Origin of the sequence: Nonomuraea sp. SYSU D8015 (genome assembly GCF_008065375.1) — a bacterium.
In the GTDB taxonomy this organism is placed as follows: Bacteria; Actinomycetota; Actinomycetes; order Streptosporangiales; family Streptosporangiaceae; genus Nonomuraea.
Map to the genome: position 1 here is coordinate 566,656 of NZ_VJYI01000002.1, position 223,529 is coordinate 790,184.

At 68.1% G+C, this 223,529-nt stretch carries 236 protein-coding genes, 3 tRNA genes and 4 pseudogenes (2 of these 243 only partly in view); 106 read left to right on the forward strand and 137 right to left on the reverse strand.

Annotation, left to right across the window (positions count from 1 at the left end; genetic code table 11):
* Together ID574_RS11920 and ID574_RS11925 are read right to left on the reverse strand one after the other, a co-directional pair.
* On the reverse strand, positions 1-838 hold the 5' portion of the coding sequence (locus ID574_RS11920; RefSeq protein ID WP_188188862.1) for an Fpg/Nei family DNA glycosylase. Its footprint begins 41 nt before the window's first position; the window shows 838 of its 879 coding nt (coding positions 1-838); the start codon lies at positions 836-838; its stop codon lies beyond the left edge, outside the window.
* A gap of 44 nt (positions 839-882) precedes the next feature.
* Positions 883-1,488 (reverse strand): TenA family protein, encoded by a 606-nt coding sequence (locus ID574_RS11925; RefSeq protein WP_188188863.1) that lies wholly within the window; start codon positions 1,486-1,488, stop codon positions 883-885.
* 23 nt (positions 1,489-1,511) lie between these two features.
* Here ID574_RS11925 and ID574_RS11930 point away from each other — a divergent pair, with 23 nt between their 5' ends.
* Positions 1,512-2,156, forward strand: a complete 645-nt coding sequence (locus ID574_RS11930) for a GOLPH3/VPS74 family protein (RefSeq protein ID WP_188188864.1) — start codon at positions 1,512-1,514, stop codon at positions 2,154-2,156.
* A 526-nt stretch (positions 2,157-2,682) separates the two neighbouring features.
* On the opposite strand, the gene ID574_RS11935 is transcribed toward ID574_RS11930, so the two are convergent.
* The 3 genes from ID574_RS11935 to ID574_RS11945 form a co-directional block, all read right to left on the reverse strand.
* A complete protein-coding gene (locus ID574_RS11935) occupies positions 2,683-3,621 on the reverse strand; it encodes an LCP family protein (protein WP_223166609.1) in 939 nt (312 codons plus the stop codon).
* 652 nt (positions 3,622-4,273) lie between these two features.
* A complete protein-coding gene (locus ID574_RS11940; protein WP_188188865.1) occupies positions 4,274-4,687 on the reverse strand; it encodes a hypothetical protein in 414 nt (137 codons plus the stop codon).
* Positions 4,666-4,893 carry a hypothetical protein gene (locus ID574_RS11945; RefSeq protein WP_188188866.1) on the reverse strand — a complete coding sequence of 76 codons (228 nt, stop codon included), beginning with the start codon at positions 4,891-4,893 and terminating at the stop codon, positions 4,666-4,668. The genes ID574_RS11940 and ID574_RS11945 overlap by 22 nt, the downstream gene beginning before the upstream one ends.
* 189 nt (positions 4,894-5,082) lie before the next feature.
* On the opposite strand from ID574_RS11945, the gene ID574_RS11950 reads away from it, so the two are divergent.
* On the forward strand, positions 5,083-6,441 hold the full coding sequence (locus ID574_RS11950; protein ID WP_188188867.1) for a hemolysin family protein: 1,359 nt from the start codon (positions 5,083-5,085) through the stop codon (positions 6,439-6,441).
* A complete protein-coding gene (locus ID574_RS11955) occupies positions 6,438-7,451 on the forward strand; it encodes a hemolysin family protein (RefSeq protein ID WP_188188868.1) in 1,014 nt (337 codons plus the stop codon). The genes ID574_RS11950 and ID574_RS11955 overlap by 4 nt, the downstream gene beginning before the upstream one ends.
* Before the next feature lie 296 nt (positions 7,452-7,747).
* Here ID574_RS11955 and ID574_RS11960 read toward each other — a convergent pair.
* Positions 7,748-7,830 (reverse strand) — tRNA-Leu (locus tag ID574_RS11960).
* A gap of 200 nt (positions 7,831-8,030) precedes the next feature.
* Between ID574_RS11960 and ID574_RS11965 the strand changes: the two genes are divergently transcribed.
* The 7 genes from ID574_RS11965 (at position 8,031) to pknB (ending at position 16,726) form a co-directional block, all read left to right on the forward strand.
* Positions 8,031-8,771, forward strand: a complete 741-nt coding sequence (locus ID574_RS11965) for an FHA domain-containing protein (protein ID WP_080044004.1) — start codon at positions 8,031-8,033, stop codon at positions 8,769-8,771.
* 17 nt (positions 8,772-8,788) lie between these two features.
* Positions 8,789-9,259, forward strand: a complete 471-nt coding sequence (locus ID574_RS11970; RefSeq protein ID WP_188188869.1) for an FHA domain-containing protein FhaB/FipA — start codon at positions 8,789-8,791, stop codon at positions 9,257-9,259.
* Positions 9,256-10,557, forward strand: a complete 1,302-nt coding sequence (locus ID574_RS11975; RefSeq protein WP_188188870.1) for a Stp1/IreP family PP2C-type Ser/Thr phosphatase — start codon at positions 9,256-9,258, stop codon at positions 10,555-10,557. The genes ID574_RS11970 and ID574_RS11975 overlap by 4 nt, the downstream gene beginning before the upstream one ends.
* Complete coding sequence (locus ID574_RS11980) at positions 10,558-11,949, forward strand: FtsW/RodA/SpoVE family cell cycle protein (RefSeq protein WP_223166610.1); 1,392 nt, start codon at positions 10,558-10,560, stop codon at positions 11,947-11,949.
* Positions 11,946-13,403: a peptidoglycan D,D-transpeptidase FtsI family protein gene (locus ID574_RS11985; protein ID WP_188188871.1), complete on the forward strand. Its 1,458-nt coding sequence runs from the start codon at positions 11,946-11,948 to the stop codon at positions 13,401-13,403. The genes ID574_RS11980 and ID574_RS11985 overlap by 4 nt, the downstream gene beginning before the upstream one ends.
* A gap of 24 nt (positions 13,404-13,427) precedes the next feature.
* Entirely contained in the window at positions 13,428-14,786 is a 1,359-nt protein-coding gene (locus tag ID574_RS11990; RefSeq protein WP_188188872.1) for a protein kinase domain-containing protein, read from the forward strand.
* Between the two features lie 83 nt (positions 14,787-14,869).
* Positions 14,870-16,726 (forward strand): Stk1 family PASTA domain-containing Ser/Thr kinase, encoded by a 1,857-nt coding sequence (pknB, locus tag ID574_RS11995; RefSeq protein WP_188188873.1) that lies wholly within the window; start codon positions 14,870-14,872, stop codon positions 16,724-16,726.
* A gap of 142 nt (positions 16,727-16,868) precedes the next feature.
* Here the strand turns inward: pknB and ID574_RS12000 are convergent, their stop codons facing one another.
* Both ID574_RS12000 and ID574_RS12005 read right to left on the reverse strand, forming a co-directional pair.
* Positions 16,869-17,441, reverse strand: coding sequence for an anthranilate synthase component II (locus ID574_RS12000; protein ID WP_188188874.1), 573 nt, complete (start codon positions 17,439-17,441; stop codon positions 16,869-16,871).
* Positions 17,438-17,644 carry a hypothetical protein gene (locus ID574_RS12005; protein WP_188188875.1) on the reverse strand — a complete coding sequence of 69 codons (207 nt, stop codon included), beginning with the start codon at positions 17,642-17,644 and terminating at the stop codon, positions 17,438-17,440. The genes ID574_RS12000 and ID574_RS12005 overlap by 4 nt, the downstream gene beginning before the upstream one ends.
* Before the next feature lie 100 nt (positions 17,645-17,744).
* Between ID574_RS12005 and ID574_RS12010 the strand changes: the two genes are divergently transcribed.
* Complete coding sequence (locus tag ID574_RS12010) at positions 17,745-17,990, forward strand: cell division protein CrgA (RefSeq protein WP_188188876.1); 246 nt, start codon at positions 17,745-17,747, stop codon at positions 17,988-17,990.
* Between the two features lie 38 nt (positions 17,991-18,028).
* Here ID574_RS12010 and ID574_RS12015 read toward each other — a convergent pair whose 3' ends face one another.
* Together ID574_RS12015 and ID574_RS12020 are read right to left on the reverse strand one after the other, a co-directional pair.
* Positions 18,029-18,895, reverse strand: a complete 867-nt coding sequence (locus ID574_RS12015; RefSeq protein ID WP_223166612.1) for a rhomboid family intramembrane serine protease — start codon at positions 18,893-18,895, stop codon at positions 18,029-18,031.
* Between the two features lie 344 nt (positions 18,896-19,239).
* The gene (locus ID574_RS12020) at positions 19,240-19,776 is read right to left on the reverse strand and encodes a peptidylprolyl isomerase (RefSeq protein ID WP_188188877.1); all 537 of its coding nucleotides are present in this window, start codon (positions 19,774-19,776) and stop codon (positions 19,240-19,242) included.
* A gap of 221 nt (positions 19,777-19,997) precedes the next feature.
* On the opposite strand from ID574_RS12020, the gene ID574_RS12025 reads away from it, so the two are divergent.
* On the forward strand, positions 19,998-20,435 hold the full coding sequence (locus ID574_RS12025; RefSeq protein ID WP_188188878.1) for a hypothetical protein: 438 nt from the start codon (positions 19,998-20,000) through the stop codon (positions 20,433-20,435).
* A gap of 225 nt (positions 20,436-20,660) precedes the next feature.
* Complete coding sequence (locus ID574_RS12030; protein ID WP_188188879.1) at positions 20,661-21,737, forward strand: Rv3169 family protein; 1,077 nt, start codon at positions 20,661-20,663, stop codon at positions 21,735-21,737.
* On the opposite strand, the gene ID574_RS12035 is transcribed toward ID574_RS12030, so the two are convergent.
* A complete protein-coding gene (locus ID574_RS12035; RefSeq protein ID WP_188188880.1) occupies positions 21,738-22,178 on the reverse strand; it encodes a hypothetical protein in 441 nt (146 codons plus the stop codon). It lies immediately after the preceding gene.
* 124 nt (positions 22,179-22,302) lie between these two features.
* On the opposite strand from ID574_RS12035, the gene ID574_RS12040 reads away from it, so the two are divergent.
* Entirely contained in the window at positions 22,303-22,974 is a 672-nt protein-coding gene (locus ID574_RS12040; RefSeq protein ID WP_188188881.1) for a response regulator transcription factor, read from the forward strand.
* Positions 22,971-24,335, forward strand: a complete 1,365-nt coding sequence (locus tag ID574_RS12045; protein ID WP_223166614.1) for a sensor histidine kinase — start codon at positions 22,971-22,973, stop codon at positions 24,333-24,335. Before ID574_RS12040 ends, ID574_RS12045 begins: the two co-directional genes overlap by 4 nt.
* Positions 24,336-24,501: 166 nt before the next feature.
* Here ID574_RS12045 and ID574_RS12050 read toward each other — a convergent pair whose 3' ends face one another.
* The 6 genes from ID574_RS12050 to ID574_RS12075 all read right to left on the reverse strand — a co-directional run bounded on the left by ID574_RS12050 (position 24,502) and on the right by ID574_RS12075 (position 28,596).
* Complete coding sequence (locus ID574_RS12050; protein WP_188188882.1) at positions 24,502-24,849, reverse strand: hypothetical protein; 348 nt, start codon at positions 24,847-24,849, stop codon at positions 24,502-24,504.
* Positions 24,846-25,223, reverse strand: a complete 378-nt coding sequence (locus tag ID574_RS12055) for an SgcJ/EcaC family oxidoreductase (protein WP_188188883.1) — start codon at positions 25,221-25,223, stop codon at positions 24,846-24,848. Before ID574_RS12055 ends, ID574_RS12050 begins: the two co-directional genes overlap by 4 nt.
* Before the next feature lie 108 nt (positions 25,224-25,331).
* Entirely contained in the window at positions 25,332-25,904 is a 573-nt protein-coding gene (locus ID574_RS12060) for a PadR family transcriptional regulator (protein ID WP_188188884.1), read from the reverse strand.
* A 46-nt stretch (positions 25,905-25,950) separates the two neighbouring features.
* Positions 25,951-26,748 (reverse strand): MBL fold metallo-hydrolase, encoded by a 798-nt coding sequence (locus tag ID574_RS12065; protein WP_188188885.1) that lies wholly within the window; start codon positions 26,746-26,748, stop codon positions 25,951-25,953.
* A gap of 58 nt (positions 26,749-26,806) precedes the next feature.
* Positions 26,807-27,451 (reverse strand): response regulator, encoded by a 645-nt coding sequence (locus ID574_RS12070; protein WP_188188886.1) that lies wholly within the window; start codon positions 27,449-27,451, stop codon positions 26,807-26,809.
* A complete protein-coding gene (locus ID574_RS12075; protein ID WP_188188887.1) occupies positions 27,442-28,596 on the reverse strand; it encodes a sensor histidine kinase in 1,155 nt (384 codons plus the stop codon). Before ID574_RS12075 ends, ID574_RS12070 begins: the two co-directional genes overlap by 10 nt.
* Positions 28,597-28,758: 162 nt before the next feature.
* Between ID574_RS12075 and ID574_RS12080 the strand changes: the two genes are divergently transcribed.
* The 3 genes from ID574_RS12080 to ID574_RS12090 are packed head-to-tail and all read left to right on the forward strand — an operon-like array spanning position 28,759 to position 30,789.
* A complete protein-coding gene (locus ID574_RS12080) occupies positions 28,759-30,108 on the forward strand; it encodes a hypothetical protein (RefSeq protein WP_188188888.1) in 1,350 nt (449 codons plus the stop codon).
* 55 nt (positions 30,109-30,163) lie between these two features.
* Positions 30,164-30,514 carry an ArsR/SmtB family transcription factor gene (locus ID574_RS12085; protein WP_188188889.1) on the forward strand — a complete coding sequence of 117 codons (351 nt, stop codon included), beginning with the start codon at positions 30,164-30,166 and terminating at the stop codon, positions 30,512-30,514.
* On the forward strand, positions 30,514-30,789 hold the full coding sequence (locus ID574_RS12090; RefSeq protein WP_223166615.1) for a hypothetical protein: 276 nt from the start codon (positions 30,514-30,516) through the stop codon (positions 30,787-30,789). Before ID574_RS12085 ends, ID574_RS12090 begins: the two co-directional genes overlap by 1 nt.
* 358 nt (positions 30,790-31,147) lie before the next feature.
* Here the strand turns inward: ID574_RS12090 and ID574_RS12095 are convergent, their stop codons facing one another.
* A complete protein-coding gene (locus ID574_RS12095; protein WP_188188890.1) occupies positions 31,148-31,483 on the reverse strand; it encodes a hypothetical protein in 336 nt (111 codons plus the stop codon).
* Between the two features lie 89 nt (positions 31,484-31,572).
* Here ID574_RS12095 and ID574_RS12100 point away from each other — a divergent pair, with 89 nt between their 5' ends.
* Complete coding sequence (locus ID574_RS12100; RefSeq protein WP_188188891.1) at positions 31,573-32,286, forward strand: hypothetical protein; 714 nt, start codon at positions 31,573-31,575, stop codon at positions 32,284-32,286.
* 5 nt (positions 32,287-32,291) lie between these two features.
* Here the strand turns inward: ID574_RS12100 and ID574_RS12105 are convergent, their stop codons facing one another.
* Genes ID574_RS12105 through ID574_RS12115 form a run of 3 tightly spaced genes read right to left on the reverse strand, consistent with a single transcriptional unit; the run spans position 32,292 to position 38,336 of the window.
* Positions 32,292-34,895, reverse strand: coding sequence for a LuxR C-terminal-related transcriptional regulator (locus ID574_RS12105; RefSeq protein ID WP_188188892.1), 2,604 nt, complete (start codon positions 34,893-34,895; stop codon positions 32,292-32,294).
* A 48-nt stretch (positions 34,896-34,943) separates the two neighbouring features.
* Positions 34,944-35,105, reverse strand: coding sequence for a hypothetical protein (locus ID574_RS12110; RefSeq protein ID WP_188188893.1), 162 nt, complete (start codon positions 35,103-35,105; stop codon positions 34,944-34,946).
* Between the two features lie 36 nt (positions 35,106-35,141).
* Positions 35,142-38,336: an AfsR/SARP family transcriptional regulator gene (locus ID574_RS12115; protein WP_188188894.1), complete on the reverse strand. Its 3,195-nt coding sequence runs from the start codon at positions 38,334-38,336 to the stop codon at positions 35,142-35,144.
* 109 nt (positions 38,337-38,445) lie between these two features.
* Between ID574_RS12115 and ID574_RS12120 the strand changes: the two genes are divergently transcribed.
* Positions 38,446-38,964 carry a universal stress protein gene (locus ID574_RS12120; RefSeq protein WP_223166616.1) on the forward strand — a complete coding sequence of 173 codons (519 nt, stop codon included), beginning with the start codon at positions 38,446-38,448 and terminating at the stop codon, positions 38,962-38,964.
* Here the strand turns inward: ID574_RS12120 and pdxR are convergent.
* Positions 38,920-40,323: a MocR-like pyridoxine biosynthesis transcription factor PdxR gene (gene pdxR / locus ID574_RS12125; RefSeq protein WP_188188896.1), complete on the reverse strand. Its 1,404-nt coding sequence runs from the start codon at positions 40,321-40,323 to the stop codon at positions 38,920-38,922. The genes ID574_RS12120 and pdxR overlap by 45 nt on opposite strands.
* Before the next feature lie 67 nt (positions 40,324-40,390).
* On the opposite strand from pdxR, the gene ID574_RS12130 reads away from it, so the two are divergent.
* Positions 40,391-40,840: a carboxymuconolactone decarboxylase family protein gene (locus ID574_RS12130; RefSeq protein WP_188188897.1), complete on the forward strand. Its 450-nt coding sequence runs from the start codon at positions 40,391-40,393 to the stop codon at positions 40,838-40,840.
* A complete protein-coding gene (locus ID574_RS12135) occupies positions 40,837-42,183 on the forward strand; it encodes an MFS transporter (protein ID WP_188188898.1) in 1,347 nt (448 codons plus the stop codon). The genes ID574_RS12130 and ID574_RS12135 overlap by 4 nt, the downstream gene beginning before the upstream one ends.
* 85 nt (positions 42,184-42,268) lie before the next feature.
* Here ID574_RS12135 and ID574_RS12140 read toward each other — a convergent pair whose 3' ends face one another.
* Positions 42,269-43,222, reverse strand: coding sequence for a hypothetical protein (locus ID574_RS12140; RefSeq protein ID WP_188188899.1), 954 nt, complete (start codon positions 43,220-43,222; stop codon positions 42,269-42,271).
* A 466-nt stretch (positions 43,223-43,688) separates the two neighbouring features.
* On the opposite strand from ID574_RS12140, the gene ID574_RS59620 reads away from it, so the two are divergent.
* The 3 genes from ID574_RS59620 to ID574_RS12150 all read left to right on the forward strand — a co-directional run bounded on the left by ID574_RS59620 (position 43,689) and on the right by ID574_RS12150 (position 44,643).
* Positions 43,689-43,808 (forward strand): DLW-39 family protein, encoded by a 120-nt coding sequence (locus ID574_RS59620; protein WP_020542320.1) that lies wholly within the window; start codon positions 43,689-43,691, stop codon positions 43,806-43,808.
* Between the two features lie 15 nt (positions 43,809-43,823).
* A complete protein-coding gene (locus ID574_RS12145; RefSeq protein ID WP_188188900.1) occupies positions 43,824-44,552 on the forward strand; it encodes an HAD family hydrolase in 729 nt (242 codons plus the stop codon).
* Between the two features lie 15 nt (positions 44,553-44,567).
* Positions 44,568-44,643, forward strand: a tRNA-Ala gene (locus ID574_RS12150).
* A 64-nt stretch (positions 44,644-44,707) separates the two neighbouring features.
* On the opposite strand, the gene ID574_RS12155 is transcribed toward ID574_RS12150, so the two are convergent.
* The 13 genes from ID574_RS12155 to ID574_RS12215 all read right to left on the reverse strand — a co-directional run bounded on the left by ID574_RS12155 (position 44,708) and on the right by ID574_RS12215 (position 51,300).
* Entirely contained in the window at positions 44,708-45,850 is a 1,143-nt protein-coding gene (locus tag ID574_RS12155; RefSeq protein ID WP_188188901.1) for a tyrosine-type recombinase/integrase, read from the reverse strand.
* Positions 45,847-46,029: a helix-turn-helix domain-containing protein gene (locus ID574_RS12160; RefSeq protein WP_188188902.1), complete on the reverse strand. Its 183-nt coding sequence runs from the start codon at positions 46,027-46,029 to the stop codon at positions 45,847-45,849. The genes ID574_RS12155 and ID574_RS12160 overlap by 4 nt, the downstream gene beginning before the upstream one ends.
* A gap of 3 nt (positions 46,030-46,032) precedes the next feature.
* A complete protein-coding gene (locus ID574_RS12165; RefSeq protein ID WP_188188903.1) occupies positions 46,033-47,490 on the reverse strand; it encodes a replication initiator in 1,458 nt (485 codons plus the stop codon).
* Positions 47,487-47,777 (reverse strand): GIY-YIG nuclease family protein, encoded by a 291-nt coding sequence (locus ID574_RS12170; RefSeq protein ID WP_188188904.1) that lies wholly within the window; start codon positions 47,775-47,777, stop codon positions 47,487-47,489. The genes ID574_RS12165 and ID574_RS12170 overlap by 4 nt, the downstream gene beginning before the upstream one ends.
* A complete protein-coding gene (locus ID574_RS12175) occupies positions 47,774-48,118 on the reverse strand; it encodes a hypothetical protein (RefSeq protein WP_188188905.1) in 345 nt (114 codons plus the stop codon). Before ID574_RS12175 ends, ID574_RS12170 begins: the two co-directional genes overlap by 4 nt.
* The gene (locus tag ID574_RS12180; protein ID WP_262495977.1) at positions 48,115-48,840 is read right to left on the reverse strand and encodes an FtsK/SpoIIIE domain-containing protein; all 726 of its coding nucleotides are present in this window, start codon (positions 48,838-48,840) and stop codon (positions 48,115-48,117) included. Before ID574_RS12180 ends, ID574_RS12175 begins: the two co-directional genes overlap by 4 nt.
* 103 nt (positions 48,841-48,943) lie before the next feature.
* A complete protein-coding gene (locus ID574_RS12185) occupies positions 48,944-49,096 on the reverse strand; it encodes a hypothetical protein (RefSeq protein ID WP_188188907.1) in 153 nt (50 codons plus the stop codon).
* A 104-nt stretch (positions 49,097-49,200) separates the two neighbouring features.
* The gene (locus ID574_RS12190) at positions 49,201-49,845 is read right to left on the reverse strand and encodes a hypothetical protein (protein WP_188188908.1); all 645 of its coding nucleotides are present in this window, start codon (positions 49,843-49,845) and stop codon (positions 49,201-49,203) included.
* On the reverse strand, positions 49,833-49,997 hold the full coding sequence (locus ID574_RS12195) for a hypothetical protein (RefSeq protein WP_188188909.1): 165 nt from the start codon (positions 49,995-49,997) through the stop codon (positions 49,833-49,835). The genes ID574_RS12190 and ID574_RS12195 overlap by 13 nt, the downstream gene beginning before the upstream one ends.
* Complete coding sequence (locus tag ID574_RS12200) at positions 49,994-50,191, reverse strand: hypothetical protein (protein ID WP_188188910.1); 198 nt, start codon at positions 50,189-50,191, stop codon at positions 49,994-49,996. Before ID574_RS12200 ends, ID574_RS12195 begins: the two co-directional genes overlap by 4 nt.
* A gap of 91 nt (positions 50,192-50,282) precedes the next feature.
* Positions 50,283-50,510 (reverse strand): hypothetical protein, encoded by a 228-nt coding sequence (locus tag ID574_RS12205; RefSeq protein WP_188188911.1) that lies wholly within the window; start codon positions 50,508-50,510, stop codon positions 50,283-50,285.
* A gap of 14 nt (positions 50,511-50,524) precedes the next feature.
* Positions 50,525-50,899: a hypothetical protein gene (locus tag ID574_RS12210; protein WP_188188912.1), complete on the reverse strand. Its 375-nt coding sequence runs from the start codon at positions 50,897-50,899 to the stop codon at positions 50,525-50,527.
* Between the two features lie 68 nt (positions 50,900-50,967).
* Entirely contained in the window at positions 50,968-51,300 is a 333-nt protein-coding gene (locus ID574_RS12215) for a hypothetical protein (RefSeq protein ID WP_188188913.1), read from the reverse strand.
* Between the two features lie 181 nt (positions 51,301-51,481).
* Here ID574_RS12215 and ID574_RS12220 point away from each other — a divergent pair, with 181 nt between their 5' ends.
* From ID574_RS12220 to ID574_RS12230, 3 genes are read left to right on the forward strand one after another with little or no spacing between them, the layout of a single operon-like run.
* The gene (locus ID574_RS12220) at positions 51,482-52,264 is read left to right on the forward strand and encodes a GntR family transcriptional regulator (protein WP_188188914.1); all 783 of its coding nucleotides are present in this window, start codon (positions 51,482-51,484) and stop codon (positions 52,262-52,264) included.
* A gap of 4 nt (positions 52,265-52,268) precedes the next feature.
* Positions 52,269-53,186 (forward strand): DMT family transporter, encoded by a 918-nt coding sequence (locus ID574_RS12225; RefSeq protein ID WP_188188915.1) that lies wholly within the window; start codon positions 52,269-52,271, stop codon positions 53,184-53,186.
* A gap of 59 nt (positions 53,187-53,245) precedes the next feature.
* On the forward strand, positions 53,246-53,668 hold the full coding sequence (locus tag ID574_RS12230) for a hypothetical protein (RefSeq protein ID WP_188188916.1): 423 nt from the start codon (positions 53,246-53,248) through the stop codon (positions 53,666-53,668).
* A 721-nt stretch (positions 53,669-54,389) separates the two neighbouring features.
* On the opposite strand, the gene ID574_RS12235 is transcribed toward ID574_RS12230, so the two are convergent.
* The 19 genes from ID574_RS12235 to ID574_RS12325 all read right to left on the reverse strand — a co-directional run bounded on the left by ID574_RS12235 (position 54,390) and on the right by ID574_RS12325 (position 66,040).
* Positions 54,390-55,508, reverse strand: a complete 1,119-nt coding sequence (locus ID574_RS12235; RefSeq protein WP_223166617.1) for a site-specific integrase — start codon at positions 55,506-55,508, stop codon at positions 54,390-54,392.
* A gap of 77 nt (positions 55,509-55,585) precedes the next feature.
* The gene (locus ID574_RS12240) at positions 55,586-55,786 is read right to left on the reverse strand and encodes a helix-turn-helix domain-containing protein (protein ID WP_188188918.1); all 201 of its coding nucleotides are present in this window, start codon (positions 55,784-55,786) and stop codon (positions 55,586-55,588) included.
* Positions 55,783-57,114 carry a replication initiator gene (locus ID574_RS12245; RefSeq protein WP_188189529.1) on the reverse strand — a complete coding sequence of 444 codons (1,332 nt, stop codon included), beginning with the start codon at positions 57,112-57,114 and terminating at the stop codon, positions 55,783-55,785. The genes ID574_RS12240 and ID574_RS12245 overlap by 4 nt, the downstream gene beginning before the upstream one ends.
* A gap of 38 nt (positions 57,115-57,152) precedes the next feature.
* A complete protein-coding gene (locus ID574_RS12250; RefSeq protein ID WP_188188919.1) occupies positions 57,153-57,293 on the reverse strand; it encodes a DnaJ-like cysteine-rich domain-containing protein in 141 nt (46 codons plus the stop codon).
* Complete coding sequence (locus tag ID574_RS12255; RefSeq protein WP_188188920.1) at positions 57,290-57,532, reverse strand: hypothetical protein; 243 nt, start codon at positions 57,530-57,532, stop codon at positions 57,290-57,292. Before ID574_RS12255 ends, ID574_RS12250 begins: the two co-directional genes overlap by 4 nt.
* Positions 57,529-57,672, reverse strand: coding sequence for a hypothetical protein (locus tag ID574_RS12260; RefSeq protein WP_188188921.1), 144 nt, complete (start codon positions 57,670-57,672; stop codon positions 57,529-57,531). The genes ID574_RS12255 and ID574_RS12260 overlap by 4 nt, the downstream gene beginning before the upstream one ends.
* Before the next feature lie 237 nt (positions 57,673-57,909).
* On the reverse strand, positions 57,910-58,062 hold the full coding sequence (locus ID574_RS12265) for a hypothetical protein (RefSeq protein WP_188188922.1): 153 nt from the start codon (positions 58,060-58,062) through the stop codon (positions 57,910-57,912).
* A gap of 1,578 nt (positions 58,063-59,640) precedes the next feature.
* Entirely contained in the window at positions 59,641-59,805 is a 165-nt protein-coding gene (locus tag ID574_RS12270) for a hypothetical protein (RefSeq protein WP_188188923.1), read from the reverse strand.
* The gene (locus tag ID574_RS12275) at positions 59,805-60,134 is read right to left on the reverse strand and encodes a hypothetical protein (RefSeq protein WP_188188924.1); all 330 of its coding nucleotides are present in this window, start codon (positions 60,132-60,134) and stop codon (positions 59,805-59,807) included. Before ID574_RS12275 ends, ID574_RS12270 begins: the two co-directional genes overlap by 1 nt.
* Positions 60,135-60,238: 104 nt before the next feature.
* The gene (locus ID574_RS12280) at positions 60,239-60,394 is read right to left on the reverse strand and encodes a hypothetical protein (protein ID WP_188188925.1); all 156 of its coding nucleotides are present in this window, start codon (positions 60,392-60,394) and stop codon (positions 60,239-60,241) included.
* Positions 60,395-60,463: 69 nt separating this feature from the next.
* Positions 60,464-61,210 (reverse strand): DUF2637 domain-containing protein, encoded by a 747-nt coding sequence (locus ID574_RS12285; protein ID WP_188188926.1) that lies wholly within the window; start codon positions 61,208-61,210, stop codon positions 60,464-60,466.
* The gene (locus ID574_RS12290; protein WP_188188927.1) at positions 61,207-62,313 is read right to left on the reverse strand and encodes a DNA cytosine methyltransferase; all 1,107 of its coding nucleotides are present in this window, start codon (positions 62,311-62,313) and stop codon (positions 61,207-61,209) included. Before ID574_RS12290 ends, ID574_RS12285 begins: the two co-directional genes overlap by 4 nt.
* 275 nt (positions 62,314-62,588) lie before the next feature.
* Complete coding sequence (locus ID574_RS12295) at positions 62,589-63,752, reverse strand: FtsK/SpoIIIE domain-containing protein (protein ID WP_188188928.1); 1,164 nt, start codon at positions 63,750-63,752, stop codon at positions 62,589-62,591.
* Positions 63,752-63,910: a hypothetical protein gene (locus tag ID574_RS12300; protein WP_188188929.1), complete on the reverse strand. Its 159-nt coding sequence runs from the start codon at positions 63,908-63,910 to the stop codon at positions 63,752-63,754. Before ID574_RS12300 ends, ID574_RS12295 begins: the two co-directional genes overlap by 1 nt.
* Positions 63,910-64,140, reverse strand: a complete 231-nt coding sequence (locus ID574_RS12305) for a hypothetical protein (RefSeq protein WP_188188930.1) — start codon at positions 64,138-64,140, stop codon at positions 63,910-63,912. Before ID574_RS12305 ends, ID574_RS12300 begins: the two co-directional genes overlap by 1 nt.
* Before the next feature lies 1 nt (position 64,141).
* Positions 64,142-64,528 (reverse strand): nucleoside triphosphate pyrophosphohydrolase family protein, encoded by a 387-nt coding sequence (locus tag ID574_RS12310; RefSeq protein WP_188189530.1) that lies wholly within the window; start codon positions 64,526-64,528, stop codon positions 64,142-64,144.
* Entirely contained in the window at positions 64,528-64,665 is a 138-nt protein-coding gene (locus ID574_RS12315) for a hypothetical protein (protein WP_188188931.1), read from the reverse strand. The genes ID574_RS12310 and ID574_RS12315 overlap by 1 nt, the downstream gene beginning before the upstream one ends.
* A gap of 130 nt (positions 64,666-64,795) precedes the next feature.
* Entirely contained in the window at positions 64,796-65,125 is a 330-nt protein-coding gene (locus ID574_RS12320; protein ID WP_188188932.1) for an SCO3933 family regulatory protein, read from the reverse strand.
* Between the two features lie 96 nt (positions 65,126-65,221).
* Entirely contained in the window at positions 65,222-66,040 is an 819-nt protein-coding gene (locus ID574_RS12325; protein WP_188188933.1) for a GntR family transcriptional regulator, read from the reverse strand.
* 34 nt (positions 66,041-66,074) lie between these two features.
* Between ID574_RS12325 and ID574_RS12330 the strand changes: the two genes are divergently transcribed.
* Both ID574_RS12330 and tcmP read left to right on the forward strand, forming a co-directional pair.
* Positions 66,075-66,503, forward strand: a complete 429-nt coding sequence (locus ID574_RS12330) for an NUDIX hydrolase (protein ID WP_188188934.1) — start codon at positions 66,075-66,077, stop codon at positions 66,501-66,503.
* A gap of 1,040 nt (positions 66,504-67,543) precedes the next feature.
* Positions 67,544-68,743: a three-Cys-motif partner protein TcmP gene (gene tcmP / locus ID574_RS12335; RefSeq protein WP_188188935.1), complete on the forward strand. Its 1,200-nt coding sequence runs from the start codon at positions 67,544-67,546 to the stop codon at positions 68,741-68,743.
* On the opposite strand, the gene ID574_RS12340 is transcribed toward tcmP, so the two are convergent.
* A complete protein-coding gene (locus ID574_RS12340) occupies positions 68,686-69,492 on the reverse strand; it encodes a DUF5131 family protein (RefSeq protein WP_188188936.1) in 807 nt (268 codons plus the stop codon). The genes tcmP and ID574_RS12340 overlap by 58 nt on opposite strands.
* Positions 69,493-70,276: 784 nt before the next feature.
* On the opposite strand from ID574_RS12340, the gene ID574_RS12345 reads away from it, so the two are divergent.
* Complete coding sequence (locus ID574_RS12345) at positions 70,277-71,008, forward strand: hypothetical protein (RefSeq protein ID WP_188188937.1); 732 nt, start codon at positions 70,277-70,279, stop codon at positions 71,006-71,008.
* A gap of 459 nt (positions 71,009-71,467) precedes the next feature.
* Here the strand turns inward: ID574_RS12345 and ID574_RS62735 are convergent, their stop codons facing one another.
* Positions 71,468-71,602, reverse strand: coding sequence for an HNH endonuclease (locus ID574_RS62735; RefSeq protein WP_188189531.1), 135 nt, complete (start codon positions 71,600-71,602; stop codon positions 71,468-71,470).
* 354 nt (positions 71,603-71,956) lie between these two features.
* Here ID574_RS62735 and ID574_RS12355 point away from each other — a divergent pair, with 354 nt between their 5' ends.
* From ID574_RS12355 to ID574_RS12365, 3 genes and pseudogenes are all read left to right on the forward strand, one after another.
* Entirely contained in the window at positions 71,957-72,325 is a 369-nt protein-coding gene (locus tag ID574_RS12355) for a hypothetical protein (RefSeq protein ID WP_188188938.1), read from the forward strand.
* A gap of 415 nt (positions 72,326-72,740) precedes the next feature.
* Positions 72,741-73,634, forward strand: a complete 894-nt coding sequence (locus ID574_RS12360; protein ID WP_188188939.1) for a polysaccharide lyase family 20 protein — start codon at positions 72,741-72,743, stop codon at positions 73,632-73,634.
* Positions 73,635-73,676: 42 nt separating this feature from the next.
* A pseudogene (locus tag ID574_RS12365) lies at positions 73,677-74,575 on the forward strand (IS5 family transposase).
* Positions 74,576-74,653: 78 nt separating this feature from the next.
* On the opposite strand, the gene ID574_RS12370 reads toward ID574_RS12365, so the two are convergent.
* Positions 74,654-76,168, reverse strand: a complete 1,515-nt coding sequence (locus ID574_RS12370; protein ID WP_223166619.1) for a trypsin-like serine protease — start codon at positions 76,166-76,168, stop codon at positions 74,654-74,656.
* Between the two features lie 653 nt (positions 76,169-76,821).
* Here ID574_RS12370 and cseB point away from each other — a divergent pair.
* From cseB to ID574_RS12385, 3 genes are all read left to right on the forward strand, one after another.
* Positions 76,822-77,550, forward strand: coding sequence for a two-component system response regulator CseB (gene cseB / locus ID574_RS12375; RefSeq protein ID WP_188188940.1), 729 nt, complete (start codon positions 76,822-76,824; stop codon positions 77,548-77,550).
* Position 77,551: 1 nt separating this feature from the next.
* Positions 77,552-78,844 carry a sensor histidine kinase gene (locus ID574_RS12380; protein ID WP_223166620.1) on the forward strand — a complete coding sequence of 431 codons (1,293 nt, stop codon included), beginning with the start codon at positions 77,552-77,554 and terminating at the stop codon, positions 78,842-78,844.
* 341 nt (positions 78,845-79,185) lie between these two features.
* The gene (locus tag ID574_RS12385) at positions 79,186-79,557 is read left to right on the forward strand and encodes a hypothetical protein (protein WP_188188941.1); all 372 of its coding nucleotides are present in this window, start codon (positions 79,186-79,188) and stop codon (positions 79,555-79,557) included.
* Positions 79,558-80,141: 584 nt separating this feature from the next.
* Here ID574_RS12385 and ID574_RS12390 read toward each other — a convergent pair.
* Both ID574_RS12390 and ID574_RS12395 read right to left on the reverse strand, forming a co-directional pair.
* A pseudogene (locus ID574_RS12390) lies at positions 80,142-80,899 on the reverse strand (transposase); the annotation flags it as partial.
* Between the two features lie 215 nt (positions 80,900-81,114).
* Positions 81,115-81,984 carry an aldo/keto reductase family oxidoreductase gene (locus ID574_RS12395; RefSeq protein WP_188188942.1) on the reverse strand — a complete coding sequence of 290 codons (870 nt, stop codon included), beginning with the start codon at positions 81,982-81,984 and terminating at the stop codon, positions 81,115-81,117.
* Positions 81,985-82,125: 141 nt separating this feature from the next.
* Between ID574_RS12395 and ID574_RS12400 the strand changes: the two genes are divergently transcribed.
* Positions 82,126-82,563 carry a winged helix-turn-helix transcriptional regulator gene (locus ID574_RS12400; protein WP_442939298.1) on the forward strand — a complete coding sequence of 146 codons (438 nt, stop codon included), beginning with the start codon at positions 82,126-82,128 and terminating at the stop codon, positions 82,561-82,563.
* Positions 82,564-83,120: 557 nt separating this feature from the next.
* Here ID574_RS12400 and ID574_RS12405 read toward each other — a convergent pair.
* From ID574_RS12405 to ID574_RS12420, 4 genes are all read right to left on the reverse strand, one after another.
* Complete coding sequence (locus tag ID574_RS12405) at positions 83,121-83,531, reverse strand: type II toxin-antitoxin system VapC family toxin (protein ID WP_188188944.1); 411 nt, start codon at positions 83,529-83,531, stop codon at positions 83,121-83,123.
* Complete coding sequence (locus tag ID574_RS12410) at positions 83,528-83,776, reverse strand: prevent-host-death protein (RefSeq protein WP_223166621.1); 249 nt, start codon at positions 83,774-83,776, stop codon at positions 83,528-83,530. Before ID574_RS12410 ends, ID574_RS12405 begins: the two co-directional genes overlap by 4 nt.
* Positions 83,777-84,119: 343 nt before the next feature.
* Positions 84,120-85,073 (reverse strand): GNAT family N-acetyltransferase, encoded by a 954-nt coding sequence (locus ID574_RS12415; protein WP_188188946.1) that lies wholly within the window; start codon positions 85,071-85,073, stop codon positions 84,120-84,122.
* A gap of 503 nt (positions 85,074-85,576) precedes the next feature.
* On the reverse strand, positions 85,577-86,083 hold the full coding sequence (locus ID574_RS12420; RefSeq protein ID WP_188188947.1) for an effector-associated constant component EACC1: 507 nt from the start codon (positions 86,081-86,083) through the stop codon (positions 85,577-85,579).
* A 334-nt stretch (positions 86,084-86,417) separates the two neighbouring features.
* Between ID574_RS12420 and ID574_RS12425 the strand changes: the two genes are divergently transcribed.
* Entirely contained in the window at positions 86,418-87,491 is a 1,074-nt protein-coding gene (locus ID574_RS12425; protein ID WP_188188948.1) for a M48 family metalloprotease, read from the forward strand.
* An 11-nt stretch (positions 87,492-87,502) separates the two neighbouring features.
* Positions 87,503-88,732 carry a zinc ribbon domain-containing protein gene (locus ID574_RS12430; RefSeq protein WP_188188949.1) on the forward strand — a complete coding sequence of 410 codons (1,230 nt, stop codon included), beginning with the start codon at positions 87,503-87,505 and terminating at the stop codon, positions 88,730-88,732.
* On the opposite strand, the gene ID574_RS12435 is transcribed toward ID574_RS12430, so the two are convergent.
* Positions 88,707-90,734: a P-loop NTPase fold protein gene (locus ID574_RS12435; protein ID WP_188188950.1), complete on the reverse strand. Its 2,028-nt coding sequence runs from the start codon at positions 90,732-90,734 to the stop codon at positions 88,707-88,709. The two genes, ID574_RS12430 and ID574_RS12435, sit on opposite strands and share 26 nt — an antisense overlap.
* A 390-nt stretch (positions 90,735-91,124) precedes the next feature.
* Here ID574_RS12435 and ID574_RS12440 point away from each other — a divergent pair, with 390 nt between their 5' ends.
* The gene (locus ID574_RS12440) at positions 91,125-93,083 is read left to right on the forward strand and encodes an nSTAND1 domain-containing NTPase (protein ID WP_188188951.1); all 1,959 of its coding nucleotides are present in this window, start codon (positions 91,125-91,127) and stop codon (positions 93,081-93,083) included.
* A gap of 52 nt (positions 93,084-93,135) precedes the next feature.
* Here the strand turns inward: ID574_RS12440 and fxsA are convergent, their stop codons facing one another.
* Positions 93,136-93,324, reverse strand: a complete 189-nt coding sequence (gene fxsA, locus ID574_RS12445; protein ID WP_188188952.1) for an FxSxx-COOH cyclophane-containing RiPP peptide — start codon at positions 93,322-93,324, stop codon at positions 93,136-93,138.
* Between the two features lie 301 nt (positions 93,325-93,625).
* Between fxsA and fxsT the strand changes: the two genes are divergently transcribed.
* Positions 93,626-96,172, forward strand: a complete 2,547-nt coding sequence (gene fxsT / locus ID574_RS12450; protein WP_223166622.1) for an FxSxx-COOH system tetratricopeptide repeat protein — start codon at positions 93,626-93,628, stop codon at positions 96,170-96,172.
* 101 nt (positions 96,173-96,273) lie between these two features.
* On the opposite strand, the gene ID574_RS61530 is transcribed toward fxsT, so the two are convergent.
* The 3 genes from ID574_RS61530 to ID574_RS12465 form a co-directional block, all read right to left on the reverse strand.
* The gene (locus ID574_RS61530) at positions 96,274-98,883 is read right to left on the reverse strand and encodes an FxsB family cyclophane-forming radical SAM/SPASM peptide maturase (protein WP_188188953.1); all 2,610 of its coding nucleotides are present in this window, start codon (positions 98,881-98,883) and stop codon (positions 96,274-96,276) included.
* A gap of 354 nt (positions 98,884-99,237) precedes the next feature.
* Positions 99,238-99,588: a hypothetical protein gene (locus tag ID574_RS12460; protein ID WP_188188954.1), complete on the reverse strand. Its 351-nt coding sequence runs from the start codon at positions 99,586-99,588 to the stop codon at positions 99,238-99,240.
* Positions 99,589-99,774: 186 nt separating this feature from the next.
* The gene (locus ID574_RS12465; protein ID WP_188188955.1) at positions 99,775-100,098 is read right to left on the reverse strand and encodes a hypothetical protein; all 324 of its coding nucleotides are present in this window, start codon (positions 100,096-100,098) and stop codon (positions 99,775-99,777) included.
* Positions 100,099-100,982: 884 nt separating this feature from the next.
* Between ID574_RS12465 and ID574_RS12470 the strand changes: the two genes are divergently transcribed.
* From ID574_RS12470 to ID574_RS12490, 5 genes are all read left to right on the forward strand, one after another.
* The gene (locus tag ID574_RS12470) at positions 100,983-101,168 is read left to right on the forward strand and encodes a cyclase family protein (protein WP_188188956.1); all 186 of its coding nucleotides are present in this window, start codon (positions 100,983-100,985) and stop codon (positions 101,166-101,168) included.
* A 181-nt stretch (positions 101,169-101,349) separates the two neighbouring features.
* On the forward strand, positions 101,350-102,051 hold the full coding sequence (locus tag ID574_RS12475; RefSeq protein WP_223166623.1) for a vWA domain-containing protein: 702 nt from the start codon (positions 101,350-101,352) through the stop codon (positions 102,049-102,051).
* 95 nt (positions 102,052-102,146) lie between these two features.
* The gene (locus ID574_RS12480; RefSeq protein ID WP_188188958.1) at positions 102,147-103,124 is read left to right on the forward strand and encodes a protein phosphatase 2C domain-containing protein; all 978 of its coding nucleotides are present in this window, start codon (positions 102,147-102,149) and stop codon (positions 103,122-103,124) included.
* A gap of 21 nt (positions 103,125-103,145) precedes the next feature.
* Positions 103,146-104,183, forward strand: a complete 1,038-nt coding sequence (locus ID574_RS12485) for a protein kinase family protein (RefSeq protein ID WP_188188959.1) — start codon at positions 103,146-103,148, stop codon at positions 104,181-104,183.
* Positions 104,184-105,377, forward strand: a complete 1,194-nt coding sequence (locus tag ID574_RS12490; protein ID WP_188188960.1) for an FHA domain-containing serine/threonine-protein kinase — start codon at positions 104,184-104,186, stop codon at positions 105,375-105,377.
* Here the strand turns inward: ID574_RS12490 and ID574_RS12495 are convergent.
* Together ID574_RS12495 and sigJ (ID574_RS12500) are read right to left on the reverse strand one after the other, a co-directional pair.
* Entirely contained in the window at positions 105,364-106,908 is a 1,545-nt protein-coding gene (locus tag ID574_RS12495) for a type 1 periplasmic-binding domain-containing protein (protein ID WP_188188961.1), read from the reverse strand. The genes ID574_RS12490 and ID574_RS12495 overlap by 14 nt on opposite strands.
* 290 nt (positions 106,909-107,198) lie before the next feature.
* Positions 107,199-108,131 carry an RNA polymerase sigma factor SigJ gene (gene sigJ, locus ID574_RS12500; RefSeq protein ID WP_188188962.1) on the reverse strand — a complete coding sequence of 311 codons (933 nt, stop codon included), beginning with the start codon at positions 108,129-108,131 and terminating at the stop codon, positions 107,199-107,201.
* 181 nt (positions 108,132-108,312) lie between these two features.
* On the opposite strand from sigJ (ID574_RS12500), the gene ID574_RS12505 reads away from it, so the two are divergent.
* Both ID574_RS12505 and ID574_RS12510 read left to right on the forward strand, forming a co-directional pair.
* Positions 108,313-108,678, forward strand: coding sequence for a hypothetical protein (locus ID574_RS12505; RefSeq protein ID WP_188188963.1), 366 nt, complete (start codon positions 108,313-108,315; stop codon positions 108,676-108,678).
* 74 nt (positions 108,679-108,752) lie between these two features.
* Complete coding sequence (locus ID574_RS12510; RefSeq protein WP_188188964.1) at positions 108,753-109,712, forward strand: TAXI family TRAP transporter solute-binding subunit; 960 nt, start codon at positions 108,753-108,755, stop codon at positions 109,710-109,712.
* Positions 109,713-109,748: 36 nt separating this feature from the next.
* On the opposite strand, the gene ID574_RS12515 is transcribed toward ID574_RS12510, so the two are convergent.
* Both ID574_RS12515 and ID574_RS12520 read right to left on the reverse strand, forming a co-directional pair.
* Positions 109,749-111,230: a sensor histidine kinase gene (locus ID574_RS12515; protein WP_188188965.1), complete on the reverse strand. Its 1,482-nt coding sequence runs from the start codon at positions 111,228-111,230 to the stop codon at positions 109,749-109,751.
* A 6-nt stretch (positions 111,231-111,236) separates the two neighbouring features.
* The gene (locus ID574_RS12520) at positions 111,237-111,920 is read right to left on the reverse strand and encodes a response regulator transcription factor (RefSeq protein WP_188188966.1); all 684 of its coding nucleotides are present in this window, start codon (positions 111,918-111,920) and stop codon (positions 111,237-111,239) included.
* Positions 111,921-112,080: 160 nt separating this feature from the next.
* Between ID574_RS12520 and ID574_RS12525 the strand changes: the two genes are divergently transcribed.
* The 3 genes from ID574_RS12525 to ID574_RS12535 are packed head-to-tail and all read left to right on the forward strand — an operon-like array spanning position 112,081 to position 115,098.
* Positions 112,081-113,109 carry a tripartite tricarboxylate transporter substrate-binding protein gene (locus ID574_RS12525; RefSeq protein ID WP_223166624.1) on the forward strand — a complete coding sequence of 343 codons (1,029 nt, stop codon included), beginning with the start codon at positions 112,081-112,083 and terminating at the stop codon, positions 113,107-113,109.
* Between the two features lies 1 nt (position 113,110).
* A complete protein-coding gene (locus ID574_RS12530; protein ID WP_188188967.1) occupies positions 113,111-113,572 on the forward strand; it encodes a tripartite tricarboxylate transporter TctB family protein in 462 nt (153 codons plus the stop codon).
* A 20-nt stretch (positions 113,573-113,592) separates the two neighbouring features.
* A complete protein-coding gene (locus tag ID574_RS12535) occupies positions 113,593-115,098 on the forward strand; it encodes a tripartite tricarboxylate transporter permease (RefSeq protein WP_188188968.1) in 1,506 nt (501 codons plus the stop codon).
* A gap of 20 nt (positions 115,099-115,118) precedes the next feature.
* On the opposite strand, the gene ID574_RS12540 is transcribed toward ID574_RS12535, so the two are convergent.
* The 9 genes and pseudogenes from ID574_RS12540 to ID574_RS12580 all read right to left on the reverse strand — a co-directional run.
* Positions 115,119-115,430 (reverse strand): gas vesicle protein K, encoded by a 312-nt coding sequence (locus ID574_RS12540; RefSeq protein ID WP_188188969.1) that lies wholly within the window; start codon positions 115,428-115,430, stop codon positions 115,119-115,121.
* On the reverse strand, positions 115,423-115,656 hold the full coding sequence (locus ID574_RS12545) for a gas vesicle protein (protein ID WP_188188970.1): 234 nt from the start codon (positions 115,654-115,656) through the stop codon (positions 115,423-115,425). Before ID574_RS12545 ends, ID574_RS12540 begins: the two co-directional genes overlap by 8 nt.
* Positions 115,643-116,443: a GvpL/GvpF family gas vesicle protein gene (locus ID574_RS12550; protein WP_188188971.1), complete on the reverse strand. Its 801-nt coding sequence runs from the start codon at positions 116,441-116,443 to the stop codon at positions 115,643-115,645. Before ID574_RS12550 ends, ID574_RS12545 begins: the two co-directional genes overlap by 14 nt.
* Positions 116,436-116,804: a gas vesicle protein gene (locus tag ID574_RS12555; protein WP_188188972.1), complete on the reverse strand. Its 369-nt coding sequence runs from the start codon at positions 116,802-116,804 to the stop codon at positions 116,436-116,438. The genes ID574_RS12550 and ID574_RS12555 overlap by 8 nt, the downstream gene beginning before the upstream one ends.
* 11 nt (positions 116,805-116,815) lie before the next feature.
* On the reverse strand, positions 116,816-117,145 hold the full coding sequence (gene gvpO / locus ID574_RS12560) for a gas vesicle protein GvpO (RefSeq protein ID WP_188188973.1): 330 nt from the start codon (positions 117,143-117,145) through the stop codon (positions 116,816-116,818).
* 4 nt (positions 117,146-117,149) lie between these two features.
* On the reverse strand, positions 117,150-117,422 hold the full coding sequence (locus ID574_RS12565) for a gas vesicle protein GvpG (protein ID WP_188188974.1): 273 nt from the start codon (positions 117,420-117,422) through the stop codon (positions 117,150-117,152).
* Entirely contained in the window at positions 117,422-118,192 is a 771-nt protein-coding gene (locus ID574_RS12570) for a GvpL/GvpF family gas vesicle protein (RefSeq protein WP_188188975.1), read from the reverse strand. Before ID574_RS12570 ends, ID574_RS12565 begins: the two co-directional genes overlap by 1 nt.
* 1 nt (position 118,193) lies before the next feature.
* Positions 118,194-118,595, reverse strand: coding sequence for a gas vesicle protein GvpJ (gene gvpJ, locus ID574_RS12575; protein WP_188188976.1), 402 nt, complete (start codon positions 118,593-118,595; stop codon positions 118,194-118,196).
* Between the two features lie 219 nt (positions 118,596-118,814).
* Positions 118,815-119,105 (reverse strand): annotated as a pseudogene (locus ID574_RS12580) (GMC oxidoreductase); the annotation flags it as partial.
* 81 nt (positions 119,106-119,186) lie between these two features.
* Between ID574_RS12580 and ID574_RS12585 the strand changes: the two are divergent.
* Positions 119,187-119,333 (forward strand): hypothetical protein, encoded by a 147-nt coding sequence (locus ID574_RS12585; protein WP_188188977.1) that lies wholly within the window; start codon positions 119,187-119,189, stop codon positions 119,331-119,333.
* A gap of 142 nt (positions 119,334-119,475) precedes the next feature.
* On the opposite strand, the gene ID574_RS12590 is transcribed toward ID574_RS12585, so the two are convergent.
* Positions 119,476-120,375, reverse strand: a complete 900-nt coding sequence (locus ID574_RS12590; RefSeq protein WP_188188978.1) for a M23 family metallopeptidase — start codon at positions 120,373-120,375, stop codon at positions 119,476-119,478.
* 335 nt (positions 120,376-120,710) lie between these two features.
* On the opposite strand from ID574_RS12590, the gene ID574_RS12595 reads away from it, so the two are divergent.
* The 3 genes from ID574_RS12595 (at position 120,711) to ID574_RS59640 (ending at position 121,674) form a co-directional block, all read left to right on the forward strand.
* A complete protein-coding gene (locus tag ID574_RS12595) occupies positions 120,711-120,992 on the forward strand; it encodes a hypothetical protein (RefSeq protein ID WP_188188979.1) in 282 nt (93 codons plus the stop codon).
* A gap of 162 nt (positions 120,993-121,154) precedes the next feature.
* Positions 121,155-121,433: a hypothetical protein gene (locus ID574_RS59635; RefSeq protein WP_223166625.1), complete on the forward strand. Its 279-nt coding sequence runs from the start codon at positions 121,155-121,157 to the stop codon at positions 121,431-121,433.
* 16 nt (positions 121,434-121,449) lie between these two features.
* Entirely contained in the window at positions 121,450-121,674 is a 225-nt protein-coding gene (locus tag ID574_RS59640) for a GNAT family N-acetyltransferase (protein ID WP_262495980.1), read from the forward strand.
* Between the two features lie 225 nt (positions 121,675-121,899).
* Here the strand turns inward: ID574_RS59640 and ID574_RS12605 are convergent, their stop codons facing one another.
* From ID574_RS12605 to ID574_RS12615, 3 genes are all read right to left on the reverse strand, one after another.
* A complete protein-coding gene (locus ID574_RS12605; RefSeq protein ID WP_188188980.1) occupies positions 121,900-122,868 on the reverse strand; it encodes an ankyrin repeat domain-containing protein in 969 nt (322 codons plus the stop codon).
* Positions 122,869-122,956: 88 nt separating this feature from the next.
* Positions 122,957-123,625 carry a response regulator gene (locus ID574_RS12610; protein ID WP_188188981.1) on the reverse strand — a complete coding sequence of 223 codons (669 nt, stop codon included), beginning with the start codon at positions 123,623-123,625 and terminating at the stop codon, positions 122,957-122,959.
* Positions 123,626-123,635: 10 nt separating this feature from the next.
* Entirely contained in the window at positions 123,636-124,778 is a 1,143-nt protein-coding gene (locus ID574_RS12615; protein ID WP_188188982.1) for a sensor histidine kinase, read from the reverse strand.
* A gap of 211 nt (positions 124,779-124,989) precedes the next feature.
* Between ID574_RS12615 and ID574_RS12620 the strand changes: the two genes are divergently transcribed.
* On the forward strand, positions 124,990-125,679 hold the full coding sequence (locus tag ID574_RS12620; RefSeq protein ID WP_188188983.1) for a hypothetical protein: 690 nt from the start codon (positions 124,990-124,992) through the stop codon (positions 125,677-125,679).
* 95 nt (positions 125,680-125,774) lie between these two features.
* Here the strand turns inward: ID574_RS12620 and ID574_RS12625 are convergent, their stop codons facing one another.
* The 5 genes from ID574_RS12625 to ID574_RS12645 all read right to left on the reverse strand — a co-directional run bounded on the left by ID574_RS12625 (position 125,775) and on the right by ID574_RS12645 (position 130,263).
* On the reverse strand, positions 125,775-126,659 hold the full coding sequence (locus tag ID574_RS12625) for a hypothetical protein (RefSeq protein ID WP_188188984.1): 885 nt from the start codon (positions 126,657-126,659) through the stop codon (positions 125,775-125,777).
* Positions 126,660-126,980: 321 nt separating this feature from the next.
* Positions 126,981-127,628 carry a response regulator gene (locus tag ID574_RS12630; protein ID WP_188188985.1) on the reverse strand — a complete coding sequence of 216 codons (648 nt, stop codon included), beginning with the start codon at positions 127,626-127,628 and terminating at the stop codon, positions 126,981-126,983.
* 3 nt (positions 127,629-127,631) lie between these two features.
* Positions 127,632-128,825, reverse strand: coding sequence for a sensor histidine kinase (locus tag ID574_RS12635; protein WP_223166627.1), 1,194 nt, complete (start codon positions 128,823-128,825; stop codon positions 127,632-127,634).
* Positions 128,819-129,544, reverse strand: coding sequence for an ABC transporter permease (locus ID574_RS12640; protein ID WP_188188986.1), 726 nt, complete (start codon positions 129,542-129,544; stop codon positions 128,819-128,821). Before ID574_RS12640 ends, ID574_RS12635 begins: the two co-directional genes overlap by 7 nt.
* The gene (locus tag ID574_RS12645; protein ID WP_188188987.1) at positions 129,541-130,263 is read right to left on the reverse strand and encodes an ABC transporter ATP-binding protein; all 723 of its coding nucleotides are present in this window, start codon (positions 130,261-130,263) and stop codon (positions 129,541-129,543) included. The genes ID574_RS12640 and ID574_RS12645 overlap by 4 nt, the downstream gene beginning before the upstream one ends.
* A gap of 168 nt (positions 130,264-130,431) precedes the next feature.
* Here ID574_RS12645 and ID574_RS12650 point away from each other — a divergent pair, with 168 nt between their 5' ends.
* On the forward strand, positions 130,432-131,817 hold the full coding sequence (locus tag ID574_RS12650) for an MFS transporter (RefSeq protein ID WP_188188988.1): 1,386 nt from the start codon (positions 130,432-130,434) through the stop codon (positions 131,815-131,817).
* 11 nt (positions 131,818-131,828) lie between these two features.
* Here ID574_RS12650 and ID574_RS12655 read toward each other — a convergent pair whose 3' ends face one another.
* On the reverse strand, positions 131,829-133,148 hold the full coding sequence (locus tag ID574_RS12655; protein WP_223166712.1) for an aminotransferase class I/II-fold pyridoxal phosphate-dependent enzyme: 1,320 nt from the start codon (positions 133,146-133,148) through the stop codon (positions 131,829-131,831).
* Positions 133,149-133,191: 43 nt separating this feature from the next.
* Here ID574_RS12655 and ID574_RS12660 point away from each other — a divergent pair, with 43 nt between their 5' ends.
* The 5 genes from ID574_RS12660 to ID574_RS12680 all read left to right on the forward strand — a co-directional run bounded on the left by ID574_RS12660 (position 133,192) and on the right by ID574_RS12680 (position 138,071).
* Positions 133,192-133,815 carry an FMN-binding negative transcriptional regulator gene (locus ID574_RS12660; protein WP_188188990.1) on the forward strand — a complete coding sequence of 208 codons (624 nt, stop codon included), beginning with the start codon at positions 133,192-133,194 and terminating at the stop codon, positions 133,813-133,815.
* 159 nt (positions 133,816-133,974) lie between these two features.
* On the forward strand, positions 133,975-135,327 hold the full coding sequence (locus tag ID574_RS12665) for a DNA-3-methyladenine glycosylase 2 family protein (protein ID WP_188188991.1): 1,353 nt from the start codon (positions 133,975-133,977) through the stop codon (positions 135,325-135,327).
* Positions 135,328-135,347: 20 nt separating this feature from the next.
* Positions 135,348-136,562 (forward strand): MFS transporter, encoded by a 1,215-nt coding sequence (locus ID574_RS12670; protein WP_188188992.1) that lies wholly within the window; start codon positions 135,348-135,350, stop codon positions 136,560-136,562.
* A gap of 329 nt (positions 136,563-136,891) precedes the next feature.
* Positions 136,892-137,677 carry a DeoR/GlpR family DNA-binding transcription regulator gene (locus tag ID574_RS12675; RefSeq protein ID WP_188188993.1) on the forward strand — a complete coding sequence of 262 codons (786 nt, stop codon included), beginning with the start codon at positions 136,892-136,894 and terminating at the stop codon, positions 137,675-137,677.
* Between the two features lie 25 nt (positions 137,678-137,702).
* Complete coding sequence (locus ID574_RS12680) at positions 137,703-138,071, forward strand: hypothetical protein (protein WP_223166628.1); 369 nt, start codon at positions 137,703-137,705, stop codon at positions 138,069-138,071.
* 11 nt (positions 138,072-138,082) lie between these two features.
* Here the strand turns inward: ID574_RS12680 and ID574_RS12685 are convergent, their stop codons facing one another.
* The 3 genes from ID574_RS12685 to ID574_RS12695 form a co-directional block, all read right to left on the reverse strand.
* On the reverse strand, positions 138,083-138,475 hold the full coding sequence (locus tag ID574_RS12685) for a Cpe/LpqF family protein (protein ID WP_188188994.1): 393 nt from the start codon (positions 138,473-138,475) through the stop codon (positions 138,083-138,085).
* Positions 138,476-138,545: 70 nt separating this feature from the next.
* Complete coding sequence (locus tag ID574_RS12690) at positions 138,546-138,977, reverse strand: PPOX class F420-dependent oxidoreductase (RefSeq protein WP_188188995.1); 432 nt, start codon at positions 138,975-138,977, stop codon at positions 138,546-138,548.
* Positions 138,974-139,888 (reverse strand): NAD(P)-dependent oxidoreductase, encoded by a 915-nt coding sequence (locus tag ID574_RS12695; protein ID WP_223166629.1) that lies wholly within the window; start codon positions 139,886-139,888, stop codon positions 138,974-138,976. Before ID574_RS12695 ends, ID574_RS12690 begins: the two co-directional genes overlap by 4 nt.
* A gap of 49 nt (positions 139,889-139,937) precedes the next feature.
* Here ID574_RS12695 and ID574_RS12700 point away from each other — a divergent pair, with 49 nt between their 5' ends.
* Both ID574_RS12700 and ID574_RS12705 read left to right on the forward strand, forming a co-directional pair.
* Positions 139,938-140,345 (forward strand): MerR family transcriptional regulator, encoded by a 408-nt coding sequence (locus ID574_RS12700; protein WP_188188996.1) that lies wholly within the window; start codon positions 139,938-139,940, stop codon positions 140,343-140,345.
* Positions 140,346-140,664: 319 nt separating this feature from the next.
* The gene (locus tag ID574_RS12705; RefSeq protein WP_188188997.1) at positions 140,665-141,987 is read left to right on the forward strand and encodes an MFS transporter; all 1,323 of its coding nucleotides are present in this window, start codon (positions 140,665-140,667) and stop codon (positions 141,985-141,987) included.
* 158 nt (positions 141,988-142,145) lie between these two features.
* Here the strand turns inward: ID574_RS12705 and ID574_RS12710 are convergent, their stop codons facing one another.
* Positions 142,146-142,535: a RidA family protein gene (locus ID574_RS12710; protein ID WP_188188998.1), complete on the reverse strand. Its 390-nt coding sequence runs from the start codon at positions 142,533-142,535 to the stop codon at positions 142,146-142,148.
* A gap of 72 nt (positions 142,536-142,607) precedes the next feature.
* Here ID574_RS12710 and ID574_RS12715 point away from each other — a divergent pair, with 72 nt between their 5' ends.
* Complete coding sequence (locus ID574_RS12715) at positions 142,608-143,540, forward strand: LysR family transcriptional regulator (protein WP_188188999.1); 933 nt, start codon at positions 142,608-142,610, stop codon at positions 143,538-143,540.
* A 133-nt stretch (positions 143,541-143,673) separates the two neighbouring features.
* On the opposite strand, the gene ID574_RS12720 is transcribed toward ID574_RS12715, so the two are convergent.
* Entirely contained in the window at positions 143,674-144,279 is a 606-nt protein-coding gene (locus ID574_RS12720; protein WP_188189000.1) for a TetR/AcrR family transcriptional regulator, read from the reverse strand.
* A 105-nt stretch (positions 144,280-144,384) separates the two neighbouring features.
* On the opposite strand from ID574_RS12720, the gene ID574_RS12725 reads away from it, so the two are divergent.
* From ID574_RS12725 to ID574_RS12735, 3 genes are all read left to right on the forward strand, one after another.
* Positions 144,385-145,206: an SDR family NAD(P)-dependent oxidoreductase gene (locus ID574_RS12725; protein WP_188189001.1), complete on the forward strand. Its 822-nt coding sequence runs from the start codon at positions 144,385-144,387 to the stop codon at positions 145,204-145,206.
* A 79-nt stretch (positions 145,207-145,285) separates the two neighbouring features.
* Positions 145,286-146,977, forward strand: a complete 1,692-nt coding sequence (locus tag ID574_RS12730) for a TlrC/CarA/OleB/SrmB family ABC-F type ribosomal protection protein (protein WP_188189540.1) — start codon at positions 145,286-145,288, stop codon at positions 146,975-146,977.
* Positions 146,978-147,054: 77 nt separating this feature from the next.
* Entirely contained in the window at positions 147,055-147,519 is a 465-nt protein-coding gene (locus tag ID574_RS12735; RefSeq protein WP_188189002.1) for a four-helix bundle copper-binding protein, read from the forward strand.
* A 127-nt stretch (positions 147,520-147,646) separates the two neighbouring features.
* Here ID574_RS12735 and ID574_RS12740 read toward each other — a convergent pair whose 3' ends face one another.
* Positions 147,647-148,549: an AraC family transcriptional regulator gene (locus tag ID574_RS12740; protein ID WP_188189003.1), complete on the reverse strand. Its 903-nt coding sequence runs from the start codon at positions 148,547-148,549 to the stop codon at positions 147,647-147,649.
* 100 nt (positions 148,550-148,649) lie between these two features.
* Between ID574_RS12740 and ID574_RS12745 the strand changes: the two genes are divergently transcribed.
* Positions 148,650-149,444, forward strand: coding sequence for a phytanoyl-CoA dioxygenase family protein (locus ID574_RS12745; RefSeq protein ID WP_223166632.1), 795 nt, complete (start codon positions 148,650-148,652; stop codon positions 149,442-149,444).
* A gap of 90 nt (positions 149,445-149,534) precedes the next feature.
* The gene (locus ID574_RS59645; protein WP_223166633.1) at positions 149,535-149,759 is read left to right on the forward strand and encodes a hypothetical protein; all 225 of its coding nucleotides are present in this window, start codon (positions 149,535-149,537) and stop codon (positions 149,757-149,759) included.
* A gap of 206 nt (positions 149,760-149,965) precedes the next feature.
* Here the strand turns inward: ID574_RS59645 and ID574_RS12755 are convergent, their stop codons facing one another.
* Positions 149,966-150,496 (reverse strand): hypothetical protein, encoded by a 531-nt coding sequence (locus ID574_RS12755; protein ID WP_188189004.1) that lies wholly within the window; start codon positions 150,494-150,496, stop codon positions 149,966-149,968.
* Positions 150,497-150,952: 456 nt separating this feature from the next.
* Between ID574_RS12755 and ID574_RS12760 the strand changes: the two genes are divergently transcribed.
* Positions 150,953-151,657: a hypothetical protein gene (locus tag ID574_RS12760; protein WP_188189005.1), complete on the forward strand. Its 705-nt coding sequence runs from the start codon at positions 150,953-150,955 to the stop codon at positions 151,655-151,657.
* A gap of 644 nt (positions 151,658-152,301) precedes the next feature.
* Here the strand turns inward: ID574_RS12760 and ID574_RS12765 are convergent.
* A complete protein-coding gene (locus tag ID574_RS12765) occupies positions 152,302-153,561 on the reverse strand; it encodes an alpha/beta fold hydrolase (RefSeq protein WP_188189006.1) in 1,260 nt (419 codons plus the stop codon).
* A 158-nt stretch (positions 153,562-153,719) separates the two neighbouring features.
* Here ID574_RS12765 and ID574_RS12770 point away from each other — a divergent pair, with 158 nt between their 5' ends.
* A complete protein-coding gene (locus ID574_RS12770) occupies positions 153,720-154,064 on the forward strand; it encodes an NUDIX hydrolase (protein WP_188189007.1) in 345 nt (114 codons plus the stop codon).
* 229 nt (positions 154,065-154,293) lie between these two features.
* Here the strand turns inward: ID574_RS12770 and ID574_RS12775 are convergent.
* From ID574_RS12775 to dnaA, 9 genes are all read right to left on the reverse strand, one after another.
* A tRNA-Ile gene (locus ID574_RS12775) sits at positions 154,294-154,367 on the reverse strand.
* Positions 154,368-154,510: 143 nt separating this feature from the next.
* On the reverse strand, positions 154,511-155,242 hold the full coding sequence (locus ID574_RS12780; protein ID WP_188189008.1) for a DUF3566 domain-containing protein: 732 nt from the start codon (positions 155,240-155,242) through the stop codon (positions 154,511-154,513).
* 3 nt (positions 155,243-155,245) lie between these two features.
* A complete protein-coding gene (gene gyrA, locus ID574_RS12785) occupies positions 155,246-157,744 on the reverse strand; it encodes a DNA gyrase subunit A (protein ID WP_188189009.1) in 2,499 nt (832 codons plus the stop codon).
* Between the two features lie 12 nt (positions 157,745-157,756).
* Positions 157,757-159,700, reverse strand: coding sequence for a DNA topoisomerase (ATP-hydrolyzing) subunit B (gene gyrB, locus ID574_RS12790; protein ID WP_188189010.1), 1,944 nt, complete (start codon positions 159,698-159,700; stop codon positions 157,757-157,759).
* 349 nt (positions 159,701-160,049) lie between these two features.
* Positions 160,050-160,511 (reverse strand): DciA family protein, encoded by a 462-nt coding sequence (locus ID574_RS12795; RefSeq protein ID WP_188189011.1) that lies wholly within the window; start codon positions 160,509-160,511, stop codon positions 160,050-160,052.
* A gap of 307 nt (positions 160,512-160,818) precedes the next feature.
* Positions 160,819-162,063, reverse strand: a complete 1,245-nt coding sequence (recF, locus tag ID574_RS12800) for a DNA replication/repair protein RecF (protein ID WP_188189012.1) — start codon at positions 162,061-162,063, stop codon at positions 160,819-160,821.
* A 48-nt stretch (positions 162,064-162,111) separates the two neighbouring features.
* On the reverse strand, positions 162,112-163,056 hold the full coding sequence (gene gnd / locus ID574_RS12805; protein ID WP_188189013.1) for a phosphogluconate dehydrogenase (NAD(+)-dependent, decarboxylating): 945 nt from the start codon (positions 163,054-163,056) through the stop codon (positions 162,112-162,114).
* A 49-nt stretch (positions 163,057-163,105) separates the two neighbouring features.
* Positions 163,106-164,245 (reverse strand): DNA polymerase III subunit beta, encoded by a 1,140-nt coding sequence (gene dnaN / locus ID574_RS12810; protein WP_188189014.1) that lies wholly within the window; start codon positions 164,243-164,245, stop codon positions 163,106-163,108.
* 544 nt (positions 164,246-164,789) lie between these two features.
* A complete protein-coding gene (gene dnaA, locus ID574_RS12815; RefSeq protein WP_188189015.1) occupies positions 164,790-166,373 on the reverse strand; it encodes a chromosomal replication initiator protein DnaA in 1,584 nt (527 codons plus the stop codon).
* A 449-nt stretch (positions 166,374-166,822) separates the two neighbouring features.
* Between dnaA and rpmH the strand changes: the two genes are divergently transcribed.
* From rpmH to ID574_RS12855, 8 genes are all read left to right on the forward strand, one after another.
* On the forward strand, positions 166,823-166,960 hold the full coding sequence (gene rpmH / locus ID574_RS12820; protein WP_020547366.1) for a 50S ribosomal protein L34: 138 nt from the start codon (positions 166,823-166,825) through the stop codon (positions 166,958-166,960).
* 62 nt (positions 166,961-167,022) lie between these two features.
* Positions 167,023-167,385, forward strand: a complete 363-nt coding sequence (rnpA, locus tag ID574_RS12825; protein WP_188189016.1) for a ribonuclease P protein component — start codon at positions 167,023-167,025, stop codon at positions 167,383-167,385.
* A 17-nt stretch (positions 167,386-167,402) separates the two neighbouring features.
* The gene (yidD, locus tag ID574_RS12830) at positions 167,403-167,660 is read left to right on the forward strand and encodes a membrane protein insertion efficiency factor YidD (protein WP_223166713.1); all 258 of its coding nucleotides are present in this window, start codon (positions 167,403-167,405) and stop codon (positions 167,658-167,660) included.
* A 4-nt stretch (positions 167,661-167,664) separates the two neighbouring features.
* Complete coding sequence (yidC, locus tag ID574_RS12835; protein ID WP_188189018.1) at positions 167,665-168,615, forward strand: membrane protein insertase YidC; 951 nt, start codon at positions 167,665-167,667, stop codon at positions 168,613-168,615.
* 20 nt (positions 168,616-168,635) lie between these two features.
* Complete coding sequence (locus ID574_RS12840; RefSeq protein WP_188189019.1) at positions 168,636-169,124, forward strand: Jag family protein; 489 nt, start codon at positions 168,636-168,638, stop codon at positions 169,122-169,124.
* A 324-nt stretch (positions 169,125-169,448) separates the two neighbouring features.
* A complete protein-coding gene (gene rsmG / locus ID574_RS12845; RefSeq protein WP_188189020.1) occupies positions 169,449-170,120 on the forward strand; it encodes a 16S rRNA (guanine(527)-N(7))-methyltransferase RsmG in 672 nt (223 codons plus the stop codon).
* A gap of 146 nt (positions 170,121-170,266) precedes the next feature.
* Positions 170,267-171,193, forward strand: coding sequence for a ParA family protein (locus ID574_RS12850; protein WP_270094299.1), 927 nt, complete (start codon positions 170,267-170,269; stop codon positions 171,191-171,193).
* A 466-nt stretch (positions 171,194-171,659) separates the two neighbouring features.
* Positions 171,660-172,622, forward strand: a complete 963-nt coding sequence (locus tag ID574_RS12855; RefSeq protein WP_188189021.1) for a ParB/RepB/Spo0J family partition protein — start codon at positions 171,660-171,662, stop codon at positions 172,620-172,622.
* A gap of 957 nt (positions 172,623-173,579) precedes the next feature.
* Here the strand turns inward: ID574_RS12855 and ID574_RS12860 are convergent.
* From ID574_RS12860 to ID574_RS12870, 3 genes are all read right to left on the reverse strand, one after another.
* A complete protein-coding gene (locus ID574_RS12860) occupies positions 173,580-174,629 on the reverse strand; it encodes a threonine aldolase family protein (RefSeq protein ID WP_188189022.1) in 1,050 nt (349 codons plus the stop codon).
* Positions 174,630-175,697: 1,068 nt separating this feature from the next.
* Positions 175,698-176,654, reverse strand: coding sequence for a D-alanine--D-alanine ligase family protein (locus ID574_RS12865; RefSeq protein WP_188189023.1), 957 nt, complete (start codon positions 176,652-176,654; stop codon positions 175,698-175,700).
* Positions 176,655-176,867: 213 nt separating this feature from the next.
* Entirely contained in the window at positions 176,868-178,193 is a 1,326-nt protein-coding gene (locus ID574_RS12870; RefSeq protein ID WP_188189024.1) for an aminotransferase-like domain-containing protein, read from the reverse strand.
* Between the two features lie 178 nt (positions 178,194-178,371).
* On the opposite strand from ID574_RS12870, the gene ID574_RS12875 reads away from it, so the two are divergent.
* The gene (locus tag ID574_RS12875) at positions 178,372-178,989 is read left to right on the forward strand and encodes a GNAT family N-acetyltransferase (RefSeq protein WP_188189025.1); all 618 of its coding nucleotides are present in this window, start codon (positions 178,372-178,374) and stop codon (positions 178,987-178,989) included.
* 81 nt (positions 178,990-179,070) lie between these two features.
* On the opposite strand, the gene trxA is transcribed toward ID574_RS12875, so the two are convergent.
* From trxA to ID574_RS12915, 8 genes are all read right to left on the reverse strand, one after another.
* A complete protein-coding gene (trxA, locus tag ID574_RS12880) occupies positions 179,071-179,385 on the reverse strand; it encodes a thioredoxin (RefSeq protein ID WP_188189026.1) in 315 nt (104 codons plus the stop codon).
* Positions 179,386-179,395: 10 nt separating this feature from the next.
* The gene (gene trxB, locus ID574_RS12885) at positions 179,396-180,328 is read right to left on the reverse strand and encodes a thioredoxin-disulfide reductase (RefSeq protein WP_188189027.1); all 933 of its coding nucleotides are present in this window, start codon (positions 180,326-180,328) and stop codon (positions 179,396-179,398) included.
* A gap of 157 nt (positions 180,329-180,485) precedes the next feature.
* Positions 180,486-181,403, reverse strand: coding sequence for an anti-sigma factor family protein (locus tag ID574_RS12890; protein ID WP_188189028.1), 918 nt, complete (start codon positions 181,401-181,403; stop codon positions 180,486-180,488).
* Positions 181,393-182,028: an RNA polymerase sigma factor SigM gene (gene sigM, locus ID574_RS12895; RefSeq protein ID WP_188189029.1), complete on the reverse strand. Its 636-nt coding sequence runs from the start codon at positions 182,026-182,028 to the stop codon at positions 181,393-181,395. The genes ID574_RS12890 and sigM overlap by 11 nt, the downstream gene beginning before the upstream one ends.
* A gap of 15 nt (positions 182,029-182,043) precedes the next feature.
* Entirely contained in the window at positions 182,044-183,552 is a 1,509-nt protein-coding gene (locus ID574_RS12900) for a protein kinase family protein (protein WP_188189030.1), read from the reverse strand.
* Between the two features lie 152 nt (positions 183,553-183,704).
* Positions 183,705-185,315: a murein biosynthesis integral membrane protein MurJ gene (gene murJ, locus ID574_RS12905; protein ID WP_223166634.1), complete on the reverse strand. Its 1,611-nt coding sequence runs from the start codon at positions 185,313-185,315 to the stop codon at positions 183,705-183,707.
* On the reverse strand, positions 185,312-187,444 hold the full coding sequence (locus ID574_RS12910) for a DUF6049 family protein (RefSeq protein WP_188189031.1): 2,133 nt from the start codon (positions 187,442-187,444) through the stop codon (positions 185,312-185,314). The genes murJ and ID574_RS12910 overlap by 4 nt, the downstream gene beginning before the upstream one ends.
* Positions 187,445-187,494: 50 nt before the next feature.
* A complete protein-coding gene (locus tag ID574_RS12915) occupies positions 187,495-188,019 on the reverse strand; it encodes a YbaK/EbsC family protein (RefSeq protein ID WP_188189032.1) in 525 nt (174 codons plus the stop codon).
* Positions 188,020-188,179: 160 nt separating this feature from the next.
* Between ID574_RS12915 and ID574_RS12920 the strand changes: the two genes are divergently transcribed.
* The gene (locus ID574_RS12920; protein ID WP_188189544.1) at positions 188,180-189,580 is read left to right on the forward strand and encodes a CCA tRNA nucleotidyltransferase; all 1,401 of its coding nucleotides are present in this window, start codon (positions 188,180-188,182) and stop codon (positions 189,578-189,580) included.
* Here ID574_RS12920 and ID574_RS12925 read toward each other — a convergent pair.
* Complete coding sequence (locus ID574_RS12925) at positions 189,531-190,835, reverse strand: MFS transporter (RefSeq protein ID WP_188189033.1); 1,305 nt, start codon at positions 190,833-190,835, stop codon at positions 189,531-189,533. The two genes, ID574_RS12920 and ID574_RS12925, sit on opposite strands and share 50 nt — an antisense overlap.
* Positions 190,836-190,930: 95 nt before the next feature.
* On the opposite strand from ID574_RS12925, the gene idi reads away from it, so the two are divergent.
* Positions 190,931-191,515, forward strand: a complete 585-nt coding sequence (idi, locus tag ID574_RS12930) for an isopentenyl-diphosphate Delta-isomerase (protein ID WP_188189034.1) — start codon at positions 190,931-190,933, stop codon at positions 191,513-191,515.
* A 130-nt stretch (positions 191,516-191,645) separates the two neighbouring features.
* On the opposite strand, the gene ID574_RS12935 is transcribed toward idi, so the two are convergent.
* Both ID574_RS12935 and ID574_RS12940 read right to left on the reverse strand, forming a co-directional pair.
* Positions 191,646-192,725, reverse strand: coding sequence for an inositol-3-phosphate synthase (locus ID574_RS12935; protein ID WP_188189035.1), 1,080 nt, complete (start codon positions 192,723-192,725; stop codon positions 191,646-191,648).
* Positions 192,726-192,738: 13 nt separating this feature from the next.
* Positions 192,739-193,329, reverse strand: a complete 591-nt coding sequence (locus ID574_RS12940) for a PadR family transcriptional regulator (protein ID WP_188189036.1) — start codon at positions 193,327-193,329, stop codon at positions 192,739-192,741.
* Positions 193,330-193,408: 79 nt separating this feature from the next.
* Between ID574_RS12940 and ID574_RS12945 the strand changes: the two genes are divergently transcribed.
* Positions 193,409-193,849, forward strand: a complete 441-nt coding sequence (locus ID574_RS12945) for a DUF5318 family protein (RefSeq protein ID WP_223166635.1) — start codon at positions 193,409-193,411, stop codon at positions 193,847-193,849.
* Between the two features lie 357 nt (positions 193,850-194,206).
* On the opposite strand, the gene ID574_RS12950 is transcribed toward ID574_RS12945, so the two are convergent.
* The gene (locus tag ID574_RS12950) at positions 194,207-194,389 is read right to left on the reverse strand and encodes a hypothetical protein (protein WP_188189037.1); all 183 of its coding nucleotides are present in this window, start codon (positions 194,387-194,389) and stop codon (positions 194,207-194,209) included.
* Between ID574_RS12950 and ID574_RS12955 the strand changes: the two genes are divergently transcribed.
* Genes ID574_RS12955 through ID574_RS12965 form a run of 3 tightly spaced genes read left to right on the forward strand, consistent with a single transcriptional unit; the run spans position 194,388 to position 198,948 of the window.
* Positions 194,388-196,568 carry a transglycosylase domain-containing protein gene (locus tag ID574_RS12955; protein WP_188189038.1) on the forward strand — a complete coding sequence of 727 codons (2,181 nt, stop codon included), beginning with the start codon at positions 194,388-194,390 and terminating at the stop codon, positions 196,566-196,568. The genes ID574_RS12950 and ID574_RS12955 overlap by 2 nt on opposite strands.
* Complete coding sequence (locus ID574_RS12960) at positions 196,565-197,887, forward strand: glycosyltransferase family 87 protein (protein WP_188189039.1); 1,323 nt, start codon at positions 196,565-196,567, stop codon at positions 197,885-197,887. Before ID574_RS12955 ends, ID574_RS12960 begins: the two co-directional genes overlap by 4 nt.
* On the forward strand, positions 197,884-198,948 hold the full coding sequence (locus ID574_RS12965) for a mannosyltransferase family protein (RefSeq protein WP_188189040.1): 1,065 nt from the start codon (positions 197,884-197,886) through the stop codon (positions 198,946-198,948). The genes ID574_RS12960 and ID574_RS12965 overlap by 4 nt, the downstream gene beginning before the upstream one ends.
* 63 nt (positions 198,949-199,011) lie before the next feature.
* On the opposite strand, the gene ID574_RS12970 is transcribed toward ID574_RS12965, so the two are convergent.
* Positions 199,012-199,755: a deoxyribonuclease IV gene (locus ID574_RS12970; protein WP_188189041.1), complete on the reverse strand. Its 744-nt coding sequence runs from the start codon at positions 199,753-199,755 to the stop codon at positions 199,012-199,014.
* A 185-nt stretch (positions 199,756-199,940) separates the two neighbouring features.
* On the opposite strand from ID574_RS12970, the gene ID574_RS12975 reads away from it, so the two are divergent.
* Complete coding sequence (locus tag ID574_RS12975; RefSeq protein WP_188189042.1) at positions 199,941-200,117, forward strand: hypothetical protein; 177 nt, start codon at positions 199,941-199,943, stop codon at positions 200,115-200,117.
* A 40-nt stretch (positions 200,118-200,157) separates the two neighbouring features.
* Here the strand turns inward: ID574_RS12975 and ID574_RS12980 are convergent, their stop codons facing one another.
* The gene (locus ID574_RS12980) at positions 200,158-200,475 is read right to left on the reverse strand and encodes a hypothetical protein (RefSeq protein ID WP_223166636.1); all 318 of its coding nucleotides are present in this window, start codon (positions 200,473-200,475) and stop codon (positions 200,158-200,160) included.
* A gap of 193 nt (positions 200,476-200,668) precedes the next feature.
* On the opposite strand from ID574_RS12980, the gene rpsF reads away from it, so the two are divergent.
* From rpsF to ID574_RS13015, 7 genes are all read left to right on the forward strand, one after another.
* Positions 200,669-200,959, forward strand: a complete 291-nt coding sequence (gene rpsF / locus ID574_RS12985; protein WP_055504125.1) for a 30S ribosomal protein S6 — start codon at positions 200,669-200,671, stop codon at positions 200,957-200,959.
* A 79-nt stretch (positions 200,960-201,038) separates the two neighbouring features.
* Complete coding sequence (locus ID574_RS12990) at positions 201,039-201,596, forward strand: single-stranded DNA-binding protein (RefSeq protein WP_188189043.1); 558 nt, start codon at positions 201,039-201,041, stop codon at positions 201,594-201,596.
* A gap of 123 nt (positions 201,597-201,719) precedes the next feature.
* Positions 201,720-201,956 (forward strand): 30S ribosomal protein S18, encoded by a 237-nt coding sequence (rpsR, locus tag ID574_RS12995; RefSeq protein ID WP_020543048.1) that lies wholly within the window; start codon positions 201,720-201,722, stop codon positions 201,954-201,956.
* Between the two features lie 15 nt (positions 201,957-201,971).
* Positions 201,972-202,418 (forward strand): 50S ribosomal protein L9, encoded by a 447-nt coding sequence (gene rplI, locus ID574_RS13000; protein WP_188189044.1) that lies wholly within the window; start codon positions 201,972-201,974, stop codon positions 202,416-202,418.
* A gap of 264 nt (positions 202,419-202,682) precedes the next feature.
* Complete coding sequence (locus ID574_RS13005) at positions 202,683-203,582, forward strand: ABC transporter substrate-binding protein (RefSeq protein ID WP_223166637.1); 900 nt, start codon at positions 202,683-202,685, stop codon at positions 203,580-203,582.
* Positions 203,579-204,418: an amino acid ABC transporter permease gene (locus ID574_RS13010; protein ID WP_188189045.1), complete on the forward strand. Its 840-nt coding sequence runs from the start codon at positions 203,579-203,581 to the stop codon at positions 204,416-204,418. The genes ID574_RS13005 and ID574_RS13010 overlap by 4 nt, the downstream gene beginning before the upstream one ends.
* Positions 204,415-205,158, forward strand: coding sequence for an amino acid ABC transporter ATP-binding protein (locus tag ID574_RS13015; protein WP_188189046.1), 744 nt, complete (start codon positions 204,415-204,417; stop codon positions 205,156-205,158). Before ID574_RS13010 ends, ID574_RS13015 begins: the two co-directional genes overlap by 4 nt.
* Here the strand turns inward: ID574_RS13015 and ID574_RS13020 are convergent.
* Together ID574_RS13020 and ID574_RS13025 are read right to left on the reverse strand one after the other, a co-directional pair.
* The gene (locus tag ID574_RS13020; protein ID WP_188189047.1) at positions 205,155-206,618 is read right to left on the reverse strand and encodes an APC family permease; all 1,464 of its coding nucleotides are present in this window, start codon (positions 206,616-206,618) and stop codon (positions 205,155-205,157) included. The genes ID574_RS13015 and ID574_RS13020 overlap by 4 nt on opposite strands.
* A gap of 170 nt (positions 206,619-206,788) precedes the next feature.
* Entirely contained in the window at positions 206,789-208,090 is a 1,302-nt protein-coding gene (locus ID574_RS13025; RefSeq protein ID WP_188189048.1) for an MATE family efflux transporter, read from the reverse strand.
* Positions 208,091-208,472: 382 nt separating this feature from the next.
* On the opposite strand from ID574_RS13025, the gene dnaB reads away from it, so the two are divergent.
* The 4 genes and pseudogenes from dnaB to ID574_RS13045 all read left to right on the forward strand — a co-directional run bounded on the left by dnaB (position 208,473) and on the right by ID574_RS13045 (position 212,221).
* Positions 208,473-210,974 (forward strand): replicative DNA helicase, encoded by a 2,502-nt coding sequence (gene dnaB, locus ID574_RS13030; protein ID WP_442939299.1) that lies wholly within the window; start codon positions 208,473-208,475, stop codon positions 210,972-210,974.
* 174 nt (positions 210,975-211,148) lie between these two features.
* Complete coding sequence (locus ID574_RS13035; protein ID WP_188189049.1) at positions 211,149-211,913, forward strand: hypothetical protein; 765 nt, start codon at positions 211,149-211,151, stop codon at positions 211,911-211,913.
* Positions 211,891-211,986, forward strand: a pseudogene (locus tag ID574_RS13040) (DnaB-like helicase C-terminal domain-containing protein); the annotation flags it as partial. The gene ID574_RS13035 and the pseudogene ID574_RS13040, both read left to right, overlap by 23 nt.
* A gap of 43 nt (positions 211,987-212,029) precedes the next feature.
* Positions 212,030-212,221 (forward strand): hypothetical protein, encoded by a 192-nt coding sequence (locus ID574_RS13045; protein WP_188189050.1) that lies wholly within the window; start codon positions 212,030-212,032, stop codon positions 212,219-212,221.
* Here ID574_RS13045 and ID574_RS13050 read toward each other — a convergent pair.
* The 6 genes from ID574_RS13050 to ID574_RS13075 all read right to left on the reverse strand — a co-directional run bounded on the left by ID574_RS13050 (position 212,215) and on the right by ID574_RS13075 (position 215,989).
* The gene (locus tag ID574_RS13050; protein WP_223166639.1) at positions 212,215-212,748 is read right to left on the reverse strand and encodes a DUF1062 domain-containing protein; all 534 of its coding nucleotides are present in this window, start codon (positions 212,746-212,748) and stop codon (positions 212,215-212,217) included. The genes ID574_RS13045 and ID574_RS13050 overlap by 7 nt on opposite strands.
* 173 nt (positions 212,749-212,921) lie before the next feature.
* Positions 212,922-213,296, reverse strand: a complete 375-nt coding sequence (locus ID574_RS13055) for a VOC family protein (protein ID WP_188189052.1) — start codon at positions 213,294-213,296, stop codon at positions 212,922-212,924.
* Between the two features lie 131 nt (positions 213,297-213,427).
* Positions 213,428-213,874 carry a universal stress protein gene (locus tag ID574_RS13060; RefSeq protein ID WP_188189053.1) on the reverse strand — a complete coding sequence of 149 codons (447 nt, stop codon included), beginning with the start codon at positions 213,872-213,874 and terminating at the stop codon, positions 213,428-213,430.
* A 214-nt stretch (positions 213,875-214,088) separates the two neighbouring features.
* Positions 214,089-214,991 (reverse strand): RNA polymerase sigma factor SigJ, encoded by a 903-nt coding sequence (sigJ, locus tag ID574_RS13065; protein WP_188189054.1) that lies wholly within the window; start codon positions 214,989-214,991, stop codon positions 214,089-214,091.
* 68 nt (positions 214,992-215,059) lie between these two features.
* Positions 215,060-215,548 (reverse strand): redox-sensitive transcriptional activator SoxR, encoded by a 489-nt coding sequence (gene soxR / locus ID574_RS13070; RefSeq protein ID WP_188189055.1) that lies wholly within the window; start codon positions 215,546-215,548, stop codon positions 215,060-215,062.
* 9 nt (positions 215,549-215,557) lie between these two features.
* A complete protein-coding gene (locus ID574_RS13075; protein WP_223166640.1) occupies positions 215,558-215,989 on the reverse strand; it encodes an Lrp/AsnC family transcriptional regulator in 432 nt (143 codons plus the stop codon).
* A 56-nt stretch (positions 215,990-216,045) separates the two neighbouring features.
* On the opposite strand from ID574_RS13075, the gene ID574_RS13080 reads away from it, so the two are divergent.
* Positions 216,046-216,960, forward strand: a complete 915-nt coding sequence (locus ID574_RS13080; RefSeq protein ID WP_188189057.1) for an SMP-30/gluconolactonase/LRE family protein — start codon at positions 216,046-216,048, stop codon at positions 216,958-216,960.
* 2 nt (positions 216,961-216,962) lie between these two features.
* Here the strand turns inward: ID574_RS13080 and ID574_RS13085 are convergent, their stop codons facing one another.
* Positions 216,963-217,694, reverse strand: coding sequence for an ABC transporter permease (locus tag ID574_RS13085; RefSeq protein WP_188189058.1), 732 nt, complete (start codon positions 217,692-217,694; stop codon positions 216,963-216,965).
* On the reverse strand, positions 217,691-218,596 hold the full coding sequence (locus ID574_RS13090) for an ABC transporter ATP-binding protein (RefSeq protein ID WP_188189059.1): 906 nt from the start codon (positions 218,594-218,596) through the stop codon (positions 217,691-217,693). The genes ID574_RS13085 and ID574_RS13090 overlap by 4 nt, the downstream gene beginning before the upstream one ends.
* A gap of 108 nt (positions 218,597-218,704) precedes the next feature.
* Between ID574_RS13090 and ID574_RS13095 the strand changes: the two genes are divergently transcribed.
* From ID574_RS13095 to dnaN (ID574_RS13105), 3 genes are all read left to right on the forward strand, one after another.
* Entirely contained in the window at positions 218,705-220,135 is a 1,431-nt protein-coding gene (locus ID574_RS13095) for a sensor histidine kinase (RefSeq protein WP_188189060.1), read from the forward strand.
* Complete coding sequence (locus ID574_RS13100; protein ID WP_188189061.1) at positions 220,132-220,785, forward strand: response regulator transcription factor; 654 nt, start codon at positions 220,132-220,134, stop codon at positions 220,783-220,785. The genes ID574_RS13095 and ID574_RS13100 overlap by 4 nt, the downstream gene beginning before the upstream one ends.
* A gap of 68 nt (positions 220,786-220,853) precedes the next feature.
* Positions 220,854-221,951 carry a DNA polymerase III subunit beta gene (dnaN, locus tag ID574_RS13105; RefSeq protein WP_188189062.1) on the forward strand — a complete coding sequence of 366 codons (1,098 nt, stop codon included), beginning with the start codon at positions 220,854-220,856 and terminating at the stop codon, positions 221,949-221,951.
* Between the two features lie 701 nt (positions 221,952-222,652).
* On the opposite strand, the gene ID574_RS13110 is transcribed toward dnaN (ID574_RS13105), so the two are convergent.
* On the reverse strand, positions 222,653-223,105 hold the full coding sequence (locus ID574_RS13110; protein WP_188189063.1) for a MarR family winged helix-turn-helix transcriptional regulator: 453 nt from the start codon (positions 223,103-223,105) through the stop codon (positions 222,653-222,655).
* 62 nt (positions 223,106-223,167) lie between these two features.
* Between ID574_RS13110 and ID574_RS13115 the strand changes: the two genes are divergently transcribed.
* Both ID574_RS13115 and ID574_RS13120 read left to right on the forward strand, forming a co-directional pair.
* Positions 223,168-223,455 carry an antibiotic biosynthesis monooxygenase family protein gene (locus ID574_RS13115; RefSeq protein WP_188189064.1) on the forward strand — a complete coding sequence of 96 codons (288 nt, stop codon included), beginning with the start codon at positions 223,168-223,170 and terminating at the stop codon, positions 223,453-223,455.
* Positions 223,452-223,529, forward strand: partial view of an SDR family oxidoreductase gene (locus ID574_RS13120; protein WP_188189065.1) — the 5' end (the start) only. It continues 759 nt past the right edge of the window; 78 of the gene's 837 nt are visible here — the first part of the coding sequence; the start codon lies at positions 223,452-223,454; the stop codon falls past the right edge of the window. Before ID574_RS13115 ends, ID574_RS13120 begins: the two co-directional genes overlap by 4 nt.

Sequence of the window (223,529 nt, forward strand, 5' to 3'; positions counted from 1 at the left end):
TGCCGCCTGTCTGGCAGGTGGGGCAGTACTGGAGCGAGGAGTCCGCGAACGACACCTCGCGGATCGTGTCACCGCATACGTCGCAGGGCTGCCCCGTCCGGTTGTGCACCCGCAGGCCCGACTTCTTCTCCGCCTTGAGGTCCTTGGCCGCCAGACCGTGCGCGCGTTCGACGGCGTCCCGGAGGGTGGTGACGATGGCCTCGTGCAGATCGGCGATCTGGGCGTCGGTCAGCGTCGCCGCGATCTTGAACGGGGACATCTTGGCCGCGTGCAGCACCTCGTCCGAGTAGGCGTTCCCGATGCCGGCGATGACCTTCTGGTCGCGGAGCAGGCCCTTGATCTGGGTGCGGTTGCCGCCCACGATGCGCTTGAGCGCGTCGACCGTGAAGGACTCGTCGAGAGGGTCGGGGCCGAGGGCTGCGACGCCGGGAACTTCGTCCGGATTTTTCGTGACATAGACGGCCAGGCGCTTCTGTGTGCCCGCCTCGGTGAGCTCGAACCCGGGCGCCAGGCCCTCGTCGTCGGGCGCCAGCCGCACCCGTACGGCGAGCGGCCCCTTCCCGGGCCGGACCGGCTTCGCGCCCGACAGATCGTCCCGCCACCGCAGCCACCCCGCGCGCGCCAGGTGAATGACCAGGTGCAGGCCGTCGCAGTCGAGGTCGAGGAACTTGCCGTGCCTCGCCACGCCGGTGACGGTCAGCCCGCCGAGCGCGGTGACCGGCGGGTCGAACGTCTTGAGCGCCTGGATGGCGACCACGTCGACGCCCAGGATGGTGCGGCCCACCGCCCGTTCGCGCAGGAAGTGCGTGAGAGACTCCACCTCGGGAAGTTCCGGCATGCCACCAGGGTACGCGCCCCACTCCGTCCACAGCCTGTGGACGACTACGGGACGTCCCAGAAGGCCAACTCGTGCGCCATCCCCTCGGCGAACAGCTCCTCCGCCCTCGCCGGATCGGGGGCGGCCTCGTCGATCATCTGCCCGATCCGCACGGTGAGCGCCGCGAAACCCGGGTCGGCGTAGGTGTCCACCCACGCCCGGTAGCGCGGCTCGGCCGGCGGGTCCTCCGCCAGGATCCGCCCGAGGCTCGAATACCCCCACATGCACGGGTAGAGCGCCGCCAGCCCTTCCCCGTAGGAGGCCGCGGACTCCAGCAGGAAGGCCGTGTACGCGGCGCACGCCGGCCCCTTCACCGCGCCCTCCAGATCGGCCCCGAACTCCGCCGACAACGACCGGTGCAGGCTCAGCTCGTCGTGGTACGTCGTGTGCGCCAGGTCCACCAGGTCGCCCAGATGCGCGTCGGGCGCCTGCCAGGCCAGCCGGGAGAACACCCGGACGTAGTCCAGCAGGAACAGGTAGTCCTGCTCCAACCACGACCGGAACACCGGCTCTGCCAGGTCGCCCCGGGCGATGCCCGCCACGGTGGGGTGCTCCAGCTGGGACTGGAGCAGCGGACGGCCGATGGTGTGCAACCTCTCCGAGATAGTCATGGCTGGGAGGTTAGTGTCGAAGCATGACTGTGACGATCGCCGAGGAACTCCTGCTGCTGGCCTACAACGAGCAGGGCAGACCGCTCGTCAATACGACACAGCTGGACCCGGCGCTGGCCGGCGTGCTCCTGGCCGAGCTCGCCGTCGAGGAACGGGTGGAGCTTTCGGACAAGAAGCTCAGGGTCAAGGACCCGGCACCGGTCGGCGACGCCGAGCTGGACGCCACGCTGGCCCGCATCGCCGCGGAGAGCAAGGAGCGCAAGCCTACGTGGTGGGTGCAGCGGCTCCAGTCCCACAAGGTGCGCAAGCGCCTGCTCGCCAAGCTGGCGGACGCCCGGGTGCTGAGCGAGGAACGGGGCAAGGTGCTGGGTGTCTTCCCCGTCACGCGCTGGCCGGAGGCGCATCCAGGGGTGGAGGCGGATGTCAGGGAGCGGGTGTCCGCCGTGCTGGCGGGCGTGGACCCGGACGCGCGCACGGCCGTCCTGATTGCGATCATGCATGCGGCCAAGCTGGACCGGAAGGCGTTTCCCGGGGCGAGCAAGGAGCGCATCAAGGAGATCGCCGAGGGCGCCTGGGCCGCCGACGCCGTCGCCAAGACCATCGCGGCCATCAACGCGGCCGCGACGGCCGGCGCCGCCTCCGCCACGATGGCCGCCGCCTCAAGCTGAGCCCTCGCCCTTGCTGACACCCGGGCTCTCCAGGCCCCCGCATGGACAACAGCACTCCGGCCAGGGGCCCTGTCGGGCCGCACAGGCCGACCGCAAGAGCGGGCCCACCGCGGGTGTGGGCGGCGGCTACGGGGGCCATCGCCAGCGGGGGCCGGCTGAGCCGACGTGCGTATTGCGCGGCGCGCAAAGCGGCGACGGGCAGCAACGCACCCGACACCCCGACGCACGAAGGCGCGCAGGCCCCTAAGCGGCCCGCCGACCGCCGTGCCCATTTGCCAGGAGGGCGCGCACGCCCGGAAGCGGCCCGCCGACCGCTGTTCCCGGTTGCCAGGGGGTTGCCGCCACGCCACAGAGCCCGTGAGCGCCCGCTGCGCCGCTGACCAGCGAACAGCCCCCGCGCCAGGCGAGCAGAGCCCACGCCGGGCTGCCGAGGCGGGCTCGGGCGGCGGGGTGCGGGCGCGGGCCGCCAAGGCTGCACGAGCGCGAGCAGCCTTGGTCGACGGGGAGGCTGGAAACAGCCCCCCGGTCAGTTGGCGTCGAGGATGCTCTTCGGGACCGGCTTGTCGTTCTTCAGGGCGTCGAAGAGACCCAGGGCCTTGTTGCGGTCCCACTTGACCGCCGAACCGCCACCGGCCACGATCTCGTTCCCGCCGAACGGCACCACCGTCGTCACCGGGCTGTCACCCATGGACAGTCCCAGCGAGAGCATGTCGAACACCCCCGTGCCACTGTCCACCTGGACGGCGTCGGTGGCGCTCATGGCCAGCGGAATGGACGTGAACGGGTTGATGAGCACCCCCGGGCTGGCCGCCTTCTTCACGACCGCCCCGAGGAACTGCCGCTGCCGCTTGGTCCGCTCGAAGTCGGGCAGCGCGCCGCCCTTGCGCGTGCGTACGTATCCGAGGGCCTGGGCCCCGTTGAGGATCTGCGTGCCCTTCTTCAGCTTGAGCCCCGCCTTGGGGTCGTCCACGTCGGCCCGCACATTGATCTCGACGCCGCCGACCGCGTCCACGATGTCCACGAACCCGGCGAACCCGATCTCCATGTAGTTGTCGATGCGCAGCCCGGTGGCCGACTCCACGGTGCGGGCCAGCAGCTTCGGCCCGCCGATCGCGTAGGCGGAGTTGAGCTTGTCGCGCCCCCTGCCGGGGATGGTGACCGCCGAGTCGCGGGGCAGGCTGACCAGCGTCGGCTTGTCGCTGCCCTCGGGGATGTGCAGCAGCATCATCGAGTCCGTACGCTGCCCGACGGCGCGTCCGGTGGCCAGCTTCTTGCGCTCGGCTGCCGACAGTCCCTTGCGGCTGTCGGAGCCGACCAGCAGCCAGTTGGTGCCCGGCGTGTCGGCGGGACGGCCCTCGTAGTCGTCGAGGACGCCGTCGATCCCGTTCAGCCGCGAGTCGATCCAGAAGATCATTCCCACGGCCGTCACCAGGAGCGCCACCAGCAGCGCGGCGACGATCTTCACGATCAGCCTGGCGGACGGCCGCTTGCGCGGGCCCCTCGGCCCTCTCGGCCCTCTCCGCGGAGGGCCCCCCTCACCGCCGCCCCTGGATCGCAGCGGTTTGATGGGGCTGTTGCCGGACCGGGCCCTGCCGTACACGCGCGAGCCGGCTCTCGGCGGCTCCCCCGGATGAGCGGTCTGCGGCGGCGGCTCGGGGATCTGGGAAGGGGCGGGAAGCTTGTGCGTGGGCGCCGATGCCCCGCTGGAAGGAACATGGTAGGCGGGCGCACCACCCGAGCGCAGGCCGTCGTTCTGCCGCGGAGGCAGCGGGCGCCCGTCGCCCGGCGAGCGCATGGCCCGCGTCCGGTCGTCCTCTGACACTTCGCCCCTCTTCCCTTCGGTATGCCATAGACGGTACGTCGAACGCCCCCAGCGTGCGGAGTCTCCCAAGGTCTCTCCATGGAAAATTACCGGGAGCCAACAGAGCGTAATGGAGATCACACCGGAGCCGGCCTTCCGTACCGGCGACAACACCCATGCGGTCACACCGGAACGATCAACCAAGCGACCGTTTCACTGGCATTGTCGGGAGTTCTCCTCACTCTCTCGGCCGCCCCGTCCGGGGCCGAATCCCCGCCGCCGACCGGCAGGACGACGTGAGCCTGCGGCTGGGGAGCTAATCCGCACCGCGGCCGCCGGGCTCCGAGTCGACGCTTCCGGCCACGGCCCCGAAATCCATCGCGATGGAGAGTTCTGAGCACGCCCGGCGGAGATTGGACAGGCAGAAATCGAATGCTCCGCCAGGCGTCAACTCCGCGATCTCCATTTCCACCGCCACTCTGCGATTTCCCCGCAAGGACGCCGGAAAATACGTCCGCAGACGTTCGCACAATTCCTCGTCCGGCACGGAGTCGTCCCGCCGATCGCGGATGTCGCCGTAAACGGAAACGCTCCATACGGTGTCCGGCCGGACGGCGGTCAGCGGGTCCAGCGGCGGCCGCAGGGGATCCTCCTGCACGTTCCTGATGCGGCACGTCATCCGCCGGCCGACCGGGACCCCGACGTCCGTCAGCACGCGCAGCAACGACATCCAGACCAGGTCGATCGTCTGTCCCCGGTGGATGCGCCGGCAGGCGGGAAATCCAGGCAGAGGAACCGCTTCACCGGGTCGAAGGTCTTCAGCCCGAACGCGAGCCCCGGCGTCGACGGGGCGGGGTGGGTGAGCACGGCGTCGCGCAGATCCTGCTCGTTCCAGTACGTCGCCGCCGCCTGGACGCAGACCCGTGGCTTCCACACGTGTCCACTTCACACCCGATCCGCCGGCGGCGCCAGCGCGGGTCTGATGGGGGGCCGTGCCGGAAACATAGTTGCCACCTGCTTCGTTACGGTAGGGATGACGTCTAGTGAAAGGATGATCGTGTCCGCTTCGGACCCGTGGAGTCTTCGCCCGTGCTGGGGCACGGGTTCCTCTGAGAGCTCACTACGGTGAGCGCCTATTTGGGGCTGCTGGCCCTGTTCCTCCTCACCGCCGCGACCGGTTACTTCGTCGCCCAGGAATTCGCCTTCGTCGCCGCCGACCGCGGCATCCTGCGTGAGCAGGCCGCCGCTGGTGACGCCGCCGCCGAGAAGGCGCTCCGGGTCACCTCGCGGCTCTCCTTCATGCTCTCCGGCGCCCAGCTGGGCATCACGGTCACGGCACTGCTCGTCGGGTTCCTGGCCGAGCCGGCGATCTCCGTGCTCGTCCGCCCCTGGCTGGAGGGCACCGGGATGCCCGACGCCGTGATCTCCGGGTTGTCCGTCGCGGCGGGCGTGTTCGTGGCGACGGTCGTCCAGATGGTCCTCGGCGAACTGTTCCCGAAGAACCTGGGCATCGCCAGGCCGGAGCCGGTGGCCAAGTTCCTGGCCGCCTCGACGCTGGTCTACCTGGCGGTCGTGGGCCCGGTCGTGCGCCTGTTCGACTCGGCCGCCACGCGCCTGCTCAGGTGGGTCGGCATCGAGCCCGTCGAGGAGGTGGAGCACGGCGCGACGCCGGAGGAGCTGTCCCGCATCATCGAGGAGTCGACCCGGGCGGGCGAATTGCCGCCCAGGCTGTCCGACCTCCTGGAGCGCGCTCTGGAGTTCGGCGACCGCACGGCGGAGGAGATCATGGTGCCCCGCCCGCGCGTGGTCGTGCTGCGCGGCTCGCAGCCCGTCTCCGACCTGCTCGAGGTCATGCGCGAGTGCGGCCACTCCCGCTATCCGGTGCTCGCCGACGACGGCGACGTGATCGGGGTGACCGGCGTGCGCGAGCTGCTCTCGTCCGGCGTGGACGAGGGCGAGATCGTCACGGTCACCCGCCCGGCGCTGCTGGTGCCCGACTCGCTGCCGCTTCCCTCCGTGCTGGACAGGATGCGTACGGCCAACGACGACATCGTCTGCGTCATGGACGAGTACGGCGGCCTGGCCGGCGTGATCACGATCGAGGACCTCGCGGAAGAGCTGGTCGGCGAGCTGCTCGACGAGAACGACCCCGAGCCGGTGAGCGCCGTCGAACGGCCCGGCGGCGTCTGGGAGGTGCCCGGCCGGCTCCGGCTGGACGAGGTCGAGCGCGCCACCGGCATCTCGCTGCCGGAGAGCGATGACTACGACACGCTCGCCGGCCTGGTCCTGGCCAGGCTGGGCAGAATGCCGGAACCGGGCGACACGGTGACCGTGCCGGTCACCCAGCCCACTGACGACCCGTTCGCGGAGGACGAGGCCGAGCAGGTCGCGCTTCTCACCGTGATGTCGCTGAACCGCCGCGTGCCCGAATGGGTGCGCCTGGCGCCGCGGCAGCACGCCCAGCCCGTGGAGGCGACGCGATGACACTGCTCCTCCTCAGCCTCGCGCTGCTGGCGCTCAACGCGTTGTTCGTGGCCGCCGAGTTCGCCTTCGTCTCCTCCAGACGCCACCGCCTGGAGGAGATCGCCGCAGGCGGCAACCGCCTCGTCAGGATCGCCGCCAGATCAGCGGTGGGGGGCGGCCGCCAGCTCTCCCTCATGCTGGCCGGCGCCCAGCTGGGCATCACCCTCTGCACCCTCGGCCTCGGCCAGGTGACGGAACCGGCCCTGGAACACGCCCTGGAGCCGGTTTTCGGGGCCATCGGCATCCCGGAGTCACTACGTCTCCCGATCGCCCTCACCATCGCCCTGGCGCTGGTGACGTTCCTCCACATGGTGATCGGCGAAATGGCCCCCAAGTCCTGGGCGCTGACGCACCCGGAGCGCGCAGCCCTCCTCCTCACCCTTCCGTTCAGGGCCTTCACGCACGTGATGCGCCCCTTGCTCTCGAGTCTGAACGCCCTGACCAACGGCATCCTCCGCCTCTTCGGCGTCCAGCCGAGAAACGAGCTGGCCACCACCCGCACCCCCCGCCAACTGGCCATGCTGGTAGGCGAGTCAGGCCGAATGGGCCTCCTCGACAGAGCCGAACACGACCTCCTGACGAGGGCCCTGCGCCTCCAGGCCGAGGGCATAGAGCGCCTGATGGTCCCCCTCACCAAGGCAGTGATGGTCTCCCCGGAAGCCACGGCCGAGGAAATCAGGGCGACAGCCGCGGAGAGCGCCCACCTCCGCCTCCTGGTAGGCGCTGACGACCAGGTAGTGGGTGCCCTACACGCAAGAGACGCCCTCCTGAACCCGAAGGGCAAGGCAGCAGACCTGACGCACCCACTGCCGAAGCTGCCCTGCGTGACCCAGGTCCCAGAAGCCGTGACAGCGTTGCAGGACGCAAGATCCCACCTGGCCCTGGTGACCAACCAATCAGGCACGGTCATAGGCATGGTGAGCCTCACTGACCTGCTGGGTGAACTCCTGGACACGAGAACGGCAATGTGACGTAAATCACATTAAAAGTATGGTCAAGCGATCAGAAAGTGATCTGCAAGCGAGGACTCCTACAGTCCTCCATCGGCACCATCCAAAAGCAAGTACGTCCCGGCTCTTGCGATCCGGGACGTACTTCGTCAAGGTGGGTCTGCCAAAGAACGAGGGCCACCACGACGGACGGGGGTCTGGGGGACCTCCCCCAGAAGACGCTGGGGGTCCGGGGGTCATCCCCCGGGAGATACGACGAGGGGACCCGAGGGAGCTTCTCCGAAGGAGAAGCGACCAGGGGCCCCCAGTCACCGAGGTGGGCGAGGAGGGATTTGAACCCTCACGTCCTTTCGGACACACGGACCTGAACCGTGCGCGTCTGCCGTTCCGCCACCCGCCCTTTGTTGGGTGCGGAGAAACAGTAGCACGGAACAGCCACTGGTACTGAACCCGGATACGATCGCATAAGACACGGGAGCGGAGGAGCTGGGCGCGACAGCCGACGGGCGCCGGGGAACGCCGCGACGTGGAACAAGCGGAGCCGGGCGCCGTACGCGTCTGGGGGCCGCGATCATATGCACGGAGGAAGGGAGGTACCCGGTGGGAGTCCTTCAGCGCTTCGAGCGAAGGCTCGAAGGCTTGGTTGAGGGGGCCTTTGCGCGGGCGTTCAAATCTGACCTTCAGCCGGTCGAGGTCGCCAGCGCGGTTCAGCGGGAGATGGATGAGCGTGCGGCGATCGTCGCTCAGGGTCGTACGCTCGTGCCCAACGACTTCGTGGTTGAGCTGTCCACGACCGACAGCGAGCGGCTTGAGGTCTACGCCGACAGCATCAGTCACGAGCTGGCCAACCTCGCCAGGGAGTACGCCAAAGAGCAGGGCTACTCTTTCGTGGGACCGGTCCGGGTTCGCTTCGAGACCGCCGGTGACCTGGCTGTGGGCTTGTTCCGCATCAGGTCCGGCGTCATCCGCGGCGCGACGGTCGAGCAGGACGAGATCCGCCAGCCGGCGAGCGACCTGCCTCCGTCCCGGCCGCACGCGTTCAACGGGCGGCCCAGGCTGCTCGTCTCCACCCAGGACGATCCGCAGGGCGACCGTTCCTACGAACTCACCACTCCGGTGACCTTGCTCGGCAGGGGCACCGACTGCGATCTTCGTCTAGTCGATCCGGGCGTTTCGCGGCATCATGCTGAGCTGCGCGTCGAGGGCCAGACCGTGGTCCTCGTCGATCTGGGATCGACGAACGGCACTTTCGTCAATGGCCAGCCGGTACGCAGGATCGAGCTCCAGAACGGCACGCGAGTGACGCTGGGGCGCACGACTCTGGTGTTCCGGCGCGATTAGGGGTAGACAAACGGTCCATGTCCGAGCTCACGCTGCTGCTGATCCGGCTCGCCTTCCTGGCGGTGCTGTGGTTCTTCGTCATTGCCGCAGTCGGCGTGATCCGGACTGACTTGTTCGGTTCACGCACGGCTCCCGCGGGCCCGCGCAAAGCCGCCAAACCCGCCAAACCCCCGGCAAAGCCCAAGAGCAAGAAGGGCGAGCCACGCCAGCTCATCGTCACAGGTGGCCCGCTGCAAGGCACCACCATCGACCTCACGGAGACGCCCATCACCATTGGCCGGGCAAACGACGCCACGCTGGTAGTCAGCGACGACTACGCTTCCAGCCGGCACGCCCGGCTCTTCCCTCAGGACGGTCAGTGGATCGTGGAGGACCTCGGGTCCACCAACGGCACCTACCTCGACCGCTCAAAAGTCACCCGCCCGACCCCGGTGCCGCTCGGTGTTCCGATCCGCGTCGGCAAAACAGTCATTGAATTGCGCAAATGACCATCGCACTCCGCTACGCCGCCCGCTCGGACGTCGGCCTCCTCCGCGAAGGGAACGAGGACTCGGCGTACGCTAGCGGCCGCCTGCTCGCCGTCGCCGACGGCATGGGCGGGCACGCACACGGCGAGGTGGCGAGCTCAGTCGCCATCGCCGCCATGGCCTCTCTGGAAGAGGCCCACCAGGGGGGTGACCTGCTCAACGCCATCGAGGCAGCGGTACGCGACGCCAACCGCAAGCTGCACGAAATGGTGGGGCGGGATCCCAGCCTCAAAGGCATGGGCACCACCCTCACGGCCATGCTCTGGAACGGCACCCAGGTCGCCCTCGTTCACGTCGGCGACTCGCGCGCCTACCTGCTCAGGCGCGGGGAGCTCTACCAGATCACCCATGACCACACGCTGGTGCAGCAGCTCGTCGACGACGGGCGCATCACGCCGGAAGAGGCCGCCACGCATCCGCAGCGCTCGATCCTGCTGCGCGCGCTCGACGGCAGCGGCGAGGTCGATCCCGACCTCACGCTCCGGGAGGCGCAGGTGGGCGACCGCTACCTGCTGTGCTCGGACGGGCTGTCCGGCGTGGTGAGCGCGGAGACGCTGCACGCCACGCTCACCAACATCGACGACCCCGAGGAGGTCGTCCGCCAGCTCATCGACCTGGCGAACAGGGGTGGAGGGCCGGACAACATCACATGTGTGCTGGCCGACGTCCTTGAGATCACCGATGGGCAGCAGGTGCCCGCCGAGGCCGCCGTCGTCGGCGCCGCGGGCATGAACCGGCTGCGCGGCAACTCCCCGATGGATCAACAGGACACCTCGCCGGGGCGAGTGAGCGCGGTGACCGCACCCCAGCCGGCGATCACCGATGACGACTTCGACGAGCCGGTCGGCGCTCAGGCGCCCCGGCGGTCGGGGCGCCGTCGTCGCGTGTGGCCCGTGCTCGTCACCGTGCTCGGCGTTGGCATCGTCGCCGTCGGCGTCGGCGGCTACTTTGGATACCAGTGGACGCAGGACCAGTTCTTCGTCGGTGCTAGGGGCGACGAAGTGGTCGTGTTCCAGGGGATCAAGAAGGAGGTGGGTCCCTTCCAGCTCTTCAGCGTCTCCAGGCCCACAGGACGGAAGATCTCCCAGCTGTCCGAGGCCGACCAGGCGCTGATCAAGAGCGGCATCCCGGTGACCACCGTCGACGAAGGCATGGCGAGGATCAACGCGTTGAAGTTCTCCGGCGATCAGCAGAGCGACACGCCCACGACCGCGTCGCCCACCCCATCCGCGAGCGCGACCAAGACGAAACAGCAGTAAATGAGCGAAGTCGCCGACTCCCCCGTCCCCATGCCGGCCAAGCGCCGCGCGGCTCAGCTGATCATGCTGACCTTCGCGGTGCTGCTCGTCATGGCCGCCTACGCCAACGTCGGGCTGGCCATGAACGGGGAGGTCCCCGCGGGCATGCTCACGTACGGCTTGAGCCTTGGCGGCCTGATGCTGGCGGCCTACCTGGTGCTGGCCAAGTTCGCCCCGTGGGCAGACCCCTTGATCCTGCCGCTCGTGACGCTGGTCAACGGCCTGGGGCTGGTGATGATCTACCGGCTCTCCGAGTCTCCCTCGAAGCTGCCTTCCGCCAGGCTCGCCTCGCCCAACACCCAGTTGCTGTGGACACTGATCGGCATCGTGCTGTTCAGCCTCACCCTGATCTTCCTGCGCGACCATCGCATCCTCCAGCGGCTCACCTACACCGCGGGCGCTGTGGGCCTGCTTCTGCTGGTCTCGCCGTTGACCCCGCTCCTCGGCCAGGAGATCAACGGCGCTCGCATCTGGATCGGCGTGGGCCAGCTCCGGCTCCAGCCCGCCGAGTTCGCCAAGCTCGCACTGGTTGTCTTCTTCGCCGGCTACCTGGTGGCCAAGCGCGACGTGCTCGCCCTCGCCGGGCGCCGGTTGCTGTTCATCGACCTGCCGCGGGCCCGTGACCTCGGCCCGGTGCTCATCACCTGGGGTGTCAGCCTCGGCATCCTGGTGATGCAGAAGGACCTGGGTTCCTCGCTTCTGCTGTTCGGCACGTTCATCGCGATGCTCTATGTCGCCACGCAGCGCATTTCCTGGGTCATCATCGGCATCCTCCTCTTCGTGGGGGGCGCGATCCTGGCCGGCATGGTCTTCGACCACGTCCAGCAGCGCTTCGAGGTCTACCTCAACCCCGACGACCCCGAGCTCTACCGCGCGATCGGCGGCAGCGAGCAGCTCATGCAGGGCCTGTTCGCCCTGGGCTCCGGCGGCATCCTCGGCACGGGGCTGGGCCAGGGGCACCCCGAGCTCATCCCGCTGGCGTTCTCCGACTTCATCTTCAGTGCCACAGGCGAGGAGATTGGCCTGACGGGCCTGATGGCGCTGCTGATGATCTACGCGTTGATCGTCGAGCGCGGCCTGCGCACCGCGCTGTCGGCCCGTGACCCCTTCACGAAGCTGCTGGCAGGCGGCCTGTCGTTCATCCTGGCCTGGCAGATCTTCATCATCGTCGGCGGTGTGACCAACCTCATCCCGCTGACCGGCCTCGTGACGCCGTTCATGTCCCAGGGCGGCTCGGCCCTGCTCTCTAACTGGATTCTTATCGCGCTCCTGGTACGAACGTCAGACGCCGCCAGACGCCCCCCACCCCAGGCGATCCAGAACGAAGGATTGACGCAGGTGTTCCAGCGATGAACGGCACCCTGAAGCGCGTGGCCGTGGCCGCCCTGGCCATGTTCGCCCTCCTGATGCTCAACGTGAACTACCTCCAGGCGGTCAAGGCGGAGGAGCTTCGGGACAACCCGCTCAACACCCGCAACTTCTTCGACCGCTACGCCATCGAGCGCGGCCGGATCACCGCGGGCGGCAAGGTGCTCGCGCAGTCGGTCGAGACTAAGGACCCGAACTTCAAGTTCGTCAGGCAATATCCCGAGGCCAAGCTCTACGCGCACGTCACCGGCTTCTTCTCGCCGGAGAGCGCGAGCGCGATCGAGCAGAGCGAGAACCAACTGCTCGACGGCTCCAGCGCCGACCTGCTGCTGCGGCGCAGCATCGACCTGTTCACCGGCGAGGCCGCCAAGGGCGCGAACGTCGATCTCACGATCAACCCCAAGGCGCAGAAGGCCGCGTACGACGCGTTGCGGCAGAGCGGCAAGCGGGGCGCCGTGATCGCGCTCGATCCGAAGACCGGCGGGATCCTGGCGATGGTGTCGCTGCCGACGTACGACCCGACCGAGCTGTCGGGCACCGACAAGGCGAAGGTCTTCACCCGCTACGACGAACTCGCCAAGGAGAAGAGCCAGCCGCTGCTCAACCGCACCATCGGCCAGACCTACCCGCCCGGGTCGACGTTCAAGGTCGTGACGATGGCGGCGTACCTCGAGGACGACTCCTCGCGCGGCCCCGACACCACCGTGAAGGCCCCGCAGCGGCTCCCGCTGCCCAACACGAACATCAGCCTGCCCAACTACGGCGGCGCCGCCTGCGGCTCCGGCCAGGTGACGCTGACGTTCGCGCTGGAGAAGTCCTGCAACACGCCGTTCGCCCAGATGGGCATGGATCTGGGCTACGACAAGATGAACGAGCAGACCGAGAAGTTCGGCATGGGGGAGCCGATCTCCGTGCCGATGAAGGTCGAACAGAGCGACTTCGGAGACGAAGAGGACAAGGCGGCCCTGGCGATGGCCTCCATCGGGCAGCGCAGCAACCGGATGACGCCGCTGCAGATGGCCATGATCGCCGCCGGCATCGCCAACGACGGCACGGTGATGAAGCCGTACCTCGTCAACAAGATCACCGACGCCAAGGGCGACACCGTCGACGAGGCCCGGCCCGACGAGCTGACGACGGCGGTCAGCTCCGAGACGGCGGGCAAGCTGCGTGAGATGATGGTGAGCGTCGTCAACAACGGCACCGCAAACCTGGCGCAGGTTCCAGGCGTCCAAGTAGCGGGCAAGACGGGCACCGCGGAGACGGCCGACGGCCAGCCTCCGCACGCCTGGTTCATCTCCTTCGCGCCCGCGGACGACCCGAAGGTGGCTCTGGCGGTCATCGTCGAGTCCGGTGCGGCCAACGTCGGCGCGGAGGCGACCGGCGGCCACACGGCCGCGCCGATCGCGAAGGCCGTGCTGGAGGCGGTGCTGAAGTAGTGAGTGACGGTAACCTGCTGGACCATGCGGCTCCGTAACCGCTACCTTCTGGTCTCCCGCATCGCCACGGGCGGTATGGGTGAAGTGTGGCGCGCCCATGACGAGCTCCTCGGGCGCGAGGTGGCCGTCAAGATCCTGCGCAGTCACATCCACGCCGACCCCGCCTTCCGCGAGCGGTTCCGCAACGAGGCCAGGATCACGGCGTCGTTGGCCGACCCCGGGGTCGCGCAGGTCTTCGACTACGGCGAGCAGAGCGACCTGGCCTACCTCGTGATGGAGCTGGTCCACGGAGAGCCGCTGTCGGCCATCCTGGCCCGCAACGGCGCCATCGGTCCGGAGGTGGCGCTCGACGTGGTCCACCAGACCGCCAAGGCGCTGCACGCTGCGCACGCGGCCGGGATCATCCACCGTGACATCAAGCCGGGCAACCTCCTCGTCACGCCCGAGGGCGTCATCAAGGTGACGGACTTCGGCATCGCGCGGGCGCTGGAGGCGGCGCCGGTGACGCAGACGGGCACCGTGCTGGGCACCGCCCAATACGTCAGCCCCGAGCAGGCGCAGGGCTTCACGCTCACGCCGGCGACCGACCTCTACTCGCTGGGCGTGGTGGCGTACGAGTGCCTGGCGGGGCGCACGCCGTTCCGCGGGGACAGCCAGGTGGCGATCGCGCTGCTGCACCTCAATGAGCTGCCGCCGCCGCTCGGCGCCGACGTGCCCGCACCGGTGCGGGAGCTGGTCATGGCGCTGCTGGCCAAGGATCCCGCGCACCGGCCCGCCACGGCGCTGGAGGTGGCCGACCGGGCTTACGTCCTGCGGGAGTCGCTGGTCGGCGCCGAGCCCGGGGCCGACCTGAGCATGTTCACCGACCCGGCGGGCTTCCGCGTACGCGAGCCGTCGCCGGAGGACGAGCGCGACACCGACGACCTGGCCCCGGCCACCGCGCTGGAGGCGCGGCCGGGCAAGCGACGAAAGGGCGCCAGGACTCTCGCGGCGGTGGCCACGGCCGGATGTGTGGCCGCGGTGGGGCTCAGCGCCATCACGTTCGCCGGCCGCCCGCCGGTGGAGACGACATCGCCCGAGGTGACGGACCCGACGGAGTCGGCGGAGCTGACGCCCGAGCAGGCGCGGCCCACCAAGACCAAGGCGCGCACACGCCGACCCTCGGTGGTTCCGGTGAAGTCGCCGAGGCCGATAGCCTCACGGTCGGCTACGGTAAGCAAGTCGGTAACTCCTACGAAGAAGCCGACACCGAAACCGACACCGACCACGCGGACCGCAACACCAACACCCACCAGCCCAAAGCCCACCACAACTCCGACAACTCCGACACCGACCGCCTCGCCAGACCCGGGTGAGACAAACCCGCCCAAGGAGGAGACGTGACGCGCCAGGGGGTCGATGATGGACACCGGCGGCCCCCCGAGCAGGCCGGCACCCAAGATGAACGGTAAGGGACAGTGCAGGAAATGACTCAGCCTCGGCTACTCGGAGGTCGTTACGAGCTCGACGGTGTCGTCGGGCGCGGCGGCATGGCCGAGGTGTATCGCGCCCGAGACATCCGGCTGGACCGCATAGTCGCGATCAAAACCCTCCGGTCCGACCTGGCACGCGACCACACCTTCCAGGCCCGGTTCCGCCGCGAGGCGCAGTCCGCCGCCTCCCTGAACCACCCGGCCGTCGTCGCGGTCTACGACACCGGCGAAGACGTGACCGACGGCACCCCCGTGCCATACATCGTGATGGAGTACGTCGATGGCAGGACGCTGCGCGACCTGCTGCGCCAGGACCGGCGGCTGCTGCCCGAGCGCGCCATCGAGCTGGTGGACGGCATCCTGCGGGCGTTGGACTACAGCCACCGCGGCGGCATCGTGCACCGCGACATCAAGCCGGCCAACGTGATGATCACGCGGGCGGGCGACGTCAAGGTGATGGACTTCGGCATCGCCCGCGCGATGGCCGACTCCGCGGCCACGATGACGCAGACGGCGCAGGTGATCGGCACCGCCCAATACCTGTCGCCGGAGCAGGCGCGGGGCGAGCGGGTCGACGCGCGCAGTGACATCTACTCCACCGGTTGTGTGCTCTACGAGCTGCTCACCGGGCAGCCGCCGTTCACCGGCGACTCTCCCGTCGCGATCGCCTACCAGCACGTGCGCGAAGAGCCGATCCCGCCGTCGCAGATCGACCGCGAGATCCCGCAGTGGGCCGACGCCATCGTGCTCAAGGCCATGGCCAAGGACCCGGCCCAGCGCTACCAGAGCGCGGGCGAGATGCGGGCCGACATCCAGCGGGCGATGTCCGGCATGCCGACCGACGCCCAGACCATGGCCATGACGAGCAACTACGGCCAGGGCACGCGCATGATGACCGCGACGCAGGCGGCCACGGGGCCGGCCACGCAGCGCACCAGCGCGGTCCCGCCGTACGACTACGGCGACGGCGACGGCGGCGGTGGCCGCGGCGGGCGGCGCAGGGCCTCCGGTGGCGGCAACGCGGTCAAGACGGCGTTGTGGATCATCATCCCGCTGCTGATCATCGGCGGTTTCGTCACCGTCGGCTACATGGTGTTCGGCACCGGCAACACGCAGACGAGCACGCAGCTCACGATCCCCGAGCTCGCCTCGCAGTCGCGGGATTACGCTGAAGATCAGCTCACGGGCATGGGGCTCAAGCCCGAGGTGGTGCAGGAGTTCAGCTCCGACGTCAAGAAGAACAGCGTGATCCGGACCGACCCGGCCGCGGGCGCCAAGGTCGACAAGGGCCAGACCGTCAAGCTGTTCGTCTCCAAGGGCCCTGAGAAGAAGAAGGTGCCTGCCAACCTCATCGGCCTGAAGCAGGAAGAGGCCATGAAGGCCCTGCAGGCCGAGGGCCTGGTGGGCACGGTCAAGACCAAGGTGTCCAGCAGGCCGCAGGGCACGGTCATCGACACCAAGCCCAAGCCCGGCGAGGAGATCGAGGAGGGCGGCACCGTCACCCTCTTCGTGCCTCAGGCGCTGGGCGAGGTGCCCAACGTGACCGGCCTGACCGAGGAAGACGCCACGAAGGCGCTGAGGGAGGCCGGCTTCAAGACCAGGGTCGTGCCGCAGGCCAGCGACGAGGCCCCGCAAGGCACGGTCATCACGCAGAACCCGGGCGCGGGCGAGAAGCTGCGGCCGAACACGACGGTGACGATCGTGGTGTCCACGGGTCCGGAGCAGCAGCCGACGGATCCGCCGTCCACCGACGTCCCGACCGATCCTCTGCCCACGGAAGAACAGTCGGAGTTCCCGACCGACGAGCCGACCGACGACAGCCCGATTGACGACGGCGACGGCGGTTTCTGAGGCTCGGGCAAGCGGTGAAGGGCCGCCCGTCCCGCGAGGGGCGGGCGGCCCTTCCCTTACGAGGCCCAAAAAAGAACGCCCCCGCCGCTCGGGGGCAACGGCGGGGACGCTCATTTGTAAGTCGCCGTACGGGCGAAGTTCGTTACACGGTTTCGCGCAGCCAATTTTGGAGCAGGGTGTGGCCGTGCTCGGACAGCACGGACTCGGGGTGGAACTGGATGCCCTCGATGGGCGCCCGGCGGTGGCGCAGCCCCATGATGACGCCCTCCGCGGTGCGCGCGGTCACGTCGAGCACGTCGGGCACGGTCTCGGGCAGCACGGCGAGCGAGTGGTAGCGGGTCATGCGCACCGGCGAGGGCAGCGACTCGAACACGCCCCTGCCGTCGTGTGAGATGTCGCTGGTGCGGCCGTGGAAGAGCTCGGGCGCGCGGGACACGGTGGCGCCGAAGGCGACGGCTATGGCCTGGTGACCGAGGCAGACGCCGAGCAGCGGCTGCTCGCGCGCTGCCGCGTGGCGCACGAGGGGGACGCTGACGCCGGCCGCCTCGGGGGCGCCCGGACCGGGGCTGATGAGCACGCCGTCGAAGCCGTCGGCGTCGCTGACGCGTACGTCGTCGCGTGGCCGCACGTCGCAGTCGGCGCCCAGCTCCCGCAGGTACTGCACGATCGTGTGGACGAAGCTGTCGTGGTTGTCCACGACCAGCACGCGGCTCATTTCGTTACGGTCACCTCGTCGAGCGTCACCAAGGGCTCCAACACCGGAAAGACGACATTCCAGATTACGTCCACCTCGGCGAGGACCAGGACGATCGTCGCAGGCACCGGGGTACGCGCGGCGCCGGCCGACTCCCAGGCCCGGAGCGCAGTCCCCATTCGATCAGGGCGTTCGGGGCACGGCGAGAGGTCCTGAATCGCCATGACGTGCGCGTGGCGACTATTCTGGACCACACTTCAATTAGGCTCGACAAAGAGCCTGCGGACGATCCGGATGCCCCAGGCCCTCAGCAGGAGTTACCCAGTGCCCAAGTCCAAGGCTCGCAAGAAGGCGGTCTACACGCCGCCGCAGAGGTCTCAGCAGGTCAAGGTCAGCCCGCGCTGGCTGGCCCCCACGATGGTCATGGCGTGGATCATCGGCATTCTGTGGATCGCGGTCTACTACGTCGCGCCGCAAACCCCCTTCATCGGCGACCTCCAGAACTGGAACCTGCTGATCGGGTTTGTTTTCATCATCTTCGGTGTGGTGCTTTCCACCCGCTGGCGTTAGGTCTTTCCACAGCCTTTTCCACACCCTGTGGGCGCGCCTCAGGCGCCGGCCAGGATGGCCGACGCCCGCACCACCACGAGCACGGCCAGCAGCGCCAGCGCTCCCACGATCGCCAGGACCTGCCACAGGGTCCGGTTGTTCTTGGGGGCGTAGGCCATGGCCGCCGCCAGCACGGACCCGGTGATGAGCCCGCCGATGTGACCGGTCCAGCTGATGCCTGAGACCAGGAACGTGATCACCAGGTTGATCGCGATGAGCACGGCGATGCCCCGGACGTCCATGTTGAGTCGACGGCCGACCACGAACACCGCACCGAACAGGCCGAAGATGGCCCCGGACGCGCCCACCGTGGGCTGGTTGAGCGGGTCGAGCCAGAGGCCGAGCGTCGAGCCGCCGAGCGCGCTGATCACGTAGAGGGCCACGTAACGCACATGGCCGAAGGCGCGCTCCAGGTAGGGGCCGACGACGTAGAGCGCCCAGGAGTTGAACAGGATGTGGAAGACGCCGCCGTGCACGAACGCTGCGGTGATCAGCCGGTAGTACTCGTCGAGGTGGGCCACGCCGTTGGGCCACATGGCCAGCTGCAGCGTGACGTCGTTGCCCAGAAGGTATTGAGCGCCGAAGATCAGGACGTTGGCGACCAGGATGGTGTAGGTCACGAACGGCGTGCGGACGACACCGCCGCCGAAAGTGGACTTGGCCTGGCGGATGCCGCGGTTGCCCTCGGCCACGCACTCGGGGCACTGGAAGCCGACCGCGGCGTCACGCATGCAGTCGGGGCAGATGGGCCGCTCGCAGCGCTGGCAGCGGACCCAGGTTTCCTTGTCGGGATGCCGGTAGCACGTGGGCACAGCCTCAGCCGGCTGCTCCGGCTGAGGGGGCGGGCTGGGCGGCTGGCTGGTCATGACCGAAAGCCTATGGCTTGTGCGGGCGTGCCGCGTGCCCGCGCGCCCCGCCCCCGCCGTACGGCCGTCACCCCGCCCCGGACCGCCTGCCACCCCGCCCCCGACCGCCTGCCGCCCCGGCCCACGCGCGCCGTGGAAGGCACGTCCGCACCACACCTTAGGCACGTCCGCATTCCACGTGAGCGCGCCCCACGATGCGTCTGGAGACGCGCCACCGGCGCGTCGACGCCACGGGGCACCGCGCGAGGGGCGGATTGCGTGGGAGGCACGTCCGCGGCGCGTCGTGGGCCGGGTCAGCGGCGAGCGCCGGTCGGGACGTGCCCGTCCCCCCTCAGCGTCCTGGGTCAGGCCTGGACGCGGTCGATGGTGACCGACTCCAGGATGACGTCCTCCACCGGACGGTCACGGCGGTCGGTGCGGGTCTTGGCGATGGCGTCGACGACGTCCTGCCCCTCGATCACCTCACCGAAGATCGTGTGCTTGCCGTTGAGATGCGGCGTTGGCACGACCGTGATGAAGAACTGCGAGCCGTTGGTGCCCTTGCCGAAGCGGATGCCCGCGTTGGCCATGGCCAGCAGGTACGGCCGGTTGAACCAGAGGTCGGGGTGGATCTCGTCGTCGAACTCGTAACCGGGACCGCCGATGCCCTGCCCCAGCGGGTCCCCGCCCTGGATCATGAAACCGGAGATCACCCGGTGGAAGATCGTGCCGTCGTAGTAGCGGGCGGTGCTCTTCTCACCGGTGCCTGGGTGCGTCCATTCGCGCGAGCCTTCTGCCAGCTCGACGAAGTTCCGTACCGTCTTCGGGGCCTTGGTAGGGAAGAGTTCCACCTTGATATTGCCGCGATTGGTCTGCAGGTTAGCGATCAGCTTCTCAGCCACGAGACAGCTGCCCCCCTCTATGCGCAGGGTTGGTTTTGTGGTGTTTTGAGGACTATGGCCGTTCGGCCTCCAGAGCCATCCTCCCATGGACGGCCATGATTGAGCCGCCTTGTCCAGGGAAGGTCAGGCTCGGGGCCCCAACGACAGGGGAGGTTGTCGTGTCCCTGACAATGAAGAGACGCCGCGTGGCCATAGCAACACCTGCCACGTGGATGGGCCGTGTGAAGGCCCAGGCCGTGCGAACCGGCTACCGCATGGCACCTGTGGCGGACCAGGCCAGAATGGCCGCCGCCCAGCGCATCGAAGACGCCCGCTACTGGGCGGCGCCGCGGCTCGAGTCCGCGGCGCACGGCTTCGAGGACCAGGTCGCTCCCAGGGTCAGCTCGGCGCTGACCAGGGCGGCCAGGAAGATCGACCCGACACCGTCGCGGTCGACGCGGTGGCCGATGTTCATCCTCATGACCGGCCTCGCGGTGGGGGCGATCGGCTACATGGCCTACCGCCGCAATGCTCAGCAGTGGACCGAGCACATGAAAGATTCCGCTTCGGATGCCTCACGATGGGTCAACGAGAAGGCGGAAAGGACCGCCGAGTCCGCAGACCGGATCGCGGCCAATGTGTCTGAGAAGGCGGACGAGACATCACGCAAGATGTCCTGATCTCGCCGAGAAGCGCGCCCTCGACCGTAAGGGGGCGCGCTTCTCCTTGTTCCGGGGTTCCCAACTCCGGGTCCGGGCTCCGTTGTGCAGGGTCCGAGCCCCGGGTGTGCAGGATCCGGGCTCCGGTGTTCAGGGTCAGGGTTCCGATCCGGGTCCAGGTTCCGCGGCGCGTTGCCGCACACGGGGCCGTTTGACGCTTCACCAAGCGCTTGCTACAACCCGGACATGGCGCTGTCACCCCTCGACGACTACCCCGTCCACCAGACTGCCCAGGTCATGCGGCACGTGGCCACCTCCGACCGCAACTTCTACGACCGCTACTACTTCAACTGCCACGCCGGCACCGACGAGCTCATGCTGATCGTCGGCCTCGGCCAGTACCCCAACCTGGGCGTCACCGACGCCTTCGCCTGCGTACGCCACCGCGACCTGCACCGCGTCGTCCGGGCCTCACGCGAGCTCGGCGTCGACCGGATGGACACCGGGATCGGCCCGTTCCGGGTGGAGGTCGTCGAAGGGCTCAAACGGCTCCGCGTGGTCCTGGAGCCGAACGAGCATGGCCTGTCCTTCGACCTGCTCTGGGAGGGCACGATCCCGGCGACGCTCGAACCCCGCCACTTCCTGCGCTGGCAGGAGCGCGTGATGTTCGACTCGGTACGCCTGGCGCAGACCGGACGCTGGTCCGGGCACATCCGGATCGGCGAAGACGATCTGGCGGTGACCCCCGACCGCTGGCTGGGGACGAGGGACCGCTCCTGGGGCATCAGACCGGTCGGCGAGCCAGAGCCGCCCGGCATCCAGGCCAAGAACCCCGGGACGTTCTACTGGCTCTACACGCCGATGCGGTTCGAGGACCACGCCATCCTGTGCATCGTCCAGGAGGACGAGCGCGGCCGCCGGGTGCTGGAGGAGGCCGTACGCGTCTGGTCGGACGGGCGGGAGGAGGAGTATCTCGGCCGGCCGGACTACCGTCCCGTCTACGCCCCCGGCACCCGGGACGTCGTCCAGGCCACGATCACCTTCTCGCCGCCCGGCGGCAAGCCGTTCGACGTGCACTGCACCCCCCTCCTGCCGGTGCACCTCATGGTCGGCACCGGCTACGGGCTGGAACCGGACTGGCGGCACGGTATGTACCAGGGTCCGGGGCCCGTGGTGCAGGGCGTGACGTACCGGCTGCCCGACGACGCGGGCCGGATGTGGGGCCTGGTCGACGCCGTCGGGCGATTCGAGTACGACGGGCTGGTCGGGCACGGCCTCTTCGAATACTGGGCCCTGGGGCCGCACCCGTCCTTTAGCGACTGACTACTCGGACTTCTTGCAGACGATCTTGACGGTCTTGGCGACGCCGTCCTCACCCGGCTTGACCCCGACCTGGGGGAGCGCTTCCGCGGGCAGGGCGGGCACGGCCTTCATGACATCGCCCTCAAGCTCGGCGGGCGGATCGACGGCCTCCACCTCGGCGGGTGGCGTGACTCCTTCCGGAGCCTTCTCCGCGGGGACGGCCCGGATCTTCACCGCCTCGTCCGGGTCGATCTTCTTCACCTTCCCGTCGGGGCCGACCACGATGCCCACCGGCTTGCCGGGCTCGCCCGCGGGCAGCTCGATGGTCTGGCCGTCGCTCGTCGTGCACGTCGCCTTGGCGCCCGCGGTGGAGGGTGGCTCGCTGGCCAGGGCGGACCCGGCCAGGCCGGTGAGTGCGAGCGCGCAGACCGCGCCGAGCACCGCGAGACGTCGCTTGAACATGGATTCTCCTCACTGGGTTCGGTCGAACGCCCCAGAGACTGGCCCGCGGCACCTGAAAAGATCCTGAAGAAACCCTAAATGATCTTCAGGTTGGCTTTAGGTGAGCTGAGGCACCCTGGACGGCGTGCGAGTGCTACTGGTGGAGGACGAGGAGCGGCTGGCCGACCTGATCAAGGGCGGGCTGGCGGGCGAGGGCTTCGCCGTGGACGTGGCCCACGACGGGCGCGACGGGTTGTGGATGGCCACCGAGAACACGTACGACGTGATCGTCTTGGACGTGATGCTGCCCAGGATGAACGGGTACGCGATCTGTTCCCGGCTGCGCGAGGCGGGCAACTGGACGCCGATCATGATGCTCACGGCCAAGGACGGCATCTACGACGAGGCCGAGGCGCTCGACAACGGGGCCGACGACTACCTGGCCAAACCGTTCTCGTACGTGGTGCTGCTGGCCCGGCTGCGCGCGCTGGTGCGGCGCGGCGGGCGGGAGCGGCCGGTGACGATCACCGTGGGAGACCTGGTGATCGACCCGGCCGGGCTGCGGTGCCGCAGGGGCGAGGTGGAGATCGCCTTGACGCCGAAGGAGTTCGCGGTGCTGCACGCGCTCGCGCGGCGGGCCGGCGAGGTGGTGTCCAAGAGCGAGTTACTGGCCCAGGCCTGGGACTTCTCCTACGACGGCGACCCGAACATCGTCGAGGTCTACATCAGCGCCCTGCGCCGCAAGATCGACGTGCCCTTCGGGCGTACGACGCTCATGACGGTCCGCGGCGCCGGCTACAGATTGGAGGCGGCGTGAGGCTCGGGCTGTGGTGGGGGCGCATGGCCATGGGGTTGTCGTCCGTGCGACTGCGGGCGACCGCGGCGGCGACGCTGGTCGTGGCGCTCGCCCTGGGCGTCGTCACCCTGTTGCTGGTGATCGTGCTGCGGGGGAGCCTCGTGGACAGCGCGGGCGCCGAGGCGGCCAGGAAGGCCGAGGCCGCGGTGCCGTACGCGGCGGCCATCGAGATCGCGCCGGGCGCCCCGCTGACCGTGCCCACGGAGAAGGTCCCGGCGCAGGCCGCGCCCACGGACAAGATCCCGGCGCAGGCCGTGCCCAAGCAGCAGGGCGTGGTTCACCTGCAGGAGGGCACGGCGATCGCCGACCCCGACCTCGTGGTGACCGCCCAGCGAGGGGATGTGATCAAGGAGTGGGCCCAGCCCGGCGAGTACGCCGTGGCCGCCATGAACGTGGTCACCGCGACCGGCCCGGCCACGGTGTTCTCGAGGGTGTCGCTGGCGGGCGCGGAGCAGGCCCTGCGGACGTTGTACGGCGCGCTGCTGCCCGGCGTGCCGGCGGTGCTCCTCGTGGTGGCCACCATGACGTGGCTCTCGGTGGGCCGCGCGCTCGCGCCGGTGGCCGCGATCCGCGCCAAGGTCGCCCACATCACCGCCCGCGACCTGCACGAGCGCGTCCCCGTACCGGACTCGAAGGACGAGATCGCGGCGCTGGCCACCACCGTGAACGGCACACTCGACCGGCTGGAGACGGCCGTGGAGACGCACAAGAGGTTCGTCGCCGACGCGGCGCACGAGCTGCGCAGCCCCATCGCCACCCTGCGCGCCCGGCTGGAGCTGGCCGAGCCCAGCGAGCTGACCAAGGAGGCCCTGGCCGACGTGGAGCGGCTGCAGTCCCTGGCGGCCGACCTGCTCATGCTGGCCAAGCTGGACGCGGGCGAGCCGCTGCGCACCGCCGAACTGGACCTCGGCCAGGTGGCGGCCGAGGAGTCCCTGCGGGCCAGGCGGCGGCCCGACGTGCGGGTGGAGTTGGACATCGAGCCCGACGTGGTGATGAAGGGCTCCCGGGGGCATCTCGACCGGCTGGTGACGAACCTGACCGACAACGCGGTGCGGCACGCCGCCTCGACCGTGCGCGTCCGCGTGCGTGCCGAGGCGGACGAGGCCGTGCTGGAGGTGCTCGACGACGGCCCGGGGATCCCGTTCGAGCAGCGCGAGGCGGTCTTCGACCGCTTCACCAGACTGGACGAGGCACGTGCGAGGGACGCCGGCGGCGCGGGGCTGGGACTGTCGATCGCGCGGGACATCGCGACCCTGCACGAGGGGACGCTCGTCTACGCGGGCGGTGGATTCGTTGCCAGATTTCCCTTGTGTCACACGTGAACGTGCTCGCGAACCCGGTCCCCTCCACCTGGGCTGTGGGGCCCGGACTGCCGCGTCGTCGGCGGACTGCTTGACCGGGAGGTAGCCGAAGGCGACGATCCGCTCGCCGTCCCTGGCCGCGAGCGTGCCCGCGGCCAGGTCGATCAGCGGATCCATGACCGGGAACCTAGGTGAGCCGCGCGGAGCACCCCAACTGCTTCGCGATGCGGGTGATGCCTTCGGCGAACCCCTGGCGGGTGCGCTCGCCATAGCCGATGAACAGCTGGTTGGCCAGCGCAACCGCCCAGTACGGACCCGCCACGCTGTAGACGCGGTGCTCCACGCGCGCGCCCTCCGGGTGGCCGGTGACCGACCACTCGCCGCGATACCACCAGCCGCCCTGATAGGCCACGGTGCGGTCGCCGAGCTCCGTCTTCGTCACGTGCGCGGGCCGGTCTCCCACGAGGGCCTGCCAGACCTGCTCGACCGGTGCGGTCACCACGCCGGAGACCTCGGTGATGAGCCGCTTGGTCATGGCCTGCTCACCCTGGTGTTCTGGAAGGACGCGAAGCGCCAGCCCTCGGGTGTGCGCAGCGCGGTGAGCGTGACGATGGACGCGCGGCTCGGGTCCTGCTCACCGTCCACCGTCGAGCCCCCGGTGATGATCGCCAAGGCGACGTCGTCGGAGAGGCTCCTGATCTGCGGCTCCCCGTCGCCTCCCGCCAGCTTGATCGAGGTCTTGAACAGGTCCCGGTGCACGTCCTCGATGGCCTGCCGGCCCTTCAGGTGCAGCCCGAAGAACGTGATGTAGTCGGCGTCCTCGGTGAACAGCCCGGCGTAGCCCGCGGCGTCGCCGGCGTTCCAGGTCTCCGCCAGGCGTGAAAGCAGGCGGACGATCTCTGTGGACATGGCACAGCTCCCTTGGTCGCGGCGCCTATCCTGTGAATGCGAGTTCGGGCAGGGCAGGCGCCCTGTTCGGATGTCCGGCCGCCGGGGTGTTGGCGCACCCCGGCGGCCTCACATGGGGGTGGTGGGAGCCCAGTCGAGCTCCCCCCTGTCTAGTCGGCCGAGCAGGTCTCTGATCCAGTCCAGCTCGGCCTTCTTGACCGCCTGCTCGTACTCGACCTCGAGCAGGAGCACTTCGGGCAGGCCGCTGTCGACCAGGCCCCGCCGATGGGCGTCCATTCCGGCCAGGATGCCCTCGATTGCGGCGGCGCGGCGGCGCAGCGCGCCCTGGGCGTCGGACATCGGCAGGCAGCCCATGAGCGAGACGGCCGCGACGAACACGCGGCGGTCGGGGTCGGGACGCTCCAGCAGCTGCCGCAGCCGCGTGGTCAGCTCTTCGCGGCCGTCCTCGGTGATCTCGTAGACCGTGCGTTCCGGCCTGCGGCCCTCGCGGTCGGTCTTGATGGGCACGATCAGCTCGTTGCCGGCCAGGCGCTCGATCGCGTGGTAGAGGCTGCGGGGCAGGCCGGTGATGTAGTCCTTGTGCGTGTCGACGATGAATCGGTGCAGCTCGTAGGGGTGGGCGGCGCGCACCGTGAGCAGGGCCAGCACGGTCAGGCCGACCAGATCGTGGCGTCGCGCCATGATGCCTCCTCCCATATTGCAAAATGCATTATATCGCCATGAGCCCTCAGGCGTCGAGCTGGGTGAAGGCGCGGGAGATGGCCTGCCTGGCCACGTCCTCGGGGTAGGGGAACTGCTTGATCAGGTCGCGCAGCCCCTCCACGTGCGCCCGCTTGGCCAGCTCGGCCACCAGCGCCAGCTCCGCCTGCTGCGCCTGCGCGAACGCCCGGTCCACCACCGCGCCGTGCCCGGGCACGATCACCGGCTCAGGCATCTCCGCCAGCATCGCGGCCACGGTGGCCGGCCAGTCCAGCGGGTACGAGTCACTGAACGCGGGCGGCGCCCCCTCCTCGATCAGATCGCCCGCGAACACCACGCCGGCGTCGGGCACGTGGACCACGACGTCATTGCTGCTGTGCCCGAGCCCGAAATGCCGCAGGTGCACGATCCGGCCGCCGATGTCCAGGCTCGCCGCGGCCGTGAACGTGTGGTCCGGCGGCACGATCGTGACCTCCTCCAGCTCCTCCCGCCGGTCCGGCAGCTGCCCCATGACGTCGGCGCGGTGCTGCTCGCCGTACCGCTCGATCTCCTCGGCGCACCTCGCGTGACCCCAGATCTCGGCGGGCCGGAAGAGCGCGTTGCCGAAGTAGTGGTCGAAGTGGGAGTGGCTGTTGACGACCGTCCACGGGCCCGGGGTGATCCGCCTGACGGCCTCGATGAGGTCGGCCGCCTCCCGGTGCGAGGTACGCGTGTCGATCACCAGGCAATGCCCGTCGTCGCCCACGACCAGTCCCGCGTTCATGTCGAAAGACCGGTGACGCCGGACGTAGACCCGGTCGCCGATCTCCTGCCACTGCTCATTCATGCCAATGAACCCTACTTTTCTGATCAGCACATGGCATATGACGCCTCGGGTGCTGAGATCACTCCTGGCGGAGGTACGCCAGCACGGCCAGCACCCGCCGGTGCCCGTCAGCGGCCGGCGGGAGGTCGAGCTTGGCGAAGATGTTCGCGATGTGCTTGGCCACGGCGGCCTCGGTGACGACCAGTTCCTTGGCGATCGAGGCGTTCGAGCGGCCCTCCGCGATCAGGCCGAGCACCTCCTGCTCGCGCGGCGTGAGCCGGCTCAGGGGGTCGCGCCGCCCGCGGAGGAGCTGCCGCACCACTTCCGGGTCCACTACCGTGCCGCCCGCGGCCACCCGGTCGAGCGCGTCCACGAACTCGCGCACGTCGCCGATGCGGTCCTTCAGCAGGTAGCCGACGCCCGCCCCGGCGCCGGAGTCGAGCAGCTCGGCCGCGTACGTCTGCTCGACGTACTGGCTGAGCACCAGCACGGCCAGCTCCGGATGCCGGGCGCGCAGCTCCAGCGCCGCCCGCAGCCCCTCGTCGGTGAAGCGGGGCGGCATCCGCACGTCGGTCACCACGGCGTCGGGCCGGTGCTCGGCGACGGCGGCGAGCAGCCCCGGCGCGTCGCCGACCGAGGCGACCACGGTGTGGCCGAAGCGTTCGAGCAGCCCGGCCAACCCCTCCCTGAGCAGGACGGCGTCTTCGGCGATCACTACGCGCACGGGATCTCCACTCTCAGCAGGGTAGGACCGCCGACCGGACTGGACACCGACAACCTTCCCTCCACCACGGCCAGCCGGTCCGCGAGGCCGGTCAAGCCGGTGCCCTTGGCCGGGTCGGCGCCGCCGACGCCGTCGTCGCGGACCTCGACCACCAGGGTGCCACGCTCGACCCGGCCGGTGACGGCGGTGCGGGTGGCCCGGCTGTGCTTGGCGATGTTCGCCAGGGCCTCGCTGACCACGTAGTAGGCGGTGACCTCCACGGGCGCGGGCAGCCGGCCGGGCAGCTCGATGTCGACGTCGACGGGCACGGGGGAGCGGCCGGCCAGGTCGCGGGCCGCGGCCGCGAGCCCCCGGTCGGTGAGGATCGGCGAATGCACTCCGCGGATCAGCTCGCGCAGCTCGGCCAGCGCCTGTTTGGCCTCGTCGTGGGCCAGGCCGATCAGCCGGCCCGCCTCGGTGTCCTCGGGCAGGTCCAGCCTGGCCATGCCGAGGGACATCGACAACGCGACCAGCCGCTGCTGGGCGCCGTCGTGAAGATCCCGCTCGATCCTGCGCCGCTCCATCTCGAACGCGTCCACCAGCCGGGCCCGCGACCGCAGCACCTCGGTCAGCTCCGACGCCTGGGGCGCGAGGACCGCCCTGGTCATGGCTCCCCTGGCGCCGCCCCAGGCGGCCACCGTGTACGCGGCCACCGGCAGCAACACCACGCCCACCACGCTCGCCACGGCGCCGGCCGCCTGCGCCACCGGCTGGACGACGGGAGACAGGATGAGCAGAACGGGGCCGACGACGGTGAGCCCCACCATGAGGAGGTCGATCCACCACATCGCGAGCAGCGTCATGAGCGCCAGCCCGGCCTCCCGCAGGCGCCGGTCCGGCACCTCGGGCAGGGGCACGGCGTCCACGAGCCGCAGCCGCCGCCGCTCGAACCGGGCGACGGGCATCAGGACCAGCGCCAGCGCGACCGGGCCCGTGATCACGCGGAGCGCCTCGGGGACGGCGAGCACGGCCGCTGCGACGATCCCGGTCGCGATGCCCGGGACGACGCTGGCCAGCAGGTACGCCACGCACCGCCAGGGCCAGGCCGACCTGAGGAACGACAGCGGGCGCCGGGCGAGCGCGTCCAGCGCGGTCCTGTTGAGCACCCTGTGACCGTAACAACGGGTGCGCGGGCAGGCAGTAGTGCTGGATTCACCTTTCACCCTGGCGGCGCACGTACGGCATGCCCTTCCATACGCCCGAGCCGTACGGAGGGTTGCCTACGCGGCTATGGTGAGAAACCCCCGCACACAAGGAGCAGACCCCTCTTGGCTCACCGCGCACTGGCCATCGCCCTGCTGCCCGCCATCGAGCTGCGGGTCCTCGCCGTGCTCGGGTTCCCGCCCGCGCTGCTGTTCTACGGTGACTCGTTCGCGTTCCTGCGCGAGGAGCTGACGCCCGGCACGACGAGGCCGTCCGGATACTCCCTGCTGCTGGCGCTGCTGCGGCCCGCCCACAGTCTCACGCTCGTGACGGTCCTGCAGCACCTGCTGGGTCTGGCGCTCGCCATCGGGGTCTACGCCCTGCTCAGGCGACGCGGCCTGCCGGGCTGGGGCGCCACGCTGCTGGTCACCCCGCTGCTGTACGACGAGTTCCTCGTCCTGCTCGAACACATGATCATGGCGGACGCGATCTTCATCGTGCTCGTCACGGCCGCCGTCGCGCTCATCGTGTGGCGCGTCACCCCGGCCACGGCCGCCGTGGGCGGGGCGCTGCTCGGCCTGGCCGGCATCACGCGGACGATCGGCCTGCCGCTGCTGCTGCTCACGGCCGCCTACCTGCTGATCAGGCGGTACGGCTGGCGCCCCCTCGTGGCGTTGGTGGTGGCCGGGGCGATCCCGCTGGGCGCGTACGCGACCTGGGCCAAGGTGGAGAAGGGCAAGTTCGCGCTGACCGAGGCCGACGGGAACTTCCTGTGGTCCAGGACCATGAGCTTCGCCGACTGCGACGTGATCAAGCCACCGGAGCGCCTGGCCGTGCTCTGCCCGCAGATGCCCGTCGAGCAGCGGCCCTACCCGCCGTACTGGCTGTGGGAGAGCTTCTCGCCGCTGCTCAAGGTGCCGGGGACGGCCAATCGCAACCAGTTGGCCGGGGAGTTCGCCAGGGCGGCCATCCTCGCCCAGCCCGGCGGCTACCTGGGAGCGGTCGCGACCGACCTCAAGCAGCTGCTGCGTTGGGAGCGCACGGCCGTGGACGAGAAGACGCCGTACAAGTTCCCGGCGGCCGAGCGGCCGATCAGCGCGTCGGTGCGGGGCGTCGCGGAGTCGTACGAGGCCGGGCCGGCCGCCACCCGCGTGGTCGAGCCGTTCGCCGGATGGCTGCGTGCCTACCAGCGGTTCGGGTATGTGCCGTTCCCGCTGCTGATGCTGGGTCTGGTGGCCGCGCTGGCGCTGGCCGTGGCGCGACGGCGGTGGGACGCGCTGCTGCCCGCGCTGGCGGCCCTCGCGCTCGTCGTGGCGCCGCCGTTCCTGGCGGCCTTCGACGTGCGGTACGTCATCCCGGCGATCCCGCTCGTCTGCCTGGCGCTGGGGCTGACGCTCGCCCGCGGTGAAGGATCCGGCCCCGGCCGGCGGTCCTCGCGATCCAAGCGGGAAGCGGTGAGCAGCATTGCCACGTGAACGGCAGGCTGCTAGCGTGCGCCTGTAAAGAAATTCTTACACCTGATGGGACGTTATGACGACGGCCGGGCCCACCGGCGACGACCTCGTCGAGATGCTGGCGGCGCTGGCCAACCCGCTGCGGCTGCGCATCGTCGCGAGGCTGGCCGACGGCCGTGACTACGTGAGCCATCTGGCGCGCGAGATCGGGGTGAGCCGCCCGCTCCTCCACATGCACCTGCGCCGGCTCGAAGCCGCCGGCCTGATCGTCGGCACGCTGGAGCTGTCGGAGGACGGCAAGGCCATGAAGTACTACGAAGTCACCGACTTCAGCCTGCACCTGACCGCGTCGGCGCTGGCCGAGGCGGCGAAGACGTTGACCAGGTCGGACCCGCAGAAGGGTCCCGGAGCCGAGGAGCACTCCTGATGACGGATGGGGCAATGTCCTGGCCCGAGGCGATCTTCTACCTCGGCGTGCTGGTTCTGGCCACCTTCCTGATCGCCCTGTTCGTCGTGGGCGCCTTCGACGCGCGGAAGCAGAAGCTCCAGGCCGCTCAGGCGGAGGATCTGCGTCAGCTCGTACGCCGGTTCGAGCAGCTCGCCGAGAACACCCTGGACGCCCAGCAGCGCGTGGCTGCCGACGTGGCCGAGTTACGCTCGCGCGCGGCGTCGATCGAGCAGATCCTGCGCACTGTGGAGTGAGCTCCGGCCCTCCACGCACTGCGGCCTGACTCCGCCGCAGCCGTTGGCGGAAGGCGGAAGTGACGGAACTCCCATCGACCGGTCGCGCGTTCTTCCGGCATGACGAGGCCGCAGCTGGCGTGTCCCCTCTGCCAAGGCACCGATTTCCAGCAGGAAGAGGGTCGGCTGGACAGCAGGTGGGGAATCACATCGCATCGGATGACACTGATGATCTGCCGACGATGCCGCTACATCCTGCACTTCTACGACAAGCACTCCATTTTCGACTTCGACTGAGCCCACGCCTCGGTCACGCGGATCCAGAGACAGGTCCTTGGCGGCCCGTAGCCGATCGCTTTCATGCCGGGCGGGGGCGTATTCATGGCCGGGCGGGGGCGTTGCGACTGCGGACCTGCGGCAATCGCATCAGCTCGGGGCCCGCCCACCGCAAGAGGACGATGCTCAGGCCGATGGCGGTCGTGAACAGTCCCGAGCAGGCGGCGACCAAGCCGATGAACCCCTCGCCGTCAGGGTCTCCTATCCCGGCCGGGGACCCGTCCGCCCACGTGGACGTGGCCAAGCCCTGTGTGGTGACGAGGACGCCGAAGACGGTGGTGATCGCGCCCAGCGCGTAGCCCGGCGGGCGGCGCGGCTGCGTCACCGTGAACACGATGCCGGTCAGCAGCCCGATCGGCACGGTCAGGACCTGGACCATGATCGGCAGAGGGCCAGGTATCGGAGGACCGCCACGGGCATCATGATCCTGGACGTGGCGGAGGGTCCGCCACGGCATAATGACGCGCGATGCCGAAATTTCAGGGGCTGTCCGACTATGCGGCGGCGATCGCCCCGATCATCAACGCGGCCCACGTCAACCTGCACGTCGCCGCCCGGCGGGCGGTCACCGAGCTCGCCGAGACGTCAGGCGTCACCCCCGGCTACCTGTCCGACCTGCGGTTCACGTTCCCCCTCCGTCCGGTCACGCGGGCGCAGCTCGCCGCCGTCTACCGCTACCGGGAGGCGGCCGAACGGGAGGACGGCGTCCAGGAGCACCTTCGCGAGGGCACGCTGACCGACGACGGCGCGCTGCGGCTGACCGGCAAGGGCATGGCGTTCATCCACCGCCTCTACGAACTGCACGCCGCGGCGGCCGGGCGCGTCTGGGCCGGCTGCGACCTGCCGGGGCTGGCCGGGCTGGTCGGCAGGGTGCTCGACGGGGCCGAGCGCGTGCCGGGCGGCGCGCTGGAGGCGGTGGCGCCGCCGTACGAGCCGGAATGGGCGACACCCGGGGTGCTGCTGTTCAACCGGCTCGCCGTACTCCGCTACCACCGCGCCGACGCGCACGCCGCCGCCTGGCAGGCGGCGGGCCTGTCCGCGGCCGAGATCGTCGGCCTGACGGACGGGCCCTCGCGCGCCGGGATCGAGGCGGACACCAACGAGCGCGCCGGTGCGGCGTACGCGACACTCTCGGACAACGACCGGGAGACCTTGTACGACGGCCTGCTGAAGCTCGTTTAGAACGGTTACTGGAGCGCCGCCAGCAGGCGGCCCACCTGGGTGCGGTCGTTGACGCCGAGCTTGTCGTAGGCGGCCTGGAGGTGGTTGGCCGCCGTCCGCGTGGACAGCGTCAGCCGGTCGGCGATCTCCCGGTTCGTCAAGCCCGCGGCGGCGAGCCGGACGATCTCCCGCTGCCGCGGCGTCAGCTCCGGCGTGGCCAGCTCGACCAGTGCCGGCGTCGTGACGCCCGGGCAGCGCCTGGCCAGCGCCCACGCCCTGGTCTGTGCGCCCCTGGCCAGCGTGCCGCGCCCGGCGTCCCGGTACGCGGCCGCCTCCTGAGCGGTGGCCTCGGCCGCGTACAGCACCAGGCCGAGCCGCTCGAACTCCCCCGCCACCGCCGCGAGCTCGGCCGGGTGTCCCGTGGCCCGCGCGTGCCTGGCGAACAGCCCGGCCAGCGGCCCGTCCACGTGTTCGGCCAGCGCGGACAGCCGGTCGGCGGCCAGGTCGGGCGAGCCGAGCCGGACCAGGTCGTGCAGAGCGAACATCAGCCCGCCCACCTGCTCGTGCTTCTCGGCGAGGTCGGCCGCCGACACGCACAGGCGCACCGCCTCGTCCAGGTCGCCCTCGGCGGCCGCCACCCAGACCGCCGCCTGCAGCACCGGCTGGCGGGTGAACGGCCAGCGCGCCACCGGCTCCTCCGCCTCCGCGAGCGTCTCACGAGCCTGCTCCACCCGGCCCAGCAGCGCCAGCGCGTGGGCCAGCTCCCCCAGGCACCGGCCCAGGTACGGCGTGCGTACCGGCAACCTGGCGGCGTCGTCGCGGCACCACCTGGCGGCCTCCGCCGCCTCCCCGCGCAACCTGCTGACCAGCGCCCGATAGGTGCCGAACCCGGTCACGGAAAGCTCGCCCGCGGCCAGTCCCATTCCCTCCTCGGCGGTACGCGCGGCCTCCTCCAGCCGCCCCGAGAACGCCTGCGCGGCGCAGCGCGCGTCCAGCAGCGTCGGAAGCGCGTGCGGCGCCTCGTCCCCCCAGCCGGCCACGTCCGCCAGCGCCCGATCGGCCACCGCGATGGCGTACTGGAACCGCCCGGAGTAGGCGGCGATCCACGCGTCCAGGCCGGCCGCGTGCGCCGTGCCCCTCACCGTCGCCGGCCTGCACGCGAGCGCCCGTGCCAGTGACCCGGCGGCTCCGCGCAGCCGCCCGGCCAGGAAGTCGGCCACGCCGCGGTAGATGTGCGCCTCCTGCCGCAAGACCGGGTCGGAGATCGTCTCCGCGGCCACGTCGAGCAATCGGCACGCCTCGGCGTCCGTCCCCGTCCACGCCAGGTTGATCCCCAGGCTGATGGCGTGCTGGGCGCGTTCGCCCTCGGTGACCGCGTCCCGCGCCGCCCGCCGCAGCGCCGCCAGCGCCGAGTCGGCGTCGCCCAGCACCATGAGGATCTCGCCGAGCAGCGCGACCGTGGCGACGCCCGCGCCGGCGTCGATCGCGGCCCTGGCCAGCCGCGCCGCCAGCCGCGGATCCTGCCGGCCCCAGGCCAGCCGCGCGGCCGCGGCGAGCGTGCCGGGGTCTGCGGCCGAGCCGCTGTCCAGCCGCCACACGGCCGCCCGCAGCCGGTCCTCGCGCCGCCGCAGCCCGGTGGACTCCAGCGCCTCGGCCAGCATCCGCCGCAGGCGCCGGGTGCGCAGCGTGCCGCAGCCGGCGCGGACGACCTCGCCATACAGGGGGTGGCCGAGCCGCAGTTGCGCCCGCCGGCCCTCGGCCACGCTCACGACCAGGCCGCGGTCCTCGACCCGCTCCACCGCCTGGGCCGAGGTCAGCGACGCCAGCAGCTCGGCCCCCACCGGCTCACTGAACGCCACCAGCTCCAGCACCTCGCGCTCGTCCGCGTCGAGGTGGCCGATCCGGTCGCTCACCAGCTCGCGCAGGCGCGTGGTCACGGACAGCTCGCCGCGCCAGTGCCACTGCCCGTCCCGCTCGGCCAGGCACCCGGAGGCGCGGCCTGCGTGCACGACCTCGCGCAGGTAGAGCACGTTGCCCCCGCTGACCCTGGCCAGGTGCCGTACGGTCTCGCCGGCCACCTCGCCGCCGAGCGCCCCCGCGAGCACCTGCCCGACCTCTTCCCCGGTCAAGGGCGGCAGCTCGACCCTGGTGATCAGCTCGTCCTTCCACAGCGCGGCCACGGGCTCCGGCTGCGGCTCGCCGCTGCGTACCGTCACCAGCAGCCTCGCCTCGCCGCTCTCGGCGAGGTAGTGCACCAGCGCCGCCGAGGCCGCGTCGAGCCGGTGCGCGTCGTCCACGCTGACCAGCAGCTCACTGGCGCTTTCCGGCTGCCCGGCGGCATGCAGGTGGCGGGCGGCCCAGCGCAGCAGGTTCTCGCCTTCCTCGGGCGGGCCCGTCAGCACGTGCGCGAACGAGCCGAACGGGATCATCGACGCGGTCTCGGTGCCGAGCGCGCGCACCACCGCGTATCCCCTCAGCCCGGCCAGCGCCTGCGCCGCCAGCCTGCTCTTGCCCACTCCTGCCTCACCGGCGATCATCACGCCTGCTCCCGACCGCAGCGCCTCCCGTACGGTCGTGAGCGGCCCCCCTCGCCCGACGAACGGCCATCCGCTCCCCAGCTGCTCGCTCATCGCGCCTCCTCTCGCCGTCATCGTGCGTCAGGGCGGTTCGCGGAAGGTTCAGGCCGGGGCTTGTCCGAGGCCGGCGGCGTCGCGAAGGAGGTCGAGCAGGGCGTCCGTGCCGCTGAACGGCACCGCCTCGCCCCCGACCTCTTCGAGCACCCCGCGGAGCTGGCCGCCCGCTTGCTCGGGCTCGACCAGCCGGACGATCACCGTTCTCATATGGGAAACGATCTCGCCGACCGGTTCAGGTCTGGTTCAGGTGGGGTACGGGGCGGGCTCCACCTCCAGCTCGCGCATGAGCTCCGCGTACATGTGGTAGCGCCTGCGGGCGTCGCCGCGGCGGCCGGCCAGGTCGAGCACCCGCACCAGGCCCAGGTGGGCACGCTCGTCGTAGCGGTCGCGCTCCAGCAGCCGCAGCCAGTAACGCGCGGCCTCGTCGTGGTGGCGCTCGACCGTGCGGGCGGCGGCCAGCTTGGCCGCGGCCTGCACGTACGCAAGCCTGGCCTGCTCGCGCAGCCCCACGGCCCAGTCCGCGTACGGGTCCTCCTCGCAGAACTCACCGCCGTAGGCACTCTCGGCGGCCGCCCACCGCTCCAGCGCCTCAGCGGTGTGGCCGGCCTGGTCGAGCCTGGTGGCCGCGCCCACCATGTCCAGAAATTTCTCGACATCGACATCGACGTGCGACAGATCCAGGCGCAACGCGCCCTCCTCGGAGACCACGATGTCGTCGGGAGGGCGTCGGCGCTCGGGATCCAGCACCGCCCGCAACGTGGAGACCATGACGTTCAGCCGCCTCAACCCGACCGCCTCGTCCTCCTGCTCCGGCCAGAGGATCTCCACCAGGCGCTCCCTGCTGATGCCGCTCCCCCGTCGGCTGACCAGGATCTTCAGCAGGTCGCGGGCCTTGCGCGACTGCCAGGCGGTACGCGAGACGGGCACGCCGCCCAGCAGCACCCGGAACGTTCCCATGGTCTCGACGACCACCCGCGCCGCCCGCTCCGGCGCGGCCCGGCCGATCAGCGCGTCGATCCGGTCGTCGAGCACCCGGCAGCCGATCGCGTGCATGCGCTCCCGGACGCGGGCGGCGGTGTCCCGGCCGGTCGCGGGATCGGACAGCGCGGCCCTGACCAGCTCCGCCCTGGCCTGCCCGACCGGGTCACCGAGCGTCGCCCACTTGCGTACGGCCTCGTCGGCGAGCTTGGGATCTCCGTCGAGCTCCGCGCGCAGCTCCGCGATGGAGGCCTGGGCGGCGTGGTCCCTGCGCCGCACCGCCAGGGGCTCGGTCTCGTCGAGCGTCGCCCTGGCCTGGTCATGCCGCCCGGCGGCCAGCGCCACGCGGGCGCTCACGATGCGGGCCCGCACTCCGGCGATGCCCTCGGCGTACTCGAGCGCCTGCTCCGCGACGCGGGCCGCCTCTTCCGGGTCGTCGTCGCAGAGCAGCTCGGCCAGCCCGTTGAGCGCGTAGGAGACCGACTGCACGTCGCCGGGCGGCGCCTCGGGGATGATCCGCCGGTAGATCGCGACTGCCGCCCGGCGTTCGCCGCGCAACGTGTGGATCTCGGCCAGCCTCAGCAGCCCGAGGGTGACCAGCCGGGACCCCATCACCTCCCACCCCGCCACCGCCGCGGCCGCCTCGGTGGCGGCCTCCTCCAGGCGCCCGAGCCCGATCAGCGCCTGGGCCCGGTTGGCGGCGTTGAGCGCCGCGTACGGGGCGAACGACACCAGGTCCGTCAGCCGGGCCGCGAGGTCCGTCTCGGCCACGGCCTCGGCGCAGGCGCCCTCGTCGAGGTAGCGGGAGGCCCGGTTGGCGTGGATGCGGATGAGCTGGAAGACGTCGCCGGCGCGTTCGGCGTACTCCAGGGCCCGCAGGTAGTGGGCGTCGTTGGCGCGGCGGTCGCCGTCGAGGGCGGCGAGCATGGCCAGCACCGTGTTCGCCATCGCCAGAGCGGCCGGATCGCCCACGCTGACGGCCTGCTCCAGCGCCCGGTCGGCCAGCTCGGCGCAGCCCGCCCGGTCGCCTCTCATCCACAGCACGGAGGCCATGGAGGCGGCGCACATGGCGGCGTCGGCGGGCGGGAAGCCGTGCTCATGGCCCCTGCGGTAGGTGGCGAACGCCGCGTCGTAGTCGCCCCGCAGGTGGTCGATCAGGCCGAGCCGCCTGGCCACGAACGCGTCGAACGCGGGGCCCGCCGCGGCCTGGACGAGCAGGTCGCGGGCGCGATCCCAGTGGCCGCGGCTCTGCTCGGCGACACCCGCCAGCTTGAGCATCGGGGGAGAGCGCCTGGCGGCCTCGGGTAACAGCTCCAGCGCCGCGATCACGTCGCCGCGCTCGGCCAGGCGCAGCCCGTACGTGTCGAGGAGGGAGGCCGTGAGGCCGGTGTGCCCGGTCGCGACGGCGGCGCGCAGGGCGAGCTCGGGCTGGTCGTGCTCGGTGTACCAGCGGGCGGCCACAGCGGCCACGTCGTGGGCCTCGTGCCGGTCGAGCGGAGCGTGCGCGGCCAGCACGTGCGCGCTGGTCAGGGTGAGGCGGTGTCCGTCCTGGCCGGCCTCGAGGAACAGGCCGCGGCTGGTGAGCGACTCCAGCGTGTCGGGCGGCGCGCCCAGCGCCTCGGCCAGGCCGCCGGTCAGCACGGGCAGCACGGTGGCGGCGCGCAGGAGCTCGCGCATGGGCGCGGGCAGGCCCTTGAACGCGTCGAGCGTGAGGCGTTCGAGGGTGGCGGAGGTCGCGGCCAGGCTCTCGGCGGTGCGCGGCCACGTGGCCGGGTCCTCGCGGGCCAGCGCGTCGAGCGCGGCCCGCACGGCGGCGGGCCAGCCGCCGCAGGCCTCGTGGAGCGTGGCGGCCACGGCGGCGCCCGGCTCCCCCAGCCGGTCACGGGCCCAGGCGGCGGTCTCCTCCGGGGTGAGCGCCAGGTCGGTCGCGTCGAAGTCGAGCACCTCGTGGTCCTGGCGCAGCCGCGCGGTCGGGAACGGCAGCGGCTCCCGCGACGCCGTGACCACGTGCAGGTGCCGGGGCGCGGCGCGGACCAGCGTCTCCACGTAGCGCACGGCGCCCGGCGCGCCCGCGATCGCCTCGACGCCGTCGAAGACCAGGGCGAGCGCCCGCCGCAGCCGCCTGGCCAGCGCCTCGGCCAGCGCGCCCGCCAGCATCGCCGCCCTGGACAGCTCGTCGGCGTCAGGACCGAGCGGCGCCTGCGCCGTGGTGACGAGGTCGGCGGGCAGGCCGGGCACCGCCTCCGACAGGGCCGCCGCCACGGCTCCGGCCAGCGTGGGCAGGTCGCGGTCGGCCGGGCCGAGCCGGTGCAGCACCGCGCCGACGGCCTGGCTCCATCCGGCCAGCGCGATGGATTTCCCGTAGCCTGTAGCTGCCACGAGTGTGGTGAGCCTGTGCGTCAGCGCCCCGTCCAGCCGCCGGTCGAGGGCGGGACGGGGTTGCACCCACCCTCGGTCCACCCCAGAATGCTACGCCCGCCCTCGTAGGCGACTCCATAGTTCGCAAAGTGCCACCTCCCGGTAACCAGTGGGTAGGCGCACTATGGTCGTACTTCTTACAGGAGGCACCGTGGAACAGGATCTGCCCGGCGGTGCGAGGCTGATCGTGGGGGTGGACGAGTCCCCGGCCTCGCGCTGGGCGCTGGCCTGGGCCATCGGGGTGGCCAGGCTGCACCGGATGGCCCTGGTCGCCGTGCACGTCAGCCGCGCGCCCGTCCACCCTTTCCCCGAGGCGCTGCCCGTGCAACAGGCCGTCAGGATGGGCGAGGAGGTGCGCTGCGCCGAGGTGATCGGCGCGGCGTTCGACGACGTCGCGGGCGGCGTGCCCGACGATCTCACGACGGCGATGGTGGGCAGGGTCGGCGATCCCGGCTATCACCTCGTCGATCTGGCCAGGGAGGGCGATCTGCTGGTGCTCGGCCGGGGCCGGCGCGGGCTGCTCAGCAGGATCTTCCTGCCGTCGACCAGCATGTACTGCGCCCGGCACGCGCGCACCACCGTCGTGATCGTGCAGCAGCCCGCCGCGCCCGACGACCCCGAGATGTCAGGGGAGCGAAGCCGTCGGTTCTGGAGCCGCCGACATCCGTAGGGACCGCTTCACCAGGCGCAGGCCCTCGGGGATCCGGTCTTTCGCGATCGCGCCGTAGCCCAGGACGAGGCCGGGCTGCGCCGGGGGCTCGCCGCAGTACGCCTCCAGTCGCTCGATCGCCAGGCCGGGCGCGGGGCGTACGGACACGCCTGGCGCGAAGCGGGCACACAGGTGCAGACCGGCCGTGGACGGGACCGGGCGCAGGCGGTCGTCCCCCGCGAGCATTTCCGCGATCATGGCGTGCCGGGCGGCGTACTCACGGGTCGCCTTCCTGATGTGCCTGGCCAGCAGCCCTTCGTCGATGAAGCGGGCCAGGGCCGCCTGCGTCGGCAACTCGCTGTGCCAGTCAGACAGCTGCCTGGCCGTGCGCAGCGCCGGGGCGAGCGAGGCGGGGGCGACGAGGAAGCCGAGCCTGAGCATGGGGAGCAGGGTCTTCGAGAACGAGCCCACGTAGATGACGCGTCCGGCCCTGTCGAGGCTCTGAAGGGGCTCGAGCGGCCGCTCGCCGAAGCGGAACTCGCTGTCGTAGTCGTCCTCGATCACCACTGCCCGGCGGCGCTCGGCCCAGGCCAGGAGGGCGGCGCGGCGGGCCAGCGACATGGGCGTGCCCAGCGGGAACTGGTGGGACGGGGTGACGTACACGATGCGCGCCGCGCTCGGGATGGCCTGGACGTCGATGCCCTCGGCGTCGACCGGGACGCCGGTCACGCGCGCGCCGAGCGAGCGGAACAGCAGGCGGGCGGGCGGGTAGCCGGGCTCCTCGACGGCCACCACGGCGCCGGGCTCGATCAGTACGCGGCCGATGAGGTCCAGCGCCTGCTGGGCGCCGTTGGTGACCAGCACGTCGCCGGCGCCCGCGTGGACGGACCTGCTGATGCCGATGTGCCGGGAGATGGCCTCGCGCAGCGGCTCGTGGCCGGCCGGGTCGCCGTACGCCGCGGCGCCGGAGCGCAGCTCGCGCGTCACCAGGCGGCGCCAGGTCTCCATCGGGAACAGGCGGGGGTCGGGCATGCCGACGCGGAAGTCGTACGGGGCGGTCGCCACGGGCCTCGGCGTCTCGATCTCCCGCCAGACCGCACGCGGCAGCACGACCCCCTTGGGCGCCGCCCTGCCGCGGACCGGCTCCGCCGACACGAACGTGCCCGCCCCCGCGCGGCCCACCAGGAACCCGTCGGCGACGAGGCGGTCGTAGGCGAGCGCGACCGTGTTCCTGGAGATCTCCAGACGGCTGGCCAGCTCCCTGGTCGGGGGGAGGCGTTCGCCCGATCTGAGCCGGCCGTCGAGTATGGCGTCGAGGAGTTGCCGGTAGACCTGCGCGGCCAGGTCGCCGCGGCCTTCGAGCGTGATGTGGACGTCCATCTTGGCCCAATCAAATTTCCGGAAATTGGAGCTTATAACGGGACAAATGCGGGTTGAAGATGGGGGCATGACAGAGCGAATGGATCTCGGATCGCTGGCCGGTGAGGCGTACAAGGCGATGGCCGGGCTGGACAGGTTCGTCGCCGCCAGCACCCTCCCCAAGCCGCTGCTGGAGCTGGTGCGCCTGCGCGCCAGCCAGATCAACGGATGCGTTTACTGCGTGGACATGCACAGCTCGGACGCCAAGCAGGCCGGGGAGAGCGACGCCCGGCTGCACGCGGTGGCGGTCTGGCGGGAGGCGCCCTTCTTCACCGACCAGGAGCGGGCCGCCCTCGCCTTCACCGACGCGGCCACCCGGCTCTCGACCCACGATGTCACGGACGACGTCTGGGAGCAGGCCGCCGCGCACTTCAGCGAGCCGGAACTGGCCGCGCTCGTCGTGGCCGTGGCCACCATCAACGCCTGGAACCGGATGGGCGTCGCCACCCGGATGACGCCGGAGTCGTACAAGTCATGAACGGCCGGCGCATCCTGGCTCAGGTCGCGAACGGCCGGCGCCGTCCACCGCAGGACGTGACCGGCCGCCGTACGCTGCCGCAGGACGTGACCGGCCGCCGTACGCTGCCGCAGGACGTGACCGGCCGCCGGCTCCTGGCGCAGGCTCAGTTCGTGAACTCCGTCGGAGACGGGGTCTACCTCGTCACCTCCGCGTTCTACTTCGCCAGGATCGTCGGTCTCCCCGCCGCCGAGATCGGCCTCGGCCTCACGCTGGGTTGGGGCGTCGGCTCGGTGGCCGGTGTCCCGCTCGGCCACCTGGCCGACCGGCGCGGCCCGCGCGGCGTCGCCGTGGTGCTGGCCCTGCTGACCGCGGTGGCGGTGGCCTCGTTCATGTTCGTCCGGTCGTTCGCGCCGTTCGTGCTGGTCGCCTGCCTGTACGGGACGGCGCAGACCGGTCTGTCGGCCGCCCGCCAGGCCCTGCTCGCCGGTCTGGTCGAGCCCGCGGAGCGGACCGTCGTGCGGGCGGTGCTGCAGGCCACGCTCAACGGCGGTCTGGCCGTGGGCGCCGCGCTGGGCGGGATCGCCCTGTGGCTGAACACGCCTGCCGCGTACCTGACCTTGTTCGCGCTCGACGCCGTGAGCTTCCTCGTGGCCGCGGCGCTGCTGGCCCGACTGCCTGCCGTACGGCCCGCGCCCGTAGCAGCCGCCGCCTCCGCCGCCACCTCCTCCGCTGCGTCCTCCGCTGCCCGGCCGAAGCTGAGCGTGCTCAGGGACCGTCCCTATGCGGTCGTCACGCTGATCAACGCGGTGATGCTCCTCTACATGCCGCTGCTCAGCGTGGTAGTGCCGCTGTGGATCGCCGAACGTACGTCCGCGCCCTCCTGGGTCGTCTCGGCGTTGCTGCTCATCAACACCGGCGGCGTGCTGCTCTTCCAGGTCCGGATGGCGCGGCGGGTGAAGGGGCTGCGGAGGGCGTCGTCGTCGGTGCGTCAGGCGGGGCTGGTCATGCTCGCGGCCTGCGCGGTGTTCGCGCTCAGTCCGTACGGATGGGTGTTCCTGCTGGTGGCGGCCGGTCTGCTGGTCGTCGGCGAGATGCTTCTGGCGGCGGGGGCCTGGGAGATCAGCTTCGGGCTCGCCCCGGACGACCGGCAGGGCCAGTACCAGGGGTTCTTCGGCAGCGGCGTGGCCGTGGCCAGGATGCTCGGGCCGGTCGCGCTCACCGCGCTCGTGCTCGGTGGCGGGACGCTCGGGTGGCTGGCGGTCGGGGCCATGTTCGTGACAGCCGGCGTCGCCATGGCACCGGCCGTCAGGTGGTCTGTTCGCACGGCGGCTGGGCGACGGCCTCCTTGCTGGTCGGCTTGACCACGCGGCCACCACGAGCCCGGCGCGGCGACCAGGCTCATCCGGCCTTCTCCTCTGCATCGCGTCCGGGGCCGGGCTGTGCGCGTCAGCGGCTGTGATCGTGGGTCGCCGACGGAACGTGCCCATCCGACAGGGTGGCCGGCATCGTGAAGCCGGCCGTACGTACCTTGTCGCCGTGCCGGAAGTCGAGGAACAGCCGATAGTCACCGTTGCTCGGCACCTCGGCGTAGAAGGTGATCTCCGGCCCCGCCTTCTCGCCATCCTCGGGATGCACGTGTAGATAGGCCAGATCGCCGGCCCTGAGCGCCACGAGATGGCCGTACGCGCCGAGGTAGGGCTGCAGGTCGGTCACCGGCTCGCCGCCCTTGTTGACGGTGAGGGTGAGCTTGCTGGACTGGCCGGCGACCACATTACCCGCGAGGTTCACCGTGTAGTCGTCGACCGTGGCCGTACGGCTGACGTGTGGAAGCGGCTCGGGCTGGAAATCACCTGGGGCCTGTAGATCCGCGCCGAGTGTGAGCTTCTCGCCGCCTGTGGGGAAGAAGTCGGCGAAGGCCCGGTACGTACCCGCCTTGGGGAGCGTCAGCTTGACCGACCACACTCCATCAGCGCCCATCTCCGGATGCACGTGCTGGAAGCTCGTCAGGTCACGTGAGACGACGATGAGGTGCATCTTCTTGTCGTGCTCAACCTGGTAATCGGTGACCGGCTTGGCATCGGGCCCCGTGATGGTGAACCGGAAGTCCATCGGCCGGCCGGTCACGGGTGTGGTGAGCGGATTGAGGGTGTACCCGTTCTGCGACACCTGGAGCCCCCCAGGGGTCTGCTCCTGAGTAGTGGCACCGCCGTGCTCGTGTTTCGTGGTGGCGCCCCCGCCCCCACGACCCTCCGCCATCTCTTTCGCCAGCACCACAGCAGGATGGTTCTGGATCTCCGCCGAGCTCTCCGTGGGCCCGACCATGCGCCCCACGCCCAGCGCGCACCCGAAGACCACGACCAGCCCCACGGCGTAGGCGCCGAGCTTGGCAGGCGCGTTCATGAGCGCCCGGCCTCTTCCACCGCGGTGTTCATCACGGTCTCCCTTGACTGACGTGCATGCCCTCGGCCTTCGGGACTCTTCATCAGGTACGGACCCGCACCCCCGTACGGCCGCTTGTTCGCTAAGAGCGTGGCCACACCCACGCCCACCGCACGCCGACCCGCGCACCGACCCACGACATACGGCATGATCGAGTCCGACGCGTCCTGAGACAAGGTCACCACCAGGCAGATCACCACGGAGGGACCCGATACGGGATGACATGTCGTTACTTTGAGTAATTACCAGCAAGTCGATGTGCGAGATGGGACAGGTATGGTGGGGATCCTGAACACTTGCTCTTCGCCCATTCCGCACATCTGGTCCGTGCGGAACACAGGGACCGCAGCCATCCCTTGCTAGGCTGCTTGTCAACCGTTGGGTCTCACCCCGGCAGGTGAGGCCGTCGAAGAAGTGGGGTCACACCGTGAAGAAGCTGCTCGTTCTGGCGCTGATCGCCCTCGGGGGGTTGCTGATCTGGCGTAAGGTGCAGGCCGACCGCGCAGAGCTCGATCTCTGGACCGAGGCGACCGGCAGCGAGAACTAACCGACCGGCGAGGCGATGAGTGACATCGTCCCCATCAAGTTGGTGTGCCTGGATCTAGCGGGCACCACGGTCGGTGACATCGCCATGGTCGAGCGCGCCTTCGCAGAGGCGATCGCGACCCAAGGCATAGTGCCCGGGACCGGAGCGTACGCGCGAGCCATGGTTCACGTGCACCGGTCCCGGGGCTGTCCCAAGATCGACGTCTTCCGCGGGATCTTCCCGGGAAACGAGGCCCAGGCACAAGCGGCGAACCTGACGTTCGAGCGCTCCTTCGAGGGCACTCTGGACCGGGCAGGTCTCGAGCCCATGCCTGGAGTCATGGAGGTCCTCGACAAACTCCGCGGCACCGGCATCAAGCTCGCCTTGATCACCGGCTTCAGCCGCGCCACGCTGAGCCGCATCCTCAGCGTCCTCGGCTGGCACGACAAGATCGACCTCGCCATCTCACCCGAGGACGCCGGCGGCCGCGGCCGCCCCTGGCCGGACATGATCCTGCACGCCGTGCTCCGCCTGGAAGTGGACGACGTCCGCAACGTGGCAGTGGCCGGTGACTCGGAGAGCGACATGCTGTCCGGCCGCCGCGCCGGCGCCTCGATCGTGGCCGGCCTGATGACGGGCGTCCACAGCCGCGAGCGCCTCCTGAAGGGCGGCGCCACCCACATCCTGGACTCGATCATCGACTTCCCGAGTTTGGTGCTGAGCGACGACCTTGGCACGACGCAGGTGGCTTCCTCCGCCCGGTAAGCTATCTTCGTCGAAGGGGCCTTAGCTCAGTTGGCAGAGCGCCTGCTTTGCAAGCAGGAAGTCAGGAGTTCGAATCTCCTAGGCTCCACCAGGCGAAACGCCGCCTCCCAAGATCAGGAAGGCGGCGTTTGTAGCTTCTTTCTGTAGCAGCGGCTTCACTCGAAGAGCTTGTGAATCTTGTCGAGCGCCTCTTGCTTGGCCTCTTTGTCGACATGGGTGTAGATCTCCTGCGTGGTGGTGATCCGAGCATGCCCGAGGATCACTTGAGCATCACGCGGCGGAACGCCGAGGGTCTTGAGAAGTGATCCGACTGTATGGCGGATGTCATGGACCCGAATACGGCGAATCTTGTAGGTCTCACAGAGGCGGTTGTAGGTCCGCACGAGGTTGCTTGGCTCGACAGGACGACCCGTCCGAGTGGTGAAGACGAGATCAGTGTCTGGCCAAGCTTCGCCGCAGAATTCGCGATCTTTCGCCTGTTCCTCCTGACGCTTCTTCAGGGCGGCCCGGACGAGGGCGAGCAACGGAAGGTCTCGTTTGCCCGCCGTTGTCTTCACCGGCCCAATCCGGATCTCTCCCTGAATCCGCTGGATCTGCTGACGGATGCGGATCTCTCCCGAGTCGAAGTCCACATCTGACCAGCGGAGCCCCAGGGCCTCCCCGCGGCGCACGCCGTACAGAACGAGCAGCACGAACGCCGCATAGAGGGGGTCGTCTTTCGCAGCGCCGAGGAAGGACTTAGCCTCAGCCACGGTCCAAGGAACGATCTCCTTGCGCGGGGCCGAGGGAATTTCGACCAGCCGAGCCACATTGCGACTGATCAGTTCTTCCCGCATGGCCCGCGTGAGCGCCGAACTCAGGATGGTTCGGAGGATCTGAGCCAACCTCGCGGACTGCCCGTCTTCGATGCGCTGATTGATGAAGATCTGCACGTCAGCCACCGTGAGCTTGGTGAGCCGCTTCTTGCCCAGGCCCGGCTTGAGGTAGAGGCGGATATTCGACTCGTACAGCGAGTACGTGGCCGGGCGACGCTTGACCTTGATGACGTTCTCTAACCAGTAGGCCAGATACTCCCCGAGCTTCCACGACGTGTCCGGCACGGGGATGCCGCGCCGGGCTTTCTCCTTGGCTTCAAGGAGCTTGTCATTGACCTCATCCCAGCTCCGACCGTAGACCACCTGCCGTTTGCGCTTACCCGAGACGGTGTAGGTGTAGTACGCGCCGACCCAGTAGCCGTCCGCCCGTTGGTAGATCGATCCTTCGCCGTTCGCCCGCCTACGACGTCCCTTGTCCGTCATGACGCGGCCTCCTTTTCCAGGGCATCGACGTACTCCGCCAGCGCCCGTGCCGTGATGAACCTGAACTTGCCGTCCTTGACTGAACGGATCTTGTTGGCGCGCAGCAGCTCATAGAGCGCCGACCGGCTGATACTGAGCACCTGAGCGGCCTCTTTGGGCCGATAGAGCAGCTTGTCCATGTGTCACCTCTTCTCGTGGTTTTCGTCGATCTCCTCTCTGGCTGTCTGGGCGTACTCGCGGGCTTTAGCGGCGGCGGTGAGCGCCAAGAGAGCGTCTGCTTGGGTGCGCCAGCCGGTTCCGGCGTAGCTGAGTAGACCGACAATGAGGGTGGTGTCGGCGTCGTCGAGGGTTTCCGCGGTTCGGTGTTGGCGTCGGCGCCAGGTTTGCCGCGCTGCGCGGAGGACTTTGAAGGTGGTGGAATAGCGGCGGCTTTTGGTGGTGAAGTGGCCTCGGAAGCCGAGCATGTGTGCCCAGCGGCGGAGGGCTTTGAAGTCCTCGTGTGGGTGATCGCCGAGTGTCCAGGCGGCGCGGATGAGTCGTCCGAAGTGAGTGTGAGGTGGCGCGTAGATGTCGAGGTTGTTCTCGGTGATGCGCCGGGAGACCGCGCCCACAGCTTCGGTGCTTTTGGTGGCGTATTTGGCCAGGTACGACGCTACGTGACCGTCTGTGATTTCGCCATCGCCGGAGAGCTGGACGTGCCGGACATCGAGTTGGTCTCCCCAGGTGATGTCCCAGCCGCCCGGCTTGCGAGGGTGGTCGAGAGTGGCGAACCAGGTGTTGTGTATGGCTTGCTGGAGCGCGTCTGTCAGGTCGTCAGCGGTGATCTCAAGTGGTGGTGGGATGATCGCGTTGTCCGGATCATGGCCATCGAGACGGATCAGGGCGTGGAAGTGGACGAGTCCCCGTGCTTGGAATTCGGCGACTTTGGCGTAGCGGACGACGACCTTGACGCCGAGCTGCTTTGCGCGTCGGTCGAGGACGCGCCGGAGGGCAATCATGGTGCGTCGCCACAGTTCGGGAGCGTGGGCGTTCCAGATAACGGCTCCGGCGTAGTCGTAGCAGTCCGGGCACAGTGGCCGGCCAAGGCATCGTTCGTCTTCGCGGTGGATCCTGGCGCAAGAGATTTCGCGTCCGTGGCGGCAGTACTCCCGGTTGCGGCGTGGTCGGCAGGGGATCTGTTTGCCGCTTTTGGCTGTGCGGCGGGTGTGGACCAGGCCGTAGGAGGGTGCGGTGAGGGTGGCGAAGACGGCGGGGTGTTGGCTGACAGTGTTGGGGACACCTTTGCCGCCCGCCAGTCCGGAGCGGATCAGGTGGTAGGCGTCGCGCCGATAGATCTGGGAGCAGGCTGGGCAGACGGCTTCGCGGCGGTTGCCGCAGGAGGTGTAGAGGATGCCGTCGGGGTGGTCGGTGGTTTGGCGGACGTCGAGGAGTTCGCCGGTAGGGGCGACATGGGCAATCTCGCCTTGCAGTCGTACGGGGTGGGTGCAGCCACCGGTGGTCATGGCATCGGATAGCCATTGGTCGTAGTCATCGCGGGCTGCTCGTTGGATCAGGTCGCGCATCAGGGGTGTCTCGGCGTTCGCTCCCAACCCCGGGACCGTCACGGTGCCGGGATTGAGGGTGACCGTCGAGACAGTCACGGGGCTACCTCTCGCGAACGACGCGGAATGACGCCGCATGACGGGCAGCGGCGCGAAGCGCCACCTTGCCGTTTGAGGGAGCGTTCCAGACGTCGATCACCAGCCCAGATGCGGGCCACGGTGAAGCCGATACCGGCAGCTTTGATTACTGCCAAGAGACGAGCGCCTCGTCCGGCGCGGTGTTCGGCCAGGCGGCCGTCTAGGTCGCCGGAGGTCCAGCCCGTGTAGTGCTTGGCATGTTTAAATGGTCGGTCGAAGTGCAGCAGGTAGACGGTTCCGGTGCTCATGAAGCATCACCGCCCCACCGTTGTTGGGCGGCTTGCCGAGTGATGCCGAGAGGTCGGGCGATGTCGGTCCAGGAGTAGCCGCAGGCGCGCAGGCCCGCGACGGCTTGGGCGATGGTGGTGTCGAGTTCTTGGGCTAAGGCGATGGCGTCGGTGAGCGCTTCGATGTCACCAGTGGCGATGCGACGGCCGTAGGCGCGTATGACGCGTCGGACGAAGGCGGCGTAGTCGTCGTTTTCGACGACCCGTCGTGGCCGGTTTGCTGTCAATGTCGGCTTGACGCTGGAATCGCGAAGGAGGCCCGGTGCTCTACCGGGTGCGGAGGGAAGGTGATGGGGTTTCATGCGACCTCACCACCGTCAAGAGCGTGAAGATGACGGCGGCCTCGGAGTTGGGCCGCGTAGTTGGCCAGGTAGATGATCTCCTGGTCTGTGAGGTAGGCGGCTTTGATGCGGCGGGGGATGCCGTCTTCGGCGCGGAGCCAGCCGACGCCGCGTGCTTGCGGGTCGATGGTGGTAGCGGAGTAGCCTCGGTCGGCCCAGCCGTGGCCGAGGATGGTGTCGGAGGAGGCTTCGGTGGAGCAGCGGAAGGCCCACCGGTAGCCGAATAGGTCCCGCATGCTGGTGGGGACGATGTCGGCGGAGGGGCGTTGGGTGGCCTCTACGGGCAGGATGCCAGGGGCGCGGCCTCGGGCGACGATGTCGCGGTTGAGGGCGTTGAATTCCTTCTGGGCAGCGGGTGTGCCGACCGTGGCGGAGAAGTAGCCGATCTCATCGACGATGACCACGTAGGTCGGGAAGTCGAGATCGGGTGTGATCTTGCGTTTGCCGACCGAGAGTAGCCAGTCGGTGCGGTCGTCGATTTCTCGTTGGAGCCATTTGAAGGTGTCGATGGCTTCGTCGATGGAGGGGCCGATGAAGCGTTCGGCGCAGTCGCGCCACATGCCGAGTTCGACTCGTTTGCCGTCGACCAGGATGAGGCGGCAGTCCAGGGACAGGGCCGCGTGCGCGACGATGAGTTGCAGGGCGGCGGACTTACCGGCGCCGGGTTCGCCGCCGATGAGCATGTTGCGTTCGGCCAGGCGGACGTGGACGGAGGCTCCGTTTTCGTCCAAGCCGAGGTGGACAGGATCCCAGATGGAGAGGGAGCCGACCGGTATGGCGGCGGGTTCAGGTGTCATCGTGGGTCACTCCCCACGCGTTGCGGACCTCGGGGGGCTGGGTCTCCAGTTCTTGGAGGCAGCCGCCGCAGAGACCGTCGTCGGGACGGGGGCCGTACATGGCGTCTTGGCAGCGGACGCAGGCCCATTCGTCGAAGAGCATGATGGGTTCTCCGTTTCGGGGTGTGGAAGGGGGAAGCCCTCGCGCCTGTGTGGCACGAGGCGTCGAGGGCTTGCCCGTGTGCGTGGTGATCGGCCCCGGAAGGGTTAGGCGTCCGAGGAGGCTTGGTTCTGCCTGTCGCGGATGAGGGGGACGATCGTGGTGGAGGCCGCCAAGGTGTCGCGGCGGATGATGTCGAGGGTGACCAGGTGGGTCCAGCGAGGGTTGACCTGCACCCGTGCATCACGGGCGTAGCAAGCGGTGCGGATTTCGCTGATGTGCGCTTCGATGTCCTCGACGCAGATTCCGGCGCGTAGCCAGAGGTGGGCGCGTTCGCCCACGCTGGTGGGGCGGATCCACAGGATCAGCGGCAGCCGTCCGGCTTTGGTGTGCAGACGGTGTGCTTCGTGACAGAGTCGCTGGAGGCGATGCCGGGTGATCAGGCACCAGGCGTGCGCGAAGATCCAGCGGCGGATGGGAGCCACGGCGAACAGAGCCGCGAAGGGCAGCAGCCACGCGCCGAGGGCAACGAGCAGGAGCGGCCATCCGGTCAAATTCCAGGTGGCATTGACCCAGTTGCCCAGGAAGGCCGCGGCGAGCACGACCAGGGCGAAGAAGATGAGTTCGGTACGCCAGCGCCAGAGGCTTCCAGCAGCGCTGTTACTGACCATGACCATGGTGCGGTCGTGGGTCTGGTACGGGTTGTTGCGGGGGTTGCGGAACTGACTGCGTGATCTGCTCATGGCAACCACCGCTGCTCGTATTCCGCGAGGTCGTCTTTGATCGAAATCATGGGTCCGTAGGAGGGAACCAGCGGTTCCCCGCAGCCGCACTCGCATCGCTGCGCCATGCAGCGGTCGAATTCGGCTTCCAGCCAGCGAATGGCCTGGTGATTGATGTTCATGCCGACCGCCGTTCCGGCTGCGCGTCAGCAGCCTTGAGCTGGTTGAAACGAGGGTCGCGGTAGGTCCGGCTGGCGAAGCCGGTACGAGTGGTCTGCCAACCCATCCGGGTGGCGATGTCGTCGTCTCGGGCGCAGATGCGTTCGTCGAGGTACGCGACTAGGCGCACGCAGGATCGCTTGATACCGTCGAACATGACGACGGCTCCCTTCTCTCTTGGCTTGAGGTGGGGTTGGTTGTTGGGGCCGGGCTGGAGGCGGCAACCTCCAGGCCCGGCATTTCGGTGATCAGGCGACGGTGAGAGCGCCGCTAGGAGCGAACTGGTTGGGTTCGCACTGGTAGAACATGACGTTGAGGCTGTCTACCTGGAGTTGCTGCTTGGCGAACTCGTAGATTTCGGTGAAGACAGCGTGTCGGGTCTGCTGGTCGGTGGCCCAGATTCCCGTGAGCGTGTTGCGGCGTTCCCCTCCTCCGACTACGGGGGCAGAGACGGTGATGACGTAGAAGTAGGTCATGGCGGTTCCCCTTGCTAGAACGGGATGTTGCCGTCGGGCATGGTGAAGCCCGTGTAGGACTCTTCGGGGGTGTCGTTCTGCTGCTGGTTGGGGCAGGTGAGCTGGTGCAGCTCGGTGGAGAAGTGCAGCGCGGCCAGGAGGAGGTTCTGAGCCTCGGTGAGCTGGTCGTGAATCGCTTTCTCGTCGATCTCGCCTCGGTCGTAGAGGCAGGTGCTTGCTTCGCGCTGGATGGCATCAGCCAGCCTGTTGGCCTCGAAAACGGCCGTGTCGAACAGGGTGGCAGCGTGATGAAGCTGCGCGTCATGGAGGTAGGCCATGCCGTGCTTGCGTTCGGGCTTGTCGGTGTCCTCGGTCGGAGTGATGCCGTTGACGCTGGGCGTGATGGACATGTGCTGTTCCCTTCTGACGGGGGTTGTGCTGGACGGTGTACGCGGGATGAGTCGCTTCGACTCGTGAACTAGGCGGCTTTCTGGTTCGGCTGTGCGGGCGTGATCTGCTCGGCGCGGAACGCGGTTCCGTTGCGCTCTCCCTGAACCCAGGGGATCGCTTCGAGCCCGATGAAGTGCACGGGCATTCCAGGGCCAACTCTCGGCTTGTCTCCAGCCACGGTGACCCGGATGACCTCGGCACCGTCAGGGGCCATGGCGACCACCTGAACAGTCCAGAGCGCGCGGCCCGTCTCCTTGCCGTTGATCTTCTCCATACGCTGCCGGCCCTCGCTGTCGTTCTTGGGCTGCGGCTCCTGCGACGCCGTGAACGCGACGCCAGTGGTGTCCAGCTTGAGACGCATGATGCTGACTCCTTTGACTATGAACTGGCTTGAGCCAGTTGGACTGGCTGATCCCGATTGAAGTGGCTTAAGCCAGTATGGTCAAGGCTCTAGAACGAGAAAGTTGGCAGAACTGGCCTGAGCCACTAACGTCAGTGGCGTAAGCCAGGACAGGCCGTCCTGCATACCGCGAAAGATCACCATGAATCAGCACAAGGAAGGGGAGCCCGACGACCGCAAGCCGAGTCGGAAGATTGCCGACGAGCTCCGGCACGCGATCGAAACAGGGGAACTGGCCCCCGGCTCCAAACTCCAGTCCGAGCGCGAGCTTGCCGAGAAGCACGGCACAGCCCGCAACACCGCCCGCGCCGCCATCCAGCTCCTAGCCGAAGAAGGCTTGGTCACCCCCGAGCACGGCCGAGGGGTCTTCGTCCGCAAACAGCAACCGTTGATCAGACTCGGGAACGATCGCTACTCGCACAAGTACCGAGGAACCGGCCTCTCACCCTTCTTGCTGGAGTGCGCCAAGCAGGGCAAGACCGGACGGTTCGAGGTCCTGAGCATCGAGCGCATCCAGCCGCCCGCCGATGTGGCGGAGCGACTCGGAGTTTCGGACAAGACCAAGTCAGTCCTTCGACGCGAGAACGTGTTCTGGGCCGACGATGACCCGGTGCAACGGGTGACCACCTACATCCCATGGACCCTCGCAAGGGGGACTGGCCTGCTACAAGAGGACATTCCACACCAGTACGGCATTCACGGAGTATTCGAAGACAAGGGCCACGTCATGCATCGCATTCGCGAGGAGATCAGCGCCCGCATGCCACGCGCCGAGGAAGCCCGCCACCTCCGGACACCACCTGGAGTACCGGTGATCGACGTGCTACATACCAGCCTTGACCAGACAGGCAACGCCTACGAGCTGACCCGATTCGTCATGCGTGCCGACATGACCGGCCTTCTCTACGACGTTCCAGTGGAGTGAACGCATGCGCTTCGGCGGCCTGCTTCGACTAGGTGCACTTGCACTGCTCTGGGGATCCGGATTTCTCTGGATCAAGATTGCGCTCCGAGGATTCTCGCCCACTCAGGTCACCCTGATCCGCCTTGTCCTTGGAGCGCTCATTCTCGTGATCCTGGTCTACACCCAAGGCCGGCACCTTCCGCGCGGATGGAAGCTCTGGGGGCACCTGGTAGTAGCCGCACTCTTCGCGAACGCTGCCCCATACCTACTCTTCGCGATCGGCGAGCAGACCGTCGATTCCTCCGTCGCCGGAATCATCAACTGCACGACCCCTCTGTGGACGATGATCCTGGCATATCTCACCCGCCATGACACAACAATCAGCTTGCCTAGAACCACGGGCCTACTTGCCGGTTTCGCAGGAACAATCCTGATCTTCGCGCCCTGGTCCACCAGTAACCAGATCGCCTCTTGGGGAGGTCTCGCCTGCTTCGCCGCCGCTGTCTGCTACGCGATCAGCTACCTCTACATGGACCGTCACCTCACCAACCGAGGTCTACCGCCGATTGTTCTCTCAGCTTGCCAGCTCACCGCAGCCTCGGGACTACTCCTGGCCACAACACCCTTCGGCGGACTCGCCCCAATCAGCATCAGAGCGGATACTCTGGTAGCGATCACCATTCTTGGAATCTTCGGCACAGGCTTCGCCTACGTCCTGAACTACCGAATCATCCAAGATGATGGAGCCGTAGTCGCTTCCGTAGTGACCTACCTGCTTCCAGCCATCGCGGTGATTCTCGGATGGGCGGTCCTGACTGAGATCCCTCAGCCAACCGCCTTGGTTGGCATGCTGATTGTCCTGCTAGGCGTTGGACTGACCCGATGGCGGAAGCCATCGCCGAAGAGTGCGACCGTGAGAGCGAAAAGAGGAAATGATCTTTGACTATCAAGATGAGCTACAAAACTAGACGCGCATTGTATCGCCTCCTCTTAGCTCTCGCCGTGATCACAATCGCTCTTGGCGCAGGTCAGCTACTCTTCAACTTAGCCTTGGACAGAATGGCAGAACAGGGAACTCAATCTCTTGAGCGTTGCATCGCTGAGGCGAAGAAGGACAATGAAGCGCTACTAAGCGTTGCACGTGACCTCTTTCCAAAGGACAGCATCGGTAACATATACGACTTCGATTCGTGCGACTCCGCAGAAGGTGGATGGGTAAGTCTTGATGTATTTTCCTCGACACAGAAAGAAGCTCTCGAAGGTTTTTATGCAGCAGGATGGTCTACGGTTCCGCCCGCTGATCAAGCTTGCCAAGGCTGGGAATGCTTCGCCGGGGCCATGAAATCCATTGATGGACGAGTGATGTATGTCCTCTTGACCCGCCAGGACCAGAGCAAGATCGAAGCCACGCTTGTTTACTGGTGAGAACTTTCTCTACTGCTTCAAGGGCGCGCTCTCGCGCGCCGGAATGCTGATCACCGCACGTGGCATAGCGCAGCCGCGCCGCACTAAGTCGAGCATCGGAGCGCACGCGCATCGCGCGAAAGACCGAGGCGAGCGCGGGGAACGTCGGCGGTCGGGGCTGCGGTCGCCGGCCCCGCTCTTACGCCTTGAGGGCGACGGCGGGGCCGGCACCGCGCCAGGCCGTACCCGCGCCGAGGTCCGCACGAACCGCGCGCCGTAACGGGACAGGCCGGGCGCCGCACGCCGGGGGCCATCCCGCTCCGGGAGCACCGCCATACCGAATCGTTTCGGAGCCGGATCAGATGGGACCCACGAAGATCTCCCAGGGGGACACGGCCACGCTTCGCGCGGTGAGGCCGTGCGGCCTCACCGATAATCAAGCTTATTGTCCCCCTGGAAGATCTTCCCCATCAGATCCTGCACCACCGCAACGATTCGTCAAAGCGGCACACCCTCCACGGGATCGGCCCTGCGTCTGTAGCCACATCATGTAGCAACAGTCCTGGATCATGGCGTCTCTCCCTGGACTGCTGACCCGTCCGATGGCGACAAATACCGGCTCTGGACTGATCGTCTGCCGTTTGCAAGCAGGAAGTCAGGAGTTCGAATCTCCTAGGCTCCACCAGCAAGAACACACCCCCGCTTAAGATCGATAAGCGGGGGTGTGTGTCTATCTGAGTGACTACGTATCTTCGGCCGCAGGGAAGATGGTGTCCATCGCTTCGGCACCCTGCAGGAGCACAGGCCGCAGCTGGAAGCGGTAGACCGTCTCAGTGACCACGGTGGTCGCGTGGCCCACCAGCTGCGAGATGTCCTCGATCGGCACTCCCGAGTCCGACAGCAGCGACACGAAGCTGTGCCGAAGCTCCCGCGGCGTCCACTCCGTGCCGGCCAGGCCCGCGCTGTCGGCCACCTTCCGGAAGTCACGCCGCACGTTGGCCGCACTCAGCGGTGTTCCGTTCTTGGTGCAAAACACCAAGCCAGTGCCGGTCGACGCGTGCTCTGTGCCGACATGCTCCTGCTGCTGGACCTCCATCAGGAGCCGAAGCGCCTTGACCACTCGCGCGGGCAGCTTGAGCGTGCGCCGGGACTTGACCGTCTTCGTGTCGCCCTTCTTGCGGACCGACCGCCAAACGTGCACTGCGAACTCGCGGTGATCCCAGCCGATCTCGGTCACGGGAAGCCATGCCTGGCGCTTCTCGTCGAAGGCCACCACGTGCGGCCACGTCAACGCGCGCACCTCTTCAGTACGTGCCCCAGTGAGCAGCGACAAGAGGATGTAGGCGCGTATCCGAGCCCCGGCCTGTTCGGCGGCGTTGATCAGCGCTTCGGCTTGAGCCACCGTGAGCGCACGTGATGGCCGGCCATCACGTCCTTCTGGGACCTCGCAGAGCTCGACCACGTTCCGCTTGACCTTGTCCCGCTTCATGGCGTTCTTGACCGCACGGTTGAGGATGGAATGGATCAACTTGAGTGAGCGCGTGCCCAGCCCCGCGGCCTTGCTCGCCAGCCACTTGTCGACATCCTCCACCGACAGTTCCCGCAGCTTGCGAGCTCCGAGATCCGGAGTGATGTGCAGCCGTGCGAACCCTGTGTAGAGCTCGACCGTGTCTTCGTCACGGCTCCCGAGGGCATGTTCGAGCCAGTACGTCACCGCGTCAGCCACCGTGTAGTCGTGCGGTGCGAGGGCCAGCCCGTCTTCGTAGTCCCTGATGATCTCCTTGAGCTTGTTCTTCGCCTCGGTCTTGGTCTTGCCGCTGCCGCGCTTGACGATGCGCTTCCCGGCCGGCGTGTAGCCCACCGTCAGCGAGGCGATCCAGCGCTGCCGCTTGTCGTCCCAGTGCAGGCCGCCGTCGCCTCTGCTGCGCCTCTTAGCCATCAGCGCGCCCCCGCTTCCCGCTCAAGCAGCGCGATGTACTCCTGTATGGCAGTCGAGGGAACCAGACGGGTCCGTCCTTCCTTCACCGTGCGCAGACGGCCCGAGCGAATGAGCTCATAGACCGCCGAGCGGCTCTGCCCAAGGAGTGCCACGGCATCCGTAACCCGATAGAGCCGCACCTCCTCAACTGTCTTGGTCATGGATACTCCTCCTTAGGCGGGCCGAGCGAGTCGATGAGCAGGGATTCGCCGCGGCTGTAGCCCTGTCCGGCGAAGCTCCAGTGCGCGAGCACGAGCGTGCTGCCGTCCTCGTATCGATCGACCCCCAGCTGCGCGCGACGATGCTCGGCACGTTCGTCGCGGATGGCGCCGAGGGTGGTCGAGTAGGCGCGGGATCGGGTGGAGAAGTGGCCACGAAAGCCGAGCATGTGAGCCCACTTGCGCAGCCGTAGCCCGACCAGCTCCGGGTGCGCCTCCGGGTTGCCCAGCCGCCACGCCGTCCGGATCAGCCGCGCCGCGTGCGCGCTGGCGCCGTGCTCGCGAAGCCGGGACAGATCGTGGGCGTGGATGCGCCGGTCGAGGGTGCCGGACGTTTCCGCGGCTTTGGTGGCATATTTGGCCACGTACGCGGCCACGGCCTGCTCCGACAGGTGGCCGTCAAGGTCACCACCCTCGATCGGCTTCACGTCCACCTGGCGGCCCCACACCAACTCTGTGGTGGGCTGGCCAAGGTCGGGAGCGGTCAGCCGGACGGCAGCCGCGGCCGAGCCGACGGCGTTCTCGATCAGGTCGATCGTGGCCCACGAAGGCGGTTCGATCACGTCGGCCGAATCGTCGGTCCGCCCGTCGAGACGGACAACGGCGTGAAAGTGCACGACGCCGCGCGCTTGGTATTCGGCGACCTTGGCGAACGACACCCGCACCGCCCTGTTGAACGCGGCCTGGGTCAAGCCCGCGGCGGCAGCGAGATGCCGGCGTAGGTAGATGGTGAAGCGGCGCCACAGCTCGCCCGCGTGGGCGTTCCACAGCACGTGCCCGACGTAGTCGTAGGAGTCCGCATCGAGCGGTTGGCCCAGGCGTGTGTCGTCAGCCTTGTGCCGCTCGAAACACGCCGGACCGGTCCGCCGAGGGTGGCAGACTCGCCGTACCCCGTCCTTGTCGGGTCCGCGGTGCACCGGCCCGAACGACGGCGCGGTGAGCGTGAGGAACACCCGCGGGTGGGCGCGCACGGTGGCAGGCACACCCTTCGCGCCGCCGAGCAGCCCGGCCCTGATCAGGTGGAAGGTGTCACGCCGATACAACTCGGCGCACGACGGACACCGCGAAGCGCGTCGATTGCCGCACCTGATCAGCAGGTGGCCATGCGGTTCGCTCGCGGTGCTGTAACTCGACAGCACTTGACCGGTCGCAGCGTCCAAGGTCATGGACTCGCCAACGAGTCGCACCGGCTCGATGCAGCCGCCGAGCCGGTGAACTTGCTCGACCCAACGCGTGAGGTCTTTGCCAGAGCGCCGGGCCAGGTCGCGCATGACCGGCCCGACGCAATCGGCGAGCAGTGTAGGGGTACTCACTGAGCCGCCACCACGCCCGTGCCGTCGCAGGCGGAACACTTCACGTTCGTGCGCTCGCGTTTGCCCTCGACGAAGCGCCTGACCACGAAATAGCCGTTGCCCTTGCACGACCGGCACGCCCGTGGCAGCTTGCTCATTCGGCAACCCTCCTCACTTCGACGACTTGGACACGGACCCGGCAGGCATCGCACTGCCGATCAGCTGGCAGACGACGCCCGCAGGCGATCAACCGGCGCTGGCCGTTGGCTTTGACCTCGACCGGCCGCAAACAGGGCCCGCCATCGGCCTGGTCGACCACGCGGCGTGTCACGCTCCACGGGTTTTCCGTCACACCCACGGCCGAGGTCTCCGTGATCTGGACGCGGTAGCGGCTCACTGCTTGGCCTCCGCCTTGCCCGTGCCATTGCAGCTGCTACAGCGGCGCCAGCCCCGCACACTGCGAGGGTCGAACACCGACGACGGCACCCACCCCGCGCCCCGGCAGCGCGAGCAGCCGAACACCTTGCCCGTGCTCATCGGCCGCACCTCCGGCAGAAGATGGCCGTGGCGTAGTTGACCGTCCGGCAGTTGCGGCACGCCCACGTGTTTGGCGTGGTCGGCGGCACCTCCGGTACGCGCCCGGTCATGAGCCAAGCCTTTCGATGTCCCCGACTCTCACCCGGCCCGTGCCGCGACAAGCGGCGCACTGGCGCACCGTGCTGGGACCGCGACGCCACCCGGTCCCGCTACAGCGTCGACACGGCTGACTGGTCTTCATAGCCCGGCCACCTCCCCCGGGCGAACCTGGTCGGCTGTGATGCGGCCGGTGCCCTTGCAGCGCGGGCAGTCCATGACCCCCGCAGAGCCGCGACGCTTGCCGGAGCCGCCGCAGCCGCCGACGCATTTCATGGTGGGTTCGTGGTGCATACTGAAATCTCCTTTGCTCGATAGCGAGGTGAAGGAAGCGCGGCCTACGGGACGGCGGACGCCGGCCAAGCTGAGCCGTTCCGTGGGCGCGCACCCAACAGTGCTTCACGCGCTGTCTGTGTATTGCTAATGGTGTATTGCGATGTGGATCTCCTCTTCGGAGGAGTTCCGGTACGCCGCGTTCAAAACGGCGTAGCATCGCGCTTGCTCTTGTTTTGTGCCGGTTCTCATAGCCTGCTCGTATTCGCGCGCAGCGGCCTTGAGTTTCCAGACCTGCGATCCTCGTGCCATCTTGCGTGCTCCTTGCTCTCGTGACCTTTGCCGGATTACGTGAAGCTGACCCAGAACGAGTAGCGGCAGTTCGGACAGCCGACCTGCAAACCGCGATCGCCCACCAGCAGCGCATCAAAGCGCGCCAGGCGAGTCTCATACCGGCAGTCAGGGCAGCTCACTCGCTTGTCATTGACGCCAGCCAAGACAGACATCTGAAAGTCACCTCCTTTCTACCGGTCGCATTTCGGGCATGTTCTCGTGCGCACGTACAGGTAGCCTGTGCATATCGAGCAGCGCGGCGCAGACCCGCACGGGGAGATTTTCGTTCGCCTCATTTCGTCCGCGCTTTCAGTCGTGGTTGTCGATACCGGTGCCGTTACAGTCCCGACACGTCCGGCTTTCGGAATCGATCCCGCTGCCGTTGCAGGTACAGCATGCATACGAAGACAGCGGGATAAAGCGTCTGTTCCTCATTCGAGGTCCCCTTTCCTTCTCGTTTGTGAGTGGCTTTCCATGAGCCGTCCTCCACTACTGGTGGACGGCCGGATGCAACGTCACTCACTTGGACTTGAGAAGCCCCCTACCGCCGCATTTCTTACACACGCGTCCTTCGGACTCATAGCCTTTGCCCATCTTCCAGACCTGATGCTCGCGGCGACCGTCCCCGCCGCATTTGTCACACTGCAACGGCGGCACAAACCGGTTGCTGAAAAGTCCCACGACACTTCACCTCCTCTCCGCGTTTGCCTTAACGTGCTTCTAATGCCCGCTATCGTTCTCCGGTCCCGGCGCATCTGCCGCAGCGTATGGAAACACCTCCGCTGTGGAATCCGCCCACGCCCTTGCACCACTTGCATTCCTTCTTCTTCGTGTCCGAAGTCTTGCGATGCCGACCTGCCATGTTCGCCTCCTGTTCGTCGCTGATTGACTGATTTCGACTAGGGAATCTTCCGGTGCCACGGCATGCCCAGCACAACCGAACAAGCTGTACTTTCCACCGGAACAGCCACCGCTTTTCCGTCACTGTGCGGCAGACGAGTTTGCGGCCCTCGCATGCCTCGCACACGTCAATCAGCGGCGGTGAAGTCGACCGGTACGCCATTACAGGGAGCCGCGACCCTGGCATGTGAAGCACTTGCGGCGAACCTCGATAACGAGCAGCTGACCGTGCTTGAGTGTGGACCTCATTTCGCCGATCTTCCCTACGCCGCGACAGGTCCGGCATTGCCCGCCTCTTGCCATGACGATGTATCCTTTCGTGAACGTGAGCTGCGGAAATCCGCATGTGGTTACCGTGTGTCCTATTCAGCTCAGGACCGCGCCGAAGAAAACGGCGAGCTGGTTAGCGCCGTTCAGAATCCCGTCGAAGACGCCGTTGACGGCGCCTGCAGCCTGTGCCGGACGGGTGAACAGGTAGAAGACGGCGAACGCTATGGCCCCGTAACCGAGCCAGCGACGAAGTCGGAACATTAGCGGCCACCTCCCTTGACCGCGCCCTCGTAAGTCATCAGCGCGTGGTGGTCGTCCATGCGCTGCTCGCTGATCGCCAGAACCTCATACGAGATCGGTCCGAAGTCGCGGACCGTCTTGTAGTGGTCTCCGCCGCTGGCGGGCGCGCCGATCAGTTCGGCCACCCGGTCCACGACGGTGCGCTTTTCCTCGTCGGTTCCGCCAGGGAAGACGGTGATGCTTTTGCCCGCACTGGGCACCGGCACCTTCGGGTTGTTGGCGAGGAAGTTCGCCAAGGCGCGCAGGCCCGCGATGAATTCGCAGCGGACTGTTGAATCTGTGGTCATCATGGGGATCGTTTCTCCTTTCGTGTACTTCTCGGGTTGAATCCGATTGACCGGCCTGCGTACCGTGGAGGACGTAGGCCAGCCGACCCATTCACGTCCAAGGGTGTTTAGTAGTTGAGGCTGCCGTTCTCGATGCCGCTCTTGATCTGCTCGAAGTCCTTATCCGTGAGTTGCCGTGTTTCCTCGGCGAACTCCGCGAGTTTCTGTCCCGGCTTCAGGTCGAAGTACTTCTTCAAACTCGACACGCCTTTTCTTCCAGTCATCGCACTTCCTTTCTCTCTGGCCTTCCGTGAGCCGCCCACCGGGGAAGTGATGGGCGGCCGGACGCAAAGTCAGTCCTCCAGGCGAGCGATCAGGCTTGTGGCCAGCTCCGGCGCGATGTGCATCCGCGCCCGCAGCAGTTCGGCAGTGATCGGCCGGTCATGACTGGCCTGGTGTTCATCGGCCAGACGCCGCGCATACGCCACCAGCGACGGTGACACTGCCGGCAGCTCTGGCTCGACGTCCGCATGCACGGGTGAGGCTTGCTCCAACGCAGGCACCACCGGTTCCTTCGCCTGCTCGGCCACCTCGTCGATGCGATCGAGGTCCACGCGCTCAACCGACCGCGGTTCCCCCACCTCCGGTGCTGGAGACGAGTCTTCCCAGACCAGCCCCAGCTCCGTCGTCCGCGACGCCTGGCCATGGCCTGCCCGGCGTTCGATCATCGACATGGCTATCAGGAACGCCCCCGCCGGGGTCGCCGCGAGGATCCAGCCCCACGCGCTATCGGGTGCTTCAGCCAGGTTCGCCGCCAGCGTCAGCACGATCCCGCCCGCCAGCACCAGCGACGGCCACGAGATCAGCCCGCGGCGACGACGGCCGGTGCGCTTGTCGCGCTGGATCTCCCGCGCCGCCATCACGCACACGAGGTCGATGCACACCGCGACCGCCCAAGCCCGCCACCCGTGCTGCCCGTACTTTCGCGCCAGGCTGGAGATGTGATCGAAGGAGCCGACCGCCGCGATCACCGCCAGCACCACCACCGGCCCCGAGTCGGCCAACACGGCACTGAGACGGCCTTTCGTACGCCGGTTCATGCGACCACCCGCTCGAAGTCCGCATCGAACAGCTCCGGTTGCACGTAGCCCGCAGTCCTGCGGCCCGGATACAGCCGCTCCGGGTAGACCCCCACAGCGCTGCGCCAGTCCAGCCCAAGGACCGCGCCGAGCACGGCCGCGGCCACCGGCGGCGCGACCACGTCCGCGACCTGAAGAAACTGCTTGGACCGCGAGCCCTGCCAGGCAAAGTCCGCGGGAAAACCCACCAGCAGCCCCGCCTGTGACGAGGTCAACCGAGCGCCGTCCCCGACCCGCCGCCAGGAGCGCGCTTTCTCCGTCAGGCACCAGGCAGGCCGGTCCGCACAGAACTCGTTCCCGCCGACGCTGCGGCGGTTGCCGCGCGTGTTGACCCACTGTCTGGCAGGCCAGCCGAGCGCGTCGGCCATCGACGTCGGGCCGAAGACGTCCGCCCGGTTCGGCAGATGCTCGGCAGGCGGCGCGAACCGGCCGCAGCTCCACCAGGAGCGCATCGGCATGCCGGCCAGGTCCGGCGTGTGGTAGCGGGTGGCGATCAAAAAGGTTCGCATGCGGCGACTGGCCACGCCGAAGTCCTCAGCGGCCAGCGTCACCACAGCGCAATACCGAAAGTCGTGCACGGCGGCCAGCTCGGCCGCCATCTCCCGCCACAACGGCGCGACCGCGGGTACCTGCTCGGCGACCACCCACTGCACGTGCGGCAGCCGCAGCGCGAACCGCAACGCCTCGATCACCAGCGCGGAACGATCGTCCTGTACCTGGCGATATACCTCGGCGTAGGCGTCATCCGGGCAGCACCCGGCATGTGCGTCACCCAGCCGTTCCACTGCAAGCCTGAGCGCGGCTTGGTCATGCTCGCGCAGCCCGGAGCCTTTGCCAGCCACGCTGAACGGCGGGCAGGGCGAGGTGATGACAACGCCCCGCACTCCGGCGAACTCGTCCGGATCCAGCTGCGGCACGCTCGCCTGCGATCGGCGGAACCCGGCCGCGCGTGCTGTGGCGCACGCGTCTGCGTCGATGTCGTAGCCCAGGATCGGCTCCTCAACGTCGAGGATTCGCGCGCCCTGCTCGACGCCACCCGGCCCGGCATACAAGTTGAGGATCACCCTCTTCACCTCCCTTCGTTGTCCAGCCGCTTTGTTCGGCCTCGGCGCAGACCTTGTGACACGGGCGTTGATCGTCATCGCATAGGAAGGACGGCATGCCGCAGACGCGACACGGCAGGCGGCGACCGCCGTTCCAGTGGTTGACCGCCTTGGGGTTGCGCCGCTTGTCTCCGCTCCAGTCCAGGCGTGCATTCACGCTGCTCTCCCCAATCGGGCACGGATCGGGTAGGGACCTGGCGTGATCAGGGCTCACGCCCGGCCCAGCCGGAAGTGATCTAGGCGGCGTCGTCCATGTCGGGATCGGCGTACTCGTCGAAGTCGGAGTCGTCCACGTCGATGACAGGACCGTCCGTCAGCAGCGCCCACGACGGAGCCATCTCGGCATACTGCTCGGCGGCGGCTTCGGCCTCTTCCTCCAGCACGTGCACCGAACGTGCGCGATGCCAGCGGCTATCGGAGCCGATCACCACCGCCGTGCCCGGCCGGTCCGCCGCGATCTGCCGAGCTGCCGCCACCGCGCGGCGGTCCATGTCGCCCAGGCACATCTTGGCCGTCTCGTCATCGTTGACCATGTGGCAGACTCGGCCGGTCAGCTGCGCCCGCAGCGCGGTGACGCCCTTGCCCAGGTCCGAGCCGATCCGCTGACCGCACACGAACAAGTAGATGCCGAACGCCCGGCCGAGCTGGGCAATGCGCAGCAGCCGTGTGGCGACCGCGGCCACCTCTTCCTTCTCGTTGTCCGGATCGGCCATCAAGAACAGCTCGGCCATCTCGTCCACGAGTACCACGATCGGGATCGGCCTTACCGCCTCCGGCAGCCGCGGATGCCAGATGTTCTTGACCCGGTACTGCCGGCAGAGCTCCATCCGCGCCTTGATGACGCCGAGCAGGTCCGCCAGCAGCACGGCGCATTCTGAGCGCTCGGTGGCCAGTGCCGACAGCCGAGCCCGGTACGGGGTGAACTCCACGCCGCCCTTGAGGTCGAAGCCGACCAGCGCCACCGGTTGCGGCGCCAAGCCCTTGATCAGCGCGTTGGCCAGGTTCGACTTTCCCGACTGGGTCGCGCCCACGTTCAACCAGTGCGGCACCACCCGGAAATCGATCACGTACGCGTTGCCGTTGTCCAGCAGGCCGACCCGCACCCGCAGCAGCCCGTCCCCTGTGACCTGAAGGCCGGCCGCCATCTCCAGCGGATCGACCAGCGTCGCCGCCAGCGTCACCCGGCCCGGCTGCCACGACACCAGCCGCACGCTGTGCACCCGCCAGGCGTGCGCCAGCTTGTCCAGCACGTCCTCGTAATCTTCTGGCGTCTGCCCGTCATGTAGCCGCGCCGTCACCTGAAATCCGACCGGAGTCGGCCGGACCAGGCCCAGCCGCGGAGCCTTCTCCACCTGCACCCGGTGCAGCTTGCGGCGCTGCTTGACCATCAGCCCGTGCATCAGCCGCCACCGCCCATCGACTGGAGCGCCTTACGGAAGCCTTCCTCGTCCCAGCCGCTGAAGTACGCCATCACGTGACGCTTCTGCTGCTCCGAGAGCGAATCCAGGATCTGGGACAGCTCCTCGTTGGTGAGCTTCCGTCCCTTGGCCCCCGCCATCACTCGGCCCCCCAACCCGGGAAGCCCGGCACACTCCAGCGCCAGCGACGCACACGCTTCGACAGGCCGCAGCCCGATGCCACCGACCGCCACGTGCCGTACACCGTCACGACCTTGATCGGGAAACCGAATACGTACCAGAACGACACCGGCGCCCACCGACGCCAGAGCCGCAGCGTCACGACCAGCGTCAGCAGGCTCACGCCTGCCCACAGCAGGAAATCCCGCATACTAGAACCCGTCTCCTTTCCTCTTCTGGTGGTTGGAGGCCCCGGAGCGGCCTGTGCCGCCAAGCTCTCGGCCGCTCCGGGACTCACCCTCTGTTTTGACCAGCACGCCGGTAGGACCTCGCACGTAACGGCGCATAGCGTTCTTCGCCAGCTTCGCCTCTACCGCCGCGTCCAGATTCACCCCTGTCATCTCGGCCAGGCCCACCACGAAGATGACCACATCGGCCAACTCCTCACCGAGCTTGTCGGGATGCTTGCGGTACGCCTCGAACGCCTCCGACAGCTCCGCGTGCGTCAGCGCGAACTCCAACGCCACATCGGTGGTGTTGAAGCCTTTGGCGACCTTGTTCGCCCACGCCTCACGCTGCACCAGTCGCAAGATGGCCATCACAGGCCCCCCTTACGCAGCGCTCGGTCGTAGCAGGTAACGGACGCGCACACCCACACGACGCGGTTGCGCAGCGAATCGAAGTCCTCGACCACGTTGTCGAGGGCGCCGCATGCGACGCACACGTGACTGTCCATCACGCGTCACCCCGCCTGACCGCCTCGTAATGACAGTGCGCGCACCGCCACACCATGGCGTTGTGCCGTGCATCGAACTGCTCGGCCAGGTTCCGCCCCGCCTTGCAGTCGACGCATCGAGGCGAGCCCATCAGGCCGCCTTCTCCACTGCCGGCCGCACCGCCTCACAGCGGAAGCCCATGCCCGAGCGACCGTTCATCTGCCAGAAGAAACAGACCAGCCCCGTCAGGCGAACCTTGCTGCCGACCTGGATCTGCGGGAACGTCTGACTCGGGAACGTCACCGTGATCACCGGGTTGCGCCGGTCATCGTTCGGCATCGGCAGCAGCGGCAGCGTGTACAGCTCACGCCCCTCCGCATCCCTCTTCACCTCACCCGTCGCCCGATCCACGATCTTGGGCTCAGGCTCACCCGCGACCGTGAACGACAGAGACGACGTGTCCACCGGAATGTTCCGCATTAGCACGCTCCTCTTCTTTGCGCCGTAACCTCTAGTCACCTACTCGACTAGAGGAGCTACTACATGTATAGAGGAGTAGAGCAGGTGTGTCAACGACTAGTGCGCAGGAAGTTCGTAGGACAACAAGAACGCATCGCCCGACATGATCGTGTCGCACACCTCGACTGCCGCTCCCTGGAGGTCGTACGCCGTGCGGATCAGCCGGAACACAGGAGTGCCCGAGGTCAGGTTCAGCAGCTTGGCCTCTTCGCGCGTGGGAAGCCGGGTGGAGACATCCTCCACGAACCGCTCCAGGGTGTGCCCTTGATCCTCGATCCGCGCGTAGATGCCGCCCGGTCCCGGGTTCGGTTCCATGATCTTAGTGCCGCGGGCGATGTCCACCGGGATGTACGAAGTCGCGAGCTCCACCGGATGCCCGTCGCGGAGGTAGCGACGACTACGAGATACCACAGTCTGATCAGAACCGGTTCCCAAGCGGTCGCTGATCTCTTTGGAAGGTCTGACCTCACTCACCGAGATCATGTCAACTTCCGACCTAGCTCCAACCGCCTCCGACTCTGCGAGGAAGGCAGCCTTCCCATCCTTGCGATGCCTTCGAGCGAAGCGATCTGACGCCAGGCGCTTCACCGGAGGCCGCCTACGAACGAAGACGCCACGACCGTGCTCGGCAACTGCCAGCCCTTCATTCCTCAACTCCTGGATGGCTTGGCGCACCGTCATACGAGCCACGCTGTAGTGCTCGATCAGCTCCGCCTCTGACGGCAACTTCTCACCCTCACGAAGCCGGCCACTTTCTATCGCCTGCCGCAACTGGTCCGCGATCTGACGGAACACAGCGCGATCGCTGGTCGGATCGATCTGGTTGACCAAGATCCCCTCATTGAGCACGCCAAACTCCTTCACTCGTCTGTACATCCACTACCGATAGCCTATCCATGGGAGGTAACCGATGGCCGATCTCAATCGGCGCCACTCTGTGAGCGTCGCTGGCGTCGTTGTCGACGACACCGGCCAAGCCCTACTCACGCGCCGGGCCGACAACGGCGAGTGGCAGGCTCCAGGCGGCGTGCTCGAAATCGGGGAGACCATCACCGATGGCGTCCGTCGCGAGGTCCTTGAGGAAACCGGACTGATCGTAGAACCGCTAGCCCTGACCGGCGTCTACAAGAACATGGCACGTGGCATCGTCGCGCTCGTGTTCCGTTGCAAGGCTACTGGTGGCCAGCTCTCGACCAACGACGAAGTCACAGCCTTCCACTGGGCATCCGAAGACGAGATCCGCGACATGGTGAGCGAAGCTTTCGCCGTCCGCATCCTTGATGCCCTCCACGAGGGAGCACCCGCCATCCGGCACCACGACGGAGTCAGCCTCATATGACCCCTGGTGCTCCCAGGTCACCTGTTACAAGTTTCCCTGCGGTTTCAAGCCCGCCGCGCAGCGGCGGGCACACCGTGATCACGGCAAGAGGCGTGTGCTGGACGTTCCCGGCAACGATGAAGATCGAGAAATGGCCGGCATGCAGACGCAGGACTTCCACCAGAGTTCGGGGGAGAAACGTCGGAGCTGGGACGGTGTTGCAGCACGGAGGCTCACCTGACCTCCACCAGCTCGGGATGATGACTACCAGGAGGACCGAGCGTCAGCCTGCCCAGTCCATCACCACCGGACCCGCATTGCAGACACGCACCCCGCGCGAAGGACAGTCGATCAGGCAGCCCGGCCCCTGCGCGCTCGCTCGCGGCGGGCTGCGGCCTTGGGGGCCGGTCCCGCCGCGGCGGCGCGCGTGCCGCAAGCGGCACCACCCAGGTAGTGATGACCCAGGTACGGCTTGACCGCATCGCTCTCCTTCCAGGTCTTTCACCACCCCAGCGCCCACAGTGAAGGCCACGGCACGCCACCCGTACGGCTCAACACGCCCACGACGAGGATGGCGAAAGCCCTCACACTCATAGGCACCGATCAAAGGTGAAGCGGCGAATGCGCGACCCCGGGGAAGGCGAAAGAAGGAATGGGGCTCCGCCCCAAACCCCGGCCCTCCTCGGAGATGGCCAAGATCGCGCAAATGTACAGGTCAAGCGGACGTTCCCCGTGGTCATCTCCTCGCCGGCCACCACAAGGGACACCAGACCGGCCGCACCAGGTCAAGCCGCCATCGTGCACGCAGGATAACCAACGCACGCGGAAGGTCACCGGGAACATGGACACGCGAACGACGGCTTGACCTGGTGCGTCCGGCCCGGCATGGCTGCGCCTGCCCGACGAGGAGATGACCACAACCCCCGCCCTTTGGACTGGCTGACGCCAAATCCCACGACAATAACGAGGGGCGGACGATGCAGTCATGAGATGACTATGCTCGAACTCTTGTTCTCGAAGTAGCGCACCCATCTTCCCTATAGAGTGACTATCCGGTTTAGATGCAGGCATTTCCCAACCCAGAGGTGGACAAGATGGCCACTCTGTGTCAAGAAAGTATGAAGGGAGGGCTGGAGATGGGAAAACCTGCGGATCTACTCTGGAAGAGCGAGCCTCGAACGCTACTCAAGCACCAGATCTACAGGAAGTACCTATACTGCTGGATGGGAAAGATCTGTCAGCGCTTCACCGCTGCGTCAATCGTGGATGCGTTTGCAGGCCCTGGCGTCTATGTCGACGGGCCCGATGGATCTTCAGTTGTGACTGCAAAAGCGTTCCTTGAGCATGCTCGTTTAGAGCGATTCAACTATCTGTCGCTCTTTTGTGTAGAGAAGCGTCCGGATAGGCGTGAGCATCTTGTCAGCGTAATGGCAGAGCAGCGACGATCGCCGAAGCTAAAGATCGAGATCATGCCTGCTGGTGGAATCGAGGAGCATTTTGTTGATCTCGACAGGCGGGTTCACGGTGCAGGTCCAAGAACGCCAACGCTCTGGATTCTCGATCCATTCGACATCTCTAGCGTTCCTTTCGACTTGGTGAAGGCATGCCTGGCTCGCCCGTATGACGAGGTGCTAATAACCTGGTTTTCTGACGAGCTCTATCGCTTCTGTGAGCACGAACCAAAGCACGCCGCAATAGATCGCCACTTCGGCCATTCGGAATGGCGGAAAGCGCTAGAAGTTACAGGCGAAGCGCCGCGCAAGGAGGCACTTCTTGGGGCGTATCGGTTAGGACTAGAAAGCCTCGATCACATCAAGACCGAAGCGATCTCGATTTCCAGTAAAAATGCCCATGCTCGTTACTCCATCGTGTTCGCCACTCATAGCGATAAGGGGTTGCAGTGCTTCAATCAAGCCAAATGGAGCATCGACCCGCATCGCGGCAAGTCGGTTAACGAAAAGGCGGTTAGCCAGGATTCCTTGTTTGACTTCGAGCCGGATCTTGGGCCGCTGCGCCAGAAACTCGCAGCCCTGGCTGGACATGCGCACACGTTCGAGTCACTAGCGGCTGCAACAATTAGGAACGGCTTCAAGGAGACGCATCTGCGCACGGTCCTCTCGGAGATGGCCGCTGACGGTACCGCCATACGGGAACACCCGCTTGATGCTAAATCGCCCTGGCCGCCGGGGTCGCTGATCCGCTTCTATGCGCCTGATGTCGACAGCGAAGTACCACTTTCGAGTCCCGCGAGTGCTCCGTGAGGGAATTCGTCCCACGTGCGACCGTCCAACTCCCTGCCGCCAGCCTTAGGCGTGCGACCACCGACCTGTTTGAAGAAGAAGGCAATATCCGCCTCTACGCAGCGATCTCGTATCTCCCGTACCCAGTCGAGATCCAGTGGGCGATGATCTGGGCCACTCTCTCCTCCGACGATCACCCAGTCGATATTGGATAGATCCAGTGAAGGCAAAGGGCCGAGTAGAGGTTCAAGAGATAAGAACCGTACAGTTGCGGGAGTCTTGCGTAGATAGTCGGCGCGGCGGACATATTCATCCGACTCGATCGAGGTTCCCAGCCATACATTGGGAAGTGGCCATGGACCACCAACAGCCTCGGCTATTCGTTCTGTCACCTTGGCCATGCGTTCGGGGCGTTTGGTGAGGATCTGGTAAGTATGCTGTGGAGTCTTCGCCATCGTTCCCCAAACTTGTGCGACGAACGAGCTAGGGATTTTGGCATGGAACAGATCTGACATGGAATTCACGAAGACGATCCGCGGTCGGCGCCAACGAAGCGGCTCTCCAAGCGCACTTGTGTGCTTCGTTACGCCAAACCCGGGGCCGCTCGTGCGGGGATCGCCATCGTTCCGGTACTTGGCCTGTCCCATGGCCTTGAGACGGGAAGAGAGACGTAGCGCATAGCAGTTGTCGCATCCGGGCGATATGCGATCACAACCAGTTGTTGGATTCCATGTCGCCTCTGTCCACTCGATCGAGCTGCGGTCTGCCATGGCGCACATTCCTTCTCTGCGGCGCAAACTTCCGTATGAGCCCTCGCCTACGTACTAGTGGTACACGCCAACACCGACAGAACCGGACTATTCCCCCAATCTCCGGCTCAATCGTGACCTTTGGGCAGCATGACCCTGGCCCCTGTGTCATCCGTGCAAGTGGAGACGCACCGATATCCGCGATACGAACGTACCGATGGACCACGAGGTTCGGGCACTTTTTGCAGAACCATCGCGGACTAGTTGTTGGCCGTCCTGCTTGGTCCGTAGGGAAGGTGCAGGGGTCGGGTTCGCAGTTCAGCAGCAAGGTGCAGCAACCGCGTCTACCAACAGCGCATCACCGAGGTCGTTACCACTCGCCCCAACGAGCACAAGCGACCTGCATCGCCTTCCATGCCGGCACACATCTCGGAGCCGCCGACCCTCCGTGCCCACGAACAGAACCGGCCACGCCATCGCTCGGCTGAGCCAACTGCCGCTTACTGCTCGAGTACCTACAGCAGCATCCCCAGCTCTTCGCTCCCCCTCAGAGCCACGCACGTCACGTCCTGCGTGCCCTCCGAGGATGGAGGCAGACTGGATGATCCGCCGAGGAACTTCCGCATTCTTGATGTTGCCGCTTCTCCACCAGGGACATTACGAGTACCCTTGTTGATGCGTATCTATCCTCATTGAGCTACTAGCTAGCAGGAGCGGAATGGGCGAGGTTAAAAGAAGCATTCAAAAGCAACGGTCTTGGGCTGCTTGGTCGGGAGAGCTCTCAGATTTGCGTCGGATTGGGCGCATGATTGAGGAACTCTATGCAATGCGTGTAGAGATAGCTTCTGAGGAAGCCAAGAAGCTACGAGAAGACGCCGGGCAAGCAGCAGCTATGCAAGGAATCCAACTTAGGGACATCTTTGCCACTAACGTTACGTTCGCAGGGAACCACCTCGATGAAGTTCCAGAGTATCCATTTATGGGACTTGTTCTTCTCGACGAGGATCAGATCTCGGGCAGTATTGACGATGTATTTTCCGAGATAGATCGACGAAGCATTAGAAGACTTACGTTCATAGCAGCACTGCAGCCAAGAGAACGACTAATACTTAGATTCTCTCGCCATCAAATGCCTGCCGTGACTCTTGAGGTTGAATCTTCCGACACTGGATGGGCTCGACAGGCGCTTGCAAAGCTTGCCGACGAAGTCGACAAGGGCGTTCCTCGTTGGTCGTTTGTCTGGGGGCCAGGAGAGCGAGCGTTTTATACCAATGTTGCTGCATCTGCGATCGTAGGACTTGCCGTCGGCGTCTCTGAACTAGCTTCCTCTTTAGGAGCAAATTTCGCCATTGGCATGTTTGTATTCATGGGCATTTGGATTTTCTCGATGTCTGCCTCCCGCCTCCGAGAGTTTATTTTTCCTCGCTTCGAAATACTTGGAGACGGTTCTCAATCGACGGGATCGAGGCGGTTGGCTACCCTTACGCTGGTTCTACTCTCAGTGCCAATCGGTGTATTCGTTAATTGGATCTCGTAATGGTCCAATTAGCCAGGACGGGCATTTTTGACGTGCACCACCATTTCGCTGCCTCGGTAGACTCCGGCACACCCGTGGGGTCCAGCCCTCCCCTGAGTGTCCAACTGAGTGACAACGCCCAAGTACACGGTGGACGCTCATGGACCATCCTGAACACCTCACCCAAGAACACGCGCACGTTTCGCCACATCGCATGTTCGTTCAACTTCGTTTGCAAGCAGGAAGTCAGGAGTTCGAATCTCCTAGGCTCCACCGCAGGTAGAAGCCCACTTCCCATGATCGGGGAGTGGGCTTCTCGATCTTGTACGACTGCAAAGTACAGCAACGGCTACATACTGGAGCTAGAGCTGAGTTGACTGCCTGTCCGCGTAGGGGCTGGGGGGCGTCGCCCCTCCCTCACCTGGAGAGGGGATAGTGGGGTCGCTAGCGCTGGTTTCCCGGACGTAGGGCGACACGTACCTAGGCAGAGTTTGATGACCGCGCGTGCAGACGCAATACCGGCGAATCGGTGTGACAAGGCTTGCAGAGGAGTACCAAGTTCTCGCAGGTATCCGATCCACCACGGGAGCGCGGCACTACATGTGCCCGCTCCAGCCAGACCGAAAAGTCTGCCGCACTGTCGACGAGAGCTCGCCGCCCGCGACCCGAACGAAATCCTGCACGCCGTCCGGCGCAACCTGGCGCTTCCGAACAAGGCGGTCGTGCTTCGCTGGCTCAACGGCGGCCTCTTCCTCGCCCTCGCGATCCTCGTCTTAGGTCTGCCGGCCGAAATCCCGAACGTCTCCCCTGACGACCAAGACGACGCGCGCGGCGCGATGGCCACGGGCCTGATCCTCCTGGCCCTTCTCGTCAACAGCGTCCTGTCCAAGTGGCAACGGCGGATCAAGCGGCAGGGCCTCTCCGACCGCATGGCAAGCGGCCACCTCACCGCCCGAGGAACTGCTCGCGATGCTGTACCGTGCCGGCCGTGCCGATCATCCGGGCAATCCGGTCTCCCGCGGCAGGAACTGGGAGACGCCCGAGACGGATTTCCTGGTCAAAACCCTGACCGAGTGTCCGCCGGAATCGTTGACCCATGTCGTGGACGTGCTGCGGGATCTGGACGCGGCGCTGGGGCACATCGCCTGGATGGTGGACAAGAAAAGCACAGATCCGATCCCGCGCGGAGTATGGGCCTCTGCACCGCAGCTCCGGCACCCCGGCCTGCTCTTGTCGCTCATTCAGTACGACAAACGCTGTCCGGGGCAGCTCGAACGCCTCGCTGCCGCGCACCACGACCGGATCAGGCGCATCGTAGAGCGGGTGCCCGAGAGCTGACGGCCCCATACGAGCGGCATGGTCGAAGCCGCGCTCACGTTCGACAGAAGGGTCAACCACATCAAACGCTGGATGACGGTAACTCCGCGCCCACCGATTCGTACGTGAACGTATTACATGTCGAAGCACCCGACCCCGATTGCCGGCGTTACGCCAGAGAGATTAGAGATGAGCGGTATATCGTCGGTATATCGGGGCTATGACCAGCGGAGTGGTCAGATCAGGGAGCGTGGGGAGCGACGAGGAGCCGTTCACATCCAGCAAAACCTGCTCGGCCTGGACCGGGCCCAGGTCCAGCTTTTGAGGCCATTCGGCGCCACACCGTGCTCGTCATGGCGGCCCTGGCCATTTCTGCGGCGAGCATGGGTTTTCGCCAGTTGATGGGAAGATCTCGACAGTGGTAGCTTCCGTCCTCATGAACCCGCCATTTCCGCGAGTCCGCAAACTCCTGCCTGCGGCATTGCTTGCACTCGCCGCCACCAGCCTCGCGACGGTGGACGCCTCCGCGTCGGCGTCCGCGAATGTCTCAGCAGACGCAGGAGGTAAATCTGCAGCCATTCTTCGATTCACATACGAGAACGGGTCGAGGACCTCCGGCAACCCTAAACTGGGATTCAACGAATGTTGCACCCCTCGACCCTCGATCCAGGTCGATGATCTGCCGAGGACCGGAAAATACGCGGTCCGCTCTGTTCTGAAGTACGGCGATCAGATGGCTGCCGGCGGCACCAGGGCGGAAAGCCATACGATGAACATTGAATCCAGCCGTTTCAGATCCGGCGAGACCTTCTATTATGGGTTCAGCATCTACCTGCCGAGCACCTGGCAGAGTGATTCAAGAGAAGACATCGTGTTCCAGTGGAAGCCTTGGCGCGACACGTGCGAATCCGACAAGTATCCCAGCGCGTTCCTCGGCGTGCAGTCCAATGGAAAGTGGCGGCTGCGGGTCAACTCCGACAGTAAGGCCTGCTCCACGCCGGATTCCGTCCAGAAGACCAGCTACGACCTCGCCGACGTGAAGCCGGGGCAGTGGCACGACTTCGTCTTCAAGTATGTATGGAGCTACGGCAGCCAAGGCCGAATCGATGCGTGGTATCAGACCCACAAGAATCCTGGATGGCGCCAGGTCTTGAGCGCCACCGGTCCCAACACGTTCAACGATGCGGACGACACTGAGGGCTACCTGAAATGGGGCCTCTACAAGCCTGCGTGGAACACCGGGCCGACCGACGTCGACAGCCGTACGATCTTCCATGACAACATCGCCGTGGGCACATCATTCAGCGAGGTCAACCCGGCGGCCACCTAGGGAGTGTCTGACAAACGATCGACGCTCACGCTTGAATAGTCGATCGTGGTGCGACGTGGTGAGTTGACCGACAAGGCGTGGGCGCGGATCGAGTCGTTGTTGCCGGTGGCCGATGGCCGAGGTCGTCCCTGGCGGGGGCATCGGCAGGTGATCGACGGCATTCTGTGGCGGCTGCGGACCGGCGCGCCATGGCGGGATATCCCGGAGCGGTACGGGCCCTGGCAGACCTGCTACGAGCGGTTCAAACGCTGAGAAGAAGACGGCACCTGGGCTCGGCTGCTGGAGGAGATGCAGGTCAAGGACGACTCCCTCGGCCAGGTCGAGTTCACCGTCAGCATCGACTCCACCATCGCCCGCGCTCATCAGCACGCCGCCGGTGCCCGAAAAAAGGGGACAACGGCGGGACGATCGATACGAAGCAATCGCAAAACCCGGCAGGCGCTCGGACGATCCCGAGGCGGGCTGACCACCAAACTGCACCTGCTCGTCGAAGCCCGCGGGTTGCCATTGACGCTCCATTTGCCCGGCGGCAACGTGGTCGACTGCACCGCGTTCGATGCGGTGATGGCCAAGTTCCGGCTGCGCCGCCCGGCCGGCGGCCGGCCCCGCACCCGACCCGACACACTGATCGCCGACAAGGGGGACTCCACTCTCAAGATCCGGCTCGACCTGCGCCGACGCGGGACCAAGGCGGTCATCCCCGAACGGCGAGACCAGATCGCCAATCGCAAGCGTAAGGGCAGTCGCGGAGGCCGCCTCCACGCCTTCGATGCCTGACCTACAAGCAGCGCAACCTGGTCGAGCGCTGTCTCGGCAAGCTCAAGCAATGGCGCGCCATCGCCACCAGCTTCGACAAGCTGGCCAGCCGCTGCCTGGCGGGTGTCACCATCGCCTCGCTCATGCTCTGGCTCCGGCACTCCGAAATGTCAGACACTCCCTAGGCTCCGCCCCAAGTCAAAGGCCACTTCCCGTGATCGGGAAGTGGCCTTTTCGATCTTGTGCAGAAGCAAAGGCCGGCACTACCCGGCTTTCATTGTTCCGTCCGTCAGGCGACTGGGCCGGGGCAGCGTGCAGCCCGGAAGGGACAGGTCCAGCACTGAGCCGGGCGCCAGGCAGGCGGGCACGCCGGCGACCTGCTGGCCGTAACGGGCGCCCTTGCGCACCGTCACCCGGCCGGCCGCGTCGACTTCACACGGGTTGTTCTCCGTGCAGCTCTTCCCGTCGTCGTTGCTCGTGTTGTGCAGCCCGACCACGGTCTGCCCGTCCGGGGCAATCAGCGGTGACCCAGAGGCGCCGTGCCCTGGTTCGCAGGCGCTGGTGTACCTGAGCGCGTCCTCCTGCTCGTACCCGCCCTCACGCAGCCTCGGCACCACGGCCTTCACCGCGCAGCTCCAGCGGCGGCCCCAGTTGCCTGACAACAGGCTCACCCGGTCACCGGCCGCGGCCGGGGTTGTGGTGAGGTCGAAGACCTTGGCGTCGGCGGCGGCCAGCTCCGCGTAGGTCCGGTCCAAGCGGTACAGGGCGATGTCGGTGCCGGTCATGGTGGCATAGACCAGCCGGGTCGTCCTGGCCTCGACCTTGGGATAGCCCTCGCGGTCGGTGATCGTGACCGGTTGGGCGGCCGGCTGATCGGAAAGCGCCGACCCCGGCGCAGGGCGGGTGCCCTGGACGCAGTGGCCGTTCGTGAGGAGCAGGGCGGGATCCTCCGCCCGGGCGGTCACGGTGCGGACCACGGCGCCGGAACAGTCACCGAACTGCACGGCACCCTCTAGGGACGGCATGTGCGGTTCCGGCGGAACTGCGGTGCCCGTGACGATGCCCCGGATCCACTTCCGATACACCGACACGTCGCTGTATACGGTCGGTGTGTCGTTGCCGTTGCTGCCGCTGACCGCCCCGGCCAGCAGCCAGCTGCCACCGCGGCGGACCAGCGCCGGGCCACCGGAATCCATGTTGGTGGCCGAGATGCTTCCGTCCGGGCTGCCCACGCACAGTTCACGCGCCGCGGTGATACCACTCACTTCGCATTCCGAGTCCGGCTGCACCATGGTGTCGGCCTCGCGCAGGCGGTCCGGGTAGCACTTCGGCGCGCGCTCGTCACAGGTCACGCCCCAGCCGATGATGCGGGTTGCGGTTCGATCGGCCGGCGTGGCCGGCGCGATCCGCGCCGGCTTCGCCCGAACCGGGGTACGCAGGTGCAGCAGCGCGAGATCCTTGCCGTAGACCTCGGTGGAGTACCGATAGAACTTGTCGACCTCGGCCACTTCACCGCCGGAGGTCACGCTCAGGGAGCCGATGCGCACCCGCCAGCCCCGGGGGGTGCCGACCTTAGCCTGATTCGGCGTGCGGGCGCAGTGGCTCGCGGTGACCATCCACTGCGGCGCGATCAGCGTGGCTCCGCAGACATGGCCGTCCGCGCGCGGGGATTCGGCGCGTTGTAAGGAGCCCATGAACGAGTACGGCCGCACCGACTCGACACCGCCGCGCAGGGCGAACGACGGAGTCGCGGTGGCCGCCAGCGCGGCCAGCACCACGGGAACGACGAGAAGCGAACGTAAACACATAGTGAAGGCCGCGAGTGCGACATGAGTACGAGGGAGGAGGAGTGTATTGGGCATGTTTTACCTTCGGTGGCCATGGCCGCCCGGCGGTCGGGAGGAGTGTGTGGGCAGAGCAGATGGAAAGCTCCGCTCCGAGAGATCGGTACGCCGCGGTGGCGCACATCAGCCACCCTGCGCGGTACAGGCCTCCATGCTGTCGCGGTCGCGTATCGGCGGCCGCTTGGACGCGTATGGGGTGTGTATCAGCGCCCAGCCGCGAATCGCCCAGCTTCAGGAGGCATTGGGTGTGACGGGCGCCACGATGCGACGACCAGCACCCGACGGCCTTGCCCAACCATCGTCCCACCAGTACGGAGATCGCCCCTCCTACAGACCTAGCAAGAGCAGGCCAAGATGCAGGACCCTTCTCGGTCCGTACGGCGGACCGGCGCGCATTGATTCACGGCTGATACACGGCTGAGCCGTCGTGGAGGCCCGGCTTCGACAACATGGACACGGCATCGCGCGGAGTGACCGAGGCGCGCTGTCGCGGTGCACCGCTCGCCGGAGGGGGCCGACGATGTCTTCGTACTCCCACAAAGAGAGTCCTTATATTGTCTTGAACTATCAACCATATTCGGGGAGCAATGTCGGTTTCGGATATCGGTAGCAGACCGTCGGCCCCCGTCACCGTGCTGCTCGTCGAGGACGACGAGGTGATCCGCAAGACGGTCGAGATGGCGCTGGAGCGCTACGGCTATCGTGTGAGCACGGCGGGCGACGGTCTGACCGGCCTCGAACTGTTCAGGGAGCAGCGGCACGACGTGCTGCTGCTGGACGTGATGCTGCCGGGGCTGGACGGCATCGGGCTGTGCCGGAAGATCAGGGAATCCAGCATGGACCCGATCCTGATGATGTCCGCGCGGGGTGACGCCCTGGACGTGGTGTCGGGTCTGGAGGCGGGAGCCGATGACTACGTCGTCAAGCCGGTCGACACCTCCGTACTGGTGGCCAGGATCCGTTCCCTGCTGCGCCGCGCCTCCTTCGCCCCAGGCCCTGAGCGCACTCCCGAACCCGCTGCCGGCGGTGCCACCGATTTGGTCTTCGGGGACCTGACCATCGATCCGCAGGGTCTGGAAGTACACCGGGCCGGCGAACCGGTCGCACTGGCCCCCACCGAGTTGCGCTTGCTGCTGGAGTTCGCGGCGAATCCAGGGATCGTGCTGGACCGGCAGACACTGCTGCGCAACGTCTGGGACTACGGCTGGGACGGGGACAGCCGCGTCGTCGACCTGTGTGTGCAGCGGCTACGCAAGAAGATCGGCCCCGACCGTATCGAGACGGTCCGAGGCTTCGGCTACAAGCTGCGGCGCTGAGGTGAGACCCGCCATCGCCCGGACGGCACATGGGCTGCTGAACTGGAGGTCGCTACGCTGGAAGATCGCCGCGCTGGTGGCCGTGGCGTGCTGCGCGGTCGCGCTGGCCCTTGGAGTGCTGGTCCACCAGAGCACCTCTGAGCGTTCCATGAGCCTGGGCAGGGACCGGGCTTTCAGCGAACTGCTGGTCGTGGTGGACGACTACCGGCGTACGGGCAGGACACCCGCTTATGCGGATCCCGCGGAGATTCCCCCCGTGCTGCTCCAGCAGGCCAGGAGCACCGGACAGTACATCACCTGGTACGACGACCGCCGGCCGGACATTCCCTGGATGTGGGCGGTGCAGTCAGTCGGTGGCCAGGCGCTGGCCGTGAAGATCGACATGGGGCCCGAGATGCGCAGTCTGCGGGCCCTGGACCGGCACATCGTGATGGCCTCTCTGGCCGTGCTCGCCGTTGTCGTGCCCCTGGGGGCGTTGGCCGCAGAGTTGCCCAACAGGCGGCTGAGGCGGGTGGCCCGTACCGCGCGGCGTATCGCGGACGGCGATCTGGAAGCCCGGAGCATGGTGGGCGGCCGGGGCGGCGACGAGATCAGTGATATCTCGGCCACCGTCGACTCGATGGCCGACAGTTTGCGGGACCGGCTGCTCAGTGAACAGCGCTTCACCGCCGATGTCGCCCATGAGCTGCGTACTCCGCTGATGGGCCTGGTCATCTCGGCCGAACTGCTTCCGGAGAGCGAGGCGACCGAGCTGGTCAGAGATCGGGTGCGGGTGCTGCGAACGCTGGTGGAGGACCTGCTGGAGATCTCCCGCCTCGACGCGGGCGTGGAGCGGGCCGATCGCGTTCTGGTGCCGCTGGGCCGGTTCGTCGAGGAGTCCGTAGGCCGGACGGGACTGCAGGTCCAGCTGACGGTGACCGGTGATCCAGTCGCCGACACCGATCCGCGCCGACTCGACCGGATCATCGCCAACCTGGTCGCCAACGCCCACCGCCACGGACGCTCTCCTGTCGAAATCACCGTGAACGACACGGCGATCGTCGTACGCGACCACGGCCCCGGATTCCCCGACGAACTGCTCGCAGACGGACCGCAGCGCTTCCGCACCGGCGCGGCCGGACGCGGGCGGGGCCACGGCCTGGGCCTGATCATCGCCCTTGGCCAGGCACAGGTGATCGGCGCCGGGCTGGCCTTCGCCAACGCTCCGGACGGCGGCGCGATCGCCACGCTTCACCTGCGGGGCGATATCAGCTCCGAGGCTGATACCAGTCTGATGCTCCCCAAAGACTGCTGAAGCTGGGCAATCCACGGCCGTGGCTGACACACACCCGATACGTATCCAAGCGGCCGCCGATACGCGACCGCGACAGCGCGGAGACCCTCACCGCGCATGGTGGCTGACGTGCGCTGCCGCGGCGTACCGACCTCTCGGAGCGGAGCTTTCCATGTGCTCTGCCCACCCGCTCCGTCCGAACGCAGGGCGGCCATAGCCACGAAAGAAGACCATGCCGAGCACACTTCGCCTCCCTCGTACTCGCGTCGCACTCGCGGCCTTCCGCCTGCCTCGCGGGCCTGCTGGCCGGTTGCGGCAACGCCCATGAGTCGAGCGGCCCGCCGAACAACTCGTCGGCTTCCGTGTCTGATTCCGATTCCGCCGGTACGCCCGACGAGAAGTACACCGAATGGGAGGTCAAGTTCCGGTCGTGCCTGAGCGACAAGGGCTTCGAGCTTCCGAAGGAGGCCGGGAAAATCGACTTCGGCGACCGGCAGGACGCGTACGAGGTAGCGAGGGACGCCTGTATCAAGAAGATCGGCAAGCCGCCGACGGCCTCCGGCGACCAGCCCGCCATGTCCGGCGAGGAAGCAAAGGAGAAGGAGCTCAAGACCCTCCAGTGTCTCCGCGACCACGGGTACAACGTCAAAGATCCCGCTCCCGGACAGGCCGCACAGGTCGAGGTGCCTGATGGCGTCTCGCGGGACGGCTTGAAGGAGTGCCACGGCAAGTGACGTCCGAGCATTCCTCCGGGGAAGCCAGGAGATGAGCCCGCGCCGCGGGGACACGACCGCACGTGGGTGCCGGCGATCGCATCCCTCGCTGCCATCGCCCTCGGCGCGGTCGCGACCTTGGTGGTGATCCGGTCCGGGGGCGGCGCTGCCGAGGAGACAGAGGTTCCCTGTCGATCGCCGGGACTGTAGCCGACCATCCTGGGATGCGGAACACCCTTCACTTCGAGATCGAAGGCTTGGACCAGACAGATATCCCGGCACTCGTGGACGCACTCGTCGCGGTGGAGAAACGATTTCCCGTCCTGGGGCGCCGAATGAGCACTCTCTGGAAGCCACCCGTATGGACGATCATGAACTGAGCTGGACGGATCTGAATGGCCAAGGCGCCAGCGAGCAGTGCGGCCAACGGTTCTGAATAACCCTGGAGATCATTTGAGTACCTACGGATCAGATGTCGGCAGGGGCATCATGGGGTTATGAGGCTCTTCACAATCCAAGGTGTAGTCGTGGCCTGAAGCCGCCGGTTTCCAACAGGGATCTGGCGATGTCGTTGGTGAGGTTGCGGAATCCGAGGGCGGAGCCGCGTCGCTCTTGCGTCCGCGGTGCTCGTGGATGGCCAGTTGGACACGTCGGCGGCATCGGTCGAGTGCGTCGCCGGCCAGACGCACGACGTGGAATGGGTCCATGACCGCGACCTCGTCGGGCAGTTCCTCGCTGGCGGCGGTCTCGAACCCGGTGAAACCGTCCATCGCGACGACCTCGACGCGGTTGCGCCAGGACTCTTCGCGTTCGGCGGGCCAAGCCTTGAAAGCCTGCTTGGAGCGGCCTTCGACCATGTCGAGCAGCCGGGCAGGGCCGATGCCGTCACGGATGCCGGTCAGGTCAATGATCACAGTGACGTACTTGTCGCCACGCCTGGTGTGGCGCCACACGTGCTGGTCGACGCCGATCGCGGTGACGTCGTCGAACCGGCCGGTGTCGTCGATGAGGACGCGCTTGCGGTGAGGTACTGGCAGACGATGGCTTCAAGCGCCCACCGCAGCCCGCGATGCGAGAGCTTCGCCCGCGGCTCAGCCGCCTTGGTGGTGTCTTGCCGCCACACGTGCCCACAGTCGATGCAGCGGTAGCGGCGGATCGTGAGGTGAAGGATCGTGGGCAGCCAGCCGAGTGGCTCGTGCGCCAGTCGCCGGGTCACGGTGTCACGCGGTGTGCCATCGCAACCGCAGCGGCGGCACCACTGATCGGACTCGACGACCCGGCACGCGAGAACCGCACGATCCGGGGCGAGTCGCTGACCGGTGACTTCGAGCCCGAGCTCGTCAAGGCGGCAGAACGTAGTCATGCCAGCGCGGGCGAAGCCCGCCTCAGGGGTAGCGTCGTGCAACGTCGAGGTCTTCCGGATGGGCTTGGTGTAGGAACCCCCCATCCTCGGGAGACCTCGACGCCTACGTCAGGGACCGGCGGTGGCAGCTCACCCGCGTCGGTGGCCAGGTGACCGGGGCAGGAAATACACCGTGGCTTCGGTCGCGGCTGGTGGGCCACTTAGCTCTGGGGCATTCAGCGGCTGATGTCGTCCAGCTCGGTCAAGTCCTCATGAGAGAGGGAGAGTCCCGCGCCGGCGATGTTCTCGCGCAGGTGTGCCGTCGATGACGTGCCGGGGATGAGCAGGATGTTCGGTGATCGCTGCAGCAGCCAGGCCAGTGCGACGGACATCGATGTCGCCTCCAATCGAGCGGCGACCGCCGAGAGCGCCGAGGACTGAAGCGGGGTAAAGCCCCCGAGGGGGAAGAAGGGCACGTACGCGACGCGTTCGGTGGCGAGCCGGTCGATGAGCTTGTCGTCGTGGCGGTGGGCGAGGTTGTACATGTTCTGCACGCACACGATCGGCGCGATGCTCTGTGCCTCGGTGACCTGCTCCTCGGTGGCGTTGCTGACCCCGAGGTGGCGGATCAGGCCCTGCTGCTGGAGTTCGACGAGCGTCTCGAACGCCTCGGCGAGCGAGCCGGGCTGGGGACCTTCGGCGTTGCCGAGTCGGAGGTTGACCAGGTCGAGTACGTCGAGCTGGAGGGACTTGAGGTTGTCGTGGACCTGGCGGCGCAGATCTTCGGGTCGCCGGGCCGGAGGCCAGCCACCCTGTTCGTCGCGGGTCGCGCCCACCTTGGTCACGATGTGCAGCGACTCGGGATAGGGGTGCAGTGCCTCGCGGATCAACTCGTTGGTGACGCGCGGCCCGTAGGCGTCGCTGGTGTCGATGTGGGTGATACCGAGGTCGACCGCTTCACGCAGAACGGCCAGGGCGCCCTCGCGATCGGCGGGCGGCCCCATGACCCACGGGCCGGCCAGTTGCATGGCGCCGTAGCCGAACCGGGTGACGGTCAGGTCACCCAGAGTCCAGGTGCCGCCGGGAAGCGAGGAGGGTGTGCTCATCCTGTTGCCTTTCGTCGTGCACTTGAGGGGTGGCGCCTGCTGCCTCCCTGCAGCAGTATTGGAGAGAAACTTCCTTCCAGGAAGTAGGCACTCGTGAGTGCGTAACCCACCCATCGGCGAGAGGTGCGATCAGTGACGACGATGAAGGCGGCCCAGAAGAGGGCTCAGGCCAAGGTGGAGTACAACGCGTTCCTGGCAGGGTGCCCCAGCCGGCAGCTGCTCGACCGCATCTCGGACAAGTGGGTCGTCCTGATCCTTTGTGCGCTGGGCGGCGACAACAGCCCTCGCCAGCCCGGTGCGGCACACGCAGACGCTCCGAAGGCGATGCGTTACTCCGAGATCTCTCGTCTTCTGGCCGGGGTCAGCCAGAAGATGCTGACCCAGACGCTACGGTCGCTGGAGCGCGATGGTCTACTCACCCGTACCGTGACGCCCACCGTCCCTGTCACCGTCTCCTACGAGCTGACCGACCTCGGTCTCTCGCTCCACCACATGACGCGCGGGCTCAGAAACTGGGCGCAGACGCACATGGCGGAGGTCCTCGCAAACCGCGAGAACCACGACGCTCGCACCTCCTGACGACTCACATCCAACCGTCCAACAGCTCCATATTCTCGGCGCTGCACCCTCAACTGCGAAGAGCCGGTTATGAATGCACACGATCGTGAGGCATGGACCATCGACGACATACGGCGCGAGTTTGAGCGGTATAGCGCGTTGGTAAACGCCGCCGACCTGGCCCCGAGCACCAAGAGCACCTACCTGGTACATGCTGATCGATTCGTGCGCTGGCTGGCTGGCGAGGTGCACATTGCCCCCGGCCGGCGTCCGTCCGTATAGACGGGAGGACCAGGCCGGCGAAGTGCGCGTCGCGCTGAAGCGAGCAGGTGGGCGGGCGCGATCGTCGTGCCATTAGCGTGCCATTAAGGGCGGTCAGCAGCGGTCAATCACGATCACTCGCGGACCGTCCTCAGCGCAGGTCGAGGCCGTTGCGCCTGAAGATCGGACCGTTTTGCAAGCAGGAAGTCAGGAGTTCGAATCTCCTAGGCTCCACTCCAGGTCAAAGGCCACTCCCCGTGATCGGGAAGTAGCCTTTTTTGATCTTCTGCAGCTGCCGCAAGGAACCTCTGTGTCGTTCACTGGGGGCGAGTGACCGGAACTACCGTAACGAAGTGGTCCAGGCCTTTGAAATCCTGGGGATTGCAGGTGTACAGAGGGAGCCGGTTCGCAATTGCCACACAGGCAATCATCAGATCTGCGGTGCGAGGGCGTGGTCTGCGTCCTGAGGTGATGGCAGCCGTCCACAACTGGCCGTACTCGCGAGCGGCAGTGTCGTCGAAAGGGAGGGGATCGAATTCGGCTTCGGCGGTCTGCAAGATCTTCATTCGCTGGGCGAGTTCCTGCGGGCCTGTGGATACCAAGACGCCGACCGACAACTCCGCTGTGGTGATGGCACTGATCAACATCTCATCGGGGAGTTCGTCAGGATCGCTGCCGGCGCGCAGGATGAGGATGTTGGTGTCGAGCAGGCCTAGCGCGTGGGTCATCCCTCGTCCTCAGCGAATTCGCGTCGGCCGTATGCACGATCGTAAGGATCGAAGAAATCGTCGTTGACGTGGCGCTCCATGTCCTCGCGATATTTACGGTCATCCAGTCGCGGCATGCCACGCGACACGGCGGCGAACTCAGCGCGCGAAACGGCCGGGCGCCGGCGGCGGAGAGGGACCAGATCACCGATGTGATGGCCATTACGGGTAACGGCGTACCGCTCCCCACGCTCCAGGCCATCCATGATCTCCGCCGACCGGGTACGCAGGTCGCGTTGAGATATCTCATGGGAGCGATCAGGGTCCGGAGCGCTCACATCTGAAAGGCGACTGCGTTGTGCCATCCGGTGCTACAAGGTGGCACCCCGGGACGAGTATCGAGGCCCCAGGGGCAGTAGTGAATGGGAAGTGACCGGATGTGGGGCGTCCGTTCGGGAGACCGCTCTTGGCCGGCCCCTTGGTCCGGCAGAGGTTGCGCTTGATGAGCAGGTCATCCACAGCTGTGGACAGAACGGCCTTCAACAGGCGGTAGGCCTGGCCACGGTGACCTCGCGGACCCTGGCCGGCGACTACCCGAACGACCTGTCCTCAGGCCGCGGTCTTGGTCTTGATGAGCGGCGCGTCCCGCGACAGCTCCCGGAACCCGACGCTGTAGTAGAGCCCGCGCGCCTGGGGATGCCCCGGCGCACCCAGGCAGGCGACCGTCATACGAGTGGCCCCGGCCGCCCGCGCCAGATGCATTCCGTGCAGAAGCATCGCCCTGGCCAGCCCTCGACGCCGGTAGTCCGGATGCGTCCCGACCGGCTCGAACTCGGCGGTCTTGTTCGCCTCGTCGAGCCACATGATCGTCGAGGATGCCATGGTTCCGTCCGGCGCCTCCACCAGGACATGCAGGTCGCCGCGATACCCCGCCGCCTGCCGGACGCCCTGGTAGGCCTTGGCCGTGTACGGCGAGGGGGCCCAGGCGTCCACATGGGCCCGGACCGCAGCCTCCGGCCCGGCCTCCTCGGCGGTGCGGAACCGGAATCCGTCCGGCAGTGCCGGCTTTTCCACGTCGATGAGGTCCCGCTCGTTCATCTGGGTCCAGGACCCGGCGTCGCCGAGCGCGGCCGGGTCGTTCTCATAGCCGTGCGCCGCCCATCGCTTCAGCGCGAACTCATCGGCGGCGCTCGGCAGCACCGTCCGCTCAAGGTCCGCCGCCGTATCGTCGTACCAGTCGATCACCTCGTCCACCAGCCCGGCGTGGTCGGGACAGACCTGATACGCCAGATAGGCGCCGGTGACGTCCTTCACCGATCCGTCGCTCCGCCTCACCTGGTGCGGAAGCTGAGCCCAGCCCCACGCCACCAGATCCCCACCAGAAAACCACAGCCGACGCCGCCAGCTTGCGCCGTAGTCGGCGTGCCCCTTGCCCCAGTTCCAGGCCAGTTCGCCGAACGACGCGTCGGTGTTCACCAGGTCCGGGCGGGTGGCGGTGACCCGCTGCGCCAGACCCTGCATGAGCTGCACGTCCGCGGCGGTCACAAGCTCAGAGTTCGTCATAGTGCGCCACTGTGGCAGGACTCCACAAAGCCGTCGAACCGTTTTTCGGGGCCGCCGATCGCAGCAGTCAACAGCTGGACGACACCACGAAGACCATCCATACACATCCGGTGCTCTGACTTGCGTTTCCCCGGTGAGACATGATCGGCATGCGTCTTTTGCAAGCAGGAAGCCAGGAGTTCGAATCTCCTGGGCTCCACCCAGACAGAAGGCCACTTCCTCACGTCAGGAAGTGGCCTTCTCGATCTCGTAAAGCTGCGAACAAAGAGGCTCTTCCATCCTGATCGTGCACGTCGGCAGCGTGTGCGCAGAGGGCGGGTTGGTGCGGGGATGGCGGGCCTATCCACACCCGGGTCGCCGGTGTCTTCTGGGTGCCGTGGCGTCCTGGAGGTGACCCGAATGGAGGAGCCGTTGCGCACAACGCCTTGCCATACTTGCCTGCCGCTCGGACCGGCGCCTTCGTCGATTGGACGGCTGCACCAGGAGCGCGGCCCCGTGACTCATCAAGCGCCGGGCGTAGGTTCCTCGGTGCCGAGGAGTTCGGCCAGCGTGGGTTCGGTGCCGGCGCCATCGGGCGGGAGCGCCTCGGGCTCGGCGCGGGCGGGACCGTCGTTCTGTGCGTTCGGGGATGGCGCGGCCGGAGGGCCTCCGTCGTTGACGGCTTGGGCGACCTGCTCCACGAGTGTGCGCAGTTCAGTCTGGCCGAGGCCGCGTACGCGCTGAGCCGAGACCTCAAACTCCGCTCCGTCTGGGCGGCGTACGGTGACCCGCGTGTCGGAGGTGCGGTGTCGGATCCAGCCGATCAGGGCGGCGGCGAAGACCACGGCAACGGGGCCCAGCTCCACCAACACGGTCGCGACGGACTGACTCATGCCGCCGCTCTGCCGACGCTCTGCGATCAAGTGCACGCGCCCGCGGAGCCGCTGCTGACCGTTCAGGTACGTGGCCAGCTCCTTTTCCTGCTCGCCGGGTGCGCGACCACCACCGCGTACCCGCATGCTGACCCTCATTCCCTGGAGCTCCTTTTCGTGCCGGCAGAGCGGCCGGAATTGATCAACCGGCTCGCCGGTAACCATCTGAATAGCTTTTTCAACTTATTGCCAACGCATGGTCGGGGTGGTGCATACTACCGGATGCTCATTCTCATCGGGCGCACCCCACATGGAGGCGGACATGGAGCCGCAAAATTGGACAAACACCCTTGCCGCACCCATAAATAGCACATCTCCAGACAGGGGACCTGCTTCTATCCCATTGATCGAACGGCTTGCCGCCGGCCGGCCCACCAACTTCCCGAGTGTCGCAGTTTGGTTTAAATCGGGCATATTTCGTAATTTCCGGGGAATGCTGGCAGGCCTTGTCGCGGCCTGGTTCTACGTCCCCGGCGCGCTGGCCATGGCGGCAACGCTAGCGATCATGCTGGGAAGCTACGCCTACGTCCTCACACCTCTGATCGGCGAGCAGGCGCTTCCCTGGCCGATACGGAATCTGCCGCTCATAAGTGACGCTGCGGAAAATCTGCTCTTCCGGTCGAACGGCGTTATGGCGGCTCTCCTAGGTGTGCTCCTCGGGGCCACGATGGGGTTCGTCTTCGGTGTCATCTGGGTCTTCATAGGCCCGTTCGAGGAGAGTGTGGTCGACGGAATCGCCACGGTCTTCGGCTCGGTGGCCATCGGTATCGCGGTCGGTATGCTCTACGCGGCTTATCGCGTATTGTTCGAGCGGCGAATACTTCAGATCAACGGGGCGCGCCGGCTCAGCCGCCGTGAGGCCGAATTCATTCTGCCGCTTGTGGCGGAGGCAACCGCCCGGCTAGGGCTGACGAATCATCCATGCGTACTCATCGACGACACGAGGGAGCCGAACGCGTTCGCATACACCCGGCACATCGTGATCTGCCGGGGGCTCCTCGAGGAGTTCAACTACGATCGAGAGCCGATCGCTGCGGTCCTCGCGCATGAATTGGTGCACTGGCGCAACGGAGATGCACTCTCCGCGGTGTTCGTCCGCGGAGTCGCGCTTCCGCTTTATCTGCTGCAGGCGGGCGGAGGTTGGCTGCGCGCCCGAGCGCGTAATTCAGTGCTGAGGTTTCTTGTCTGGGTCGTCTTCTGGCCTGTCTTCGTCACCGTCCAGTACTTCGTTGTCCCAATGCAGTCGGCCGATTCTCGACGGGCGGAATACCGCGCCGACGAGGGAGCCGTGCTGGCGGGGCACCGCGACGGGATGCGCCAGGTGCTGAATCTCCGCCGTTCCTTCGAGGACGGACGCAATGGCTGGGTGGCGGCGGTCTGCGCCTCGCACCCGCCGAACGAGTTGCGACTGGAGCGGTTGGAAGAGCCCGGGAAAGACTATCGCCTTCCGGACAAGGACTCCCCGGCAATGCCTCTACCCGTGCTGTTGACCAACGACCTGGACTGACAGGGCGTCCGATGGCCACCCTCACCGCATGTCCGAAGTGCCGCACGGCGGTACCACCGCAGCAGTCCGCATGCCTGCGCTGCGGGCAGTCCGTGGACGCTGTCGTCCAGGCGTGCGCCGCCTGCGAAAGCCGCAACGATCAGGACGCTCGTTTCTGTGCTCGGTGCGGGCATTCGCTGGCCGTGCCTGTCGCGCGGCCGAGCATGCCCGCAGTACCGGTCGACACGACGAATGTTTTCGTCGACTATCGGTCGCACCGCGTGCCGGTACTGATTGGCCTGGCCGTCTTTCTCGTTCTGGCCGTGCTGGTCAGCGGCCTCAAGGTCGTCGAGAGTTCGTTCTTCCGGCCGGAGTCGACCGTGGCCCGGTTCTTCGACGCGCTTCGCGACCGGGACGCGGCCCTCGCCCGCAGCCTGCTGGTGCCGACCGACGACATCGACAATCCAGTGCTGCTGCAGAGCAAGGTGCTCAAGTCATCCGGTTACATTCCGCCGGCGGACGTACGCGTGGAGGAAGCGCAGAAAACCGAATCCGAGTCCGAGGACGACGAGGTGACCGTCCGCGCGAGCTTTACGCTCGATCAGGAAAGGCGCTCGGTGACCCTCCGTCTCCGTCGCGACGAGCAGCGCGTCGCCGGAGTTTTCCACCGGTGGCGCATCAAGGGTGGTGTGTACCAGATAACCGCCCATGCCTCTGGGGCGGAATCGCTCCTCGTGGCAGGCGAGGTCGTTCCCGTCAATCGCTCGTACGTCATGCTTGATGCCTACCCGGGCGGATACCGAGTGTCGCTGCCCGACCAGCCGTTGTGGGAGGCGAATCCAGTCGTGGCGTACGCGGGTACCGATGTGGCCGGGTACGCCGTGGACGAGGTGTCGCTGGAGCCGGTCATCAAGAGCAGCGCGCGGGCCGCGATCGACCAGCAGGTGCGGTCGTATGTCGATAACTGCGCCAAAAGCACGTTGCTCGCGCCGGAGAACTGTCCCTTCTCGGCGGCCTCCTGGTACGAGGTGCGGAATGTGCGGTGGAAGATCGTCACCTACCCGGAGTACGTGGTGGAGCGCGGCTATTCCGGTGAGGTGACGTTGAGCAGCACCGAATACGGCGAGGCGAGCGTAACCGGGCGCGAGGTGTACGGCTTCAGCAGTGGGTCTCAACCCTACGAAGAAACCACGCGGTTTTATGTTTCCGGCAGCGTGGTCGTTCTGGAAGGAGCGGTCACGTTCGTGCCGGAACAGCGGTAACCGCCGATGCCTCCACCACGGCGCAGGCGTCAGCGGCGCGCTTCAGCCTCCGCTCGATCTCTCGTGGGTGCCGCCCGAGCGAGGAGCGGGCCCCCGCCAGCGCGGTGACCGCCTTGCTCATCGCCTCGGTCTGCCACGCCGCCGGCTGGCGCGCTACCGAGAACAGGCGCTCGCAGAGACCGGCAATCCGGGCGTACGACGCCAGAGTGGCCGCCGGCTGGGCCTCTGCGGCGACCGTCCCCGTATCTGGGGGGAACTCACTCGCCTCGACGAGGTCGTACAGGCTCGGGACCTCGTCCTCAAGCGACTCCTGGAACGCCAGAACCCGGTCCAGCATCGCCTTCGTGAGCTCGTCGCCCTCGCCGCGCAGCTTCTCGACGGTCGCGTCCACGACCTCACGCAGGTCCTTCCGCAGCACGCGCCGAGACAGCAGGGTGATGGTGGCCTCTTCATCGCCCTTGAGCTCGCGCTTGAGGTCCACGCATGATCGCGCGGTCCGGATGAGGTCGCGCGCGTGGCCGCCGGACCATGCGTGGCAGAACAGCACGAACACCTTGGAGAAGTCGCGCGCCCGCCGGGAGATGAGCGTCTGTGACTCCTCCAGCGACAGCGGACCGACCGAGATGATGGTGTCGAACGCGGAGTCGAACACGTCCCGCACCGGCACTCCCCGCGCGGCGAAGCTGTGCATGGCGTCGGTGGACACGGAGAGGACGAAGTGTGCCTTGGCGACGTGGAACAGGTCCTTGAGCCCATTTATCGCATCGACGGCCTCGGCCGGATTCGCCAGCTTGTCCAGCTCGTCCACGCAGATGACGACGGGTTTGTTGCTGAGCGCGAGCAACTGGTCGACGAACTGCCGGAGCGCCTGGACCGACTCGGCGTGGGTGACCTCGCGCTCGGTGCGGGAGAGCTTGCTGCCGCCCTCGAAGCCGGATCCGCTGACCTTGACCGCGGTGCTCGCGCTCCTCTCGACCGTCGTGGACCAGCGCAGGAACTCCAACTGCTGGAGGCAGAGCTCACGCGTCGTCTGCGGCGAGACCATCAGTTTCGCCCGGCTCTGGAAGAGCGCCCACTGGCGGCTGATCACGAACCCGACGATCAGGGCCCCCAGCACGACGGCGGTGAAGCCCGTCCAGCCGAGGTTGAACGAATTCGGCGTGGGACGGTTTTTGTCGTAGATCCACAGTGTCACCAGGAGGAGCACCACCACCGACCCGAGGAGCGTCCGCAGCACCGCGCGCAGAGCCGGCGCCGCCATGCGGTTGCGGATGAGACCGGCCTCGCCGGGTTTCAGTCCGACCTGCGCCAATTCGCTGTGGATGAGGCGGGTGAACTCTACGGCGGAGTACTGCACCGGCGCGCTGACCAGGGCGACGTGGCAGTCGAGGGCCTCGTCCAGCCGCAGTTGCCGCATCAGGGTGGTCTTGCCGGAGCCGCGGGCGCCGGCAAGACCGGTCGCCGAGGACTCATGTCCGCAGATGAAGGTTCGGAGCCGCTCATATGTTAGGGATGGAATGGTGTCCTGAAGGTTGAGCTCCACCAGCGCAGGAGCCTTGGACGTGTGCAGCGTGCCGGACCAGCGCACGTCGTCACCCTGCAACTCGCTGATGATGAGGCGGACCAGGGCGCGCAGCGGCGGCATCAGCGCGCTTCGGAGCTCTCGGGAAGCGACCAGGCTCCGCCGCCGGATCGCGCTCCACCGGTTCACCACGGCGAGCGTCCCCAGCGCCACCAGGCCGAGTGAGAACGTGGTGTTGGCCGCTCTTGACCGGAAGGGGATTCCGGCGCTCCAGAAAGTGGTCCCGAGGATGAGGAGGGACGCCACGAGGAGTGCCAGGGCGGCGATGGCCAAGGGCCGACGCCATGCACGGCGCGCTTCGTCGACCACCGCGATCTCGTCACCCAGCACATTGGAGAGCTCAACGGCTCGCTGCCGGACGCCGTCGAGTATTTGGGGGTGAAGCTCGGGATCGTACGTCAGCTCGGCGTCGTTTTTCAACAGCTCAAGTGTGATTTGCTCCAACGCCTCCGGGGACAGTCCATCGACCTTGCCGCTCATCACCACCCCCGCTGGCACAATCTGTGGTACCGATTTAGGTCACCATAAATGCAGTCGTCGGTCAGGAGAAAAAAGAGGAGTACGTCGAGGGGTTTCGCTCGCGAGGGACTTCTTAGCGCTAGATATAGCATGATAGAAGACTTTCTTGGATGATTACGGCGTTCCTCATGCCGGGTATCACGCCAGGTCACCATCATTGGAAGCCTCGGCATGGACGGCCATGCGTATTCGGCAGGCAGGACGTGTGCGACCAGGCATTCGTTCTTGTGGGCGGCAACGGGTACGGGAGATCATGATGCGACAGGTCGGGGCGTCGGCAGGAGTCTCTTCGTGACCGCGCACGGCGCCTGCCCGTGGGTCGGCCTCCGGCCGTTCGGTAGAGACGATGAGGCCAGGTTCTTCGGACGCAGTATCGAAACCCGCGCGGTGGCCGAGCTCTGGCAGAGGAATCGGCTGACACTGCTGATCGGGGATTCGGGCGTGGGAAAGACGTCCCTGCTCCACGCCGGGCTGGTTCCGTACCTGGCCAACAACGGAGCGCGAGTGGTGCCCGTCGGTGACCTGAACTACCGCAGGACCCTGCCGGCTCCGGTGATCACGGCTCGAGGCCGCACTCTCTTCGCGCTCCTGTCGTCGTGGCAGCCCACGGAGGAACCCTCACGCAGCGTCGGCCTGACGATCGCGGAGTTCTTCCGGCGGAAGACCGCCACCGCGCCGCCTGGCACATCGACTCTGGTGGCGATCGACGGCGCCGAGAGCGTACTCCGCCGATCTACCGCCGGGAAGCCGGAACACCGCCGCTTCCGCGAGGAACTGGAAGTCGCTCTACGGGCCTTTCCAGAGGTCCATCTGCTGCTGTCGATCCGGCCCGACTGCGTCGAGGAGGCGGGCGACCTCGCCGGGGTGCTGGGCGAGACCCCGGTACAGTACGCACTGCCGCCGCTGGACCGGCAGTCCGCGATCGACGCGCTGACGCGGCCGCTGCTGGGCACCCATCTGCAGTTCGACCCCGGCGTGCCCGCGCGGCTCGTCGACACGCTGACGGTCGAGCACAGCACGTCGGGTGTCGCGCTGGTGGAGCCTGCCCTTCTTCAGGTGTTGTGCGCCGAACTCTGGGAAGGCCTGCGCGGCGGCGGGACGTTGTCCGTCATCGTCGAAAGGGTGCTCGACGACGTGGACGGAATGCTGGCCGAGTTCTGCACCCGCACTCTCTTCACGCTGACCACCGACCACGGCCTGCCGACCTGTGAGATCGGCGGCTGGATGCGCCGGGCCTTCACCACGTCACCCGATGAGACCTCGCCTTGCGAGGCCAGACCCGCGCCCCAGAGTGACCGTCCGAAAGATCTCACCGATACCGTTGTCCGGGCGGTGGAGGACCGGCATCTTCTCAAGTTCTGCCGGCTGGCCGACGGGGACGGCTTCCAACTTCAGCATCCGCGACTGGCGAACGCGCTCCAGCGGCTCGGGGAGGCACCGACGGCGCGGCCGGATCCCACCGCGGGCGACCTTCTGCGCGAGGCGGAGCGGGCGATGTCTGCGGGCAACCTGAAGCTCGCCGAAAAGTACACACGAGCGGTACTGGCGATGACCGAAAGGGAGCACAGCGAACTCCACATCTCCGCCCGGATCATCCTGGGCGACATCGCGCATATGCGAGCGGATCACGAAGCCGCATGGCAGGCCTACGACAACGCGCTGGCGATGGAGCTGATGGCGGATCCCCGGTCCCCCGCCGTGGCGTACCTGTTCGCCGCGATCGCCCGCGTCCGCCTTCTCCAGGGGGATACGGAAAGCGCGCTTGGCAGCGCGCGTTCCGGTCGGCTCATCACGGCGGATGAGACGATCACCTTACTGGAGCTCGGGCAGGCTCTCTGGTACGTGAACCGGCACCAGGCGGCGGTCAAGGAGTTGAACGTCGTGCTGGAGAGGGATCCAGCACATGCCGAGGCCCTGCGCATTCGCGGAGAGATCTACGCGGACTGGGGTAAGTCGCAGCAGGCCCTGGACGACCTGGCCAATGTCGCCATCGCTGCCCCGCCATCGGCCCGCGCGGCGTACATCCTGGCGGCGGGCCCCCATGCCCCTGTCTCGCGGAGGGAGGTCGAGGAGCTTCGCGAAGAGGGGCGGCAGCATGGCCTGGTCCTGATGTACCTCGCCCGATCGTTCCGTAAGCGGGGAGAGCGAGACTTTGCGGCGGAACTCGCCGGCGAAGCTCTCCAGGCGACGAATCCACGCCTGTCGCACCACCATCGAACGCAGGTCGAAAGAATTGCACGAAGGCAGTGACACACGGGAAGCGTAGGAGGGGATGACTTCTACCCAAACAGGACGTTATGCCTTAATCGCCGTCGAAATGGTCAACGAAGGAACTGAATCCGGCGATGGCCTCGGTATCCCGCCGATCGGGCTCCATCAGGCCCCTCATCGCGTGAGCGAAGACCGAACCGTCGAGTTCATCCAGGTCGCGTAGGGACAGATCGGCACAGTTAGGCAGCTGACCTGCCAGTTCGTTCTCCTGCTGCTCCACGACTACCTCCCGGCCTGATGCATCATGGTCCCGTGTCCGGGCCAGCATACAAGCTGGGTCTCACCTCTGGTACGGGGACGGCACCGCTGGTACGGGGACCATGACGCGCAGACACTTGGAAAGGCCATCGTCGCGAGACATAATTGATCGATCTTCATGTTTACCATGAATGCTCGCTCTCGAGTTCTTATTCTTGTGCGAGTGCTTGGATATGGCATGGCCAAATTTCGGGCGTGCCATTGACCGTATCGACGCGCTGCACAAAAGTTGGGACTGGAATCCACGATTCGGAGGCGGCCTGGTGACCGGTACACAGCCGAGCGAAGTACGGCGGTCAACGGCCCCCGAGGTGTGGGGCAAGGTCCCGCCCAGGAACAAGAACTTCACCGGTAGAGAAGAGCTCCTCGAGAAACTGCGCTCGGGAATGACCGCCGGGACCGCCGGTCAGGTCACGGTGGTCCTCCCTCAGGTTCTCCCCCACGCCCTCCACGGTCTGGGGGGCGTCGGGAAGACGCAGATGGCCGTGGAGTACGCGTACAGATACGGCAACGAGTACGACCTCGTCTGGTGGATCTCCGCCGACCAGCGTGTGCTGATCCGCTCGTCGCTGGCGGCGCTGGCCCCCCACCTCGACCTCCCGTCGGCGGCGGCGATCGGCGTCGAGGACGCCGCCAACGCCGCGCTGGACGCGCTGCGGCGCGGCAAGCCGTACGACCGCTGGCTGCTCATCTTCGACAACGCGGACGAGCCGGAGGGAATCCGGGACGTGATCCCGGACGGGCCGGGCCACGTCCTGATCACTTCACGCAACCACCGGTGGCAGGATGTCGTCGAGGCCGTCCCGGTCGACGTCTTCACTCGAGCGGAAAGCATCGCGTTCCTCAACAAACGCGTCCGTAAGGCGATCGCTCCCGAGGACGCCGACCGGCTCGCCGAGCAACTGGGAGATCTTCCCCTGGCCCTGGAACAGGCCGGCGCTCTCCAGGCCGAGACGGGCATGCCCGTCGACGAGTACATCCAGCTGCTGAACGAGCACACCAACCAGCTCCTCGACGAGGGCAAGCCGACGGAATACCCGATCTCGATGACGGCGGCCTGGAATCTCTCGGTCAGCAGGCTGAGCGAGCGGCGACCGGAGGCCATCGATCTGCTGCGCTGCTGTGCGTTCTTCGGTCCGGAGCCGATCCCACGCGACGTGTTCAGCCAGCGCATCAGCGGCCTGAGTCCGCAGTTGAGCGAGCTCCTCGCCAATCCGATCAAGCTGAGCCGGTCGGTAGGCGAGCTCGGCCGCTTCGCCCTCGCCCGCATCGACCCGAGCAGCCGGACCATCCAGGTGCACCGGCTGATCCAGGCGCTCGTACGCGACGAGCTCGAACCCGAGGAAAGGGCCAGGCATCTCGCGGACGTCCACCGTCTGCTGACCGGCCTTCAACTGGGCAATCCCGAAGAGTCGGTTAACTGGGGCCGTTACAGCGGCATCCTGGGACACGTCGTGCCCTCCCGGGTCCAGGAGAGCCGAGACGTGAAGGTACGCGACTTCGCGCTGGACCTGGCGCGTTACCTGTACATGTCCAGTGACGGATTCGCCCAGGAGTTCGTCAACCTCTTCATCCACCAGTGGGAAAGGGACTCCGGCCCCGACGACCCCCACGTGCTCAGGGCCTATCGCGAGCAGGGCAACATCCTGCGCCAGCTGGGCAAGTACAACGAGGTCTACGAGCTCAACCAGAAGACCCTCGGCAAGATGCGGCAAGCGGGCACGCCCGATGACGAGCTGCTGCTCCTGGTCAACAGCATCGGTGGTGACCTGCGTGCGCGAGGAGACTTCGCCGCGGCCCTCAAACACGACGAGGACTCGGTACGACGGCACGAGGCGGCCTTCGGCCCGGACGACCCGAGAACCTTCCGCGCGAAGAACAACCTGGCCCTGGACTACAGCCTCACCAGCCGTTTTCAGCAGTCTCGGGAGCTGCACGAGACCGCCTTCATCGGGCTGCAGGACGCACAGGCGGGCGCGGCGACCGTACTGGTCCACTGGAACGCGCTCGCACGTGCGGTCCGCCTGACCGGTGACTACGCCGAGGCGTGCGACCTGGGCGAGGAGGCTCTCGCCTACGGTCTGGAATACCTGGGCGGCGAGCACCCCGTCTACCTCCTGACCGCCAAGGATCTCTCCATCGCCTGGCGGAGGCTCGGCGAGCTCGGCAGGGCATTGGAGATGTGCACGGATGTGCACGGCCGCTACGTCCGCAGGTATGGCCTCGACCACCCCGACACGCTGGCCGCCGCCATGTCCCTCTCCAACGTCCAGCGCAACAACGGTCAGGAGCATGAGGGTCTCGAACTGGCTGCCGACACCGTCAAGCGCTATCCCCGTATCTACGGCGCCGACCATCCGTACTATCTGGCCTGCACGGGCAATCTGGCGCTGCTGTACCGCACCTGCCAGGAGCCGGCGAAGGCCTGCGAGCTGAACCGGGAAACCCTTGAGAAGATCGAGCGACGTCTGGGGCGCAACCACCACTACTACCTCACGGTGGCGACCAACCTGGCGAGCGACCTGGCGGCGCTGGGACAGTACGACGCGGCCGTGGAGCGAGGCCGCGACACCTATCGCCGGCTGAAGGAGCTCGTCGGGCAGAACCATCCGATGACCCTCGCCTGCGCCGCCAACCTTTCGGTCGACCTGAAGCACCTCGGCACGTCAGACGCCATCGAAGAGGCGGCGAGTCTCCGGGAGGACACTCTCGCCCGGTACGCACAGAAGCTCACCCTGGAGCATCCCGACGCCCTGGCCTTTCTCGAAGAACGGCACCTGGACCTCGACTTCGACCCGCCGCCGATCTAGGAGCGCGCAGGGAAGCCGGAGACCTCCCTCGTTGTCGTTTCACGACGCGCTCCACCGCGCCACACACCTCCACCGACGCCTCGGCGGACTTTGATGCACGCCTAGGCGAGTGACGGCAGGTGGCCGGCCGGTGGTTCGCCGTTGCGGTGGCGCCAGCCCTCCAGGTGCCGGCCGACCGAGATGCGGGCTCGGCGCGTGGCCTCAGCCGGGACGTCCTCCTCCCACATCACGGCCATCGTGCCGGCCATCTCGGCGGTGAACAGATCGCCCTCGGCGGTGAGCCGGCCGCTTGACCGCAGCGTACGGATCGCCGCGTCCGTGCCGTCGCGCCACCGGGCGAACTCTGTGTGGGCGCGAAGCAACAGGTCCTCCGAATGCGGCTCCCGGCGTTCCACTTGCCAGTACGCCGCGATGCCCATGTGCGCGTACGCGCCCTGGAGCAGGCCGCCCAGCGGGCGCGGGTCATCACGCCACGGCGCGTAGTAGCGGCTGCCGTCGTCCGGCTGCGTCAGTGGGATCAGGTCCAGCAGGCCGCTCAGCTTCGCATGCTGGGACTCGTGCGCCAGGGTCACCGCGAACGAGTGCGGGTCGGGCGGCGTGGAGATCCCGATGTTGCCGAAGGCCAGTTTGGACGTGGCGCTGGAGGTGCCGTCCTCCGGCCCGATCAGCGGTGTCAGCACCGTGACCACGGCACTGATCTCCTCGGCCACCTGAGGGTGCCGGTCGACGAGGATCTCCCAGGCCGGCTGCAGAGTCGACGCCCACCGCTGAAGTTCCGCTTCACTCAGTCGGCCCTCGGTACGCCGCGCGCCCGGCATCCGGCCAGGATCGACGTCGTCGACGACGAACTCGACCGCCACGCCGCGGTGCGAGGCGCTGATGCGGCGCAGGCCTTCCCACGAGGGGCCCTCGCCGACGCGTACGGTGACCCCGCCGGCGCTGATCTCCGCCTCGCCGTCCGCGGTGCGTACGACGGCGAACCGGCCGCCGTCAGGGAAGAACGCCCGGCCCAGCGACGGGAGCACGACCGCGCCGTCCACCACGGGCACCTCGATCGTCTCGCGGCGCCCGGACCGGATCGCCGCGACCGCCGCCAGCGACGCCATCGCGGTCGGGGTCGCCCAAGGGGCCGGGGGCGACTGGCCGCTGAGTGCGTGGAGCGTCCGCAGCCCCCAGGATGCGACGGTCGGATAGCGAAGCACCGCCCTGGTGTCCTCGGGTGCGGCGTCCTGGACGTCGGCGAGCAGGTCATAGGCGTGCCGAACCCGGGAGACATCGTCTTCGGCGAGGTCACGGACCCCGCGGAGGAGCAGCAGACGTTTGCTGTCCTGCGCCGTCCACAGGTGCTCGACGGCGTCGCGGCCGCCCCCGCCTGCGGCGAGCTCGAGGAACACCTCTTTGGGCAGGAGATGCGGTGTCAACGTCATGGCGTGAGGTTGCCTCTCTGCGGTTCGGGCGATCTGTTCGGAAGCGCGACGACGCCGACTGCGGTCGCGTACCGCGGCGATGTCATCGTTCAGCGTGTGCTGGACATGTTTGATGAGCCGGAAGAGGTCGCGGCAGTAAACGCTGGGATTGGCGAATCCGGTACCGGGACGATAGCGATGAGGATAGAGTCCCGCGCCGCAGACGCGCCGTATCTCGCACGCCTGACACTCGGGTGACAGCGCGCGCTCTCCGATCTGCCGGGCGGCGATCGAGGGCAGCATGAGCGCGGCGTCGAAGGCGTGGGTGCCGACGTGCAGCGGCGTACGGGTGGCTCCGTCGTAGGCAGACTTGAGGCTGTCCACTTGTTCGATGCCACCGTCGGTCTCGACGACGACGACGGCGACAGCGGAGAGCCCGACGGCCTCGCTGCGCGAGGGGCGTCCCAGCACGAGACGGATGATCTCGTCGAACAACCGGACCCGGGTCTCGCGCTCCGGCGCGTGGTACCAGCGGTCGAAGATGGCGATGAGCCAGTCGCCGTACGGTGTGTCCTCACTGTCCGGCCGGCGGCCCGGTGGAGGTGTCTCCCAGGTGCCGTGCGGCAGCAGGAAGTCCATCGTCGGCGGGCCGTACGCCAGGAGCGCCTCGTACGTGGCGACGGGGTCGTTCCGCACGTCGATCGTGCAGAGCAGCCCGTTGAACAGGTGCCGGAAGGCAGGGGAGATGAGTTTGGCCAGCCCGGCGTGGACCCGGTCGTAGCTGCTCTGCCCCGCCGGTCCGCGGCGGTGGCGGTCGTTGGCCTCGCGGTCGCCGTCGAGGCTGACCGCGACGAGGACGCCGAGTTCGTCGAACAGTTCGAGGAAGACGGAGTCCAGGAGCACGCCGTTGGTCTGCACCTGGACGTTCACCGTCACGCCGGGGTCGACCGCGGAGCGTACGGCGTTCACCGCGTAGCGGATGTGGTCGGCGCCGGCGAGTAGGGGCTCGCCCCCGTGGAGGATCACGTCCACTTCCGGCAGGCGATTCATCCGCGCGTGTTCGGCGATGCGCGCCGCGACGGAGTCGATCGTCGACTGCGACATCCGCCGGGGCTGGCGGCGCCAGCCCTGGTCGGCCATTTCGTACATGTAGCAGTAGGCGCAGGCGAGATTGCACCTACTGTGGATCTTGAGCACGAACTGCTGAAAGGGCGTGGGGCGCCAGCCGCTCTCCAGCAGAGCGTTGATGTCCAGATCCATGGGCCATTCGAGGCGCGGCGCGGCCTCTCCAGACTCCGAACTCACGCCCACCAACCCCTAAGGAGATTCGAGCACTGCGACACGAAAATTCGTTCATCGGCTATTTTGAGAATAAATAAAGAGCATTCGTCTGATGAAGATTGATATATCGCCTGTCGGCAGCGAAGATCGTTCGCTAATGCCCAACGTCACCCTCTGCGACACGCTGCGATCTTATCCCCGATTCGTCAGTGCGCGAGGGCGCATTGACACAGCCGCCACGTGGCGACCGCGTTTCGATCGGATAACCGGGCGGATGCCAACGGGATATCGCCGGACATCCGTGCGCCAGAGTCGCGCGGCACGACGACCCAGACGTCGCTCAGTGCCGCAAAACGTTGGTCATGTCCCGCGGTTCGGTCAGTCGTGCAGTTCCTCCGATGGCACCGTCTCATCTGCCGGCGGCGGCTTGATGTCCACCTTCATCCCCCAGTCCGACAGGCGGAGGTCATCCACGAAGGCGTAGTACCTGTCGTCACCGGCGAATCTGTTGGGGCCGTCGTTGGGCTCGCGCCAGGAACGGCAGGGGATCTTCATGTCCGTCGCCACGATCCTGCCCTTGCCGAACCCCACGACGCCGCACACCGGCTTGATCGAGGACCACCTGCCGAACATGAACATCCGGGAAAGCTCGACGATCCTCACCCCATGACCGGGGACGAGCTGGCGCTGGATGGCGCCGGCCGGATCCACCACGGCATCGGCTCGCACAGCCGGCCCCGCAGTCACCGTGGATGCGGCCATCAGGAGAACCGCCGCCGCCATTCGTCGCCTCATAACCCAGGGATCTTCGCAGTGGCAGATCTCATCATGATCACACGGCCCTGCCCTGCGCCTTTGCTTCGCATCGGCTTCCGCAACAGGCCCCTCTGTAAGTACGCCGATCGGAAGGTGTCCTCACGGCTTGCGGGTGGGCGGTGACCAGCTCGTCAGGCGTTCCTTCGCACGTCTCAGATAGGCGGCAGGATCGGAATCATAGAGTCCACAATTGGATTCCCATCGCGCAAGGGCGTCGGCGATCTCCTGATCGCTATGCACATAACGCTCTCCCACACCATGACGCACCACGTTCGGGTTCTCCGGGTCGTAGGACAAATCAAAACCGTGAAGATACTGGAGGCCGTTGAGGATCATCGGGTCGGCGATGGCCGCGTCGTGCTCTTCCACCCAGGTTGAAGCCCATTCGTGCACTTCACGACGGTTGACCTGGCCGTCCGTCAACGCTCGCCAGCATTCCTTCACATCTGCACGACTAGGAACAGAGCCCCTCATGTTTCCTCTATTGAACGCGGGCCGCCTCATAGGGCAATTATTGCGTCATCACACCACCCGACGAGTCGCGACCGGAGTCTGTTCGATCTTGTACAGCAGCAAAGAAGCTACAGCGTGGTCTGCCATCGCTAAGATTCCTCTCTCGGCGATCTACAGGCGGGCCACCATGTACATGATCTATCGATCGTGGGACCAAGGGATGTTGGGCAAGTCGGTACGACATCTGGCCAAGCCAACGGTGCTGGACTGGGTCCGCAGCGTCTGGAGCGAAGCCTCCGCCCAAGACGCCCATGACTGGCTCACAGACGAGCTGGGCACGACCGTCTATGGCCTGGACTGCCTCTTCTCGAAAGGGGACCAGCACCGCGAACCATGCAGGACCTCCGTGTTCTGGCCAGAACACGGCTCCCGGATGTCTACCAGTGCAACATCGACGAGCACAGCATTCGCGTCCTCGCCAACGGACTGGACTACGACGTGGCCTACTACCTCGTGGACGACGTCGCCGTCGCGGCCAATCCCGAGCGGTGGTCCTTCGCCGTACACGATTCGCCGCTACCCGAGGCCGTCGATCCTCCTTCGAGCACCACGACGTTCACGGCACCGATACAGGTCACTGATTTGGCCGACCACTCGCCGACGGGGGAAGGCGGTCTGCGTCGACGTACGGAGCCTCATGCGCGACGTCCCGGGAGAGAGTCCTTGGATCGAGCCGGAACACCTCGAGGCACATGAGAAGCGCATGGGGCGGCTGCTGACCGGGTCCGTCCGTCGCCTCCATCCGGCACCTGCTCGACCGCGGTGTGCGATGCGTCGGCACGGACGCGCCGAGTATGGGAGCAGTCCAGAACGGCGCTCCGGCACATGTCGAAGGGCTGTCCAACGGACAGGTCTTCATCGAGAGCCTGGCCAACCTCAAGGAGGTTCCCGAGGAGGGAGGAACGTTCCAGTTCATGCCCATCAAGATCGCCAGATCGTCCGGCGGCCCAGGACGCGCCGTCGTCTGGGTGCCGGCCTGAAGACCCTCCAACCGACGGCCCTGCAGGGCTGACGGCCTTGCAGGGCCGGCTGTACATCGCGGGATCGCCCCTGAACGGGATGAACGGTGGCAGTACCGCCTGTTAGCCGCTTACCTGCTGAAGTCATCCTTCTGTTCGCAACCTTGCAAAGACGGATGATCCCTATCAGGATGAAAAGTCGATGAGATCGGCCAACGGACGCCCCCGCGCCTTCCCCTTTTACATCGTGTGCGATGTATCGCATTCGATGCATACCGCCCGTGAGGATGGACGGCCCACCCCCTTCGAGATTCTCTCCGACTGTGTCGGTGAGCTGCTTTTCGAGCTGGAGGCGGGCGATCCCGGCGTCAGTGAGGCCGCGCATGTCGCCGTGGTGTCCTTCTCCGACAAGGTCGAGCTGGTGCTCCCGCTGACCAGGCCGTGCGACGCGATCAGGGTTCCGGCCCTGAAACCCGGCAGGCAGACGGACTATCGGGCGGTCTTCAGCGAGCTCGTGAAGATCCTTGAGAAGGACTACCGGAAGCTGTCCAAGCAATTCGACGTGCGGGCGCCGGTCGTCTTCTTCATCACGGACGGCGAGCCGTACGTCGGCAAGAACCATCAGGACGTCGAGATCTGGGGCCCCGCGCGTGACCGGCTGGCGAGCCTTCACCCGGCGCCGTACATCGTGGCGCTCGGATTCGGGACGGTGCAGGAGGACACCCTGCGGCGGGTCGCCACCACCCTCAGGGGCGAAGTGCTGGCCTTCGCGGGCGAGATCGCGACAGGGGCGGCCACCGTGCTCCACGGCATCGCGCAGGCCGTCTCGGACAGCATCAGCGCCTCGGTCAACAAGAACACGGCCGTTCTGCGGGGACCCGGTGGGATGCGGCAGCTGAGATGATCAGGGCGACGCTCGCGGGATTACTCCTTCTTGTCGGAACCGGCCCGGTGGAAGCGAAGCCTGGTCCGGCACCGGAGCCGACTGCAACGGTGACCGTGACGCCCAATCCGCGGCAGGGCGGTGGGACGGCGTCGGGCTGGCCGCTGTGGATCCTGTCCGGCATCGCCGGCGGTGGCGCCGTACTCCTCGGGCAGTCATTGCTCCGCCGCAGGACCCGCACCGCGGCCGACGGCAGGACGCCACTCGGTCCGCTCCCCCAGCCGCTGCCCGTCCTGCTGGCGGGCGGCGCGGACTCGCGCGCCCCGGGCGTCGCGCTCGACGGCGGCATGCTCGCGCAGACCACGATCCGCGCCGTGAGCATCCGCGGCCGGCGCCATCGATATCGCGGCGAACCCTTGCAGGACGCCTACGCCGTACGACTGAGCGCGGACGGACGATGGGTCATCGCGGCCGTGGCTGACGGGCTGGGGAGCACGCTGCACGCCGAACACGCCGCCGCGGTGGCCGTGCGCGCCGCCACGAACCTCTCCCTGACCCCGGGGCTCGGCTGGCACGCGGCCTTCGCCACCGTCGCCGGGGAGGTCATGCGCGCCACCGCCCGGCTCGGCGGCCGACCCACGGGCAAACACGGCGCCGGAGCTTCGAATCCGCCCGCCACGACGCTGACGATCGGGGTGGTTCCCGCGGACGGCAGGCGCGGGATCGCCGCCTGCGCGGCCATCGGCGACTCGCCGGCGCTGTGGCTCCACAACGGGACGTGGACCGAGATCTTCCCGCCCGAGGGGCGGCGACCGGACAACGTCACGTCCGCCCTGCCGGAGGACCTCGGTGAGCTGCGGGAACAGCAGATCGATTGGGGGCCGGGCGATGTGCTCGTCCTGTGCAGCGACGGGTTCGGGACGGCCATGGGGGGCGGCGGCAGCACGCTCGCCCAGCGGCTCGTCACATCGTGGAGTTCTCCGCCCGAGCTGCGCAGCTTCCTGTGCGATGTGGATTTCCACCTGTCGACCTACGACGACGACCGGACCGTTCTGGCGTTGTGGGCGGGCCGTCACGACACGGCCGTCCTGTGACAGGAATGCGGCGGCAGACGTATGAATCCCCCAGATGTGGTCGAGGAAGCGGATCTGACGCCCTCCACGGACGCCGATGTCTACCACCTGCGCCCGGGCGGTCAGGCTCACAGCCTGGCGCTGTGCGAGGTCAGCGGCGTCCCTGGCCGGTTTTTGTTCAAACGGTACGACGAGGGGACGCTGGCGGGGCTGGACGAGGACGCTCTGCTCGCCATGGTGCGCTGGCGGCGTGAACTTCCCCGGCAGGACCGCGCGACACTCGATCGGCGCTGTGCGTGGCCGATCGCGGCGGTCCGGCACGACCGGGTCACCGGCATCCTGATCAGGCCCGCTCCCGAGGAGATGTTCGTCGAGCTCGGCACCCGCCTGGTGCCACGACACCTGGACGAGCTCACTCGGTCGCCCGAGCGGGTGAGCGCCCTTCGTGACCACTACGGCACGCGCTACTACGAGCCGCCCTACAAGCTGGCCGTGCTCGGCCAGTTGCTCGCGACGGTGCAGTGGCTGCACGAGCAGGGCTATGTGGTGGGCGATCTGCAACTGCGCAACGCCGTCTTCACCGTCGACCCGGCACCGGCGGTATACCTGCTGGACTGCGACTCCTGCCTGCCGATCGGAGGCCGCGGCGCCTTGCCGGAGGCCGATCCCGAGCAGTGGAAACTCCCCCGTGAAGGCGGATTCACGCCGGAGTCGGACTATTACAAGTTCGCCTGGGCCGTCGTGCGGTGCCTTCAGGAGAGCGCCGAGGCGTGGTCGCTCGACGAGGCCGCGCTCGCCAGGGTCCTGCCATTGCGGCATCGCCGGCTGATAAGGCAGTGTCTGGACGGTGCACCGGAATCGGTGGACACCGCGCGATGGCGGGCGGCGGGGGAGTCGTGGCGGTGGCTCGTCACTCCCGAACGCATCTACGTCGAGACCGACTCCAACCTGCGCGAGGCGTGGCGGCGCGGGAAGTCCGCGGTCGGGGACGGCTCGCGAGGCCGGCACGGGGGAGTCTTGGTGCTGATCGTCGTCCTGGCGGCGATCGCCGTCGTCGTCGCGGTCACGTTGGGAGCCTGAATGAACACCGGCGAGCCACGGCGCATCGGACCCTACGAGGTGCTCGGCTGTTTGGGCGTCGGTGGTCAGGGGACGGTCTACCTCGCGCAGGGGGAGGCGGGCCGGGTCGCCATCAAGGTGATCCACGCGCAGGGGGCGGCCGACCCGAGGGCGCGCAGGCGGTTCGCGGACGAGGTGGCCATGGCGTCGCGGGTGCCCAGGGCGTACACGGCGATGATCATCGACGCCGACTTCGACCGTGACCAGCCGTACATCGTGAGCGAATATGTGGAAGGCCCGTCCCTGCAGGAGCTCGTCGACAGGCACGGGCCGCTGTCGGGGTCCGCGCTCGAGCGCCTGGCGACCTATACGGCCACCGCTCTGGCGGCGATCCACGGCGCGGGAGTCATCCACCGGGATCTCAAGCCTGCCAACGTGATCATCGGGCCGGACGGGCCGCGGGTCGTGGACTTCGGGGTCGCACGGGCCCTGGAGGCGAGCGCCGCGATCACCACGACCGTGGGAACCCCCGGCTACCTCGCACCGGAGCAGGTGGGAGGGGTCGACGCCGAAGTGGGTCCCCCCGCCGACGTGCACGCGTGGGCAGGCACGGTGTATTTCGCCGCCACCGGAAAGGTGCCGTTCGCGGGGAGCAACGTGGCCGTCATCATCAACCGCGTCCTGACCGAGACCCCCGACGTGGGAGTGATATCCGAGCCGCTGCGTTCACTGATCGCCGACTGCCTCGCCAAGGATCCGGCACGGCGGCCCACCACCATGGAACTGCTCGGCCGCCTCGTGGGGCATCAGTCGCGAACCGCGCACGCGACGGTGCCCCATACCAGGATCCTGCCGGCCACCCTCGGAACGCTGAAGGAGATCACCACGCTGGGCAGCGGGCCCGCGGCCGACATCGTGATCCATGGGGAGGGGATCGCCCCGGCGCACGCGACCATCCGCAAGGTGAGCTCAGGCTACCGGCTGCATGACCACAGTGGCGGCCTGAGGACGTTCATCGACGGCCGCCCTGTTCTCTACGCGACCCTGCGACCGGGTGATCGGTTCACGATCGGTACGGAGGTGCTCCGCCTCACCGAGGCGGGGGAGCTGGAGCGCGTACGGCTCAGCCGGATGTCAGCCACGCGCTGGTGGCTTCTGCTCTTCCTCATCGCGGCGGTGGCGCTGACGGTGATCGTCGTGGTCACGGGATGGTGACGGGCGTGGGCGTGGTGACGTTCACCCGTTCCCCGGTCCTGGAGTCGAGGGTGAAGGCGCCGCTGGCGCCGCGGATGACGTTGGTGCCGGTGAACAGGTAGAGCTGCCCGCGCACCGCCGCGGCGGAGGGCAGGCTGAGCTGGGACGGGTCCACGCCGATGGCGGCCTTCTGGACGGCGGTGGCCGCGGCGGTGACCGCGTCATACGACAAGATCGCCAGTCCGCTGCCGAGATGCGCCGCGGGGAAGGTCACCCCATGGTGGGGCGCCACGAACTCGTTACGGAAGTCGCGGTAGAGCTGGCGGTGCGGGTTGTCCTGGTGGTCGAGCCGCTTGGGGTCGGCGAGCGGCACGAACATCACCTTGATGGGCGCTTCCGGGTCGTGCAGCGACGGGTCGTTCGGATCTTGGTCCTGGGCGTCGTCGCCGGTGACCACGGTGATGGGCGTGGAGCGGCAGGGCCGGCTGCGCAACAGCTTGAGGAAGGTGGGCATGAACGCCTGGCGGCCGGCGTAGAAGATCATGTCGGTCTTCGTCCCGCAGATCGTGTCGCTGATGGTCCGCAGGAGCGAGGGACCGCCACGCGGGTCGAAAGGAAAACTGAGTCCGGACCTGTCGACGTACGGCTTGAGCCCGAGCTTCGGATCGAGGAAAGCGTCCTTCAGGGAGCGGGCGTAAAGGTCCTTGGTCCCCTGCGGGGTCACGTCGGCCCACATCAGGGCCGCGTTCCCGCCGACCTTCTTCTTCTTGAACTCTTGGGCGATGGCGGCCAGCTGGGCCGAAGTGCTGACCGCGGTGCGGGTGAGACCGGGAATGGGTCCGCCGTCGTCGATCTCACCGGTGGTGTTGAACCCGGCCGCGGTGATGAAGTCGGCGACCATCGGGATTCCGGGGTCCTTGGCCAAGGCACGTGCGGCGTCGATGCTTTCCTGCTGGCTCGGGCCCATTCCGGTGACCGCGACGACCTGTCCGGGGCTCGCCGTCGCCCCCGTCGCGGCATTCTTCCGCACCGCCTGCACCGTCGTCCGCCACTTCGAGCCGTCGTGACCGGTGTTGGCCAGCAGGAGCCGGATCTTGGGGAACGTCTCGGAGCGGTTGGCGCGGAATTGGCCGATGAACGCCCCCTCGAGCTGGTGGAGGGCGCGCTCGCCGACCAGTCCGCGCGGGCCTGCCCCCATCGGGGCCATGAGCGCGATCGTGCTGTAGTCCTTTTCCTTGGTGACCGTGCGGTTTTCCGCCGCGATGGCCTCCAGGATCTGGCGATACTGCTTGCCCAGGACCATCGTCCCGTCGACCGGGTCCATCAGCCCGACGCATTCGCCTTCGATGGCGACGACGTCCGCGCTCTTCGTCTCACAGCCGCCCCAGGGCCACCAGCCCTGGGTGTAATTCACGAGTACCGCAGTGGATATCAGGACGGCGACGACAACGACGATCACCACCAAGCGGCGGCGGAAAAGCATTCCCACCTGGCGTAACAGGCTCCAGGTGCGCGCGGCGAGGGAGGGTGCCGGCGCCGGTTCGTCATACATCTGGACTCCAAGCCGTCACTGATCCCTCGACCGTGCAGGCGCGCTCTCCCGGACGTCGATCGCACGCTTTCCATCCCTGGGCTGACAGCCGCCTAAACTCAACGTCATTAAAACGTGATCAAGGCAGCCCGACAACAGTCAGTTGGCGGGTTCGTCTGGAAACGGTTGGGTCGAAACAGCAGTTCGTACAGCGTTGACCCGCCATGGCCGACAGCCAGATGGCCGCAGAGCTCCCGGAGACGCACGCCCAGGTGAGGCAGGCGATGGCCGGCGGAGCGTCTCGGGTGGTCCTACTGCTGTGGCCCCACCGTCCACGGTCGGAGCTTGTCGGGGTTGCGGACGGCCCAGATGTGCTTGATCCGGTCGCCTGCCACGTCGAACGCCGCCACCGTCACGGTGACGCCGTCGTGCTGGGCCACCAGGCCGGGCTGACCGTTGACCGTGCGCTCCACGATCGTCAGGTCGGGTGCCTTGCCGGCGATGCCGACGATGTAGCGGGCGATCTGCTCGCCGCCTTCGATCGGGCGGAGGCCTGCGCTGACGAGGCCGCCGCCGTCGACGATCGCGGTGGCGCCGGGGTCGAGGAGGCCGATGAGGGCGTCGATGTCCTTGGCTTCCCATGCCTGCTTGAAATCCCTGACGAGGCCGGCCTGCCGGGTCGGCGAGGTCGCGGGCGCCTGTGACGCACGGATGCGATGGCGGGCAGAAGAGGCCAGCTGGCGACAGGCCGCCGGGGTGCGGCCGACGATGTCGGCCACTTCGGCGAAGGAGTAGTGGAAGACGTCGTGCAGGATGAGCGCGACGCGTTCGGCCGGGGTCATGGATTCGAGCACGACGAGGAAGGCCATGGTGATCGACTCGTCGAGGGTGACGCGGTCGGCGGGGTCGACGGTGGTGGGACCCGGCCGCCCGGTGATCCATTCCGTACGATCGGGCAGCGGCTCGGGGATCCATTCGCCCACGTAGCGCTCGCGGCGGGCGCGTGCCGAGCCGAGCAGGTCGAGGCAGATGCGGCTGGCGACCTTGGTCAGCCAGGCGCCGGGCGATTCTATGGCCTCCTGCTGTTCCCGGGACATGGCGTACCAGCGGGCGTACGTCTCTTGTACGACATCCTCGGCATCGGCAAGGGAGCCCAGGAGCCGGTACGCCAGATTGATCAGCTGACGCCGCTCGCTCATGATCGCGTTCAGGCCGGCGTCGCTCGGCCCGGGTTGGGTGGTCATGGTGTCGCCGACTTCCTTTGTCGCATCTGCCCTCACCAGTTCGACGAGACAACGCCTCGGAACGTGAGATGGCGCGTCGCCTGACATTCCGGAGGGCTGTGTCGTCGGACTACTGAGAAATCATCCAGGACGCGCGGAGCGAAGCCGTCTTCACCCGTCCTGCAGCCGTCAGGAGTCACCTGTGTTCTTGCGTGTCGCGATCACCCTGCAAACCTTGTTCCTCTTCATCCAGTCGATCACCGCCGGACTGTTGCTGTCCACGCCCAACGGACACGTGTTGCACAGTGCTGGGGCGTACGGGACGTTCATCGTGGCGCTGGTGCACCTGATCATCGCGATCCTGGCGTGGCGTCCAGGCGGCGGGTCGCCCAGGCCCATCCTGTACGCGGCCGGCTTCTTCGCGCTCACGTCGGCGCAGATAGCTCTGGGCATCGCACACATGAGGACGCTGCACGTCCCATTGGGCGTCCTGATGTTCGGCATGAGCGTCCTTCAGCTCGTCTGGATCTGGACCGGCCGCCGCACTCACCTGACCGCCGCGGCGTGAAAGACCGGCAAACCGGCCTGCTCCGCTAGGCCGGGGAGAGGGAGACCGCGCTCCGCCGTCCGTATCATCTCGGCATGGTGCTGAACCCGGAGCCGCGGCTCAGCCGACGGGCGGTGCTCCTGGCCGCCGGTGGACTGCTCGCCGGTTGCTCCCGGCAGCCCGAGGTCGACGAGGTCCACCTGCGACTGGCCACCGGGCCCGCGGGGGCGGTGTACCGCCGCATCGGCGGTGCGCTGGCCGAGCACGTCACCGAGCACGTGCCGGGCGCGACCTTGGTCACCGTGCCGAGCGGGGCGTCCACCGACAACATCCGGATGCTGAGGGCCGGCGAGGTGCACCTCGGGCTGACGAGCCTGGACGCGCTGATCACGACCGACGGCAGCGCGCCCGAGGGGCTGTCGGCGATCTGCCGGCTCTACGACAGCCACCTGCATCTCGTGGTGATGGCCGGTTCGGCGATCGACGAGTTCCGCGACCTCGAGGGCAAGCGCATATCCCTCGGCGCCCGCGACTCGGGCACCGAGTTCACGTCCCTGCGGGTCCTGGAGCTCGGCCCGGTGAAAGCCGACGGCCGGTACCTCAGCCAGGCCGCATCGGCGGCGGCACTGCGCGACGGCGAGATCGACGCGATGTTCTCCCTGACCGGCGTCCCGACACCCGCCATCACGGAGCTGGCGCAGCGACATCCGATCCGGCTGATCCCGTTGGACGCACAGGCGGACGCGCTCTTCACGGCGTTCCCAGGTCCCTACACGCCGGCCATGATCCCCGCGACCGCCTACGCCGGTGTCCCGGCCACCCGCACCGTCGCCGTGCCGAACATGCTTCTCGTACGCAACGACCTGCCTGACGACCTGGTCTACGCCATCACCGACACGATCTTCACGCACACCGGCACGATCACCTCCGCCAGCCGCGACGACGCCGAAGCCGTTCCCGAAGCGTGGCAGATCAACGTACGCACCGGGATCTCCACCGCCTCGATACCGCTGCATCCGGGCGCGGCCGCCTGGTTCCGCGACCGCAAGCGCTGACCTGGGACAGCGCCAGGTCAACGGCGGCCCGGGCCGTCAGACCGGTGAAGAGGCGTCGGACGACGACGCCAACCGCGGAACGACCGGCAGCACGACCACCGCGGCGAATCCGTGCCCGGACCCGTCCGGACGCGGCAGGCCCTCCTCCAGCCGCAGCTCGCCCCCGGCCGCCCCGACCAGGTCGGCGCAGATGGCCAGTCCCAGGCCGGTCCCGGGCACGTTCTGGTGCCGCGGTGACCTCCAGAATCGCCGTAGCGCCTGGGCCCGCTCGGACGCGTCGATCCCTTGGCCGTCGTCACGGACGGCGATCGTGACCACGCCTGCGTCCGCGGAGGCCGCAGAGGCGTCTCCGCGGCCGTCCGCACCATCGGGGACGACGCGGGCGGACACCTCCACCACCTGCGCGTCCGACAGCCGCAACGCGTTGCTGATCAGCTCGTCCAGAATGCTGCCCAGTCCGCCCGACGGCTCCAGCAACCGCAGCCCCGGCGGCACGTCGACCGTCAGTGTCTGCCCCGCCGTCGCCGTCAACGCCCGCCACCGGTCCACCCGGGTCACCAGCACCGCGTCGAGATCCACCGGCGACGCCGTCCGAATGCTCTCCATCCGCGCGCTGGCCTGCAGCGAGTTCAGCATCCGCTGCATCGCCTTCACCTCGTCGACGGCGACGTCGTACACCTGCCGCCCGTTGCCGGACGCGCGCAGATGCGGTTCCAGACTCTCCACGGCGAGCCGGAGGCTGGTCAGGGGATTGCGCAACTGATGCGACGCGTCGGACACGAACGCGCGCTGCCGGTCCACGGCGTTCTCGACCGCGTCCATCATGGTGTTGAACGACTCCGCCAGCCGCCGCAGCTCGACCGGGCCGGCCTCGGCGTCCGCCCGGATCGTGAGGTCGCCCTGCGAGATCCGCGAGCTCGCCGCGTCCAGCTCACGCACCGGCCGCAGCACCCACGCCGACACCGGCCATGCGACGGCCACCAGCGCGATCAGCGGCAGCAGCCCGAGCCCGGCGAGCTGGGCCCATCGCACGAGGATGCGCCGGTGCGTCTTCGACAGGTCGGAGATCGTCACGACGGCGCCGACGACCTCGCTGTCGCGGCCCACCGGCTCGGCGACCACGAGTGCGGAGTCGTCCCACGGCACCCATTCCCCGGACGGTTCGGGCCTCGCCCCGGCCAGCGCCGCGGTGACGATCCGGGGCAACGCCGGCTCGGCCCGCGCCGCCTGCTGATACGCACCGGCCGGCCCGAGCAGCACCGTGCCGGACGTGTCGATCACCGCGACCGGGATGCCGTACAGCTCGTGGTAGCGCGCCAGCTCCTGCTGGAGCGCCTCGGTCCGCCCGGTGGACAGCGCGGTCTCGGCCAGTGACGCGAACCGGGCGACGTCGTTCAGCCGGTCGACGTACGTCTCCTGCATCTCCCGCTCGGCCACGGAAACGCTGAGCGGCACCCCTAGCGCCGCGACGAGCAGCACCGCGAGGGGCACCAGGACGACGAGCAGGCGACGGTGCACGGCACGTCAGCCGATCAGCTCCGGCCGGTCGGCCACGAGCCGATAGCCGACCCCGTGAATCGTGCGGATGGGCACGGCCGGCCCGAGTTTGTGCCGTAACGCCGCGATGTGGGTGTCCAGGGTGCGACTCGAGGACTCCCAGGTGGCGCCCCAGATCTGGTCGAGGATGACGTCGCGGCTCACCACGTTCGGCGCCCGCCGGGCCAGCAGCAGGAGCAGCTCGAACTCCTTGCGGGTCAGCGTCACGGGCGTGCCGTCGACGGTGACCTCGCGGGTGCCGACGCCGATGCGCATAGGGCCGAGGACGAGCGGCTCGTCCGGGTGGCTCAGGGCGCGGGCCACCCGGGTGCGCCGCAGGACGGCGTCGATCCGGGCCAGCAACTCGGGGATGCCGAACGGCTTGACGATGTAGTCGTCGGCGCCGGCGCGCAAGCCGCGGACCCGCTCGTGCTCCTCCGACCGTGCCGTCACGGCGATGACGGCGGTCTCCGGACGGTCACGCAGCTTGCGGATCACGTCGAGCCCGTCACCGTCGGGCAGGCCCAGGTCGACGAGGACCACATCGGACGGGGCGGCGCGCACGGCCTCTGCGGCGGTGGCGAGGCGGTGGACCTCGAAGCCCGCCTGGGCCAGGACGGTCACCAGGCCCCGCGCCACGCGGTCGTCATCCTCGATGATGGTGATCCGCATACCGGATTGTACGGCCCGGATCGATGCTCGCGTTAGACCTTCAGTTCTTGGGATTTCTCTGACATCCCGAGCATTCCTTGGGATTCCTCTGACACCATTCGCCGCCCTGCCAGCCGAGACTGAGGCGCACTCACGCATGCGCTGACGAGGAGGCCGCGATATGAGAACGCCCAGCAGGTACCGGGTGGCCGCCCGGATGATCGCCGCGATCGGCGTCGTCTCGCTCGTCGCCGCCTGTGCCGGCAACGGAGGCACCGCCGGCAATGGCGGCGCCACCGGCGGAGGCTACCCGGACCAGAACATCACATTCGTCGTGCCGTTCAGCGCGGGCGGCCCGACGGACACCGTCACCCGCTTGATCGCCGAGCCGATGGCCGCCAAGCTCGGCGGCAAGATCGTCGTCCAGAACGTCGAGGGCGCGGGCGGCACTGTCGGCGCAGGCGAGGTCGCACGGGCCCAGCCCGACGGCTACACCGTGCTCATGCACCACATCGGCATGTCGACGGCGCCCGCCCTGTACCAGAACCTGGGCTACAAGCCGCTCGAGGACTTCGAGATGGTCGGGCTCGTCACCGAGGTGCCGATGACGGTCGTCGCCCGCAAGGACTTCGCGCCCGCGACGCTCAAGGACCTGGTGACCCACGTGAAGGCGAACGCCAACAAGGTCACGCTGGCCAACGCCGGCATCGGCGCCGCGTCCCACCTGTGCGGCCTGCTGTTCCAGACCGCCGCCGGGGTCAAGCTCCAGGAGGTCCCGTACGAGGGCACCGGCCCCGCGCTGACCGACCTCGTCGGCGGCCAGGTCGACTTCATGTGCGACCAGACGACGAACACCAGCGGCCAGATCTCCGCGGGCGAGGTGAAGGCGTACGCGGTCACCACGCCGGAGCGGGTGAAGAGCCTGCCCGACGTGCCCACCACGACCGAGGCCGGGCTGCCCCAGCTCCAGGTCAGCGTGTGGCACGGTCTCTACGTCCCGAAGGGCACGCCGCAGGACGTCGTCCAGAAGCTGTCCGAGGCGCTGAAGACGGCACTGGCCGACCAGAAGGTCATCGACCAGATGGCCAAGCTCGGCACCGCGCCGGTCCCGGCCGAGAGCGCGACCCCGCAGGCGCACCGGGCCAAGCTCCAAGAGCAGATCGGCACCTGGGCGAGGGTCATCGCCGACGCCGGCGTCAAGGCCTCCTGAGGTGGAGCGCCGCCGGTCCTTCCCGGACGTCCTCGCCGGGGGAATCTTCGTCCTGATCGGTGGCGCATTCGTGGTGGGGTCGCTCGGCTACGAGCTGGGCACCCCGCTGCGGATGGGCCCCGGCGCCTTCCCGCTGCTGGTCGGCGCGATCGTGGCCGCCCTCGGTCTGGCCATCGTCGTCAAGGGACTCATCGTCGGCGAGGCGATCTCGTTCGGGCCGATCCCCTGGCGTGCCGTCGCCGTCATCGTGGTCGCGGTCCTGTTCTTCGGCTTCACCGTACGGGGCCTCGGGTTCGTCCCGACGTCAGCGGTGACCGCCCTGCTCACCACCCTGGCCAGCTCGCGCGTACGGCTGGTCACGGCCCTGGCCGTGACCGCCGGGCTGACCGTGGCCAGCACGCTCATCTTCGTCGTCGGGCTTCAGCTGCGGATTCCGCTCTTGGGCCCGTGGCTGGGATTCTGACGCGGCATCCGGATTGAGGTATGGAACTTTTCGACAACCTCGCGCTGGGCTTCTCCACGGCCCTCCTGGTCCAGAACGTCCTCTACTGCTTCGTGGGAGTGCTGCTCGGGACGGCGGTCGGCGTGCTGCCCGGCATCGGGCCGACGGCGACGGTGGCGATGCTGCTGCCGATCACGTTCAGCTTCGAGCCGGTGACCGCGCTCATCATGCTGGCCGGCATCTATTACGGCGCACAGTACGGCGGCTCGACGACCGCCATCCTGATCAACCTGCCCGGTGAGTCGTCGGCAGCGGTCACGGCGCTGGACGGGCACGAGATGGCCCGGCAGGGCCGGGCCGGCGCGGCCCTGGCCGCCGCCGCGGTCGGATCCTTCATCGCCGGTACGGTGGCCACCGTCGCCCTGGCCGTCGCGGCCCCACCGCTGGCCCGCGTCGCGCTGCAGTTCGGCCCGGCCGAATACTTCTCGCTGGTGCTGCTCGGCCTGATCGTGTCGATCGCGCTGGCGCGCGGCACGGCGCTCAAGGCACTGGCGATGATCTTCCTCGGCGTCCTGCTCGGCACGGTCGGCCAGGACATCTACACCGGCACGCCCCGGTTCGTGTTCGACGAGCGCGAACTGTACGGCGGCATCGACTTCGTGTCGGTCGCCGTCGGCATGTTCGGGGTGGCCGAGATCCTGCGCAACCTGGAGAACGAGCAGACCCGCACGGCGATCGTCAGCAAGGTGAAGAACCTCTGGCCGACCCGCGAGGACCGCCGCCGGATCGTCGGCCCGATCCTGCGGGGCACGGGTCTCGGCGCCGCGCTCGGCGTCCTGCCCGGTGGTGGCCACGTGCTGGCCTCGTTCACTTCGTACGCCGTCGAGAAGCGGATCTCGAAGCGGCAGCAGGAGTTCGGCCACGGCGCGATCGAGGGCGTCGCCGGGCCCGAGTCGGCCAACAACGCCGCCGCGCAGACGTCGTTCATCCCGCTGCTCACCCTGGGTCTGCCCGCCCACCCGGTCATGGCGCTGATGGTCGGCGCCTTCATCGTCCACGGCATAACCCCCGGCCCGAACGTCATCGTCGACGAGCCGGAGCTGTTCTGGGGCCTGATCGCGTCGATGTGGATCGGCAACGTGCTGCTCGTGCTGCTGAACCTGCCGCTGATCGGCATGTGGGTGCGCATGCTGCGCATCCCTTACCAGGTCTTGTTCCCGATGATCATTTTGTTCGCCTCCATCGGCACGTACTCCCTGGGGTTCAACGCGTACGACGTCTACGCGATCGTGTTCTTCGGGATCCTGGGCTACATCCTGATCAAGTGCGGCTGCGAGCCGGCGCCGCTGCTGCTCGGCTTCGTCCTCGGGCCCCTGCTCGAGGAGAACCTGCGGCGGGCGCTCATCATCTCGCGCGGCGACGCGTCGGTCTTCGTGACCCGGCCGATCTCCGCGGTGCTCCTGGTCCTGGCCGTGGCGGCGCTCGCCGTCACCGTCCTCCCGGCGATCCGCAAGCGCCGCGAGATCGTGTTCTCCGAGGAGGAGTAGCTGAACACCCCTTCGAACGATCAGGAGCGGGGAAGGAGGGAGCCGAGCGGTCCGAGGTCGATGTTGAGATCGTCCGGAGACACCTCGAACCGCTCGCACAGCTCCGTCATGGCCTCTTCCAGCCGCATCAACGTCAGGCCCAGCACTTCGACCTGTTCGTCCGACAGGTCTCCCTGCTCCATCCGCCGGATGGACTGGCGCTCGACGAGCTGGCGGACGAGCTCGACGAGCGTCAGGACGAGACGGGACAAGTCGCGCTCCACGGCCTCGCGGTCCGCCTCGATGCGCAGCCGCCTCGACGGCCGGCTCTCCGCGTCCTGGCGACTATTCATGGCGGCGCGCACCTGCGATCGTGTCGGACTCCCGTACGGACGTGATCAGCGCGCGCAGGGAGATGCGGACGAGATCGATGTCCGCGATCGAGAGCACGAGGTCCCCGCTGACGACGACCCCGCCCGCCAGCAGCCGGTCCAGGAGGTCCACCAGCGCCACCCGCTCGGGCGGCAGGCGTCCCCCGCGCGCCGGGACCGCGTCCCGCGAGCCGTCAGGGAGCGTCATCTCGCACCTCCGCCTCCCCCGTCTCGACGGGCGCCGTGAAGGAGTAGGGCGCCCATGGGCCGGTCAGCTCGACGTCGATGCCCTCTCCGCGCAGCTCCTCGACGACCTGCCCGAACTCCTCGGTGCGGCCCTCGTCGACCAGGTACGCACCGTTGAGCACCATCCATCCCTCACGACCCGACAGCTGCGGGTCCTGAGCGCGGTGGCGGCGGCTCGCCACCGCGACGGAACTCAGCAGGTCGTGGATGCGCTCGGCCCGCACGACCGCCTGCCGCCACGCCTCCTCGCGGGTACGCAGGCCGGCTTGACGCTTCTTGAGGTACGCCGTTCCCGGGCTGCGCTGCGAGGCCGGTTCCTCGGCCGGGGGCGCAGCGGACGGGGTGGCGGACACCTTCACGCCCCATTCCTGGCGGCCGGCGATGCGGGACAGCGCCTCCAGGAAGTCGTCCCGGCGCTGTTCCATGAGGTTCCGGATCTGCGTTTCGCCGCGATAGACCGTGACCAGCCGCGCCGGAGCGGTCGGCGCCTCGGCCGCCACCGCCTCCACCACCCGGTGATGGGCGCGGGCGGTCTCGCCGAGCCAGTCGATGTCCTCCAGCGACCGCCGGAGCGGTTCCTCGCCGAACTCCGTCAAGGGGACGGCGCTCACGTACGCCACGAGACCGGCATGGGAGATCACCCGTACGGGGCCGCCCGCGACCCCCGTCAAACCTCCCAACGCCCCCTCCGACGGCGGCGAGTCCTGACCGAGCGCGACCGCGTAGAGGTACGTGCCCACGTCAACCATCGGGCTGCTCCTGTTCGCGCGGCCGCTTCCTGGTGTCCGTCTCCGGCAGCGCATGACGCGACCGCTCAGCGGCGAGCTGGTCGCGGAGCGTGCGGTTCTCCTCCAGCAACTCCTGGTTCTTCCCGGTGAGCCATGGGTCGTGTTCCCACCAGTCGATGCCCATCTCCCTGGCCGTGTCGACGGATGCGATGACCAGGCGGAGCTTGATGGTCAGTAATTCGATGTCCAGGAGGTTCACGCGGATGTCGCCAGCGATCACTATCCCGCTGTCGAGGACCCGCTCCAGAATGTCGCCGAGGTTCGCCGACTCCCGGCCCTGCGGAGAGTAGGGGTGGTTCACCATGGAGCTGGATTGCGTCATGTCGCCGTGCCTCACGCGTTGTCGCTGCTACCGCGCCTGTAGCGCCGCTTCCTTCGGTAGGAGATCAGATTTCCGTCCATGTCCAGCTCGGCCTCGTAGAGCGCCAGGATGTCGCCGGACGAAGGGACGCGGCGGTCCTCCACCACCTCCACCTCGACCATCCAGCCGTCCTCGACCGGCTGCACCCGCGTGGCGCCTTCCACTTCCTTGGCGGTCAGGCCGGTAATGTGCCGCAGCCCGGCCGCTCCGGCGGTCTCCGCCGACAGGGTGCGAGAACGGCGCCCTTCGGCTCCCGTGTCGGCCTGCTCCTTGCCCTCGGGGGCATCTCGCCTGGCAGGCAAGCGATCACCCCCTCTCGTGGCCGTCGGCCGCCCCGCCGACGCCGGCGGAACCGGATCCGCCGATCATCTGCCGGGAGATCAGCTCCATCTCGCGGACGGCATCCTCCTTCGAGATCGCACCGTCCGCCTGGAGCCGCTCGATCTCCTCCAGCCGGTGCCGGACCCTGACGGGGTCGTATGTCTCCCGCTCGGCCTGTTCCTGGATCAGCTCTCCCAGCCGGACCACGCCCTTGACCGTGGCGATCGGCCATCCGAAGAGCACGTAGAACAGTCCCACTAGCCGCCGTCCTTCCGTGACACGATGAAGTCGTACGCCGCCATCGGCCCCAGCAGGCGGAACTCGACCCGTCCCGCCCATCGATCGGCGAACTCCCCCGCGACCTGCTCGAGGTCGGCCTGCCGATCCCGCGCCACGAGGAACGCCAGATGGACGGCGTCCAGCTCGTGAGACGGCTCCCGCACGTTGCGCAGCAGGCTCACGGGAGCGACCGCCTCCAGCAGCGCGCGGGTGTCGGCCTCGCGCTTGGCCGCGATCGCGTTGCCGACCAACTCCCCGAGCCGGATCCGCACGTCGCGGGCCAAGTCCTCGTCCATGTCGCGGATCTCCTCGCGCAGCCGCGCGGCCTCGGGGACTTCCTCCAGCACCTCACGCAGCACCGCCTGCTCGACGTAACGGCCCTTGACGACGTACTGGACCCGCCCCTCCAACTCCTTCAACCCGGCCAGGAACTCCTCACCATGAGGGGCCAGCAGCTCGTCGACGACCGCCTCGGTGCTCGTCAGGACCGCCCCGAAGCGGAGCGGCAGCACGGGCACCTCTGCCACCGTGGCGTCCAGCAGACTCTGGTGCCGGTAGAGGTCGTCGGGTGTGCCGAGCGGGCGATCGAGGGGGACCTCACTCGTCAAAGCCGCGATCTCGCCGTGCCGCACGATCTCGACCTCTCCCGGCTTGGCTCCCACGCCACTGGCGTCCTCGGGCAGCTCGACGTCCCCGGGGACCACGCCGTAGACGTACACGCCTAGGCTCCGTTCAGTGCCGACACTCATGTCAGTGCTCCTTTCCCCTGCGCCGCCGGGTCTCCTGGCGTTCGTCCGTGCGATCGGTGAAGCCGTGCAGTTTCTCCCCGGCCGCTTCCAGCACGCCCTGAACGACGTCCTTGCTCTTGCCGCCGACCTTCCCCTGCTTCGTGCTCTGCACCATCTCGGGTAGCCCGGGCTCCTTCGTCTCGGACAGGTCCAGCCGGTTCACGGCTTCGGCGAAGCGCAGGTAGGTGTCCACGCCGGCGATGACGATGCGCGCGTCGATGGTCAGGATCTCTATGCCGATGAGGGAAACCCTGACGTACGCATCAATGACGAGTCCTTTGTCCAGGATCGTGTCGATGACGTCCGCCAGACCTGATGGAGACGGGCCTCCAGCCATTCCCCCTGTCGCAGGTTGGACAGTCATGCCTCTCCTCTTCCTGATCGCTTGGCTGCCGGGTCATCCCCGCCGGGCGGGGAAGGCCTCGACTCGACCGCCCCGAGCGGGCTGCCGAGCCAGGAGAAGTGGTCGCTCTACCCCCCAAAAAGGTCAAAGAAACACATAATTGACAAAAGGGTCCGACCGGATCTCCCCGCGGCCGCCTCGCCCTGTTCCGGCCGCCGTCGCCGAACGGCCGCCGGCCGGTCACTGGTCCTGGCGGATCAGGTCGGCGGCGCGTTCGGCGAGCGCCACCACGACAGCCTGCGGGTGGCCGCGGTCGATGACCGGCATGACCAAGGCGTCGACCACGCGCAGGTGGGTGTCGACCGCGCCGCCGATGCGACAGGCGCCCGCCGGACGGGAGATCGTGGTGGCGTAGTCGCGGACGTACTGCGCCAGCTCGTCGAGGCCCGCGCCGTCCCGCCACGGGGCTATTGGGCCCTCGACGTACGGCTTCAGCGCGGGCGCATCGAGGATGTCTCTGGCGATGGAAAGGCCCTCGACGAGGGGGACAGACCCGCCGGCGCGGTGAGGTAGCCGGGGTCGACGATCGGGTCCTGTTCGGGGTCAGGACCGGTGGGACGCACACTGCCGCGGCTGTCGGGCCACCTGCTGAACTGGCGGATGTTCAACAGAACAAACCGCACGAGGATCGAGCCCGGGGAGTCCACGCCCTACATCGGATATGACAACGACAAGCTCACGTCCTTCCGAGCCTGCTGACGATTCCGAAAGGCGGTCGTCACCGCCTCGAACGCAGAGCTCACCATGGCCGGCCTGGCCGAGGATTCGCGACTCCGTTCCATGTCAAAGGCCACAACCCCTGATCGAGGAGTGGCCTTTGACACCTCATAGCGGCACGCTCTCAATCACAGTGTTCGAAGGGGCTGGTGTATGAACTACTGCCGATCGAGCCGCCCCACCTGACGCATTGCCCGGCCGCGGCGCGTCTGACAGGCCCCGCGTAATAGCCGTAGCTGCCCGAGTCGGTCGTCCGGGTTTCCCCTTGCGGCTCCAGGAAGGCCGACATCGACGACGGTGTGCCGAGGTTCGTCGTCTTCAGCGTCACGACGCAGTTGTAGCCGTTGCCCGAGTTGTAGAGCAGGTAGGTGCGGCCACCCACCAGGCCGGCCGAGTCGATGACCGTGTAACCGCTGCCGCAGACCTCTTCAGGGGTGTGAGGGTTGCTGCTGCAGGCGTTGGTGCTCCTGATGGCCTTCTTCTCGCCCAAGGACACGGTCACGCCGTCCACGGTCGGGCTGGTGTCCATCGCACCGGTGGAGGTCCGCTGCTCGTAGTGCAGGTGCGGGGCGGAGGAGCCGCCTGTCGAGCCGACAGTCCCGATCGTGGTGCCCTGGCTGACGCTCATCGAACCGCCGGCCGCCCTCACCATGGTCGCGAGGTGGGCATAGCGGGTTCTGGTGCCGTCGCTGTGACGGACCTCTATCCACTTGCCGTAGCTCGTGTTTCCCGCGTCGTAGAAGTACGCGGTGCCCGAAGCGGTGGCACGTACGGTTTCGCCGTTGATGTCGTCGCCCCCGTAGTCCTGCCAGTCGAGAGAACCCGAGGGGTTGTGGCCGGGGTACCAGTTGTTGGCGTAGAAGGTCTTCCCGCAGTTGAACGGGCTCTTGTGGGACACGGCCAGAATTTCGGGGTCCTGTGCCGAGGCGGCCTGGGGGAACAACGCTGCCGCGAGTGTGGCTAACAGGGCGGTGGTCACGGATTTGATGGTCTTGGGCCAGGTCGGGCTGCCGGTTGTGGGCATGCTCACCTCTCTGAACAGGTGCGTATGGGGGATGCGGTTGGCGCCCAGTTCCTTGATGTCGATGAGCCCTCGTGGCGGCAGGGACTACGTCGGCGGCATGGTGGTCGATCTCGGCGGGAGGCGGAAGGCCGCGGTCAGGGGGCGTCTCGACATCTCACCGCCTGTGGGGAAGGGCGGTTCGATCCATGAACATAACTCTGAAAGTTCTTTTCATCAATCTCTGTGAGATGAAATTTTGCGGCTCCCGAACTCACCGGCTCAACACCGGCTCAACGACCTCAACATCGCCGCTCGTAGCATCTCGCCGTCACCGGAACTTCCCGAGGAGGCGCACGATGAAGACCCTGGGGACGCTTGCCCTGGCCGGAGCAGCCATGACCGTCCTCATGATCGGTGCCTTCAACCTCAAGGCGGGCCCCTATGCGGGAAGGAAGTGCCCGATCGTGAGGAAGCTCGCCAGGGGCACCCAGCTCTACTTCCACTGCTGGGTGAGGAACAGCCGCGGCAATCTCTGGGTCTTCGCGAGAGTGAAGGGCACGGGGACGCACGGCTGGATGTCGATCGACAACCTGAACTACAGACACACCAACTTCCGCCGCTGCCCGTCCAGCGTCTAGGCAGGGCGCCCGCCGGGCTCCGTAATGAAGCAGGCGATCGAGGCGGCGGCACGCGGCTGATCTATACGGACGGCATGGCGGGGCGAGGGATCGGGACGCTGATCTGCTCCATGCCTTCCGCAAGGCGGATGGGCCAATCGGGTGGGTGTGTAGGGTCTGATCATGGTCGATTGGGTGCGCCTCGAACTGGACGTGGACGACTTCGATGACGCGGCGTTCGAACCGTACCTGGCGCGAGCCCGCGAGTCGGGAATCGTGTTCACGACGATGGCGGAGAAAGGAGACACCGAAGAGCACCGTCGGGCGCTCTACGAGCTCAACAGGACGTGCTCGGCCGACATCCCCGACCGGGGCGACTTCTACACTTACGACGCCCTACGTCGCCCAGCGTATCGAGGTGCCGTCATTCGATCCGGCCGGAGTCGTCCTGGCAACGCATGAGGGGGCGTGGATCGGAATGTCGTCCACGTCGCTGCACCCCGCTGAGGGTTTCGCGTTCAGCGAGATGACCGGGGTTCTGGCGCCCTACAGAGGGCGGGGTCTTTCGCTTGCGTTGAAGCTGCTGGCCATCCGGTTCGTCAGGGCGGCGGGCTATCGGCGGCTGGCCACGTTCCACCATCCGCGCAACACCTCCGCCATCGCCATGAACCGGCGCCTCGGATTCGTGCACCGAGCGAGCTGACGACCGGCAACCAGCCCCGGAGTGACGCTCGGAGACCGAGGCTCAGGTCTGTCCAGCGGGACGGAATGACGGCCAGGCCGTGAACGGCTCCGGTCAGACCGGCAGTGACGCGGCGACGGTGCCGGTGTCGCCGCCCAGCGGCCGAGCCGACCACCGCGCCAGTGGCACGCTCCATACGATTCACGGCCGATAGGTCACTCTCCGTAGTGGAGCGGCCCGTCACCGTCAGAGGAGGTGTTGGGGCAGTCTCAGCCACATGTCAGGGGTGCCGACGATCGCGCGGGCGTCGGGAAGTCGCAGGCCGGCGCCGGCGCAGCAATAGGCCACGGCCTCGCCGTGGTAGAGGTATGTGGTGAGGATCTCCTCCGGGGGCTCGTGAGCTGACGCGCCACCGCCGCCGGGATGGGTGTCCCACTCCTCGATTTCGCCGTCGCGGGTGACGCTGCCCTGGTTGCCGCTCTTGGGGTTGGCGAACAGCCCGTAGGAGACGGTGCCGATGGACAACCGCTTGTTCACCTCGGGGTCGGCCGGGATGAAGCCCCATCGCTGGCTGATGACGCAACCGCCGGGCACATCCGTGATGCCGACGACGGCCAGGTTGTCGTCGAAGTCGTCCCAGGGATCCTCCTCGATCTCTTCGACCTCGTCGCCAGAGACGGGCACGGCTTCCAGACGCCGTACGGCCTCCGCGGCGGTGATGCCCGCTACACAGGCCAGGCCCAGGCCGTCGTACTCGAACTCGCCCAGAGCGGCTATCAGGCGCCTGGCCTCCGTCACGGCCGCGGTCTCGGCGGCGGACAAGCCGGGCTCTCCCGCCGGGATGGTGAACAGGTCGGGGGTGGGGGTGGCCAGGCTGAGGCGGCCGGGGGACCAGCCGGCCATCATCGGCCGCCACGGGTCGGCCCCGGCGGCGACCAGGGCGCGGGCGTTGTCGGGACGGTTGTTGAAGACCGCCGCCCACAGCGCCGTACGCTCGTCGAACTCGGCGTCGACGTCGTCGACGCGCCGGGCCAGCTCCGCGACCACTTCGGGTGAGCCGTATCCGGCCGCGGCGTGCAAAGGACGTCCGTGGAACTGGACGCCGTCGTTGGGATCCGCGCCCGCGTCGAGCCGTGCGCGGATGAGATCGAGGTCGGCCCAGTCGTACCAGCCGACGCCGTACCAACCACCCGCTGTTCCGTAGTTGACGGACATGACACTCCTCGGGAGATCGTCGTGCGATGAATGTGCGCCCGATCATGGCGTACGAGGCCGACAAATCTCCGTGTGCCGCAACGCCACGTCACTGCTCGCCGGGACGCACCAGCCCGCTCTCGTACGCGAAGACGACCGCCTGAACGCGGGTGGTGAGGCCGAGCTTCATCAGCACCCGGGACAGGTGGGTCTTGACCGTCGCCTCCCCGAGGTGGAGCCGGGCCGCGATCTGGGTGTTGGTCAGGCCCTGGGCCAGCAGTTTCAGCACGTCCGTCTCCCGGGGGGTGAGCGACTCGAGCTCGGCCGCCCGGCTGCCGGCACGGGATGGGTCCGGCTGGCCGGCGAACGCGGCGATCACCCGCAGGGTCACCGCCGGGTCGAGCAGCCCGCCACCGGCCGCCACCGTCCTCACGGCCTCCACCAGGTGCTCTGGCGGGGCCACCTTCAGTAGGAAGCCGCTGACTCCCGCGCGCAGCGCGGCGGCGACGTGCGCGTCCTCGTCGAAGGTGGTCAGCACGATGACCTTGCTGTCGGGGTGGTCGCGGACGAGCCGCCGCGACGCCTCCAGCCCGTCCATCCTCGGCATGCGCACGTCCATCAGCACGACGTCGGGCCGGGTCCGCGCGACCAGGTCGAGGGCCTCGGCACCGTCGGACGCCTCGCCCACGACCTCGATGTCCGGCTCGCCGCTGAGCACCAGTCGCAGCCCCACGCGGATCATCGCCTCGTCGTCGACGAGCGCCACCGAGATAGCCATGTCGCTTTCCCTACCATGTGCGAGGAATGGGGAACCGGGCGCGGACAGCGAATCCGCCATCCGGCTCGACACCGGCGTTCAGGCTCCCCTGCACCATCGCGAGCCGTTCGCGCATGCCCACCAGCCCATGGCCGCCGCCGGGCCGCGGAGCCTGCCGGCCGGGCTCGTTGCGTACCTCGAGCGTGAGGGCCCGGTCGCTGTAGTCGATGGTGACCGTGGTCGGGACCTCGCCGGCGTGCCGCAGCACGTTCGTCAGGGCCTCCTGGAGCACGCGGTACGCGGTGAGGTCCAGCACCGGCGGCAGCCGTGGCGGCTCGTCGGGGGCCTCCAGGGTCACCTTCAGCCCGGCGGCGCGCACATCGGAGATCAGCTCGCCGACGCGGGCCAGGGACGGCACCGGCGCAGGGCGTTCACCGTCCACGTGCTCGCGCAGGATGCCGACCAGGCCGCGCATCTCCTCCACCGTCTGCCGGCCGAGCCGCTCCAGCCCGGCCACGATCTCCTGCTCGGCCGGGCGACCGGCGAGCAGCCTGCGCAGGCCGCCCAGTTGCAGGGTCATCACGCTGACCGAGTGCGCGACGGCGTCATGAACCTCGCGGGCGATGCGCGTACGCTCCTGCGCGACCGCGGCCTGGGCGTTCGCCTCGCGTTCGGCGTCGAGGGCGGCGGCGAGCTCGGCGAGCTTGGCCGCGCGTTCGCCGCTGCGGCGGGCGAGCAGCCCCATGCACCAGCCGGGCAGCAGGATCGCCGGGATGAAGAACAGCTCCCACAGCGACTCGGCGGCGGCGAGCGAGGCGCTCACGAACGACACGCCCGCGACGCCGAACGCGAGGGCCGAGCGGCGGGGCGGCTCGCGCCAGCCGGCCCACGCGACCACCGCGATCATCCCGATCATCGCCGCGCCGCCGACTCCGGGCGCACCGAACACGACCACGGGGACCGGCAGGCAGACGGCCGCGACGATCGTGCCGGCCAGCGGATACCAGGCCGCGAGCACCACTCCGGCTCCGAGCAGGACGCCCGCGATCCAGGTGGCGCCCGCGCTCGCGCCGAAGAAGTCGTCCAGCCGGGTCTCCATCACGGCCAGCAAACCGATCAGCGGTCCGGCCATCAGGGGGATGAGGCGGACGTCCCTCAGCCGGGTCATCGTCATGGCCACCGATCGTAACCAGGCCCGCCATCGGCCGAGTCCCCCGAATGGGGGACCCTCAGCAGGCCGCGGGGTCCGCCGAACAGCGGACCCGCTCCCCGGCCCGGTCATTCGAAGCGGGGAGCGATCACGGTGCGCGATGGCTGACGCGCCAGAAGGCGCCGGGACGGGAGAGTTCTCATCGCAACGAGTTCCTGCGACACGGAGGTACGACATGACCCCCCTCACCCACACCGCCGCGACCCCTGCGGACGCGCGCCCGGACCGGGCGAGCCGGTTCCTGCGGCGCGCCGGCGCGGCCGCCCTGATCGCCAGTCCCCTGCTGATGCTGGCCGGCATGATCACCGCCCCACCCCAGGACTCGGCCTCGGCGGCCGACTACGTCACCTCGCTCGCCCGCGACCCCTTCCTGACGGAGCTGTCGGCGATCCTGCTGCACTACGGCCTGATCGCCGGCGCGCTCGGCGCTCTCGCAGTGCCCGGGCTGGTCCGCGGTCGCAAGGGCCGATGGCCCACGCTGCTGGGCGCCCTGGCCGCGGCTGTGGGGCTCCTGAACGTGTCCGGCGCCGTACGCGACGACTGGTGGCGGATGGTCATCGGGCGGCAACTCCCGCTCGGCGACGCGGTGCGGATCTCCGACACCGTGGACGGGTCGGCGTTCATGCCCCTGTGGAGCGGGACGGAGATCCTCGCCTTCCTGGGCCTGCTCGGGCTGTCCGCCGGGCTCGCCCGGGCGGGTGTCGTGGGCTGGTGGCTGCCCGCGATCTACCTCGCCGCCTTCGTCGGGATGATGTTCATCCCGATCGACCTGACGTACGTGGCGGGCATCGTGTTCGCCCTGCTGTTCCTGCCGCTGGGCGTTGCCGGTGCGCGCGTCTTCCAGCGCGAGCGCGCCGCCGCGTGAGCCCGCCGCCCGAGCGCTATCGTGGAGCCGAGTCCGGCACACTCTTCCTGTGCCGGACTCAGCCCGCGATCGCGGGGCCGTGACGTCGCCGGCTCCTAGCTGGTCTTGTTCTTGACCCAGATCGCCGAGATCAGGCCGCCCTCGGTGTCCACGCTCTGCGGCACGTACCCCAGCGTCCTGAGCTGGGTGGCCTTGAGCGTGTGGGTCACCTTGGAAAGGCCCAGCGTCTCCTTGATGCCGGTCGAGCTGCCCTTGGCCCACACGGTGGTGATGAGCTTGCCCGGCTCGACGGCCATGGCGATCGGGCGCAGGCCCTGCCGCGCCTTCGCCAGGAACTCCTGACCGCGCTGCTCCACGGTCTGGCCCAGGGTCACCTGGACGGAGCCCGAGACGGCGCCGGCGACCCAGACCGCCGCGTAGAGCGGCCTCTCGACCGTGCCGTACACGTCCAGCGAGGCGATGCTGTAGCCGGCGGCGCTGAACTCGGCGTTGACCTTCGCGAAGGTCTCCTTGGTCATCGCCAGCTGCGACTTGACCTGCTCCGTGGTCTTCTCGAAGACCGCAGCGAAGACGGCGTCCGAGCCCGTACCGGTACCGCTGATCAGCTCGGGCTGGAAACCCAGCTTCGCCTGCTCGGCGATGGTCTTGGTCAGATCCGTCGAGGACAGGCCCTGCAGGACGTTCACCTTGCTGGCGGTGTCCTTGACCCACACACACGTGTACTGCGGGTTGGCCGCGTTGCTCACGCTCAACGCCTGGGGAACGTAGCCCTTGCCCAGCAGCTGCTTGGCTCGCTGCAGCAGCTGGGTGCCGGTCACCGCGTCCAGGGAGAGCCAGTCGAGCGGCAGGTTCTGGGCGGTCTGAGTGATCGTGGTCGTCTTGGTGGACTCCGCGGCCGCCGGGGACGCGAGAGCCAACAAGGGAGCGGTGGCCGCCGCCAGGGCCATGGTCAGGGCGACGGTCCTCTTTGTGCGCCTCATGATCCTCCTACTGAGGGGTAAAGGTCGTCCCAATTTCGGACAAGACGGGACCATAACAGAGAATGAGGGAGAGTTGACCAATCGTCACCATGATCGCAACATTGCTGTGTCAGAAATCCTCAGAAATCAGGACAAGACGGACAACAACCAGAACGGCGTTCATGTTTTGCCAGGTCCAGGCCTGGAGGCCCGTTTCATCACGGCTTGACCGGGCACCGCCGGTCGACGCTCCGCCGGCCACAAGCTCTCTTGGCAACGGAGAGTTAGCGCACGGAATTTAGTGCGTTCCAAGATGGCGTTCTGTGGAATTCTGTAAGGACATCACGTTAAGTCGGTGGTCGGCTTGAGGAGGCCGGCCTCGTACGCCGCCGCCACCGCGGCCGCCCGGTCCTTCACCGCCAATTTGGCGAAGATGTGCAGCAGATGCGTCTTCACCGTCGCCTCGGTGATGAAGAGTTTCCCGGCGATGTCGCGGTTGGTCGCGCCGCGGGCGATGAGCCGCAGCACCTCGAGCTCCCGCGGGCTGAGCGTCCGCTGCTGCTCCGTCGAGCGGGCCTGCTGTGTCAGGATCCGGGCCACGGTCGGCGACAGCACGGTCTCGCCGCGGGCCGCCGCCAGGACGGCCCGCCGCAGATCCGCGCGAGGCGTGTCCTTGAGGAGGTAGCCCGTGGCCCCCTGCTCGATCGCCGGAAGGACGTCGGCGTCGTTGTCGAAGGTCGTCAGCACCAGCACATGGATGCCGGGGGTCTGCTCGCGGAGCCGGCGGATGACCTCGGCGCCGCTCATCCTGGGCATGCGGAGGTCCAGGAGCACGACGTCGGGGTCGCTGCGCAGGGCCACCGCCAGGGCCTCTGGACCGTCGGCCGCCTCGCCGACGACCTCGAAGGCGTCGTCGTCGGCGAAGATGCCGCGCAGGCCGTCGCGGACGACCGGGTGGTCGTCCACGATGATCAAACGAATCGGCGGCATGGCTCACGTCCCCGAATCTGGGGCCGGATCCGCAGGGATCGCCGGGACGGTCGCCGAGATTCCCGTCCCCTGGCCGGGGGCGGTCTCGATCTCCAGGGTCCCGGCCAGGCGATTGACGCGCTGACGCATCGAGACGAGGCCGAAGCCCGCCGCCGGTCCCATCGTGAAGCCGGCGCCGTCGTCGCGTACGTCCAGGGCCACCACATCCTCCATGTACGACACCGTGAGCCCGACCCGCCCCGCCGAGGCGTGTTTGGCGACGTTGGCCAGGGCCTCCTGCGCCACCCGTAACAGCGACGACTCCACCTCCGAGTGGAGCGGACGGGGATCGCCGGTCACCGACACCAAGGCCGGCACCCCCGTGCTCGCCGACCATTTCTCCGCGAGATCCCGCAGCACGGTCGCCAGCTGGGCCTCGTGTTGCAGCGGCGCCGGACGCAACGCCTGCACGGACCGGCGGGCCTCGGTCAGGCTCTCCCTGGCCATGGCCCGTACCGTGTCCAGGCGCGAGCGGGCGGCGGGTATGTCGCCGATCGCCTCGAGCTGGGTGAGGATGGCGGTCAGCCCCTGGGCGATGGTGTCGTGGATCTCCCTGGCCATGCGCTGACGCTCCTCCAGCACGCCGGCCTCGCGGGCCCGGATCAGGAGCTGGGACTGCAGGTGCGCGTTCTCCCCGGCGAGCGCGGCCAGCTTGGCCCCGGTCTCCCTGAGCTCCGCGATCACTGCCTTGAGCCGGTCGTTCTGGTCGGAGATCGTCTTGACGACCAGGCCGACCATCGAGGCGACCAGCACTCCGACGACGAAGGAGACGAGCAGCTCGGCCGGGGTCCGCCCGAGCTGGGGACGGGCGGCGATCAGGACGCCGACCGTGACGGCCACCCCTCCGTACGCCCACCACCCGGCCAGCAGGACGAAGCACTGGAGGAACGCTCCCACCCCGGTCACCGTGAAAACGGTGTCCATCCGCACCAGGGCCGCGATGAGGGCGAGCAGGACCACGAAATAGACGACCAGCGGGAGCGGACGCGCGGTCATCAGCCACTGCCAGCCGGCCGCGACCAGCGTCAGGGCCAGCACCTCCCACCGCCACTCCCGCAGCAGGGCGAAGAGCCCGGGGAGGAGGACGAGCAGGTACGGCAGCGCGGCCATGACGCGGTCCCAGCGGGTGACCTCCGCGCCGGACCCGGTCGTCACCACCGGAAAGTCCTCAGGGCGACGCCACCGGCGACGATCGAGATCGCGACCATGACACCCAGCGTAAGCGGCGACACCCCGCCGCCTGTCCAGCCGTCGCGGACGGCCTGGACCGCCGGCGCCATCGGCGTGAGGTCGCCGATGGCGCGCATCGAGCCCGACAGGCTCTCACGGGGGATCATGGCACCGGAGAGGAAGACCATCGGGAAGAAGACACCCAACCCGACCACGGTCGCGGCCCGGCCGGTCGGAATGACCGCGCCCAGGAGGAACCCGATGGAGCCCAGGCTGAGCGCACCGAGCAGCCACGCCAGCAGCACGCCCGGGAGGCTGGCCGGCCCGGACAGCCCGTAGCCCACCAGCCCGACGAGGATCAGCAGCGCCGAGCCGAGCACGGCCAGCAGCGTGTGCGCGGCCCATTGCGCCCCGAACAACATCGCCGGAGAGGCGGGCGTGACGCGAAGCCGCTTCAGCACCCGCCGCTCCCGGTATTGGGCCAGCGTGGCGGGGAGGACGACCAGCGTGGCCAGGCCGACCACGAAGACGGTCAGCATCGGCACGGTGGCGTCGACCAGCGGCGTACCGCCCGGCAGCGGCTTGTTGCCGCCGCGGAGCTTGACCCAGAGCATGATCAGTGGGAAGGCCAGTGCGAAGAAGGCCGACATCGGGTCCCGGACGGTGAGTCTCAGCTCGACGGCGACGACGTTGCATATGCCCTTCATGCCGCTTCGGTCCTTTCGGTCAGGGTGAGGTACGCGTTCTCCAGCGAGTCGGCCCCCGTCTTCGCGATCAGCTCCACAGGGGTCCCCTCGGCGACGACGTGACCGCGGTCGATGACGGCGAGGCGGTCGCACAACGCCTCGGCCTCGTCCATGAAGTGGGTGACCAGCACGACCGTGACCCCGCGCCGGCGAATGTCGCGGATGAGGCCCCACGTCGTACGGCGGGCCGCCGGGTCCAGGCCGGTGGTGAGCTCGTCGAGGAAGACCAGCTCGGGGTTGCCGACCAGGGCCAGCGCGATGAACAGCCGCTGCTTCCAGCCGCCGGACAGGTTCGCGAACCGGACGCTCTTCCGGTCCGCCAGTCCCCACTCGTCCATGAGGGCCCGCCAGTCGCTCGGCCTGTCGTACAAGGCGGCGTACATCCGCAGCGCCTCACCGACCTTGACCGCGTCGGGCAGGGCCGCCTCCTGCAGTTGGGCGCCGATGCGCTGGAGAAGCCGGCGCCGGTCGCCCTCCGGGTCGAGGCCGAGCACGCGCAGCGTGCCGCCGTCCGGACGTCGCAGTCCCGACGCGCACTCCACGAGCGTGGTCTTCCCCGCGCCGTTGGGACCGGCGATGCCGAAGATCTCCCCTTGCTCCACCCGCAGGGAGACGCCGTCCAGCGCCGCGTTCGACCGGTAGCTCTTGCGCAGGTCGTTGATCTCGATGATCGCTGTCATGGTTCGAGAGTCGCCGACGCGGGAGAACCCCGACATCCACCGATCGGTTGATGGGCGTCCGTAGCGAATCGGCAGGGGATCGTAATCGCCTGGCGCGAGGGTGAGGTCAACCGTCCGGCGTCCGCCGGTGTTCTCCCACCGCCCCGACGTCTCCCCCTCGGAGTCCCCATGCTCGCCCTGCCCGTGGTGCTGGTCGCCGTGTTCATGACCACGCTCGACTTCTTCGTCGCCAACCTGGCCGTGCCGTCGATCCGGGCCGACCTGGGCGCGGGTGACGCCGCCGTTCAGCTCGTGATCGCCGGGTACGGGCTCGCCTACGCCGCCGGTCTGATCGTCTGCGGGCGGCTCGGCGACCTGTACGGGCACCGCCGCGTGTTCACGGCCGGGCTGGCGCTGTTCACGCTGGCGTCGGCGGCGTGCGGGCTCGCCCCAGAGGCCGAGGCGCTGGTGCCGGCCAGGGTCTGCCAGGGGCTCGCGGCCGCGATGCTCGCCCCGCAGGTGCTCGTGCTGCTCCGCGTCCTGTACGAGGGCGCCGCCCTGGCCAGGGCCTTCAGCTGGTACGGGACCGCCGTCGGCCTGGCGGGCGTGAGCGGTCAGGCCGTCGGCGGGCTCCTGGTGGCGGCCGATCCCCTGGGGCTGGGCTGGCGGGCTTGCTTCCTGGTCAACGTGCCGATCGGCATCGCGGCCCTGGCGCTGACCGGGCGGGTGCTCCCCCGCACTCCGGGCACCGGGGATCGGCACGACCTGGACGTGACCGGGGCGGTGCTGGTCGCCGCCGGGCTGGTGGCCGTCGTGCTGCCGCTGGTCGAAGGGCGGGAGCAGGGCTGGCCGGCGTGGACGTGGCTGTGCCTGACGGCGGCTGCGCCCACGCTGGCGGCCTTCGTGCGGCGGCAGCGGCGGCTGGCGGCCTCCGGACGGGCGCCGCTGCTGGAGCCGGCGGTGTTCGGCGAGCAGGGGTTCGCGGGTGGGCTGGTGGCGGTGGCGTTGTTGTTCGGCACGTCGGCGGGGTTGTCGTTCGTGCTCGCCCTGTACCTGCAGGACGGGCTCGGGCTGAGTCCGCTGGCGGCCGGGGCGGTGTGCACCGCGCTCAACGCGGGCTTCTTCCTCGCCTCGCTGCGGGCGGAGCGCGTGCCGCCGACGGTCGCCGCGCTGACGCTCGTGTCCGGGTTGGCCCTGCTGGGTCACGTGGTGTGGCGCGGGTCGGGGCCCTGCCTGGTGGCGGCGGCGTTGCTGGTCACAGGAGGCGGGATGGGGTTGTTGATGGCGCCGCTGATCTCCTCCGTCCTTTCACGGGTACGGCGGGAACGCGCGGGCGCCGCGGCCGGGGTGGTCGGGACCGTGCAGGAGGCCGGGGGAGTGCTCGGCGGGGTGATCACTGGGGCCGCGTTCTTCGGCGCGCTGGGCGGCGGCGCATGGGACGACGCGACGCTGGCCGGGCTGGCGGTGCTGGTGACGGGCGCGCTCGGGGTGCTGGCCCACTGCGTCATGCGGGCGAGGCGGCCCCGCCACTCCCTCTGTCCCGCGGCCCGAGCAGGGTTTCACGTGAAGCGTTGATCATTGCGCGGTCAGCCGTACCGGCCGCGGGACGGCGGGCGGACGGCGGCGGCGAGGTCGTCGGCCAGCGACGGGATGTCGTCCCGCCGCAGCGGGGAGACGGTGAGGCGGAGCGCGGGCGGCGTGGCGATGCGGTTGCGCGCGCCCGGCGCGGCGGCCCAGCCGCGGGCCAGCAGGTGGGTGATCGCGGCGGCCTCGTCCGCCACCGGCACCCACACGTTGAGCCCGGTACGGCCATGCGCCGCGACGCCGCGCTCGGCCAGCGCCGCGACCAGGCCGTCCCGGCGCTCGGCGTACGAGGCCGCCACCGCCGCGGTGTCCACCGCCCCCGTGCGCCACAGGTGCGCCACGGCCCGCTGCAGCAGGTGGCTGACCCAGCCCGTGGCCAGCCGCTGCCGCCCGCGCAGCCGGTCCAGCGTGCCCGGATCGCCGGTGATCACGCTGAGCCGCAAGTCAGGTCCGAAGGCCTTGGCCGTGGAGCGGACGAGGATCCAGCGGGCCGTGGCGCCGGCCAGCGGGTGCAGGGGCACGTCCACGAAGCCGTCGCCGTGGTCGTCCTCGACGAGCAGCACGCCCGGGTGCGCGGACAACCGCTCGCGCAGGGCGGCGGCGCGTTCGGCGGAGACGGCGGCGCCGGTCGGGTTCTGCGCGCGGGTCGTGATCACCACGGCTCGCGCGCCGGCCCGCAGCGCCTTGTCCAGCTCGTCGGGGAGCGGGCCGTGGTCGTCGAGCCGCATCGGCACCGGCCGCAGGCCCACCGCCGCGACCAGGTCGAGCAGGGAGGACCAGCCGGGGTCCTCGACCGCGATCGCGTCGCCGGGACGCAGGTAGGCGCCCAAAACGCGTTCGACGGCGTCGAGGGTGCCGGAGGTGATCGCCAGCGGGGCCACCGGCACGCCGTCCCCGCGCAGGCGGGCCGAAGCCAGGGCGAGGAGCTCCTCGTCGTCGTCCGTGCCGTACATGGCGGGCCGTTCCTGGTGCGCGCGGGCCGCGGCGGCGAGCGCCTCGTGCAGAGGCGGCAGCAGGGCGGGGTCGGGGTTGCCCTTGGACAGGTCGCGTACGCCCGGGGGCACCTCGATGCGGATGTCCTCACGGGCCGTGCTGGCGGGCCGGGGCCTGACCCTGGTGCCGCGCCGCCCGGCGGTCTCGACGACGCCGCGCTCACGCAGCAGCCGGTACGCGGCCGCCGCCGTGTTGGGACTCACCTGGGCCAGCGCCGCCATCTCGCGGACCGGCGGAAGCGCCGCGCCGGGCGCCAGCCGCCCCTCCGACACGGCGGCCTCCACCCCGGCCGCAATCTCGGTGGCTGTCCCCCCGGTTATCCGATACATTTCTAACACAAAATGCATTATGTACTAATACAAAGGGGTTTGGGTGCTCATTCATCCATGGGATGCGGCCCGTGACGGCAGCGAGTGGCGGAGCTGGCTGCGTACCCGCGACTTCGGCCAGCTCGCCGCCAACGGCGTGGACGGCGCCCCGCCCGTGGTGGTGCCGACGCACTTCCTGTTCGACGGGGCCGGGGAGATCCTGCTCCACCTGGCCAGGCCCAACCCGATCTGGGCGGCGCTGGAGGCCAACCCGGCGGTGGTGGTGAGCGTGCACGACGACTACGCCTACATCCCGTCCACGTGGCGGTCGGACTCCCCCGACAACGGCGTGCCGACCAGCTACTACGCCTCCGTCCAGCTCACGTGCGCGGCGCGGGTCGTGGACGACAAGGAGGGCAAGGCGGAGATTCTGCGCCGCCAGCTGGCTCACCACCAGCCCGATGGCGGTCATGGCGTGGTCGCGGCCGACGAGGGGCCGTACCGCAAGATGTTGTCGGCGATCCGGGGGCTGCGGCTGGAGGTCGTCGGGGTGCGGGCCAAGTTCAAGTACGACGACCACCGGCCGGTCGAGTTCCGCGAGCGCATCGCGGCCGGGCTGGCCGAGCGCGACCTGCCGGGGGATGCCGGGGCGCGGGCGCAGCAGCTCAGGCGGATGGCCGCCTCATGACCTGCGCCGCGGCGCCGACTCCGGGCGCGGCCATCACCGCCCCGGCAGCACCGGTGACGACCGCACTGCTGATCCCCGTAGCCGCCCGTTGTCTCCCATGAGACTTGACGTCCGATCATCACTAGTGGCGACACTCCCCGAACGGGAAAAGTAGGGCACGTGCTCGCAGACGAAGACGCGTACGCCGTGCTCAGGAGCCGGGACGGCCGCTTCGACGGCCGCTTCTTCGTCGCCGTCGTGACCACCCGCGTCTACTGCCGCCCGAGCTGCCCGGCCGCGCTCCCCAAGCGGGAGAACGTCCGTTTCTACCCTTCCGCCGCGGCCGCGCAGGAGGCGGGCTTCCGCGCGTGCAAGCGCTGCCGCCCCGACGCGGTGCCCGGCTCCCCCGAGTGGAACGTCCGCGCGGACGTCACCGGCCGGGCCATGCAGCTGATCGCTGACGGGCTCGTGGATCGGGAGGGCGTCACCGGGCTCGCGGCCCGGCTCGGCTACAGCGAGCGTCAGCTGCGCCGCCGGCTCGTCACCGACCTGGGCGCGGGCCCGCAGGCGCTGGCCAGGACCCAGCGCGCGGCCAACGCCAGAACCCTCCTGGAGACCACCGACCTGCCCGCCGGCGAGATCGCGTTCGCCGCGGGCTTCTCCACGATCCGGCAGTTCAACGACACGATCCTCAGGGTGTACGGCACCACCCCCACCGCCCTCCGCCGCAACCGCCCCGCGGGCCGGCGCACCCATGGGACGCTACACCTGCGCCTCGCCTACCGCCCTCCCCTGGACCTGACGGACCTGTTCCGCTACCTGGCCGAGCGCGCGATCCCCGGCCTGGAGGAGGCCGGCGACGACTTCTACCGCCGAGCCCTCACCCTGCCGCACGGCCTGGGCATCGTCACACTCCGCCCGGGACCGTCACACGTGTCGTGCGAGCTGCGCCTCGACTCGATGAAGGACCTCCCTGCCGCGGTACGGCGCTGCCGCCGCCTCCTCGATCTGGACGCCGACCCGCGCGACATCGACGACCACCTCGGCGGCGACCCGCTCCTGGCGCCCCTGATCGCCACCGCCCCGGGCAGACGGGTGCCCGGGCACGTCGACGCGGCCGAGATGGCGGTACGCGCGATCATGAACGAGGAGACGAGCGCCGGCCGAGCCCTCCTCGCCCAACTGGTCCAGCGCCACGGCACCCCGCTGCCGGCCCTCACCCACGCCTTCCCTGCCATGGAGGCCCTGGCCGGCGCCGACGCGGTCCCGGCTCCGGTGTCCGCCCTGGCCCGGGCCGTGCTCGCCGGAAAAGTCCAGCTGGGCCCGGAGAGCGACCGGGACCAGGTGGAACGCGAGCTCCTCGCCCTCCCGGGCGTGACGGCTGATGCCGTGGCGCGGATCCGCATGCGCGCCCTCGGCGACCCCGACGTCCTCCTGACCACCGACCCGGCCGTCGAGGCGCGGGCCCGGCGGTGGCGCCCGTGGCGGTCGTACGCGATGCGGCACCTGCGTGCGGCCTCGACCATCATCTGAGCCCTTCGTCAAGGACCCCTGTGCCGACCTACGTGACCCTGCTCAAGACCAGGCCTGACTTCCGCCGCCTGTGGTCGGGCGCGTCCGTCTCCGTGATGGGCGACAGCATGACCTACATCGCACTCTCCTGGCTCGTGCTCGCCCAGCAGGACGGCACGGCGAAGCTCGGCCTGCTGGCCGTCTGCTACACCGCGCCGGTCCTGGTCGGCGGTCTGGCGGCGGGCCCGATACTCGACCGCTTCGACAAGCGGGCCGTCCTGATCGCCGACAGCGTGCTGCGTGGTCTCGCGGTGGCGTCGGTTCCGCTGGCCGCGGTCGTCGGCACGGTCCCGGACTGGCTTCCGTTCCTTGTCGCGGCCGTGTACGGCCTGCTGAAGATGATCCCGATGGCCGCAGTGCCGGCGGCCATCCCCGACCTGGTCGCTCCGGAGCAGCGCGACGCCGCCAACGCCCTGGAGTCCCTGAGCTACTCCGTGTCGGGCATCGTCGGCTTCACCCTGGCCGCCCCGCTCCTGACGACCGTGGGCCCGGCGGCCATACTGGCCCTGGACGCGGCCACGTACGCCTGCTTCGCCCTCGCCCTGGCCCGGATCCGCACTCCCCTGCGCCCGCACCCGCCTCAGGAATCCGCCTCCGGACGGTTCCCGGTCCTCCGCGACAAGGTCCTCATCGGCACGACGGCGGCCTTCATGGCGTTCAACATCACCGAAGGGGCGATGACCATGGTGGTGGCCCCGTGGCTGGCCAAGGAGCACCTTCCCGGCGGCGGCGCCGCCCTGTCCCTGCTCATGGCCGCCCTTTCCGCAGGGGAGCTGGCGGGCGGTTTGGCGGCGGGCGTGTGGCGTCCCAGGATCGGCAGGCTGGCCGCGATCGCGCTCGTCGAGCTGGTGGCCGCGGCCGGCATCCTCGCCCTCCTGGGCACCCCCGGCTGGGTCCCGGTCACCGCGGCCTTCCTGATCGTGGGGACGTTCAGCGCGCCCATGACGGTCTGGGCGCAGTCGTTGCGCATGGAACGCGTCCCTCCGTCGCAGCGCGGCCGCGTCTTCAGCGTTTTTCGCACGATGATGCAGGCCACCCCTCCCATCGGCGCCGCCGTGGTCACGCCGTTGCTGGTGGCGGGCAACCTGGTGGGCGCCGTGGTGTCGATGGCGGCGCTGGCCGGCGTACCGGCACTCGGCCTGCTGCTCCTGCGCGAGACCCCGCGATCCTCACCCCGGATCCACACTTGTGGATAACATGCACTTCCTGTGGATAACGTCCATCCGTTCTCTGCGCTGACAACGTCCGCCGCCGATGTCGCCATATCAGCCCGGGATCGACATCCTCGCAGTACAGGCCGGACTTGCGAGGTATCGGAGCGTGAGCGGAGAAGGTCGCCCCTTTCCTCCGGATTCATGAAAAAGTTATGCACATCCTGTGGACAGCTGGATGTCGGCACGCCTTGATCCGGCGTTCGAAGCGGGTCCAGGTCGGCGTGCAGGACAAGCCTCGCGAACTCTCCCATGGCCAGTCCATTCCGAACACAGGTTTGTTCGTTCTCACATGCATATGTTAGAAATTTCCCATGGGTGTCGCCAACCGCCTCGACCTGACCCTCCGCCTCGTGCAGGGCTCCGACCGCATCGCCGTGTCCGAGCTCGCCCAACGCCTGGGCGTCTCGGAGATGACCGTGCGCCGCGACCTGGACGCGCTGGAACGCCAGGGCCTGGTCCGCAGAGTCCACGGCGGCGCGGTCGCCACCCGGCCCCGTGAGGAGGGCGGCGGCTTCGCCGCCCGCGAACACTGGCAGACCGCCACCAAAGACCGCCTGGGCGCCGCCGTGGCCGCCATGGTGACGCCGGGCTCACGGATTCTGCTGGACGCGGGCACGACCACGGTCCACGTCGCCGACCACCTGGCCGCCCGGGCGCCGCTGACGATCGCCGTGCTCAGCCTGCAGGCGGCCGTGCGCCTGGCCGACCGCCCCGGCATCGACCTCCTGGTCGTCGGCGGGCGCTCCCGCCCCGGCGAGCGCTCCCTGGTGGGGCCGCTGGCCCTGCGCACGCTCCAATCGCTGACGTTCGACCTGTTCATCCTGTCCATCGGCGGCGTGCACGCCGAGCAGGGCTGGACCGAGTTCTCCCTCGACGACGCGGCCGTCAAGCAGGTCGGCCTGGCGCAGGCGGCCCGCATCGTGGCCGTGGCCGACGCGACCAAGCTCGGCGTACGCGCCTTCAGCCAGGTCGCCCCGTTGAACGCCGTCCACACGTTCGTGACCGACACGGCGGCTCAGAACGCCGACACCCACCCCAACGGCCCGGAGACTCTGGCCGCCCTGCGCGATGCGGGCGTCGAGACCGTTCTGGCCTGACCGACAACCCCGAAGGAGCACCAGCATGTCCAGCCCGCAGATGATCCTCGTCGCCGGCCCGTACCGCTCCGGCACCGGCGACGACCCCCAGAAACTGGAGGCCAATGTCCGGGCGATGAACGAGACCGCCCTCACCCTCTTCCGCGCCGGCCACCTCCCGGTCACCGGCGAGGCCCTGGCTCTGCCTCTCCTGGAGACGGCCGGAAGCACCCGCCCCGGCGACCCTCTCTTCGAGGAGATCTTCCACCCCATCGCCGAGCAGCTGCTGTCCCGCTGCGACGCGGTCCTGCGCATCGGCGGCCCCTCAGAGGGCGCGGACCGCATGGTCGCCCAGGCCCGCGCCCAGGGCAAGAACGTCTACACCGCGCTCACCGACGTCCCGCCCGCCCGCTGAGTCGTGCGCCGCTACTTGGGCTCGAAAAGCAAGTAGTCGATCTTGCCGTCGGCGCCGACCGAGATCTTCATGTCGTACTTCTGGCCGAGGGGAATGGAGGTCACCCCGGTCAGCTCGGTCGGGGTCGTGCTGCTCAGCTCGTCCACCTTCAAGTCCGCCAGCCCTTTGGCGAGCTCGTTGAATTTCTCCGCCGGAACGCCCTTGAGGAATTCTTCGCTGAGATGCTCCTTGAGCTCGCTCTCGGGCAGCGGAGTGCGCTTGACGGCGCCCATGTACCACTGCAGTTGCTTGCCGACCGGGCTGTCGGGGATCGCGACCCCCGGTGTGCTCTCACTGCCCGCGCATCCGGTGAGAAGGACCGCGAGCAGGACGACAAGGGCGGACAACGCCGGGGACAGCCGCATCGACGACTCCTGGTGATCAGATATGAGGCGCGGGAATCCTACCGGTCACCCGCGGGCGGACCGCGGCCGGTCAACGGATCCTGGCGCCGTACACGTGCTCGACCCTCATCGTCATGAGCACCCTGCGGTCGGACACCATCACCGACCGGTACTCGTCCCAGTCCGGGTGCTCCCCCGCCGCGATCCGGTAATACTCCACCAACGCCTCGACCTCAGGACCGTGGCGGTCGGTCCCCGGCCCCGTGAGAGTCGCCGTGCCCTCGGCGGTGGCCCACTCCCAGCCGTCCGGGCTGGTGACCTCCAGCGCGGCTCGCGGGTCCCGGCGCAGGTTCGCGGTCTTGGCGCTTCCCTCGTTCATCGAGACGTAGACGATCTCGGCCTCCCGGTCGTAGAAGGGCATGACGGGGGAGAGCTGGGGGCGGCCGTCCGACTTGATCGTCGCGAGGACGCCGAGCCGGCTCTCCGCGAGCAGCCTGCGTGGGTCGAAGGGTGCGGCGGTCACGGCCGCACCTCCGAGGGCTTGCGGAACTGCTCGATCATCGCCGCGTAGCCGCTGCCGCCGTGCCCGGCGGCCACGGCCCGCTCGGTCAGGGCCTTGATGAACCTCGGGAGTTCGGCGTTGACGCCGAGGGACTCGCTCTCGTGGACGAGGTGCTCCATCGCGGCCAGGTGCGTGTCGATGGTGGCGTCGAGGGCCGGGTACGAGCCGTCGTCGATCTGCTGGGCGTAGCCGGGCATCCAGTCGGCCACGGTCTTGATCGACGTGGTCGCCAGCGAGGCGAACGCGCCGGCGTCGACCCCGGCCGCACCCAGCAAGGCGGCCCCCTGCAGGAAACCGTTGCCGATGTTCCACATCAGGCTCAGCACGGCCACGTCGTACAGCGACGCAAGGCCATGATCCTCGCCCAGGTACGTCGTCCCCGCGCCGAGACTCCCCAACACCGGTTCATGCTGGTCGAAGGCCGATCGCGGACCGCTGTAGAGGACAACTGCGTCCGCCGTGCCGATGGCCGAGGGAATGGCCATGATGGCGCCGTCGAGGTAGGTGGCGCCCTGCCGCGCCGCCCACTCGGCGGTCTCACGGGCCGCCCGCGACGTTCCCGAGGTCAGGTTCACCACGACCCGGCCGTCGAGGGCCTCGCCCAGCGGATGGAGGAGCTCGTGCGCGGTCTCGTAGTCCGAGACGCAGACGACCACGAGCGGGCTGGCCGCGACGGCCTCGCCGACCGAGCCGGCGAGGCTCGCTCCCTGGGCGACAAGCTGGCCGGCCTTCGCCTCCGTACGGTTCCACACGGTCGTGGCGTGCCCGTCGCGCAGGAACGCCCCGGCCAGCGCCTGGCCCATCAGCCCCAGGCCGATGACTGTCACGCGATTCTGCATCATGTGCTCCTTCGAGCCGGTTTCGGCGGTCATGGCAGAATCTTCAACGTTCATACCAGTATGAAGGTCAAGGGGGAGTGGCGTGCTGATCGGGGAGCTGAGTCGGCGGACCGGGATCCACACGCATCAGCTGCGGTACTACGAGGCCCAGGGCTTGCTCGAGCCCGCCCGCGGCGCCAACGGCTACCGCGAGTACACCGACGACGCCATCCTGACCGTGGCCCAGATCAGGCGGCTGCTCGAAGCCGGACTGTCGACCCAGGACATCGCGTACTTGCTGCCCTGCGCCACCGGCGAGGGCCCCGACCTGGAGCCCTGTCCCGAGCTCCTGACCGCGCTACGGGAGCGCTTGCACGGATTGGACGAGCACATCGACATGCTCATCCGCTCCCGCCAAGCCCTCCATGACTACATCGACGCCACCGAGCGACGCGTGTCCGGGCAGTACCGGACGTGTGACTCCCCCACTCCGGAGCCGACTCGATCCTGATCGCAGGCTCGGCCACGCCTGTCGGTGCCCTCCCGCCGGTGTCCCGTCCCGTCCCGGGACACCTCGGCAACACCCGCTCTCCCCGGTAGAACCCCAGGTCAATGAAGTGGCGGGGGAGCGTTCCGCGTCCCGTCTCCCTCCGTCGCGCTTCCCCGTGACATGACCGGCGCCCGAGGCTGTTCGCCATGACCCCGCCGTCGTCCTCTCCGCTCGCCGGCCGCCTCGGCCGCTGACATCCCACCCACCCATCACTGCGCACGCCATTGCCCAAGCGAGTACATCGTTCGCAACAAACGAACGACGTTCACAAGGAGCCCCCATGGACGCGATCAACCCGCGCCGCTGGCTGATCCTCATCGTGCTGTGCCTCAGCACACTGGTCCTGGTCATCGACAACATGGCCCTGACCGTCGCGGTGCCGCCGCTGGCAGCCGATCTGGGCGCCACCGCACAGGACATCCAGTGGATCCTGGAGTCCTACATGCTGGTCTTCGCCGGCCTGCTGCTGACGGCCGGCTCGCTGTCCGACCGGTACGGCCGCCGCCGCATCATGATCATCGGACTGGTGCTGTTCGGCGCCGCGTCCCTGGCAGCCACCTTCGCCACCAGCCCGGCTCTGCTCATCGCGGCCCGGGTCGCCATGGGCGTCGGCGGCGCGCTCGTCATGCCCAGCACCCTGTCCATCCTCATCACCGTCTTCACCGACGAGAACGAACGCCGCAAGGCCATGGCCGGCTGGGGCGCGGTCGCCATGCTCGGCCTGGTCGGCGGCCCCGTGCTCGGCGGCGCGCTGATCGCCTCGTTCGGCTGGGAGTCGGTCTTCTGGATCAACGTCCCCATCGCCGCGCTGGCCGTCACCGTCGTCGCGCTGGCCGCCTTCGTGATCTGGGAGCTGCGCACCCCGCACCCGATGGTCCCGCTCAAGCTCTTCCGCGACCGCGACTTCGCCGGCGGCAGCCTGTCGCTCACCCTGGTCCAGGTCGGCAACGGCGGCCTGCTCCTGGTGCTCACCCAGTACCTGCAGTTCGTGCTCGGCTACACACCCACGCAGGCCGGGCTGGCCTTCATCCCGATGGCCATCGCCTCGCTCATCTTCAACGGCGTCGGCGCCGGCCTCGGCGCCAAGCTCGGCAACCGCGCCACCGCCGTGCTGGGCATGGTGGTGATGGCCGCCGGGTTCGGCCTGCTGGCCACCTCCTCCGACAGCTTCCTGATGCTGGCCCTCGCCCAGTTCGTCCTCGGCGCCGGCGGCGGCCTGGCCATGCCCACCGCCATCGCCGCCCTCATGGGCACCATCCCCGCCGAGCAGGCCGGCGTCGGCTCCGCGCTCAACGACACCATCCAGCAAGCCGGCGCCGCCCTCGGCGTGGCCGCCCTGGGCAGCCTGGCCACCAGCAGCTACACGGCGGCCATGCCCGCCGGCGCGCCCGAGGCCGCGCGCCGCTCGATCGCCGCCGCCGTGACCGATCCGGCCCTGGCCGCGGCCGCCCGGGAGGCGTACAACGCGGCGATGTCGACCGCCTTCGCCGGCGCCGCCGCCGGAGTGATCGGCGCCGCCGTCCTGGCCCTCATCCTCCTGCGCGGCCGCACCAAGGCCGCCGGCCCTGTCGGCGCCGACGCCGTCGTCGCCGCGCACCACTGACTCTCCGCCGCTGCCCCACGCACGTAGAGGAAGTCCCGTCCGATCGCGACGATCGGACGGGACTTCCCTCAACGTCCGCGTGGTCCCCCGCCGCACCGGAACGGCGGGCAGGCGCAATAAGGCCGCCCGGCGGTCACGACGGCCCCGTTCCCGACCTGCTACGCAATGGCGCGCCGCGCGTACACCTCGATCTCGATCTTCATGCGGGGATCGGCGAGGCCGCACATGACCATCGTGGCCGCCGGCCGGACGTCGCCGAAGTGACGGCGCAGGACCGGCCAGCAGGGCTCGAAGTCGGCCCGATCGGGCAGCATGTACCGCACCCGCACCACGTCGGCGAACGTGCACCTCGCCTCGGCCAATGCGGCCTCGATATTGCGCAGACACTGCTCGGCCTGCTCCACCACGTCGTCGGAGATCGTCATGGTGGCGTAGTCGAACCCGGTCGTCCCGGACACATGCACCCAGTCGCCGTCGACCACGGCACGGGCATAGCCGATCTGTTCCTCAAAGGTCGAGCCGCTGAGGATCGCACGTCGCTCTGTCATGCGCCGAACGCTAGATGACCAGCACAGATACGTCTAATACAGCCAAAGGGATGGCCTGATATCTCTAGGCGTATGGAGCGCCCCGAACTCCCACTCCCGCAGCTGCATGCCTTCGTCGTGCTCGCCGAGGAACTCCACTTCGGTCACGCGGCCGCCCGGCTGGGCATCGCCCAGCCGCCGCTGAGCCAGCAGATCCGGCGCTTGGAGGACAAGGTGGGCCACCCGCTGTTCAGCCGCGAACCAGGACGCGTCGCGCTCACCCCGGCCGGCCGCGAACTGCTGCCCGCCGCCCGGCGGGCCCTCGCCGACCTCGCGGCCGGCCTGGCCGCGGCCCGGGCCGTCGGCAGCGGCCGGACCGGCCGCCTGCGGATCGGCTTCGCCGCCTCCCTCGCCCTCACCGTCCTGCCCGGCCTGCTGCGCTCCTTCCGGCACCGGTTCCCCGGCGTGCACCTGGACATCCACGAGATGACCACCGCGCCGCAGATCGCCGCCCTGCACGACAAGACCATCGACATCGGCCTGCTGCGCGAGCCCCCGGCCGACGAGACGGAGCTCGGCTTCAGGACGGTGCTCACAGAGCCCTTCGTGGCCGTGCTGCCCTCCACCCATCCTCTGGCCGCCCAACGGACCGTGCAGCTCGTGCAGCTGGCGGACTCTCCCTTCGTGCTGCTGCCCCGCGCGGTCGGCCCGCGACTGCACGATCAGATCATCGGCTTGTGCACCGCAGCAGGATTCACGCCCGAGGTAGCCCAGCACGCAGTGGAGTGGCAGACCGTGTGCGCCCTCGTGGAGACCGGCCTGGGCGTCTCCCTGGCCCCGGCGAGCATCCGGCGCATCCGGCTCAAAGGCGTCGCCTTCCGCGGGATCGAGCCCAGCACCGCCCGGACGCGGGTCGCCGTCGCCTGGCGCAAGAACGACCAGAATCCCATGGTCAGGCACCTGCTGGCGACTGTCAGCCAAGCTCCGCCGGACAGACCCCGGCCGCGGACGGCCGCCGGCGAGTAAGAAGACGCCCCCACCTCACGCCGGCGGTTCCTCACTCCTGATCCTCATGGATGGAATGATCATCCGAGGGGTTGCTCTTCCATGGGTCGGGAGCGTGGAGGCGAGGAGGGCCGCGTGCCGGGGCGTACCTCGGTCAGGGGCCGAACGCGCGGAGGGTGATTTCGACGAGCGTGTCGGCGTACTCCGGTGTGAGCGGACCGGAGCCGAGCAGCCAGCGCTGGTAGAGCGGGGCATACAGCACCTCGAGCACCAGGTCGAGGTCGGCGTCCGCGGCCAGTTGGCCGGCCCGTTGGGCGGTGCGCAACCGTTCCTTCTTGGCCTCGTCGACGGGCCCGGCCAGCTTCTCGCGGTATTGGGCGGCGAGGGCGGGATCGCTGATGATCTCCATGTTGAGCGCCCTGATGGGCGCCTCGAACACCGGGTCTGCGAACTCGGCGACGGTCGCCCGCATGACGGTCTTGAGGTCGGCCTCGAGGTCGCCGGTGTCGGGCAGTCGCATGCCCTCTTGGCCCTCGCTGAGCGCCAGGATCGAGTCGAAGATCACCGCGCCCTTGGACGGCCACCAGCGGTAGATCGTCTGCTTGCCCACTCCCGCTCGCGCGGCGATGGCTTCGATCGTCACCTTGGCGTATCCGTGCTCGGAGACCAGCTCGCGCGCGGCGTCGAGCACGGCCCGACGGGACCGCTCGCTGCGCCGAGCGGGGTTCGGCTGTCTGGGGTTGGACACGTCCGGAAGCATATCACCTAACGAGACGAGACGTTCCGTCTTGACATGAGGGTGGCTTGTCCTCATACTCGCTTGAAGCGAGACGGGCCGTATCGTCTCACAAGCTGAGGAGATTGCATGACGACTGCCCGAACATGGTTCATCACCGGCGCCTCGAGGGGCCTGGGCAGGGCCTTCGCCGAGGCGGCACTCGCCGCCGGAGACCGCGTCGTGGCCGCCGCGCGCGACCTCGGCCCGCTCGACGGCCTGGCCGCCGCCCATCCGGACAACCTCGTACGGTTGACGCTGGACGTCTCCGACCGCGCGGCCGTGCGGACGGTGGTGGACCGGGCGGTGGCGGCGTTCGGCCGACTCGACGTGGTGGTCAACAACGCCGGCGCGATGCTGCTCGGCATGGTCGAGGAGGCCACCGAGGAGCAGATCCGAGCTCAGTTCGACGTCAACTTCTTCGGCGCGGTCTGGGTGGCCCAGGCTGTGGTGCCGTACCTGCGGGCGCAGGGGTCCGGCCACATCCTGCAGATCACGTCGATGGGGGCCGGTGGAGGGTTCGCCTCTGTCGGGTTCTACTCGGCGAGCAAGACAGCGCTCGACTCGGTTAGTGAGGCCCTGGCGATGGAGGTGGCGCCGTTCGGGGTCAAGGTGACGATCGTGGGGCCGGGCGGGTACGGCACCGACCTGTTCACGCGGGGCACCACGACGACGGAGCCGCGCCCGGAGTACGAGCCGCTGCGTGCCCAGTTGGCCGAGATGTGGGGCGAGGACGCCGGTCCCGACCCGAGCACCGCGGCCCCGGTGATCATGGAGTTGGCCGGCCTGGCGGAGCCGCCGCTGCGGCTGATCGTCGGCTCCGCCTCGTACGACATGGTCCAGCAGATGGACCAGGCCCGCGCCGAGGAGTACCGGGCCTGGGAGCACCTCAGCCGGAAGGCGCCGGGCTGACCCGTGCGGGGAGGCATGGAGGCACCCGGTAAGCGATCTTCGACCCTGATCCACACCGATCGAAAAGGAAGTGGACGCTCTGCGTACTGCCGCCCAACCGGCACTCAATGAGATCACCAAGCGCTACGGCACCCGTGTCGTCCTGGACCGGGTGTCACTCACCGTCAAGCCCGGAGAGCGGATCGGGGTGATCGGCGACAACGGGTCGGGCAAGTCCACCCTGCTCAAGCTCATGGCAGGCGTCGAGCGGCCGGACAACGGCGAGCTCGTGGTCGTCGCGCCCGGCGGCGTCGGATACCTGCCGCAGTCGCTCGCGCTGCCACCGCAGGCGACGGTGGCCGACGCCGTCGACCTGGCGCTGGCCGACCTGCGCGAGCTCGAAGCCCGGATGCGGGTGGCCGAACGGTCGCTCGGCGCGGCAGGCATGGACACATGCACCGCAGCGGAGGCTGGCACGGGCCTGGATGTCTCCGCAGAGCTGGATGTCTACACGGGGCTGGTGGCGGAGTTCGAGGCACGGGGCGGCTACGAGGCCGACACCCGTGTGGAGGTCGCGCTGCACGGGCTCGGACTGCCCGGGCTCGACCGGAGCCGCCCGCTGGGCACGCTCTCCGGTGGCGAACGCTCCAGGCTCGCTCTGGCCGCCACGCTGGCGTCCGACCCTGAGCTGCTGCTGCTCGACGAGCCGACCAACGACCTGGACGACCAGGCCGCGGCCTGGCTCGAACAGCGCCTGCGCGCCCACCGGGGCACTGTCGTCGCGATCACGCACGACCGGACGTTCCTGGAGCGGGTGACCACCGCCATCCTGGAGGTCGCCGACGGGAGGGTGCGCCGCTACGGCGACGGGTACGCCGGATTTCTCACCGCCAAGGCCGCCGAACGTGCCGCACAGGCTCGGGCCCACGAGGAGTGGAAGACGGAGCTGGACAGGCATGCCACGCTGGTGGCGGCCAACGCGGGCCGGCTGGCCACAATCCCTCGCAAGACGGCCAAGGCGGGCATGGGGACCGGGGCCTGGCGGGCGCGCTCGCGTACACACGGGGCCGCCGGACGCATCCGGCAGTCCCAGCAGCGGCTACGGTGGCTCACCGACCACCCGGCGCCGCCGCCGCCCGAGCCGCTGCGCTTCACCGCCGCCCTCGCCACCGCCGGAGCCGCCGCCGGTACCGAGGTGGCCGCGCTCGACGGCGTGCTGGTGGCGGGGCGGCTCCGCCTGGATTCCCTGACCGTCCGCGCCGGTGAGCGGCTGCTCGTCACCGGCCCGAACGGAGCGGGCAAGACCACGCTGATGCGGGTGCTCGCCGGAGAGCTGCGGCCGGACGCGGGCGAGGTACGGCGGGCCGGCCGGGTCGGCTTCTTCCGACAGGACGAGCTGGACACCGACGATGTACGGCGGGCCGGGGTCCTTCGGCAGGAGGACCGGACCGTGCTGGGGGCCTACGCGCACGGGCGTCCCGGGAGCCTGGACGAGCACGCGGACGCGCTGCTCGCCCTGGGCCTGTTCCGCCCATCCGACCTGGGGCTGCGCCTCGAGGAGCTCTCCTATGGGCAGCGGCGCCGGATCGAGCTGGCACGGCTGGTGAGCGAGCCCGTGGACCTGCTCCTGCTCGACGAGCCGACCAACCACCTGTCACCGATGCTCGTGGAGCAACTGGAGGAGGCGCTGTCCTCTTTCCGTGGCGCGCTGGTCGTGGTGACGCACGATCGACGCCTGCGGGCCGCGTTCACCGGCTCCCGCCTGGAGCTGGACGGCGGCACGGCGACGTAGCGGGTGGGCGAACACTCTGGCCTGCGTATGGCCTCGACGGGTAGGCGACACGGAGACCCAACAGCAAGGAGTTCACCATGACCTACACCGAGAAGATGCTGGACGCCTACCCGGCCCAGATCAACCTCGACCACCGGCAGCTGGCCGCCGTCATCGACGCGCTCGAAGCCTGCGCCCAGGCCTGCACGGCCTGCGCCGACGCGTGCCTGTCGGAGCCCGCCGACCGGTTGGCCATGCTGAGCCGGTGCATCCGCGACAACCTGGACTGCGCCGCCATCTGCTCAACCACCGCAGCGGTCCTGTCGCGGCACACCGGCTACGACGCCAACCTGTCGCGCGCCCAGGTGCAGGCCGCGATCCAGGCGACCAAGACCTGCGGCGACTCCTGCGCCGAGCACAGCGACCGGCACGAGCACTGCCGCATCTGCGCAGAGGCATGCCGGGAAACCGAGCAGGCGCTCAACGCCCTGCTGCCTCAGCTGGAGCCGACCTCGGCAACCGGCCCGCCCAGCCAGGCCAGCCCGCAGCAGCAATCGCAATAGGGCCCTACATCCTGCCTTCACGTCGGCAACGGGAAAGGAGGTTACGCGGGGCTGCTGCTGCGACGTCAGCGAGAGCGAGGCGGCCCCCGCTCTTCGGGAAGACCTTACCGTCAAAGGCCCGTCCGGATCATTCCGTACGGGCCCCGGCTGGGGCGCCGAGCTGCATATGGGCGGCTGATCGGCTACGGCGCCGGTACTCGGTGGGTGTCAGCCCGACCAGCGTCCGGAAGCGGCGGGCGAAGTACGTCGGGTCGTCCCAGCCGACGGCGGCGCCGACCCGGGCAGCCGGCATCGTCGAGTGCGCCAGTAACGTGGCGGCGCGCTCGGCTCGCAGCCGGGCCAGGAAGCCCAGCGGCGTCAACCCGACGTACCGCCTGAACAGCCGGCCGAGATGGGCGGGATCCAGGTTGACAGCTCCGGCGAGATCATCGAGCCGCCACGGATGGGCGGGCGCCGCCTCGAGCCGGGCGATGGTGGCGGCGACAGCGGGGTGGATGGCAGGCTCGGCCGTTTCCCGTTCGGGGCCACGGCCGTCGGCCAGGATGCCGACCACAGTGACCAGCCGGCCCAGCACGCGGCCCGGCCGGGCCTGATCGGCCGTGAGGTCCCGTTCGAGCAGGCCGATCTCTGCGATGGCCTCCTCGGCGGCGGCCGGATCGACGGCCGTGACGGCTACGCCGTGCATGCCGGATGCCACCGGATCGGTCCACAGCATCCGGCGCAACATCGGGATGTCGTACAACGCCGCCAGTTCGGCCCGTAGCGCCTGGGCGGACAGGCAGCAGTTGGCGACGGTCAGGTCGATGCAGTCCCGGAACCCGTGCCAGGCACCGGGGCGGAGCACAATGGCCTGCCCGCGCCGCAGTGGCTGCTCGCCCCGGCTGGTCACGTGACGGCCGCAACCGGTTCCGATCACCGCGATCTCGACGAAGTCGTGCGCGTGCGGCTCGACGTCGGAGTTCAGGTGGTGGACACCTGCCAAGACCGGGCCCCCGGCGAACAGCACGTGCTCGTGCAGCGTGGCTGGCATGTCGGGATCGTACGAGTATCCGCCGGGATCGGCCTAGCCCATGGCGGCGCACCACGACGATGCTGGGCGGTGTCTCAACGGCGACAACCTTGGAGGCCCAGTGACGGAAACAACCACGACCGGGCAGTCCGCCAGCGACGTCGGTGCCGATGGCCGGGTGCCGGAGGAGCTTGTGGCGGCGTACCGCGAACACGGTTTCGTCCGAGTACGAGGCGTTCTCGAGCCGGACCAGGTCGATCGCTTCCGGGCGAGCGCCGAGGCGTTCCTGGAGGCGCATCGTGCGGAGAGCCTGGAGGAGCAAGGAGTCTTCAGCCAGCTGGTCAACGTCTGGCAACGCGACCAGACGCTGAGAGAGCTCACGTTCGATCCGCGGCTCGGCCGGATCGCCGAACAGCTCGCCGGATTCCGGCTGCGGCTCTGGCACGACCAGATGCTGGTCAAGGAGCCACACAACAACGCCGCCACGGAGTTCCACCAGGATCGCCCGTACTGGCCGCATGCGGGCGACCGGCTCCCGCTGTCGGCGTGGATAGCGCTGGTCGACGTTCCGCCGGAGCGGGGCTGCATGACCTTTCTGCCCGGCACCCAGCATCGCACCGGCCTGCGCCCGCAGGACCTCCACCACGAAGAAGACCTGTTCACGATGGACCCGTCTCTGCGCTGGATCCCCCGGGTCACCGTGCCGCTCCGCGCCGGCGACTGCACCTTCCACAGCGGCTACACCGGCCACATGGCGCTGCCCAACCGCACCGACCAGGCGCGGTTCGCGCACGTCATCATCTATATGGACGAGGCGACCGCCTACAGCGGCAGCGAGCACGTCGTGACCGACCCACTCGCACTCGCCGTGGGCGACAGGTTGGACGGCGACACCTTCCCCCGCCCCTGGGCTTAGACGGCTTGACGTCAAGCGCCTTCTGACGCAGCAGTCTTCCTCGCCGCGTACCAGGACCTCGAGATCCGGCATTGGCACACTCGTCAACCCATGTCTGAAGACCAGGTCCGTAAGTGGTTCGACCAGTATCGCCAGGGCCTGGGCTCAGGAGACGGGCGCGAGTTGGGCGGTGACCGGTGGCGGCGGTCAGGTGCGGGTCGCCGTCAAATGCGGTTTCTCCTGGAGGGCACCAAGCGCAGCGCCGCCGTCCACTCCGACGGCCGGCACGGCATGCACCTGCATGCCCGCATCCGAGGCGACGAGCGACTCGCCTGATGCTGATGCCGACTCCGGTCAGACCGCCCTGGGCGGGGATCACGCTGCCTCGTCGTGCCACACAGGCGGGCGCCATCCCCTGATCATCTGGCGTGATGAGGCCTGCACCGCCCGGCGGCGTCCCACGGGCACGGCTGCCCGGGACGGCGGAAACGACTGGACGGCAGGAGCGGCTGGGCACCGGGGTAAGGCGGCGGCCGGCCGGTCTACGGCGCGGATTGCTCGGTCGGCTCGGCCGACGCGGTGGGATCGGTGGTGGGCTGCTGCCCCACCCCGGTCAGGCTGACGTAGGTGGGCTTGCCCGGGAGGTTCTGGTGGATCACCAGGACCGCTGTGCTGCCCGCGCCGGCGACGGCGGGCTCGAACCACACCTTGAGTGTGCACTCGTCCTCGGCCTGGAGGGCCTGGTTGGCGCAGGCGTCGTCGTGGCGGAAGTCCCCGGGCGAGTCTCCCTCGAACTCGATATCGTCGATCTTCAGCGTGGCGGTGCCGGTGCTGAGAATGTGCACTTCCTTCGCGCAGCTCTCGCCCGCGCATAATTCCAGCGATTTCGGCGTCACGGCGATGTTCGGTCGTTTGGACTCTCCCGGCCGGCCGCTGGGCACGGTGTTGCGGTTCGTTCCCGGGTCTCCCGGAGCTCCGCCGATCTTCACCTGGCCGGATGTGATCAGTGCCGCCGTGATCGTGGCTGCGGCAGCGATCACGGCCGCCCCGATGGCCGCCCCTCGGGTTGACATGCTGCTCCTCCGAATGAAGTGACCGCGAACCCGGCCTCCCGTGCCTGGCCACGGCGGGATGCCCTTCACGGTCACTGTGGCCAAGGGCGGGCGGAGGCGCATGAGTAGGCCCTACTCAGTTCAGCCCGCCACCAGGTCGGTGACGTCATCGCCGCGTGGTCGCGGCAACCTGCGGCGGGCGCTGCCTCAGTTTGTCCGCCAGCAGCGACACGCACGAAGTTGGCCGGTGAGTGACGCCCGAGCGCCGTCGTATCCATGGGCCCGATGCGGTTGAGGAGTGTGCCAGGCGGGAGCGAGTTCGCGGCCAAGCCGGCTGGAGCCCGGCCGCCCTCGGGAGAGCCGAATGTGAGTAGGGGGTTACTCATGTCCGGGCGGCGACCGGGAGACAGGATGCGGTCACGGGGGCCGGCAGTGCCCGCCCGCGATCCGTTCTTTGATCTCTCGCGGAGGAAGAACATGCTCACACGTTCCAGCAGGCTCGCGGCGATGACCGCCTCGGGGTGCCTGGCGCTGTCGGTGCTCGGAGTCACCGGTGCCAGCGCCGAGACCACGGCGTTCGCTCCGGACACCTGCGCCAGTGGGTACGTCTGGCGCGGCGCGCGGCCCAGCGACCACGTCTGCGTGGATCCGTCGGTACGCAGCCGGACCCAGTCGGAGAACGCCACCGGTGTCTGGCATGCCTGCACGACCGGGTTCGTCTGGCGGGAGGCGTACCCCGGTGACCACCGGTGCGTGGTCCCCAGCTCCCGTACGCAGGCTCGGCGCGACAACGCCAGCGCGGCCCGCCGGCTCGCCTGGGTCATCATGATGAAGCGCAATCACCCCGGCAAAGGGCCCACCTGCGACGGCGAAACCTGCTCCACCACCAACGAAGGGCCGTACAAGACCGTGGCCGTCCGCGGCTACTACCTGACGCCGGGCACCCAGGTCACCGTCCAGGTCCGGCGTGCCTCCGACAGCCGGTTGCTGTGGCAGACCCGCACGACGGCGCGGGCGGGCGGCAACGGCCCGGCGGGCAGCTATTCCGTCGACACGGGCCGAGTCCTGTGCGGCGGGAGCTCGTTCGCGCCGCCGCTCACCGCCTATGTGCAGGTGCGCGGCGACGGCGGGCAGTGGTCGCCGCGCGTGCCGATCGCCTGGCGGTCCTGCGGACTGCTGTGATCATGTGCGTAGGCCGCCGAGCGCAGCCGCAGGCGTCCTCAGGGGCCACGCCCCACTCAATCGCGGTGGCTCGGACCGTCACGAACTACACCACTCGATGGGACGCCATCACTCGCCCGCCTCTGGTCACGTGATGACGTGCGCCACATCCACGCCACCCCCGGGTCACCCCCACGTGGGGGTGACCCGGCTCGGTCGTGCGGTCGCTGTTCGGTCTGGCCTCGCTGGCGCACTCTGGCGCCGAGCATCCAGTTCTTGATCGCGTTGTGCGTGGGCCAGGGGTAGGCGCGGCGACGATGCTCGCCACCACCATGGCTCTGTTGAACACTGCCTGCCAGTGCCGCTACAGGCGCATCGCGTGCGGCGTGTGGGTGCGGTCAACGGGGCCCCGGAGTGACTGTTCCACGTCAATATGGCCGAGGCTCTGGAACAGGACCGGATCCTGTGCGTCGTGGTTGACGTTCCCCTGACGGTAGACGTCAGTGGCGCACGACTAGACGTGCACCTGACCACCGGCGCAGGCGCCCTGGGCTGGGTGCTCCGACCATGCCCGTCGTCATGTGGCCACCAGCTCGCCGCCCGGCCCTTCGGCCGCTGGGTCTCGACCGTGAGGTGGTGGCGGCAGTGGGACGGCCCAAGGACGGTCAGGGTGGGCCTCGGTAGCCGGTGGGTGGGACCTGGCCCTCGTAGGCGGGCACTGAACGGCCGGACAGAAACGCCCGAAGGAGCCCGAGATACGCCTCGCTCCGGTATGTGCCGGCGCCGAGGTAGGCGAGCGTGGCCGAGGGCAGTGCCCGCTGGAAGTCCTTGGCCGACGCCCAGCTCTGCTCGTCGCACTGGCCCTTGACGAGCAGCACGGGCACCCTCACCTTAGTCAGGCTCAGCCGGAGGGAACGCGGCGCGGCCCGCCCGGTCAGGCCGACGTAACCCCCGGAACCGGTTGCGGCCACGGGGCAGGGATGCGGGGCTTGCCGGCGGACAAGGTCGAGGTAGGCGTCCAGCTCCCGGTCACCCGCAAAGGCATGCGCCGCCCACGGGTCCACCCGCAGTAGCGTGGAGACGGCGAGCAGGCGCGGGTCCGGCGTCCCGTCGCGTCCGAACACCGCCGCTACCTCGGCCTTCCCGGAAGATCCCGGCGATGGTCCGGTTGGAGTAGCCTGGGCCGGCAACGGGCCGGCCGGGGAGAGTCCGGCGGGGGAAGAGAGCACCGCCCTCACGACGCGGTCCGGATGCGCGGCCAGGTAGGCGGCCGCGAGCTGGGCGCCGTAGTCCTCGGCGATCAGCGTGAGCCGCTTGGCGCCCACGAACTGGCGGATGGCCTCCAGGTCCGCCACGTCGCGAGTTAGCCCGTACCCCCGTGGGTCCCGCAGCCGCGCCGAGCGCCCAGCCCCGAGTTGGTCGTAGACATAGACCTGGTAGCCATCCGCCGCAAGCTTCCGGAAGAACGCCGAGGACGCCGCCAGGTCCGCCACGCCGGGCCCACCGTGCAGGAACACCACGGGGTCGGGCCGGGCGGCCCGCTTCGGCCCGAGCCGTACGTACGCCAGCTCGGAGCCCGTCGGCAGCCGCCACTCGCGCTGCCCGGCCACCGGAGCCAGAGAAGCGTCGGCCGGAGCCGGGCGCAAGGTGGCCCCGCTGACGTGCCAGACCACCGTCGCCTCCACCCCGAGGATCACTACCGCGCGTGTCCATCGCCCCCACGCCACTCTCGGCCTCGGCACGCACAGCAGCAGGCCCAAGAAGAACACCGATGCGAAGACCGCCAGGCCCGTCACCGCGAACACCGTCGGCTGCGCGCCCACCATCGCCATCCCGGCCAGCGTGGCCAGCCCCAGGACCGGTGACAGCGCCAGCACTCCGGCGCCTGCCACCGCCCGCCCGGCCAACCTGGCGAAAGTAGCCATAAGGGGACGTTAGTGCACGCGGTGCCCTCACTTCGCGGCTTGCTTGCTGTTGCGGCGATCGTCCACCGGGTCGTACGAGATCTTCATAACGTCGAGACCAGCAGCTCAGGTGCTGTTGCGCCGTGTGCTCGGCATTTCGCCGTGGAGAGCCCACCTCCATGGCCCTTCCGCACCGAGTCCTCATCATTTCGCTAGCTCGTCATGAACTGAGCGAGGGAACCGGCCTGGATCTCCCAGTGGGACCGCTGATAGCGATCAGCTTCGAGCATCCGAGTCCAGGCTGGGATCATCCAACCGAGATCCTCTTGTTCGATCTTGGAAGCGTGGATTCCGGCACAACGCAGCTGACCACACAAGATCCCGACATTGCCGAACACCGCTGGGCGCACCCTGACGAGGCGCAACCACTTCTTGGTTCGGCGGGTGCCGAGCGTCTTCTGGTTGATCCGGATCAGCGCGATCTTGTAATCGGAGATGCGACAACCTCTGGGTCAGTGCCTTGATCCTCCGCGATCCCCGGCCTTGACCAGCAAGTGATGATCAGCGATAACGACTTCGCCGGCACGATGCGGGTCCGTAGCCGTATCGGCACCCAACTTTTCAAGACCTGGAGAACTTACTTGAACGGCACCGCCTGGTCACGAGGTTGGCGGCGACGGTCAAATGACGTCAAACGATCAAGAGGCCGGATCCGCGATCTCGGGATCCAGCCTCTGAACTGCTCAAACTCTGTGGGGCTACCAGGACTTGAACCTGGGACCTCTTCCTTATCAGGGAAGCGCTCTAACCGTCTGAGCTATAGCCCCGCGCACACCGAACGGTACCGCATCCGTAGATCGGAGGCGAACCGGTTGTTCGGACGAGAAAAGCTTACCGCCTCTGGCGTGCTGCTCGCGCCGTCCTCACCCGGGAACCCGGGAAGCACGGCGCGAGCACGCGCCTCACCTGCCTACTCGGCCTCGCTGAAGGTCACCTCAACGCCCCCGACCAGGTCGGAGGAGATGTTGTAGATGACGGCCCCCAGCGTGGAGAGCGCCGTGATCAAGACCACGTTCACGGCCCCGATCAGCGCGGTGTAGCCGAGGATGCGGACCGGCTCGAACCAGGAGGCGATGTCGATCGGGATCGAGCTCTGCCCCTGCTCACCCTGTCCCAGCTGGTTGACCAACTCGACGATCGAGTCGAACACCCCCAGGGCGGACAGCACGCCGTACAGGACGGCCACCGCCACGAACAGCACCACGAAGCACACCAGGGAGACCACGAAGCTGAACTTCATGGCCGACCACGGCTCGACGCGGCGCAGGACCAGGTGGGCCTTGCGGGGCAGCCGGCCACCGCCGGAATTGGACCCCTTCTTCTTCGTCGACAGCTCGACCGCCGGCGGCGGGGCCTCGGTGGCCAGCGAAGGGCGGACACGGAGCGTGTCGTTGCCCTCCCCCTGCGGGCCCGGCGGCGCAGGAGCCGGAGCAGGCGCAGGAGCCGGACCCGAGGCGGGCGCCTGCGGCCGCTGTTGCTGCTGCGGCTCCTCCTTGGCCGGGACGGGCCTCCCCTTGGCGGGCGAGGTGTTGTCCTGTTCTTCGTCGACCGGGTTGAAAATCTCGGTTTCTGCGGGCTTGTTCGGCTGCTGTCCGTTGCCCGAAGCCGCCTTGGTCCTGGCGGGGCCACCCTGGGCGCTCATGGACTACTCTCCTCCCCCGTCTTCCTCAATCTCCACAGAAGTCTCCATCGACTCCGCGTTCCGGGCGAGGGCCACCACGCTGTCGCCTTCAGCGAGATTCATCAATCGCACTCCCATGGTCTGGCGGCCGGACTGCTTGATCTCGCCGGCACTCGTCCGGATCACCCCGCCGGCGGACGTGATCGCGAAGACCTCGTCCTCTGGGTTGACCATGACGGCTCCGACCAGCTTGCCACGGGAACTCACGATTTTCGCAGTGAGAACCCCTCTACCGCCACGGCCCTGAATTGGATACTGCTCCACTGGCGTCCGTTTTGCGTACCCACCCTCGGTGGCGATAAGCACGTCTTGACCGTCCGCGATGCGATTCATGGCAAGAAGTTCGTCACCTTCGAGGAACCTCATGCCGATGACACCGCTGGTCGCCCGCCCCATGGGGCGAAGGGCCTCGTCGGAGGCGGTGAACCTGATGGACTGGGCTCCCTTGGAGACCAGCAGCAGGTCGTCGTTCTCGGAGACCAGGCGGGCTCCGATGACCTCGTCGTCGTCCCGCAGGTTGATCGCGATGAGCCCGCCCGACCTGGGGGAGTCGTATTCGGACAGGCGCGTCTTCTTGACCAGGCCGCTGCGGGTGGCCAGGACGAGGTAGGGGGCGACGTCGTAGTCGCGTAGGTCGAGAACCTCCATAACTGTTTCGTCGGGCTGCATGGCAAGAAGGTTCGCCAAATGCATGCCTCTTGCGTCACGAGCGGCCTCTGGCAGCTCGTACGCCTTGACCCGGTACACCCGGCCCTTGTTCGTGAAGAACAGCAACCAGTGATGGGTGGTGGTGACGAAGAAGTGGTCGACGATGTCGTCCTGGCGCAGCTGCGCACCGCGTACGCCCTTACCGCCCCGCTTCTGGGCCCGGTAGAGGTCGGTCCTGGTGCGCTTGGCGTAGCCGCCCCGGGTGATCGTGACGACGATCTCGTCCTCGGCGATGAGGTCCTCGATCGACATGTCGCCGTCGTAGGCGATGATCTCGGTCTTCCGGTCGTCGCCGTAGCGGCCGACGAGCTCGGCGAGCTCCTCGTTGATGATCTCCCGCTGGCGGGCCTCGCTGGCGAGGATCGCGTTGTACTCGGCGATCTGGGTCATCAGCGAGTCGTACTCGTCCTGGATCGCCTGACGCTCCAGGGCGGCGAGCTTGCGCAGCTGCATGTCGAGGATGGCCTGCGCCTGCACCTCGTCGATCTCCAACAGCCCCATCAGGCCCTGCTGGGCGTGCGAGGCGGACTCCGAGGCCCGGATGAGGGCGATGACCTCGTCCAGCCGCTCCAGGGCCTTCAGCAGCCCGCGGAGGATGTGGGCGCGCTCCTCGGCCTTGCGCAGCAGGTAGCGGGTCCGGCGGACGATGACCTCGATCTGGTGCGCCACGTAGTGCTTGATGAACTGGTCGAGGCGCAGCGTGCGCGGCACGCCGTCGACCAGCGCCAGCATGTTGGCGCCGAAGGTGTCCTGCAGCTGGGTGTGCTTGTAGAGGTTGTTGAGCACGACCTTGGCGACCGCGTCCCGCTTGAGGACGATCACCAGACGCTGCCCGACCCGCGAGGAGCTCTCGTCGCGTACGTCGGCGATGCCGGTCAGCTTGCCCTCGCGCACCAGCTCGGCGATCTTCAGGGCGAGGTTGTCGGGGTTGACCTGGTACGGCAGCTCGGTGACGACCAGCGCCTGCCGCCCCTTGTCCTCCTCGACCTCGACCACGGCGCGCATCGTGATCGAGCCGCGGCCGGTGCGGTAGGCGTCCTCGATCCCGCGCCGGCCGACGATCAGGGCCTTGGTGGGGAAGTCGGGCCCCTTGACCAGCTTGATCGACGCCTCGAGCAGCTCCTCGTCGCTGGCCTCGGGATTCTCCAGAGCCCATTTGACCGCCGAGGCGACCTCGCGGAGGTTGTGCGGCGGGATGTTGGTGGCCATGCCGACCGCGATGCCGCCCGATCCGTTGACCAGCAACTGCGGGAAGCGCGACGGGAGGACGTCGGGCTCCTGCGACTTGCCGTCGTAGTTGGGGCGGAAGTCGACGGTCTCCTTGTCGATGTCCCGCAGCATCTCCATGGCGATGGGCGCGAGCTTGCACTCGGTGTACCGCATCGCCGCCGCCGGGTCGTTGCCGGGCGAGCCGAAGTTGCCCTGCCCGTCGACCAGCGGGTAACGCAGCGACCACGGCTGAGCCAGGCGGACCAGCGCGTCGTAGATCGAGGTGTCGCCGTGGGGGTGGTAGGTGCCCATCACGTCGCCGACGACGCGGGCGCACTTGAAGTAGCCGCGGTCGGGACGGTAGCCACCGTCGTACATCGCGTAGAGCACCCGCCGGTGCACCGGCTTGAGGCCGTCGCGCACGTCCGGCAGCGCCCTGGACACGATGACCGACATCGCGTAGTCCATGTAGCTGCGCTGCATCTCGGACTGGATGTCCACCGGTTCGATGCGGTCAGCCGGTGGGGTGGTGTTCACGTCCGTCACAGGTATAGGTCCTTAAACGTCGAGGAAGCGCACGTCGCGGGCGTTGCGGATGATGAAGTCGCGCCGGGCCTCCACGTCCTCGCCCATCAGCACGCTGAACAGGTCGTCGGCCTGCGCGGCGTCGTCGAGCGTGACCAGGCGCAGCAGCCGGGTCGCCGGGTTCATCGTGGTCTCCCAGAGCTGGCTCGCGTTCATCTCGCCCAGACCCTTGAAGCGCTGCACGTTGTCGCGCGGCCGCGGGTCGGGCTTGCCTGCCGCGATGCCCTCGGCGATGACCGCGTCCCGCTCGCTGTCGGAGTAGGCGTAGGAGGCGTCCTCCCCCTTGCGGTCCCACTTGATCTTGTAGAGCGGCGGGCACGACAGGTAGACGTGGCCGGCCTCGATCAGCGGCCTCATGAACCTGAACAGCAGCGTCAGCAGCAGCGTGTTGATGTGCTGGCCGTCGACGTCGGCGTCGGCCATGAGGATGACCTTGTGGTAGCGCAGCCTGGCGATGTCGAACTCGTCGTGCACACCGGTGCCCAGGGCGGTGATCAGCGCCTGGACCTCGTTGTTCTTCAGGACCTTGTCGATCCGCGCCTTCTCCACGTTGAGGATCTTGCCGCGGATCGGGAGGATCGCCTGGAAGCGCGAGTCGCGGCCGCCCTTGGCCGAGCCGCCGGCCGAGTCACCCTCGACGATGAACAGTTCGCACTTCTCCGGGTCGTTCCACTGGCAGTCGGCCAGCTTGCCGGGCAGTCCGCTGCCCGACTCGAGCAGCGACTTGCGCCTGGTCAGGTCACGGGCCTGGCGGGCGGCGATGCGGGCGCGGGAGGCCTGCAGGGACTTGTTGATGATGTCCTTGGCCTCGCCGGGGTTGCGCTCGAACCAGTCGCGCAGATGGTCGTTGCAGGCCTTCTGGACGAACGACTTGGCCTCGGTGTTGCCCAGCTTGGTCTTGGTCTGGCCCTCGAACTGCGGGTCGGACAGCTTGACCGAGATGATCGCGGTCAGGCCCTCGCGGACGTCTTCGCCGGTGAGGTTGTCGTCCTTGCCCTCCTTGAGGAACTTCTGCTCGCGCGCGTATCGGTTGACGATCGTCGTCAACGCCGCGCGGAAGCCTTCCTCGTGGGTGCCGCCCTCCGCGGTGTTGATCGTGTTCGCGAACGTGTAGACCGACTCGGAGTAGGAGTTGTTCCACTGCATGGCGATCTCGACCGCGATGCCGTCGCCCTCCTCCTCGAAGGAGATGATCGACGCGTGCGCCGGCTCCTTCTTGGTGTTGAGGTGCTGGACGAAGTCGGCCAGGCCGCCCTCGTAGAGGTATTCGACGCGGCGCGGCTCACCGTTGACGTGGTCGGGACGCTCGTCGGTGAGGGTGATCGTCAGGCCCTTGTTGAGGAAGGCCATCTCCTGGAAGCGCCGCGAGAGCGTCTCGTAGTTCCAGGTCGTGGTCTCGAAGATCTCGGGGTCCGGCCAGAACGTGATCGTGGTGCCGGTCTCGTCGGTCTCCTCGCCCTTCTCCAGCGGTGCGACGGGCTTGGAGTTGATGTAGTCCTGCCGCCAGTAGTGGCCGTTCTGCTTGACCTCCACCTCCATGGCGGTGGACAGCGCGTTGACGACGGCCGAGCCGACGCCGTGCAGGCCGCCGGAGACCGCGTAGGCCTGGCTGTCGAACTTGCCGCCGGCGTGCAGCGTGGTCAGCACGACCTCGACGGCGGAGCGCTTCTCCACCGGGTGGATGCCCGTGGGGATGCCACGGCCGTTGTCGATCACGCGTACGCCGTTGTCGGCGAGCAGCGTGATGTCGATCCTGTCGGCAAAGCCGGCCAGGGCCTCGTCCACCGCGTTGTCCACGATCTCGTAGACGAGGTGGTGCAGGCCGCGCTCACCGGTGGAGCCGATATACATACCCGGGCGCTTGCGAACCGCCTCAAGCCCTTCGAGTACGGTGATTGAGCTAGCGTCGTAGGACAACTGCGAAATCCTCCTGCCGCGGACACGCGGCGGGGGAGGCGTTCGAAATACAAAGCTGCCCCTGCCGTGCCCGTCACCGTCGTGAGTGCCCCGATGCGCGGTCACCCAGGGGAGTCGGCTTGCTGCCGGGGTGACACGCAAGCGGACGTGTCCGGAATCCTTTTTCATTCTACCGCCTTCGGAGGCCGGAGGTGGCAATGAACGCGCCTGTGATGCCCCCTAGCTCGTTTTGCCCCCGGTCCAGCATCCCCCCTCCGGAAAGGGGGCCTATCGCGTCTGCGGCTGTCTGATCGCCCCCGGCGCCCAACCGCAGCGGCGAAAAGCTCCTGCTGCGGACAGCGGCTGGACGCTATCCATACGTGTCCCTCGGACCTCGGCTTCCGGTCACCCGCAACCCGCCTGCCGGACGCGGCGCGTTCTGCGGCCCCCGGACCTTGACCTTCGTCACAGTGCCGTCGCCGAGCTCCTCGTTGAGCCTGCGTACGAGGGTGCGCGCGAGCAGCCGCACCTGCGTGGCCCACGCGGTCGAGTCGGCCACGATCAGCACCTCGCCGTCGACGAAGGACTCGGGCTTGGTGTGTGCGGCCAGGTCAGGGCCCACGATGTCGGGCCAGCGGCCGAACACCCCGCCGACGGCCGCCGACCGCTCCCAGCCGCGATCGGCCAGCAGGTCCGCGATCGCACGTCCGAAAAGCTGTGGATCGCCGCTCTCCCTGCGGGACCCCGCCGCCTTGCGCCTGGGCTCGCGCCGGGGCAACTGGCCGCGCTTGGCCGCGTCGGCCTTGGCCTGGGCGAGCTTCTCCCTGGCCATGGCCACACCCCTGGCCGTCGCCTGGCGGGCGTCCGCCGCTCCGGCACCCGGTCCGGCTCCGGCACCCGGTCCGGCCCCGGCACCCGGTCCGGCCCCGGCTTCCGCGTCCGGTCGCTCGGCGCCTGCGCCCCGTCGTCCTTTCCCGGCGTCCGTACCCGGCTGTCCGGCGTTCGGACCGCCCCTCGCCGCACCTGCCGGACCGTTCTGTGAGCGAGCGCCCTGTGGACCGGCCTGTGGACCGGTCGACGCGGGGCCGCGGCTCGGCGGTCCGACAGGGAGGCCGTCGCCGAAGGCCGGGCGCGCATCGTCACCTGACACGGGTCACACTCCCCTCCGCGACGTCGAATCTGGCTCCGATCAGCTCCCGCGGCACGTCGTCCGGCACCGCGGCGGTGATGAGCACCTGCTCGGCAGGCGCGACGAACTCGGCGAGGCGCCGCCTGCGCTGGCTGTCGAGCTCGGCGAACACGTCGTCGAGTATCAGCACCGGGTCGCCGCCGTCGGCCCGCAGCAGCTCGTACGCGGCCAGTCGCAGCGCCAGCGCGAACGACCAGGACTCGCCGTGGCTGGCATAACCTCGGGCGGGCAGATCGCCCAGGCCGAGGAGGAGGTCGTCGCGGTGCGGGCCGACGAGCGTGACACCGCGTTCCAGCTCCGCCGAGCGGACCTCCAATAGCCGCTCCCGCAGACGTTCTTCAAGGGTTTTCCCCAAGTCTGTGGATAACGTCTGTGTATCGAAAGATCCCCGCTCACCGGCGAATTCGCCCTCGGAACCCCCCTCGTCTCCATCCCCACCTGTGGACAACGTGCTGCGGTACGCCAGCGTGGCCGGGGCGCTCGCGGGGGCCAGCGCGGCGTACGCGCCGGCGACCAGCGGCCGCAGCGCCTCGATGAGCTCCAGCCGCGCCCGCAGCAGCTCCGCTCCGTGCCTGGCGAGGTGCGCGTCCCACACCTCCAGCGTGCTCAGCACGTCGCCGGCGCCCGCCGCGTTGAACGCGGTGTCGCTCTCCTGGCGTCTGACGCTCCTGCCGCCCCTGCGGGCCTGTGCGGCCGTGCGCAGCAGGGCTCCGCGTTGCTTCAGCACCCGGTCGTAGTCGGCGCGCACGCCGGCGAATCTGGGCGCCCTGGACACCAGCAGGTCGTCGAGGAAGCGGCGGCGCTCGGATGGGTCGCCCTTGGACAGAGCCAGGTCCTCCGGGGCGAACAGCACCGTGCGCAGCAGGCCGACGACGTCGCGCGCCCTGGACACGGGGGAGCGGTTGAGCCGCGCGCGGTTGGCCCGGCCCGGGTTGATCTCCAGCTCGACGAGCGCCCGCCGGTCGTCCCTGTGGACGGCGCAGCGCACGATCGCCCGCGTGGCGCCCTTGCGCACGAGCGGCGCGTCGTTCGCCACCCGGTGGCTGGACTGCGTCGCGACGTAGCCGAGGGCCTCGACCAGGTTGGTCTTACCCTGGCCGTTGGGCCCCACGAACGCCGTGACGCCAGGCTCGAGGCCGAGCTCCAGGGACGCGTAGGACCGGAAGTCGGTCAGCGACAGGTGGGCGACGTACACCACACGAAGGTTAGTGCGCCGCGGCCGCCACCGGGGTAACCGGCACGCTCAGCGGTCCGTCTCGCGCGGGGGCGTGACGTCCGCGCCCGGCGCGTCGGCGCCCTTGCCCTCGCTGCCCTCCTTCGAGGTGATGGCATGGCCGCCGAACTGGTTGCGCAGCGCCGCGACCACCTTCATCGCGGGGGAGTCGTCCTGGCGGGAGGCGAACCTGGCGTAGAGGGCGGCCGTGATGACCGGCAGCGGGACCGCGTGGTCCACAGCCGCCTGGACGGTCCACCGGCCCTCGCCGGAGTCCTGTGCATAACCGCGCAGCTGGTCGAGGTGCTCGTCGTCGTCGAGCGCCCGGACCAGCAGGTCGAGCAGCCAGGAGCGGATCACGGTGCCGGTGCGCCAGCTGGCGAAGGAGCCCTTGACGTCCTTGACCACTTCGGAGGCCTCGAGCAGCTCCCAGCCCTCCGCGAAGGCCTGCATCATGCCGTATTCGATGCCGTTGTGGACCATCTTCGCGAAGTGCCCGGCTCCGACGTCGCCGGCGTGGACGAAGCCGTTCTCACCCTCGGGCTTGAGCGTCTGGAAGATCGGCATCAGCCGGTCGACGTGGGCCTTGTCGCCGCCGCACATGAGCGCGTAGCCGTTCTGCAGGCCCCAGACGCCGCCGCTCACGCCGCAGTCGATGAAGCCGATGCCCTTCTGGGCCAGCTCGGCGGCGTGCTTCTGGTCATCCACATAGTGTGAATTTCCGCCGTCGACGACGATGTCGCCCATGCTGAGCAACTCGCCGAGGTCGTCGATCGTGGATTGCGTGGGTTTGCCTGCGGGGACCATGACCCAGACCACGCGCGGCGCCTGGAGGCGTTCGACCAAGTCCTTCAGACTCGCCGCGTCGCTGATCGAGGGATCGCGGTCGTAGCCGACGACCTCGTGACCGCCGCGGCGCAGCCGCTCGGCCATGTTGCCGCCCATCTTGCCCAGTCCGACCATGCCGATCTGCATGACAGTCCTCTACCCCCTTGTCAGGCTTCCATCATCCCCGATGACAGGTTCAGCCTGACAGGCGGATGGGCATGATCAGGTAACGGTAGTCCGTGGTGGCACCGTCCTCCACAGGCTTTCCACCGGTGAGGATAGCGGGCTTCGTGGACGTGGTCATCTGGAGCCTGGCCACGTCGGAGTCGATGGCGCCCAGGCCCTCCAGCAGGAACTGGTGGTTGAAGGCGATGTTCATCTCCTCGCCCTCGTAATCCACAGGCAGGGCCTCGACGGCCTGCGCCTCGTCGCCGCTGCCGGCCTCGAGCACGACCTCGCCGCTCTTGAACGCCAGCCGCACCGGCGTGTTGCGCTCGGCGACCAGGGCCACGCGCTTGACCGCCTCCACGAACGGACCTGTGGACAAGTCCGCGCGGGCGGAGAACTCGGTGGGCAGCAGCGAGCGGTATTTCGGGAACTCGGGGTCGAGCAGGCGCGTGGTCGTCCGCCGTCCCGCGCTGGAGAAGCCGATCATGCCCTCGCCGGTGCCGCCGGCGGAGCTGAGCGCGATCTCGACCTCCGCGCCGGTCGTGCCGAGCGCCTTGGCCGTGTCGGCGAGCGTCTTGCCGGGGATCATCGCGATGGCGGCGAAGTCGGGCTGCCCGGGTTGCCACTTCAGCTCGCGTACGGCCAGCCGGTAGCGGTCGGTCGCGGCGAGGGTCACGGTGTCGCCCTCGATCTCCATCCGCACGCCGGTGAGCATCGGCAGCGTGTCGTCCCGGCCCGCGGCGACGGCGACCTGGGCGACGGCGGAGGCGAACACGTCGGCGCCGACCCGGCCCGCGGCCGGCGGCATGGCCGGGAGCGAGGGGTAGTCCTCCACAGGCATGGTGAGCAAGGTGAATCGCGCGCTGCCACACGTGACGACCGCCTTGGCGCCGTCCACCACGAAGTCCACAGGCTGTGCGGGAAGGGCGCGGGTGATCTCGGCGAGCAGCTTGCCCGAGACCAGGACGACCCCGGGCTCACCGGTGTGGAGCTCGAGCGTCACCTCCGCGGAGACCTCGTAGTCGAATCCGGACAGCTTCAGCTGCTGCTCTTCCGTGACCTCCAGGCGCATGCCGGCGAGGACGGGCACCGACGGGCGCGCCGGGAGGCTGCGTGCCGTCCATGCCACCGCCTCAGCGAGGACGTCTCGCTCGATTCGGAACATCACGGTGATCGGCCTCCTGGGTTCGTCGTTGATTCAAGGATCTCAAGGATCCACTCTCCCGCGCTCGCGCTCCGGGAGAAGCCCAACTATGGGTCTTTGAGTTCTTAGTTAGAGATAGAAGAGGTCATCACACTAGGGGCTGTGGGAACTGTGGACAACCAGCGTTGTGGCTGGTCAGCAGCCCTGTTTTCATCCACTGCGGGTGTGGGCGAAGCCTGGGGGAAACTTGGGGCGCCTGGGGACGGCGAATCTTTGCCCACAGTCCTTCCCCAGATCATGGTGCGTTCATCCACGGGGGTAACCGGGTTATCCACGAGGTTTCCACAGGTTGTCCACGGGGTAAAAGAGGCCGTTCTGGAGTCCCAGATCGACTGTGCACACGTCGTCCACACGTTATCCACGACTCGTCCCCAGATTTGCAGGGGATGTCCCCACCGTTGTCCCCAGCCCTTGTGTACGGATTTTTCGCGGCTTTGCCGTGCGTACGGCCGCTGTCTTTCGGCGTTTCCGCTGCTCCACAGTGTTTTCCACAGGCTGTGCATGACCGTCAAGATCCACGCTGTGTCTGCTTGATCCGCATTGTCAGCTCGTTGACCTGGTTGTACATCGACCGTCGCTCGGCGATGAGCGACCGGATCTTGCGCTCGGCGTGCATGACGGTGGTGTGGTCCCTGCCGCCGAACTGCTGGCCGATCTTGGGCAGCGACAGCTCGGTCAGCTCGCGCGCGAGGTACATAGCGATCTGCCGGGCGGTGACGAGCGCCCTGCTGCGCGAAGTACCGCACAGGTCGTCGATGCTGATGCCGAAGTAGTCGGCGGTCTCGCTCATGATCGCCGCGATCGTGATCTCGGTGTCGGACTCGGAGGTGATGAGGTCCTTCAGCACCACTTCGGCGAGCTGCAGGTCGACGCCCTGCCTGTTGAGGCTGGCGAACGCGGTCACCCTTATCAGGGCGCCCTCGAGCTCGCGGATGTTGGTGGAGATGCGGCTGGCGATGTACTCAAGCACCTCGGGCGGCGCGGCCAGGCCCTCCTGGATGGCCTTCTTCCTGAGGATCGCGATACGGGTCTCCAGCTCGGGCGGCTGGACGTCGGTGATCAGGCCCCACTCGAACCGGTTGCGGAGCCGGTCCTCCAGCGTGATCAGCTGCTTGGGCGCGCGGTCGCTGGAGATGACGATCTGCTTGTTGGCGTTGTGGAGCGTGTTGAAGGTGTGGAAGAACTCCTCCTGCGTCTGCTCCTTGCCCTCCAGGAACTGGATGTCGTCCACAAGGAGGATGTCGATCGCCCGGTAACGGCCGCGGAACCCGTCGGCCTTGTGATCGCGGATGCTGTTGATGAAGTCGTTGGTGAACTCCTCGGAGCTCACGTATCTCACCCGCGCGCCGTCGTACAGGCTCTGGGCGTAATGCCCGATCGCGTGCAGCAGGTGCGTCTTCCCCAGCCCGGAGTCGCCGTAAATGAAGAGCGGGTTGTACGCCTTCGCCGGCGACTCGGCGACGGCGACGGCCGCGGCGTGGGCGAACCTGTTGCTGGCGCCGATGACGAATGTCTCGAATGTGTACTTCTGATTGAGCCTGGCCGGTTCGCTGGGCTTGTTGCTCTTTGCCTCCCACCGGTTCGGCGCCGGTTCCGGCGCTTTCTCCACAGGAGGTGTGTGCGGCTGGGGCTGTTCAAAACCGAAGCCGGGTTGTGGATATTCGGTGGATACTCGATCCGCCTTCGGCTGTGGAGAATAGAACTGCGGAGGCTCGGAAGGCTGCTGGTGCTGGGATAGCGCGGGCTGTGTAAAACGTGGCTGGCTCTCCACACTCTGGGGATAACTCTGAGCCACAGGCTGTTGACGAGAGTCGACGGAGGGCGGCTCGGGCGCCGTCGTGTCGATCATCACGGCCAGCCGCATGGTCCGGCCGAGCTCCTGGGACAGCGCGTGCGCCACCAGCGGGCGCAGTTTGCCCTCGATGAGGTCTTTGAGGAAGTCGTTGGGGACACCGAGCACGATCGTGTCGTTGCCGGCCAGGGCGATCGGACGCACCATCGACAGCCACGTGCGCTGCTGGATCGGCACGTTCTCATTGAGGAAGTCGCCCAGGGCCCTCTCCCATACCGCGTCGAGGTCGACACCGTTCACAGTGCGGTTCCCCCTCCTCCCTGTCGCGGCCCCCCGCGATCGTTTATCCACATGGCGCGGCCGCCCGGTCGATCAGCGGCCGCTTCGTCCACAGCGTGGCGGCCAGGCTTCGTGCCCAGGCCCTCCACAGGATCTCCACATGTTGTGCACAGTGTTTCGGCGGGTCCGGAAGGGCCGACAGTAGCCTTGTGCACAGCTGTGTTCAAGACGTTGTCCACAGCGTAGTGGCACCTGGGTCCACATACTGTGGACGCTGCCGGGGCAGTGGAAAACCCGCCTGTGGATTGGTGGATAACCGGTCCAGTTTGACCTGGGAGGGTGTTCGCCCGTAACGTACGACGGTCGGCTTGTCACGCGACGGCTATTTCGCGTGCCCTCGCTATCCTTGGCAGGCCATCCATGTGTGTTAGGCGCCCGAGAGGGCGCACCATCAAGCCTGGAGCCCACCCGTGAGCAAGCGTACTTTCCAGCCGAACAACCGTCGCCGCGCGAAGACCCACGGCTTCCGGCTGCGGATGCGCACCCGGGCCGGTCGCGCCATCCTGGCTTCCCGCCGCCGCAAGGGCCGCGAGAAGCTGTCGGCCTGACCGTTCCCGCGGTAGTCGTTGGCCCGCCGGTGCTTCTCGCCGGCGGGCGATAGGCGTATACGGTGCTGTCGCGTCAATCCCGCATGCGGCGCGGGGAGGAATTCGAGGCGGCGATCCGGCGCGGCAAGCGCGCGGGGCGCCCCACCTTGGTGGTGCATCTCGGCACTTCCGGGGAAGAGTCACCTCTGGTGGGTTTCGTGGTGAGCAAGGCCGTCGGCGGCGCAGTTACCCGAAACAAGGTCAAGCGACGGCTCCGACACCTGATGCGGGACCGTCTGGACCGGCTGCCGCGAGGTAGCCTGCTTGTGGTACGCGCCAATCCACCGGCCGCGTCCGCGCGATTCGAGCACCTGGCCGCCGAGCTCGATTCCGCGCTGGATCGTTTGCTCAGGCGGCGCGAGTCCTCGACGGGTGGACAAAAATGACGGAGCAGGCGCAAGCGATGCCGAGCCTCGCCGCTCGGGTGCTGATCATCCCGATCCGGTTCTACCGGGCGTTCATCAGCCCGATGCTCGGCCCGCGCTGCCGTTTCTACCCGTCGTGCAGTGCATATGGACTCGAAGCGATTGCCGTGCACGGAGCGGTGCGCGGCATTTGGCTGACTGTCCGGCGCATCGGGCGGTGCCACCCATTCCATCCCGGAGGTATAGACCCGGTGCCCCCACGCCCGGTCCGGTCCCACGAAACGCAAGGGAGATAGCTCGGTGGAGCTGTCCTGGCTGAGCTGGCTGTATCAAGCCGTAGCCCAAGTCATCATCTGGATCCACACTGCGTACAGCACGGTCCTCAACCCGGACAGCGGGCTGACCTGGGCGCTGACGATCGTCACACTGACCGTGTTCATGCGGATCCTGATCTTCCCGCTCTTCCTCAAGCAGATGCGCTCGTCGAAGAAGATGCAGGAGCTCGCCCCCAAGGTGCAGGAGCTCCGCAAGCGGTACAAGAACGACAAGCAGCGCATGAACCAGGAAGTGATGGCGCTGTACCAGGGCGCGGGCGCCAACCCGCTGGGCGGCTGCCTGCCCATCCTGGCCCAGTTCCCCATCTTCATCTCCATGTTCACCGTGCTCCAGAACATGGCCAACGGCCATGCGAAGTACGGCATGACGCAGGAACTGGTCGACAGCGCTCGAAAGGCGCACATCTTCGGCGCGCCGCTGCCCGCCAACTTCTTCATGTCCTCGGAGGACATCGCGGGCTTCGACGCGGGCGTCGTACAGACCAAGGTGGTCCTGGCCATCTTCGTCGCGATCAGCTCGCTGACGACGTTCCTCACCGTCCGGCAGAGCGTCACCCGCTCCATGGCGCAGATGCCGGACAACCCGATGGCGCAGCAGCAGAAGATCCTCATGTACATCTCTCCGCTGTTCGCCTTCTTCAGCCTGAACTTCCCGCTCGGTCTGATCATGTACTGGGTCACCACCAACGTGTGGACTCTCGGTCAGCAGCACTGGTTCTACAGCCGGAATCCGGCGACCCAGTTCGACGCGAAGGGCAACCCGATCCCCACCCCGCCGAAGCAGGGCCTGATCGCCAAGCTCCGCAAGACCCCGCCGGAAGAGCAGGCCCCTCCGCCCCCTCCGCAGCCTAAGATCGTCAGGCAGCAGCCGAGTCGCCAGCCCCGCAGCAAGCGCACCGGCAGCAAGAAGTCTTGAACACGAAGGAGAGGCCGGCCATGACCGAGGCCGAGCAGAAGAAGGCTCCTGATCTCAGCGCCCTGGAGCAGGAGGGCGAGATCGCTGCCGACTACGTCGAGGGACTTCTCGACATCGCCGACATCGACGGTGACATCGACATGGACGTCGAGGGCGATCGCGCCCTGGTCTCCGTCGTGGGACTCAAGAGCACCGAGCTGGTGGGGCCCGGGGGAGAGGTCCTCGAGGCGCTGCAGGAGCTCACGCGCCTGGCCGTGCACCGGCAGACGGGGGAGCGCTCACGGCTCATGCTCGACGTCGCCGGTTATCGCGAGCGCCGGCGCGCAGAGCTGACCAAGCTCGGCACCGAGGTCGCCCACCAGGTCAGGGAGCGCGGTGAGCCGAAGTCGCTGCAGCCGATGACGCCGTTCGAGCGCAAGATCGTTCACGACGCGGTGGCGGCCGCCGGGCTTCGCAGCGAGTCCGAGGGTGAGGAGCCCCACCGGTACGTTGTGGTCATGCCTGCCTGAGCGGGCCTTCTCCGGTTTCGATGCGGCCGTCTGCCCGCCTCAGCGCGCGGCAGGCGGCCGTTTTCTTTTATCCTTGTACGTGCTGGACACGGCTGATATTGGCCGATATGGGCACTTCAATCCTTATATATCCCAAATGGGGCCTGATGTGGCCGCCACGACAGTGGTGTGCTCAAAGGTCACCCGGGGACCAGCCCGCTAGTCTTCCTTTGTGATCGTCCATCTACCCTTGGGTAGGGACCGGCTCCGGATCTGTCCACGCCTTTCCTCGTCAGAGCCTTCACGCCCGGCAACGACTTAGCACCAAGAAAGGGCCACCGACCAGTGAGCGATGAGCTTCCGGCGCCGCCGGACATAGCGCGGGACGTCTTCGCCGGGGAGGCTTGGGATCGCGCCAACGCGTTCGCCGAGCTGCTGGCGGGTCCCGGCGTCGTCCGAGGGCTGCTGGGTCCGCGGGAGGTGCCGCGGATCTGGGATCGCCACCTGCTCAACTGCGCGGTGGTCGCCGAGGTCGTGCCGCCGGCCGCGAGACTGGTGGACATCGGCTCGGGCGCCGGGTTGCCGGGGCTCGTGCTGGCCATCGTGCGGCCCGACCTTACGGTCACGCTGCTGGAGCCGTTGCTGCGCCGTACCGTGTTCCTGGAGGAGTGTGTCGAGGCGCTCAAGCTCGACAACGTCGAGGTGCTGCGGGGGCGGGCGGAGGAGCTGGCGGGCAAGCGCGTTTTCGACGTGGCGAGCGCCCGTGCGGTGGCGCCGCTCGATCGTCTCCTGAAATGGGCGATGCCGCTGCTCCGCGAAGGTGGTGAGCTGATCGCCATGAAGGGGGAGCGGGCCGCCGGCGAGCTGGCCGAGGCGGAGTCCCAATTGCAGGCCAGCGGAGCGCGAACGGCCGAGCTTGTGACCGTCGGGCGCGGTAAGGTCGAGCCGCCTGCAACATTGGTTCGGGTGGTAGCGGGTCGCGCGCCGGAGCAAGCCAGGCGGCGACGAAGGAGGTGACGGTTGTGCCAGTCGCGGCATGCGGTCTTGGATGGCCAGGCAACCGTCCGTCCGAGAGTCCAACCGGGGTTGGCTGGCCCGAAATGGGCGTGTCGCGACAGCAAATTCCCGGCACCGGCATACCACTGGTTGAAAGGATGGCCATCGTGACCCAGACCCCCCTGAACCCCGGCGATTCGCCGTTGGTACGAGAGGCGCTCAGCTCAGTGGTTTCACGTGAAACATCCGCAACCCCGACGGCTGCCCAGACCGGCGAGACCCCTGGCGATGGCGACGGCACCTGGCCCCGCCCGGCCAAGACGCGGGTGATCGCGGTGGCGAACCAGAAGGGTGGCGTCGGCAAGACCACCACGTCCGTGAACATCGCGGCCGCCCTTTCCATGCACGGTCAGCGCGTCCTCGTCGTGGACCTGGATCCCCAGGGCAACGCCTCCACGGCCCTGGCGACCGAGCACCGTGGCGACGTTCCTGACGTCTATCAGGTCCTCGTCGACGATCTGCCGATGGCCGAGATCGTCAAGCAGGTCCCCGACATGCCGAACCTCTACTGTGCGCCGGCCACCATCGACCTGGCGGGTGCGGAGATCGAGCTCGTGTCGCTGGTGGCGCGGGAGGCCCGCCTCCGCCGTGCGCTGGCCGCGTACGATGCGATCGACCTCGACTACATCGTCATCGACTGTCCGCCGTCCCTCGGTCTGCTGACGGTCAACGCCCTGGTGGCCGCGGACGAGGTCATGATCCCGATCCAGTGCGAGTACTACGCGCTGGAGGGCCTCGGCCAGCTCCTCAGGAACGTGGACCTGATCAAGGCCCATCTGAACCCGACACTGCGTCTGTCCACGATCGTCCTGACTATGTACGACGGGCGGACGCGGCTGGCGTCGCAGGTGGCGGAGGAGGTCCGCGCCCACTTCGGCGACACGGTACTCAACACCGTCATCCCGAGAAGCGTGCGACTGTCGGAGGCGCCCAGTTATGGGCAGTCCGTCATGACGTACGATCCGGGTTCGAGCGGTGCCATGGCGTACATGGACGCGGCCCGCGAGATCGCCCACCGCGCCACCGTGGCCTGATCGCTCACCGAGATCGTCCTGCCTCTGGCGCTGAGGCCTGCTGCCGTGACGCGACGGACGCCGTCGCTGGGGGTCAGCGTCGGAGCCGCCGCCGTGGGCTAGCGTCAAACGCTCGGGGACGCGGCTGACCGCCGACCCGATCGACGACTCTTTCTGCGCCCGCCGCACGCCTGTCCCATCGGCACGACGCGGATGGCCGATGCCCGCATGCTGAGTCATTGGGATCGGCCACCTGCGCATGGTCCCCGGCGTACAGCGTGTCCACCGGCGCATGGCCGGCGTTGGGAGCGCCATCTCTCTCGCATGACTGGAGATCGATGTCGGCGACGATCACGACTTGGGCAGATTTGTGATCGTGTCGGCGCAAATCCATAGGACGGTGTGTGGCGTGCGAGCACCCAGCGGTGCCCGCGACGGTAACCTCTCCTGGAGTGACCGGAATCGGCCGGGTGGATGAGGAGACGCAGTGAGTCAGCAGCGGCGGGGATTGGGCAAGGGGCTCGGGGCGCTCATCCCGACCGGTCCTATCGTTGACGGCACGGGGACGGTGGCGACCCCGGCCAATGGAGCGACGGGTGAGGCCGGCCCGAAGCCGATTGCGGGAGCGTACTTCAAGGAGGTCGCCCTCAAGGCGATTGTTCCGAACCCGCGTCAGCCGCGCGAGATCTTCGACGAGGACCGGCTCCAGGAACTCGCCGCGTCCATCCGTGAGGTGGGGCTGCTGCAGCCGATCGTGGTCCGGCCGGTCGGCGGTGGCCAATACGAACTGATCATGGGGGAGCGGCGCTGGCGTGCGTGCCAGCAGGTCGGCTTGGATCCTGTGCCCGCCATCGTCCGCAACACGCAGGACACTGATCTCCTCCGTGACGCGCTGATCGAAAACCTTCAGCGCGAACAGCTGAACGCCCTGGAGGAGGCGGCGGCCTATCAGCAACTGCTCGACGACTTTCAGGCGACGCATGAGCAGTTGGCGCAGAAGGTAGGGCGATCCCGCTCCCACATCACCAATACTCTCCGTCTCCTGAACCTCCCGCCTGAAGTCCAGAGCAAGGTGGCCGCCGGCATCATCAGCGCCGGCCACGCCCGAGCCCTCCTCGGCCTCAGCTCCGCCGAGGAGCAGATCCAGTTGGCCAAGCGGATCGTGGCGGAGCTCCTCTCAGTCCGGGCCGTGGAGGAGATCGTCGCCATGGGCAGCGCCAAGGCTGCCAAGAAGCCGACCCGCGAACGCCAGCCGGCCAAGCCCACGGCACCCGGCCTGACCCATTTGGCCGACCGCCTCTCGGATCACTTCGAAACGAAAGTGAAGGTCGACCTTGGCCGTCGCAAGGGGCGCATCGTCGTGGAGTTCGCCACGATCGACGACCTCGAGCGGATCATCGGCACCATGGCACCGGAGGCGGTGCGAGCAATGCGTGAGGCGGAGGACTGACCGCACCACGACTTCACGGTTTCACGTGAAACACGCCGCTCGGTCTACCCCCAGGCCCTCACTCGGTCTCCCTCCGGGCCTCCGCTCGGTCTGCCTCCCAGCCTCCACTCGGCTCGCCATCAAGCTCTGCTCGACCTGTTCCCCCAAGCCAACGACCACGCCATCACGTTCATCCGTCTACGCGGCTCTACTGCGCTCCTGCTGCCACGGGGACTGCTCGGCAGGTGCCACCGTTACAGGGACACCTCCCGGGATGGCCCACGCCCGGTAGCTCACCGCCGCACAGGATAACCACCGCGCAGGCTGACCGATGCACACGCCTGTCGTGTCGCGGGCTCACCGTGTCGCGGGCCCGCCGTGTCACCGGCCCGCCATGTCACGGGCCCGCCATGTCAGGGGAACACCACGACATAGGCTGCGGGGCGCTCAGGCATATCAGCCGCGAGCTTCGCCGTGCTCCGGGCATTGCGTGATCTGGGCATCGCCTGCTTGGGGCGCCCCATGCTCGGGACGCCCTGCGCTACAGGCACGGTGGCAAGGGGAGCGCTGCGCCGGCGTCGGAGGTCGTGGGTTCATGCTGTCACGGGTGTGGGGCGCGGGACGAAGGGCGGGCTGTGGCCTCATGGGAGCGCAGCCTCCCTGGAGGATCCACGTGCTGGCCTAGCTGTGTCGGCGTGATGCAAGACCCCCTAGGCGCCGTCTGGTTGCATGCCTCCTACTCGGCGCCGGCGGTGTTTCACGTGAAACACCGCCTTGTTGATTCGGGTGGGCTGTCGGTAACTGGTTCCGCTGAGCGGCCACCCGGGCACCCTGGCGCGACGCCCGTGCACGCAGCCACGGTCGCCGCCGTGAATACCCCTCGGGTTGTCGCGGTTTCACGTGAAACAACGGGCGTTGGCGGCGCGCTGACGCGGAACCCGCTGTAGCTCCGGGCGACGTGTTTCACGTGAAACAGGGCTACGCGGAGGCGGCGGCTTTGCGGAGGTCGTCGAGGAAGTCGTCTACGTGTTCAGGTGCCGTGTCGAAGGCGGTCATCCAGCGGACAACGCCGGCCGACTCGTCCCAGTGGTGGAACAGGTAGCGGCGGAGGAGAGTCTTCGCGACGGCGGGCGGGAGAGTGGCGAAGACGGCATTGGACTGGACGGGCTGGGCCAGGGACACGCCGGCGATGTCTGCGATCCCGTCCGCCAAGCGGGCGGCCATCTGGTTGGCGTGCGCCGCGTTCCGGCGCCAGAGGTCGTCCGTCAGTAGAGCGGAAAGCTGGGCCGAGATGAAGCGCATCTTCGAGGCGAGTTGAAGAGACTGCCGCCGGAGGAAAGGGACCGCGTCGGTCAGGGAGGGATCGGAGACCACCACGGCCTCGGCGGCGAGTGCGCCGTTCTTGGTGCCGCCGAAGCTGAACACGTCGACCCCGGCGTCCGTGGTGATGGTCTTCAGGTCGCAGTCGAAGTACGCCGCAGCGTTGGCGAGTCGGGCGCCGTCCATGTGAAGCCGTAGGCCGGCCGAGTGCGCCGCCTCTGCGAGCGCCGCGATCTCGTCGGGGGAGTAGCAGGTGCCGAGTTCTGTGGCTTGCGAGATGGAGACGACCGTCGGCTGCGATTCGTGTGGGTTGCCGATGCCACCGACACGCGCCCTGATGTCGTCCGGGTGGAGCTTGCCGTGCTCGGTGGGCACCGTCATCAGCTTCACGCCGAGCAGGCGCTCCGCCGCCCCTGCCTCGTGGGTGGCGATGTGGGCGCTGTCGGCACAGACGATGGCGTCGTAGCGGCCGAGCATGAGCGCAAGGCCCACCATGTTGGCGCCCGCTCCGTTGAGTACCGCGAAGCCCTCCGCCCCTGGGCCGAACACCTCTTTGATCTTGCCTTCGAAGGTCGCGGTCCAGCTGTCGTCTCCGTAGGCCGGCGCGTCTCCGTGGTTGGCGGCCGCGATGGCGTCGAGGATGTCCGGGTGTACGCCCGCGTGGTTGTCGCTGGCGAAACTTTTGGGGTAGGTCGAATCGATCAGCACACCGTAAGGCTAGTCACGACCGGTGGTTGCTCGTGGAGTGAACCAGTCCGTCGGCCGCCCGGACGTGTGGGGTGGCCGCCATGCCGCCGACTGTGGTCTCAGGGTGGGTGAGGCGCCTGCGGAGGCAACGTCCGCGCCGCTCCATGGCTCCATGGGCAACCCGTGGCGTAGGCCGGCGGAGTGTCTATGAGCTTCCCGCTGAGGGAGCCGGCGGTGTACTGGCGGGAGGAGGCGACCGTACCGGGTCCCGGAGTGGGGCGGAGGGTGTCGGTCCGTTGAGCGTAGGGGGCCGGGCGCGGCTTTCTCGGACGGGCGGTTGGTGGGGAAGACAGGCAGTGGTTCGGCCGCCGCCGAGCACGAGCGGCGCGCGGATGCCCACAGCCCCGCAGCCCCGCAGTCCCACTGCCCCACAGCTCCACAGGGTCTGTCTCCACCCGCCGCTCGCGATTTCCCGCTCGCGGTCCGGCGCTGGTGGTGCGCCTCGGCGTGGCATTGGGGTCCAGCACTGGAAGGTGTGACGCGTCGAGGTCCGCACCGGATGTGGCGTTGAGGTTCGCCGTGGGTGTGGCGTTGAAGCCCGCACTGGGTGTGGCGTTGAGGTCGGTGCTGTGGATCGTCCGGTTGCCCATCACATTCGCCATGAGCCGTCGAGAGGAGCCGATCAGAAACTGACCGGTGGCAGGGGGAGTGGTGTGGCCGTGCGGTGGTGAGCCCGCGAAGCGGTGGCCCTGAAGGTGGCGAAAGTGGGGCCGGTGGGTGTGGCTGGGAGCGCGGAGTGGTGTGGCGGCTGCGGGTTTGGTTGCGGTGACTGTGGTGGCAGTGGGGCCTTGAGTTTGTTGAGAGCCGGCCGTTGGCGTGGCTAGCCGGGCTGCCGGTGGTGGCTGTGGACCGAGGCGGGGAAATGGGCGTCGCGTATCAGTCGGCGGTGCGTGGTGGCTGTGAGCCATGTGGGCGGGCTTGGGGTTTGGGTGTGGGGGATGTGGGCGGGCTTGGACTGTGGGTGGGGGATGTGGGCGGGGCCCGGTGGTGGTTGCCGGCGTGGAGGTGGGTGAGGCTCCAGGCGAGGGCTCAGGCGCGGGGGCGGGTGGCGGCGATTTGGAGGAGAGTGCGGCAGAGGTCGCCCAGGTCCTGGCCGGCGGCTTCGGCGGCCATCGGCAGCAGCGAGGTTTCCGTCATTCCGGGGGCCACATTGACCTCCAGGAAGTGGGGCACGCCCGCGGCGTCCACGATCAGATCCGTACGCGAGATGTCACGCAGCCCGAGAGCGTTGTGGGCGGTCACCGCCGTTTCGGCGCACGCGGCGGCAGCCGGGGCGGACAGGCGGGCCGGGGCGAAGAACTCGGTGTGCCCGGCCGTGTAGCGGGCCGCGTAGTCGTACACGCCCTCGTCCGGGACGATCTCCACGGCCGGCAGTGCGATCGGGCCGTTGCCGAGGTCCACGACCGAGACCGCCACCTCCACACCCTCGACGTACCGTTCGATGAGTGCGGTGTCGCCGTAGGCGAAGCAGCCGACCATCGCGGCGGGCAGCTCCTCGGCCGTGCGTACGATCGACGCGCCCAGCGCCGAGCCGCCCCTGGCGGGCTTGACGAAGAGGGGCAGGCCGAGCCGCTCCACGATGCGGCCGAGCACCACCGTGGCGCCGAGGTCGTGGAAGGTCTCCTTCGGCAGCGTGACCGACTCCGGTGTGTGGAGACCGACGGAGCGGACGACGGCCTTGGCGGTGGGCTTGTCGAAGGCCACCCGGCAGGCGTCCGGGTCGGCGCCCACGTATGGCACGTTGAGGAGCTCGAGCACGGAGCGGATCGCGCCGTCCTCGCCCGCGCCGCCGTGCAGGGTCACGAACACGGCGTCCGGCGGGTCGGCGAGGATGGAGGGCACGAGGGAGGCGTCGGTGTCGCGCGTCTCCACGTCGATGCCCGCCGCGCGCAGCACTTCGCTGACTCGGCGACCCGAGCGCAGAGACACTTCCCGCTCATAGGAGAGGCCTCCGGCCAGCACCAGCACGTGGCCCAGATCGCTCATCACATCTCCTCCGCTGATCGCACGCTGTCCAACCGTACCGGCGCCAGGGGCGAATGGTGTACGTGAGGTGCTTCTCCCACGATTCTCCCGCGTGCCGAGGCTCCAGGAGCCGATCTGGTGTTTTATCCAGGAGCTCCATCGGGAGGACCGGACGCGCGCGGGGCCGGCGTCGCCCGCATGGCGATGCCGGCCCCGGCGGCGAATGCGCGGGCGCTAGGCCAGGTCCGGCCCCGGAGTGTCCACGCCGGGGTGTTCGCGTACCGACCCGGTCCCGAACGTGTCGCGCAGCCGCATCTCCTGCTCGATCACTCCGGCGAGCCGTCGCACGCCCTCCCGGATGCGATCCGGCTCGGGGAAGCAGTACGACAGCCGCATGTGCCGGGCCCCGCTCCCGTCCGAGTAGAACCCCGTTCCGGGCACGAACGCCACCCGCTCGGCCACCGCCCGCGGCAGGATGGCCTTCGAGTCGAGCCCCTCGGGAAGGGTGGCCCAGACGAAGAAGCCGCCGCCGGGCCGGGTCCACGTGACCTCGGGCGGCATGAGGGCGTCGAGGGCGTCCAGGAGCGCGTCGCGTCGCTCTCGGTAGAGCTCCCGGAACGTTTTGATCTGCTCCTGCCATGGCTGCGTGGCCAGATAGGCGCCCACGGCCAGCTGAGTGAACGAGGAGTGCGACAGCACGGCGGACTCCATCGCGAGAACGAGCTTCTCGCGGATGGCGTGCGGGGCGAGCGCCCAGCCGACGCGGAAGCCGGGGGCGAGCGTCTTGGAGAACGACCCCAAGTAGACCACGCCGTCGGGGTTGTCGGCGCGCAGCGCGCGCATGGGCTCCCCGTCGAAGCCGAGCAGTCCGTACGGGTTGTCCTCGATGATCAGGACCCCGGCGCGCTGGCAGATGTCGAGCACCTGCTGCCGGCGGGCGATGTTCAGCGTGACGCCGGCGGGGTTCTGGAAGGTCGGGATCGTGTAGAGGAACTTGATGGGCGTCCCGGCCGTCTGCAGGGCGTAGATGGTCTGGGCCAGAGATTCGGGCACGATGCCCTGATCGTCCATGGCGATGTGGACGACTTTGGCCTGATAGGCGGCGAACGTGCCCAGCGCCCCCACGTACGAGGGGCCCTCGGCGAGCACCACGTCGCCCGGATCGATGAAGATGCGGGTGATGAGGTCGAGCGCCTGCTGCGAACCCACGGTGACGACCACGTCGTTCGCCCCGGCCTGGATCCCCTCCAGCCGCATGACCTCGCAGATCTGCTCGCGCAGGTGCGGGTCACCCTGGCCGGAACCGTACTGCAGCGCGACGGGGCCGCGCCTGGTGACGAGGTCGGAGACGAGCTCGCCGACCATGTCGAGGGGGAGAGCTGTGACGTACGGCATGCCGCCCGCGAGCGAGACCACCTCGGGCCTCGACGCGACGGCGAAAAGAGCTCGGATCTCGGAGGCGACCATCCCGGCAGCTCGCGCGGCGTACCGATCGACGTAGGCGTCGATACGCGACCCTTGGGTCGCGGGTGTCTGACCGTGATCCAGCTCTTCTGTCACGGCCCACCTCCTAGGTGTGTCATACGGGGCGGAAATACCAGATTACGCCAGACGGACATGTCGCACGTGACCGCCCTCGACCGTCGTGGTGTCCGCTGACGTCTTCTTCACTGGGCTACGATGCCACCTGTGGACGCGGTTTTCGCGCGCTTTTCCGGGTCAACGATAGGGGCCGTAGTTGTCGCGCCGGCTTGTCAACATAACCCTGGACAATCTTGAAGATCTGCCGCGCCGCTGCCGGCGGTGCGTGTTCTGGGAGCTCGACCCCGTCAGCGGGGAGCGTGCGGTGGAGTCGGGCGACCCGGAGCTGGAGAAGGAAGCCTGGATCTCCGCCACGCTGCTGGAATGGGGGAGCTGCGGGAAAATCGCCTATGTCGACGGGGTGCCGGCGGGGTTCGTGTTGTACAGCCCGCCGCTCTACAGCCCGCGCTCGGTGGCCTTCCCCACGTCGCCGGTCAGCGCTGACGCCGTGTTGCTGATGACCGCGCACATCATTCCCGAGTTCGCCGGTGGCGGGCTGGGACGGATGCTGATCCAGGGGGTCGCCAAGGATCTGACGCGGCGTGGGGTGAAAGCCATTGAAGCTTTCGGAGATCTCAAGTGGGAAGAGCCTCGCTGCGTAGTTCCGGCGGAATACTTGCTTTCTGTGGGGTTTAAGACGGTTCGTCCGCATTTGCGCTTCCCGCGGCTCCGACTGGAACTGAAGACAGCCATCTCGTGGCGTGAGGACGTCGAGGTGGCCCTGGAGCGGCTCCTGGGCTCCATGAGTCCAGAACGGGCGCTACGCCCCGTCTGAGAGCGCCTGAGGGCCGCACGCGAGAGCCCCCCGCGAAACCGCGAGGGGCTCTTTCCGGCGAAGCGCGCCGCGAGAGACGACCTAGATGATGCCCTCGAGCTCACGAAGCAGCATGGCCTTCGGCTTGGCGCCGATGATCTGCTTCACGACCTCGCCACCCTTGTAGACGTTCATCGTGGGGATCTGGAGCACGCCGTACTGGCGCGGAACCTCGGGGTTCTCGTCGATGTTGAGCTTGACGATCTCCAGCTTGTCGCCGTGCTCGTTGGCGATCTCCTGGAGGATGGGCGCGACCTGACGGCACGGGCCGCACCACTCCGCCCAGAAGTCGACCAGCACGGGCTTGTCGCTCTTGAGTACCTCGGCTTCGAAAGTGGCGTCGGTGACAGCCTTCACGGTGCGCTCCTTACTTCTCGTTGTTGGCCAGCCAGCGCTCGGAGTCGAGCGAGGCGGCGCAGCCGGTGCCGGCCGCGGTGATGGCCTGGCGGTAGATGTGGTCGACGACGTCGCCCGCGGCGAACACGCCGGGGATGTTGGTCGCGGTGGTGGGGGCGGCCACCTTGATGTAGCCGTTCTCGTCCAGGTCGATCTGGCCCTTGACCAGCTCCGTACGCGGATCGTGACCGATGGCGAGGAACAACGCGTCGGTGGCGAGCTCGCACTCCTCACCGGTCTTGAGGTTGCGCAGCTTCACGGCCTCGACCTTGGTGTCGCCGAGCACGTCCACGACCTCGGAGTCCCAGACGAAGCGGATCTTCTCGTTGGCGAACGCCCGCTCCTGCATGATCTTGCTGGCCCGCAGCGTGTCGCGGCGGTGGACCACTGTTACCATGCGCCCGAACCGGGTCAGGAACGTGGCCTCCTCCATCGCCGTGTCGCCGCCGCCGACGACCACGATGTCCTTGTTGCGGAAGAAGAACCCGTCACAGGTCGCACACCAGGAGACGCCGTGGCCGGACAGCCGCTTCTCGTTCTCCAGGCCGAGCTCGCGGTAGCCGGAACCCATGGCCAGGATGACGGACTTGGCGTAGTAGGTCTCGGTGTGCGTCTTGACGACCTTGGGGTTGGCCTCCAGGTCGACCTCGACGACGTCGTCCGCGACCAGCTCGGCGCCGAACCTCTCGGCCTGCTTGCGCAGGTTGTCCATGAGGTCGGGACCCATGATGCCGTCCGGGAATCCCGGGAAGTTCTCCACGTCGGTGGTGTTCATCAGCGCGCCGCCGGCGGTGACGGAGCCCTCGAACACCAGCGGCTTGAGCTCGGCGCGCGCGGAGTAGACGGCCGCGGTGTAGCCAGCTGGGCCGGACCCAATGATGATCACGTTACGAACGTCGCTCAACGCTCCACGCCTTCCTCGTCTGCTGTTGCACCGGCGACAACAGATCCTAGGCCGCCCTGATTCCCCGCCCTACCCACAACGCTGACGCATAACGAAACCGCGGAAGGCGGGGGCAAACGAAAGAGCCCGCCGAAGCGGGCTCTGACGAGAGGTTTCGCTACCAGCGGCCCAGGGTGGGCTTACGCAGGTTCTTGCAGTTGAACGGGTCGACGATGTCGATGCGGACCTTCTTGGCCGCCTGGTTCTTCCACGAGGCGACGATGAGGGCCTCTGAGCCGTTGTATTGCCCCTGGTCGACCGTGAAGACGTCGAGACCGCTGCGCTGGCTGACCTTGTCGGCGCACTCGGCGACCTTGTCGGCGCTCGCGTCGTCGCCGCCCAGCGCCGGCATCGGGCCGAAGAGGCTCTCCAGCGGCTGCTTCAACACGTTGTCGCTGTAGTTGTAGCCGCTGTCCGTCATCGTGTACGCCCTGACCTCGGCCTTCTGCAGGCTCTTGGTCGGCTCGGTCGACGGCTGCGCGACCACCTGCGGCGCGCTGGCGCCGTCTCCGCCCGAGGCGAGCAGATTTGTCGAGACCACGGCCGTGCCGACCACAGCGGCTGCCGCCGCGGCCGCGACCGCGGGCAACGCCCATCGGCGCCCCCTGGACGCTCTGCGCTTGGCGGGGACGACGGTGCCGTCATCGGAGACCACCCCTAGGCGCACGGGCTCGGGGGCGACCTCCTCGGAGCCGGCCGCCGAACGCGCGGGCTCGGGCGCCTGATTCGGCCGCTCCCACGGGGCGTCCCGCATGAGCTCGTCCCAGTCAGGTGCTTCCGCGAGGCCGACGCCTCCGCGCCGAGACCCCGCCTCGGCCGCCAGGGCCTTGTCGATGCGTAGTGCGACGCCCATCGGCATGGCCGGTGTGGGGGTCGCCGCGAGCACCTCGCGAACCGCCGCCAGATCCGCCAGTAGCTCCCCGCAGGGGTCGCAGACCGCGAGATGCTCGCGGACCTGGCGCGCCGTGGCGACATCCAGGAGACCCTCGGCCAAATCGGCCAGGGTGTCCAGATCGTAGTGCGTATCACCCGTCACGAAGTTCTGCTCCCTTCGCGGATGAGACGCGATTGAGGTCTGTTCGGTTCCGCAGATGCGAAAGAATTGGGGCAAGTTTCGCGCGCCCCCGCGCGCACCGGCTCTTCACGGTGCCACTGGGAACCTCGAGCACCTGAGCTGCGTCTTCGACCGAATATCCCATCATGTCGACCAGAACCAGGGCAGCCCGCTGGTCGGCGGGCAGGAGTTTGAGCGCGGCCGAAACCTCCATCGAGACCTCACGCTCGACGGTCTGGTCGGGCAGTGGGGTCTCGCGTTCCGCGGCCTCGATGAGCTCGTCGTCGGCCACAGGCCGGACGGACTTGCGGCGCATCCGGTCGAGGCAGGCGTTGACCACGATCCGGTGCAGCCAGGTCGTGACGGCCGCCTCGCCGCGAAACGTGGCGGCTTTGCGGTATGCGGAGACGAAGGCGTCCTGCACGGCGTCGGCGGCCTCGTCAGGGTCACCGAGCGTCCGCAGGGCGACCGCCCACATGCGATCGCGGTGCCTCTTGACGATTTCGCTGAAGGCGTGAGGATCCCCGTCGATGTGCGCGGTCAGCAGCTCGGCGTCTGTGATCGCCGGCCGCTCCGCTGCTGAGGGTGTCTCGGGTGGGGAGTTCACAAGAGAGATTCCTGATTATGCCGATCCGGGGGAGTGCACCACTACTTCATAGATGGTGCCATGAAACTCGCCCGCATCCGCCGGAAGACGCGTAAACCAGATCAAAACGTACTGTCCGGTCGCCGCCTGAGCAGGCTTCAACGTGGTCTTACCGGCCGCGTTCTTGGCGGTCGCCACCGTCTTCAGAGAGTCGAGATCGGCAGAGTCGCCCACCTTGAGCTCGACGGTCGCGCCCCCCGCATCGGACAGCGTAGCCACCACGTCGCTGATCTGGACGGACTTGCCCATGTCCAGCAGCAGGCCTACGCCCTTCTTGAGGTTGCCCAGCTCGGCACTGGTGTAGCCCTCGGTCTCCCAGAACGTGCTGGGCTTGCCGTCGATGGCCAGCCCGGCCTTCTCCGGCTTCTCGTCGTTGTCGCCCAGCGGGTCGAACCCGGTGGCCTTCTCCGGCTTGATCGCCTGGACGGGCGTCGAGGCGGAGGCGGAGGCTCTCGGGCTGGCGCTCTTGGTCTCGCGGTCAGTCGGGCTGCCCAGACTGCGGCCGACCGTCCAGGCGCCGACGCCGACCGCGGCGATGACGAGCAGCACCACCAACGTCATCAGCACCCTGTTGAGCGTGCTGCCGCCGCTCGGCGGGCGCCGCGGCGCCGGCGGCCGCGGGGGGATGGTGAGCGGCTGGCGGTGGGCGATGTCGAGGCCCTCGGTGTGCGAGGCGGAGGCCACCGCGGGCGTCGAGGGGTAGGCGATCGGGATGGGCATGGGCCTGGCCACGTCGGCCAGCGACTCGGCGACCTCGGACGGGCTGGACAGCGCGCCCTGGCCCCTGCGGGCCTCGGGGAGGCACGCCCGGACCGTCACCGTGTCGAGGTAGCCGGGCACCCCGGCGGTGACCTGCCGGGGAGTGCAGAAGTGGCCGTCGGTCATGGGGGCGGCGGGCAGGCCGCCCTCCTCCTCGTCGCCCGGCCAGTGGCCGGTCAGACCGGCGTACAGCAGCCGGCCCAGCCCTTCGGCGTCGTCGAGCGCCGGCTGGTCGGTGGTGAGGCCGTACATCGCGGCGTCGACCGCGACGCCGAGCACCTTGACGGTGTTTCCGGTGGTCCACACCAGGTGGGAAGGACGCAGGCACAGGTGGTAGAGCTGCGACTGGTGGGCGTGCGCGAGCGCCTCAGCGGCCTCGGCGACCAGCCCGGCCGCGCGCTCGGGCTCCAGCGGCCCCGAGGCGAGCAGGTCGGTGAGCGTCTCGCCGGTGACCCACTCGCTGACGACATAGGCGTGCTTGTCGTCCTCGGCAGCGTCGAACACCTGGGTCAGACGCGGGTCGGTGAGTCTGCTCGCGGCGCGGGCGGCCGTGACCACCTCGTGGACGCGGGGGAAGTCGGGCGAGAAGGTGTGCACGGCCACCGGACGGGCCAGGATCTCGTCGATGGCCTTCCACAAGGTCGCGCCGTCGGACTCGCTGACGCGGTCCTCGAGCCGGAAGCGCTCGGCGAGACGGGTGCCGGGTTCGACGGCCGACGTGCTCACAGGCTCTCTCCGCTTGGCCGATCGGGCGTGCTCATGACTCGACTCACCTGCGTGGCCGTGTCCCACGAAGGCACGCTATGCCGGGTGGATCCGCCCACGCCCCTCCTGCTTCCATTCGCGCGTGTCGGACTCCATCGTAGTGCCGAGTTTCTTTACCGACCTACCCGTCTCGCGACCATCCCAACGATTGAGTTGACCTCCGGTATGCGCATTCTGTGTGCCACGCCGAGGTACAGCAGCATGCCGAGCCCTCCGCCGACGGCCAGAACGATCAGTGAATTTACGAAACCGAGGCCGCCGAAGATCTGCGTGACCACCCAGACCGCGGCCAACGCGAGCACGGCCGTGGGCAGCGAGGCGAGGTACATCCTGGTCAGCCCCATGCCGATGGTCCACCCGCCGAGCCCCTGCACCCGGCGGCTGGCCAGCCACCAGGCCAGGACGGCGCCGAGCCCGTACGCGATCGCGTACGCCAGGGCCAGCCCCATCACCGCGTAAGCGGCCGGCAGCAGCGCGTAGAACAGCACCATCAGGGCGGCGTTGACCGCCGTCGTGCCCGCGCCGACGAAGACCGGCGTACGGGTGTCGCCGAAACTGTAGAAAACCCGCAGCAGCAGCTGGAACACCGAGAACGGCACCAGCGCCAGCCCGTAGACCTGCAGCACGTTGCCGATGTAGACGGCGTCGGCCACGCTGTTGACGCCGTGACCGTAAATGGGCACGGTGATCGCCGGTCCGAGCACCATGAGCAGCAGCGACACCGGGATCATGAGCGCGCAGATCAGCCGCACGTTCGAACCGAACTCGCTGCGCACGTCGCCGAGGCGGCCTTCGCTGACGGCCCGGCTCATCCGCGGCAACATGGCCGTGATCACCGAGACGCCGATGACGCCGTACGGAAGCTGGAAGAGCTGGAACGCCAGCGTGTACGGAGTGATGCCGTGGCCCTCGACCGCGTCGCCCGCCGCGCTGGACAGGTTGGTGGTCAGCATGAAGCCGAGCTGCGTGACGATCACGTAGCCGATCGTCCAGACGCCGGCCTTGGCCATCTCGCCCAGCCGGGCGTTCCACACGTCGAAGCGGGGCACGAAGGAGAACCCGACACGTCGCAGCGCGATGATCAGCACGGTGGCCTGCGCCACGATGCCGGCCGTGGTGCCCAGGCCGAGCAGCGCCAGCTCGCCGTCGCTCACCAGGTCGATGTCGCCGCCGTAGGGCCGGGTCATCACGGCGTAGACCAGGAACACGCAGATGACGACCATGTTGTTGAGCACCGGCGCCCACATGGGAGCGCCGTAGCGGTCGCGGGTGTTGAGGATGGCGCCCGCCACCGCGCCCACGCCGAAGAAGGCCAGTTGCGGCAGGATGAAGCGGGCCAGCGTGACCGCGACCTCGTATTTCCTGCTGCCCGGCGCCCAGTCGGTGTAGAGGTCGATGAGCAGCGGCGCGGCGAACACGGAGATCACCGCCACGCCCACGAGCCCGACCGCGGCCACCGTGAGCAGCCGTTGCTCGTAGGCCCGTCCGCCGTCGGCGTCGTGCTGCTGCGCCCGGACGATCATCGGCACCACGACGCTGCTCAGCACGCCCAGGAGCAGCAGGTCGAGGATGCTGTACGGGATCGCGTACGCCGCGTTGTAGGCGTCGCCCAGCGCCGCCGTGCCGATGGCGTACGCCAGCACCATGGTCCGCACGAACCCGGTGACCCTGGACACCATCGTGCCCGCCGCCATGATGGCGCTGGCCCGCAACATGCGGCTCATACGGTCTCACTCTCCCGGTTCTTCGCGACCCGCGCGAGCTTCCGCTCAGACCTGCGCCGCAGCACCCGCATCACCACGGCGGCGAGCATCACGGTGAGCGCCGCCCCCACGATCACCGAGGCGATGCCGGTGTAGCCCGTGGTCCGGATGGTCAGCCTCTGCGGCTTGCCGTACGGCTGGCCGTCGGCCGTCCTGAGCTGGACGGTCACCGTCGCGTCGCCGCTGGTGCCGGGCACGGCCTTCATCTCCACCTGCACCGTGCCGCTCTGCCCGGCGCCGATGGTGAGCGGCTTCTGTTGATGGAAGTCGACCTGCAGCAGCTTCTGGTTGTTGGACTTGACGTCGATGTAGATCGCGATCTCGGCGCCCAGCTCGTTCTTCACGCTGATGGGCACGACACCGTTGCTGCCGGCCAGGGTGCGGAGCCGGTCTGGGCCCGTGCCGGTGATCTCGACTCTCTTGATCCGCTCGTCGACCGCGCCGCTCACCAGCTTGGTCGCCGCACGGCCCATCCGCGTGCTGTTGCGCCAGGCCGACGAGGTGAGCCGGAGCACCGCCGCGTCGAACGCCGACTGCGTCCTGGTCTTCGTGACCAGGGCCGTCAGCTGCGCCTGCAGCGCGACCTCCTTGACCGGCGTCAGGTATTTGGCGCTCAGCTCTTCCTTGCGGTCCTGCTCGGTGTACGTCAGACCGGCGCGGGGCACCGACGCCTTGCCCGGCTTGATGGATTCGAGCGTGGTCAGTCGCAGCCACGGCAGGCGGTCGGCCGTCTTCAGCAGGCCGGCGACGAGCGTCGGGTTGGGGTCCCACCGCCGCGACGGGGCGACGACCAGCGATCGCGGCCGGGTCTGGCCGGGCTCCGAGGCGATCATCGCGGTCTCGGCGATGAAGCGCTGCCTGCTGAGCAGCACGGACGTGGGGCCGCTCGGCTCGAACAGGCGGCTCAGCTCGGCGTCGGCGACCAGCGCGGTGACCGGGCCGTTGACCGAGTCGAGCGTCGAGGCGGCGTCGGGCGTGAACGTGACGGCCGGCTGCGGCGGCAGGTTGGTGGAGTTGAGCAGGACCCTGTCGACCTTCTCGTCGCTGACCGAGAGCAGGTCGAGCGCGTCGGGGTCGAGCAGGCCCGCGGGCGGCCAGTTGATCGTGGTCTTCACGTCGGGTTTGAGCAGCGCCCTGGCCCGCTGGCCGCTCAGCTGGATCGCCCGGTTGGTCTGGTCGTCCAGCCCCTGGTGAGCGAGGGCGGCCACGTCGGGATCGGCGTACGGGACCGCGACCACCTTCGCGGGGGCCAGCGCGGTGCGCATGGTCTGCAGCCACTGCCCGGCCGCGGCGTTGGCGGGCTTGCGTTCCTCGCCGTCCTTGGTCTTGACGCGGTAGTCCTTGCTCATCGCGTTGACGTCGTCGAGCACCGAGGGATCGACGAACCAGGTGACGCTGCTGGGCGCGACCTGGGCGATGCGGGCGATGTCGGCCAGGCGACCCTTGCCGGTGATCGACTGGCTCAGTTTGTCGTCCACGAACAGCGGCTCGTTGGAGTTCGGGTCGACGTCGGTCGCCCGGTGCGGCTGGTCGATGACGGGCAGGGCGATGGCCAGTTGGTTGCGCGGCATCTTCGGCACCGTCGGCGGAGCGTACGTCAGGTAAGTCCGCTGCGGTGTCACCTGGGCCATCGGGATGCTGTTCTGGGCGACGTCGACGGCGATCGGATAGACCCCGAAGCTCCGGTATCCGAGCTGCACAGGCGTCGCGGTGAACTCCCAGCGCACCTGCTGGCCGGCGGCCAGCACCGGGATGTCCATCGCGGAGTTGAACGAGGCACTGCCGGGCAGCGTCGCGGGGTTCTGGTCGGTCGCGTAGGCCGCCATCTTCAGGCGGTCGGTGAACGGCTGCGCCGTATAGCGCAGGCGTACCCGCAGGCCGGACAGGGGCGCGCCGGTGTCGTTGCGGAGCGTGCCGGCGAACTTGATCTCATCGGTCTGGCTGTCGGGCACGTCCGGCGTGATCGACGCGATCGACACCGTGAGGCTCTGCCTGCTCGCCTCCACGGCAGCCGTGCCCGGCGTCGCCGCCATCAATGGGGCGAGCAACGCGGAGGACAGCACGACGAGCAGCGCGGTCTTACGGATCACGCGGATGCCCGGGCTCGAGTACGACGACGCACGCCCGCAATGGTACGGGTTCAGTGCCGCCCCGCGACCGCCTCACGTGATCCTCTGGGCCGCGGGCTGCGTAGGTCCACCATCTTGCCTGGCAGGAGTGTCAGCAGGTCGAGCGCACGAATGCTGAGGGCTGTGTGGCGTTCGCCGGTGGCGGTGAAGACCGCGTCCGTGTCGGCACGCAGCCGGTCGTCGATGAGCATCGGCAGCGATTCGGGCAGCAGCAGCGGGCAGACCAGCCCGTCGGCGTAGTCGGTCGCCGCGTTGACGACGTGGGCCGGGGCCGGCCGGACCTGGCGCGCGCCGAGCAGACCACCTACGGCTCCTGGTCGCGGGGGATTCGCCACCGAGGAGGCGACCGCGACGACGGCCTCGCCCCCGACCCTGGTGGCGACCTCGAAAACCGTGACCATCAAGCACCTTTCGGGCGCCGCGGGGAGCGTCTCGGGTAGTTCGTCCGCGCATGTCATGGGGCGCGGAAGGCGTACGATCTCATGATGGACCTGGTGTGCGAGGAGCCAGCGGTGGATCGCGAGGGCGTCCTTCATATAGACCTCCTAGCCTCGATGCCATGGCCCCCGACGGTCCCTTGACCGAAGGTAACCCGGACCCGGTGTGGCTCGGGGGATATGTTCCGGAAGTTAAAGCCCACGAAGGACCCGACCCGGTTTGTCCGACTCAACTCTGACCGAAAGCCAGCAGCAGGCCATGACCGACCTGTTCCGCAAGATCGCCCCGGTGGCCGACGAGCTCGGCCGCCTTTTCGTCGCCCAGGGCCATGAGCTGGCCCTCGTCGGCGGTCCTGTGCGCGACATCCTGCTCGGCCGCAGCGGCAACGATCTCGACCTGACCACCGACGCCCGCCCCCAGCGTGTGCTCGACATCGTGCGTGACTGGGCCGACGCCGTGTGGACGATCGGCATCGACTTCGGCACGGTGGGCCTGCGCAAGGGCAGCTGGCTGATCGAGATCACGACGTACCGCAGCGAGTCGTACGACCCGAAGTCCCGCAAGCCCGAGGTCATGTACGGCGAGACGCTGGAGGCCGACCTGGAGCGGCGCGACTTCGCGGTCAACGCCATGGCGGTGCGCCTGCCGGCCCACGAGTTCGTCGACCCGTACGGCGGGCTCCACGACCTGGCCGCCAAGCGGTTGCGCACGCCCGGCACGCCCGAGCGCTCCTTCGACGACGACCCGCTGCGCATGCTGCGAGCCGCCAGGTTCGCCTCCCAGCTCGGCTTCGACGTCGACTCGGGGGCCGTGGCGGCGATGACCGCGATGGCCGAGCGCATCGAGATCGTCTCCGCCGAACGCATCCGCGACGAGCTGGACAAGCTCATCTGCGGCACCTACCCCCGCGAGGGGCTGCGACTCCTGGTCGAGACCGGCCTGGCCGCGCACGTGCTGCCCGAGCTGCCCAAACTGCGCCTGGAGATCGACGAGCACCACCGGCACAAGGACGTCTACGAGCACACGCTGACCGTGCTAGAGCAGGCCATCGCGCAGGAGGAGGACGGCAAGCCGGACCGGATCCTGCGCTGGGCGGCGCTCCTGCACGACATCGGCAAGCCGAAGACGCGCCGCCACGAGCCGGGCGGGCGGGTGTCGTTCCACCACCACGAGGTGGTCGGCGCCCAGATGACCAAGAAGCGGATGACCGAGCTGAAGTTCCCCAAGGACGTGGTGGCCGACGTCGCGCGGCTGGTCGAGCTGCACCTGCGCTTCCACGGCTACGGCACGGGTGAGTGGACCGACAGCGCCGTGCGCCGCTACGTCCGCGACGCCGGGCACCTGCTCGACCGGCTCCACAAGCTGACCAGGGCCGACTGCACCACCCGCAACAAGCGCAAGGCGGCCGCGCTGTCGCGCACCTACGACCACCTCGAGGAGCGCATCGCCAGGCTCGCCGACGAGGAGGAGCTGGCCAAGATCCGGCCGGAGCTCGACGGCAACGAGATCCAGCGGATCCTGGGCATCGGGCCGGGGCCGGTGGTGGGGCGGGCCTACAAGTTCCTGCTCGACCTGAGGCTCGACAAGGGCGTGATCGGCAAGGAGGCGGCTACTGAGGCGCTGTTGGAGTGGGCGAGATCGAACGACCTTGGCGGGTGATCATCCGGTAGGCGAGCGCCGCCAGGGGGTAGCCGATGGAGACGATCACGACCGCGAGGTATGACTTCCCGTCCGCCGGCAGGATCGCCGCCGACAGGGCCGCGGCGAGGACGTACATGCCGTTGAACAGCATGTCGTAAAGGGAGAACGCCCGCCCCAGGTAAATGTCCTCCACGTCGCGCTGGACCGTGGTGTCGGCGCAGATCTTGACGCTCTGCCCGGCCACGCCCAGCACGAAGCCCAGCACCGGCAGCCCCCACTCCTGGAACGGCAGCGCCAGCGCCGCCGTCATCACCCCGGCCGCGGACAGCGCGATCGGCACCCAGCGCTCGATCGAGAACCGCTCGGTCGCGTACGGGGTGACGATCACCGCCAGGAAGTAGCCGACGCCGGACGTGGCCACGAGCAGGCTGGCTCCCTCCAGCGCGGCGTTGGCGTCGCCGTCGTAGAAGTAGTAGCGGTAGAGGATGATGCCGAGCGCGGTGGCCATGCCGTAGAAGAAGCGGTGCGCGGCCATCGCCCCCATGGTGGCGGCCGCGACGCGGTGACCGACCAGGTGCTTGGCGCCGTCCACGAGACCGACGACCACGTTGCGCACGGCCTGGCGGGCCTGCGGCCTCTCGGGGTCGTACCAGGGGCCGAGCAGCTCACGGTCCATGGTGCGCGCGACCAGCGCGCTCAGCCCGAACACCACCCCCGAGGTGACCAGCAGCAGCGCCACGCCGAAGTCGTCGCCGCCGAACACCATGCGCAGCAGCAGCCCCACACCCGCGCCCACGAACGTGACCACGGTGCCCGACGTGGGCGTGACCGCGTTGGCCGCCATGAGCCGGTCGGCGGGCACCACGTGCGGCAGCGACGCGCCGAGCGCGGCCAGGAAGAACCGGTTGACCCCGAGCACGGCCAGCGCCGCCGCGTAGAACGCGGGATCGGGCACGTCGGCGGCCACCAGCCCGGCCGCGAGCAGCAGCAGCGCGCCGCGCACCATGGGGGCGACCACCAGGATCTGGCGGCGCGACCAGCGGTCGATGAACACGCCGACGAAGGGGCCGAGCACGCTGTACGGCAACAGCAGCACCGCCAGCCCGGCGGCCACCTGCAGCGCGGTCGTCTGGCTCTCAGGGCTGAAGAAGGCGAATCCGGTCACGCCGAACTGGAAGATCCCGTCGGAGAACTGGGAGACCAGCCGCGTGCCGAACAGCCGTCGGAAGTCCTTGCCCTTCAGGACCACGCGGAGGTCGGCGACGAATGACACGCCGCCAGCCTAGCCCTCTAGGATCCCTTGCAGGTTGTTGCAGCAGGTGGGTCCCATGTTCCGAATGGCCCTCATGATCTCGTAGGCTTCATAGCGTGACGAATGAGGAACACGTTGTGCTGGTCGATCGCGACGGCCGCGCGCTCGGCACCGCGCCCAAGACCTCGGTGCACGGGCGTGAGACCCCGCTCCATCTGGCGTTCTCCAGCTATGTCTTCGATCACGAAGGCCGCGTGCTGCTCACCAAGCGGGCCGATCACAAGATCACTTGGCCGGGCGTCTGGACCAACAGCTGCTGCGGTCATCCGCTGCCGGGCGAGGCGGTGGATCGGGCGGTCCTGCGGCGGCTGTCGTACGAGCTGGGGATCGTCGCCGAGCGCGCCGACCTGTTGCTGCCCGCCTTCTCCTATCGCGCCGTCATGGCCAACGGCATCGTCGAGCACGAGCTCTGCCCCGTCTACCGGGTCACCGTGGACGGTCCTGTGGTGCCTAACCCGGATGAGGTGGGGGAGGCCCGGTGGATGCCGTGGAAGGAGTTCGCCGAGGGAGTCCAGAACGGCCTGCTGGCGATCTCGCCGTGGTGCCGCGAACAGGTCCCCCTGCTGACCGAACTCGGCTCCGACCCCTTGACCTGGCCGCCCGCCTCCGCAGAAGCCCTGCCCCCGGCCGCCCGCCTCTAGCCCGCCCCATCGCCTCTCGGCTCGCTGGCCGCGTGACGACAGTCTGCGCGCCGGGGCGGAGACGCGGACGGGCAAAGCGAGGCGCCGCACCCCGAGACAGCAGGTGCGGCGCCGTACGGTCAGGCCGGCGTCAGCGTTCGACCTCGCCCCTGATGAACTTCTCGACGTACTCCCGAGCCTCGTCGTCCGAGAACTGCTTGGGCGGCGACTTCATGAAGTACGACGAAGCCGACAGGATCGGCCCGCCGATCCCCCGATCGAGGGCGATCTTGGCGGCCCGGACGGCGTCGATGATGATGCCCGCCGAGTTCGGCGAGTCCCACACCTCGAGCTTGTACTCCAGGTTGAGCGGCGTGTCACCGAAGGACCGCCCCTCCAACCTGACGTACGCCCACTTGCGGTCGTCCAGCCACGGCACGTGGTCCGACGGCCCGATGTGGACGTCGGCCTTGCCCATCTCGTGCGGGATCTGCGAGGTGACCGACTGCGTCTTGGAGATCTTCTTGGACTGGAGCCGCTTACGCTCCAGCATGTTCATGAAGTCCATGTTGCCGCCGAAGTTGAGCTGGTACGTGCGCAGCAGCTCCACCCCGCGGTCCTCGAACAGCTTGGCCAGCACGCGGTGCGTGATCGTGGCGCCCACCTGCGACTTGATGTCGTCGCCGACGATCGGCACCCCGGCGTCGGTGAACTTCTGGGCCCACTCGGGGTCGGAGGCGATGAAGACCGGCAGCGCGTTGACGAACGCCACACCCGCGTCGATGGCGCACTGCGCGTAGAAGCGGTCGGCCTCCTCTGAGCCGACGGGAAGGTAGGAGACCAGAACGTCGACCTCGTTGTCACGGAGCACCTGGACCACGTCGACGGGTGCCTCGTCGGACTCCTCGATGATCTCCCGGTAGTACTCACCCAAGCCGTCGAAGGTATGACCGCGCTGGACCGTCACCCCTGTGGGCGGCACGTCGCAGATCTTGATCGTGTTGTTCTCGCTGGCGACGATCGCCTCCGAGAGGTCGCGGCCGACCTTCTTGGCGTCCACGTCGAACGCCGCGACGAACTCGACGTCGCCGACGTGATAGTCGCCGAACCTCACGTGCATCAGGCCCGGGACCCGTGTGTCCGGGTCGGCGTCCTTGTAGTAGTGAACGCCCTGGACCAGCGACGACGCGCAGTTGCCGACACCGACAATGGCCACGCGAACCGAACCCATCGCACTCGCTCCCTTACTCATCAGTTGACGTGGTATCTGTTTCGGGCCTCTCCTCTGATGAGGCCCGACGCTCCGTTGCGATCAGCTCGTTCAGCCAGCGCACCTCGCGCTCGACCGACTCGAGCCCATGACGCTGCAGCTCGAGCGTGTAGCTGTCGAGGCGCTCCCGGGTGCGCGCCAGCGCCGTCCGCACGGCGTCGAGCCGCTCCTCCAGCCGGCTACGGCGGCCTTCGAGTATGCGCAAACGCACCTCGGCCTCGGTGTGCCGGAAGAACGCGAAGTGCACCCCGAAGCTCTCGTCCTCCCAAGCGGAGGGCCCGGCCTGCGTCAGCAACTCCTGCAGCCGTTCTTTGCCCTCTGCGGTCAGCTTGTAAACGATCTTCGATCTGCCGCCGACGATCGTGGTGGGAGCCGGCTGCTCCTCCGCGATGAGCCCTTGGGCCAGAAGCGATCGCAGACACGGATAGAGCGATCCGTAGGAGAACGCACGGAACATCCCCAGCAGGGCGTTGAGCCGTTTGCGCAGTTCGTAGCCGTGTAGCGGCTGCTCGTGCAGCGACCCGAGCACGGCCAGTTCCAAGACCCTGCCTTGCCCGCCGGCCATGGGAACCGCCCCCTCTCGCGTCGATGTATCGAGCCGATACATCCCTAGGATAGGTCCCGTCGCTATATCGCGGCAATCTGTGGATTTCCTGAGTCGTTGGGATGATCCGTTGAAACGCCGTAGTCTGGCGCTCATGTGGTCACAGCGAAGGGTGGTGGATTACGGCCTCGCGAAAAGGGCGGTGGTCCGCTCCCTGCGTGCCGGACGCACGTCGCGCGGCGAAGTCTGTGACGCACAGCCCTACCTCCTTCGCGCGGCACGCCACTTCGGCGAGCCGACCGAACGCCTCTGCCCGGTCTGCGAGAGGGAGAACGTCACCAACGTGACCTACGTCTACGGCGATGCGCTCGGGCGGCATGCCGGTCAGGCAAAGGTCGCGTCGGAACTCGCCGCCATGGCCCATGATTACGATGAGTTCCGGGTGTACGTCGTCGAGGTCTGCCAAGGTTGTTCCTGGAATCACCTGACGGTTTCGTACGTCCTCGGGAACGGACCGCCTGACCTCGCCGGCCAAGCGTGAAGACCGAGGGCGGCGAGAGACCTCACGCCCAACCGCCGTTTCAGTTCCGACGACAGTGCGAGGACGTGTGAGTAACAGCATGAATGAGGGGACGGCCCGCCCAGGGAGGCGCCGTCGCTCCAGCTCATCCCGTTCTGTGCCCCAAGGTTCTCCACCGCAAACCGGCGAATCCCCAGGGGGATCGGCGCAGCAGCAGCGTCGTCCGGAAGCCGCCTACGAGCAGACGGGGGCCATGGCCGCGCAGCCGTACGACGACGCTCCACCGCCCCGGCGTGACGCCCCTGCTCCTCAGCGCGGCGACCAGCCGCCGCCGCGCTCGCGTGCGCGCGCCCGCCAGGACACGCGCACGGTGAGTAATCAGGAGACCGTGGTCAGCGAGGGCCCGCGCCGCTCGCGCAGGAGGCAGCAGAGCGGACCGCCGGAGCCTCCCAGACCGCCGGGGCCGCCTGGGCCGCCTGGGCCGCCGACGAAGACGCGCGGCGGCTGGCGCAGGTTCGTGCCGAGCTGGAAGATCGTCGTGGCCGGCATCGTGGTGGTCATGGCCGGCCTCTTCGGCATGATCATGGTGGCGTACGCCAACACCACGGTGCCCACCGGCACCCAGGACGCGGCGACCGCGCAGCAGAGCACGATCTATTACAGCGACGGCAAAAGAGAGATCGCCAGGCTCGGCATGAAGCGCGAGGCCGTCAAGCTCCACCAGATGGCGGAGAGCGTCAGGGAAGCCACGATCGCCATCGAGAACAAGACCTTCTATGAGGACTCCGGCATCTCGATCCCCGGCATGATCCGGTCCCTGTGGATGACCGCCACCGGCCAGCAGCTCCAGGGCGCCTCGACGATCACCCAGCAGATGGCCCGCAACTACTTCGACGGCCTCAGCCAGGAAGTGTCGATCAAGCGTAAGGTCAACGAGATCTTCGTGGCCGTCAAGCTCGACGACACCATGTCCAAGGACCAGATCCTCGAGACGTACCTGAACACGGTCAACTTCGGCCGGGCCTACGGCGTGCAGGCCGCCGCGAGGGCGTACTTCGGCAAGAACGTCACCGCCGACAAGCTGACCCCCGAGCAGAGCGCCTATCTGGCCGCGCGCATCCAGCAGCCCAACTGGGAGGCCGACGAGCCGGCGCTCCGGGCACGCTTCCAGAGTGTCATCAACAACATGGCCGAGGTCTGGCCGGAGAAGTACGGCCAGCTCAAGCAGACCGCCAAGTTCCCGAAGACGGAGAAGTACAAGGACACCAACGTGCTGGGTGGCATGAAGGGCTACATGGTGAAGGAGGTCCTGAAGGAGCTGGAGACCCGCCACGGCCTCACCCCCGACGAGGTCGAGAGCGGCGGCTTCAAGATCATCACCACCTTCGACAGGAAGCTCATGCTGGCGGCGCAGGAGGCCGTCACGAGCACGATGAAGGGGATGAGCAAGGAGTATCACGCCGGCCTGGCCGCCGTGGACCCGCGGAACGGCCGCGTCGTGGCGTTCTACGGCGGTTCCGACTACATCACCGATCCGTGGAACGAGCCCTTCGAGTCGAAGAAGCAGGCCGCCTCCGCGTTCAAGCCGTACGTGCTGGCCGCCTGGCTGCAGGCCGGCTACTCGCTCAAGAGCTACGTGCCCGGCAACGACACGGTCCCGGAGGAGATTCCCGGCTTCGAGCGCGGCCTCAGGAACAGCCACAACGTGGGCAGCGCCGTCGACGTGGTCAAGGCCACCGCCGACTCGGTCAACACCGCGTTCGTCTCCATGGCCTACGCCCTGCCCAACAAGATCGAGGACGTGAAGAACCTCGTCGAGGCGGCCGGGTTCAACCAGAAGGACATGGAAAAGGACATCGCGGACCACCAGTACCAGTTCGCGATCGGCAGTGCCCCGGTGACCCCGGTCGAGCAGGCCGCGGGCTACGCGATGTTCGCCAACGGTGGCAAGTACATCCGCTACCACGTGGTCAAGCAGGTCAAGGACGCCACCGGCAAGGTTGCCTATCCCGAGCAGGCAGTCAGCAAGCGGGTCATCGACGAGGGCGTCGCGGCCGACGTCACGGTGGCCATGCAGGCAGTACTCCAGCGAGGCACCGCGGCAGGCAAGGGTCTGGGCGCCCGTCCGGCGGCCGGGAAGACCGGCACCAACAACAACGAGAAAGAGGCCTGGTTCGTCGGCTACACGCCGCAGTACTCCACCGCGGTCGGGTTCTACCGCGAGCAGTGCGTGACGAAGAGCGGCAAGGTCGTGCCGCCCGTTCACTCCAACTGCCCGATCACGCCCGGCGGCAAGCCGCACAAGAAGTACAACATCAACAACCCCTACACCACCGTCCGCGAGGTGTCCCTGGGCTTCGAGGGCGCCGGTCCGCCCACCCAGGCGTGGCAGAAGTTCATGCTGCTCGCGCACGAGGGCAAGCCGGTCGAGCAGTTCCCGCAGAAGGCCGAGGTCGGCATACCCGAGAACATCGTGCCGAGCCCGACGCCCACGCCGTCGCCCAGCGCCAGTCCCGAGGACCCGTTCGCCGACGACGACCCGTTCAACGACCAGGACCCGAACGCCGACGACCAAGGGTGCCTCTTCCCGCCGTGCGACGGTGCTCCCACTGGTGACGACGACACCACCGGCGACGACGGCACCGTGAACGACGGATTCCCGCAGGGCGGCGACGACGGAACGATCGGCGGCGGTCAGGTGCCCGCGGCGCGGCCCACGGGGCGGGAAGAGGGCTGGTGACGACGACCGAGGCACGCGTCCCCTTGATGGCGCGTGCCATCCCGTTCCTCCCCCTGGGGCTGATCGCGGCCCTGGGGGCGACCCTCGCGTACGTGGTGCGGCTGCCGTGCCGGACCGGGGGCTGGAACGACCAGGTGTCGACGTACACCAACTTCTGCTACACCGACATCTACCCGCTCTACTTCGACCGGCAGCTGGCCACGCAGAACCCCTACTTCGCCGACGTGCCCTTCGACAAGCAGGTCGAATACCCGGTGGTGCTGGGCGAGGTCATGCAGGTGATCAGCTGGATCGCCCGGGCGCTGGAGGCCGACAGGGTCGCTCAGGCCGTGAGGTTCTACGACCTCACGGTCATCCTGCTCGGCATCTGCCTGGTGATCGGCGTCCTGCTGATGGCCGCGGTGGCCGGGCCGACGCGGCGGTGGGACGCGCTCTGGTACGCGATCTCGCCGGCCGTGGTGCTGGCCGCGTACATCAACTGGGACCTCGTCGCGGGCGCGCTGTCGATGGGCATGCTGCTGGCCTGGGCGCGGCACCGGCAGGTGCTGGCCGGAGTGCTGCTGGGGCTGGCGATCGCGACGAAGTTCTACCCGTTGATGTTCGCGGGCGCGTTGTTCCTGCTCACGTTGCGTACCGGGCGATGGCGGCCGTTCCTCGTCACCATCGGGTCGGCGGCGGCCACGTGGATCGTGGTCAACGCGCCGTTCATGATCTTCGCGTGGGAAGGGTGGCGCAGGTTCTACGTCTTCTCCGCCGAGCGCGGAGTCGACTGGGGCTCGCCGTGGCTGTTCTTCCAGAACAAGGGTTGGCCCATCCTCGGCGAGTGGGACGTCAGCACGCTCGGCATGGTGTCGCTGGGCGCGCTGTGTCTGGGCATCGCCGTGCTGACGCTGGCCGCGCCGCGCCGGCCGCGGCTGGCGCAGATCTGCTTCCTCGCGCTGGCCGCCTTCATGATGACGAACAAGGTGTGGTCGCCCCAGTTCGTGCTGTGGCTGGTGCCGTTCGCGGTGCTGGCCAGGCCCAACTGGAAGCCGCTGGCGCTGTGGCAGCTGGCCGAGGTCTGGTACTTCGCCGCCATCTGGCTCTACCTGCTCGCCCAGGCGCCGTGGGACCGGGACGACCTGGGCATCGGTGATGACACGTACTTCACCGCCGTCTGGGGGCGCATCATCACGATCGGCATCATGATGGCGTTCGTGGTGCGGGACATCCTGCGGCCGGACAAAGACGTGGTGCGGCAGGCCGACATCGACGACCAGGGGGGCGGCGTCTTCGACGACGCCCCTGACCGGTTCACGCTGGCGTCCGCCGGGCGATGATCACTCGCTCGGCCGGCCGGGACGCACTGCTGCTCTGGTTCGGGTCCCGGGCCGGGTTGCTGGTGGCCACGCTGCTCGGCGCGACGCTGAGCGGATACGCCGAGAAGTGGCGCAAATGGGACGCCGGGCTGTTCATCGCGATCGCCCAGTACGGCTACGACGGCGAGCCGGGCAGGCCGGCGGACGAGGGACTGCCCGCGTTCTTCCCCGGCCTGCCCGCCGTGCTGCGGGTGGTGCACCTCGTGGTGCCCGACTGGGCGGCGGCCGGGCTGCTGATCTCGCTGGTCTCGGGCGCCGTCGCCATGGTGGCCCTGGCCAGATTGGCCGAGCTCGAGGGCGCGAACGGGTGGATGGCGGTGCTGGCGCTGCTGGTCTTCCCGACGGCGGTGTTCCTGGCGGCCGGCTACAGCGAGTCGCTCTTCCTGGCCTTCGCCATCCCCGCGTGGCTGGCGGCCAGGCAGGGGCGCTGGCCGCAGGCGGTGTTGCTGGCGGCGGGGGCCTCCTGTGTGCGAATCACCGGCTTGTTCCTGGCGGTGGCGCTCGTCGTGGAGTTCTTCGCCGGCAAGGAGGCGCCGCGGCGGGCCGGGTGGCTGGTCGTGCCGTTCGTACCGCTGGTGGCGTACTCGTTCTATCACTACCGCAGGTCGGGCGACTGGCTGGCGTGGAAGCACGCGCAAGAGGCCGGCTGGGGGCGGGAGTTCGAGTGGCCGTGGGAGGCGTGGAAGACGACCTGGCGTTCGGCCATGGGCGCCGGCGAGTTCGCGGTGGCCTTCCGCATGGAGATCGCCGGGGCGTTGGTCGCCGTCGCGGTGCTCGTGTGGCTGCTCGTGCTGCGCAGGTGGAGCGACCTGGCCTACACCGGGGCACAGGCGGCGGCGCTGATGACGTCGGCGTACTACCTGTCGATCCCGCGCTCACTGGTGCTGTGGTTCCCGCTGTGGGTGCTGGTCGCGAAGGTCGCGACCAGGCGAGCGTGGGTGCTCGTGCTCTATGCCCTGATTTCTGGGCCGCTCATGCTGGTCAACACCGCCCGATTCCTGAGTGGAGCGTGGGCGGGCTGAAATCTATACCCGTTTCTTCGTCCCGGTAATCCAGGGAAGTTATCCACAGGCTGTGTGTATTCGCTAGAGGTTCTTCCTCAGGAACGCGATGTCGTCCGCCTGGCCGGCGGCGGGCGTCTCCACCACGATCGGAGCCCCGGCCGCCCGGCACACCGCCAGGATCAGCTCCGAGTCGATCTTCCCCTGACCGAGGTTGGCGTGGCGGTCGGCGCCCGAGTCGAAGTCGTCACGCGAGTCGTTGCAGTGGACCAGGTCGATGCGGCCGGTGATGGCCTTGACCCGGTCGACCAGGTCGACCAGCTCCTCGCCGCCCGCGTGCGCGTGGCAGGTGTCGAGGCAGAAGCCCACGTCGAAACCGTCGAGCGCGTCCCAGAGCCGGGCGATGCGCTCCAGCTTGCGCGCCATGGCGTTGCCGCCGCCCGCGGTGTTCTCGATGAGCACGGGGATCGGGCACTCCATGCGCTCGAACACCTTGCGCCAGTTGTCGAACCCCTTTTGCGGGTCGTCGTTCTTGTTGACGTGGCCGCCGTGCACGATCAGCGCCTTGGCGCCGAGGCCGGCCGCCGCCTTGAGATGCTGCTCCAGCAGCTTGCGGCTGGGGATCCTGATGCGGTTGTTGGTCGTCGCCACGTTGATCAGGTAGGGCGCGTGGATGTAGATGTCCACGCCTTCGACCGGCTTGGCGGGCAGCACGGGCTTGCCATAGCCCTGGGGATCGCCGAGGAAGAACTGCACCACCTCGGCCCCGACCTCCGCGGCGTGAGCGGCGGGATCGTCCTGATCGACATGAGCTCCGATACGCAGCATGGCACCGAGCCTATCGGCAGCAGGGGGCCTGGGGCGGAGAGCGGTGGCTTGCGTGACCATCAAACTCGAGCGACGAGCGGTGGCTTGCGTGATCAGCGGAGCCTCGTGCGAGCGCGACCATCAGCACGTTTGCGGACACGGTGATAGGGCAGTCGCAGAGCGCCCCCTACACGAGGAGAAGCGACATGACAAGGTGGCGCTGGCGGGCGCTGATCTTATTGATTTACGTGGTGATCGGGATCTACATCGCCTGGGTGTACGACTACATCACGGTGGGGCTGCTCAGGGACCTCGCCGAGGCGTTGCTGGCGGTGTTCCTCTGGTTCCTCGTCCTGCTCGGGATAGACCTGCACATCGGGTGAACGACATATGCGAACGGCCCCGGAACTCCGGGGCCGTTGCTCATGGGTGGGGGAGGAAGCCCCCGTGGGCGATGCCTAGCGCGGCCCCCACGAACGATCCCACGATCCCGACGATGTTGAGCGAACGCTGCGGCGTGGTCGCCGAGACGTACTGAGAGTAGAGCCCGACACCGAACCCGAGCGTGCCGACCCAGGCAGAGATGGCGTGCGCGGCGACCCAGAACGTCGAGACGAACGCCACCACGCCGAGCACCAGCGTGGCGACGGCCAGGATGTTCTCGACCGGGTGCGGACGATCGTCGGTGTTGAGCGTGAGCCTGAACCGCTCCCTCTCGGAGGGATGAAGCACATGTGGCACTGCCACCACCCCCTTCAGGTTTCCTACAGGCCTTCCCACGTACCTGCGGCTGGTAACGTGGGGCACGCTGCGTTGTGATGGGTGATCCGTCGCCGGCGGTGCCGAAATGGGCGCCTCCGGTCCCAACGTCAGCGTCCTCCTGTCACGGCAGAGCGTCGTGACCGCAAGAGTCCAGAGGAGGTTGGAGTCCCGCATGCGTCGTTACGAAGTAATGGTCATTCTGGACCCTTCGCTCGATGAGCGCACCGTCGCGCCGTCCCTCGACCAGTTCCTCACCGTGGTCCGCAACGACGGCGGCACCGTGGAGAAGGTCGACGTCTGGGGCCGTCGCCGTCTCGCCTACGACATCAACAAGAAGTCCGAAGGCATCTACGCCGTCATCGACCTGTCCGCGGAGCCCGCGACGGTCAAGGAGCTCGACCGGCAGATGAACCTCAACGAGGGGATCCTGCGCACCAAGGTCCTGCGTCCCGACGTGCACTGACACCCGGCTTTTTGTCGGGGAAGACCCGTAGTCTGAGCCGTAACCGAAGCGAAGGCGTGCAGGAAGGCGAGCGCTAGCCATGGCAGCAGGCGACACCGTAATCACCATCGTCGGCAATCTCGTCGACGACCCGGAGCTGCGCTTCACCCCAACGGGGCAAGCGGTGGCTCGATTCCGCATCGCGTCCACTCCGCGGTTCATGGATCGCCAGACCAACGAGTGGAAGGATGGCGAAAGCCTCTTTCTGACCTGCAACGTGTGGCGGCAGGCGGCGGAGAACGCCGCTGAGAGCCTCCAGCGCGGCATGCGGGTCATCGTGCAGGGGCGGCTCAAGCAGAGGTCCTACGAGACCAAGGAAGGCGAGAAGCGCACGGTCTACGAGGTCGAGGTCGACGAGGTCGGCCCGTCCCTGCGCAACGCCACCGCCAAGGTCAACCGCACCTCCCGTCAGGGCGGTGGCGGCGGCTTCGGTGGCGGCGGCCCGGCCGACGACCCGTGGGCTTCCGCGACGCCCGCCCCGTCCCAAGGCGGCGGCTACCAGGGCGGTGGCGGCGGCTACGGTGGCGGCCAGCAGGGCGGCGGCGGCTTCGGCGGCGGTGGCGGCGGCAACGACTTCAGCGACGAGCCTCCCTTCTGACGTCAAGAATCGCGAAGCGCGTCTCTTGACGTCATGTAGGACAGCAAGGCCCGAAGGGCCTTTCCATCCATCAGTCCGAGTCCATTCCCGCCCCGAAGGCGGGGCTCTGAGAGGAGCACCACGATGGCTAAGCCGGCACTGCGCAAGCCGAAGAAGAAGGTTTGCCTGTTCTGCCACGACAAGATCTCTTACGTCGACTACAAGGACACGGCGCTGCTGCGGAAGTTCATCTCCGACCGCGGCAAGATCCGTGCGCGTCGGGTGACGGGCAACTGCACCCAGCACCAGCGCGACGTGGCGACCGCGATCAAGAACGCCCGTGAGGTGGCCCTGCTGCCTTACACGAGCACCGCGCGCTAAGGAGGACTTGTCGACATGAAGCTCATCCTCACCAACGAGGTCTCCGGCCTCGGCACCCCTGGCGACGTCGTCGAGGTCAAGGACGGCTACGGCCGCAACTACCTCATCCCGCGCGGCTACGCCATGCGCTGGACCCGCGGGGCCGAGAAGCAGATCGAGACCATCCGCAAGGCTCGCGACGCCCGCGAGATCCGCGACCTGGGCACCGCCAAGGAGGTCGCCGGCCAGCTCGGCGCCCTGCGCGTCCGCCTGACCACCCGCGCGGGTGAGTCCGGCCGCCTGTTCGGCTCGATCACCACGGGCGACATCGCCGAGGCCGTCAAGGCCGCCGGTGGCCCGCAGCTCGACCGCCGCCGCATCGAGATCGTCAACCCGATCAAGAGCGTCGGCTCCCACCGGGTGACGGTCAAGCTCCACCCGGAGGTGTCTGCATCCCTGGATGTAGAGGTCGTCGCCGGCTGACGTTTGTGATCAAGGCCCCGTCCGTCAGGAGCGGGGCCTTTTTCATTCGTTACGCGCTGCCGTGATCGGCCACCCACCGTACGTCGGTTGACGGAGCGGCGAGCCTGGGGCGGAGAACGGCAGCTTGCGTGACCATGAGCAGGTCTCTCCAGGAAACGGCCGCGGACCCTTCACCGGCTGAGCGCCGCTACGCGAGCCCCACGTTGCCCGGTTGCCGTGCTGAGGAGGCACCCTGGCGGGTGAATACCGCTCGACCTGCGTAGAATGCGTTCGTTCTTCTGCACGTTCCCCCTGGAGGCAAAGGCCATGGCCCGTTCCTTCATGCTGCTCGCCCTGGCCGTGGCAGTCGTTGGTTGCGCACCTGTGGACAACACCGCAAGTACGGCGTCGGCCAGTCCCGCGGCGTCCACCGCCTGCACAAAAGAGCAGCTCAAGCTTCTCAACCCCGGCAAGCTCACCATCGGCACCGACAAGCCGGCCTTCGAGCCGTGGTTCAAGAACGACGACCCCGCCAACGGGCAGGGGTTCGAGAGTGCGGTGGCGTTCGCCGTGGCCGGCGAGCTCGGTTTCGACCGCAGCGAGGTTCAGTGGGCCACGGTCAAGTTCGACTCGGCGTTCGCTCCCGGGGAGAAACAGTTCGATTTCGATATCAACCAGGTGTCGATCACTCCTCAGCGTGCGGAGGCCGTCGACTTCAGCAAGGGCTACTACACCGTCAAGCAGGCCGTCGTCGCGGTCGAGGGCGGCAAGTACGCCGAGGCCAAGACTCTGGCCGAGCTGAAGAACGCGAAGATCGGTGTGCAGGTGGGCACGACCTCGCTCGCCGCCGTCCAGGGCATCATCAAGCCGACAGCCGAGCCCAACGTCTACAACGAGCAGATCGACGCCGTCAACGCCCTGAAGAACAACCAGGTGGACGCGCTGGTGGTCGACCTGCCGACGGCGTTCTACGTGACCGCCGCGCAGGTCGAGAACTCGAAGATCGTGGGGCAGTTCAGCTCGACGGGTGGCGCGCCGGAGGAGTTCGGGCTGGTCATGGAGAAGGGCAGCCCGCTCAAGCCGTGCGTCGACAAGGCCGTGGACGCGCTGAAGTCCAAGGGTGAGCTGGCCAAGATCGAGCAGCAGTGGCTCGGCTCGGCCGCGGGCGCGCCCGAGCTGAAATGAGCGAGTGGGTCAAGTCCGAGCGGCAGGCTGAGCGGGAGCGGATCCGCAGATCGCACGCCCGCCGCTCGGCGTCGATCGCGACGGCCTCGACGGTTGTGTTCATCGTCCTGGTCGTGTCGGTGGTGACGAACGCGCCCGGCTGGCCGCGGGTGCAGGAGAAGTTCTTCAGCTGGAAGCATTTCGCCGATGCGATGCCCGACGTGGCCAGCGGCTTCCTGCTCAACATCAAGATCTTCCTCATCGCCGAGGTGCTGATCCTGATCGTGGGGCTGCTGGTGGCGTTGGCCAGGAGCATCAGGACGCCCGCGTTCTTCCCGATCCGGGCGCTGGCCACCCTCTACACCGACATCTTCCGCGGCGTGCCGACGATCCTGGTGATCTACCTGATCGGGTTCGGGCTGCCCGCCCTCCGGCTCCAGGGCATCCCGTCCGACCTGGTGACGCTGGGCATCATCGCGTTGACGCTGTCCTATGGCGCGTACGTGGCCGAGGTCTTCCGCTCCGGCATCGAGTCCATCCACCCGAGCCAGGTGGCGGCGGCCCGCTCGCTCGGGCTGAGCCACGGCAAGACCATGCGGTTCGTGGTGCTGCCGCAGGCCACGCGCAGGGTCGTGGTGCCGCTGCTGAACGACTTCATCTCGCTGCAGAAGGACACGGCGCTGGTGGCTACCCTCGGCCCGCTGGAGGCGCTCAGGCAGGCGCAGATCCACGTGACCAAGACGTTCAACTACACGCCCTACCTGGCGGCGGCACTGCTGTTCATCCTGCTCACCATCCCCCAGGCCAGGTTCACCGACCACCTGGCGGCCCGCACGCGCAGGAGGCGTGGCGCATGAGCATTCTGTCGATCGAGGGAGTGTGGAAGAACTTCCACGGCCACAGCGTGCTGCGTGGCATCGACCTGGAGGTGAGCTCGCACGAGGTGGTGAGCCTGATCGGCGCCTCCGGCTCGGGCAAGTCCACGCTGCTGCGCTGCATCAACCTGCTGGAGACGGTGGACGACGGCACGATCCTGCTCGAGGGCGAGGACATCACCGATCCCCGGGTGAACGTCGACGACGTGCGCAAGCGGCTGGGCATCGTGTTCCAGGCGTTCAACCTGTTCCCGCACATGACCGTGCTGGACAACATCACGCTCGCGCCCCGCCAGGTGCACCGGGTGGCCAAGGAGCAGGCCGAGGAGCAGGCGCACGAACTGCTGGCCAGGTTCGGACTGGCGGACAAGGCGCGGGCGTACCCCGACCAGCTGTCGGGCGGGCAGCAGCAGCGGGTGGCCATCATCCGGGCGCTGGCCACGCAGCCCAAGCTGATGTTGCTCGACGAGGTGACCTCGGCGCTCGACCCGGAGCTGGTGGTGGAGGTGCTGGGGATCATCAGGGAGCTCAAGGAGTCGGGCATGACGATGATCCTGACGACGCACGAGATGGGCTTCTGCCGCGAGATCTCCGACACGGTGTGTTTCCTCGACGGCGGCGTACTACTGGAGAAAGGGCCGGCGGAGAGGGTCTTCACGGACCCGGAGAACCCCAGGACCAGAGAGTTCCTCCGGAGCGTGCTCGCGACCAGGCGGTTCTAGCGCCGGTGGCGGCCGCGTGCGGGCGGTTCGGCCGGGCGGGCGGGGCGGGCCAGGAGGCTGTGGCGGCGGCCGTACACGAGGTAGACCAGCAGGCCGAAGGCCATCCACAGGGTGAACCACGCCCAGGTGAGCACCCGCAGGTTGACCATGAGCCAGAGCGTGGCCACCAGTGAGAGCGCGGGCACCAGCGGCGAGAGCGGCACCCGGAACCCCCGCTCCAGGTGCGGCATGCGGCGCCGCATCACGATCACCCCGGCCGCCACGAACGCGAACGCGAACAGCGCCCCGATCACCACGAGCTCCTGCAGCGTGAGCACAGGCACGAACTCGGCCAGCACGATCGCCACGAGCCCGATCACCAACGTCACCCGCGACGGTGTGTGGTAACGGCGGCTGACGGAGGCCAGGCCACGCGGGATCAGCCCGTCGCGCGCCATCGAGAACAGCACCCGCGTCTGCCCCACGATCAGCACCAGGATCACGGTCGTCAGCCCGAGCACCGCTCCCGCGTCGATGACGTGGGCCATCCAGCCGACCCCCGCCGCCCGGAACGCGCTGGCCAGCGGCGCCTCCACGGAGATCTTCGTGTACGACACCATCCCCACCATGACCAGCGCCACCGCGATGTAGATGACGGTGGCGATCACCAGGCTGCGGATCATGCCCTTGGGCACCGCGCGAGGCGCGTTGACGGTCTCCTCGGCGGCGGTGGCCACGACGTCGAACCCGATGTACGCGAACGCGATGGCCGAGGCCGCCGTGAAGATCCCGAACCACCCGAACGCGTGACTCTCCCCGACGACCACTTCGAGCACGGTCGTCGGCGTGGTGGCGAGCGTCTTGGGCGCCGCGTAGAAGTCGGCGAAGTTGGCGGTGTCGATGTGCGTCAGGCCCACGACGATGACCGCGCCGATGGCCAGCAGCTTGGCCGCCACCATGATCCACAGCGCGCGCAGCCCCACCCGGGCGTTCAGCGCCACGACGCCGGTGAGCAGCACCAGGATCACGAGCACGAGCACGTCGGCGGCGAGGTCGGGGTTCGGTACGCGGACGCCGAGGTTCGTGATCGCGCCGACCGTGATCAGGCCCCATGCCCTGGCCACGACGGCGGCGGCGAACTGCAGTTCCAGGATCAGCGCCCAGCCGATGATCCAGGCCCAGACCTCGCCGAAGATGACGTACGTGAAGGTGTAGGCGCTGCCCGAGGTCGGCATGGTGGACGACAGCTCGGCGTAGCACAGGCAGGCCAGCAGGCAGGCGATCCCCGCGATCATGAAGGAGAGGATCACGCCGGGACCCGCCGTGGTGGCGGCCTGCTGACCGGCGATGGAGAAGATGCCCGCGCCGATCATCACGCCGAGCCCGAGCACGACGAGGTCAGCCGGGCGGTAGAGCTCAGCCAGGCTGTGCCGGGCGCCGGTGCGCAGGCCGGTCGCCTCCGAAGGAGGCAGTCGTCGCAAGATCGTGGACAATGAACACCCCACTCAGGGAACTCGCCCACAATGTCTCACCACTTGGACAACAGCAAGCACGAGAGCATTACAGTGGACCGCGTTCAGCGGTCCGCTGCAGGTAGCGGTGTTTGCACCTACAGTGGACCGCGTTCAGCGGTCCACTGCAGGCGGCGGACCTACGCTCCGGTCACCAGCCAAGCGGTGCCCGCGGCGCGGCGCACGAGAGTGATCATACGGGCGATCATCCACACGCCCAGCGCGCACCAGAGGGCGACGACGCCGAGACCCGAGGCCAGGGCGGCGGCAGGCAGGTACGCCAGCGTCGTCCACACCCCCGCCCACGCCAGATAACGCTGGTCGCCCGCTCCGATCAGCACGCCGTCCAGCACGAACACCACCCCGCACACCGGCTGGAACAGCGCCACCGGCCACATCAACGCCAGCAGCAGCTCGGCGACCACCGGCTCGGCGTCGAACAGCCCCGGCAGCACCGGCCTGGCGGCGACCACGAACAGGCCCAGCACGACTCCTGACCAGACGCCCCACTGCACCATGCGCCTGGTGGCCGCCCGGGCGGCGGCGACGTCGCCGCCGCCGAGCGCGCGTCCCGTGATGGCCTGCCCCGCGATGGCGATGGCGTCCAGTGCGAATGCGAGGAGCGTCCACACCTGGATGGCGATGGCGTACGCGGCCAGCTCGGCCTCGCCCATCCTGGTGGCGATCGTGGTGGCGGCGAGTAGCACGATCCGCAGGCAGACCGTGCGGATGAACAGCGCGAACCCGGCCGTACCCGCCTGTTTGATCCCGGCCAGGCCGGGTGTGAGCGGCGTGCCAAGCCGCAGCGCGCCTCTGGCCACCACGACCAGGTAGACGGCGGCGCCCAGCGTCTGCGCCAGTACGGTGCCCCACGCCGACCCGGCGATGCCCCAATGCAGCCCCAGCACGAACCAGGCGTTCAGCGCCGCGTTGAGCGCGAAGGACCCGATGGCCACGACCAGCGGCGTGACCGTGTCCTGCAGCCCCCGCAGCACGCCGGTCCCCGCGAGCACGACCAGCATGCCCGGCGTGCCGAGCAGGCTGATCCGCAGGTAGGTCACGGCCTGTTCCGTCTGTCCGGGATTGGCCCCGAACAGCTCTACGACGGCCGGCGCCAGCGGCCAGCAGACGACGATCAACGCCACGCCGATGCCCAGCGCCAGCCAGATCCCGTCCACACCGTTGCTCATGGCCCGCGCGTGGTTGCCCGCCCCGCTCTGCCGCGCCACGGACGCCGTGGTGCCGTAGGCGAGGAAGACGCACAGGTTCACCAGCGTCGCGAGGACCGCACCCGCCACGCCCAGCGCGCCCACGGCCGTGGTGCCGAGTCCATGGCCCACGATGGCGTAGTCGGCGAGCAGGAAGAGCGGCTCGGCGACGAGCGCCCCGAACGCGGGCACGGCCAGCCGCAGGATCTCCCTGTCTTTGGGTGTAATGGGCATTTGTCCATTATGGCCATTACACGGCGTGTCGGCACAACTTTCTTTCCTCCACAGCCGGTGGACATCGTTATCCCAGGTCAGAGGCGCTTCGGTGGATATCGGAAAGAGTTATCCCCAGCCTCCGTCCACAGGCCGTTCACACCCTGGGCGCAATAGTGCACAGCTTGACCACAGGGTTGTCCACAGGCCGCGTTGCCGTGAGGTCTCCGACTCCGCGAAACTGTCACACCGGTCGACTACAAGTGGGGGTGGTGCGACCGCCTGCAAGGTTGTTCGAGGGGGCGCGGTGAGCATTGACGAAGAGACCGGCGCAGGTCCGGGTCCTGGTTTCGAGCGCACACCGCCGCACAACATCGAGGCGGAGCAGTCGGTGCTGGGCGGCATGCTGCTGTCGAAAGACGCGATCGCCGACGTCGTGGAGATCCTGCGGTCCGACGACTTCTACCGGCCCGCCCATCAGATGATCTACGACGTCATCACCGACCTCTACGGCCGCGGCGAGCCGGCCGACGCCGTCACGGTCTTCGACGAGCTGCAGAAGCGCGGCGAGATGGCCCGGGTGGGCGGCGCCGCCTACCTCCACACGCTCACGGCCGTCGTCCCCACCGCGGCCAACGCCGGCTACTACGCCAAGATCGTCAGAGAGCAGGCCATACTCCGCCGCCTCATCGAGGCCGGCACCCGCATCGTCTCCTACGGCTACGGCGGCCAGAACGAAGAGGTCGACGACCTCGTCGACCGCGCCCAGGCGGAGATCTACAAGGTCACCGAGCGCCGCACCTCGGAGGACTACGCGCCCCTGGCCGACATCATGCCCGGCGCCCTCGACGAGCTGGAGGCCATCGGCAGCCGCGGCGGCCAGATGGTCGGCGTCCCCACCGGCTTCCAAGACCTCGACCAGCTCACCAACGGCCTCCACCCGGGCCAGATGATCGTCGTGGCCGCCCGGCCCGCCATCGGCAAGGCGCTCGCGCTCGACACGCCGCTGCCCACGCCGACCGGCTGGACCACCATGGGAGAGGTGCAGGTCGGCGACTACCTGATCGGCGCCGATGGCAAGCCCACTCGCGTGGTGGCGGCCACCGACGTCATGCACGGACGCCCCTGCTACGAGGTGGAGTTCAGTGACGGCACGGTGATCGTGGCCGATGCTCAGCACCAGTGGCTCACCGACACGCGCGCGTCCCGCGAGTCGGCGCAGGCGGCGGCGGTGCGCTACAACCGCTACCGCAATCAGCGGACGTTCGCAGAGGTGCGCACGACCGAGGAGATCGCCGCCACGCTGCTGTGCAACACCGCAGACAAGCGGCTGAACCACACGGTTGTCAACGCCCGACCGCTCGAACTGCCCGACCGCGACCTGCTGATCCCTCCCTACGTGCTGGGCGTCTGGCTCGGTGCCGGCCACTCGAACGGGCCCCGGTTCACCACCGGCCATCCGGAGATTGCCGAGCAGGTTGCCGCTGAAAGTATCCGGGTGGAGAGCCGGGGCGGACTCCTGTACTCGATGCGGCCGCCCGAGTCGGCGCCGATCGCCGAACGGTCGTGCATCGTGTGCGGCACGCCCTTCACGCCTCAGACATCGCAGGTGCGGACCTGCGGCAGGGTGTGCGGCGGCAAGTCGAAGAACTCCCCGCACGGCCCGTCCCAGCCACCCAAGTGTCCCGACTGTGGCGGCCCGTCCAACGGGTTGCGCCAGTGCCAGGAGTGCCGCAACGATCATGGCACCATGAACGCTCTGCTGAGGAAACTGGGGGTACTGAACAACAAGCACATCCCCGGCGAGTACCTGCGCGCGTCCGAGGGGCAACGCAGAGCGCTTCTGGCGGGCCTGCTGGACACCGACGGATACATCAACACCCTCGGCACCGTCCAGTTTGGCGTCACGAACCGCCGCCTGGCGGAGGACGTCTGGGAGTTGATCCTGAGCCTGGGATATAAGGCGTCCTGGACGTCCGAGCCGGTGCGTGGACGCACCGAGGCCAGCTCAACCTGTTACACGATCACGTTCACGCCTTCCGACAAGGTATTCCGGTTGAGCCGAAAGAACGCCCGCGTGAAGACGAACGTCCACCCCGAGGCGACTTACCGGTACATTACCGACGTTCGGCCCGTGACGTCGGTGCCGGTGCGATGCATAGAGGTGGACAACACAGACCACATGTACCTCGCGGGGCCGACTTGGATCCCCACCCACAACTCCACCCTGGGCCTCGACTTCGCCCGCTCAGCGGCGATCAAGCACGGGATGACCACGGTCATCTTCTCGCTGGAGATGTCACGCAACGAGATCACCATGCGTCTGCTGTCCGCCGAGGCTCGTGTCGCGCTGCATGCCATGCGGTCCGGGATGATGGGCGACGACGACTGGACGCGTCTGGCCCGCCGGATGAGCGAGGTCGCCGAGGCGCCGCTGTTCATCGACGACTCGCCAAACATGTCGATGATGGAGATCAGGGCCAAGTGCCGGCGGCTCAAGCAGCGCAACGACCTGCGGTTCGTGGTCATCGACTACCTCCAGCTGATGAGCTCGCCGAAGAAGACCGAAAGCCGTCAGAACGAGGTCTCCGAGATCTCCCGAGCGATCAAGCTGCTGGCCAAGGAGCTCGAGGTCCCGGTCATCGCGATCTCCCAGCTCAACCGCGGCCCGGAGCAGCGTACGGACAAACGTCCCCAAGTTAGCGATCTGCGTGAATCTGGAAGTATTGAGCAAGATGCGGATATGGTTATTTTGCTCCATCGCGAGGATGCCTACGAGCGCGAATCGCCCAGGGCGGGTGAGGCCGACCTTATAGTTGCAAAGCATCGAAATGGTCCAACCGCCACCGTTACTGTTGCCTTCCAGGGACATTATTCTCGCTTTGTTGACATGGCTGCCCACTAGTACTACTCGAGCCCATGGAAGGCAAGCTATCCGAGGTGCAGAAGGCGGAGTGTTGTTCAGCGTTACGCGGCAGGTGAAAGTGCTTCGAGAATCGCGGGGTCCTTCGGCATTTCTCGTCAGGCCGTCGTCGGCATCCTACGCCGACGTGGTATCGCGATACGCACCAACGCGAAGTTGACCACAGAACAGAAGGCGGCGGCTGTCGAACGCTACATGGCAGGTGAAAGCTCTACACGGATCGCAGCCGCATTCAAGGTATCGGATATGGCCATTTTGGGTGTTCTCCGTGGACGCGGAGTGGCGATACGTGGCAAGCATTCCCTGCGAGAGGGCGCCTTCGACGATCTTACTGCTGATGCCGCGTACTGGATTGGGTTCCTTTTTGCGGACGGGACCATTCACTTTCGAGAAGGGTTGAAACCCCAGATTGGTGTGGGTCTGTCCAAGCGTGATCGAGAGCATCTTGTTCGGTTGCGGGATTTTCTCGGCTCGACTCACGCGATCTCGGACATATCTTCCAATCAATCATGCATCTTCACGGTACGATCTGAAAGACTAGCAAATAGGCTTCTCGCTCTTGGTCGTTACAACGACTCAATAGATCGCGGTCTCGCCACCTCACGCCATTTTTGGCGTGGCGTCATGGATGGAGACGGCTCAGTGGGCGAGTATGGCGGAAAAGCGCAAGCGAGGCTTTTCGGAAAGCGTCAGTTGTTGGAAGCGTTCAACGAGTTCCTTGCTTCCCATGGCGTGACGGGGCTCTCGGTGCGCCCACACAAGAGCATCCATGTTATTGGCACAACCGGCAAGCCGGCCATGAAGATCATCCATCTGTTGTATAACGACGCTCCAACGGCGTTGGACCGTAAAGCAGATAGAGCCCGTCGCATTCTGGCACAGGAGGCATCGCATGCCCCTGATAGTGGCCAAGCATCGTAACGGCCCAACGGCCACGGTGACCGTGGCCTTCCAGGGCCACTACAGCCGTTTCGTCGACATGGCCCAGCACTGATCAGCGGTCGTGAGGGCCTCAAGGATCTTGACATCGATATGGCATGTGTCAGATCGGTGAGAAGGCGTCTGCGAACCACCGGTCTCCTTCAGCGTCGGCCTCGCCCAGCACCGGCTACACCGCCAAGGTCGCCAAGAACGCCGACTGGATCCGCGTCGACCTGGCCAAGGCAGAACACGGCACAGTCGTTTTCTGCCTTGGCCGAGAGCGTCACACCGGCACCTGGACCTACTGAAGCCTCACCAGGAATGAGAAATCCAGTTTGGTCCTGCGGTTCAGCGGGATATCGATCTTGACTCTGTGAGCGATCTCATTACGGCTGATGCCCAATCCATGAGCGATGAGCCATTCGGGACGGACTGGCACAGGATCGTCGAAGGTGACCGTGATCTGAAGGGGCCGCGGATCCTCGGGAACGGGAGGTGCGTGGAGTTCCCAGCACCCGTCCCAATCGAGCGCGAACCGGTTGCGCCGGGCGATCAACGGGTCGAGAAGGGTATCCGCGACGAGGGAAGGCGAGTTGGCCGAGTAACCGGCCAGAAGGTCAGCGGGCAGTGAGCGGACCGGGACGCGATCGTGGACGGCGAGCTTGCCGGTCCGGCCACAGGAAACGCAGTTGACCAGGAGCCAGACACCGAGAAGTTTGCCGTTGTCGATGACGCGGAACCTGCCGTCGCCGACGGTGGCGCGGTGAGAAGGGCAGTCCACGCATTGGAGGGCGAGCAGGGGCAGGCGGGTGCGCCGCACCACCCAGGGCAGCACGATATGAGGATGTGAAGACATGATCTCTCTGAAGACCTGACGAAGAGCACGGAAAACAGAGCCGACGGCGTCGTCGGCGACCGATGCACAGGGAAGTGTCAGGTCTAAAGAGCGGGCGGCGTCATGCGCGCGAAGTCCTCACGTGGGGGTCGTTTGCCGGTGCGGGCCGATGCTCAGCTCAGGCGGGCTCGCAGGAGGCAGAATTCGTTGCCTTCGGGGTCGGCCAGGACGTGCCATTGCTCCTCGCCGGTCTGGCCGACGTCGGCCGGGCGCGCCCCGAGCTTCAGGAGGCGTTCGAGTTCGGCGTCCTGATCGCGGTCGGTGGCGTTGACGTCGAAGTGCATCCGAAGCTTGCCCGTCTTGGGCTCGGTAGTGGGGATGAAGATCAGAGTCGGCTGCAATCCGCCGAACCCTTCCCGCGGCCCTATCTCCACCGCGCCGTCGTCGTCGGTGTCGAGCACGACGAAGTCCAGCACCTCGCACCAGAACACCGCAAGCCGCTGCGGATCCTGGCAAGGGATGATCAGTTCGGAAATGCGACAAGCCATGATCGGGCATCCTACTGGGCGTCAACCGTACGCAGCCAATACTTAAACGGCCCAGGGCCGCGACGCAGTGGGCACCCGGCGACCCTGGCCACCGCCGTCCCCGCCCTGCGGGACCTGGGCTGATGCGGGGCTCAGCGGGGTGCTTTGGCGGGCGGGACGATGAGGGTGGGCCGGTGCGCGTGGTGCAGCACGTGGTTGGAGACGCTGCCGAGCAGCACCGACCTGACCCCGGCCAGACCGCGCGAGCCCGTGACGATCAGGGAGGCGTCGATCTCGTCGGCGACGTCCACGATGGTCTTCCAGATCGACTCGTTGTCGGCGACCGCCCGGTAGGTGACGTCGGCGAGCCCCGAGGCGATCGCCAGCTCGGCGCCCTCCTTGGCATGCTGTTCGGCCTGCGCCTGCGCCTCGTCGCTGGTGTCGGGGACGAGCGCCGCCAGCGGATACTTCTTCAGCTGCACGAGCAGCGGCTCCCACACCGTGAGGACCAGGGTGGGCTCGGCCGCTAGGTGCTTGGCGGCGAACTCGATCGCGGTCCGCGCGTCGGACGAGCCGTCGTAGGCGACAAGGATGGTCATGATGTGCTCCTCTTCGCTTCAGTCATCCGCTAGAGCAAAGAAGCGATCAGACGCCATTCCTCGGAGCCGCTGTCTGCTCGATCACACTCAGGACGGGTCCAGCCCGTCCTCCTGACGCAGGCGGGAGGGCGGTCCCGGCGTTCCGATTGCGGGTCCGCCCCGACGCGCCGGCTGCTTCCGCACCGGCGCCCCGCCCGCGTCAGGCAGGCGGCGATCACTCGGAGTCGACGTCGGACAGCGCCGTGAGATCGAGCCGGGCAAGGCGCTCGGGGTCGGCGAGGATGTAGAGGGCGACGATCTTGCCGTCGGCGATGGTGAAGCTCAGAAGCCCGCGCGGCTCCCCGTTCTCCGTGCTGACGAGCCCGAGGGAGCCGTTCACCAGCACCGGCTCCACCTTGCGAGCGGCCGTGTGCCGCTGGTAGGAGGCCGCCTGACCGGCCACGGCCGTCGCGCCGCGGATCGTCCGGATGCCGCCTCCCGCCGCGGCGCCCGTGTCGATGCGCATCACGACGTCGGGGTCGAGGAGGGCGAGCAGCGCCTGGAAGTCCCCGCCGCGGGAGGCCGTCATGAAGGCGTCGACCACCTGACGTTGGCGGCCCGGGTCCGGCTCGGAAGGCGGAAGCGTGCCGCGTACGCGTTGCCGCGCGCGGCTCGCCAGCTTCTTCGCGGCGTCCGGAGAGCGATCCACGATCATCGCGATCTGCTCGAACGGCACCCCGAACATGTCGTGCAGCACGAACGCCAGCCGCTCGGCGGGGCTCAGCGACTCCAGCACCACGAGGAGCGCCAGCCCGACGGCGTCGGCGATCAACGCCTGCTGCTCGGGGTCGCCGCCGTCCTCGCGACTGATCACAGGGTCGGGCAGGTGCTGCTCCAGCGGGGCCTCGCGCCGGGTCGCACGGGCACGCAGCATGTCGAGGCACACCCGGCCGACGACCGTGGTGAGCCAGCCGGCCAGGTTGTCGATCTCATCGGAGTCCGTACGGCTCAGCTTCAGCCACGCCTCCTGGACGGCGTCCTCGGCCTCGCTGAGCGAGCCGAGCATCCGGTAGGCCACGGCCTTGAGACGGGCGCGGTGCTCTTCGAACCGACCGGCCAGAAAGTCGTCAGCGTCCACGGGCACATCCTTCGTCAAGAGGCTTCTCAAGTCCTTGACGTATGGGAACCGGGAAACGTGACCGATGATCAGGAAGGGCAGCAGTTCTGGGACGGCGGGCACAGGCGGGTGTCGATGCGGCGCGCGCCCGGCCCCTCCTCGCCCAGCCGGTCGTACGGGTTGGCCACCGGGCACCGGTCGAGCGACAGGCAGCCGCACCCGATGCAGTCGGTCAGGTCGTCGCGCAGCCGCTGCAGCTGCAGGATGCGATCGTCGAGCTCGCTGCGCCACGCGGCCGACAGCCTGGCCCAGTCCTCACGGGTGGGCGTGCGCTCGTCCGGCAGTTCGGCCAGGGCGTCCTTGATGGTCTTCAGCGGGATGCCGATGCGCTGCGCCAGCCTGATGAACGCGACCCTGCGCAGGCTGTCGCGGCCGTAACGGCGCTGGTTGCCGGCCGTGCGCCGGCTCTTGATGAGCCCCTTGGACTCGTAGAAGTGCAGGGCCGAGACGGCGACGCCGCTGCGCTCGGCCAGCTGGCCGACCGTGAGCTCCTTGGTGTTCCAGGCGACCTTGGTCATACCTGGAGCTTACTTGAGGGTTCGTTCGAAGAGCGTCTCCAGGACGACGACCGTCTGCGTCCCGGTCACTCCGTCCACCGCGAACACCCGCCGCAGCACGTCCTGCAACTCGCGCGTGCCCGCCGCACGAACCTTGAGCAGCACCGACGCGGGCCCGGCGATGACGTGAGCCTCCTCGATCTCAGAGATCTCCGCCAGCCGGTCCGCGCTCCCGCCCATCCAGGTGCTCCCCTCGACCAGCACGTACGCCGTCACGGCGCGCCCGAGGGCGGCCTGGTCGACCTCGATCGTGGTCCGCCTGATCACGCCGCGCTCGCGCAGCTTGCGCACCCGCTCGTGCGCCGCGCCGCTGGACAGGCCCACCGCCCGGCCGAGCACGGCGTACGACTGCGTCGCGTCCTCCTGGAGCAGACCGATCAGCATCCTGTCGATATCATCCACAACCGGATGATATCTTGTCATATCCATCTCGTGCCGAACCGCGTATGGTGGGGTTCATGACGGAGACGATCCTGACTGAGTTCGAGGTGTTCGACGAGCGGTTCGCCGCCATCGGCGGAGACGACCGGATCGAGGTGCTCTACACCGGCACCCGCTGGGGCGAGGGCCCGGTCTATTTCCCGGCCGGCCGGTTCCTGGTGTGGAGCGACATTCCCAACGAGCGGATGCTGCGCTGGGACGAGATGACGGGCGCGGTCGGGCCGTTCCGCCAGCCGTCCGGCTACGTCAACGGCAACACGCTCGACCGCGAGGGCCGGCTGATCTCCTGCGAGCACGGCAACCGCCGCGTCACCCGGACCGAGCACGACGGCTCCATCACGGTGATCGCCGATCGCTGGCAGGGCAAACGGCTCAACAGCCCCAACGACGTGATCGTCCGCTCCGACGGCTCCATCTGGTTCACCGACCCGCCGTACGGCATCCTCAGCAACTACGAGGGCCACGCCGCCGAGCAGGAGATCGACGGCTGCCACGTCTACCGGGCCGACCCGGTGACGGGCGAGGTGCGCGTCGTGGCCGACGACTTCGCCAGGCCCAACGGCCTGGCGTTCTCCCTGGACGAGAGCCTGCTGTACGTCGCCGACACGAGGGAGCGGCACGTGCGCGTGTTCGACGTGCGTGACGACGGCACTCTGGCGGGCGGCAAGGTCTTCGCCGAGGGCGGCGAGGACGACAACTTCGACGGCATGCGGCTGGACGACACCGGCCGGATCTGGGCCGTGGCCGGCAAGGCGGTGCTCTGCTACGACCCCGGCGGCACGCTGATCGGCCGGCTCAAGCTGCCCGAGTCCGCCGCCAACCTGGTGTTCGGCGGGCTCAAGCGCAACCGCATGTTCATCGCGGCCTCCACCTCGCTCTACTCCCTGATGACCAACGTGACCGGCGCGCGCCCGGTCTGGGCCGGGCGCTAGCCTCACTCCCATCGGAAGAGCCGTACGGCCAGGCCCCCGAACACCGCCAGCCCACCGACGATCACCGCCAGGTGCAGGGGCTGCGGGGCCTGGCCCGCCCAGGCGGTCTTGAGCGCCTGCGTGACCGGTCCCGCCACGGAGAAGTCGCTGATCCTCCGCAGCAGGTCAGGCATGAACTCGTGAGGGATCCACACACCCCCCAAGAGCATCATCGGCTGCATCACCACCGCCCCGACCGCGGACGCGGTCTTCCCGTTGGGCGCCAGTGCGGCGATCACCAGCCCGATCGCGAGCAGCGCGGCGATGCCGAGCAGGAACACCAGTACGAACCATCCCCAATGCCGTGGTGCCGCCGCGCCGAACACCAACCCCGCCGACACGATGAGGACGGCCGTGGCGATGGCTCCCATGGCCAGGTTGATCAGCAGCTGCACGACCAGCAGCCGCGCGGGATGGACGGGCGTCGTCGACATCCGCCTGAGCACGCCCTGCTCCCGGTACGCCGTCAGCACCGCCGGCACCATGTTGCAGGCCAGCACGAGCAGTGACAGCAACGCCATCATGGCCGGCAGCGTGGTGTCCACACCCCGCAGCCCGTACGCGTCGACCTTGGACAGCCCCGGGATGCTGAGCCCCAGCACGACCATCAGGAGGACCGGCAGGCCGATGGTGAACAGCATGGACGGCCAGTCGCGTAGGTGGAGCTTGATCTCCACGAAGAGGATCTTCCTCATGACAGCTTCCTTCCGGTGAGCGCGAGGAACGCGTCGTCGAGCGTGGCCTGCTCGGTGCGCAGATTCCGAGGGACAACCTGGTGCTGGGCAAGAGCGAGGGTGACCGCGGGCGCGAGGTCGCCTGAGCCGCTGACCGTGATCTCGCCGCCGTTCCTGCTGACCTCGTGTACCTCGGGCAGGGCCAGCAGGACGGCGTCGTCGACCGGCGCCGAGGGCCGGAACCGCACCTTCCGGTCCCCGCCCACCCGCGCGACCAGCCCGGCGGGCGTGTCGGTGGCGACGACCTTGCCGACATCGATCAGCGCGAGCCGGTCGCAGAGCCGCTCGGCCTCCTCCATGAAGTGGGTGACCAGCACGACCGTCACGCCCGAGTCACGGATCTGCTCGACCAGCTCCCAGGTGTCCCTGCGGGCCTGTGGGTCCAGCCCGGTCGTGAGCTCGTCCAGCACCGCCAGGCGCGGCCGCCCGACCAGCGCCAGCGCCACGGACAGCCGTTGGCGTTGACCTCCGGACAGCTTCTTGAACGTGGTGTCGCGCTTGCCGCCGAGCCCGACCCGCTCCATCAGCTCACGCCAGTCGGCCGGGTCGGGGTAGAAGGAGGCGTAGAGGTCCAGGGCCTCCCACACCTTGATCTTCTCCGGCAGGGTCGCGCTCTGCAGCTGCATGCCGAGCACCCTGCGCAGCTTGTCCCGGTCCCGCTGCGGGTCCAGCCCGGCCACCCGTACGGTGCCGCCGTCCGGCGCGCGCAGGCCGGCGACGCATTCCACGGTGGTGGTCTTGCCGGCGCCGTTCGGGCCGAGGATGCCGAAGATCTCACCCTCGGCGACCTCGAACGACACGTCGTCGACCGCCAGGTGGTTCGGATACCGCTTGCGCAGGTTCCTGACCTCGATGATTTTCATGGCATCGACGCTAGGCATCGGCGATCTGCCGTGGAATCTCGCTAGATGCCCGGCAAGGGTGTACCTAAGTGCAGTGACCGTACCGCTCCGCTGGCGCAGACTGAGGGCATGCTTCGGAGGTTCGGTCAGATCACGGTGCTGCTCGCGCTGCTCGTCGTCGAGGTGCCGGCCATCGTCCTGTCCGTCGTCATGCTGATCTTGGCGGTGGCGATGGGCATGGTCTTCCTGTTCCCGCCGCAGGCGCGGATGGTCAGGAGGCTGGCGGAGCTGAACAGGCGGCTGATGCGCGCGTGGACGGGCATCCCGATCGAGGCCCCGTACCTCCCCAAACCCCCGCCCCCGGTGCCGCAGGCGGACGGTCTCTACCGTTCCGACCGCACCCTCTACAAGTCACCGCGCATCCCGGCCTGGAACGACCGCTGGAAGTGGCTGATCTCCGACCCGGCGACCTGGCGCGACGACCTCTGGCTGCTGCTGGAGCCCTTGGTGAAGGGGGCGCTGTTACCGCTGTTCGCCCTGCTCCCGCAGCAGGGACTGCGTCTTTACGCGCTCTGGAGCAACCTGATGCTCGGCGCGACTGCCGCGAGCCGCCTGGCCGGCCAGGTGACCCACCTCAGGCGCACCCGCAACCTGGCGACCGACTCCCAGGCGGCCGAGATGCGCAGGATCGAGCGTGACCTGCACGACGGCACGCAGGCCAGGCTGGTGGCGATCGGCATGACGCTGGGCGCGGTCGAACAGCTGGTCGACGACGACCCGGCGGCGGCCAAGGCGCTGCTGTCCAAGGCCAGGGAGGCCTCCTCGGAGACGCTGACCGAGCTGCGCCGGGTCATCCGCGGCATCCATCCTCCGGTGCTGGCCGAACGGGGGCTCGCCGACGCCGTACGCGCGCTCGCCATGGACAGCCCGATGCGGGTCACCGTCGAGGTGGACCTGCCGCACAGGCCCGAGCCGCCGGTGGAGGCGGCGGCGTACTTCGCCGTCAGCGAGCTGCTCTCCAACGCCGCCCGACACGGCGACGCCAGGTCGGCCGTCGTGGACATCAGCTCCAACGGCCCCGACCTGCGCATCACGGTCACCGACGACGGCATGGGCGGCGCCGACCCCTCCAAGGGCAGCGGCCTGGCCGGCATCGAACGACGGCTGGCCGCCTTCGACGGGGTTCTCGCGCTGAACAGTCCGCCCGGCGGCCCCACCACCGTGACGATGGTGTTGTCCAAGGCACTGCCGGACCACTGGGCGGGCGACCTCACCAGGCTTCCCCGCCACAAGTCGATCATTGTCGGTCTCCTGTGGGCGACCGCCTGGTGCCCGACCTTCCCACAGGGATTCGTACCGGCCATCTTCAAGATCTTCGGTATCGACGAGAAAACCTGGTTCCTCGCGCTGCACCTTCCCGAGGTCTGGCAGTGGCCGGTGATCATTGGCATGATCTCGCTAGGCCTCACCATGCATGTCATGGCCATTCGCATCCCCGCGACACACAATCGGGAGCGCTGGATGGCGGAGGCGACGCCGACCAAACCCTGGTGCTCATGAACCGCGTGCTCATCGCCGAAGACCTCTACCTGCTCAGAGACGGGCTGGTGCACCTGCTGCAGGCGCACGGCTTCACGGTCGTGGGCGCCGTCGAGAGCGGACCCGAACTGCTGAAGGGCCTCATGGAGCTGCGTCCCGACGTGTCCATCGTGGACGTGCGGCTGCCGCCGACGTTCACCGACGAGGGCTTGCAGGCCGCGCTCGCGGCCAGGAAGTCGGTGCCGGGCCTGCCGATCCTCGTGCTGTCCCAGCACGTCGAGCAGCTGTACGCCCGCGAGCTCCTGGCCGACGGCTCCGGCGGCATCGGCTACCTGCTCAAGGACCGTGTGTTCAACGCCGAGCAGTTCATCGACGCGGTACGCCGGGTCGCCGCCGGCGGCACCGCCATGGACCCTGAGGTCATCGCCAAGCTGCTGGCCAGTAACGCCAGGCACGAGCCGCTGGCCGCGCTCACGCCGCGCGAGCGGGAGGTGCTGGAGGCCATGGCGGAAGGGCGGTCGAACGCCGCGATCTCCCAGCGGCTCTACCTCAGCGAGAGTGCGGTGGCCAAGCACACCGCCAACATCTTCGCCAAGCTGGGCCTCGCGCCGTCGGACGACGACAACCGGCGGGTGCTGGCCGTCCTCGCGTACCTCAACAGCCGTAGCTGACCCGCCCCGTCCTGTCGGTGCCCTCGGCTATTTTCATAGAGGCACGGCGCGACGAAGGGGTGTAACAGGTGAAAATCCGTGTTAACCGCGATGTACTGGCAGAGGCGGTGGCATGGGCCGCTCGAGTCCTGCCCAGCCGCCCTGTGGTGCCGGTCCTGTCCGGGCTGTTGCTGGAGGCAGGCGAGGAGCTGAGCCTGTCCGCGTTCGACTACGACGTCTCCGCCAGGGCCGCGATCGACGCCGACGTGGCCGAGGAGGGCAGCGTGCTGATCCCCGGCCGGCTGCTGGCCGAGATCAGCCGGAGCCTGCCCGCCGACGACGTGGAGATCGTCACCGAAGGCCAAGAGGCGGTGCTGACCTGCGGAAGCGCCGAGTTCGGGCTCGTCACCATGCCGGTCGAGGACTTTCCGACCCTGCCGACGATGCCGCCCAGCATCGGCGCCGTCGGCGGCGGCGTGTTCGCCTCCGCGGTCGCCCAGGTCGCCCCCGCCGCCAGCCGCGACGACACGCTGCCGATGCTCACCGGCATCCGCGTCGACATCGAGGGCGAGTCCGTGGCGATGGCGGCCACCGACCGCTACCGCATCGCGGCCCGCGATTTCACCTGGCGCCCAGCCGGGGCCGACGTTGCCGTGTCGGCGATGGTGCCCGCGCGGGTGCTGGTCGAGATCGCCAAGTCGCTGCGCGGCGGCGAGGTGTCGATCGCGATGGGCGATGGGGTGGCCGGGTTCGAGAGCGTGGGGCGCAGCACGACCGTGCGGCTGCTCGACGAGCAGTTCATCGACTACCGCTCCAGGCTGGCCACCGACTGGTCGATCAGGGCCGACGTGCCTGTGACGCCGTTCGTCAACGCGATAAAGCGGGTGGCCCTGGTGGCCGAGCGCAACACCGCGATCCGGCTGTCGTTCACGCAGGGGCAGGTGCTGATCCAGGCCGGCGGGGGCGACATCGGGCGCGGGACCGAGGTGGTCGAGTGCGAGCTTCGAGGGGACGACATCCAGATCGCGTTCCAGTCGCAGTTCCTGCTCGACGGGCTGGTGGGGATCGAGACGGATCTGGCCCGCATCAACCTGGAGTCACCCACCCGGCCCGCCCTCATCCAGGACGTGCCAGGCGACGCCCAGCCCGCCTTCCGCTACCTGGTCATGTCCCTCCGCCAAAGCTGAGCCTCACCCGCCGGGGCGAACGTCCCAGCGGGACTGCCTGACGTGCCGATGGTCCGTCGGCTCTGGCCTGCCACCTGCTCCCCAGTGACGTCCGGGCCATAGAGCGGGGCGCATTGTGCGGTGGGCTCAGAGCAGGGTGCACTGGGCCGCCGCGCCGCCGCCCCACCGGGTCACGCGCTACCACCACGCGCGCCGCCGTGCCGTCGGGATACGAGGTCACGCCGCAGGGGGAGCCCTGCCGCCATCTCGCACGCCACCATGCACCACCCCCGACAGGGCCCTCACCCCTGACGCGCCGTGTCGGCGAGAAGGCACACGGCGGGGTCCGGCGCAATGCGGACGGCGGCCAGCCCCACACGCCACAACGGCAGCACAGTCGTTTCAGCTGCGGCACCTCCCGTGTTCCGGCGCCCGTGCTCCTGCACTCCGTTCCGGCGCCCTGTTGCTTCGGTGCCCGGTGCCGGGTGTTCCGGCCCTGCTTCGGCCCTGCTTCGGCCCCCGCGCATCGGCGCCCCGTGCTCATACGCCCCGTGCTTATACACTGGCTGCTCCTGCACCGCGTGCTCCTGCACCCACATTCCGCATAGGCGGCGCTATGACACGGTGGCGGGGGGATGGTGGAGGGACGCTGCGGGAGGCCGACGTCCCTGGCCGCCGATGCCGGCAAAGGGGCTGACGGGGGTGGGCTGGGGTGGGCCGATTCAGTCCGTGGTCGTCTGGCGGTCGGCGACCAGCTTGAAGACCCGCTTGAAGTCGGCGTACGCCTGCTCACCCACCGCCCGGGCATGTTCCGCCTCCAAGGCCGCGACGATCGCGTCCGACTTGGCCATGTGATCCCGCCCCTTCTCCGTGGGCACGATCAACTTGGCGCGGCGGTCGGCCGGATCCGGCCGGCGTTCGACGTACCCGAGTTCGACCAACTCGTCCACCAGCGTGCCGATGACCTGCTTATGCTGCCCCGACTGCGCCGCCAGGTCGGTGGCCCTGCTGCCTTCCTCGTCCAGATACGCCATCACCGCACCGTGCCGCGGCCTCACCTCCGGATGCCCCTGCTCGCTCAGCCTGGTGAACATCTCCCGCTGCAGGCTGAAAAGGGTACGGCTGGACAGGATGCCGAGATCGGGCTCCTCCTGCTTGCGCTGACTCCTGCGCACCTCACACGCTCCATTTAGTCACTAATCTTGACGGTCACTAATTCTTACTATACTGTCGTGGCATGACGACAACGGTGGAACTCACCAGGTTCCGCGTCTCTCCCGACCGGGCCGACCAGCTCCTGGCTGCCCGTCCGGGGATGATCGCGGATTTCCAGGCCGACCGGGCCGGATTCCTGGGCGCCAAGCTGGTCCGCGTGTCCGACGACGAGTGGCTGGACATCGTGGAGTGGCGTACGCCGGAGGACTTCGCCGCCTCCCGTGCCAAGGGCGCCAACCGTCCTGGCATCCGTGCCTTTTTCGACCTGATCGACGAACTCGTTTCCATGGAAGAGGGGACAGTACGATGACCATCTTGATCACCGGTGCCAACGGCACCGTTTCCAGCGCTGTGCTGCGGTCCTTGGGCGACACGCACGACGTG

Coding starts and splice junctions, on each gene's coding strand:
- ID574_RS12550 (WP_188188971.1), bottom strand. CDS start 116,443: ATGGTTGACGTGGGCACGTACCTCTACGCGGTCGCGCTCGGTCAGGAC.
- ID574_RS12400 (WP_442939298.1), top strand. CDS start 82,126: ATGAAGGCGGCCCAGAAGAGGGCTCAGGCCAAGGTGGAGTACAACGCG.
- ID574_RS12360 (WP_188188939.1), top strand. CDS start 72,741: ATGAACCCGCCATTTCCGCGAGTCCGCAAACTCCTGCCTGCGGCATTG.
- ID574_RS12200 (WP_188188910.1), bottom strand. CDS start 50,191: ATGTTCGACGGTATCAAGCGATCCTGCGTGCGCCTAGTCGCGTACCTC.
- ID574_RS12705 (WP_188188997.1), top strand. CDS start 140,665: ATGGACGCGATCAACCCGCGCCGCTGGCTGATCCTCATCGTGCTGTGC.
- ID574_RS12185 (WP_188188907.1), bottom strand. CDS start 49,096: ATGCTCTTCGACGAATGGGCCTGCGTCCGCTGCCAAGACGCCATGTAC.
- ID574_RS12545 (WP_188188970.1), bottom strand. CDS start 115,656: ATGACGCTCCCTGACGGCTCGCGGGACGCGGTCCCGGCGCGCGGGGGA.
- ID574_RS12495 (WP_188188961.1), bottom strand. CDS start 106,908: ATGTATGACGAACCGGCGCCGGCACCCTCCCTCGCCGCGCGCACCTGG.
- ID574_RS12765 (WP_188189006.1), bottom strand. CDS start 153,561: ATGGCTACTTTCGCCAGGTTGGCCGGGCGGGCGGTGGCAGGCGCCGGA.
- ID574_RS12210 (WP_188188912.1), bottom strand. CDS start 50,899: ATGTCCATCACGCCCAGCGTCAACGGCATCACTCCGACCGAGGACACC.
- ID574_RS12425 (WP_188188948.1), top strand. CDS start 86,418: ATGCTGGCAGGCCTTGTCGCGGCCTGGTTCTACGTCCCCGGCGCGCTG.
- ID574_RS11980 (WP_223166610.1), top strand. CDS start 10,558: ATGAGCGAAGTCGCCGACTCCCCCGTCCCCATGCCGGCCAAGCGCCGC.
- ID574_RS13055 (WP_188189052.1), bottom strand. CDS start 213,296: ATGGCTTGTCGCATTTCCGAACTGATCATCCCTTGCCAGGATCCGCAG.
- ID574_RS12315 (WP_188188931.1), bottom strand. CDS start 64,665: ATGGACAGTCACGTGTGCGTCGCATGCGGCGCCCTCGACAACGTGGTC.
- ID574_RS13010 (WP_188189045.1), top strand. CDS start 203,579: ATGAGCGAGTGGGTCAAGTCCGAGCGGCAGGCTGAGCGGGAGCGGATC.
- ID574_RS12990 (WP_188189043.1), top strand. CDS start 201,039: ATGGCAGCAGGCGACACCGTAATCACCATCGTCGGCAATCTCGTCGAC.
- ID574_RS13025 (WP_188189048.1), bottom strand. CDS start 208,090: ATGCCCATTACACCCAAAGACAGGGAGATCCTGCGGCTGGCCGTGCCC.
- ID574_RS12720 (WP_188189000.1), bottom strand. CDS start 144,279: ATGCTTCCGGACGTGTCCAACCCCAGACAGCCGAACCCCGCTCGGCGC.
- ID574_RS12470 (WP_188188956.1), top strand. CDS start 100,983: ATGGGAGCAGTCCAGAACGGCGCTCCGGCACATGTCGAAGGGCTGTCC.
- ID574_RS12250 (WP_188188919.1), bottom strand. CDS start 57,293: ATGAGCAAGCTGCCACGGGCGTGCCGGTCGTGCAAGGGCAACGGCTAT.
- ID574_RS12865 (WP_188189023.1), bottom strand. CDS start 176,654: ATGAGCGATCTGGGCCACGTGCTGGTGCTGGCCGGAGGCCTCTCCTAT.
- ID574_RS12310 (WP_188189530.1), bottom strand. CDS start 64,528: ATGGCCATCTTGCGACTGGTGCAGCGTGAGGCGTGGGCGAACAAGGTC.
- ID574_RS12955 (WP_188189038.1), top strand. CDS start 194,388: ATGGCCGGCCTCTTCGGCATGATCATGGTGGCGTACGCCAACACCACG.
- ID574_RS12615 (WP_188188982.1), bottom strand. CDS start 124,778: ATGACGATGACCCGGCTGAGGGACGTCCGCCTCATCCCCCTGATGGCC.
- ID574_RS12260 (WP_188188921.1), bottom strand. CDS start 57,672: ATGAGCACGGGCAAGGTGTTCGGCTGCTCGCGCTGCCGGGGCGCGGGG.
- ID574_RS12975 (WP_188189042.1), top strand. CDS start 199,941: ATGACAAGGTGGCGCTGGCGGGCGCTGATCTTATTGATTTACGTGGTG.
- ID574_RS59645 (WP_223166633.1), top strand. CDS start 149,535: ATGTCTGAAGACCAGGTCCGTAAGTGGTTCGACCAGTATCGCCAGGGC.
- murJ (WP_223166634.1), bottom strand. CDS start 185,315: ATGAGCCGCATGTTGCGGGCCAGCGCCATCATGGCGGCGGGCACGATG.
- ID574_RS13085 (WP_188189058.1), bottom strand. CDS start 217,694: ATGAGGAAGATCCTCTTCGTGGAGATCAAGCTCCACCTACGCGACTGG.
- ID574_RS12100 (WP_188188891.1), top strand. CDS start 31,573: ATGCCGAAATTTCAGGGGCTGTCCGACTATGCGGCGGCGATCGCCCCG.
- soxR (WP_188189055.1), bottom strand. CDS start 215,548: ATGACCAAGGTCGCCTGGAACACCAAGGAGCTCACGGTCGGCCAGCTG.
- ID574_RS12655 (WP_223166712.1), bottom strand. CDS start 133,148: ATGTATCGGATAACCGGGGGGACAGCCACCGAGATTGCGGCCGGGGTG.
- pknB (WP_188188873.1), top strand. CDS start 14,870: ATGACTCAGCCTCGGCTACTCGGAGGTCGTTACGAGCTCGACGGTGTC.
- ID574_RS12240 (WP_188188918.1), bottom strand. CDS start 55,786: ATGACCAAGACAGTTGAGGAGGTGCGGCTCTATCGGGTTACGGATGCC.
- ID574_RS59635 (WP_223166625.1), top strand. CDS start 121,155: ATGGTCGATTGGGTGCGCCTCGAACTGGACGTGGACGACTTCGATGAC.
- ID574_RS12155 (WP_188188901.1), bottom strand. CDS start 45,850: ATGACGGACAAGGGACGTCGTAGGCGGGCGAACGGCGAAGGATCGATC.
- ID574_RS12645 (WP_188188987.1), bottom strand. CDS start 130,263: ATGACAGCGATCATCGAGATCAACGACCTGCGCAAGAGCTACCGGTCG.
- ID574_RS12475 (WP_223166623.1), top strand. CDS start 101,350: ATGAGATCGGCCAACGGACGCCCCCGCGCCTTCCCCTTTTACATCGTG.
- ID574_RS12145 (WP_188188900.1), top strand. CDS start 43,824: ATGAGTGACATCGTCCCCATCAAGTTGGTGTGCCTGGATCTAGCGGGC.
- rpsF (WP_055504125.1), top strand. CDS start 200,669: ATGCGTCGTTACGAAGTAATGGTCATTCTGGACCCTTCGCTCGATGAG.
- dnaB (WP_442939299.1), top strand. CDS start 208,473: ATGCTGCTGTCGAAAGACGCGATCGCCGACGTCGTGGAGATCCTGCGG.
- ID574_RS12540 (WP_188188969.1), bottom strand. CDS start 115,430: ATGAATAGTCGCCAGGACGCGGAGAGCCGGCCGTCGAGGCGGCTGCGC.
- ID574_RS13005 (WP_223166637.1), top strand. CDS start 202,683: ATGCGTTCGTTCTTCTGCACGTTCCCCCTGGAGGCAAAGGCCATGGCC.
- ID574_RS12395 (WP_188188942.1), bottom strand. CDS start 81,984: ATGAGCACACCCTCCTCGCTTCCCGGCGGCACCTGGACTCTGGGTGAC.
- ID574_RS12595 (WP_188188979.1), top strand. CDS start 120,711: ATGAAGACCCTGGGGACGCTTGCCCTGGCCGGAGCAGCCATGACCGTC.
- ID574_RS12295 (WP_188188928.1), bottom strand. CDS start 63,752: ATGCACGGGCTGATGGTCAAGCAGCGCCGCAAGCTGCACCGGGTGCAG.
- ID574_RS11955 (WP_188188868.1), top strand. CDS start 6,438: ATGACACTGCTCCTCCTCAGCCTCGCGCTGCTGGCGCTCAACGCGTTG.
- ID574_RS13100 (WP_188189061.1), top strand. CDS start 220,132: ATGAACCGCGTGCTCATCGCCGAAGACCTCTACCTGCTCAGAGACGGG.
- ID574_RS12005 (WP_188188875.1), bottom strand. CDS start 17,644: ATGGCGATTCAGGACCTCTCGCCGTGCCCCGAACGCCCTGATCGAATG.
- ID574_RS12270 (WP_188188923.1), bottom strand. CDS start 59,805: ATGTTCCGACTTCGTCGCTGGCTCGGTTACGGGGCCATAGCGTTCGCC.
- ID574_RS13095 (WP_188189060.1), top strand. CDS start 218,705: ATGCTTCGGAGGTTCGGTCAGATCACGGTGCTGCTCGCGCTGCTCGTC.
- ID574_RS12305 (WP_188188930.1), bottom strand. CDS start 64,140: ATGCGGGATTTCCTGCTGTGGGCAGGCGTGAGCCTGCTGACGCTGGTC.
- ID574_RS12675 (WP_188188993.1), top strand. CDS start 136,892: ATGGGTGTCGCCAACCGCCTCGACCTGACCCTCCGCCTCGTGCAGGGC.
- ID574_RS59640 (WP_262495980.1), top strand. CDS start 121,450: ATGTCGTCCACGTCGCTGCACCCCGCTGAGGGTTTCGCGTTCAGCGAG.
- ID574_RS12280 (WP_188188925.1), bottom strand. CDS start 60,394: ATGACTGGAAGAAAAGGCGTGTCGAGTTTGAAGAAGTACTTCGACCTG.
- ID574_RS12740 (WP_188189003.1), bottom strand. CDS start 148,549: ATGCCAGCCACGCTGCACGAGCACGTGCTGTTCGCCGGGGGCCCGGTC.
- ID574_RS12170 (WP_188188904.1), bottom strand. CDS start 47,777: ATGAGCACCGGAACCGTCTACCTGCTGCACTTCGACCGACCATTTAAA.
- ID574_RS12300 (WP_188188929.1), bottom strand. CDS start 63,910: ATGGCGGGGGCCAAGGGACGGAAGCTCACCAACGAGGAGCTGTCCCAG.
- ID574_RS12415 (WP_188188946.1), bottom strand. CDS start 85,073: ATGACGAACTCTGAGCTTGTGACCGCCGCGGACGTGCAGCTCATGCAG.
- ID574_RS12940 (WP_188189036.1), bottom strand. CDS start 193,329: ATGGCCGGCGGGCAAGGCAGGGTCTTGGAACTGGCCGTGCTCGGGTCG.
- cseB (WP_188188940.1), top strand. CDS start 76,822: ATGTCGGTTTCGGATATCGGTAGCAGACCGTCGGCCCCCGTCACCGTG.
- ID574_RS12935 (WP_188189035.1), bottom strand. CDS start 192,725: ATGGGTTCGGTTCGCGTGGCCATTGTCGGTGTCGGCAACTGCGCGTCG.
- ID574_RS11925 (WP_188188863.1), bottom strand. CDS start 1,488: ATGACTATCTCGGAGAGGTTGCACACCATCGGCCGTCCGCTGCTCCAG.
- ID574_RS12325 (WP_188188933.1), bottom strand. CDS start 66,040: ATGTACAGACGAGTGAAGGAGTTTGGCGTGCTCAATGAGGGGATCTTG.
- ID574_RS12105 (WP_188188892.1), bottom strand. CDS start 34,895: ATGAGCGAGCAGCTGGGGAGCGGATGGCCGTTCGTCGGGCGAGGGGGG.
- ID574_RS12050 (WP_188188882.1), bottom strand. CDS start 24,849: ATGACCAAGCGGCTCATCACCGAGGTCTCCGGCGTGGTGACCGCACCG.
- gnd (WP_188189013.1), bottom strand. CDS start 163,056: ATGCAGATCGGCATGGTCGGACTGGGCAAGATGGGCGGCAACATGGCC.
- ID574_RS12725 (WP_188189001.1), top strand. CDS start 144,385: ATGACGACTGCCCGAACATGGTTCATCACCGGCGCCTCGAGGGGCCTG.
- ID574_RS11930 (WP_188188864.1), top strand. CDS start 1,512: ATGACTGTGACGATCGCCGAGGAACTCCTGCTGCTGGCCTACAACGAG.
- ID574_RS12275 (WP_188188924.1), bottom strand. CDS start 60,134: ATGATGACCACAGATTCAACAGTCCGCTGCGAATTCATCGCGGGCCTG.
- yidD (WP_223166713.1), top strand. CDS start 167,403: ATGCCGAGCCTCGCCGCTCGGGTGCTGATCATCCCGATCCGGTTCTAC.
- ID574_RS12970 (WP_188189041.1), bottom strand. CDS start 199,755: ATGCTGCGTATCGGAGCTCATGTCGATCAGGACGATCCCGCCGCTCAC.
- ID574_RS12840 (WP_188189019.1), top strand. CDS start 168,636: ATGACCGAGGCCGAGCAGAAGAAGGCTCCTGATCTCAGCGCCCTGGAG.
- ID574_RS12340 (WP_188188936.1), bottom strand. CDS start 69,492: ATGGCAGACCGCAGCTCGATCGAGTGGACAGAGGCGACATGGAATCCA.
- sigJ (WP_188188962.1), bottom strand. CDS start 108,131: ATGACCACCCAACCCGGGCCGAGCGACGCCGGCCTGAACGCGATCATG.
- ID574_RS12265 (WP_188188922.1), bottom strand. CDS start 58,062: ATGCACCACGAACCCACCATGAAATGCGTCGGCGGCTGCGGCGGCTCC.
- rplI (WP_188189044.1), top strand. CDS start 201,972: ATGAAGCTCATCCTCACCAACGAGGTCTCCGGCCTCGGCACCCCTGGC.
- ID574_RS12680 (WP_223166628.1), top strand. CDS start 137,703: ATGTCCAGCCCGCAGATGATCCTCGTCGCCGGCCCGTACCGCTCCGGC.
- ID574_RS12510 (WP_188188964.1), top strand. CDS start 108,753: ATGGTGCTGAACCCGGAGCCGCGGCTCAGCCGACGGGCGGTGCTCCTG.
- ID574_RS12430 (WP_188188949.1), top strand. CDS start 87,503: ATGGCCACCCTCACCGCATGTCCGAAGTGCCGCACGGCGGTACCACCG.
- ID574_RS11985 (WP_188188871.1), top strand. CDS start 11,946: ATGAACGGCACCCTGAAGCGCGTGGCCGTGGCCGCCCTGGCCATGTTC.
- ID574_RS12015 (WP_223166612.1), bottom strand. CDS start 18,895: ATGACCAGCCAGCCGCCCAGCCCGCCCCCTCAGCCGGAGCAGCCGGCT.
- ID574_RS12065 (WP_188188885.1), bottom strand. CDS start 26,748: ATGAATGAGCAGTGGCAGGAGATCGGCGACCGGGTCTACGTCCGGCGT.
- ID574_RS12355 (WP_188188938.1), top strand. CDS start 71,957: ATGCTGTACCGTGCCGGCCGTGCCGATCATCCGGGCAATCCGGTCTCC.
- ID574_RS12795 (WP_188189011.1), bottom strand. CDS start 160,511: ATGGCCAGGGAGAAGCTCGCCCAGGCCAAGGCCGACGCGGCCAAGCGC.
- ID574_RS12625 (WP_188188984.1), bottom strand. CDS start 126,659: ATGAGGCGCACAAAGAGGACCGTCGCCCTGACCATGGCCCTGGCGGCG.
- ID574_RS12650 (WP_188188988.1), top strand. CDS start 130,432: ATGCTCGCCCTGCCCGTGGTGCTGGTCGCCGTGTTCATGACCACGCTC.
- ID574_RS12915 (WP_188189032.1), bottom strand. CDS start 188,019: ATGAAGGACGCCCTCGCGATCCACCGCTGGCTCCTCGCACACCAGGTC.
- ID574_RS12135 (WP_188188898.1), top strand. CDS start 40,837: ATGAACGGCCGGCGCATCCTGGCTCAGGTCGCGAACGGCCGGCGCCGT.
- ID574_RS12205 (WP_188188911.1), bottom strand. CDS start 50,510: ATGACCTACTTCTACGTCATCACCGTCTCTGCCCCCGTAGTCGGAGGA.
- ID574_RS12490 (WP_188188960.1), top strand. CDS start 104,184: ATGAACACCGGCGAGCCACGGCGCATCGGACCCTACGAGGTGCTCGGC.
- ID574_RS12485 (WP_188188959.1), top strand. CDS start 103,146: ATGAATCCCCCAGATGTGGTCGAGGAAGCGGATCTGACGCCCTCCACG.
- tcmP (WP_188188935.1), top strand. CDS start 67,544: ATGCAGGCATTTCCCAACCCAGAGGTGGACAAGATGGCCACTCTGTGT.
- ID574_RS12000 (WP_188188874.1), bottom strand. CDS start 17,441: ATGAGCCGCGTGCTGGTCGTGGACAACCACGACAGCTTCGTCCACACG.
- ID574_RS13115 (WP_188189064.1), top strand. CDS start 223,168: ATGACGACAACGGTGGAACTCACCAGGTTCCGCGTCTCTCCCGACCGG.
- ID574_RS12085 (WP_188188889.1), top strand. CDS start 30,164: ATGACGACGGCCGGGCCCACCGGCGACGACCTCGTCGAGATGCTGGCG.
- ID574_RS12555 (WP_188188972.1), bottom strand. CDS start 116,804: ATGACGCAATCCAGCTCCATGGTGAACCACCCCTACTCTCCGCAGGGC.
- ID574_RS12605 (WP_188188980.1), bottom strand. CDS start 122,868: ATGTCCGTCAACTACGGAACAGCGGGTGGTTGGTACGGCGTCGGCTGG.
- ID574_RS12640 (WP_188188986.1), bottom strand. CDS start 129,544: ATGAAGGGCATATGCAACGTCGTCGCCGTCGAGCTGAGACTCACCGTC.
- ID574_RS12760 (WP_188189005.1), top strand. CDS start 150,953: ATGCTCACACGTTCCAGCAGGCTCGCGGCGATGACCGCCTCGGGGTGC.
- ID574_RS12140 (WP_188188899.1), bottom strand. CDS start 43,222: ATGAACGCGCCTGCCAAGCTCGGCGCCTACGCCGTGGGGCTGGTCGTG.
- ID574_RS12330 (WP_188188934.1), top strand. CDS start 66,075: ATGGCCGATCTCAATCGGCGCCACTCTGTGAGCGTCGCTGGCGTCGTT.
- ID574_RS13045 (WP_188189050.1), top strand. CDS start 212,030: ATGTGTCAGATCGGTGAGAAGGCGTCTGCGAACCACCGGTCTCCTTCA.
- ID574_RS12220 (WP_188188914.1), top strand. CDS start 51,482: ATGAATCAGCACAAGGAAGGGGAGCCCGACGACCGCAAGCCGAGTCGG.
- ID574_RS12130 (WP_188188897.1), top strand. CDS start 40,391: ATGACAGAGCGAATGGATCTCGGATCGCTGGCCGGTGAGGCGTACAAG.
- ID574_RS12090 (WP_223166615.1), top strand. CDS start 30,514: ATGACGGATGGGGCAATGTCCTGGCCCGAGGCGATCTTCTACCTCGGC.
- gvpJ (WP_188188976.1), bottom strand. CDS start 118,595: ATGACTGTCCAACCTGCGACAGGGGGAATGGCTGGAGGCCCGTCTCCA.
- ID574_RS12710 (WP_188188998.1), bottom strand. CDS start 142,535: ATGACAGAGCGACGTGCGATCCTCAGCGGCTCGACCTTTGAGGAACAG.
- ID574_RS12095 (WP_188188890.1), bottom strand. CDS start 31,483: ATGGTCCAGGTCCTGACCGTGCCGATCGGGCTGCTGACCGGCATCGTG.
- ID574_RS12520 (WP_188188966.1), bottom strand. CDS start 111,920: ATGCGGATCACCATCATCGAGGATGACGACCGCGTGGCGCGGGGCCTG.
- ID574_RS12950 (WP_188189037.1), bottom strand. CDS start 194,389: ATGACCACCACGATGCCGGCCACGACGATCTTCCAGCTCGGCACGAAC.
- ID574_RS12770 (WP_188189007.1), top strand. CDS start 153,720: ATGGCCCTTCCGCACCGAGTCCTCATCATTTCGCTAGCTCGTCATGAA.
- ID574_RS13015 (WP_188189046.1), top strand. CDS start 204,415: ATGAGCATTCTGTCGATCGAGGGAGTGTGGAAGAACTTCCACGGCCAC.
- ID574_RS12110 (WP_188188893.1), bottom strand. CDS start 35,105: ATGAGAACGGTGATCGTCCGGCTGGTCGAGCCCGAGCAAGCGGGCGGC.
- ID574_RS12035 (WP_188188880.1), bottom strand. CDS start 22,178: ATGTTCAAGCGACGTCTCGCGGTGCTCGGCGCGGTCTGCGCGCTCGCA.
- ID574_RS12195 (WP_188188909.1), bottom strand. CDS start 49,997: ATGAACATCAATCACCAGGCCATTCGCTGGCTGGAAGCCGAATTCGAC.
- ID574_RS12570 (WP_188188975.1), bottom strand. CDS start 118,192: ATGAGTGTCGGCACTGAACGGAGCCTAGGCGTGTACGTCTACGGCGTG.
- ID574_RS12630 (WP_188188985.1), bottom strand. CDS start 127,628: ATGCCGCCGATTCGTTTGATCATCGTGGACGACCACCCGGTCGTCCGC.
- ID574_RS12685 (WP_188188994.1), bottom strand. CDS start 138,475: ATGCGGCTGTCCCCGGCGTTGTCCGCCCTTGTCGTCCTGCTCGCGGTC.
- ID574_RS12180 (WP_262495977.1), bottom strand. CDS start 48,840: ATGCTCATCGGCGGCGAACCCGGCGCCGGTAAGTCCGCCGCCCTGCAA.
- ID574_RS12590 (WP_188188978.1), bottom strand. CDS start 120,375: ATGCCCACAACCGGCAGCCCGACCTGGCCCAAGACCATCAAATCCGTG.
- ID574_RS12405 (WP_188188944.1), bottom strand. CDS start 83,531: ATGACCCACGCGCTAGGCCTGCTCGACACCAACATCCTCATCCTGCGC.
- ID574_RS12695 (WP_223166629.1), bottom strand. CDS start 139,888: ATGACCGCCGAAACCGGCTCGAAGGAGCACATGATGCAGAATCGCGTG.
- ID574_RS12525 (WP_223166624.1), top strand. CDS start 112,081: ATGAGAACGCCCAGCAGGTACCGGGTGGCCGCCCGGATGATCGCCGCG.
- ID574_RS12420 (WP_188188947.1), bottom strand. CDS start 86,083: ATGAGGGTCAGCATGCGGGTACGCGGTGGTGGTCGCGCACCCGGCGAG.
- ID574_RS12620 (WP_188188983.1), top strand. CDS start 124,990: ATGACCCCCCTCACCCACACCGCCGCGACCCCTGCGGACGCGCGCCCG.
- ID574_RS11970 (WP_188188869.1), top strand. CDS start 8,789: ATGTCCGAGCTCACGCTGCTGCTGATCCGGCTCGCCTTCCTGGCGGTG.
- ID574_RS12285 (WP_188188926.1), bottom strand. CDS start 61,210: ATGAACCGGCGTACGAAAGGCCGTCTCAGTGCCGTGTTGGCCGACTCG.
- ID574_RS13080 (WP_188189057.1), top strand. CDS start 216,046: ATGACGGAGACGATCCTGACTGAGTTCGAGGTGTTCGACGAGCGGTTC.
- ID574_RS12780 (WP_188189008.1), bottom strand. CDS start 155,242: ATGAGCGCCCAGGGTGGCCCCGCCAGGACCAAGGCGGCTTCGGGCAAC.
- ID574_RS12030 (WP_188188879.1), top strand. CDS start 20,661: ATGGCGCTGTCACCCCTCGACGACTACCCCGTCCACCAGACTGCCCAG.
- ID574_RS11975 (WP_188188870.1), top strand. CDS start 9,256: ATGACCATCGCACTCCGCTACGCCGCCCGCTCGGACGTCGGCCTCCTC.
- ID574_RS12535 (WP_188188968.1), top strand. CDS start 113,593: ATGGAACTTTTCGACAACCTCGCGCTGGGCTTCTCCACGGCCCTCCTG.
- ID574_RS12715 (WP_188188999.1), top strand. CDS start 142,608: ATGGAGCGCCCCGAACTCCCACTCCCGCAGCTGCATGCCTTCGTCGTG.
- ID574_RS12320 (WP_188188932.1), bottom strand. CDS start 65,125: ATGCGGAACATTCCGGTGGACACGTCGTCTCTGTCGTTCACGGTCGCG.
- ID574_RS12245 (WP_188189529.1), bottom strand. CDS start 57,114: ATGCGCGACCTGGCCCGGCGCTCTGGCAAAGACCTCACGCGTTGGGTC.
- ID574_RS12215 (WP_188188913.1), bottom strand. CDS start 51,300: ATGCGTCTCAAGCTGGACACCACTGGCGTCGCGTTCACGGCGTCGCAG.
- ID574_RS12735 (WP_188189002.1), top strand. CDS start 147,055: ATGACCTACACCGAGAAGATGCTGGACGCCTACCCGGCCCAGATCAAC.
- ID574_RS12160 (WP_188188902.1), bottom strand. CDS start 46,029: ATGGACAAGCTGCTCTATCGGCCCAAAGAGGCCGCTCAGGTGCTCAGT.
- ID574_RS13060 (WP_188189053.1), bottom strand. CDS start 213,874: ATGACCATCCTTGTCGCCTACGACGGCTCGTCCGACGCGCGGACCGCG.
- ID574_RS12965 (WP_188189040.1), top strand. CDS start 197,884: ATGATCACTCGCTCGGCCGGCCGGGACGCACTGCTGCTCTGGTTCGGG.
- ID574_RS12055 (WP_188188883.1), bottom strand. CDS start 25,223: ATGTCCACAGAGATCGTCCGCCTGCTTTCACGCCTGGCGGAGACCTGG.
- ID574_RS12060 (WP_188188884.1), bottom strand. CDS start 25,904: ATGGCGCGACGCCACGATCTGGTCGGCCTGACCGTGCTGGCCCTGCTC.
- ID574_RS12920 (WP_188189544.1), top strand. CDS start 188,180: ATGACCGACCTGTTCCGCAAGATCGCCCCGGTGGCCGACGAGCTCGGC.
- ID574_RS11940 (WP_188188865.1), bottom strand. CDS start 4,687: ATGTCGTTGCTGCGCGTGCTGACGGACGTCGGGGTCCCGGTCGGCCGG.
- ID574_RS12755 (WP_188189004.1), bottom strand. CDS start 150,496: ATGTCAACCCGAGGGGCGGCCATCGGGGCGGCCGTGATCGCTGCCGCA.
- ID574_RS12175 (WP_188188905.1), bottom strand. CDS start 48,118: ATGAAACCCCATCACCTTCCCTCCGCACCCGGTAGAGCACCGGGCCTC.
- ID574_RS12410 (WP_223166621.1), bottom strand. CDS start 83,776: ATGGATGGCCTGGAGCGTGGGGAGCGGTACGCCGTTACCCGTAATGGC.
- ID574_RS12225 (WP_188188915.1), top strand. CDS start 52,269: ATGCGCTTCGGCGGCCTGCTTCGACTAGGTGCACTTGCACTGCTCTGG.
- ID574_RS12345 (WP_188188937.1), top strand. CDS start 70,277: ATGATTGAGGAACTCTATGCAATGCGTGTAGAGATAGCTTCTGAGGAA.
- rpsR (WP_020543048.1), top strand. CDS start 201,720: ATGGCTAAGCCGGCACTGCGCAAGCCGAAGAAGAAGGTTTGCCTGTTC.
- pdxR (WP_188188896.1), bottom strand. CDS start 40,323: ATGGACGTCCACATCACGCTCGAAGGCCGCGGCGACCTGGCCGCGCAG.
- ID574_RS13090 (WP_188189059.1), bottom strand. CDS start 218,596: ATGAAAATCATCGAGGTCAGGAACCTGCGCAAGCGGTATCCGAACCAC.
- ID574_RS11990 (WP_188188872.1), top strand. CDS start 13,428: ATGCGGCTCCGTAACCGCTACCTTCTGGTCTCCCGCATCGCCACGGGC.
- ID574_RS12610 (WP_188188981.1), bottom strand. CDS start 123,625: ATGGCTATCTCGGTGGCGCTCGTCGACGACGAGGCGATGATCCGCGTG.